The sequence below is a fragment of the Gemmatimonas sp. genome (genome assembly GCF_031426495.1).
In the GTDB taxonomy this organism is placed as follows: Bacteria; Gemmatimonadota; Gemmatimonadetes; order Gemmatimonadales; family Gemmatimonadaceae; genus Gemmatimonas.
The window spans coordinates 1-230686 of record NZ_JANPLK010000059.1 but is presented as its reverse complement, the minus strand read 5'-3'; the positions used below and the strand labels follow the sequence as shown (position 1 = coordinate 230686).

211 protein-coding genes and 5 pseudogenes are annotated in these 230686 nt (G+C 64.6%); 52 read left to right on the top strand and 164 right to left on the bottom strand.

All coding sequences use genetic code 11. The features are described from left to right. Positions 1-1015: 1015 nt before the first annotated feature. The 31 genes from RMP10_RS15765 to RMP10_RS15615 form a co-directional block, all read right to left on the bottom strand. Positions 1016-1945, bottom strand: coding sequence for a type II secretion system F family protein (locus RMP10_RS15765; protein ID WP_309668915.1), 930 nt, complete (start codon positions 1943-1945; stop codon positions 1016-1018). After that, the gene (locus RMP10_RS15760) at positions 1945-2907 is read right to left on the bottom strand and encodes a type II secretion system F family protein (RefSeq protein ID WP_310571141.1); all 963 of its coding nucleotides are present in this window, start codon (positions 2905-2907) and stop codon (positions 1945-1947) included. Before RMP10_RS15760 ends, RMP10_RS15765 begins: the two co-directional genes overlap by 1 nt. Then, positions 2904-4229, bottom strand: coding sequence for a CpaF family protein (locus RMP10_RS15755; RefSeq protein ID WP_345785809.1), 1326 nt, complete (start codon positions 4227-4229; stop codon positions 2904-2906). Before RMP10_RS15755 ends, RMP10_RS15760 begins: the two co-directional genes overlap by 4 nt. 170 nt (positions 4230-4399) lie before the next feature. After that, positions 4400-5599, bottom strand: a complete 1200-nt coding sequence (locus RMP10_RS15750) for a hypothetical protein (RefSeq protein WP_310571139.1) — start codon at positions 5597-5599, stop codon at positions 4400-4402. 43 nt (positions 5600-5642) lie between these two features. Next, positions 5643-6794, bottom strand: a complete 1152-nt coding sequence (locus tag RMP10_RS15745) for a pilus assembly protein N-terminal domain-containing protein (RefSeq protein WP_310571138.1) — start codon at positions 6792-6794, stop codon at positions 5643-5645. 58 nt (positions 6795-6852) lie between these two features. Continuing rightward, positions 6853-7824 carry a Flp pilus assembly protein CpaB gene (gene cpaB / locus RMP10_RS15740; RefSeq protein ID WP_310571137.1) on the bottom strand — a complete coding sequence of 324 codons (972 nt, stop codon included), beginning with the start codon at positions 7822-7824 and terminating at the stop codon, positions 6853-6855. Between the two features lie 35 nt (positions 7825-7859). Continuing rightward, positions 7860-8333: a TadE/TadG family type IV pilus assembly protein gene (locus RMP10_RS15735; RefSeq protein WP_310571136.1), complete on the bottom strand. Its 474-nt coding sequence runs from the start codon at positions 8331-8333 to the stop codon at positions 7860-7862. Next, positions 8330-8875 carry a prepilin peptidase gene (locus tag RMP10_RS15730; RefSeq protein ID WP_310571135.1) on the bottom strand — a complete coding sequence of 182 codons (546 nt, stop codon included), beginning with the start codon at positions 8873-8875 and terminating at the stop codon, positions 8330-8332. The genes RMP10_RS15735 and RMP10_RS15730 overlap by 4 nt, the downstream gene beginning before the upstream one ends. An 84-nt stretch (positions 8876-8959) precedes the next feature. Continuing rightward, entirely contained in the window at positions 8960-9331 is a 372-nt protein-coding gene (locus RMP10_RS15725; protein ID WP_310571134.1) for a hypothetical protein, read from the bottom strand. Positions 9332-9336: 5 nt separating this feature from the next. Next, positions 9337-9522, bottom strand: a complete 186-nt coding sequence (locus RMP10_RS15720) for a Flp family type IVb pilin (RefSeq protein ID WP_309673290.1) — start codon at positions 9520-9522, stop codon at positions 9337-9339. Positions 9523-9610: 88 nt separating this feature from the next. After that, positions 9611-9799 carry a Flp family type IVb pilin gene (locus tag RMP10_RS15715; RefSeq protein WP_309673291.1) on the bottom strand — a complete coding sequence of 63 codons (189 nt, stop codon included), beginning with the start codon at positions 9797-9799 and terminating at the stop codon, positions 9611-9613. A gap of 414 nt (positions 9800-10213) precedes the next feature. Beyond that, a complete protein-coding gene (locus RMP10_RS15710; protein ID WP_310571133.1) occupies positions 10214-11896 on the bottom strand; it encodes a serine/threonine-protein kinase in 1683 nt (560 codons plus the stop codon). Positions 11897-11935: 39 nt separating this feature from the next. Then, a complete protein-coding gene (locus RMP10_RS15705; RefSeq protein ID WP_345785808.1) occupies positions 11936-12355 on the bottom strand; it encodes a BrxA/BrxB family bacilliredoxin in 420 nt (139 codons plus the stop codon). Between the two features lie 14 nt (positions 12356-12369). Further along, a complete protein-coding gene (locus RMP10_RS15700; RefSeq protein ID WP_309673294.1) occupies positions 12370-12759 on the bottom strand; it encodes a co-chaperone GroES family protein in 390 nt (129 codons plus the stop codon). 228 nt (positions 12760-12987) lie between these two features. Continuing rightward, positions 12988-14604 (bottom strand): NAD(P)-binding protein, encoded by a 1617-nt coding sequence (locus tag RMP10_RS15695; RefSeq protein ID WP_310571132.1) that lies wholly within the window; start codon positions 14602-14604, stop codon positions 12988-12990. Between the two features lie 10 nt (positions 14605-14614). Beyond that, the gene (locus RMP10_RS15690; RefSeq protein WP_310571131.1) at positions 14615-16111 is read right to left on the bottom strand and encodes a polyamine aminopropyltransferase; all 1497 of its coding nucleotides are present in this window, start codon (positions 16109-16111) and stop codon (positions 14615-14617) included. Continuing rightward, positions 16111-16320, bottom strand: a complete 210-nt coding sequence (locus RMP10_RS15685; RefSeq protein WP_309673297.1) for a DUF350 domain-containing protein — start codon at positions 16318-16320, stop codon at positions 16111-16113. Before RMP10_RS15685 ends, RMP10_RS15690 begins: the two co-directional genes overlap by 1 nt. A gap of 10 nt (positions 16321-16330) precedes the next feature. After that, complete coding sequence (locus RMP10_RS15680) at positions 16331-16516, bottom strand: hypothetical protein (RefSeq protein WP_309673298.1); 186 nt, start codon at positions 16514-16516, stop codon at positions 16331-16333. 12 nt (positions 16517-16528) lie between these two features. Continuing rightward, positions 16529-17851: a DUF4178 domain-containing protein gene (locus tag RMP10_RS15675; RefSeq protein WP_310571130.1), complete on the bottom strand. Its 1323-nt coding sequence runs from the start codon at positions 17849-17851 to the stop codon at positions 16529-16531. Then, on the bottom strand, positions 17845-18489 hold the full coding sequence (locus RMP10_RS15670) for a DUF4178 domain-containing protein (protein WP_309673300.1): 645 nt from the start codon (positions 18487-18489) through the stop codon (positions 17845-17847). Before RMP10_RS15670 ends, RMP10_RS15675 begins: the two co-directional genes overlap by 7 nt. Continuing rightward, entirely contained in the window at positions 18486-18878 is a 393-nt protein-coding gene (locus tag RMP10_RS15665) for an S-adenosylmethionine decarboxylase (RefSeq protein ID WP_310571129.1), read from the bottom strand. Before RMP10_RS15665 ends, RMP10_RS15670 begins: the two co-directional genes overlap by 4 nt. A 29-nt stretch (positions 18879-18907) precedes the next feature. Further along, positions 18908-19963, bottom strand: coding sequence for an SPFH domain-containing protein (locus RMP10_RS15660; RefSeq protein ID WP_310571128.1), 1056 nt, complete (start codon positions 19961-19963; stop codon positions 18908-18910). A 130-nt stretch (positions 19964-20093) separates the two neighbouring features. Then, entirely contained in the window at positions 20094-21542 is a 1449-nt protein-coding gene (locus RMP10_RS15655; protein WP_310571127.1) for a hypothetical protein, read from the bottom strand. Then, entirely contained in the window at positions 21532-22965 is a 1434-nt protein-coding gene (locus tag RMP10_RS15650) for a M24 family metallopeptidase (protein ID WP_310571126.1), read from the bottom strand. The genes RMP10_RS15655 and RMP10_RS15650 overlap by 11 nt, the downstream gene beginning before the upstream one ends. Positions 22966-22985: 20 nt before the next feature. Beyond that, a complete protein-coding gene (locus RMP10_RS15645; RefSeq protein ID WP_309673305.1) occupies positions 22986-23495 on the bottom strand; it encodes a hypothetical protein in 510 nt (169 codons plus the stop codon). 51 nt (positions 23496-23546) lie between these two features. Further along, positions 23547-24575: an alpha/beta hydrolase family protein gene (locus RMP10_RS15640; protein WP_310571125.1), complete on the bottom strand. Its 1029-nt coding sequence runs from the start codon at positions 24573-24575 to the stop codon at positions 23547-23549. Continuing rightward, complete coding sequence (lepB, locus tag RMP10_RS15635) at positions 24575-25375, bottom strand: signal peptidase I (RefSeq protein WP_309673308.1); 801 nt, start codon at positions 25373-25375, stop codon at positions 24575-24577. The genes RMP10_RS15640 and lepB overlap by 1 nt, the downstream gene beginning before the upstream one ends. Before the next feature lie 95 nt (positions 25376-25470). Then, entirely contained in the window at positions 25471-25896 is a 426-nt protein-coding gene (locus tag RMP10_RS15630) for an SWIB/MDM2 domain-containing protein (RefSeq protein ID WP_309673309.1), read from the bottom strand. A gap of 171 nt (positions 25897-26067) precedes the next feature. Next, positions 26068-27069 (bottom strand): alpha/beta fold hydrolase, encoded by a 1002-nt coding sequence (locus RMP10_RS15625; RefSeq protein ID WP_310571124.1) that lies wholly within the window; start codon positions 27067-27069, stop codon positions 26068-26070. Further along, positions 27069-27977, bottom strand: coding sequence for a deoxyribonuclease IV (locus tag RMP10_RS15620; protein WP_310571123.1), 909 nt, complete (start codon positions 27975-27977; stop codon positions 27069-27071). Before RMP10_RS15620 ends, RMP10_RS15625 begins: the two co-directional genes overlap by 1 nt. Before the next feature lie 2 nt (positions 27978-27979). Next, positions 27980-29098 carry a hypothetical protein gene (locus tag RMP10_RS15615; RefSeq protein ID WP_310571122.1) on the bottom strand — a complete coding sequence of 373 codons (1119 nt, stop codon included), beginning with the start codon at positions 29096-29098 and terminating at the stop codon, positions 27980-27982. A gap of 74 nt (positions 29099-29172) precedes the next feature. On the opposite strand from RMP10_RS15615, the gene pruA reads away from it, so the two are divergent. Then, positions 29173-30804, top strand: a complete 1632-nt coding sequence (pruA, locus tag RMP10_RS15610) for an L-glutamate gamma-semialdehyde dehydrogenase (RefSeq protein ID WP_310571121.1) — start codon at positions 29173-29175, stop codon at positions 30802-30804. A 110-nt stretch (positions 30805-30914) separates the two neighbouring features. Continuing rightward, positions 30915-31874: a PhzF family phenazine biosynthesis protein gene (locus RMP10_RS15605; RefSeq protein ID WP_310571120.1), complete on the top strand. Its 960-nt coding sequence runs from the start codon at positions 30915-30917 to the stop codon at positions 31872-31874. Positions 31875-32105: 231 nt separating this feature from the next. Here the strand turns inward: RMP10_RS15605 and RMP10_RS15600 are convergent, their stop codons facing one another. The 4 genes from RMP10_RS15600 to RMP10_RS15585 all read right to left on the bottom strand — a co-directional run bounded on the left by RMP10_RS15600 (position 32106) and on the right by RMP10_RS15585 (position 37934). Further along, positions 32106-33380: a GGDEF domain-containing protein gene (locus tag RMP10_RS15600; protein ID WP_310571119.1), complete on the bottom strand. Its 1275-nt coding sequence runs from the start codon at positions 33378-33380 to the stop codon at positions 32106-32108. Positions 33381-33471: 91 nt separating this feature from the next. Next, on the bottom strand, positions 33472-34155 hold the full coding sequence (locus RMP10_RS15595; RefSeq protein WP_310571118.1) for an ABC transporter ATP-binding protein: 684 nt from the start codon (positions 34153-34155) through the stop codon (positions 33472-33474). A gap of 32 nt (positions 34156-34187) precedes the next feature. Further along, entirely contained in the window at positions 34188-35432 is a 1245-nt protein-coding gene (locus tag RMP10_RS15590; RefSeq protein WP_310571117.1) for an HlyD family efflux transporter periplasmic adaptor subunit, read from the bottom strand. A gap of 9 nt (positions 35433-35441) precedes the next feature. After that, positions 35442-37934: an ABC transporter permease gene (locus RMP10_RS15585; protein WP_310571116.1), complete on the bottom strand. Its 2493-nt coding sequence runs from the start codon at positions 37932-37934 to the stop codon at positions 35442-35444. A gap of 113 nt (positions 37935-38047) precedes the next feature. On the opposite strand from RMP10_RS15585, the gene RMP10_RS15580 reads away from it, so the two are divergent. Next, on the top strand, positions 38048-38743 hold the full coding sequence (locus tag RMP10_RS15580) for a hypothetical protein (RefSeq protein WP_310571115.1): 696 nt from the start codon (positions 38048-38050) through the stop codon (positions 38741-38743). A 68-nt stretch (positions 38744-38811) separates the two neighbouring features. On the opposite strand, the gene RMP10_RS15575 is transcribed toward RMP10_RS15580, so the two are convergent. Continuing rightward, entirely contained in the window at positions 38812-40110 is a 1299-nt protein-coding gene (locus RMP10_RS15575) for a HEAT repeat domain-containing protein (RefSeq protein ID WP_310571114.1), read from the bottom strand. A 227-nt stretch (positions 40111-40337) separates the two neighbouring features. Here RMP10_RS15575 and RMP10_RS15570 point away from each other — a divergent pair, with 227 nt between their 5' ends. From RMP10_RS15570 to RMP10_RS15560, 3 genes are all read left to right on the top strand, one after another. After that, positions 40338-41861: a fumarate hydratase gene (locus tag RMP10_RS15570; RefSeq protein ID WP_310571113.1), complete on the top strand. Its 1524-nt coding sequence runs from the start codon at positions 40338-40340 to the stop codon at positions 41859-41861. Between the two features lie 66 nt (positions 41862-41927). After that, entirely contained in the window at positions 41928-44108 is a 2181-nt protein-coding gene (locus RMP10_RS15565) for a prolyl oligopeptidase family serine peptidase (protein WP_310571112.1), read from the top strand. Continuing rightward, positions 44108-45169, top strand: a complete 1062-nt coding sequence (locus RMP10_RS15560; protein WP_310571111.1) for a DUF1028 domain-containing protein — start codon at positions 44108-44110, stop codon at positions 45167-45169. Before RMP10_RS15565 ends, RMP10_RS15560 begins: the two co-directional genes overlap by 1 nt. A 34-nt stretch (positions 45170-45203) precedes the next feature. Here the strand turns inward: RMP10_RS15560 and RMP10_RS15555 are convergent, their stop codons facing one another. After that, positions 45204-45797, bottom strand: a complete 594-nt coding sequence (locus tag RMP10_RS15555; protein ID WP_310571110.1) for a TetR/AcrR family transcriptional regulator — start codon at positions 45795-45797, stop codon at positions 45204-45206. A 129-nt stretch (positions 45798-45926) separates the two neighbouring features. Here RMP10_RS15555 and RMP10_RS15550 point away from each other — a divergent pair, with 129 nt between their 5' ends. Then, positions 45927-47003, top strand: a complete 1077-nt coding sequence (locus tag RMP10_RS15550; protein WP_310571109.1) for an alkene reductase — start codon at positions 45927-45929, stop codon at positions 47001-47003. Here RMP10_RS15550 and RMP10_RS15545 read toward each other — a convergent pair. Continuing rightward, entirely contained in the window at positions 47000-47674 is a 675-nt protein-coding gene (locus tag RMP10_RS15545) for a PEP-CTERM sorting domain-containing protein (protein WP_310571108.1), read from the bottom strand. The genes RMP10_RS15550 and RMP10_RS15545 overlap by 4 nt on opposite strands. 115 nt (positions 47675-47789) lie before the next feature. On the opposite strand from RMP10_RS15545, the gene RMP10_RS15540 reads away from it, so the two are divergent. The 3 genes from RMP10_RS15540 (at position 47790) to RMP10_RS15530 (ending at position 49660) form a co-directional block, all read left to right on the top strand. Next, positions 47790-48125 (top strand): hypothetical protein, encoded by a 336-nt coding sequence (locus RMP10_RS15540; protein ID WP_309673328.1) that lies wholly within the window; start codon positions 47790-47792, stop codon positions 48123-48125. Between the two features lie 177 nt (positions 48126-48302). Then, entirely contained in the window at positions 48303-49172 is an 870-nt protein-coding gene (locus RMP10_RS15535) for a serine/threonine-protein phosphatase (protein WP_310571107.1), read from the top strand. Positions 49173-49441: 269 nt separating this feature from the next. Further along, positions 49442-49660: a hypothetical protein gene (locus tag RMP10_RS15530; RefSeq protein WP_310571106.1), complete on the top strand. Its 219-nt coding sequence runs from the start codon at positions 49442-49444 to the stop codon at positions 49658-49660. On the opposite strand, the gene RMP10_RS15525 is transcribed toward RMP10_RS15530, so the two are convergent. Continuing rightward, a complete protein-coding gene (locus RMP10_RS15525) occupies positions 49634-49999 on the bottom strand; it encodes a hypothetical protein (RefSeq protein WP_310571105.1) in 366 nt (121 codons plus the stop codon). The two genes, RMP10_RS15530 and RMP10_RS15525, sit on opposite strands and share 27 nt — an antisense overlap. A gap of 183 nt (positions 50000-50182) precedes the next feature. On the opposite strand from RMP10_RS15525, the gene RMP10_RS15520 reads away from it, so the two are divergent. Continuing rightward, positions 50183-52066 (top strand): CocE/NonD family hydrolase, encoded by a 1884-nt coding sequence (locus tag RMP10_RS15520; protein ID WP_310571104.1) that lies wholly within the window; start codon positions 50183-50185, stop codon positions 52064-52066. A gap of 24 nt (positions 52067-52090) precedes the next feature. Here the strand turns inward: RMP10_RS15520 and RMP10_RS15515 are convergent, their stop codons facing one another. The 3 genes from RMP10_RS15515 to RMP10_RS15505 all read right to left on the bottom strand — a co-directional run bounded on the left by RMP10_RS15515 (position 52091) and on the right by RMP10_RS15505 (position 58327). Continuing rightward, a complete protein-coding gene (locus RMP10_RS15515; RefSeq protein ID WP_310571103.1) occupies positions 52091-55132 on the bottom strand; it encodes a hypothetical protein in 3042 nt (1013 codons plus the stop codon). A gap of 62 nt (positions 55133-55194) precedes the next feature. Continuing rightward, positions 55195-57177: a Xaa-Pro dipeptidyl-peptidase gene (locus RMP10_RS15510; protein WP_310571102.1), complete on the bottom strand. Its 1983-nt coding sequence runs from the start codon at positions 57175-57177 to the stop codon at positions 55195-55197. A 382-nt stretch (positions 57178-57559) separates the two neighbouring features. After that, entirely contained in the window at positions 57560-58327 is a 768-nt protein-coding gene (locus RMP10_RS15505; RefSeq protein ID WP_345785807.1) for a YoaK family protein, read from the bottom strand. Between the two features lie 84 nt (positions 58328-58411). Here RMP10_RS15505 and RMP10_RS15500 point away from each other — a divergent pair, with 84 nt between their 5' ends. The 5 genes from RMP10_RS15500 to RMP10_RS15480 all read left to right on the top strand — a co-directional run bounded on the left by RMP10_RS15500 (position 58412) and on the right by RMP10_RS15480 (position 65259). Continuing rightward, positions 58412-59956, top strand: coding sequence for an HDOD domain-containing protein (locus tag RMP10_RS15500; RefSeq protein WP_310571100.1), 1545 nt, complete (start codon positions 58412-58414; stop codon positions 59954-59956). Next, complete coding sequence (locus RMP10_RS15495) at positions 59956-60261, top strand: hypothetical protein (RefSeq protein WP_309673337.1); 306 nt, start codon at positions 59956-59958, stop codon at positions 60259-60261. Before RMP10_RS15500 ends, RMP10_RS15495 begins: the two co-directional genes overlap by 1 nt. After that, entirely contained in the window at positions 60258-61847 is a 1590-nt protein-coding gene (locus tag RMP10_RS15490) for an HDOD domain-containing protein (RefSeq protein WP_310571099.1), read from the top strand. Before RMP10_RS15495 ends, RMP10_RS15490 begins: the two co-directional genes overlap by 4 nt. A 442-nt stretch (positions 61848-62289) precedes the next feature. Beyond that, entirely contained in the window at positions 62290-63315 is a 1026-nt protein-coding gene (locus tag RMP10_RS15485) for a carbohydrate porin (RefSeq protein ID WP_345785806.1), read from the top strand. A 57-nt stretch (positions 63316-63372) separates the two neighbouring features. Next, positions 63373-65259, top strand: a complete 1887-nt coding sequence (locus tag RMP10_RS15480) for a stage II sporulation protein M (RefSeq protein ID WP_310571097.1) — start codon at positions 63373-63375, stop codon at positions 65257-65259. On the opposite strand, the gene RMP10_RS15475 is transcribed toward RMP10_RS15480, so the two are convergent. From RMP10_RS15475 to RMP10_RS15450, 6 genes are read right to left on the bottom strand one after another with little or no spacing between them, the layout of a single operon-like run. After that, complete coding sequence (locus RMP10_RS15475; protein ID WP_310571096.1) at positions 65237-66586, bottom strand: DUF58 domain-containing protein; 1350 nt, start codon at positions 66584-66586, stop codon at positions 65237-65239. The genes RMP10_RS15480 and RMP10_RS15475 overlap by 23 nt on opposite strands. 2 nt (positions 66587-66588) lie before the next feature. Further along, positions 66589-67566 (bottom strand): MoxR family ATPase, encoded by a 978-nt coding sequence (locus tag RMP10_RS15470; RefSeq protein ID WP_310571095.1) that lies wholly within the window; start codon positions 67564-67566, stop codon positions 66589-66591. Beyond that, positions 67563-68834, bottom strand: coding sequence for a DUF4350 domain-containing protein (locus RMP10_RS15465; RefSeq protein WP_310571094.1), 1272 nt, complete (start codon positions 68832-68834; stop codon positions 67563-67565). The genes RMP10_RS15470 and RMP10_RS15465 overlap by 4 nt, the downstream gene beginning before the upstream one ends. Further along, positions 68831-69460, bottom strand: coding sequence for a DUF4129 domain-containing protein (locus tag RMP10_RS15460; protein ID WP_310571093.1), 630 nt, complete (start codon positions 69458-69460; stop codon positions 68831-68833). Before RMP10_RS15460 ends, RMP10_RS15465 begins: the two co-directional genes overlap by 4 nt. Before the next feature lie 30 nt (positions 69461-69490). After that, complete coding sequence (locus RMP10_RS15455; RefSeq protein WP_310571092.1) at positions 69491-70240, bottom strand: hypothetical protein; 750 nt, start codon at positions 70238-70240, stop codon at positions 69491-69493. 49 nt (positions 70241-70289) lie between these two features. After that, positions 70290-70739, bottom strand: coding sequence for a hypothetical protein (locus RMP10_RS15450; protein WP_310571091.1), 450 nt, complete (start codon positions 70737-70739; stop codon positions 70290-70292). Positions 70740-70894: 155 nt separating this feature from the next. Between RMP10_RS15450 and RMP10_RS15445 the strand changes: the two genes are divergently transcribed. The 5 genes from RMP10_RS15445 (at position 70895) to RMP10_RS15425 (ending at position 76380) form a co-directional block, all read left to right on the top strand. After that, the gene (locus tag RMP10_RS15445; protein WP_310571090.1) at positions 70895-71452 is read left to right on the top strand and encodes an ECF-type sigma factor; all 558 of its coding nucleotides are present in this window, start codon (positions 70895-70897) and stop codon (positions 71450-71452) included. A 112-nt stretch (positions 71453-71564) separates the two neighbouring features. Further along, complete coding sequence (locus tag RMP10_RS15440; protein WP_310571089.1) at positions 71565-71807, top strand: hypothetical protein; 243 nt, start codon at positions 71565-71567, stop codon at positions 71805-71807. 107 nt (positions 71808-71914) lie between these two features. Next, positions 71915-72886, top strand: a complete 972-nt coding sequence (locus tag RMP10_RS15435) for an alpha/beta fold hydrolase (protein ID WP_310571088.1) — start codon at positions 71915-71917, stop codon at positions 72884-72886. A 12-nt stretch (positions 72887-72898) separates the two neighbouring features. After that, positions 72899-75562 carry a serine/threonine-protein kinase gene (locus RMP10_RS15430; protein WP_310571087.1) on the top strand — a complete coding sequence of 888 codons (2664 nt, stop codon included), beginning with the start codon at positions 72899-72901 and terminating at the stop codon, positions 75560-75562. Positions 75563-75570: 8 nt separating this feature from the next. After that, on the top strand, positions 75571-76380 hold the full coding sequence (locus tag RMP10_RS15425) for a carbon-nitrogen hydrolase family protein (protein ID WP_310571086.1): 810 nt from the start codon (positions 75571-75573) through the stop codon (positions 76378-76380). 30 nt (positions 76381-76410) lie between these two features. On the opposite strand, the gene RMP10_RS15420 is transcribed toward RMP10_RS15425, so the two are convergent. The 3 genes from RMP10_RS15420 to RMP10_RS15410 form a co-directional block, all read right to left on the bottom strand. Continuing rightward, positions 76411-77085 carry a hypothetical protein gene (locus tag RMP10_RS15420; RefSeq protein WP_310571085.1) on the bottom strand — a complete coding sequence of 225 codons (675 nt, stop codon included), beginning with the start codon at positions 77083-77085 and terminating at the stop codon, positions 76411-76413. Positions 77086-77244: 159 nt separating this feature from the next. Then, on the bottom strand, positions 77245-77763 hold the full coding sequence (locus RMP10_RS15415; RefSeq protein ID WP_310571084.1) for a KTSC domain-containing protein: 519 nt from the start codon (positions 77761-77763) through the stop codon (positions 77245-77247). A 190-nt stretch (positions 77764-77953) separates the two neighbouring features. Further along, a complete protein-coding gene (locus tag RMP10_RS15410; protein WP_310571083.1) occupies positions 77954-80278 on the bottom strand; it encodes a catalase in 2325 nt (774 codons plus the stop codon). A gap of 232 nt (positions 80279-80510) precedes the next feature. Here RMP10_RS15410 and RMP10_RS15405 point away from each other — a divergent pair, with 232 nt between their 5' ends. After that, positions 80511-81977: a hypothetical protein gene (locus tag RMP10_RS15405; protein ID WP_310571082.1), complete on the top strand. Its 1467-nt coding sequence runs from the start codon at positions 80511-80513 to the stop codon at positions 81975-81977. A 93-nt stretch (positions 81978-82070) separates the two neighbouring features. Here the strand turns inward: RMP10_RS15405 and RMP10_RS15400 are convergent, their stop codons facing one another. From RMP10_RS15400 to RMP10_RS15340, 13 genes are all read right to left on the bottom strand, one after another. Continuing rightward, positions 82071-82226, bottom strand: a complete 156-nt coding sequence (locus RMP10_RS15400) for a hypothetical protein (protein ID WP_310571081.1) — start codon at positions 82224-82226, stop codon at positions 82071-82073. Next, entirely contained in the window at positions 82223-84304 is a 2082-nt protein-coding gene (locus tag RMP10_RS15395) for a glycosyltransferase (RefSeq protein WP_310571080.1), read from the bottom strand. The genes RMP10_RS15400 and RMP10_RS15395 overlap by 4 nt, the downstream gene beginning before the upstream one ends. 164 nt (positions 84305-84468) lie before the next feature. Continuing rightward, positions 84469-85344, bottom strand: coding sequence for a HEAT repeat domain-containing protein (locus RMP10_RS15390; RefSeq protein WP_310571079.1), 876 nt, complete (start codon positions 85342-85344; stop codon positions 84469-84471). Next, positions 85341-87455: a response regulator gene (locus RMP10_RS15385; RefSeq protein WP_310571078.1), complete on the bottom strand. Its 2115-nt coding sequence runs from the start codon at positions 87453-87455 to the stop codon at positions 85341-85343. The genes RMP10_RS15390 and RMP10_RS15385 overlap by 4 nt, the downstream gene beginning before the upstream one ends. Next, the gene (locus RMP10_RS15380) at positions 87449-87823 is read right to left on the bottom strand and encodes a response regulator (RefSeq protein WP_310571077.1); all 375 of its coding nucleotides are present in this window, start codon (positions 87821-87823) and stop codon (positions 87449-87451) included. Before RMP10_RS15380 ends, RMP10_RS15385 begins: the two co-directional genes overlap by 7 nt. Continuing rightward, positions 87820-90696 carry an ATP-binding protein gene (locus RMP10_RS15375; protein WP_310571076.1) on the bottom strand — a complete coding sequence of 959 codons (2877 nt, stop codon included), beginning with the start codon at positions 90694-90696 and terminating at the stop codon, positions 87820-87822. The genes RMP10_RS15380 and RMP10_RS15375 overlap by 4 nt, the downstream gene beginning before the upstream one ends. A 101-nt stretch (positions 90697-90797) precedes the next feature. Then, on the bottom strand, positions 90798-91184 hold the full coding sequence (locus tag RMP10_RS15370; protein ID WP_310571075.1) for a VOC family protein: 387 nt from the start codon (positions 91182-91184) through the stop codon (positions 90798-90800). 59 nt (positions 91185-91243) lie between these two features. Continuing rightward, positions 91244-91675: a hypothetical protein gene (locus tag RMP10_RS15365; protein ID WP_310571074.1), complete on the bottom strand. Its 432-nt coding sequence runs from the start codon at positions 91673-91675 to the stop codon at positions 91244-91246. 113 nt (positions 91676-91788) lie between these two features. After that, on the bottom strand, positions 91789-91947 hold the full coding sequence (locus RMP10_RS15360) for a hypothetical protein (protein ID WP_310571073.1): 159 nt from the start codon (positions 91945-91947) through the stop codon (positions 91789-91791). A 186-nt stretch (positions 91948-92133) separates the two neighbouring features. Continuing rightward, positions 92134-92454, bottom strand: coding sequence for a hypothetical protein (locus RMP10_RS15355; protein ID WP_310571072.1), 321 nt, complete (start codon positions 92452-92454; stop codon positions 92134-92136). Positions 92455-92546: 92 nt separating this feature from the next. Further along, on the bottom strand, positions 92547-92864 hold the full coding sequence (locus RMP10_RS15350; RefSeq protein ID WP_345785805.1) for a heavy metal-binding domain-containing protein: 318 nt from the start codon (positions 92862-92864) through the stop codon (positions 92547-92549). A gap of 34 nt (positions 92865-92898) precedes the next feature. Continuing rightward, on the bottom strand, positions 92899-93483 hold the full coding sequence (locus tag RMP10_RS15345) for a GNAT family N-acetyltransferase (protein ID WP_310571070.1): 585 nt from the start codon (positions 93481-93483) through the stop codon (positions 92899-92901). A 33-nt stretch (positions 93484-93516) separates the two neighbouring features. Further along, complete coding sequence (locus RMP10_RS15340; RefSeq protein WP_310571069.1) at positions 93517-94596, bottom strand: crosslink repair DNA glycosylase YcaQ family protein; 1080 nt, start codon at positions 94594-94596, stop codon at positions 93517-93519. 103 nt (positions 94597-94699) lie between these two features. Between RMP10_RS15340 and RMP10_RS15335 the strand changes: the two genes are divergently transcribed. Then, positions 94700-95050, top strand: a complete 351-nt coding sequence (locus RMP10_RS15335; RefSeq protein ID WP_310571068.1) for a metalloregulator ArsR/SmtB family transcription factor — start codon at positions 94700-94702, stop codon at positions 95048-95050. Between the two features lie 2 nt (positions 95051-95052). Next, positions 95053-96027, top strand: coding sequence for an SRPBCC family protein (locus RMP10_RS15330; RefSeq protein ID WP_310571067.1), 975 nt, complete (start codon positions 95053-95055; stop codon positions 96025-96027). Positions 96028-96047: 20 nt separating this feature from the next. On the opposite strand, the gene RMP10_RS15325 is transcribed toward RMP10_RS15330, so the two are convergent. The 4 genes from RMP10_RS15325 to RMP10_RS15310 all read right to left on the bottom strand — a co-directional run bounded on the left by RMP10_RS15325 (position 96048) and on the right by RMP10_RS15310 (position 97741). After that, positions 96048-96272 carry a hypothetical protein gene (locus tag RMP10_RS15325; RefSeq protein WP_310571066.1) on the bottom strand — a complete coding sequence of 75 codons (225 nt, stop codon included), beginning with the start codon at positions 96270-96272 and terminating at the stop codon, positions 96048-96050. 238 nt (positions 96273-96510) lie between these two features. Then, positions 96511-96771, bottom strand: a complete 261-nt coding sequence (locus RMP10_RS15320) for a hypothetical protein (RefSeq protein WP_310571065.1) — start codon at positions 96769-96771, stop codon at positions 96511-96513. Beyond that, the gene (locus RMP10_RS15315) at positions 96768-97217 is read right to left on the bottom strand and encodes an SRPBCC domain-containing protein (protein WP_310571064.1); all 450 of its coding nucleotides are present in this window, start codon (positions 97215-97217) and stop codon (positions 96768-96770) included. The genes RMP10_RS15320 and RMP10_RS15315 overlap by 4 nt, the downstream gene beginning before the upstream one ends. Before the next feature lie 71 nt (positions 97218-97288). Beyond that, positions 97289-97741 carry a hypothetical protein gene (locus RMP10_RS15310; RefSeq protein WP_310571063.1) on the bottom strand — a complete coding sequence of 151 codons (453 nt, stop codon included), beginning with the start codon at positions 97739-97741 and terminating at the stop codon, positions 97289-97291. 178 nt (positions 97742-97919) lie between these two features. On the opposite strand from RMP10_RS15310, the gene RMP10_RS15305 reads away from it, so the two are divergent. Then, on the top strand, positions 97920-99155 hold the full coding sequence (locus tag RMP10_RS15305) for an ankyrin repeat domain-containing protein (protein ID WP_310571062.1): 1236 nt from the start codon (positions 97920-97922) through the stop codon (positions 99153-99155). Positions 99156-99183: 28 nt separating this feature from the next. Here RMP10_RS15305 and RMP10_RS15300 read toward each other — a convergent pair whose 3' ends face one another. Continuing rightward, positions 99184-100080 carry an SDR family oxidoreductase gene (locus RMP10_RS15300; RefSeq protein ID WP_310571061.1) on the bottom strand — a complete coding sequence of 299 codons (897 nt, stop codon included), beginning with the start codon at positions 100078-100080 and terminating at the stop codon, positions 99184-99186. Positions 100081-100199: 119 nt separating this feature from the next. On the opposite strand from RMP10_RS15300, the gene RMP10_RS15295 reads away from it, so the two are divergent. Further along, on the top strand, positions 100200-101039 hold the full coding sequence (locus tag RMP10_RS15295; RefSeq protein ID WP_310571060.1) for a helix-turn-helix transcriptional regulator: 840 nt from the start codon (positions 100200-100202) through the stop codon (positions 101037-101039). Here the strand turns inward: RMP10_RS15295 and RMP10_RS15290 are convergent. The 6 genes from RMP10_RS15290 to RMP10_RS15265 are packed head-to-tail and all read right to left on the bottom strand — an operon-like array spanning position 101028 to position 108227. Then, positions 101028-102248 carry a glycosyltransferase gene (locus RMP10_RS15290; RefSeq protein ID WP_310571059.1) on the bottom strand — a complete coding sequence of 407 codons (1221 nt, stop codon included), beginning with the start codon at positions 102246-102248 and terminating at the stop codon, positions 101028-101030. The two genes, RMP10_RS15295 and RMP10_RS15290, sit on opposite strands and share 12 nt — an antisense overlap. Next, the gene (locus RMP10_RS15285; protein WP_310571058.1) at positions 102245-103138 is read right to left on the bottom strand and encodes a glycosyltransferase; all 894 of its coding nucleotides are present in this window, start codon (positions 103136-103138) and stop codon (positions 102245-102247) included. The genes RMP10_RS15290 and RMP10_RS15285 overlap by 4 nt, the downstream gene beginning before the upstream one ends. A gap of 5 nt (positions 103139-103143) precedes the next feature. Next, a complete protein-coding gene (locus RMP10_RS15280) occupies positions 103144-104307 on the bottom strand; it encodes a glycosyltransferase family 4 protein (RefSeq protein ID WP_310571057.1) in 1164 nt (387 codons plus the stop codon). Beyond that, positions 104300-105727: a lipopolysaccharide biosynthesis protein gene (locus tag RMP10_RS15275; RefSeq protein ID WP_310571056.1), complete on the bottom strand. Its 1428-nt coding sequence runs from the start codon at positions 105725-105727 to the stop codon at positions 104300-104302. Before RMP10_RS15275 ends, RMP10_RS15280 begins: the two co-directional genes overlap by 8 nt. A 17-nt stretch (positions 105728-105744) precedes the next feature. Beyond that, complete coding sequence (locus tag RMP10_RS15270) at positions 105745-106440, bottom strand: gluconate 2-dehydrogenase subunit 3 family protein (RefSeq protein ID WP_309670886.1); 696 nt, start codon at positions 106438-106440, stop codon at positions 105745-105747. Next, entirely contained in the window at positions 106440-108227 is a 1788-nt protein-coding gene (locus RMP10_RS15265; RefSeq protein ID WP_310571055.1) for a GMC family oxidoreductase, read from the bottom strand. Before RMP10_RS15265 ends, RMP10_RS15270 begins: the two co-directional genes overlap by 1 nt. A gap of 246 nt (positions 108228-108473) precedes the next feature. On the opposite strand from RMP10_RS15265, the gene RMP10_RS15260 reads away from it, so the two are divergent. From RMP10_RS15260 to RMP10_RS15250, 3 genes are all read left to right on the top strand, one after another. Next, on the top strand, positions 108474-113543 hold the full coding sequence (locus RMP10_RS15260) for a sigma 54-interacting transcriptional regulator (RefSeq protein WP_310571054.1): 5070 nt from the start codon (positions 108474-108476) through the stop codon (positions 113541-113543). Positions 113544-113814: 271 nt separating this feature from the next. Further along, the gene (locus tag RMP10_RS15255; protein WP_310571053.1) at positions 113815-114210 is read left to right on the top strand and encodes an ankyrin repeat domain-containing protein; all 396 of its coding nucleotides are present in this window, start codon (positions 113815-113817) and stop codon (positions 114208-114210) included. 136 nt (positions 114211-114346) lie between these two features. Then, positions 114347-116611, top strand: coding sequence for an Ig-like domain-containing protein (locus RMP10_RS15250; RefSeq protein ID WP_310571052.1), 2265 nt, complete (start codon positions 114347-114349; stop codon positions 116609-116611). 38 nt (positions 116612-116649) lie between these two features. On the opposite strand, the gene RMP10_RS15245 is transcribed toward RMP10_RS15250, so the two are convergent. Beyond that, entirely contained in the window at positions 116650-117120 is a 471-nt protein-coding gene (locus RMP10_RS15245; protein ID WP_310571051.1) for an ankyrin repeat domain-containing protein, read from the bottom strand. Positions 117121-117188: 68 nt separating this feature from the next. On the opposite strand from RMP10_RS15245, the gene RMP10_RS15240 reads away from it, so the two are divergent. Then, positions 117189-118328 carry an ATP-binding protein gene (locus tag RMP10_RS15240; RefSeq protein WP_310571050.1) on the top strand — a complete coding sequence of 380 codons (1140 nt, stop codon included), beginning with the start codon at positions 117189-117191 and terminating at the stop codon, positions 118326-118328. Here RMP10_RS15240 and RMP10_RS15235 read toward each other — a convergent pair. Further along, positions 118309-120294: a S41 family peptidase gene (locus tag RMP10_RS15235; protein WP_310571049.1), complete on the bottom strand. Its 1986-nt coding sequence runs from the start codon at positions 120292-120294 to the stop codon at positions 118309-118311. The genes RMP10_RS15240 and RMP10_RS15235 overlap by 20 nt on opposite strands. 80 nt (positions 120295-120374) lie before the next feature. Then, positions 120375-121541, bottom strand: coding sequence for a helix-turn-helix domain-containing protein (locus RMP10_RS15230; protein WP_310571048.1), 1167 nt, complete (start codon positions 121539-121541; stop codon positions 120375-120377). Positions 121542-121733: 192 nt separating this feature from the next. Between RMP10_RS15230 and RMP10_RS15225 the strand changes: the two genes are divergently transcribed. Then, the gene (locus RMP10_RS15225; protein WP_310571047.1) at positions 121734-123602 is read left to right on the top strand and encodes a hypothetical protein; all 1869 of its coding nucleotides are present in this window, start codon (positions 121734-121736) and stop codon (positions 123600-123602) included. Positions 123603-123625: 23 nt separating this feature from the next. Here RMP10_RS15225 and RMP10_RS15220 read toward each other — a convergent pair whose 3' ends face one another. The 4 genes from RMP10_RS15220 to RMP10_RS15205 all read right to left on the bottom strand — a co-directional run bounded on the left by RMP10_RS15220 (position 123626) and on the right by RMP10_RS15205 (position 127414). Next, positions 123626-124063 carry a response regulator gene (locus RMP10_RS15220; RefSeq protein WP_310571046.1) on the bottom strand — a complete coding sequence of 146 codons (438 nt, stop codon included), beginning with the start codon at positions 124061-124063 and terminating at the stop codon, positions 123626-123628. Beyond that, complete coding sequence (locus RMP10_RS15215) at positions 124060-125133, bottom strand: sensor domain-containing diguanylate cyclase (protein WP_310571045.1); 1074 nt, start codon at positions 125131-125133, stop codon at positions 124060-124062. The genes RMP10_RS15220 and RMP10_RS15215 overlap by 4 nt, the downstream gene beginning before the upstream one ends. A 113-nt stretch (positions 125134-125246) precedes the next feature. After that, positions 125247-126878, bottom strand: coding sequence for a response regulator (locus RMP10_RS15210; RefSeq protein WP_310571044.1), 1632 nt, complete (start codon positions 126876-126878; stop codon positions 125247-125249). Between the two features lie 8 nt (positions 126879-126886). Further along, entirely contained in the window at positions 126887-127414 is a 528-nt protein-coding gene (locus tag RMP10_RS15205) for a methanogen output domain 1-containing protein (protein ID WP_310571043.1), read from the bottom strand. Positions 127415-127806: 392 nt separating this feature from the next. On the opposite strand from RMP10_RS15205, the gene RMP10_RS15200 reads away from it, so the two are divergent. Together RMP10_RS15200 and bla are read left to right on the top strand one after the other, a co-directional pair. Continuing rightward, positions 127807-129816, top strand: coding sequence for a methyl-accepting chemotaxis protein (locus RMP10_RS15200; protein ID WP_310571042.1), 2010 nt, complete (start codon positions 127807-127809; stop codon positions 129814-129816). A 184-nt stretch (positions 129817-130000) separates the two neighbouring features. Continuing rightward, entirely contained in the window at positions 130001-130900 is a 900-nt protein-coding gene (bla, locus tag RMP10_RS15195; RefSeq protein ID WP_310571041.1) for a subclass B3 metallo-beta-lactamase, read from the top strand. A 120-nt stretch (positions 130901-131020) separates the two neighbouring features. On the opposite strand, the gene RMP10_RS15190 is transcribed toward bla, so the two are convergent. From RMP10_RS15190 to RMP10_RS15170, 5 genes are all read right to left on the bottom strand, one after another. After that, complete coding sequence (locus RMP10_RS15190) at positions 131021-133096, bottom strand: helicase-associated domain-containing protein (protein ID WP_310571040.1); 2076 nt, start codon at positions 133094-133096, stop codon at positions 131021-131023. Beyond that, positions 133093-134805, bottom strand: coding sequence for a DNA repair helicase XPB (locus tag RMP10_RS15185; RefSeq protein WP_310571039.1), 1713 nt, complete (start codon positions 134803-134805; stop codon positions 133093-133095). Before RMP10_RS15185 ends, RMP10_RS15190 begins: the two co-directional genes overlap by 4 nt. 93 nt (positions 134806-134898) lie before the next feature. Next, the gene (locus RMP10_RS15180) at positions 134899-135201 is read right to left on the bottom strand and encodes a hypothetical protein (protein WP_310571038.1); all 303 of its coding nucleotides are present in this window, start codon (positions 135199-135201) and stop codon (positions 134899-134901) included. After that, complete coding sequence (locus RMP10_RS15175) at positions 135201-135563, bottom strand: DUF952 domain-containing protein (protein ID WP_310571037.1); 363 nt, start codon at positions 135561-135563, stop codon at positions 135201-135203. Before RMP10_RS15175 ends, RMP10_RS15180 begins: the two co-directional genes overlap by 1 nt. A 61-nt stretch (positions 135564-135624) precedes the next feature. After that, positions 135625-136128 carry a fasciclin domain-containing protein gene (locus RMP10_RS15170; protein ID WP_310571036.1) on the bottom strand — a complete coding sequence of 168 codons (504 nt, stop codon included), beginning with the start codon at positions 136126-136128 and terminating at the stop codon, positions 135625-135627. Positions 136129-136412: 284 nt separating this feature from the next. On the opposite strand from RMP10_RS15170, the gene RMP10_RS15165 reads away from it, so the two are divergent. Continuing rightward, positions 136413-136901: a PA2169 family four-helix-bundle protein gene (locus tag RMP10_RS15165; RefSeq protein ID WP_309672344.1), complete on the top strand. Its 489-nt coding sequence runs from the start codon at positions 136413-136415 to the stop codon at positions 136899-136901. Between the two features lie 77 nt (positions 136902-136978). Here RMP10_RS15165 and RMP10_RS15160 read toward each other — a convergent pair whose 3' ends face one another. Next, on the bottom strand, positions 136979-138397 hold the full coding sequence (locus RMP10_RS15160; RefSeq protein ID WP_310571035.1) for an amidohydrolase family protein: 1419 nt from the start codon (positions 138395-138397) through the stop codon (positions 136979-136981). After that, positions 138394-141390, bottom strand: coding sequence for an amidohydrolase family protein (locus RMP10_RS15155; protein ID WP_310571034.1), 2997 nt, complete (start codon positions 141388-141390; stop codon positions 138394-138396). The genes RMP10_RS15160 and RMP10_RS15155 overlap by 4 nt, the downstream gene beginning before the upstream one ends. Positions 141391-141630: 240 nt before the next feature. On the opposite strand from RMP10_RS15155, the gene RMP10_RS15150 reads away from it, so the two are divergent. The 4 genes from RMP10_RS15150 (at position 141631) to RMP10_RS15135 (ending at position 146462) form a co-directional block, all read left to right on the top strand. Next, positions 141631-141951, top strand: coding sequence for a hypothetical protein (locus tag RMP10_RS15150; protein ID WP_310571033.1), 321 nt, complete (start codon positions 141631-141633; stop codon positions 141949-141951). A gap of 301 nt (positions 141952-142252) precedes the next feature. Then, on the top strand, positions 142253-143401 hold the full coding sequence (locus RMP10_RS15145) for a helix-turn-helix domain-containing protein (protein ID WP_310571032.1): 1149 nt from the start codon (positions 142253-142255) through the stop codon (positions 143399-143401). 146 nt (positions 143402-143547) lie between these two features. Next, positions 143548-145290 carry a serine hydrolase domain-containing protein gene (locus RMP10_RS15140; protein ID WP_310571031.1) on the top strand — a complete coding sequence of 581 codons (1743 nt, stop codon included), beginning with the start codon at positions 143548-143550 and terminating at the stop codon, positions 145288-145290. A 56-nt stretch (positions 145291-145346) separates the two neighbouring features. Then, on the top strand, positions 145347-146462 hold the full coding sequence (locus RMP10_RS15135) for a hypothetical protein (RefSeq protein ID WP_310571030.1): 1116 nt from the start codon (positions 145347-145349) through the stop codon (positions 146460-146462). A gap of 28 nt (positions 146463-146490) precedes the next feature. On the opposite strand, the gene RMP10_RS15130 is transcribed toward RMP10_RS15135, so the two are convergent. From RMP10_RS15130 to RMP10_RS15110, 5 genes are all read right to left on the bottom strand, one after another. Continuing rightward, a complete protein-coding gene (locus tag RMP10_RS15130) occupies positions 146491-147981 on the bottom strand; it encodes an alkaline phosphatase family protein (RefSeq protein ID WP_310571029.1) in 1491 nt (496 codons plus the stop codon). A 5-nt stretch (positions 147982-147986) separates the two neighbouring features. Continuing rightward, positions 147987-151127, bottom strand: a complete 3141-nt coding sequence (locus RMP10_RS15125; RefSeq protein WP_310571028.1) for a carboxypeptidase-like regulatory domain-containing protein — start codon at positions 151125-151127, stop codon at positions 147987-147989. Positions 151128-151285: 158 nt separating this feature from the next. Continuing rightward, positions 151286-151735, bottom strand: a complete 450-nt coding sequence (locus RMP10_RS15120) for a DM13 domain-containing protein (protein ID WP_310571027.1) — start codon at positions 151733-151735, stop codon at positions 151286-151288. Positions 151736-151782: 47 nt separating this feature from the next. Then, on the bottom strand, positions 151783-152376 hold the full coding sequence (locus RMP10_RS15115; RefSeq protein WP_310571026.1) for a redoxin family protein: 594 nt from the start codon (positions 152374-152376) through the stop codon (positions 151783-151785). A gap of 28 nt (positions 152377-152404) precedes the next feature. After that, positions 152405-153067, bottom strand: coding sequence for a peroxiredoxin family protein (locus RMP10_RS15110; RefSeq protein WP_310571025.1), 663 nt, complete (start codon positions 153065-153067; stop codon positions 152405-152407). 179 nt (positions 153068-153246) lie between these two features. On the opposite strand from RMP10_RS15110, the gene RMP10_RS15105 reads away from it, so the two are divergent. Beyond that, a complete protein-coding gene (locus RMP10_RS15105; RefSeq protein WP_310571024.1) occupies positions 153247-155400 on the top strand; it encodes a thioredoxin family protein in 2154 nt (717 codons plus the stop codon). Positions 155401-155468: 68 nt separating this feature from the next. Here the strand turns inward: RMP10_RS15105 and RMP10_RS15100 are convergent, their stop codons facing one another. After that, entirely contained in the window at positions 155469-156494 is a 1026-nt protein-coding gene (locus tag RMP10_RS15100) for a S1/P1 nuclease (RefSeq protein WP_310571023.1), read from the bottom strand. A 181-nt stretch (positions 156495-156675) separates the two neighbouring features. Between RMP10_RS15100 and RMP10_RS15095 the strand changes: the two genes are divergently transcribed. The 4 genes from RMP10_RS15095 (at position 156676) to RMP10_RS15080 (ending at position 159638) form a co-directional block, all read left to right on the top strand. After that, the gene (locus tag RMP10_RS15095; RefSeq protein ID WP_310571022.1) at positions 156676-157035 is read left to right on the top strand and encodes a hypothetical protein; all 360 of its coding nucleotides are present in this window, start codon (positions 156676-156678) and stop codon (positions 157033-157035) included. 8 nt (positions 157036-157043) lie between these two features. Continuing rightward, on the top strand, positions 157044-158399 hold the full coding sequence (locus RMP10_RS15090; protein WP_310571021.1) for a cation:proton antiporter: 1356 nt from the start codon (positions 157044-157046) through the stop codon (positions 158397-158399). A 99-nt stretch (positions 158400-158498) separates the two neighbouring features. Then, on the top strand, positions 158499-159413 hold the full coding sequence (locus tag RMP10_RS15085; RefSeq protein ID WP_310571020.1) for an SDR family oxidoreductase: 915 nt from the start codon (positions 158499-158501) through the stop codon (positions 159411-159413). An 18-nt stretch (positions 159414-159431) separates the two neighbouring features. Beyond that, positions 159432-159638 (top strand): C-terminal helicase domain-containing protein, encoded by a 207-nt coding sequence (locus RMP10_RS15080; protein WP_310571019.1) that lies wholly within the window; start codon positions 159432-159434, stop codon positions 159636-159638. Positions 159639-159709: 71 nt separating this feature from the next. Here RMP10_RS15080 and RMP10_RS15075 read toward each other — a convergent pair whose 3' ends face one another. From RMP10_RS15075 to RMP10_RS15005, 16 genes and pseudogenes are all read right to left on the bottom strand, one after another. Further along, positions 159710-160171, bottom strand: a complete 462-nt coding sequence (locus tag RMP10_RS15075; RefSeq protein WP_309672330.1) for a DUF1801 domain-containing protein — start codon at positions 160169-160171, stop codon at positions 159710-159712. Beyond that, a complete protein-coding gene (locus RMP10_RS15070; RefSeq protein WP_345785804.1) occupies positions 160161-160877 on the bottom strand; it encodes a prolyl oligopeptidase family serine peptidase in 717 nt (238 codons plus the stop codon). The genes RMP10_RS15075 and RMP10_RS15070 overlap by 11 nt, the downstream gene beginning before the upstream one ends. Positions 160878-160892: 15 nt before the next feature. Then, positions 160893-161195 (bottom strand): annotated as a pseudogene (locus RMP10_RS15065) (hypothetical protein); the annotation flags it as partial. 25 nt (positions 161196-161220) lie between these two features. Further along, positions 161221-161409, bottom strand: a pseudogene (locus RMP10_RS23425) (hypothetical protein); the annotation flags it as partial. Positions 161410-161682: 273 nt separating this feature from the next. Beyond that, a complete protein-coding gene (locus tag RMP10_RS15060; protein WP_310571018.1) occupies positions 161683-162081 on the bottom strand; it encodes a hypothetical protein in 399 nt (132 codons plus the stop codon). A 76-nt stretch (positions 162082-162157) separates the two neighbouring features. Further along, positions 162158-162733 (bottom strand): hypothetical protein, encoded by a 576-nt coding sequence (locus RMP10_RS15055; RefSeq protein ID WP_310571017.1) that lies wholly within the window; start codon positions 162731-162733, stop codon positions 162158-162160. Next, complete coding sequence (locus tag RMP10_RS15050; RefSeq protein ID WP_309669205.1) at positions 162723-163184, bottom strand: VOC family protein; 462 nt, start codon at positions 163182-163184, stop codon at positions 162723-162725. The genes RMP10_RS15055 and RMP10_RS15050 overlap by 11 nt, the downstream gene beginning before the upstream one ends. A gap of 86 nt (positions 163185-163270) precedes the next feature. Then, positions 163271-164182 carry an ankyrin repeat domain-containing protein gene (locus RMP10_RS15045; protein ID WP_310571016.1) on the bottom strand — a complete coding sequence of 304 codons (912 nt, stop codon included), beginning with the start codon at positions 164180-164182 and terminating at the stop codon, positions 163271-163273. Positions 164183-164198: 16 nt separating this feature from the next. Further along, positions 164199-164444, bottom strand: coding sequence for a hypothetical protein (locus tag RMP10_RS15040; RefSeq protein ID WP_309669207.1), 246 nt, complete (start codon positions 164442-164444; stop codon positions 164199-164201). A 6-nt stretch (positions 164445-164450) separates the two neighbouring features. Next, complete coding sequence (locus RMP10_RS15035; RefSeq protein ID WP_309669208.1) at positions 164451-164600, bottom strand: hypothetical protein; 150 nt, start codon at positions 164598-164600, stop codon at positions 164451-164453. Between the two features lie 225 nt (positions 164601-164825). Next, a complete protein-coding gene (locus tag RMP10_RS15030) occupies positions 164826-165038 on the bottom strand; it encodes a hypothetical protein (RefSeq protein WP_310571015.1) in 213 nt (70 codons plus the stop codon). Between the two features lie 402 nt (positions 165039-165440). Further along, positions 165441-165773: a hypothetical protein gene (locus RMP10_RS15025; protein ID WP_310571014.1), complete on the bottom strand. Its 333-nt coding sequence runs from the start codon at positions 165771-165773 to the stop codon at positions 165441-165443. Positions 165774-166057: 284 nt separating this feature from the next. Continuing rightward, entirely contained in the window at positions 166058-168460 is a 2403-nt protein-coding gene (locus tag RMP10_RS15020; RefSeq protein WP_310571013.1) for a hypothetical protein, read from the bottom strand. Between the two features lie 132 nt (positions 168461-168592). After that, a complete protein-coding gene (locus RMP10_RS15015; RefSeq protein ID WP_310571012.1) occupies positions 168593-168916 on the bottom strand; it encodes a hypothetical protein in 324 nt (107 codons plus the stop codon). Between the two features lie 31 nt (positions 168917-168947). Further along, complete coding sequence (locus RMP10_RS15010; RefSeq protein ID WP_310571011.1) at positions 168948-169412, bottom strand: DinB family protein; 465 nt, start codon at positions 169410-169412, stop codon at positions 168948-168950. 287 nt (positions 169413-169699) lie between these two features. Beyond that, positions 169700-170521: a hypothetical protein gene (locus tag RMP10_RS15005; RefSeq protein ID WP_310571010.1), complete on the bottom strand. Its 822-nt coding sequence runs from the start codon at positions 170519-170521 to the stop codon at positions 169700-169702. Positions 170522-170683: 162 nt separating this feature from the next. On the opposite strand from RMP10_RS15005, the gene RMP10_RS15000 reads away from it, so the two are divergent. Beyond that, the gene (locus tag RMP10_RS15000) at positions 170684-171034 is read left to right on the top strand and encodes a hypothetical protein (RefSeq protein WP_310571009.1); all 351 of its coding nucleotides are present in this window, start codon (positions 170684-170686) and stop codon (positions 171032-171034) included. A 121-nt stretch (positions 171035-171155) separates the two neighbouring features. On the opposite strand, the gene RMP10_RS14995 is transcribed toward RMP10_RS15000, so the two are convergent. From RMP10_RS14995 to RMP10_RS14960, 8 genes and pseudogenes are all read right to left on the bottom strand, one after another. Then, positions 171156-171710 (bottom strand): ATP-binding protein, encoded by a 555-nt coding sequence (locus tag RMP10_RS14995; protein WP_310571209.1) that lies wholly within the window; start codon positions 171708-171710, stop codon positions 171156-171158. Next, positions 171632-171943: an ATP-binding protein gene (locus RMP10_RS14990; protein WP_310571212.1), complete on the bottom strand. Its 312-nt coding sequence runs from the start codon at positions 171941-171943 to the stop codon at positions 171632-171634. The genes RMP10_RS14995 and RMP10_RS14990 overlap by 79 nt, the downstream gene beginning before the upstream one ends. Continuing rightward, positions 171940-172428: a hypothetical protein gene (locus RMP10_RS14985; protein ID WP_310571008.1), complete on the bottom strand. Its 489-nt coding sequence runs from the start codon at positions 172426-172428 to the stop codon at positions 171940-171942. The genes RMP10_RS14990 and RMP10_RS14985 overlap by 4 nt, the downstream gene beginning before the upstream one ends. Further along, positions 172395-173231, bottom strand: coding sequence for an IS21 family transposase (gene istA, locus RMP10_RS14980; RefSeq protein ID WP_310571208.1), 837 nt, complete (start codon positions 173229-173231; stop codon positions 172395-172397). Before istA ends, RMP10_RS14985 begins: the two co-directional genes overlap by 34 nt. Before the next feature lie 312 nt (positions 173232-173543). Continuing rightward, positions 173544-173950, bottom strand: a pseudogene (locus RMP10_RS14975) (transcriptional regulator). A gap of 47 nt (positions 173951-173997) precedes the next feature. Then, entirely contained in the window at positions 173998-175287 is a 1290-nt protein-coding gene (locus tag RMP10_RS14970) for a response regulator (RefSeq protein WP_310571006.1), read from the bottom strand. Continuing rightward, the gene (locus RMP10_RS14965; RefSeq protein ID WP_310571005.1) at positions 175263-176663 is read right to left on the bottom strand and encodes a recombinase family protein; all 1401 of its coding nucleotides are present in this window, start codon (positions 176661-176663) and stop codon (positions 175263-175265) included. The genes RMP10_RS14970 and RMP10_RS14965 overlap by 25 nt, the downstream gene beginning before the upstream one ends. Positions 176664-176778: 115 nt before the next feature. Continuing rightward, entirely contained in the window at positions 176779-177165 is a 387-nt protein-coding gene (locus RMP10_RS14960) for a hypothetical protein (RefSeq protein ID WP_310571004.1), read from the bottom strand. Between the two features lie 26 nt (positions 177166-177191). Between RMP10_RS14960 and RMP10_RS14955 the strand changes: the two are divergent. Then, a pseudogene (locus RMP10_RS14955) lies at positions 177192-177644 on the top strand (ATP-binding protein); the annotation flags it as partial. Positions 177645-177688: 44 nt separating this feature from the next. On the opposite strand, the gene RMP10_RS14950 reads toward RMP10_RS14955, so the two are convergent. After that, a complete protein-coding gene (locus RMP10_RS14950) occupies positions 177689-178081 on the bottom strand; it encodes a hypothetical protein (RefSeq protein WP_310571003.1) in 393 nt (130 codons plus the stop codon). Positions 178082-178113: 32 nt separating this feature from the next. Between RMP10_RS14950 and RMP10_RS14945 the strand changes: the two are divergent. Beyond that, positions 178114-178399 (top strand): annotated as a pseudogene (locus tag RMP10_RS14945) (type I restriction enzyme endonuclease domain-containing protein); the annotation flags it as partial. Here RMP10_RS14945 and RMP10_RS14940 read toward each other — a convergent pair. After that, positions 178383-182525 (bottom strand): AAA family ATPase, encoded by a 4143-nt coding sequence (locus RMP10_RS14940; protein WP_310571001.1) that lies wholly within the window; start codon positions 182523-182525, stop codon positions 178383-178385. The pseudogene RMP10_RS14945 and the gene RMP10_RS14940 sit on opposite strands and share 17 nt — an antisense overlap. Before the next feature lie 332 nt (positions 182526-182857). On the opposite strand from RMP10_RS14940, the gene RMP10_RS14935 reads away from it, so the two are divergent. Both RMP10_RS14935 and RMP10_RS14930 read left to right on the top strand, forming a co-directional pair. Next, on the top strand, positions 182858-184066 hold the full coding sequence (locus RMP10_RS14935) for a hypothetical protein (RefSeq protein ID WP_310571000.1): 1209 nt from the start codon (positions 182858-182860) through the stop codon (positions 184064-184066). 189 nt (positions 184067-184255) lie between these two features. Further along, entirely contained in the window at positions 184256-184525 is a 270-nt protein-coding gene (locus tag RMP10_RS14930) for a hypothetical protein (RefSeq protein WP_310570999.1), read from the top strand. A gap of 217 nt (positions 184526-184742) precedes the next feature. On the opposite strand, the gene RMP10_RS14925 is transcribed toward RMP10_RS14930, so the two are convergent. Beyond that, positions 184743-185036, bottom strand: a complete 294-nt coding sequence (locus tag RMP10_RS14925; RefSeq protein WP_310570998.1) for a hypothetical protein — start codon at positions 185034-185036, stop codon at positions 184743-184745. 495 nt (positions 185037-185531) lie between these two features. Between RMP10_RS14925 and RMP10_RS14920 the strand changes: the two genes are divergently transcribed. Then, on the top strand, positions 185532-186350 hold the full coding sequence (locus RMP10_RS14920) for a hypothetical protein (protein ID WP_310570997.1): 819 nt from the start codon (positions 185532-185534) through the stop codon (positions 186348-186350). Positions 186351-186498: 148 nt separating this feature from the next. Here the strand turns inward: RMP10_RS14920 and RMP10_RS14915 are convergent, their stop codons facing one another. Together RMP10_RS14915 and RMP10_RS14910 are read right to left on the bottom strand one after the other, a co-directional pair. Next, on the bottom strand, positions 186499-189693 hold the full coding sequence (locus RMP10_RS14915) for an SUMF1/EgtB/PvdO family nonheme iron enzyme (RefSeq protein ID WP_310570996.1): 3195 nt from the start codon (positions 189691-189693) through the stop codon (positions 186499-186501). A gap of 830 nt (positions 189694-190523) precedes the next feature. Beyond that, positions 190524-191489, bottom strand: coding sequence for an alpha/beta hydrolase (locus RMP10_RS14910; protein ID WP_310570995.1), 966 nt, complete (start codon positions 191487-191489; stop codon positions 190524-190526). A gap of 204 nt (positions 191490-191693) precedes the next feature. Here RMP10_RS14910 and RMP10_RS14905 point away from each other — a divergent pair, with 204 nt between their 5' ends. Further along, a complete protein-coding gene (locus RMP10_RS14905; RefSeq protein ID WP_310570994.1) occupies positions 191694-191849 on the top strand; it encodes a hypothetical protein in 156 nt (51 codons plus the stop codon). 218 nt (positions 191850-192067) lie between these two features. Here RMP10_RS14905 and RMP10_RS14900 read toward each other — a convergent pair whose 3' ends face one another. The 28 genes from RMP10_RS14900 to RMP10_RS14765 all read right to left on the bottom strand — a co-directional run bounded on the left by RMP10_RS14900 (position 192068) and on the right by RMP10_RS14765 (position 216212). Further along, positions 192068-192502 (bottom strand): hypothetical protein, encoded by a 435-nt coding sequence (locus tag RMP10_RS14900; protein ID WP_310570993.1) that lies wholly within the window; start codon positions 192500-192502, stop codon positions 192068-192070. 232 nt (positions 192503-192734) lie between these two features. Beyond that, positions 192735-194891, bottom strand: coding sequence for a molybdopterin cofactor-binding domain-containing protein (locus tag RMP10_RS14895; RefSeq protein ID WP_310570992.1), 2157 nt, complete (start codon positions 194889-194891; stop codon positions 192735-192737). Continuing rightward, positions 194888-195379 carry a 2Fe-2S iron-sulfur cluster-binding protein gene (locus RMP10_RS14890; protein ID WP_310570991.1) on the bottom strand — a complete coding sequence of 164 codons (492 nt, stop codon included), beginning with the start codon at positions 195377-195379 and terminating at the stop codon, positions 194888-194890. Before RMP10_RS14890 ends, RMP10_RS14895 begins: the two co-directional genes overlap by 4 nt. A 244-nt stretch (positions 195380-195623) precedes the next feature. Further along, positions 195624-196355: a molybdopterin-dependent oxidoreductase gene (locus RMP10_RS14885; protein ID WP_310570990.1), complete on the bottom strand. Its 732-nt coding sequence runs from the start codon at positions 196353-196355 to the stop codon at positions 195624-195626. 245 nt (positions 196356-196600) lie between these two features. Beyond that, entirely contained in the window at positions 196601-197002 is a 402-nt protein-coding gene (gene lspA / locus RMP10_RS14880) for a signal peptidase II (RefSeq protein ID WP_310570989.1), read from the bottom strand. Between the two features lie 307 nt (positions 197003-197309). After that, the gene (locus RMP10_RS14875; RefSeq protein ID WP_310570988.1) at positions 197310-199190 is read right to left on the bottom strand and encodes an erythromycin esterase family protein; all 1881 of its coding nucleotides are present in this window, start codon (positions 199188-199190) and stop codon (positions 197310-197312) included. Between the two features lie 186 nt (positions 199191-199376). Continuing rightward, positions 199377-200651 carry a serine hydrolase domain-containing protein gene (locus RMP10_RS14870; protein ID WP_310570987.1) on the bottom strand — a complete coding sequence of 425 codons (1275 nt, stop codon included), beginning with the start codon at positions 200649-200651 and terminating at the stop codon, positions 199377-199379. A 193-nt stretch (positions 200652-200844) separates the two neighbouring features. Continuing rightward, a complete protein-coding gene (locus RMP10_RS14865; RefSeq protein WP_310570986.1) occupies positions 200845-201525 on the bottom strand; it encodes an isoprenylcysteine carboxylmethyltransferase family protein in 681 nt (226 codons plus the stop codon). Positions 201526-201613: 88 nt separating this feature from the next. Then, complete coding sequence (locus RMP10_RS14860; protein WP_309672895.1) at positions 201614-201784, bottom strand: hypothetical protein; 171 nt, start codon at positions 201782-201784, stop codon at positions 201614-201616. Between the two features lie 59 nt (positions 201785-201843). Then, positions 201844-203085 (bottom strand): hypothetical protein, encoded by a 1242-nt coding sequence (locus RMP10_RS14855; RefSeq protein WP_310570985.1) that lies wholly within the window; start codon positions 203083-203085, stop codon positions 201844-201846. 126 nt (positions 203086-203211) lie between these two features. Continuing rightward, on the bottom strand, positions 203212-203718 hold the full coding sequence (locus tag RMP10_RS14850; protein WP_310570984.1) for a hypothetical protein: 507 nt from the start codon (positions 203716-203718) through the stop codon (positions 203212-203214). A gap of 65 nt (positions 203719-203783) precedes the next feature. Continuing rightward, positions 203784-204281 carry a nuclear transport factor 2 family protein gene (locus RMP10_RS14845; protein WP_310570983.1) on the bottom strand — a complete coding sequence of 166 codons (498 nt, stop codon included), beginning with the start codon at positions 204279-204281 and terminating at the stop codon, positions 203784-203786. Beyond that, on the bottom strand, positions 204278-204817 hold the full coding sequence (locus RMP10_RS14840; RefSeq protein ID WP_310570982.1) for a hypothetical protein: 540 nt from the start codon (positions 204815-204817) through the stop codon (positions 204278-204280). The genes RMP10_RS14845 and RMP10_RS14840 overlap by 4 nt, the downstream gene beginning before the upstream one ends. Positions 204818-204835: 18 nt before the next feature. Further along, complete coding sequence (locus RMP10_RS14835; RefSeq protein ID WP_310570981.1) at positions 204836-205402, bottom strand: dihydrofolate reductase family protein; 567 nt, start codon at positions 205400-205402, stop codon at positions 204836-204838. Positions 205403-205424: 22 nt separating this feature from the next. Then, positions 205425-205922 carry an SRPBCC family protein gene (locus RMP10_RS14830; RefSeq protein ID WP_310570980.1) on the bottom strand — a complete coding sequence of 166 codons (498 nt, stop codon included), beginning with the start codon at positions 205920-205922 and terminating at the stop codon, positions 205425-205427. Then, entirely contained in the window at positions 205900-206265 is a 366-nt protein-coding gene (locus RMP10_RS14825; RefSeq protein WP_310570979.1) for a metalloregulator ArsR/SmtB family transcription factor, read from the bottom strand. The genes RMP10_RS14830 and RMP10_RS14825 overlap by 23 nt, the downstream gene beginning before the upstream one ends. A gap of 65 nt (positions 206266-206330) precedes the next feature. Beyond that, complete coding sequence (locus RMP10_RS14820) at positions 206331-206678, bottom strand: hypothetical protein (protein WP_310570978.1); 348 nt, start codon at positions 206676-206678, stop codon at positions 206331-206333. 262 nt (positions 206679-206940) lie between these two features. Next, positions 206941-207090, bottom strand: coding sequence for a hypothetical protein (locus RMP10_RS14815; RefSeq protein ID WP_309673555.1), 150 nt, complete (start codon positions 207088-207090; stop codon positions 206941-206943). Between the two features lie 430 nt (positions 207091-207520). Next, on the bottom strand, positions 207521-208087 hold the full coding sequence (locus RMP10_RS14810; protein WP_309673556.1) for a DinB family protein: 567 nt from the start codon (positions 208085-208087) through the stop codon (positions 207521-207523). A 394-nt stretch (positions 208088-208481) separates the two neighbouring features. Continuing rightward, entirely contained in the window at positions 208482-209198 is a 717-nt protein-coding gene (locus tag RMP10_RS14805; protein ID WP_310570977.1) for an HAD family hydrolase, read from the bottom strand. A 182-nt stretch (positions 209199-209380) separates the two neighbouring features. Continuing rightward, positions 209381-209797: a hypothetical protein gene (locus RMP10_RS14800; protein WP_310570976.1), complete on the bottom strand. Its 417-nt coding sequence runs from the start codon at positions 209795-209797 to the stop codon at positions 209381-209383. A gap of 393 nt (positions 209798-210190) precedes the next feature. After that, positions 210191-210565 carry a RidA family protein gene (locus RMP10_RS14795; protein ID WP_310570975.1) on the bottom strand — a complete coding sequence of 125 codons (375 nt, stop codon included), beginning with the start codon at positions 210563-210565 and terminating at the stop codon, positions 210191-210193. Then, positions 210562-211287, bottom strand: a complete 726-nt coding sequence (locus RMP10_RS14790) for a hypothetical protein (RefSeq protein WP_310570974.1) — start codon at positions 211285-211287, stop codon at positions 210562-210564. The genes RMP10_RS14795 and RMP10_RS14790 overlap by 4 nt, the downstream gene beginning before the upstream one ends. 111 nt (positions 211288-211398) lie before the next feature. Further along, positions 211399-212352, bottom strand: a complete 954-nt coding sequence (locus RMP10_RS14785) for a prolyl oligopeptidase family serine peptidase (protein ID WP_310570973.1) — start codon at positions 212350-212352, stop codon at positions 211399-211401. Between the two features lie 1122 nt (positions 212353-213474). Then, positions 213475-214497 (bottom strand): alpha/beta hydrolase, encoded by a 1023-nt coding sequence (locus RMP10_RS14780; protein ID WP_310570972.1) that lies wholly within the window; start codon positions 214495-214497, stop codon positions 213475-213477. Between the two features lie 198 nt (positions 214498-214695). Further along, positions 214696-215001, bottom strand: a complete 306-nt coding sequence (locus tag RMP10_RS14775; protein WP_310570971.1) for a BrnA antitoxin family protein — start codon at positions 214999-215001, stop codon at positions 214696-214698. Further along, on the bottom strand, positions 214958-215296 hold the full coding sequence (locus RMP10_RS14770; RefSeq protein ID WP_310570970.1) for a BrnT family toxin: 339 nt from the start codon (positions 215294-215296) through the stop codon (positions 214958-214960). The genes RMP10_RS14775 and RMP10_RS14770 overlap by 44 nt, the downstream gene beginning before the upstream one ends. Positions 215297-215669: 373 nt before the next feature. Beyond that, complete coding sequence (locus RMP10_RS14765; RefSeq protein ID WP_310570969.1) at positions 215670-216212, bottom strand: hypothetical protein; 543 nt, start codon at positions 216210-216212, stop codon at positions 215670-215672. Positions 216213-216758: 546 nt separating this feature from the next. Here RMP10_RS14765 and RMP10_RS14760 point away from each other — a divergent pair. Beyond that, positions 216759-217541: a hypothetical protein gene (locus tag RMP10_RS14760; RefSeq protein WP_310570968.1), complete on the top strand. Its 783-nt coding sequence runs from the start codon at positions 216759-216761 to the stop codon at positions 217539-217541. A gap of 114 nt (positions 217542-217655) precedes the next feature. On the opposite strand, the gene RMP10_RS14755 is transcribed toward RMP10_RS14760, so the two are convergent. The 4 genes from RMP10_RS14755 to RMP10_RS14740 form a co-directional block, all read right to left on the bottom strand. Continuing rightward, positions 217656-218117, bottom strand: coding sequence for a hypothetical protein (locus RMP10_RS14755; RefSeq protein ID WP_310570967.1), 462 nt, complete (start codon positions 218115-218117; stop codon positions 217656-217658). A gap of 516 nt (positions 218118-218633) precedes the next feature. Next, a complete protein-coding gene (locus RMP10_RS14750) occupies positions 218634-218996 on the bottom strand; it encodes a hypothetical protein (protein WP_310570966.1) in 363 nt (120 codons plus the stop codon). Next, positions 218977-219135 (bottom strand): hypothetical protein, encoded by a 159-nt coding sequence (locus tag RMP10_RS14745; protein WP_310570965.1) that lies wholly within the window; start codon positions 219133-219135, stop codon positions 218977-218979. Before RMP10_RS14745 ends, RMP10_RS14750 begins: the two co-directional genes overlap by 20 nt. Positions 219136-219189: 54 nt before the next feature. Next, complete coding sequence (locus RMP10_RS14740; protein WP_310570964.1) at positions 219190-219549, bottom strand: BrnA antitoxin family protein; 360 nt, start codon at positions 219547-219549, stop codon at positions 219190-219192. Positions 219550-219932: 383 nt separating this feature from the next. Here RMP10_RS14740 and RMP10_RS14735 point away from each other — a divergent pair, with 383 nt between their 5' ends. Further along, on the top strand, positions 219933-223310 hold the full coding sequence (locus RMP10_RS14735; RefSeq protein WP_310570963.1) for a DNA methyltransferase: 3378 nt from the start codon (positions 219933-219935) through the stop codon (positions 223308-223310). Positions 223311-224092: 782 nt separating this feature from the next. Here RMP10_RS14735 and RMP10_RS14730 read toward each other — a convergent pair. From RMP10_RS14730 to RMP10_RS14695, 8 genes are all read right to left on the bottom strand, one after another. Continuing rightward, the gene (locus RMP10_RS14730) at positions 224093-224527 is read right to left on the bottom strand and encodes a DUF6884 domain-containing protein (RefSeq protein WP_310570962.1); all 435 of its coding nucleotides are present in this window, start codon (positions 224525-224527) and stop codon (positions 224093-224095) included. 315 nt (positions 224528-224842) lie between these two features. Then, positions 224843-225979: a hypothetical protein gene (locus RMP10_RS14725; RefSeq protein WP_310570961.1), complete on the bottom strand. Its 1137-nt coding sequence runs from the start codon at positions 225977-225979 to the stop codon at positions 224843-224845. After that, positions 225980-226834: a protein kinase gene (locus RMP10_RS14720; RefSeq protein ID WP_310570960.1), complete on the bottom strand. Its 855-nt coding sequence runs from the start codon at positions 226832-226834 to the stop codon at positions 225980-225982. After that, the gene (locus RMP10_RS14715; RefSeq protein WP_310570959.1) at positions 226815-227252 is read right to left on the bottom strand and encodes a hypothetical protein; all 438 of its coding nucleotides are present in this window, start codon (positions 227250-227252) and stop codon (positions 226815-226817) included. The genes RMP10_RS14720 and RMP10_RS14715 overlap by 20 nt, the downstream gene beginning before the upstream one ends. Positions 227253-227547: 295 nt before the next feature. Beyond that, on the bottom strand, positions 227548-228465 hold the full coding sequence (locus tag RMP10_RS14710) for a hypothetical protein (protein ID WP_310570958.1): 918 nt from the start codon (positions 228463-228465) through the stop codon (positions 227548-227550). Between the two features lie 118 nt (positions 228466-228583). Beyond that, complete coding sequence (locus RMP10_RS14705; protein ID WP_310570957.1) at positions 228584-229333, bottom strand: hypothetical protein; 750 nt, start codon at positions 229331-229333, stop codon at positions 228584-228586. Positions 229334-229504: 171 nt separating this feature from the next. After that, a complete protein-coding gene (locus RMP10_RS14700; protein WP_310570956.1) occupies positions 229505-230044 on the bottom strand; it encodes a hypothetical protein in 540 nt (179 codons plus the stop codon). A 508-nt stretch (positions 230045-230552) separates the two neighbouring features. Next, positions 230553-230686, bottom strand: a 134-nt coding sequence (locus RMP10_RS14695; protein WP_345785803.1) for a transposase, incomplete at its 5' end; no start/stop codon positions are given.

Sequence of the window (230686 nt, the reverse complement as noted above, 5' to 3'; positions counted from 1 at the left end):
CTACTCCGGGGTTCGCTCCGCTAAAACTTACGGTTGTCCGAGGCCAGCAATCCGAGGTCCCGACAGCCTGCGCGCAAAGGCTGCCAGAAGTGGCGTTACTAAGTCCGAATGCCGCCTCCGGTGTTTTCTTCTGAACCGTACCGCTCCCTTCGCCACTGAAGTTTTCCGTCTCGTTTGATATTCCCACTGATGCGTTTGCTCCGCAATGCGTGGAAGGATTCGCCACCTGGTCACGGTACGAATTCATGTTGACGTTCTTGTCATCCGTGATGGCTTGGTAGTACCCGCTGGTGCCATTCAACGGCGGGGTCTTTCCTTTCCCAGCTTGTGTAGGCGGTACGAAAAACACCGTCAGATCTCGCGGGCCGTTCTGCGCGGCTAGCTTCGCTACGAGATCGGCGTATAGTGTCACCGATGTTAAAGTATTGCTCGCCCCGTACAGCTTTTGGTTGAGCGAAGCTAGAGGAAATCCCCATGGCGTAGGACATGATATACGCGTAACGTTTGCGACCCATGCTATTGCGTTTCGTTGCGTCGGTGAGACGATAGCCGAGAGGAGTCGTCCGAATAGAAGACTGCCAGCCCGTGACGCATGCACCTCGACGGCATTCGCTCCTGATCCGAAACCGCGGCCGTAATCTCGAGCACTGTCAGGAGCCCATTTTAGTCCAAGAACGTCGCTACTTGACAAGCGGACAGAGTCGCCGAGTGCTTCGTTAACCTTGGCGAACCTTATGGTCTCCGCGGTCGGATTCGACGTCGGGTAGCGTTGGAGATGGAGGGCGCCGCGAAGTGCGGCTGCATCCGCGCCAGTCTGTAGCTCATTCGCCCCCACGTAAAGTCGACTCACGTCTACAGCAAACACTGCGAGGCCAACGAGCGCCACCGCAAAGACCGCCACGAACACCAGCGTCGCACCGCGACGCGGCCGACTTGTCCCCACTCGCTGCTTCCGACGCATAGTCCGCCTCCCCGCGGAAAGTGACAACGCACCACCCGAATCCGAAAAGTCGTTCTACTTACTCAAATTACCGAGCTGGCTCACGACGGTGAGGGCTGCCGGACCAACGATTACCGCCAGCAGTGCCGGCAGCAGAAACAGCGCGAGCGGAAAGATCATTTTTAGAGCCGCCTCAGCCGCCTTCTTCTCAGCTTTCTGCCGGCGCCGCACGCGCAACGACTCGGCGTTCACGCGCAGCACGCGCGCGATCGACGTACCCAAGCGTTCCGTCTGCACCATGCTCGACACCAGCGTACGCAGTTCATCCACACCGGTGCGCTGCGCCAGCGTCTGCAACGCGCGTTCACGCGGCATACCAGCATTCACCCGACGCACCACCTGCGCGAACTCGAGTGCCAACTCTGGTCGCACGTTGGCCAGATCACGCGCCACACGGATGATCGCGGCATCGAGCGACACACCGGCCTCTACACACACCACCAACAGATCGAGCGCGTCGGGTACCGCGCGGCGGATCCGATCCTGCCGGTTCTGCGCCAGTCGATCGACCACCGCCTGCGGCCCAGCGACACCGGCCACGATACCCATCACGATCGATACCGTCAGCCACATCGGCTGATCGTGCGGCGCGGCCACGAAGGCCAGCACCGGCAGCAGCAGCGCGGCGGCAATACGAATAGCCGAAAAGATCACAGGGGCCGCCGTTCCGTCGAAGCCCGCGTGCACCAGCTTGTTCGAACTGGCCTCATCGGAAATAAGTCCCTCGGGCATCCGCTCGCGAAGCCACGCTGCGAGTCGCGATGACGCCTTGGCTTCTTCGTTCAGAAGCAGCCGCTCCGCCAGGCGGGACGGATCAGTCTCCGGCGATACGCGCTGCATCGTGTCGCGCCGCTCGCGCTCGGCGATGGCCACGTACACGATGGTGCACACCGCCACGATGACCGTGCCGACAAGAAACAGCAGTGACAGCGGGAGATCACCCATCACATGTCCACGCTGGCGATTCGTTCCATGATCAGATACCCGATAACCACGGAGACGAACGCGTACACGATGAGCCCTTTGCCGAGCGCCTCGGTGAACAACGGCTGCATGTACTCGCGATTGATCGTGTAGATGATGCCGAACATCACGAAGGGCATGGCTGCCAGCACACGGGCCGACATTTTTGGCTCGGCCGTGAGCGTTTCCAGATTCGCCTGGAACTTGAGACGCTCGCGAATGAGATTCGAGATATTCGACAGCAGCTCGACCAGGTTACCGCCTGTTTCGCGCTGCAGGATCAGCGACGTCACGAACAGGCGCGCTTCTTCCGTACCAATGCGTTCCTGCATCGCCAGCAGCGCCGTGCGCACATCGACACCGAGTCGCTGCTCGTCATAAAAGCGCAGGAACTCGGCGCGGAGCGGCGCGGGCGATTCGCGTCCCACGAACTCCATTGCCGCCTGCAACGAATAGCCAGCCCGCAGGGCGTTCGTCATGAGATCGAGCGCATCGGGGAAGGCAATCTCGAACTGCTTCATCCGCTTCCGCTGACGGCGGCGCAGGAGTAGCCACGGGATGAACGCAAAAAAGAAGGCCCCTACGAAATTCACCACGCCGCCCACCAGGAACTGCACGATCGTGAGACCGATCATGGCGGAGAGCAGCGTGAACAGCACGAATTCGCCCGGCTTCTGGCGCGATCCACCATGGGCCAGCTGCTTCTCCAGCTGGACCGTGATGTTGCGGCCGGAGAGCAGTTCGTTGAGCGTCTTGAAATCCGAAACGCGCTCGTCGCGCAGAATCGATATCGGGACGTCGCTGCGCAAAATGCCGCCGACTTCGCCCACGCGTACTCGCGCCGCATCAGCCGCCGAGAGCCGTCGCCGGTTGGCAAACACGAAACCGCCGACGACCAGCAGCATGGCGCCGAGAAAGACCAGAGTGAGTACGAGCGCAGTCATGCCGGCAGTCCACCCTCACCAAGCAGGCCGAGCGCGCCCGGGCCGGCCTGACTCACCGCACCAAAAGCAAATGTTTCGGGTGGCAGGTCAATGCCGCGGGCGAGAATTGCTTCCATGAACAACGGACGCACGCCGGTCGCTTCGAAGTTACCGAGCACCGTACCATCGTCGGCCACACCGCGCCGACGATAGCGGAAGATCTCCTGCGTCGTGATCACATCGCTTTCCATCGAGGTCACTTCGGTGATGCTCGTGATACGGCGCGTACCATCAGACATACGCGACACCTGCACGATGAGGTGCAGCGCCGATGCCATTTGCTCGCGAATGGCGCGCGTGGGCAGGGCGGTACCAGCGAACAGCACCATCGTTTCCAGACGGGCGAGCGCGTCGCGCGGCGTATTGGCATGCACGGTGGTGAGCGAGCCTTCGTGACCCGTGTTCATGGCCTGCAGCATGTCGAGCGCTTCGCCGGCGCGCACTTCGCCGATGATGATGCGATCGGGGCGCATACGGAGGGCGTTCTTCACCAGGTCGCGGGCACTCACTTCACCGCGGCCCTCTGTATTGGGCGGCCGAGTTTCGAGTCGCACCACGTGCGCTTGCTGCAATCGCAATTCGGCCGCGTCTTCGATGGTGACGAGACGCTCCGAACCGGGAATGAAGCTCGAGAGCGCATTCAGGATCGTGGTCTTACCGGCTCCGGTGCCACCGGACACCAGAATGTTCAGTCGCGCGACCACGCACGCGGCCAACAACCGCAGCATCGGTGGCGACATCGCGCCCAGCTCCACGAGCCGCCGCGGCCCGATCGATGCACCGAACCGACGGATCGAGAGCACCGGGCCATCGATCGCCAACGGCGGAATGATCGCGTTCACACGCGAGCCGTCGGCGAGACGGGCATCGACCATCGGCGACGATTCGTCCACGCGACGACCGACCTTGCTCACGATGCGATCGATGATCGTCAGCAGGTGGGCGTTGTCGCGGAACGTGATGCTGGTCCGTTCGAGTCGGCCGCGCCGTTCGACGTACACCGATTTCGGACCGTTTACGAGAATGTCCGACACCGACGGATCGCGCGTGAGCGGTTCGATCGGACCGAGTCCGGTGACCTCCCACACGATCTGTTCGACTACTTCATCGCGCTCGGCTGCCGACAACGGCGCCTGCTCGATGCGCAGGAACTCGAGCACCGCTGCACGAATCTGCTGCGTGAGCATCGACTCGTCGCGAATCTTCTCGAGCGCGGCCAGATCGAGGCGGTCGATGAGCTTCTGGTGCAAGTCGCGCTTGAGCAGGTCAACAGGGGAGAGCACCCCGTTGTCCGATTCCTTCTTTTCCTCCGGCTGCGGCAGGCCGTGCAACGGATCGATCGTTGCTTCGACCGGCGCGACACCATTGCCATTGGCGCCACCTTCGCCGGAAGCGCCGGCGGGCGGTGTCGGCTTCTTGCCGAGCAGTCGGTCGCGTAATGAGCGTTCCACGGTCACTTCCTCAGCTTGCCGAGGAGTCGGCCGAAGCCGGCGCGAGCGGTCGGCAGGACTTCATTGCTGCCGGTGACGAAGCCCTTCTGGCCCATCAAGCGCACAGCGAGCAGGTGATACGCTTCGATAAGCGCCTGTGCCCCGGGGCCGGCGGCATTGGCGGTAATCGGTACGCCACGCGTCTGCGCATCGGCGACGACCTGATAGGCGTTCGGCAAGCGGAAGTCGACGGGACGGCCAAGCGCCTTGGCCACATCGGGCCATGGCATGACGTCACCCGCGCCCACGCGATTGGCCACCAGCACCACCTTCTCAACCGGGAAGTCGAGCTGCCCAAACAGCGCCAGCGCGCGCTTCACTTTGCGCAGTCCCGCCACGGTAACCTGGAAGACCATCACGATACGATCGGCACCATCGAGCGCCGCGATGGTGCGCGGCGACACGGTGTGTTCGACGTCCAATACCGTGTAGGTGTAGCTGGAGCGCATGAGCGTCATGATACGCTGCACCGCTTCCGCCGTGACCTCTTCGCCGAGTTCGAGGTCGCTGGTACCGGTGAGCACATCCATGCCATCGGCCACACTTTCCACGATCGAGTGGAGCGACTCATGATCGGCGCGATCGAGCTTGCGCACGAGTTCACCGAGGTCGTACGTGGGCGCGAGATTGAGCTGCGTGGCCACGTCACCAAGGCCGACGACGAGATCGGCCACCGCCACGCGTCCGGCCGGCTTTCGCAGAGCCAACGCGTGCGCGAGGTTGACCGCGACCGTGGTCACACCGGCGCCGCCGGCAGGACTGTACACGGCCGTCACATGTCCGCCCTTTGGCGCGCGTTCCCAGCGCGACTCGAGTCGCGCCAGCGCGGCCGCGAGTTCGGCGGAATCGGCGGGGGCCACCAGAAACTCCGAGAGCCCACGACGGAATCCGGCGAGGATAAGATCGCTGTTCGCCGTCGGTGCCGTGCCGATCGCCGCCATCGAGGGCCGCTCACGCAGTAGCGTCTCGACGTCGTCGAGTTCGGCCTGACTCGGCGTCAGCAGTGGCAGGACGAGGAGATCCGCACTGTTATCGAGCGCCGCCGCCACCAGCGCTTCGACGCTCTCGACTTCGACGGGTTTGCCAAAGCCGGCCCCCGTAAATACAGGGACCAGCGATGTCAGCGGACCAAGCGAGTCACGGACGATGACCGCACGACGCATCAGGAAGACCGGGAGAGCGAGGAACGCAGCATCGCTGCCGTCATCACTGCGGCGGGAGACGCTTCTTGAGCGCCTCGAGGGCCGGGGTGAGGCTGTCGGGCGTGAGCTTGATGGTGCGCGTACCGCGCGCGGCATTCGGGTTGAGCAGCGTGGGCGTGACGACTACCAACAATTCCGACTCGGCGTTCTGCCAGCGATTGCTGGAGAACAGCGCGCCGATGATCGGGAGACTCATGAGGCCCGGAATACCAGTGCGCACCGACTCCCGCTCTTCGTTGAAGAGGCCGGAAATGACCAGGCTTTCGCCGGGACGCACATCGAGCGTGGTCTCCACCCGGCGTACGCGAATGGCGGGAATGCGGAAACCGGAGAGCAGCACGGCGTTGCCGAAATCGAGGCTCGAAACTTCCGGCATGACCTTCAGTTTGATCAACGAGTCCGACATGACTTCGGCGCGGAACTTGAGCTGCACGCCGTAGGGACGGTACTGGATCGTGATGAAGGTTTGCCCGCCCTGACCCGGCTGCGCAATCGGCACCGGCAGTTCACCACCGGCAAGGAAGCTGGCCTCTTCGCGGTTACCCGCAATCAGCGTGGGTTCGGCCAAGGAGCGTGCGCGGCCGGCCTGCTGCTGCGCATCGAGAAACGCGGTGATGTCGGTGGTGCCGAAGTTCAGCAGCGCGCCGACGAAGCGCGTGGAGGACGAACCGGCGATGCCATCGCCGCTGGTCGTGGGCGCGAGCACGCCGCTGCCGGCAATCGTATTGCCGTTCTTCGCGTCGTAGCGGCCCGAGATGCCGATTTCATACAGCGCATCGCGGCGCACTTCGGCGAACTTCACGCCGAGCGCGATCTGCCGCGAGTCGGTAGCCTGAAACACCGACACGCGCAGGTGGCGACGGCCGAGCATCGGTCCTGAGAGCAGCACGTCGGTTTCGCCAATGGCCTTCGCGTTCAACACGACGCTACGCTCGTTGAGCACCACCACGTCGGCAATCGCGGGATTGGCCAGCGTCACCTGCGTGACGGCCGCTGGAAGATCGAGCGGCAGGGAGCGTCCCACCGACATGGTGATCGTCTCGATGGGCGTAACCGGCGTCGCGGACTGCGCGGCAGCGCTCGAGCTGCCTCCGAGCACGACGGCAGCGATCGCCACGTGGGCGGTACGCATCAACGCGGTATTCAAAGCACGCATGAAGTCTCCAGAAATACGAAATTGAATTGACACCGCGACCGCGGGGGCCGCGCGTCACTCAGCGAAACGGCGAAGGCGGCATGGAGTCACGTCGGCGCTGCTCGGCACGACGGAGTGAATCACGGCGCGCGCTATCACGCGCCTGTTCGAACTTGAGCGATGACAGCTGGTCGCCGCGATAGACGCGCACGACGACCGAGTCGGTCTTCTCGGGAATCGGGACGGTGGCAATCGGTGCTGCGGGGGCCGGGCGCGCGGGCGCGCGCGACACGCGCGACGGTGCGGGCGTTGGTGCCGGAGCGGGCGGCGGACCGTTGTCCACCTGCGTGAGCAGATCACCGCGCTTGGCGCCGGTGGTCTGCACCGAGTCGGGATCGCCGTAGCCGCGAAGGACGAGTTGAATGGCGCCTTCACGGACGGCCAGGGCGAGACGCTCGGCCTCGGCCGGCGTGACTTCCAGCGTCGCCGTGGGCGCGTTGATCGGACGGCCGTCTTCGCCGCGGGCGATGTTCGACCCGATCGACAGAATGCGCATGTTGCTCATGAACAGCTTCGACACCTGCGCCCCCTGTGCCGTCGCGTCGCGCGTGGTGAGCATGACGTCGACGCGCGAGTTCGGCTGCACCATGCCAGAGATGCCGGCGACGTCGTCGATGCGCACCGACATCGCGCGCTTGCCCGGGAGAATCTTCACTTCGATGCCGCCGGCGGTGCCGTCGGGAGCGAGACGCCCGGGGACGATCGCTTCGCCCTTGAAGATCGGGATGCGGGACACGCGCCCGACCACCGAGTCGGGCGACGTGTAGGAACCGGCTGGCACTGCAGCCACCGGCAACTGCACGACGGCCAAGGTCGCGGCGGTCAATGCGGTGCCTTCGGGCACGTCAGCCGAGGCGATGACGACGTTTTGCGTGGCCACACGGCTGCTGGCGCGCATGCCGTCAATGACGCGATACACCCCGAGCGTTGCCAAGCCGGCCACGAGCAGGGCGATATACAGCACGAAGCGATAACGACGGTCACCAAACATAGGTGGTCACGACAGAGGGAGAACTACACGTGGGATCAGCACTTGGTTATCGAGTCTGCAATTGTGCTGGGGGCTTGTTCCCAGCGAAACACAGCAGACGCTTGAAGGACTAGCGCTCGCTTCGTCAGCTTTGAGATCGTGGAATTGACCGGATAGTTACGGACGCAGACCATAACGGACTCCAGATTTCTCGGTGTTGCCCCTGAGCAGACGTTCACTGGCGTGAACGCTATCGTCGGCACCACTGGAAGGCTGTTTCCCGTAACGTTCACGAAATAATCCGTAACTTGCTTACGTATCCGCACCTGATCGTTGCAAGGATCTGAGCTTGACGCCGCGAAGCGCGCGCCTTCCCGCACCGCTGCAACCAGATTGTTTCGTTGACCAAACGCCTGCGCGAAGTCGACGATGCCGAAGAGCAACAGCAACAGCACCGGCACGACCACCGCAAACTCCACGATCGGTCCCGCGTCGTGCTCACGAAGAAATCGACGTAAAGAACGCTTCATGAGTGAGCACTCCGGAGAGCAGAACCAAAGGAAATCCAGAAGGCCGTGGCAACGCCGGCGGCGATGGCGAGGGCGTATGGCACACGGTCGCGCGCTTCATATGGGCGCAGCTTCATAATCCACGGCGCGCGTACTGCCGTAGCCACCGTGTTGAGCGCACTGACGGCACCGTGCGACCGCAGCAGCCAGAAGGCGCCAAGCAGCCCACCGTAAATGCCGGTGGCGAGCGAAGCGACCAACGTGCCCTGCCATCCCAACCACGCCGCACTCGCCGCCATCAATTTTACGTCGCCAGCTCCCATCAATCGCAGGGCGAACATCGGGAACCAGATCGCGAGCGCCAGACCCACGCCCGACAGCACCTGCCACATCCCGTCGGCGGCACCACGCATCAGCACCGACGCAAGCACACCAGTCACAAACACGCCCAGATTGCGGACATTGGAAACCCGGCGCTCACGGAGATCGCTGATGACAGCGCCCGCCAGCAAGGTCCCCAACACCACGGCGAAGAACAGGACGCTTGATGTCGACGATATCATGAAGCAAAGTTTATCTTTTCGATTACTGCGGATCCGTTGGCAACTCGCTGAATTTCGGTCCCGATTGCAATACGAACAAATCGGTTACGGCTTCTTTCCGTTATTGCCGGAATTGCCGTTGCCGTTGCCGTTGTTGCCTTGACCGTTACCCTGGCCACCGCCGTTACCGTTCACGCCGTTGCCGGTTCCTGTACCCGTTCCGTTGCCGGTTCCAGTCCCAGTTCCTGGGTCGCCACCAACCGCGCCACCTGACGTTCCGCTCTCTGCACTGACCTGCCCCATCGAGTTCGTCGTCCGCGCGAACAGGTTCGAAACCGATCCTGACAGCTGTGACACCGCGACAGCGAGCGCGACCGCGACCACGCCCAGCAGCAGGGCATACTCGGCGAGCGATGCTGCGTCGTCTTCTCGCGCGATCTTCGACGCGAGCGGGCGGCGGAACGACCGGCTTCTCACCCGACTCAGGACCCGGCGGAGTTCAGCGTGTTCGTCGTCTTGCTGAAGATGTTCGAGATCGAATCCTTGAACTGCGTAACGACGGTGATCAAGGCAACCGCAATCACGCCCAACAGCAGCGCGTATTCGGCGAGCGAGGCGCCTTCTTCTTCGCGAAGGAACCGGCGGGCGACGTTCGTAAGTTTCCGCATGGTCAGGTCCAGAGTGGGTGGAAGGCGCGAAGCGCTTGACGTCGGGTCGGCCAACGGGACAAAAAGCCCCGCCGGCACGAACCAAGGCTCAGGAGCCGGCCGAATTCAGCGTGTTCGTCGTCTTCTGGAAGATATTCGAGATCGAGTTACGGAACGACGTGATCACGGTGATCAAGGCCACGGTGATCACGCCGAGCAGCAGCGCGTACTCGGCCAGCGAGGCACCTTCTTCTTCACGGACAAAGCGGCGCAGGGTGTTGCTGACGGTCGACATCATTTCCACTCCGGGTTGGGAAATGGGCAATAATCGGAGATCGTGCCCGTTAAAGGTTGATGGCAGCGATTCGCCGCACCGCCGTAGAAGTGAGCAATCGCTGCGCCACATCTGTGACGCACTCGTCACCATGTTGGAAACTGGCCCGGGACCGTCAACGAATCGGCAAACTCTACGTTAATGTTAACATCGCTACATCTAAAACGTTGACGATCAACACATTGACTCATTAAAAATACTTCATCAAGTATTACTGCGGATCACTATAGACGGGCCAGAGACGACGGTGACAGCAGACGATCATTTGGAGCTGTTGCAATCATGCCGCAATAGCGCTGGAGTAACGCCACACAGAAGAACCGCCCACACCAGTGCTGCAGTCACGCGTCACGCAGAATGCACGACGTGCAGCACGTATCAGCTTCCGCGTGCGCGGGCGATCACACGCTGAACCAAGCGCTCCAGTTCGTCTTGCCGACTCCTCGCGCTGCGCATGAAGAAGAAACGCGCCGTGGCCAGCGCCCCGACCACCGTCGACGCCAGCGCCGCCAGCACGAGCGCCGCTCCACCCCCGGCCACCCCCGAAATCAAGCCGGCGACCATGGCGCCGCCGCCCAGACCAAGCCCTCCCCCGAGGCCGCCAAACAATCCCCCGGCGAGCTGCGTCAGGTCTTCGAACGCTCGTACCGTGGTCCGTCCGTTGCGTGAGGCGAGATGTACTTGGATGAAGCGTGGCATCCCACCTTGCCGGTTGGACGGCATGCCGGTGGTCACAGTGAGCGTACGTCCGACGGCGCTGACCGTGACCATCTCACCCAAGGCCAGACGGATTTCGTCGGCCACTTCTTCGAAGTCGTCAGTCTGTAATTCGCCGTCGAACGCCGCCGACACCTCGATCTTCGTGCCCGCTCCCAGCAAGACGTTCGGTTTGCGGACCATGGTTTCGCCATGCGGTACACTCACCGGCGCCCGCGACGCGTTTGACCGCTCCAGGAGCGCCCGCTCCACATACCGGGCGTCGATCCCCGCATCCACCGCGGCCTCTTTCACGATTGCTGGCGTGTAGCCGCGGGTCTCGCTCTCCGCAGTCGGTTCAAAGTGCGGCGGCGGCACCACCGCACCAGTATGCGCCTGCAGCTCGGCCGCGCGCGCCCACACCTGCTGTGCATCGGCGCTCGAAAGCGGCGACGGGAACGCGAGCGGCACCACCGGCGCCCGGGCGAGCGTCCGATTGGGCACCGCGCCCTCCAGTGCCGCGCTCGACATGAACGCCAGCGCCGTGAGCAGATCACGCGCCGACGACAACCGCCGATCGGGCGACTTGGCCAGCAACGTGGCCACCAGATCGTCCAAGGGCGACGGCACGTCCGGGACGAAATCGCGCAGGCGCGGCGCCGGTGCATTCACGTGCGCCACCAGCACCGCCGACGCGGACGGCCGCTCAAACGGAAACCGGCCACTGACCGCGAAGAACATGAGTACACCGATCGCATAGAGATCGCTGCGCCCATCGAGCGGCTCACCCGACACCTGCTCCGGACTCATGTACTGCACGGTGCCGAGCACGGTGCCGGTGGCCGTGAGAGGCTGCGATTCGGTGACGCGCGCGATGCCGAAGTCGGTGACCATGACCCGTCCATGCGCATCGAGCAGGATGTTCTCCGCCTTCACATCACGATGCACGACGCCGTGTTCGTGCGCATAGCCCAGGGCGGAGGCGAGCTGCCGGATAATCGGCACGATGCCGGCAACGGTCATCGGACCGTCCCGCGTGAGCCGCTCCGCGAGCGACTCGCCGTCGACATAGCCCATCGCGAAGTACACGACGGCATCGCGCTCGGCGGCCGTGTAGACCGGCACGATGTTGGGGTGCGACAGCGCGGCCGCGGTGCGCGCCTCGCGCAGGAAGCGCGCGCGCACTTGCGGATCGTACGACAGATGCGGCGGCAGCGTCTTGATCGCCACGGCCCGATGCAACTGCTCGTCACGGGCGAGATACACGACGCCCATGCCGCCACGTCCGATCTCGCGCTCAATGGAGAACTGTCCGGCGACGGCACGCGCCAAGGCGTCGGCGGTGCCGTCGTTCGGGTTGTTCACGGCCAGTACTGGCGTGTCGTCACACGAGGACGCCGCTGATTACGCGGCGCAGTACTGGTCAAACGCGCCGGCGAGATCCTGCGCGATTTCCTGCGCGCTGCGGCCTTCGATCTGATAGCGCTCCAGCATGAACACGACGTCGCCGTCCTTGAACAGCGCAATCGACGGGGAACTTGGCGCGTAGCCGGTGAAGTAGGAGCGCGCCCGGTCGGTGGCTTCACGATCCTGGCCGGCAAACACCGTGGTGGACACTTCCGGCTTGGCGGCATTGGCCAGCGCCATGGCGATCGCCGGACGCGCGTTGCGCGCGGCGCAGCCGCACACGGAGTTCACGACGACGAGCGCGGTCCCCTTGTGTTCCTGCAGCAAGGCATCGACGGCGTCGGCGGTGCGCAGTTCCTGCACGCCAAGGCGCGTGAGTTCTTCGCGCATGGGCTGGAGCATGTACTCGGGATACATCATGGGTCGATCTCCTAGTATTCCGGAATGTCTTCGCGCGGCTCACGCACGAGGGCGAGAATCGCCGCCTGCGGCACCACGAGATATTGCTCGTTCTCGAACGTGATTTCGACGGCGGCTTTTCTGAAGAAGAGCGCGTAGTCGCCGACCTGCGCCTGCATGGGCACGAAGCGCGCCTCACGGCCGGAGCCACCGGAGATCCGCCAAGGCTCTTCGCCCTGATCGGTGAGTTCCGGGAGCGCGAGGCCAGGGCCGGTGGAGACGATCTCGCCACCTTGCACTGCCTGATTATCGATGGCCGTGGGGGGCAGATAGAGCCCGACTTTCGAGCGCTGGTCGCCTTCTTCGGTTTTCACGAGGACGCGGTCACCGACGACGAGCAGACGTTTGTGCTTGCGATTCATGTACTCCTGACACGCGCTGGGGTTCTTAGTGGAATCTAGTCTGGGGGCTGGGGGCTGTGGGCTTTGGGCCGTGGGCTGTGGGCTGTGGGCTGTGGGCTGTGGGCTGTGGGCTGGGGGCTTTGGGCTTTGGGCTTTGGGCTTTGGGCTTTGGGCTTTGGGCTTTGGGCTTTGGGCTTTGGGCTTTGGGCTTTGGGCTTTGGGCTTTGGGCTTTGGGCTTTGGCGCTTGGTTAGCCTATGGCAGCGAACGCTGAGTCAGCCGCGTGTACGCCATGCCATTGTGACTCCTCGAACAGGCTCAGCCCGCTCAGATCGGCGTGCGCCACGTACATGTGTGGAGCGGGTTGCCACGATTGCAGCGCGGCGATTTGACCCAGCACACCGGGCGTGGGGCGCGCCATGGCGTGCCCCCAGCGCATGATGTCGATGCGCGCCACGCAGTCGGCGATGTCGCCGTGGGCGCGCGACAGGTCGGCCAGGATCTCGTCGCGCCACGCCGTCCACGGGCGCTGCTGCAGGTACTGCCGCGCCTCACGCGCGGGGCGATCGACTACGGCGTGATACCATGTCCATACGGTGCGATCGGGGGACGTTCCCAAGCTCTGATGGGCGGCATTCACGTATCCGAGTGAGCGGCTGCCGTAGATCACGTTGTCCCAGGCGAGCTCCGCGCCTACCGATGCCGGCGGCCGTTCGACCACGATGTTGGCCACGACCCACGGCGCATACTCCTGCGTCACGGGGAGCGTGACTACGTCGCATACCCGTGGCAGCACGAAGAGCGGCGCGCACCAGATCACGACGTCGGCCGTGATGCGTTCTGTGGGCGTATCGACGATCCACTTCGTGCCGCGTCGCGCCACGTTCCAAGCCGGGGCGCCGGTCATGATGCGTGCGCGCCCGTCGGCATGCCGCCGCGCCGACAATCGCTGCGTGAGTCGTTGGGCGATGTAGTCATTGCCTTCCGGCCACGTGAGCGGCCCCTGCTCTTCCTTGTCGCGTCCGGCGAAGTAATGCACCGCAGCCCACGCACTGGCCTGACTCAGCGACGCACCGTAGTCGTCGCGTGTGCCGTATTCCACCCACCAGCGCAGCGCTGGGGCGTCGAAGCCCTCACGGGTCATCCACTCCAGCGCCGTCTGTGCATCGAGCGCGCCAACCGCCGCCGCCTGCTTGGCGGCCACGCCGCCGGCGCGATGCGCGGCGAGTCGGCGGGCATGTCCCTCGGCGCTGGGCACGCTGAACATGCCCGTCGCGCGCCACTCGCCGATGCGCTCCTCGAAGCGGCGGAACTGTTCGCGGTGCGCCCGCGACATGGCGTCGGTGGGTTCGAGTCCTTCGTGCCAGCGGCCGTGCTGCCAGATGCGCTCTTGCGGTGTGTGACAGAGCACGCGCTCGTCCCATACGCCGTCGGCACTGAGCACGCCGAGCTCGCGAAACAGCTGTCGCACGTGCACGGCGTCGTGCGACGGCACCGGCACGTAGTGCGCTCCCCATGGCGCGCGCTGCCCGCGATAGTCAGCCGAGCGTGCGTTGCCGCCGGTACGCGCATCCATTTCGAGCAGCGTCCAGTCGTGCATGCCCAGGGCATCGAGTCTCCACGCGGCCGAGAGGCCACCCATGCCTCCACCGACTATGGCGACCTTCACGCGGCGCTCGGCCCGCCTGGCCGCACTCGTGCGAAGCCGAGCGCGCGCGGCGCTGTCGCGCATCAGGTGGCCCTCCGCGCTGCCGTCGGGCACGAAGCCGCCGCCGATCACGCGACCCTTTCCGGTGAGCCCGATCAACGCCGGCGCTACCGCGATGACCCCGAGGGCGCGCACAAATTCGCGACGCGACGTGCTCATCGAAGCACGATCACCGGTTGATCGCGTCGAACTCGTGCTCGTAGTAACGCACGAGGACTTGATCGTTCAGCCGGTTGGCCAGCGCCGGCACACGCTGCATATCGGCCGGAAAGTCGAACAAGGCCGGTACGCTGGAGGCCGTGAGATAGCGAAGACCTTCGGGGAGCGTGGCCGGCGGCGCGTAGCTGCTGAGTCCCGCAATCACGAAGCCCCACTCGCCGAAGCTCGGCACGTACACGTGATACGGCCACGTGCGGAGTCCGGCCCCCTCGAGCGTGGTCACGATGCTCCAGAACGACTGACGCGCAAACATGGGCGACGTGCTCTGCACCACCAGGAAGCCACCGGGCGCGATGTGCTGTTTCACAAGGCGATAGAACGCGCTCGTGTACAGCTTGCCCACGTGATAGTTGGACGGATCGGGAAAGTCGATGACGACGAAGTCGAACTGCACGGCCGAGCTGTCGAGCCAGGTGAAGGCATCGGCGTTCACGACTTTCACTCGGGCATCGTTCAGTGACTTTTGGTTCAAGCCGGTAAGCCGCGGATGCTGCTGAAAGAGCGCCGTCATGCCTTCGTCGAGATCGACCAGCGTGATCTGCTGCACGTCGGGATACTTGAGGATCTCGCGCACGGCGAGTCCGTCGCCGCCGCCCAGCACCAACACGCGACCGCGCGCCGTCGCGGCCGACAGTCCGGGATGCACGAGGGCCTCGTGGTAGCGGTATTCGTCTCGGGAGGCGAACTGCAGGTGCCCGTTCAGATAGAGCCGCAGATCATCCTTCCAGCTGGTGAGCACGATGCGCTGGTAGCGCGTGTCCCTGGCCAGAATGATCGGGTCGGCGTACATGCCTTCTTCGGCTAGCGTGGTAATCTGCTGCCCCTTCCAGAGACCGGCACTGAGCACCAATAGCGCCAGCACGCCGCCGGCGCGGAGCCAGTTCTTGCGCGGCAAGACGTCGCGAAACAGCCAGGTGCTCCAGAGTCCGACCAACACGTTGATGACACCGAACAACAGCGCCGAACGCACCAGACCGAGGCGTGGCACCAACAGCAGCGGGAAGAGCAACGACGCGAACAGGGCGCCGATGTAGTCGAACGTGAGCACGTTGGCGACCACGTCTTTGAAGCTGAAGCGGTCCTGCAGAATGCGCATCAGCAACGGGATCTCGAGCCCCACCAGAATGCCGATCAGCAGCACGATACCGTACAGCGTGGGGCGGAACGCCTCCGTATAGGCAAAGGCGAGAAACAGAATCAGCGACGACAGCCCGCCGACCACACCGACGATCATTTCGATGAGCACGAAGCGAGCGACCACGCCGCGCACTACGTAGCGCGACAGCCAGCTGCCAATACCCATCGCGAACAGATACGTCCCAATGATCGTCGAGAATTGCGTGACGCTATCGCCGAGCAGGTACGACGCGAGCGCGCCGGCCACGAGCTCGTAGATGAGCCCACAGGCGGCGATGAGACAAACAGAGATGAACAGCGCGAGCTGCACTAGTGAATGGCAGCGGCGACGATGATGCCAATCGCAATCGCCACCGAGCCGATGAGAATCGCGGCAGCCGTGTTTCGCTTTTCGCTGATCTCATCCCAGAGCTTGCCGGGGGTGAGCACGTCCATGACGACGAACGCGAGGCCGAACATCACGACACCGATGAGCGCGTAGGCGGCGGAGTTGAGCACGTTCTGTAGGAACTGGTCCATTACGGGAGCCTCACTTGCCGCGGAGCGTGCGCCCCGGGATGTAGTACGAGCTGCGATACGCGCCGGGATTGTCGCGGACCGACCGGGGGTTGTTACGGGACTCATTGGCACGGGTCAGGCTCCAGCCGCGATACTGGGCGGAACCCAGTACCGCCAACACGACCACCGCCCAGATGGTGTACATACGGGCACCCATCAGCACCCTCCTCTACTCGTCGTCATCGCTGTCACCGCTGGAGGTTGGAGCATGATCACTCTCCGCCCACCGTCTGCCTTCGAAACTGGCCGAGGGGAAGAGCGAGAGCACCACCGGCACCAAGAGCGCCAGCAGGCCGAGTCCGTAGAATCCGTAGTGTGGTACATCGCGCAGAACGCGGACGGTGTACGACGCCGACGGCTTGGCCGGTTCACCACCTTCGGCCTGCACGCGCAGGAAGTATCGACCGGCGGGAATCGATGCGATGCTCACGCGCTCGCGCTTGTCGCCCTCCGTCCATGAACCATCGCTGTCGGAACCACGATAGTAGCTGAGTTGCCGTGTGACTTCGCGCGTTTCGCCCGTGGTTTCGTTGATCAGCGACAGCACGAGAAACAGCCAGTCGTTGTCGAGGTCGGACTCGAGCTCGAGCGCCACATTGGAGGTGCGACCCTCGAGGTCGAATACCTCGGTGACAGCGGCCTGCGACTCCTGCGAGCGCGAGTAGGTGAACGCCTGCTCGAGCACCGTGCGGTTGCTGGCCATCGTGACATTCAGAATCAGCAGCAGCACGAGCGCGATCAAGGCCAGCGCGAACCGCTCCAGCATGCGCTTCGGCAGGTCGGCGAACGGGTTCGGCTGATTCGCGAACACGCCGATCGGCTGCATGAGCGGCTTGGCCAACCCGAACGCCTTCTGAATGACCTCGGGCGGCGTGTACGTGCCCAACGACCACGTGACCTCGTTCCCCGACGCTTCCGCGCTCAGGATGTACGGCGGCGCCACGAAGTCGCGGCTCACCACGTGGTCGCCCATGCGCAGCTCCCACGGAAACTCGCCGAGGGCGGCCGTGGTGTACGCGGTGGCGGTCTGAAAGTGCTTGTATGTGGTGCCGTTCAGTGCAACCGTCGGGCGGTCGCCGCCCGCTTCGCGCTCGGGACGCCGCCGCAGCTTCTCGATCACGTTCCAGTGCCCGTGGTAGTCCGAGAGATACAGGAAGCCGCGATACGGATTGAAGCAGACGTACTCGGTCCACGAGTAGTCGGTGCCCTCGACGCTGATCGTGACGACCTGAAAGCCGATCACGTCCCATGGCGCGCCCTTCCAGGTGCCACGCGTACCAAGCGGGATGTGCGGCTTGGCGGTCACGCGCTCGCCGTACTGCAGGACCTTGAGATTTTCGTCGGTGGCATCGAGCTGTGCCCCGCAGGCGCCGCACACGACCGACACCGCCCAGCCTTGCGCATGCAACTCGATGGACGCGCCGCACGAGGGACAGTTGAATCCGACAGCCTTGGGCACGCGCGTGGTCGGCGTCTCGAACGGCGCTACCATCCCTCGAACTCCCGCAGATTCGTGAATCGGAGGTCGTCGAAGTTCACAAACTCACCAAGGAACAGCATCGGCGGTGCTTCCGAGCCGTCAATCGTGGCCAGTCCATGCTGCGCGTTGAGCAGATCGATGAACAGACACGCCGACTTCTCCCACGTCGTGAACGGGAGCTCGCCCTCAGTGCCGAGATAGCGGGCCTCGGTGATGCTGGCCACCTCGTACGGCGTGTCATTCCAGAAATACGTCTCCCCTACGCGCACCTGCATCACGGCGGGCACCTCGAAGTCGGAGGGCGCGGCGATCGTCATGGCGTACTCGAGCTGGGCATCCGACAGCCAGGCACTGGTTCCGTCGGCGAGCACGCAGTGCCACTCGTTCCACTTGCCACGCGCCCAGCCATAGGCGATGCGGCCAACCACGACGAATCGCTGATCGAGCCACATACCTTCGGTGCCGATCTGGATCGGTGAGCCGGTGGCGGGGAAATCGGCCTGCTGTCCGAGCTTGGCGAGGTCGAGATCACGGCGCACGAGCACCGACCGACAGTAGGTGCAGGTCGTCTGCACCGCCTGCGCCCAGAGGAAGCGCACCGGTGCACCGCAGTTCGGGCAGGACACCCCATGTGCCTGGGGCACGGTCACCGGTATGCCTCGACGGCGGCGGGCACGTGGGCGTATTCGCGTGCGAGTTCGCGTACACGCACGGTCTGCGCGCCCAGCAGCGTGGCGAGCCGTGCCTCCCAGTCCCAGGCGGCGCGCGGCGTGCAGCAGAACAGATTGACGCACACCGACGCGTGCTCGGGGAACGTGTGCACCGTGAGATGCGACTCGGCCAGCATGAGCAAGCCCGTGATACCGCCGGGCGAGGGAAACTGATGCCAAAGGGCGTCGCCGACCGGATGCAACGATAGCTCGTTCACGATGGCATCGAAGAGCGCGCGCAGTGAGGATGGAGCGGCGAGGCGCACGGGATCGCACCCGTACGCCTCGACGACCCATTCGCTGCCGGTGTGGTGCACCGACGGACTCACGAGATCAGTGGGAATGCGCGGTCGCCGCGTCAGCCCTGCGGAGCGCCGCAGGACGAACAGAACTTGGCCGCTGCGGGGAGCTTGGCGCCGCAATTCAGGCAGAACTTGGTCTCGCCGGTGGGGGCGTCTCCAGCAGCAGCACCAGCACCGGCACCAGCGGCAGCGCCAGCAGCGGCGCCCGCGGCAATCGAGGCGTTAGTGGGCGCCGCCGGCGCTGGATTGCCGGTCGTACCACGCATGGCATCACTGACGATACCACCGAGTCCGACACCGGCCCCGATGCCCGCCGCCAAGCCCGCCATGCCACCCTGATTCGCCGCGGCGATCGGAATGGACTGCGCCGCCTGGAACTGCGTGTATTGGCGAAGATCGCCGATCATGTTCATCGAGATGCGCTCGTCGAGACGCTTTTGCAACTCGTCGGGGAGCGACAGGTTCTCGACCGTGAACGACTCGAGCGCGAGTCCGAGCTCGGCAAACGCCGGCTGCACCGCCACGGCGATCTGCTTGGCCAGCTCCGCCTGATTGGCCGCCATGTCGAGAAACGGCACCTGCGCGTTGGCGAATGCCGACGTGAAGCCGCTCATGATCGCGTTGCGCAACGCGGGATCGATCTGCGCGACGGTGTACTCGGCATCCGTCGCACCGACCTTGGCCTGGAACACCGCCGCATCGGACACGCGGAAGGCGTACATGCCGAACGCGCGCAGGCGCACCGCGCCAAACTCCTTGTCGCGGATCGTGATCGGCTGCTGCGTGCCCCACCGCTGTCCCGTTTGCACGCGGGTGGAGAAGAAATACACGTCGCTCTTGAACGGAGACTGAAACGCCTTGTCCCAGTTCTGGAGATTCGTGAGCAGCGGGAGATTGGCCGTGACGAGCGTGTGCAACCCCGGTGCGAACAGGTCGGCGGCACGGCCTTCGTTCACGAAGAGCGCGAGCTGTGATTCCCGAACGGTCAGCTTACCGCCGCTCTGGATCTCCATGTCCTGCATGGGGAAGCGATACATGAGGACGCCGGGACCGGATTCGGTCCACTGGATGACGTCGACGAACTGCTTGCGGAGAAAATCGCCCAAGGACATGGAAGCCGCTCCGGTAACCGGGGAGGGTGAGAATCACGACGCCGACATGCGAACGCGCCCCGTTCGCGAGAGACCGGGACGCGTAGACATTAGGAAGTAATCATCCATACGGCAACTACGCCGCGAAGTGTCAACGTCGCCGGAACGCGCTCACGTCGCGATCCCGCCCGAATTCGACATAGTCGGGATCGTGCTCGAGGTGGACGGCCAGCTGCTCGTGCACCCGACGGTCGACCACCACCAGATCGAATCCACCGAGGAACGCTGTCGCCAGACGCCCCGTCGGCTGCGCGTACGTGTGCCCGAGGGAGTCGAGATACGAGATCGGCAGTGTCTCCACGCGCACGTCATGCGCCACGCGTCCGATCAGGGACGGGTGGAACCAGAGCAGACGGTCGGCTTGCACTTCGTCCACCAGCAGCCGGCGTCCGGGGATCGCCGCGCGCGCCACCTGATCGGTGAGCCGGATGCTGTCGGGGCGATTCAGCGTGTAGTGCGCGAACCACGGTACGCCGACGAGCAACATGACCGCCGCTACCGGCACACCGATCCGCGCGAAGTGCCGCAACAGCGCATCGGGTTCGATGCGAATGGCCGAGCCCAGGACGTCGTCCAGCACGGCCGGCAAGAGACCGATCGCTGCCAGCGCCAACGGCGTGGCATAGCGCGCCGACATGATCGTCATCGCGGTCAGCAACCCGATGGAGAGCAGGGTGAAGCTCTCCATCTTTCGCGCCCCGCGAACCAGCAGGACGCCCACGGCGCACACGAACAGCGTGGCCGCCGGGACGCGATCGAACGACAGCGGATACCACTCACTGATGTACTCGCGGAACGCCGCGTTGCCGACGGTCTGCTCGTAGTAGCGCACGGCGTCCCCGCCGTAGGGCGTCATGAACACGGCGAGCGTGAGCCCCAGCGTGAGTATCAAGTCGCGGACCAGCAAACGCCCCATTACCGGGCGATGGTGTCGAACGGCGTCGATCACGCGGGCGATCGCCGCCAGCGCCGCGAACACCGGCGCCAACAAGACCGACCCGTGCACGTTGGCCCACAGTACCGCGGCCGGCAGCAACAGCCACGTCGTGCGACGCGGGGCGCGCACATCGCCGGAGAGCACCAGCGGGAAGAACGCCAGGAAGGGAAACGCCACCGACTGCGCGCGCAGCACGAACTGCGAGGCCATGCCGATGAGGGCGAAGAGGACCACGAGCAAGGTGCGACTCTCCGTCGCCCCGCGTTGCACGGCCACGGCAGCGGCCGACACGATGGTGCCGATCAGCAGCATGGAGCCGACCAGCACCATACCGGGCAGGCCGGCCAGCTTCACGATCCCGTACATACCCAAGTGTGACAGCCACTGGATGTCCACCACGGGCGCACCGAACCCCTGCTCCGTCAGCACGTTGCGGGTGATGACGCCGCCGGCCGCGACTTCACGACCGAGCACCAGATTGAACCAGGTATCGCCCAGCACGAGCAACGGCGTGCGCATCACGACGAGCGCTACGGTGACGATGACCAGCGATCCGAACAGCGGTGACCGCACCAGCTCACGCCAGTGTCGGTCAGCGGACAATGTGGAACGTCGACTGACGACCGAACGCCCAACGCACCTTGCCGCTCGCGTCGATGATCACGTCTTCTTCCTGTGCCGAGCGGACCTGCTGGTTGTTCCACTCCGGCACCGGCGTCGTGGCCTGCAGTTCGATGGAGTACCACATGCCTGAAATGACCTTGTGATCACCACGCCCCGGCACGCCGTCCTGATAGTCCCACAGGCCGATCAACGCCCCGGCTCCGTGGCCATGCAATCCGATGGGGTGCGAGTACAGCGTACCGTCGATCTTCTCATCGCGCATGCGCTTGAGCGAGGCGGCCAGCACGTCGTTGCCGGTACGACCCGGCTTGAGCTCGCTGATCGTGATGTCCTGCAGACGATTCGATGCCAGCAGTGCCTTCTTGAGACCGGCCGGCACATCGGTCTCGCCGTCGCGCAGGACGTACGCCATGTGCTGCGTATCGGTGTTGAGTCCGAGCGCCGTGATACCGAAGTCGCAGTGGAGGACGTCGCCCTTGAGAATCGTGGGATTCACGCCCACCAACTCCGGGCTGCCGAACTGCCGCTGCACTTCAACACTGGTCTGGAACCAGGTGGACAAGCCCAGATCGTTCACGCGTTGACGCATCCACCAGAGCACATCGTCGGCCTTGGTGACGCCGGGCGTGATCACCTTGCTCGAGAACGCTTCCTGAATGATCTCCCAGGCCACGCGATTGAGCTCGCGGTACATGGCTTCCTCTTCCGGCTGCCGCGAGGCGATCATGTCGACGGCCAGCGCCTCGGCCGGCACGACCTTGGCGGCCAACGCCGGTCCCAGTGCCTGCAACATCCCGTCGCGCTCACCGCTGGTGAGGCCGTCGGCGAATGCGAACGTACGCGAGGTGTTCACGGCGATCTTCTTCGGCTTGCGCTCGTCGATGACCTGCTTGAGCACGTTCCACTGTTCGTCGCCCCACAGCTCGGCCGAGCGCTCGTTGCCACGGCTGCCCGCGGCCGGCGCGGGCACCGGCTTCATGCTGCGCACCGCCTTGAACACGTTGCCCTGCGACGTGCCACCCAGCGCGATGCGCTCGATGCCGGCGGCGCCGCGGTCGAAGAACACGTAGATCGTTCGCCGTCGCGCGGCAAACGTGGTGGGCGACGTGATCGCGGTGAACACCGGATCTTCGGCGTACTCGCGCATGGGGACGACCCACATGTCGACGCCTTCGCGCCGCATGAGCGCCGGCAGCGTGCGTTCCATACGCAGCTCGAGCCACTGCTGCTGCTTGAACGCCTGCTCGCGCAGCGTGCCAAAGGGGCGGAGCGTGTCGGCCGCCGTCGATCCGGAGGTCCGCGTACCTGGCGTGGCCGGCGTGACCACCGGCTGCGCGGAGAGCGCGAGGGCCGGCGTGCACACTGCGGCAGCGGCCAGCAACAGAACAGGAAGAATTCGCACAGAAAGTCCTGCGGTGTGAGTTACGCTTCGCGTTTCGGCGCTTCGCGAGTCGGCGCTTCGCGCGGTTCCATGGCGCGACGAACCAACTGCACAGTACCGCCCAACACGAGGGCGAAGACGGCGAGCACAATCGTGCGCTCGAGCAAGGTTTGACCGGCCATCGGCCACCAGTCGGGCCACGTGGCCACGCGCGATCCCACGCGTTCGCGCGAGAAGGCGATGAGCAGGGAGCTGGTCCCCATCTCGGCGAACACTTCGATGACCAGAAACAGCGCGACGCGAGGCGGCCAACGCTTGACTGGGAAGTTGCCGAGGTGCCACGTGAGCATGCCACAGAGAAACAGCACGCCGCCCACCAGTCCACCGACGAAGAGCATCCAGTTGGTGCTGGCCAACAGCGCGGCGCGCCACAAACGGAGCAATACACCGGTAATCCCCGCCGGCTCCACCGTGCGGATGGCGAACGCGCGCAGGGGGTGCAGGCGCTCTTCGCCCCAGTGGATCACGTCCTTCGGAAAGAACCGGCTCATGCTGGCAAGCTACGTCCCGTCGGGACAGACGCCAGCCTCTCTCGCGTCCTGCTAGCGGCCCGCGACGTTTCCCAGCAGGAAAAGAAGGCTCTCGGCGGCGTGTGTCTGCCAATAACTCCAACTGTGCGCGCCCGGCCATTCCGCGTAGCGATGCGGCACACCCAGACGCGTAAGCGTGGCGTGCAGGTCGCGATTCTGGTCGACGTACGCATCGTCGACGCCCACGTCGAACATGAGTTGCGGCAGACGAGAGCCACCGGGTGCGGCGCGCGGCTGCGCCGATTGCTGTAACCGTTGCGCCATGTGTCCTGGATCACGTGCATTCCATCCAATCGTGTCCTTCCCCATGACCCACCGCAGATCCGACCACAGAGTCCGAGCAGCCGCCTGCAACTCAGCGGTGGTGTTGGCGTAGCGTGAGGGCGGAGCGAACGGCTTGGGACCAAGATAGCGCGGCGACACGACACCCGAGTGGCTCGCCGCCGCAGCGAAGACGTCGGGATATTGTAACGCGAGGGTGATCGCCCCGAAGCCGCCCATGCTGAGGCCGGCGATCCCGCGGCTCGCGCGGCGGGCAACGGTGCGATAGCGCGCGTCCATGTGCGATACGATGTCGCGCGCGATGTAGTCGTCGTAGCGCGTCCACGGCACGCAAAAGGTGGCGGCGGCCTCGCGGCGGGCGGTATCGGCACGGCAGGCGTTCACATCGCCGAGCTGGTTCCAGGTGGCGTACCAACCGTCATCGCCGTCGGGCATGGCGATGATCGCTTCGGGAGCGCCGGCACGCGCCAGCGAATCCATCGTGAGATGGAGCCGACCGGCGTCGACCCAATTCCGCTCATTGCCGGTGCGACCGTGGAGGTACACCAGCAACGGATAGCGGGTGCGCGTGTTCGCGCGGTACGACGGCGGCAGATAGACCACGAGGGCCTTGTAGGCACCCAGGGACTGCGACCAGACGGTGTCGGTGCGTACGGTGCCAGGCGCGGCGCCCGTCTGCGCTGAGATCGGGGAGGCGCTGCCGACAGCGGCGAGGAATACGGCCGTCAGCCGAAGAGAGAGCCGCACGCCGCGCCGCATTACTTGATGATCGTCCCGATGCGTCCCCATCGGATATCCGTGATGAACGGCAAGGGACGGACGCTTTCGTCGGCGTTGTACGTGTAGTAGACGAACACCGGGCGGCCACGCACGTTCTCGCGCGGAACGAAGCCCCAATAGCGTCCGTCCTTGGAGTCGTACCGGTTGTCGCCGAGCATGAACAGGAAGTTCGCGGGCACCACGAGCGGGCCCCAGTCATCGAGCGTGGGCGACGCGGGCGGATCGCCAGCGGGGGTGCCGCGCACTTCGAACTGCTTCTGCCAGCTGAAGAGCGGGTGCGAGAAGCCCCCGTCGCCCTTTGGGTTCTCCGACGCGGGAAAGCCCTGACGCTGGGCCATGCCGTTCACGTGGAACACGCCACCCCGCATCCAGACGGTATCGCCGGCCACGGCCACGAGGCGCTTCACGAGGATCGGGTTGGGATCTTCGGGCTGATCGATCTGGTTGGGCGAGACGAACACCACCACGTCGCCGCGTTCGGGGTCGTCGTAACCCGGCAGGTTGATGTCGGTGAACGGGACGTGGGGGCCATAGGCCAGCTTGTTCACGAAGAGCCAATCGCCCACCAGCAGCGTAGGGATCATGCTCCCCGAGGGGATGCGGTAGGCCTCGATCAGGAACGTCCGGATGGCGAGGAAGATCGCCAGCGTGACGAGAATCGCCTTGACGTTCTCCCAGAGGGTGGAGCTACCACCGCCGCCGGATGTCTTGCCGGCGCGGAGATTCGCTACACTCTTGCGATCGGTACTGCTTTTCGACGAACTGCTTTTCGAGGCCACGGGCGGTGCGGTTGGGAAGTCGAGGACGGGCTAGATCAAAGGGGCGCGCCCATCAAGGACGCGCCCCTTCAACATACGCGGCAAACCGTCGGGAGTTACGACAGGTGCTTGGACACCAGCGACGTCATCTCGAACATGCTGACGGTCTTCTTGCCGCCGAACACGGCCTTGAGCTTGTCGTCGGCGTTGATGTTGCGCTTGTTCTTGGCATCCTGGAGGCCGTTCTTCTTGATGTAGGCCCACAGCTTCTTCACGACTTCCGTACGCGGAAGCGGCTTGTCTCCGACGACGGCGGCGAGATCGCTGCTGGGCGTCAGGGCCTTCATGAACGCCGCGTTCGGCGTGCGCTTGGCGGCCTTCTTGGCCGGCGCCTTCTTCACGGCGGCCTTCTTGGCCGGGGCGGCCTTCTTCACAGCGGCCTTCTTGGGGGCGGCCTTCTTCGCAGGCGCCTTCTTGGCGGCGGCCTTCTTCGGGGCGGCCTTCTTTGCAGCTTTCTTCGCAGACTTCTTCGCAGCGGCCATGTTGTCTCCTGAGGTGGTAACCCGTCGGGTCGCGTCGAGCGGTACAGCTCTCGACAGATCTCGCGAAGACGCGGTTACGTCTCAGCGGACGGCCAAAAGTACAATCACGAATACGTCGCGCAATAGTGCTTTTTATGTTTTTCCCTCTGAAAATCGTACTTCGTGTCGAAATCAGCGGATTTTTTTCGCTGTTTTTCCCTCGGAGAATCGATTTGCGGTGTTCTGTTGCTCGAAGAACGCGACGAGCGCGCGCAGAATTTCCCCCTCGACACGGCGCGATATGAGGCGCACGTAGCCACGCGGATCGCCGTCGAAGTCGTCGAGCAGGAGATGATTGGTGTGCGCCAATCGCACGGTGCGCGCGTCGTGCAGCGCGGCCGCGAGCTCTCCCGCCTGCTCCACCGGTACCTGCCGGTCGTTCTCGCCGTGCAATAACAGCACCGGCTGGCGGACGCCGCGCGCGATCGCGCGGGGGTCGAGGGCGAACCAGGTGCGCAGCCAGGGATCGGTGGCGGCGATCGCATCGGCATCCGATTCGGCGCGCGCGAGTACGGCGGCACGTTGCGCCGGCGGCCATGTGGTGAGATCGCTTGCGACGAGCGTGGCGCGCTGCCAGCGTGCGATTTCGCGCCCCGGGCGTGACGCCGCGCCCAGCAATCCCAGCGCCCACACGCGGGGATCCTGCTGCGCCACCAGCAGCGCGACCAGGGCGCCCTCGCTGTGCCCCACGAGGGCAATCCGCTCCGGACGCACGCCCGGCTGCGCGCGCAGCCAGGTGAGCGCGGCCGCCGCATCACGCGCGAAGTCTTCGGTGGTCGCCCCTTCGAAACGTCCGGTGGACGCAGCGACCCCGCGATCATCGAGCCGCAGCACCGCGAAACCGGCGGTGAGCAACGTGTCGGCGAGATCGGCGAACGGACGATAGCCCGGCAATTCCGAACGCGTGCCATCGCGGTCCTGCGCCCCCGATCCACTCAAGAACAGCACGGCCGGCACGGCTGCGCGTGACGCGGTGGACGGCACCGCAAAATCGCCGACGAGCGTGACGCCGCTGTCGATCCTGATCCTCGCCTCGCGGTGCACCACCGCGGTCGCTGACGGCCCCCCGCGCCCGTCGCAGGCCAACAGGACGGCCGTGAGTACGACGCTCGCATTCCGCCAACGCATGCCCATCAGCCGCGCGGCGGCTCCGTCGCCAGCGTACGCAGGAGCGCGATGGAGCGTACATCCCACGGATCCGGCGTATCGTCAGCCTCGGCGATATCGGCGTGCTCCTGCGGCGTCTCGAGGATGAGGGGCACCCCTTTCGCGCGGCGATCATGCAACAGCCAGCTGAAGGCGTCCTCACCAATGAGTCCTTGGCCGATCAGGGCATGCCGGTCGCGATTGGAGCCGAGGGCCCCTTCGCTGTCATTGAGATGGAAGAACGCCGGCGGCTCGCCAGTGGCCGCTTCGAACTCGTCGAGCACGCGGGTGAGATCGGCGCGTGAGGTCGCGATCGGATATCCCGACGCGAACAAATGACAGGTGTCGAGTCCGTAGCCGGTGCGTGCGCGATCGGCCGCCGGGATGCCGGCCAGCATCGTACCGACTTCCTCCGGAGTGCGCCCCACGGTCGTACCGGCTCCGGCGGTGTTCTCGATGAGCAAACGGGTGTGACTGGACGGTACCGCTTTGAGCGCGCGACGCATCGCTTCGGACACGCGCGCGATCGCCGCCTCGCGATCGCCGTCGGTGGCGGCACCCGGATGGAAACAGACGCCCGCCACGCCGAGCGCGGTGGAGCGCTCGAACTCCTTCGCCAGCGCCGCCGCGGCCCGATTCCACTTTTCCTCATCGGGCGTCGCGCAGTTGATGACGTATGCCGCATGCACGATGACGTGTTCGGGACGAATACCGGCCTCGGCCAGCGCTTCCTGATATCGGGCGAGCCGATCGGGCTTCACGCCGACCTTGTCGTTGTAGAACTTCGGGATCGCACTGAAGATCTGCAGGGACTGCATGCCCCCCTTGCCAGCGCGACGCGCCGCCATGGGGATGCCACCGGTGTCGATGCAGTGCGCGCCAAGCAGCAGCGACATCGTCACCGCTCCACGCGGGCACGCCGCAAGCGGAAGATGGGATCGGCGCCAGTCGCCGTTTCACTCCAACCAACCACGACGGCGCGGCCGCGCACGAGCACATGCGGATCGCGGGCGTTGGAGATGCCGCCGCTGGCGGTGAGTCGCTCTTCAAAGAGATGGCCCGACGTGCGCGACACGGCGAGGCCGATCTTGCGGCGACCGAGGCCACTGTTCGGATCTTCGTAGGTCACCGCCACCACGTCGCCGTCCACCGCGACGCGGGCGTCGCCGATGCGCTCCCCGTAGATGATCGCGACCGGCGGCTCGAATTGCGACCGCGGGTCCATCTGGTGCGCGTAGAACACGCCCGGGCCCTCGGGGCCAGTGAGGGCATAGGCGACGTGGACGTACCCGTACTTCCTGTCGATGGCCACACTCGGGGCGGGACGCGCGCAGCCGTAGGCACCGCGATCGGCCGCCTGCGCGTCACCGGGACCCTGATCGAGCGAGTCGATCATGATCGGTCCCCGCCAGGCGCTGCCCGGCACCGCCACCGTGGCGCCGGCGGCCGCTCCAGCGGCCCCACCAGCGGCCGAATCACCCGCCGGGGCCACAGCACTATCCCGCCACGCCGCCGCGAGGCGCACGCGCCCGCCAGCGCCCCGGCTCCACCACACGGCCACGTGGCCGCGCGCACCAGCCGACACCATGCGGATGGAGCGGGCGCAGCGCAGGGAGTCGACGGGAACGTTGCCGTTGCCCAACGACGTGAGCGGCGCCGGCGCGGTCTGCACCGGGGGCTGCATGGCGTGGTTCTCGACCGAATCGCCCGCCTCCGGCATGCTGGCCATCGTTGGCTCGAGCAGGTTGGTGCCACCGGCTTCACGCCATAAGTCCTGCGTCAGCAGGAAGTCAGCGTAGAGCGACGACACGTCGAGGGTCGAATCGGTCGCCACATACGGCGGGTACACCAGCGGCGACGGCAGATTCGTCGCCACTGCCTCGGCATCGACCCATCGGATCGCGGGTTTCTCACAGGCCGTGGCGACCAGTGCGAGCGCCAGGGGCGCCATCACCACCTGGCGGCGATTCCGGGCCAGACGGAGGGGAGCGGAGCTACGGGCAGAAGGCAGGACCATACGCGAAGGGTACTGCAAGATCCGCACGACGCTAGCTTTCCGGTTCCTTATCCTGCCCTCTCGGAGAACGTCTGATGTCTTTTGCCGCCTTCGATGGCACGCGTCGCGTGCCGGTCGCCGCTAACGAGCCGGTGCGTACCTACGCGCCGAACTCGCCCGAAACGAAGAACCTGAAGCTCCGTCTCGACCGCATGGCGGCCGAGCAGGTGGAGATCCCCATCGTGATCGGCGGTCGCCGTATTCATACGGGCGACGTGGGCACGGTCACGATGCCGTGCGATCACCAGCATGTGCTGGCCACCTACCACAAGGCCACGCCGGAGCTGGTGCACGAAGCGATTGCGACGAGTGCGGCGGCGTACGCCGAGTGGTCGAGCTGGCGCTGGGAAGACCGGGCGGCGGTGTTCCTGCGCGCCGCCGAGTTGCTCACCACCACGTGGCGTGACACGATCAACGCGTCGACGATGCTGGGCCAGGCCAAGACGGTCCATCAGGCCGAGATCGACGCGGCCTGCGAGATGATCGACTTCTGGCGCTTCAACGTGCAGTTCGCGCAGGACCTGTACGCCGAACAGCCGTTGTCCGACCACACGATGTGGAACCAGCTCGACTACCGTCCGTTGGAAGGGTTCGTGTATGCGGTCACGCCGTTCAACTTCACGGCGATCGGCGGCAACTTGCCGAGCGCGCCGGCGATGATGGGCAACGTGGTGCTGTGGAAGCCGTCGGCGACGGCCCTGCTGTCGTCGTGGTATACGATGCAGCTGCTGGAAGAGGCGGGACTGCCGCCGGGCGTGATCAACTTCATCCCGGGCGACGCGGCGATGATTAGCGACATTGCCTTGGCGCATCGCGATCTGGCCGGCGTGCACTTCACCGGCTCGACCGGCGTGTTCAACAGCATGTGGAAGACGATCGGCTCGAACATGGGCACGTACAAGTCGTATCCGCGTATCGTGGGCGAGACGGGCGGCAAGGACTTCATCGTGGTGCACCCGAGCGCCGACCCGCAGGCGGTTGCCGTGGGCATCGTGCGCGGCGCGTTCGAGTACCAGGGCCAGAAGTGCTCGGCGGCCAGCCGCGCGTATGTACCGAAGTCGATGTGGCCCGACGTGAAGGCGCGCTGCGTGGCGATGATGGCAGAGATGAAGCAGGGCGACGTGCGCGACTTCTCGAACTTCGTAGCGGCCGTGATCGACCAGAAGGCGTTCAATCGCCTGAAGGGATACCTCGACGACGCGAAGACCTCGGCGACGATTGTGGCGGGCGGCGGCTACGACGCTTCGAAGGGCTGGTTCATCGAGCCGACGATCGTGGAGACGAGTGACCCGAAGCATCGCATGCTGTGCGAAGAGTTGTTCGGTCCGGTGATCACGATTCATCCGTACGACGACCACGCGTGGCGCGAAACGCTCACGCTGGTGGACACGACGTCTCCATATGCGCTGACCGGCGCGATCTTCTCGCGCGACCGCGGTGCCGTGCGTGAGGCGATGAGCGTGCTGCGGCAGAGCGCCGGCAATCTGTACATCAACGACAAGCCCACGGGTGCCGTGGTCGGTCAGCAGCCGTTCGGTGGCGCGCGTGGCTCGGGCACGAACGACAAGGCGGGATCGAAGCTCAACCTGATGCGCTGGGTGAGCGCGCGGAATATCAAGGAGACGTTTTCGAGTCCGTTGGATTGGCGGTATCCGTTCCTTGGGTAACTGCGAAGTAGGGGGTACGGAGTAGGGGGTCGGGAGTACTCCGTACCCCGTACTCCGTACTCCATACCCCGTACCCCGTACTCCCTACTGCTTTTCCTCTCCCCGCATTCATGAGATCCCTCCGTTATATCACCTGCGACGTCTTCACCACCGAACCGTTCTCCGGCAACCAGTTGGCCGTGGTGTTCGGGGCGGAGGGGCTTTCCACCGAGACGCTGCAGTCGATCACGCGGGAGTTCAACTACGCGGAGACGACGTTCGTTTTCGCGCCGGAGGATCCGTCGCATACGCGGCGGGTGCGCATCTTCACGCCGGAACTCGAAGTGCCGTTCGCTGGGCATCCGACCATCGGCACGGCACACGTGCTGGTGGCTAGCGGTGAAGTGCCGGCGGTGGGGAATGAGATGACGCTGGTGCTGGGTGAGAACGTGGGCCCGGTTCCGGTGCGTATTACGCTCGAGAACGGGGTGCCGGTGCACGCACAGCTCACGACGGCGCAGTTGCCGGAGGAGCGCGTGGAGGTGACGGACCTCGACGCGTTGGCGCGTGTGCTGTCGCTGTCGGCGTCGGATCTGGTGGGCGGCGCGCATGCGCCCGCGGGTGTGAGTTGTGGTTTGCCGTTTCAGCTGATCGCGTTGACCAGCGTGGAGGCGGTGGAACGCGCGCGGCTGCGCACCGACGCCTGGGAAGCGGTGCTCAAGGGCACGTGGGCGGCGTGGCCGATGGTGTTCGCGATGTCGCGCGACGGCAATGCGGCGCAGATCGCGGCTCGAGAGACGTTGCTGCCGGCGCATGTGCGCGGCTGCGACATCCGGGCGCGGGTGTTCGTGCCCGGCTCTACGGTGCCGGAAGACCCGGCCACGGGTTCGGCGAACGCCTGCCTGGCGGGCTACCTCGCCACGCGCACGCCGCGCGACGGGACGCTGAGGTGGGAAGTCGCGCAGGGCGTAGAGATGGGTCGCCCCAGTCGGCTGCACATCGAGGCGCACAAGAGTGGCAGCGTGATCGACGCCGTGCGCGTCGGTGGTGCGACGGTACTGGTGAGCGAAGGAACGATGTCGGTGCGGTAGTACGGTCGCCGGTTGTGTTCCGCCGATTCGCCACGAAACAGCTTTACCGCGAATTTGCGCCGATAGCCGCGGATGACCTGCGTGCGTCACACGGGATCAGCTGCGACGACTGAATTCTACCGTATTGTTTTCTGGTTTGATTCGCGGTCATTCGCGTGAATTCGCGGTCGTGCTGTTTGTTATGAAAACTGGATCGTCGAGGCGCGCTCACTGCGCAGCCCCCGCCACACCCTATACGCTGACCGGCGGAAACTCGCCGCTGGTCTGGCCCAGGCGCAGGGCGTCGAGGCCGTGCGACCAGAGGACCACGCGGTTCCGGCCACTGCGCTTGGCGGCATAGAGCGCTTCGTCCGCGCGCGAACGCAGGGCTTCGGCAATCGAATCGTCGGGCACCGTGTCCGACACCACACCCACGCTCACCGTCACCATGACCTTCGCCCTGGGCTCCCCGAACGTGCGACGACGGAACGCCTCCAGGATGCGCAGCGCGAGATGCTGGGCGCCGGCGGCCGACGTGTTCGGAGCCAGCACCATGAACTCCTCGCCACCGGTACGGGCCACGATGTCGTCCGTCCGTGCGTTGGCGCGCAACAACTCGCCCGTTTCGGCGATCACCTGATCGCCGACCAAGTGACCGTACGTGTCGTTCACCTGTTTGAAAAAATCGAGATCGATTGCAATGAGCGCCACGTCGGTTTGCGCGCGGGCCGCGCGCGCCAGTTCGCGACGGTACTGCTGTTCGAACCCACGGCGGTTGTAGCATCCCGAGAGCGGGTCGGTCTGCACGATGCTGGCCAGCTGGGTGCGCATCCGGTTGTAGGCGCGTCCCACCGTCGTGATGGCGTCGGGGCTGTTGTCGGCGGCCACGTCGTAGGAGTTGGTGAAGTCGCCTTCTTCGGCACGCTCGAAGATGGACACCAGCGTGCCGAGCCTCGCGTGCAGGTTGCTCTGCACGCGGATGACCAACAGCGCGCCGAGCGCGAAAAAGCCCAGCGTCGTGAGCGCCTCTGGCCACGACACATCGTTGCTGTAGCGCTGCGCGATGTCGTTGATGAGCAGAAACGCCGCGGCGATCGCGGCCAGCATGAGCAACGCCGGTGCGCGTCCGAAGTACACGTGCGTGAGCTGCAGCGAGAAGAGCGCCAGCAGCAAGCCGCGATGGTAGTCGCTGGGTTCGGCCAGGAGAAACACCAGCAGGAACACCACTACAAGGTCGGCCACGACCATGAGCGTGGAGAGCGTGCGGCCCGCCGCGCGCGTGCGCTGCACCAGCGCCCGGAGGCCCAGTACAAGGGCGACATAGGTGGCCGCCACCAACCCCAGCACGCGGTCGGCCGAATCAGGACCAACCGTGACGTAGGCCACCGACGACAACGTGAGAATGCCGGCGCTGCGCAAGCCGACCGCGATGATGCCGGCGACAAGCGCGAGCACGAGCCGATATCCGGTCTGCCAGAGCAGGATATCGGCGTTGGCAACGTCGGTGCGGGGGGCTTCGCGGTTCATCAGGTTGTGTGGCAAGACAATAACGCGCCTGCGGCACGTCCACCAACCTCAATTACACCCCAGTTCGCTCCTCGGCCCGGGTTGCGGTGACCTAGGCCACCACCTCCAGCACTTTTCCGTCGAACAGCTGTACCGTCCGGTCAGCATGTTGTGCATAGCGCGCGTCGTGCGTCACCATGCAGATCGTAGAACCGTTCCCGTGCAGCTCGCGCAGCAGGTCCATGACCGCCTCGCCGTTCTTGGAGTCGAGATTGCCGGTCGGCTCGTCGGCCAGCAGAATCGCCGGATCGCCGGCCACCGCACGGGCTACGGCCACGCGCTGCTGCTGACCGCCCGAGAGCTGCGGCGGATAGTGCTTGGAGCGGTGGGTCATCCCCACGCGCTCCAGCGCCTTCTGCACGCGCTCCTTCCGCTCGGCGGCATCCATGTCCCGATAGGTGAGCGGCAGCTCCACATTCTCCCACACCGTGAGATCGCCGATCAGGTTGAACGCTTGAAAGATGAAGCCGATTTCGCGATTGCGAACACGAGCCCGGTCGGCGGGTGCGAGCTGTCCCACCGAGGTACCCGAGATGCGATAGTCGCCCGACGACGGCGTATCGAGCAGCCCGAGGATGGCGAGCAGCGTCGTCTTGCCGCAGCCTGACGGGCCGGCGATGGCGACGTACTCGCCTGTGCGGATATCGAAGTGCACGTCGGCGAGTGCGTGCGTCTCCACCTCATCGGTGTAGAACACTTTCCGTATGCCCTTCATGTGAATCAGTGGTTCCGACATTGTTGGCTCCGGTGTTGACCGTGAGGTGATCTTTATCTGATGCGCACGCGATTCACGTTCGCGTAGCTGCTCATGTCCGACAGGATGATGCGGTCGCCCACGGAGAGCCCGTTCAGGATCTCGATGGTGTTCACGCTGCTGCGGCCGAGGGTGACGGGCACGCGTACGGCGGTGGCGCCGTCGGCCTCGAGCCGGAACACCGAGGTGGTGCCTGAGCCGGCGCTCGATGCCGGGCGCCCCGAGTAGCGCACGTTGGCCATGCGGTCGATCACGATCGTGCCATCCACGCTGAGATCGGGCACGGCGCCCGAGGGCAGCGCGCCCTCGAGTGCGACGTCGATGGTGACCGATCCGCCCTGGGCCGAGGGGTCTTTGCGCATCACGTTGCCGCTCACGAGTCCGTTGCGTGTATCGATGGTGGCGCGCTGTCCGAGCTGCACGTCTTTCGCCTGCGACTCCGGAATGCGCAACACGGCCTTGAGCTGACCGGGCTGCACGACTTTCGCGAGCGTCGTGCCCTCGGGTACCCACTGTCCGAGCTGCAGCGTGAGTTCCTGCAGCACGCCGGCGTCGGGAGCGCGCACCTGCAGCGATCGCAGCCGTGCCTGTTGGTTGTCGGCGATCGCGCGTAACTGCACCACGCGCGACGCCTGCACCGCGATCTGTGAATCGATGGCCTGCCGCATGAGCGACAGGCGTTCTTGTTCGATGCGCACACGTGTCGTGAACTCTTCCGCCGACGCCTTGCGATTCGTGGCCTCGAACGCGGGGACTAAACCCATACGCACCAGCGAGTCGGCGGCGCGCGCTTCCTGCGAACTGCTCACGTACTGCGTGCGCACGGAGGCCACCGTGCCCTCCTGCGTGAGGATCGCGCTCCGCAAGTTCGTCCGCAGATTGAGCAAGTCGATCTGGGCCTGCTGTACCTGCTGCTCGGCCTGCATGGTTTGAATCTGCAAGTCGGGATTCGACAGCTCGAGCAACAGATCACCGGCCTGCACCGCGCTGCCCGACTCGGTGTTCACGCGCTCCACGCGCGCCGAGGCCTGCGCCGTGATCCAGCGAATGTGTTCAGGCACAAGCGTACCGGGGCCGCGCACCTCACGCACCACGTCGCCCTGCTTCACCGTGTCGATCACCACCGCGGCGCTCTGCACGGTGGGTACCGCCGGATCGAGACGCGTGAGGGCCACCGTCACGAGCACGATACCGGTGATTGCGGCGCCGATGATGATCTGCCGTTTGTACGACTTCGTGGGAGTACGAACGATATCCATGAGGATTTCTCAGTCGAAGCGCAGCGCATGCATGGGATCGACCTGCGCCGCTCGGCGCGCGGGCAGATAGCCTGCCGTGAGGGCGACGAGAGTGAGCAGGACGACCGCGGCCGCGAACACCACGGGATCGTGCCCTTCGAGCTTGTAGAGCTGCGACTGCGCGGCACGGCCGAGTGCAAAGGCGGCGGCAATGCCGACCACGGAACCCACGAGCGTCATCGCTCCGACTTGTCGCATGACGAGCGCACGCACGCGGCCGCCGTCGGCACCGAGCGCCATGCGCACGCCGATCTCGCGGGTCCGCTGCGCGACGGAGTAGGCGAGCACGCCGTACAGGCCCACCGCCGCCAGCAGCGTGGCGAGCACCGCGAATGCGGAGGCCATGATGCTGATCAGACGGTCCAGGAACACGTTCTCGCGAATCTGCTGCGGCATCGTCTTCAGATCTTCCACCGGCACCGTGGGATCGATGCGCTTCATGATCGCGCTGATGCTCTTCAGGAGCTGCTCCGGTGGGATCGTGCCGTTCACGTAGAAGTAGAGGCCACTCACTGAGCCCCGCTGGCGCCAGGGTGTGTAGAACACCGGCGGGACGTCGTCTTTCACCTGTGCATACTTGGCATCCTTCACGAGGCCGACGATCTGCAGGTCGAGCGAGTCTTCGCCCTCCGACATGAACTTGCCGATGGGATTCGTGCCGAGATTGAACTTCTTCGCGAAGGCTTCGTTGATGAGCACCACCTTGCTGCTGCCGAGGCGATCGCTCTCGGTGAACTCGCGGCCGGCCAACAGCTGCATGCCAATCGTTTTCAGGTAGGCAGCGCCGATGGCATTGAAGCGCGAGTTGGCGTCGATGTCGGGGCCATGTGCGAAGCCCTGCACGCGCACATCGTTGCCCCAGTTGTTGCCGGCCAGCAGCGGCACCAGCGATGACGTGACGCCGGTGGCACCGGGGATCGCCGCCAACTCCTGCTCCACCCGCTCGTACAGCACGGCCGCGCGTGTGCTGTCGTAGCCACTGCGCATCGGGGTGATGGAGAAGGTCGCAACGTGGTCGACATTGAGCCCGAGATCGGCCCTACTCACGTTCACGAGGCTCTTGAGAAAGAGACCGGCCGAGATCAGCAAGGCCATGGAGAGCGAGATCTGCGCGGTCACGAGCGCGGTACGGAAGCGCGAGGCCGCGCGGCCGCCGGCAATTTGTCCGGCGCCGGCGCGGATCACCGTGATGAGATCCGAGCGCGTGCTGTGCAGCGCCGGGAAGAGTCCGAAGAGAAGGCCGGTGCTGATCGCCGTGGCCGCCGCGAAGATCACCATCGACGGCTGCAACGAGAGGTTGATCGTGGTCGATGCTTCCGGCGGCATCAAGGATCCGATGGCGCGCAGCGTCCAGACGGCGACCAGCAGGCTGACCACGCCACCGAGCAGCGCGAGCACCAGCGATTCGGTGAGAAGCTGGACCAGCAATTGTCGCCGCGTGGCTCCCAAGGCGAGCCGCACGCCCATCTCCGTGGCGCGCGTGGCACCACGGGCCAGCAGGAGGTTCGCGATGTTGGCGCAGGCGATCAGTAGCACCGTCACGGTGATCGCGAAGAGCATGTACAGCGGCGTCTTCGCTTCGCGGTGAATGCTGCTCTGCCCGCGAGCGCCCGGCGTGAGCAGCAGCGACTTGGCCTTGAAGAGCTTCATGGTGGCGTCGCTCATGCTTTCCTGTAGCGGCGCCTCGACGTCGGCGAGGATCGGCTTGTAGGTGGTGTTGAGCTGCGAGCTGGCCTGTTCGATCGACACGCCCGGCTTGAGGCGCCCGAACACGTACACCCAATAGCTCCGGCGATTGTCGAAGGCCGGGCGCCACGTCGTGATGGCCGCCCGCATGCTGATCGGCGCATAGAGCGCCGGCTGCGCCCCCAGCGTCGTGCCGCGAAAGCCGGCGGGGGCCACGCCGACCACGGTCAGCGACTTACCATTGACGAGAATGGTCTGGCCAAGGATCGCCCGGTCTCCGCCGTAGTGTTCCTGCCAGAAGTCATAGCTGAGGACGGTCACGAAATTGGCGCCGATCACGGCGTCGTCGGCCGGCTGCAGCAGGCGTCCGATGGCCGGTGCAACGCCGAGCACTCCAAAGTAGGAGCCGGAGACGAACATCCCCTGCCCCGTCATCGCTTCATTTTTGATGGAGAGATTCGCCCCGAACAGCACGTGCGCGGCGAAGCCGCTGAACGGAGTTTGCTTCAGCTCCAGATCACGGAACATCGGGTAGCTGACGACCTCCTCGCAGTCGCCCGCCTGCCCGCAATTGGTCGATCCCGGCTTCGGACCCGGGGCCGACAAATTCACGAGCTGCGCCGGTTCATTGACAGGCAGCGCGCGAAGCAGCATTTGATCAAAGAGCGAAAAAATGGCCGCATTCGCGCCGATCCCCAGTGCCAAGGAGGCGATGGCGATCGACGTGACGAAGGGCGTCTTGCGCAGCATGCGCAAGGCGAGCGTGAGGGGACTCATGGCAGGCACTCGGTAAGCGATTCGGCGACGGAGCATCGGCGCCTCGTTGGATAGACATCGGCACCGGCAATACGGTTTGAATCGTTCTTCCCCTTCTCGCGAAGCCCGATCTCATGAGTGCGCACCACGCCAGCGGCACCCTGTTCACCGATAACGCCGGCTTGGCGTACGGCCCACGCGACGCGTGTGGTGTGGGCTTCATCGCACGCCAAAGCGGCGAGCGCACCCATGAAGTGGTGACCATCGCGCTCGAGGCCTCGGCGCGGCTCGCGCGTCGCGGTGCGTCGTCCGCCGACAGCTCGGCCGCGCTGGCCGCAATCTCCGCGGGGATGTCGAACGGCGTGGCGTATCTGTTCGACGAAGCCGACACATTCGCGAGCCGCTTGAATCACGAGATGGTGCTCTTGGCCGATCTCGATCACGACGACACTGAACTGCTATCGCGTCTGCTGCAGCTGCATCAGCAGCGCACGAACAGTGCCCGGGCGCGTTGGCTGCTGGATGGCTGGGATCAGCAGCTGCCGCGGTGGCGCAAGGTGAAGCCGCGCGGCAGCGCGAAATCCGCGGCGGGTGGGCGGAGCGCCTGGATAGGCTGCTGGCGAAGCCGCTGGAGGGGGCGCGCTAGGGCTGCGGCTGTTCGTGGTTGGACCATGGTGAACGAACAGCCTGACCGCGAATTCGCGCGAATCTTCGCCGATGGGATCGGTGTGCCGAGCGGTGTCGTCGAGCAACATCAAAGTCGGACCTTTGCTCTTTGCCTTCATCCGCGGGCATTCGCGTCAATCCGCGGTGAAGCGGTTTGTTGTTGAGTGACTGTAGGAGAACAGCTTGTCCGTAGTTGCGCACCAATCTCCGCGGGTGCACCGAACGCGCTCGACTACCGGAGCATCGCAGCGATCCGCTCTCGGATCATCGGGCTTGGATCGTCCTGCAGCTTGAGCAACATGGCGTCGGCCCCCTCCGGGTGGCCGCGTCGCAGCGCCTCGATGGCGGCGATGCGCAACTCGGTCCCTTCGAAGCTGTTTACGGCGGTTTCACAGACTTGCTGCAGGCGGTGGCGCGCGCGGGGCGTTTGCAGATGGCCGAGGGCGGCCACGATCTCCATCTGATACTCGATCGCCTGTTCCTCGTTCAACACGCCAACCAGCCGGTCCGGCAGCGGCTCGCCATCGGGAGCGGCGAACACGATCGAGAGGGCGCGCGTGCGCACGTCGACGGACTGGTCGAAGAGCACCGATTCGAGACGGGCGAGCGCGATCGGTCCGCCGATCTGACCGAGTGACACCACGGCAGCCATACGAACGCGATAGTCGGCGTGGCGCAGCGCTTGTCCGATCGCGCTGATCGCCGACTGCGCTCGCGTTTCGCCCAGCAGGCAGACGGCGTTCCGAACCACATACCAGACGTCGTGTGTGAGATACTCCTTCGCCACGTCCGGGGTCGCGGCGAGCGACGCCATCGCGTCATACAGCATGCGACGGTCACCCACATCGATGGCCGCGATCAGCTGGAGGAAGGTGGCGCGGGCTCCGGCGGGGCCGGCGCGCTGCAGCAGGGCGATCACCTCGTCGGAAGGCACCTTCGTATCCAGAAGCTGCTCGACCACCGTCTGCAGCACCATTGGCGTGGCGGCCCTCGCGAAGTGCGTCGGAAGCGAGAGCTCCCCAAGCTCGCGGCAGAGGCTTACGCCATCGCCGCGCGCCATCGCCAGCTCGATGCGGCTGAAACGGGCTTCGACTTCCGCCGGTATCCCCGAAGGCGCCGAGGTGGAAGGCGGCGCCACGGGCCCCGCCCCTGGCCCCGCCACTGGCTGCGACAACGGGCGGGCGGCGGCGGCTATCGGGGCCGACGGGACGCGCACGAACTCTCCGGTGTGGGCCGAGAGAAAGCGGATGTTCCAGATCGACATTGCGTCCGCCGTCTCCATCAGCTGCACCGCATCGCCTCGCTGCTCTCCGATCAGCAGGCCGGCGAGCTTCAGGAACTCCGCGTCGGTCATCGTGGTCGCCAACTCAATGGCGTCGAGTCCGTGCAGCTCGAGCGCCTTCCCCATGGCCACCACGCCCTCGGGCACCCCCGGATCGGTGGCACGCGTCAACTGCCGCCGATCGAGCACCACCCGACCGACACGGGCCAGCGCACAGAGCCGCGCGACGCTGGACAGCACCTCAGGCATGGGGGCACGCTCCCGCAGCTGCACCATAAGCATGGCGAGGGCGGCGGCGTAGACGAATTCGATGGGCAGAGGAGCTCCGGACAGGCAGGGGAAGACACTTAAAGGTCGTCTCCTAGGCGGCTGGGCTCAAGCTTGACATTGGCGTGTCGGATCCTTCATCGATCGGCACGCCCCGACCGAGACGCGCTGAGGGGTGTCACACAGCCCCGCTCGACTATTTTCCAGTCATGACCACCATCGCCCAAGCCGACTTCATCCAGTCCATCGCGGACGCGCTGCAGCACATCTCGTATTTCCATCCGCTCGACTACATCCACGCGTTGGGCGACGCCTACGAGAAGGAACGTAGCCCGGCCGCCAAGGATGCGATCGCGCAGATCCTGACCAACTCGCGCATGTGCGCCGAGGGACATCGTCCCATCTGCCAGGATACCGGCATTGTGGTGGTGTTTCTCAAGGTCGGCATGAACGTGAGGTGGGACGCGACGATGTCGGTGCAGGACATGGTGAACGAAGGGGTGCGACGCGCCTACCTCCAGTCCGACAACGTGCTGCGGGCGTCGATCGTGGCCGACCCGGCGTTCACGCGCAAGAACACGCGCGACAACACGCCGGCCATCGTGCACTACGAGATCGTGCCGGGTGACACCGTCGAGGTGAAGCTGGCGGCGAAGGGCGGCGGCTCGGAGAACAAGTCGAAATTTGCCATGCTGAATCCGAGCGACTCGATCGTGGACTGGGTCATGAAGACGGTACCGCTCATGGGTGCCGGCTGGTGTCCGCCGGGCATGCTCGGCATCGGCATCGGCGGTACCGCCGAAAAGGCGATGCTCATGGCAAAGGAATCGCTCATGGAGCATATCGACATGACGCAGCTCAAGGCGCGCGGCCCACAGAACAAGATCGAAGAGCTGCGCATCGAGTTGTGCGACAAGATCAACGCGTTGGGTATCGGTGCGCAGGGACTCGGTGGCCTATCCACTGTGCTCGACGTCAAGATCTTCGATTGCCCCACGCACGCCGCCTCGAAGCCGATCGCGATGATCCCCAACTGCGCGGCTACGCGGCACGCGCATTTCACGCTCAACGGCAGCGGCGCCGTGACGCTGCCGGTGCCGAGTCTCTCCGACTGGCCAGACGTCACATGGCGTCCCGATGTGAACGCGAAGCAGGTGAACCTCGACACGCTCACCCCCGAGATCGTGGCCACCTGGACGGCCGGCGATCGCCTGCTGCTCAGCGGCAAGCTGCTGACCGGTCGCGACGCCGCGCACAAGCGCATCGCCGATCTGTTCGAAAAGGGCGAAGGGCTGCCCGAGGGCGTCGACTTCACCAATCGCGTGATCTACTACGTGGGCCCGGTGGATCCCGTGCGCGATGAAGCGGTGGGTCCGGCCGGCCCGACGACGGCCACGCGCATGGACAACTTTACCGAGATGATGCTGGCCCGGACGGGGCTGATCTCGATGATCGGCAAGGCCGAGCGCGGTCCGGTTGGCCTCGAAGCAATTCGCAAGCACAAGGCGGCGTATCTGATGGCGGTGGGTGGCGCCGCGTATCTCGTGTCCAAGGCAATCCGCGCGTCACGCGTGGTGGCGTTCGAAGACCTCGGCATGGAGGCGATCTACGAGTTCGAGGTAGAGAACATGCCGGTCACGGTGGCGGTCGACGCCGCGGGCAGCAACGTGCATGAGACAGGACCGCGCGAATGGCAGGAAAAGATCCGGCATCTGCCGATTTTGGCCGGGTAAGGCACACGGGGGCGGTCGAACCGGATCGCCCCCTGTTTTTTGCGGCGGAACCGGTATGTTCGGGCCATGCCCTCCATTGCCCGGACACTCGTCGCGTTGCTGACCGTGGTCGCGCCCAGCGTTGCCATCGCTCAGGCGTCGCTCGCCCGCCCCCCGCTCACCATCGAGCGGATCACGTCGGGACCGCCGCTGGCGGGTGCGGCCCCGTCATCGCCCTTGTGGTCGCCCGACTCGAGGGCGGTGGCCTTTCTGTGGAGTGATGCGGCGCACCCCGATCGCTCGCTCTGGTCGGTAGATCGCGCGGGCACGGTGCCGCGCCGCCTCCTGCCGGCGAACCTTACCGCCCGCGTGAGCGAGTTCACGTGGACGCCCGACGGACGCGCGATCGTGTTCGTGCAGGGGGACTCGCTCTGGCGCTTCACGATGGCGACCGGCGTACGCACGCTGCTGCCGAGCGGCCGTGGTGAGGTGAGCGAGCTCGCGATCTCGCCGAACGGCGCGACGGTATCGTTTCTTCGCGACGGCGACCTGTGGCTGCTTCCGCTGAGCGGTGCAGCGCCCACACGCGCCACGAGTGTAGCGATCGCGCCGATCGGCCAGATCCCGCTCGGCACGTACTACGGGCGCGACGTCGAGATCGGCGGCGCTACGTGGAGCGGACCGTCGCCGGCGTATGCCTGGTCCCCCGATTCGCGCACGATTGCCATGCACTACGTGGATCGACGTGGCGTGCCGCGCTTCAGCATGCCGTATTACCTCGGCGACTCGGTGCCGATGAACACGCTGCGACGTGGCGCGCCCGGTCAGGCCAACGAAGTGCGGAAGGTCGCGCTGTACGAGGTGGCCACACGGGCGCTGCGCATGGTGGAGCTGCCCGACTCCAGCCGCACCCGCATCGTCAACTTCGCCTGGTCGGCGACCGGCACGCTGATGATCGACCGCGAGAGCGACGATGCGATCGACCGCACGATTCATGTGCTGACTACCGCTGCGCCGGCCCCACGGCTCGCGTGGCAGGACCACCGGGAGACGCGCGTGTACAACGACATCGCGTCGGCGTGGAGCGCCGATGGCCGGAGCATCGTGCTCACTGGCGACTTGGATGACCGGTATCGACTGTATCGCGTCGTGCCGGGTGATGCCGCCCCGGTAGCGCTCACGTCGGGGCCGCACGATGTGGCTGGTGCCGGCATTCCCCGCGCAGCAACGCGGAGTGTCGACTACGTGAGTTCAGCCCCGCGCCCGTCGGAGCGTCACGTGTTCCGCGTGAGTGCCGGGGGCGGTCCATCGCGACAACTCACGACGCGCGCAGGCACGCACACACCGTTTGTGTCGCCCGACGGCAGCACGATCGCGCTGCTGTCGTCGAGTGACCTACAGCCCACCGAGCTCTATCTGTTGGATGTGCGGCCCGGCGCCATCGAGCGTCGCATCACGACGTCCACGACCGCGGAGTTCGCGCGCGTTCCGTGGATCGCCCCGCAGTACCTGCGCATCAAGAACGGCAGTGACACGGTGCCGCTGCACATTCGCGTATTCTATCCGCCGAACATCGACTCCGCGAAGCACTACCCGGTGCTCTTCGGCCCAGCGTACTCGAATACCGTGCGCAACCGCTGGGGTGGCATGAATGGCATGCTGCAACAGTATCTCGCGCTCGAGAAGGGCTACATCGTGGTGCAGGTCGACGTGCGCGGCAGCACCGGTTACGGTCGCGAATTCCGCGAGAAGTTTCTGATGGATTGGGGCGGTGGCGACCTCGACGATCTCGAGAGCGCCGTGACGTACATGAAGTCCCTGCGCTTCGTCGATGCTTCACGTTTCGGCATTTGGGGCAGCAGCTACGGCGGGACGCTCACCGTGTACTCGCTGCTCAAGAAGCCGGGATTGTTTCAAGCGGGCGTGGCCGGCGCGGCGGCAACGGATCCGTATCTGTTCGGCAGCGACGATGTCGCGATCGTGCGCCGTCCGCAGTCGCACCCGGCAACGTTTACGCGCGGTGCCTTGCAGTATGCCGGCAATCTGCGCGATCATCTGCTGCTCATTCACGGCATGCAGGACGACGTGGTGCCGTTCTCATCGGCCGTCGCCCTTGCCGAAGAGTTCATGAAGCGCGGCAAGGATTTCGACTTCGCGTTCGCGCCCGCGGCGACGCACGGCTGGACACAGCGCCCGTACTACGCCACGTACCTCCTGCGAAAGCTGGTGGCACACTTCGATCGTTACCTCGGCCCAGGCCCACGCTGATGCGAATCCCATGTATTGCCGCCGCGCTTGCGCTCTCCTTGACGGCAACGTCGCGAGTAGCGCAAGCGCAGGAACCGTTTGCGTGGCGCGACTCGCTCGTGTTTCACACGTTCTCCATCGCGGCCATCGACCCGCGCACCGGTGAAGTGGGCGTGGCGGTCACCACACGCGTACCGTGCGTGGGCAATGGCGTTCCGTGGGTGCGCAAAGGCGTGGGTGCGGTGGCGACGCAGGCCAGCACGCGCACGGAGTACGGCAACGAGTTGCTCGACGCCCTGGCCCGCGGTGAGTCGCCGGAGGCGGCACTCAAGCGCGCGCTGGCCGCCGACAGTGGATTTCAGCAACGGCAGGTGGCGGTGATCTCGGTGGACGGGCGATCGGCGCAGCACACCGGTTCCGGTCCCAACGCGTGGGCGGGACATCGCGCGGGCAAGAACTACGTGACGCAGGGAAACATTCTCGTAGGGCCCGAAGTGATCGAGGCCGTCGCCAAGAGCTTCGAAGCGAGCGAAGGCAAACCGTATCATCTGGCCGACCGACTCATCACCGCGCTCAACGCCGGCTTCGTGCTCGGCGGTGACAAGCGCCACGGACTGCGCACGTCGGCGGCCGTGGTGGTGGCCGACGCGCGCCCGGGCATGTCACGACGCAGCGATGGTCAGACCGCGAACATCAATGTCTGCGAAAACGCTGATCCGCTGGGCGAGCTGCGGCGCATCTACGATGCGGTGTCGCAGACGTTGGGCTATCGCACACTCGAGCAGTTCTCCGGCGGCGACGTGTATCAGCTCAAGGTGATGCTCAACGCCCTCGGTTTTTACAAGCGCGGTGAAACGATCGCGGCGCGCGGCGTCGACGTGAATCTGTTCACGGCCGAGACGGTGGCGGCGGTGGATGCGTTCCGTGCGAGCGAAAAGATGGGCACGCCCGCCGTGGGAGGATCACCGGCTGGCTTGGTTGACGACGAGACGGTTGCGCGATTGTGGGCAGCACTGGAGCGAGCGGGCAAAGCCGCGGCCGTGCGTCAGCAGTTGTTGGATGGGACGATGATCCGTCGGTAAAACCGGCGGCCTCCCATAGCGCGAGCTGGCCCGCTTACGGCCACGCCCGCATGGCGGTGCACACCACCTGGCGCAGCGCGTCGGTATTGGCCCCGCCGCGCGCTTGCACGCTCAAGCCCGACATGACCGTGCTTACGTAGGCGGCGAGCGCGTGCGGGTCCGGATCAGGGGGCAGTTGCCCTTCACTCACCGCGCGACGAAAGCGCGTCTCCATGGCGTCCGCCGAGCCGTGCAACGCGGTGCTGATCGCACACTGTATAGCGGCGGGTACGTGCGAGGCGTTGCAGTTCGACGTGCTCGCCACGATCATGCAGCCGGTGGGTCTCTCGGTGCACGTGTAGGCGTCCACCAGCGACGTCAAGAAGTCGTGCACCGCCCGCTTCACGTCGGGCTCGGCGTGCAGCCGCTCCAGCCGATCGGTTCCGAACGTCGTCGCGTAGCGCTCCAGCGCCGCGAGATACAGGGCCTCCTTATTGCCGTACGCCGCGTACAGGCTCGGCTTGCTGACGCCCACCGCCTCCGCCAAATCCTGCATCGAGGCCGCGTCGAACCCGTCGCGCCAGAAGACCGTGAGTACACGGTCCAGCGCGTCCTCTGTATCGAACTGCCGGGGTCTACCGCGAACCATCGTGAGCGATGGGGTGGAGGTTGCGAATTCCGTACCGATAGGTAATATAACTACCGATCGGTAAATATATGCGTCGCGGATCGGTCCGGGTGTCGCCACGCATTGCTGCCTCCCGGCGGGATTCTCGACATGTTGTTTGAACCATACGCCCTGCGCGGCCTTTCGCTCAAGAACCGGTTGGTCATGGCTCCCATGACGCGCAACCGGGCCACGGCTGCGCACGTGCCGACGCCGATCATGGCCACATATTACGCCGAGCGCGCCGACATTGGGCTGCTGATTACCGAAGGGACCTCGCCGGCGCCGGATGGTCTGGGCTACGCGCGCATTCCCGGACTGTACTCCGATGAGCAGGTGGCGGCCTGGAAGCCGATAACTGAGGCGGTGCACGCCAAGGGCGGCAAGATCTTCGCGCAGCTGATGCATACCGGCCGGGCGTCCAGCGCGCTCAACCTACCGGCCGGCGCCCGCGTGGTGGGCCCAATGGCAGTGGCGCTGCCTGAGCCGGTGTACACTGACGCGGAAGGATTGCAGCCGGCCACTGTGCCGCATGCGCTGACCGAGGAGGATGTGCGCGCGGTGGTGGCCGAGTACGCGCACAGCGCAACGCGCGCCATCGAGGCGGGCTTCGATGGCATTGAACTGCACGCCGCCAACGGCTACCTGATCGAGCAGTTCCTGAACGGCAATCACAACCATCGCACCGACTCGTACGGCGGCAGCGCCGAGGGGCGCAACCGTTTTGCACTTGAGGTGGCGGCGGCTACCGTCGCGGCGATCGGCGCCGACCGTGTCGGTATTCGTCTGTCGCCGTATGGCGCGTTCAACAACATGGGTGCCTTCGATGGCATCGACGAGCAGATCGTCGCGCTCGTGCAGGGACTGAGCGACCTCGGACTGGTGTATCTCCATCTCGTCGATCACGCGTCAATGGGATCGCCGAACGCCCCGGATTCATTGCGGGCACAGCTTCGCGCGTCGTTCAAGGGCGCATTCATTGCGTCGGGTGGATTCGATCGGGCGAAGGCCGAGGCGATCCTCGCGTCGAACGAGGCGGATCTGGTCGCGTTTGGACGCAGTGCCCTCGCGAACCCCGACCTGGTGGCGCGCTTGCAGCATGATGCGCCGCTGAACGCCCCCGACTTCGCCACGTTCTACACGCCGGGCGACAAGGGCTACACCGATTACCCGGTGCTTTCGGCCTAAGTCTTCGCTTGGTCGCGCACCAACGCACGCTTGCGTCGGGTGGTGATGCCAATCGCCAGCAGGCCCGTCGCAAGCAGCGCGTAGGTGCCAGGCTCAGGCACAGTCGTCTGCGCGAGTGTCAGATTGTCGACGGTCGGCCAGAGAACTTCCGTATCCGACGGTTGAACCGCGCTGACCGTGAACGACGTGATGGCGGAGCGCTGTGATACGACACCGAAGAAGCTACTGGTACTCGGCGCGATGAGAGTTGTGGACTGTGCGCCCATGGCGTCGACATATGTGACCAGAATATTTCCGCTCTGGAACGCGCCGGCGATGTTGGAGCCGAAGAAGTTGCCGCCGACGGCCCCTACGCCGCCGATAAAGCTTCCGAAGGTGATCGCGTCGGTGGCCGTGTTCGTGGAGAGCCACGGATTGGCCACGGTCCCCGCGCCGAAGAAGTCTCCGCCGTTGGTCACGAACGCGGTGTAACGGTACGGGCCGGCCGTGCGCACAATGGGGGACGGCGTTGAGCTGCTCGTGTTGAAGCCCGTGAACGTATCGACACCGGCGTTTGTCACAGCGGCCAGGAACGTGGCCTGATTCGTGTAGACAACAAACTGTGCGCGAGCGACTACGGGGGTGCTGAGTGTGACGGCAAACGCCACGGCAGAGAGGTGATGCCAATTCATACATGCTCCTTCGTCGGAGAGATGATTCGCCAGCGCGGTTCGGCTCGACGCACGGCCGACCGCACGTGACGCGAGACGCATGTTTCGTGCTCGCGCTCGCTGTGCGCTCAGGTATGTGAGTCGCCACGCACATGAGCTCGACATTGACGGTTTGCCGGCAACACCCTTCATCATCAATCGGTTCGACGAGGAGCGCATGCTGATTGCCACTCCGGTGCTCGAGACGCCCCGTTCGCTGATCGACATCCATGTCGGAGAGCGCGTGGCCGTTGGCGCCGTCTTGTTCGACATCGTCCGGGATCATTGCCTGTCTGTTGGCATTCACCCGGGGGTTGTGATGCGTTGTGAACGCTGCACCAGTCGCAGCGTGATGCTGCAGCGCGACGACGGCATGCGCATCGAGCTGGATCGCGTGTACGCGGCCTTTGTCGAAGTTCAGCCACTGCATTGAGCGCGAGAGCGCGCGCGAACGGACCACCTGCTCTCGAGTCCGCTGGCGATGGCACCTCGTCCCCCGCTCGTACCGCATCGTCCCACCTCGTCGAGGAAGTCGCGATCTGCGCCGTCGGACGGCTCGCCACAGCCCATCGTGCGAGCTATCCTATTCGCTGACCCGCCGCCCCTTCCGATGAGCGAAACTGCAGCCCCCCCGCGCAAGCCGCGCGACGACGAAATGGACGTGTTCGGCCTCTCGCACACCGGTACGGTGCGCAAGGAGAATCAGGATCACTACCTGATGGCCACGTTCCACAAGCGCATCAACGTCATCTCCAGCAATCTGCCCGACATCGAGCAGCGCTTTCCCAACGGGGAGCAGCGTCTCGCGTATCTGGCGATGGTGGCCGATGGGGTGGGCGGCGGTGTGGGCGGTGCTGAAGCGAGTGCGATCGCGCTGGAATCCCTGATGCGCTATGTCGACGGCAGCGTCACGGTGTACTACGGGGCGACGGCCGACGCGACGGAGTTCAGCGAACTGCTGCAGTCGGCGGCGATGCAGGCGCACGACGCCGTCCGCGCGCGACGCGATGAGCAGGGGCTGCGCGGCACCATGGCCACCACGCTCACCATGTACATCGGTGTGTGGCCGACCTACTACCTGCTCCAGGTAGGCGACTCGCGCTACTACGTGTGGCGCAACGGGGTACTGTCGCAAGTCACGCGCGATCAGACCATGGCGCAGGATCTGGTGGACGACGGCATTCTCAAGGCCAGCACGGCGGGCAATTCGCCGATGGCACACGTACTCTCGAGTGCGATCGGTGCCGACAAGACGATGCCGGTGGTCACGCGGCTCGATGCCGACTGGAACAACGTGCACCTGATCTGTTCGGACGGACTCACGAAGCACGTGACCGATGCCCGCATCGCCGAGATACTGGGATCGATGACGAGTGCGAAACAGGCGGCGGAGCAGCTGCTGCAGGAAGCGCTCGACGGCGGCGGCAGCGACAACATCACCATCATCATTGGGCGGACCACACCAAAGCCGGTCGCGTAGCTGCACGGCTTCGGGGAGAACGGTCGTGCGCAGTGCAGCGGGGGTGGGACCAGAGTCATCACGCCCACCACTCAACGGAGTGGTGTGGCGCGCCCAGCTTCACGCTCTTCCGCCTCAGCGCATTCGCTCCGTTCACTGGACTTGCACACGTACGCTCGGACGCCACAACTCTGCCGCCGGACATTCTTGGGCCGATCTACCTGCTGAATGAACCGTTCATTCGCGCCGCCTAGGCCGGCGAGCGCCAGCAGTTCGAACGACGCATTCCCATGCCAGACGGCTCCGGTCATCGCGACAGCATCGCGACGTACGCGCCAGATATTCAGGACGGTGTCGTGCACGGGATGTTCGTCCATGTCGCCGACGCTGGTCTGCTGAAGGCGAAGGAGCTCGAGCGCGAGCGCGTGATCGCGGAACGCGACGCGGCGGCGGTGAAAGTGCGCATGCTGGCCGGAATTCGCCTAGGTCGGTGCGCGCCGCATGCGTGAGAAGGGGAAACCGTTGCAGCCGGTTCGTGGGGTGTCGCGATTGGGCGCTGACGTTTGGCGCGCCTCACGCACGTTCGGCGCGCGATAGGCCGTGAGGCAGAATCCCCAAGTGTAGGGTTCCATTCCCGTGAACGGCATCCAATCGACTCGCGTCCAGAGTCCCCCGTCGCGCGGATTGGCGGCGTCGTTGCGCGCGATGAAGTAGCGCTCCTCGAGGTGCCACTCGACAATATCGAAGCGCCCGCGCGGTAGTTGGTCGAAGCGCTGCACGGAGAGCGCGAAGGCGTTCCCGTAGTCGTCGACGAATCGTCCGAGGATCTCCGAAGGCGGCGTGGTCACGCGTGTTCTCGCGTAGCACGCCGTGAACATCGTCACGGGGATGGCCATCGCGAGGATACCGTGGGTCGCGGTACGGATCAACTGCCTGATGCGGGCACACGCTGGTCGGAAAGTGTCGGGGCACATGCCAGAAGATAACGCGGCGCATTCGCCGAGCATGCCATTCGCGATGCATGTTATCCCATGCGACTCTCTCGATTCCTCCCCCTGCTGCTGCTCGCCGGGCGTGCGCTCACCGCCCAGCCGTCTACGCCCGCGACCGCGCCCGCGGCGGCGGCCTACGCGCTCACCGAGTCGATGATCCCGATGCGTGATGGAACGCGACTCTACACCCGCATCGTGGCACCGGTGAATCCGGCGCGTCCGCTACCGTTCCTGTTCGTCCGCACGCCGTACGGGGTCGACGGCAACACGCCGGGCAGCGTGGCCGCCAACTGGGGCTTCATGGCCCGCGACATCGCGCGGGACGGCTACGTGTTCGTGTTTCAGGACATCCGCGGCAAGTTCAAGTCTGAAGGACAGTTCGTGATGCAGCGGCCGCCGCGCGCCAACCGCGCCGACCCGAAGGCGATCGACGAAAGTACCGACGCCTACGACAGCATCGAATGGCTGCTCTCGCACGTGCCGAACAACAATGGGCGCGTGGGCATGACGGGCGTATCATATCCCGGCTGGACGACGGCGATGGCGATGCTCGATCCACATCCGGCGCTCAAGGCGGCCTCCCCGCAAGCGTCCCCGGCCGATATGTGGAAGGGCGATGATTTCCATCACAACGGCGCGTTCCGTCTGAGCTACGGCTTCGAGTACGCCACCATGATGGAGAGCGGCAAAGATGTGAAGCAGTTCTCGATGGACGCCTACGACACCTACGAGTGGTACCTCAAGCTCGGCTCGCTGAAGAATGTGAACGACCGGTATTTGAAGGGGACAATTCCCACATGGAACGACTTTGCGGGCCACCCCAACTTCGACGCGTTCTGGCAGCGTCAGGCGATGGCGGGCTATCTCGACAAGGTCACGGTACCCGCGTTGCATGTCGCAGGGTGGTGGGATCAGGAGGACTTCTACGGGCCGGTCACGATCTATCGCGAACTCGAGAAGCACGATCGCGAAGGGAAGAACTTCCTGGTCGTCGGTCCGTGGAATCACGGCGGCTGGATGCGCGGTGAAGGCACAGCGCTCGGGCCGATTCAATTCGGGCAACCGACCGCACGTTTTTTCCGTGACTCGATCATGGCGCCGTTCTTCGCGCGTCACCTGCACCCCGAGCAGCGCGACGTGGCCGGGTGGACGTTGCCCGAGGCGCTCGTGTTCGAAGCGGGCAGCAATATGTGGAAGCGCTACGACACGTGGCCACCAAAGACCGCGGTGTCACCACGCAGTCTCTACCTGCGTGAAGGGGGCGCATTGGCGTGGGAGCCACCCGCCGCCACAGCACCGGCGTACGACGCGTATGTGTCCGACCCGGCGAAGCCGGTGCCCTACCGACAGCGGCCGGTGCAGATGACATATGGGCCCGGCTCCACCTGGAGCACCTGGCTCACGGAAGATCAGCGCTTCGTGCACAATCGCCCCGATGTGCTGAGCTGGGAGCTGCAAACACTGACTGACGACCTCACGATCGCTGGTGATCTCGCCGTCACGCTGCACGTCGCCACGAGTGGCACCGATGCCGACTATGTGGTGAAGCTCATCGACGTGTATCCGGACAGCGGGATGCCGGAGCTCAAGATGAACGGCTACCAATTCATGGTCGCCAACGACGTGTATCGGGCGCGCTTCCGGAAGAGCGTCGAGAAGCCGGTGCCGCTCGTGCCCAACGTGCCCGAGGCGATCACGATCGACCTGCACACGCAGGCGTACACCTTCAAGAAGGGACACCGCGTGATGATCCAGGTGCAGAGCAGCTGGTTCCCGCTGATCGACCGGAACCCGCAGACGTTCGTCCCGAACATCTTCGAGGCCAAGCCGGGCGACTTCCGCGCCGCGACGCAGCGCATTTATCGCAGTAAGGGCAAGGCCTCGAAGATCGTGCTGCCGGTGGTCACGGGGATTCGGCCGTGAGGTGACGCGACGGCGCGCTCGATGCTACCGCCGCGTCGGCACCAACACGGCGCGTTCTTCGGGCGACACGCGCATCACGCGCAATGACTGCGACGACGCGTTGGGTTGGCCCGGGAGTTCGAGCACGATGCGATAGTCGCCCGTTTCCACGAACGCCGGACGCTGTCCACCGAAACCGCCTCCACCACCGCCGACGCCACCAGGTCCACCGGCGGCCGGGGCACGATTCTGGGCCGCGATCAGCGCCTTCGCCTGGTTCTCCGGCGTGCCGGTGCTGTCGGCCGCGCCACGCGATTCCGCCGGACGCGCGTTGAAGCCGGCGGGGAAGCCAGGATCGCTGCTGTTGCCGGTGGGTTGCGGTCCGCCCCCAAATCCACCGCCGAATCCACCACGGCCACCGGTGTTCGGTCCCGGCATCTGCGCACCGGTCGCCTGCAGGTTCCACGTGACGGTGTTCAGTCCCGCGGTATTCGTGCCGAGCAGGCGGGCAATCGTGTCGCCGGCGGCGCTGAGGACCGTGATGCGCGGTGCGCCTCCGGTCACCGGGGCGGCGAGCCGATAGGTGATAGCCGCTCCGGTCGGCACGCGATCACCGCGCCACATGCGCTGCGCACGGGGCTCCGATCCCGGCGGACGCTCGCCGTACTGCAGCGCCACGGTGGGCTTGAAGAGCACCGCCGACGCCGACAACGCGGCCGCCGTGAACTGCTCCAGCGCGGACACATCGAGAATCTGCACACCTCGACCGTGCGTGCCGGCGATCAGCTCACGATCGCGCGGATGTACCTGCAGGTCGTACACCGGCACCGTGGGGAGGTTGTTGTCGAGCGTGAACCACGTGACGCCCTTGTCGAGTGACGCGTACACACCCAGTTCGGTGCCGGCGTACAGCAGTGCGGCGTTGAACGGATCCTCGCGCACCACATACACCGTGTTTGGGCGACCGACCTTGAGGCCGGCTGAGATCGAGCGGAACGTCTTGCCGAAATCGGTCGAGACGAACAGATACGGCGCGAAGTCATTGTCGCGATGATTGTCGAAGGCGACGAATACGGTGGCAGAGTCGGACGGACTCGCCTCGATCTTGCTCACGTGCGTGAACGGCGGAACACCAGCGAAGCGCGCGCTCAGATCTTCCCAGGCGCCACCGTCGTTCTTCGTGAGCCACACCTTGCCGTCGTTCGTACCCACGTACAGTACACCCGCCTTGAACGGCGACTCGGCGATGGTCACGATCGTGGCGTTCTCCTCGGCGCCGGTCGCATCGCGCGTGATCCCACCGGTGGCGTCCACCGCCGGATTGCCTTCGATATCGAAACCGGTAGTGATGCGGATGCGTGCTTCGTCGCGCGACGACAGGTCGGGCGAAATCGCGTACGGCTCCTCACCCTTCTTCACCGACTTGAACAGCTTCTCGGCGCCCGAGTACAGCACGTTCGCGTCGTGACGCGAGAGGATGAACGGCGTGTTCCAGTTCCAACGCGTCGCGACGTTGGGATCGGCCATCTCCTTCTTCATCTGCAGGCGGATGCCGGCGATACTCTTCGTCTGCTCCGGCGTGAGCGGTGCCGTGCCGGCACCGCGGATACGCGCGATCTGCTGACCGAACTGCGTGCGCGTGACCGTGCGCGCCTTCACGCTGATCACTTCGCCGGTGGCCACGTTGCGCCGCGCGATGTTGCCGCCCTGCGACTCGTAGTACACGTAGTCCGGATTGAATGGGTCCTGCGCCGTCTGCAGACCATCGGCGGCAAAGATCGCGAACCAGTCAGTCATCTGCAGCGGGGCACCGGCGCGACGACTCAACCCGCACGATGTACCGTTGTCCTGCAGGCCACCACACACGCGATACGGGACCTGAAAGTCGTAGCTGATCCCGTAGAACTGGCCCATGGCCATGTTGTTGACGGCGTCGTACGTGCCGCCCTTGTCCCACGTCTGAAAGATGCCCGCGTCACCACCGACGATGAAATGCTCGGGGTCGTTGGGATCGATCCACATGCCGTGATAGTCTTCGTGGATACCCACCATGCCCGCGCGCCACGAGCGCCCGCCGTCGTCGGAGAACGCGAAGTCGACGGCCATGCGGTACACGCGATCGGCGTTCTTCGGATCGATGCGGATTTGCGAGAAATAGAACGGCCGATTGTTGACGGTGCTCATCCACGTCCACGTCGCACCGGCATCGTTTGAGCGATACAGTCCGCTCAACAATCGTTGCGGCTTGGCGCCACGCACGCTGTCGGCTTCGACCATGGCGTACACCATGTCGGGATTGCTCGGTGCGATCGCGAGATTGATCCGTCCCTTCGCCGTAGCCGGGAAGCCACCGCCGGTGATCTCCTTCCATGTCGCGCCGCCGTCGGTGGACTTCCAGAGCGCGGAGCCGGGGCCACCGCTTTTGAGAAAATGCGCCTTGCGAATCCGCTCCCAGCTGGTGGCATAGAGCACGTTCGGATCGCGCGGGTCCATCGCGAGATCCACGAAGCCGGCCTTCTCGCTGATGAACTTACTCAGCGTCCAGGTTTTGCCGCCGTCGATCGTCTTGTAGAGGCCACGCTCGGGGTTGGTCGCCCAGAGTGCGCCAAGCGCCGCGACATATACGATGTCGGGGTTGGTGGGATGCACGAGAATGCGCCCGATATGCTGCGTCTTCTCGAGGCCCATGCTCTGCCACGTCACCCCGCCGTCCAACGATTTGTAGATGCCGTAGCCCGGCGCCACGGAGTTGCGCGAGTCTTCTTCGCCCGTGCCCGCCCAGATGATCTTCGGATTGCTTGGGGCAATCGCGAGATCCCCCATCGAGGCAATCGGCCCCTTCTCCCAGAGCGGCACAAAGGACGTGCCGGCGTTCACCGTCTTCCAGATGCCGCCGGTGGCGCCGGCCACATAGAACGTTTTCGGCGCGCTGGGGTGCGCTTCGACGTCGGTGATGCGTCCGGCCATGTTCACGGGGCCGATCGAACGCCAACGTAGGCCGTTCAGAGTGGCCGCGTCGGGAGTTTGCGCGCCCGCGACGCCTGCCAGGAGCAGTGTCGGTGCGGCGAGACGAAACAGAGAACGCATCACGGTGGCGTGTGGGTGGAAAGGAATCATCGAGGAATCATCGAAGAATCGTCGAGGAATCATCAGCGCATGCCGGCGTTCTGAAGCGCGCGCGCGCCGCCGACGATCGGAATGGCGAACGAGGACTTCGCGAGGTCGAGCGTAAGCTCGGCCCCTGCCTTCGGCCACAACGTGAACTCGCGATCGCTCGACATGATCATCACCGCGAGCTGCTTGCCGGCGGGAATGAATTCATCCGTCGGTTCGAGGTCGAAAGTGACGTCGCGATATTCGCCCGCCTTGAGCGGCTTGCCCCGATCCTTCGACGCATAGTCTCCGCCTTTCTTGAGCGACTTGGCGTTCTGCAGATCGGCCCAACCGTGCGACACGTTGCCCTTGTAGCTCTGTGAGCCCACGCGCGCCGAGTCGTAGGGAAGCATGACGAGCCACACGCTGAGATTCGCCGCTTTCACATTGGCGGCCATGCGCAGCGTCACGCGCGGCGTGCCGGAGATATGTACGGTGTCGGTGAGCACGGGCGTGGCGTACAGCAGGCGATTCGGCGACGTGGGCGCGCTGGCGAGCGCGCTGCCGCTGAACGCGACGTCATCGATCAGTGATTCGGCGCCGGTCGCCACGGGAGCGAACGCGAGCGACGCGATGCGGCGTCCACCGGTAGTGGGATGCAGCGTCACGACCTGCGTGCCGGGTACGGGGAAGGCCGCGAACGGCGTCGGCAACGCGGTGGCGCGCAGCCGCGGGTTCGCCGCCGGTGCACCAGTCGATGGGGCCGCGGCGACCGCCGCCATCGGCGCCTGCGCCCCGGCGTCCTGTACGATGTACGCCGACTGATCACCCGGCACGCCGTTGTTCACGCCGTACAGGTAGTGGCTGAACCAGCGATTGAGCATGTCGGCCGGCGGATTCCCGCCATGTCCGCCTTGATGCAGATACAGTCCCACGGGCAGTCCACGCGCCTTCATCTCGTCGTAGATGCGCACGCTATGCGCCGGCGTCACGTTGTAGTCGTTGAGGCCATGCGCGAGCAGCACAGCGGCCTTGATATGCTTCACGTACGGCAACAGATCGCGCTTCTTCCAGAAGTCGTTGAAGTCGCCGGTGGCGCGGTCCTGGCCCTTTCGCCCCGCGAACACGTTGGTTTTCCAGATCACGTCACACTTGGCGCGCGTGGCCGGGTCACCGCTGGCCACGAAGTCGTACAGCACGTCGACATCTTCACCGAGATACCCGCCCGGTGAGCGCACGAGTCCGTTCGAGCGATAGTACAGGTAGTAGGAGGTGTTCGGCGACACGGGCACGACGACTTCGAGTCCCTTCACGCCGGTCGTGGCCGCGGCCAAAGGAAGCGTGCCTTCGTACGACGTGCCAATCATGCCGACTTTTCCGGTCGACCATCCGGTGGCGCGCACTTCTTCGCGACCGGTGGGCGTCGTGTAGCCCTTGGCGCGGCCGTTCAGCCAATCGATCACAAACTTCATCGGCGCCCGTTCGGGGTAGTCGCCCACGGTCGCACAGCCCTGCGACAAGCCGGTACCGGTCGCCTCTGAGTGCACCACCGCAAAGCCGCGCGGCACCCATTCGTTTACCAGCGCATTCGAGATGCGCCGACGATTGGGCTGGTGCACCGGCGCTACCAGCGCGCGTCGACTAGGCGGCTGATCGCCGAGTTCCTGCTGCACGTTCCAGTTGGAATCGTCACGCGAGGTGCCGGCGAAGTACGGACTCGCGCCGTAGAGCACCGGCACTTTTAGGCCACCGCCCTCGGTCTGCGCGGGGCGCGTGACGTCCACGTGCACGCGATCCTTTCGGCCGTCGCGATCGCTGTCGAAATCCGTCTCAACCCACAGGTCGTGGCGAATCCACGACGAGGAATCGCGCCACGCGGGGACCACCTGCGCCATACCGTTGACGAACACCGGGGTAGCAGGGGTGGCGGGCGCTGCGGCAGGCGCCGCCGATGGCTGCGCGAGGGCCGTACGGGCAGCGAAGACGGCAGCCAGGGCCGTGGGCGCGCGAAGGCTGGCGAGGGCGAAACGACGGCTCATACGCGATGTCTGATAATGGAGGCGACGTGACCTTCAGGGAAAACGGCGGCAGAGATCGCCGTTGCGCAATGTGCGGGCCGAACGGCTCGAGGGGGAGTAGTGGTCGCACCAGGGCGATTTGGTGCGACCCTTCGACGAAACTGCCTACCGCGGATTGGCGCGAATGCGCACGGATCGCGGCCGAGTGGCGCTGCGAGGTCGTGGCACGCGACGAGTCCCAATTCTCGTTTGTGTTTCAATCCGTGGTCGTCGGCGTACATCCGTGGTACGGCTTTTGGTCAGAGGCCTTCACCGCACTGCGTGACCGCGGATGGCCGCCAATGCGCACGGACCGCGCCCGACATCGGCGTGAATCCGCGGTGATTCCCTGTATTCCGCGGAGTCAGTCCCCGTGGCCGCGGTCGTTCCGCAGTGCGCTGCGCACGTCGTCGACGGCCGGGACGGCGGCGAGGGTGAGCAGCACCAGCGCCAACGGAATCGTGGCGCTGTTGCCAATGGCGCGGAAGCCGAGCGCGCCGATCACGCCGCCGGAGAAGAAAGCCGTGAACAGCATGGTGAGCAGGCGCAGGCGCTTCCGGTCGGCCAGGACCCGCGGCTCGCTGGCAAGATCGTGCCGATTCACATAGAAGTACTTGCCGAGCTCGATACCGATATCGGTCACGATGCCCGTGACGTGCGTCGTTCGGATTTCCGACTTCGAGATCTTGGTGATCACCGCATTCTGCAGCCCCATCATGAAGCAGAGCAGACTGACCGTAGCCGGCACGAAGATGCTATGGACCATCTGCAGGCGTGCGCCGAGGAAGCCGAACACCAGCAGCAGCGCGGCCTCGAGCAGTATCGGCAGGGCGAACGCGCTGCTCAACCCTTGGCGGCGCGCGTAGTTCACCATCACGGCGGTGGTGGCCGCGCCCAGCGTGAACGCGCAGAGGGCTCCGACGCCGGTCAGGAACACCTCGGTCTGTCGCAGAACGAGCGCATCCGCCATCGACGAGACGATGCCCGTCATGTGTGACGTGTACTGCGAAACGGCCAGGAAGGCACCGGCGTTCGTGGCCCCTGCCACAAACGCCAACCCGACGCCGAGGTGCGTGTTTTCACGCCGGGTGCGAACCGTTCCCGTCAGGCGCCGTACGTAGTCGAGCGGCATATCCCGAATAATAGCCGACAAGAGACCGGCAGGGTGAAATGTCGTACGTACATCCCTTGGCGCCACGTGCCGATACTTGACCGCATGATGCGTCTTCAGGATCCCCTGCCCCTCGCCAGCGAAGCCCTCCACCGTCACGGTGACGCCAGCGCCGCCGGCGTGAGCGTCGACAGCTTTTCCATCCGGACGCGGCTCGCACGCATCATGGAGGGTGGTGACTTTCCGGCGTTGTCCCGGCAGGTGATTGATACGATTTCCACCATCGACGACGATGTCGCCTCGCTGCAGCGGCTGGCCAACGTCGTTCTGCGCGAGTACGGGCTCACCTTGAGCGTCGTGCGGACCGCCAACAGCGTGCACTACCGGCGCGGTGGCCGCCCAACCGAGAGTGCGACCCACGCCATGATGATGCTGGGCGCGCGCGTGGTTCGGCAGCTGGCCGGCAGTATGATGCTATTCGAGCACTTCCAGCGTCGCTCGCCGGAGCTCAAGGAGCTGATGATCCTGTCGCTCCTGACCGCCAACCACGCCCGCGCCACCGCACTCCAGTTGGGACACGACGACCCCGAGGCGGCGCATCTCTCGGGAATGTTTCGCAACCTCGGCGAAGTGCTCGTGGCCTGCTACTTCCACGACGACTACCAGCGCATCCGTTCCCTCGTTCAGGACGACGGACGCAGCGAGGCGTCGGCGCTGCGCATGGTGCTCGGTTTCGCGTACACCGACTTCGGTGTCGAAGTGGCGAACCAGTGGGGTCTCCCCGATACCATCGCGCAGGGCATTCGCGCCACGGCGCATACATCGCCGTCGCTCCTCGCATCGGTCACGGCCTTCAGCCATGAGCTCACCAGCACGCTGTATCAGACCGACAGCAACAGCAGCGTAGGACCGGCCCTCGATGCCATGCTCGACGCCCATAGGCCCAAGATCCGGCTCACGCGCGAACAAGTCGGTCGCATCGCCAGCGATGCGCTGAAAGAAACGCGTGAGGTCCTGCTGGGCACGGACAGCGAACAGAGCGTGCTGCACCTGCGCGAACTCAATGCGGCGGCCCGCCGGGCGTTCGGCGCGTCGCTCACGCTGGCCGATGACGGCGACGCGCCGACCATGCTGGCCGAGCCGGACGTCACCGTGCGTGCGCGCTTGCGGAATGAACTCGACGACGCCGTGGATCCCGCGTCGGGCGCCACCATCGGAACCGTGTTGCTGCAGGCGATGGAGGTCATCATGCGGGGCGGGCCCTTCGATCGGGTCGTGACCTGCTTCATGACCGGCGACCGGATGCAGCTGGTGGCGCGCACCGGCCTGGGCACCGACATCGACGCCTTGCTGTCGCGCTTCTCGTTTCCCGTGTCGGCCCGCGGTGGACCGGTGGTCGCGCTCACGCAGCAACGACAGTCGGTGTATCTCCCCACCGACCGCACGATGCACACCATGGAACAACGCTGGGCCACTGAGCAGGGGGTGTCGCAGTTCGGTGTCTTTCCGCTGATCGTGCTGGGCAAGGTGATCGGCTGCATGTACTGCGACCGCCTCGGCAGTGGACCGGCACCCGATCGCGCCACCGTCCGCTTCACGAAGTCGATTGCCGATCTGGTGGTCGACGCGATCGCACGGCGGCGCAGCTGATGGGCATCGATCTGACCATACCGTCCGCGACCGCGACGTTCGAGGTGCGCGGCGCGGTCATGCGGGTGATCGGCGTGAGCGGCGGCCCGCTCGAGGTCCGGGTGGACGAGGGCTTGGTGTTCGCGCGCTACCTCGGACAAGAACCGCGCATCTGGAGCGACGTGTCGCTCACGTCCGTCATGGACCTCTTCGCCGCCGACTCGCCGATCAGCACTTTTCTCCGAAAGCAAGGCGCGCTGCCGCTCCGACAGGTGTTGCTGGCTTCGTTGACGTCGAGCCTCGACGCGACGAACGATCAGGCATGAGCACGACCGCCGAGCTCTCACCGGAAGCAGACGCGTTCGTCAAAGCCGTGGGTGCGGCCGCCGATCTGCCGGCGTTCGTGCGCAATGTGCGCTCGATCGGCAGCGTCGCCGCCAATCTCGACGCCCGCGTGGGATTGCTAGAGCACGCGATCATGCAAGATGTCGCGCTGTCGGCGAAAGTGCTGCGCATCGCCAACGCGGCGGCAGGGGGTGGAAACGCCCACAGCACGGTCGGGTCGGTGAAGCAAGCGATCATGCTGCTCGGCTTTGACCGCGTGCAGCACTTGTCCACGGCGGCGAGCGTGTTCGGACAGCTCGAACAGGACGCCCCGTCCGTGCGCGACTTGCTGGTAGAGTCGGTGCTGGCGGCCAACCACAGTCTGCAGCTGTCATTCGCTGCCGGCTACGATCGGCCGGAGCTCGCCTATCTCTGCGCACTGTTCCGTCGGTTCGGCGAACTGCTGGTGGCCTGCTATCGTCCGCGTGCTTATCGCACGTGGCTCGAGCACGTGCAAGCCGGGGGACCGTGCGCTGACGGCGCGGAGGCGACGCAGTTCGGATTCACCTTCGAAGACGTGGGCGTCGCGCTGGCGAAGCGCTGGGGTATGCCTCCGGCCGTGGTGCGCACGATGCGCGTCTATCTCGGCATGTCGCTCGGCGAGGAGACGCTGCATGCGGTGACGCAGTGCAGCGCCGAGCTTGCGCGTTGCCTGTACGGTGCTGCGGCCACGACCGATGATGCCGAGGTAAGGGAGATCCGCACCCGATTTGCTCCTTTGATCGGCATCGATGTCCTGACCATGCAGGAGTGCATGATCGTGGCCATCAACGAAGCGAAGCCGACGCTGCACACCATGCAGGTGGACCTCGATGTGTGGCTGCGTGGACACGCCGACGCCACGGCCGTCGCGCTTGTGAAGCGCGATAGTACTCACGGTACGACGGCCGAGCAGGAGCAGGGTGCCGACATGCTGGCGCCCGCCGACGCCGCAGCGTTGCAGGAGGCCATCGATCGACTGGTACCCAATCCCAGCGACTCCGCTCAGGAAGCGCGGCTGCGCGACGTGGTGCGGGCGCTCGTGCAGCAGCGGGAGCAGGCGCAGGGTTCCTTCAGCGTGGGTTCGGTTACCGACTCCACGTTGCGCGCGGCGTGTGAAGCGGGATACGAGCGCGGTGTGCTCGGCATCAGTGCCGAGGATTTCAAGCTGATCCGCGGTCGCGTGGGGATTGGTCGAGGCAGTGCCGAATTGGCGCGCAACTTTCTGTTGCGACCCACCGCTGCCTTCGGGCCGCTCGGTGCCGCGCTGCATATCCGCCGCGATCTCTTCGTGGAGATGACTGGTGGCGACGCAAGGCTGTACGGGCGCGATCGCCTTATCAAGGAGCTGTCACCCAGCAACTTCGCGCTCCTGCCGCTGGTGTTGGAGATGAAACTGATCGGGTGTCTGTACTTTGACAGCACGATCGAATCGGTGCACTCCACCGAGACCAGTCGGCGGCTCCTGTGCGATCTGCGTGATCATCTCGTGGCGGCCTTCGCCCATCACCGGTCGAGTATCGCTGAACCGGCCGAGGGAGCCGCCTAGTGGTTCGCCGGAGGCAACGGCCGTCACAGACTGATAGCGGTGCCTGAATCCGGGATTGGCAACGCTGAACAATCAGCTCGTCCCCGTCGAATCTCTCATTGTGCGATTTGTCACCGATGTCGGTGTTTGAGTGGTTGCCAACCGACCGTGCGCCGACTGATGCGAAGCGAACGACATGTCCCAGCCTGATTCTCCCTCGAGGCCCGTGCAGACGGACACCACGTTTTCTGCGCGAAGCCCAGCGGTCGCAGCCTGTCTCATCGTTGGCATCGCCGCCGTAAGCGGGCGGGCGGGCGATCGTCGTCGACGGTGATGCACCGATACGCACGAGGGGGGCGAGCACGCCGAGACCTCGCGTTGGGGTGCCGGGTGTCATCCCGGCCTCGGCAGCCGCGCCGATCGAGGGAGCAGCGCGCGTGGCACCGCGCCCTCGCGAAGCGGCATCGCCGGCTTTTCCGAGTCTCGAGTCTCCGCAGTTCGATGCACTCGTCGCACATCCTGGCGTGACGTTCGGAGCCGAAGAGATCACCGACGCGTCGGCCGGGTCGGCGTCGTTCTCGAGCGCCCGATCGCTACGCACGCACAGCAGTGTGGAACTCACGGTTCTGGAGAAGCGGCCTTCGTGCAGAACTTCTCCAACATCGACGCCGACGACTTTCGGGCGATGGGGGAAGTGTGGGTCGAGCAGCGCGTGCTGCAGGACCGCCTGAGCATCAAGGCGGGTCGCATCGACTTCAACAACGCGTTTGCCGGCACGGACAATGGCGCGTCGTTCCTGAATGCCTCGATGGGCTATTCACCCAGCATCATGGCCGCGCCCACGTTCCCTTTGCCCACGTGGGGGGTGGAGGCGACCGTCAGTCCGTGGTCGCTGTTCAACGTCGGCGTCGGGGTGTTCAACGGCCTCGATGGCGCACCGGCACCGCTCGGCGGCACCTCACGATTCCAGATCGCCCAGGCGAATCAGCAGTGGGCGCTTGGGCGCTCGCCGCTCGTGGGCCGGGTGGGTGTTGGCGCGTGGCGACATACCGGCCTGTTCTCCGCGCTCGGAGCCGATCCCGACGCTGATCCGGCGGTGCCGGGAACACGCGGGTGGTACGCCACCCTCGACCAGACGGTGTGGCAGGGACGTTCGCGGCGCGACGACGCCGACAATCACGCCTCGATCGCCGTCTTCGCGCAGGTCGGCGCGTCCAGCCCAAACGTGCAATCGGTCCACGCGCATCGCGGCGGCGGCTTCACCCTGTCCGGCCTGCTGGCCGCGCGGCCCGCTGACCTGATCGGCATGGGCGCGACCCACGCGTCGTGGGGCACTGGCCGGGAGACCATTGGCGAGCTGTTCTATCAGCTTCCGGTCACGTCGCATGTATCGCTCGTGGCCGATGTCCAGCGCGTCCGTCGCCTCGAAGGGCCGAGTGTGCGTGCGTTCGGCAACGTGGCCACGATGCGGACGGTGCTGTCGTTCTGACGCGACGGTAGCCGCATTCACTTGCTGCCGTCGGGTGCGCTCCACACCTTACGGGGAATGGCTACCAATAATCCGCCCGCTTCGTCGGCGCCGGGGCAGTTGCCCCGACCCTCATTGTCGCAGACGGTCGACGTCGAGACGCCGGAACTTGTCGTGCTGTCGTACACCGTGGCCGGCGTGGGCTCGCGTGCCACGGCCGCGTTCATCGACTACGCGATTTGTATCGCGACATTTATCGCCGTCATTGTCGCGCTGCTTCAGCTGCAGGTGAAGTTCGGCGTGGCCGCGTCGCGCGATTCGTCGGGCGCGTGGGTGATGGCGCTGCTCGGGGTGATCCAGTTCGCCATCCTCTGGCTGTACTACGTGCTGTTCGAGGCGCTGGGCGACGGACAAACGCCGGGCAAGCGCATCATGAAGTTGCGCGTCGTGAAGGACGGGGGCCTGTCGGTCACCTTCGAGGCGTCGGCTATTCGTAACATCGTGCGCGCCATAGACCTGCAACCGATCTTTCTGTACGCCGTCGGCCTCGTCACGATCATGGCGAATGCGCGCGGCAAGCGACTCGGTGACATGGCGGCCGGCACGATCGTGGTCAAGGAAGATCTGGTGTCGCAGCCGGTGACTCCGCGGAAGACCGCGCGCACCGACGCGCGCACGCCGTTGCCCCTGTCGGCGAGTCTGACGGACGCGGAATTCCAACTGCTCGACCGGTTCGTGGAACGGCGCATGCAGTTCGACCCCGAGCGGCGCACGCAGCTGGCGGCCGGACTGGCGCAGCGCTTCAGCGCGAAGCTCACGCAGGATCCAGCACAACTGCCGATCGCACAGCTGGTGCGATTGCACGACGCCGAGCTGGCCGCTCGGGCGCAGGGCGCGGCGGCGCGCAATGACACCGGCGCCGCGCGCGAGCGACATCGCATCGTCGCCACCAACGCGCCACGGTGGGCGTTGTTCGCCAACACCCTCAAGTCGGCTCAGGGCGCTGGACTGTCCACGCTCGGCGAAGCGGGTGTGCGGCGCTTCGTGCAGGACTACCGCGAAATGACCGCCGACTTGGCTCGACTGCGCACCGCGACGCGTGGACAGGACTCGGCCGACCTGTTCTACCTCAACCGCCTGGTGGCCGGCGCCCACAGCCTGCTGTACCGGCGTGGCACGTTCACCCTGCGTCGGCTCGTCGCCTTTCTCTTCGCCGATGTGCCTGCCGAAGTGCGCGCCTCGGGGTTGCCGATCGCGATTGCGGCCACGCTGCTGTTCGGCCCCATGGTGATTGCCGCGCGCGCGGTGATCACGCATCCGTCGGTGGCGGCCACCCTGTTGCCGCAAGGCATGCTGGCCCGCGCCGCCAAGGGCGTGGACGATGCGAAGCGCGGCAAAGGGTATATCGAGGATCCCGAGGTATATCGCCCGATGATGGCGTCGCAGATCGCCACCAACAATGTGCAGGTGACCTTCGTGGCCTTCGCGGGAGGCATGACGGCCGGCCTACTCACCTGCTGGGCGCTGGTCATGAACGGCGTGAGTATCGGGGCGGCCCTCGGTCTCTACATCTCGAAGGGAATCGGGTCGCTGATCTTTTCCTTCATCGCGCCGCATGGCGTGCTCGAACTCACCGCCATTGTGTTGGCCGGCGCGGCCGGGCTGCTGCTCGCGTCGGGCATGCTGCTGCCGGGCAATCGCACGCGCCGCGCGGCGCTGGTGCACCGCGGTGGCCGCGCCTTCCGACTGCTGGCAGGCGCCGTGTTCCTGCTGCTCTTCGCCGGCGCGATCGAGGGTTTCGTTTCACCGAATGCCACGCTGTCCTTACAGACCAAGCTAGCGGTATCGGCCACCAGCGCTGTCGTGCTGGCGATCTATCTGTTCTACAAGGGACCAGCCAACGCGCGCCCCGCGACAGCGCGCCCCGCGACAGCGCGCCCCGCTACAGCGCGCCCCGCGCCTTGAGTTCGAGGTAGCGGTTCACGACACTCGCTGTCATGGTTTGCGGCGACACGTCGAGCACCACCACACCGGCGCGCCGCATGCGCTCCAGCACCGCTTCGCGCGCCTGAATCACTTCCTCGGCCGCCGCACTCTCGAACAGCTGCTCCGTGGAGGCCGCGTCCATCGGCGCCGCCGCCTCGAACAACGCGTCATTGCGCAACGCGACCACCAGCACCAGATGTCGCGCGGCGCTGTGCGTCACGTGGGCCAGCAAGGCCTGCGAGGCGCGCACATCGATGACGTCGGTGAAGAATACCACCAGCGCACGCTTCTTCTGATGCGCGGCGAAGAAACGGAACGACGACGCGTAGTCCGGTTCCCGTGACGTCGCGTGCACGGGAATGAAGGCGTCGCGCACCAGCGTCAGCGCCCCCTTGCTCGCTTGTGGTGGCACAAAGGCACGCACCTCGTCGTCGAAGACCAGCGTGCCCACGCGGTCGCCCGACGAGGAGGCGACATCGGTCAGGATCAGCGCCGCGCTGAGCGCGTGCTCGAAGCGAGAGAATTCGCCCGACAACTGCGTCATGCCGCGCCCGGCGTCTACCAGCGTGATCACCGTCTGCGAGCGTTCCACGGTGAACTCGCGGGTAATGAACTTGCCCTTCTTCGACGTCGCCTTCCAGTCGATGTGGCGAGGGTCGTCGCCGCGCACGTACTCGCGCAAACGCGCAAACGCCTGCCCCTGTCCCTTGTGGCGCAGCACGCGAATACCCATCGCGTCGAGATGGTGCTGCATGGCCAGCAAGCGATAGCGACGCACACCCGCGAGCGACGGCATCACCCGGATCGCATCGTCAGTCTCGAATGTGTAGCGTGCGCTGACCAGGCCGAGCGCCGTACTGACGCGCACACCGACCGTGCCGAGTAGTGCCGTACCACGCGCCGTGCCGCGAATGCCGGCCTGCACCCGTTGTGCCGACGCACCGGGAACGCGCAGCGCGATTGATTGCACACCGCCGCTCACCAACGGCGGCAGTTGGTCGTGCAATTCCACCTGCAGCGCACGCGACGTGCGGTTGATGACCGTGTAGCTTCCGTCGATCTCGTCGCCGATTCCCACAGACGGCGGGAACTCACGCTCCACACTCAGTGCGGCCGCCGAAGGGAGCATGAGCACGTCGATGGCCAGCGCGGCGACCGCGAGCAGCGATACGCCCACACCGACGTACGCGCCGAATGGGGCCGGCAGCAGCCACACGGGCGCCGTGAACGCCGCGAGCCACGCGAGTCGCCGCTGCGGAGCAAACCGCAGCAGCGCCTGCATCGCCCGTCGGAGAAACGGTGACATCCCTACTTGGGCGCGACGACGCGCAGCAGAATGGCCGACAGGGCATCGTCGGCCGTGCGTCCTTCCACTTCCAACTCGGGCGAGAGCGTGACGCGGTGCCGCAGCACCGCGAACACACGATCCTTCACGTCGTCCGGCGTCACGAAGTCACGACTTTCGAGCACGGCGGCGGCGCGTGCGGCGCGCATCAGCGCCACCGTGGCGCGCGGCGACGCGCCGAGCGAGAGCGACGGTTCCTCGCGCGTGGCGCGAGTGATCGACGTGATATACGCCTGCACCTCAGGCGCCACACGCACCGAATCCGCTAGTTCACGCAGCGCCACCGCTTCTCCATCACCGAGTACCGGCTCGGATAGCGGCACCGTCGTACTCTCGGGATTGAACCCCGCTTCATGCGATGCCAGCATCGCGAGCTCGGCGTCGAGCGCCGGGTACCCCATGATCGTCTTCAGCAAAAAGCGGTCGAGCTGCGCCTCTGGCAGCGGATACGTGCCTTCGTGCTCCACCGGGTTCTGCGTGGCGAACACCGTGAACAGGGTATCCAGCGGCCGCGTGACACCGTCGGCCGACACCTGCCGTTCGGACATCGCTTCCAGCAGCGCCGACTGCGTCTTGGCGGGCGCGCGGTTGATCTCGTCGCCCAGCAGCAAGTCGGTGAACACCGGCCCAGGCTGAAACTCGAAGCCCCGTGCCACATCACGGACGATCGCGATGCCAGTGAGATCACTCGGCATGAGATCGGGCGTGAACTGCACGCGGGTGAACCGCACGCCAAGCGCGCTGGCCAGCGTACGCACGAGGAGCGTTTTCGCGGTTCCGGGTACGCCTTCGATGAGGAGATGTCCGCGCGCGAGGAAGGTGATGAGCGCATCGTCAATAGCCGCATCCTGCCCAACGATGCGCGCGGCGATGGCACTGCGGAGACGGCGAAGGATGTCTGCGCCCTGATCGATCGTGAGCTGCATGGGAGGAGTAGTCATGTTCGCGTGAGTGCCGCTTCGATGCGTTGAATCGCTTGTCCGACCCGGCGGAATTCACCGAGGTCGACCGGGTTCGTCAGCGCATGACGAACGATCGCAATGTCACTGGCCAGCGCGGGCTTCACGTCGGCTAGCCGTGTGAGATAGAGTTGATCTTCATCGAGCCCGCCGCGTTTGCCGCGGGCGGCGCCATGCTCCATGCGCCGACGCAATCCGCGCACGAGATGCTGTGCACTGGTACGTGTGGCCCCGACCTGCACATACGCGCGGGCGAGCGCGTCCACGTGCTCCAGTGGCGAGCGCCGCTCGATACGCACCTGCTCGCGCGGCGGCAGCACGCGGGGCGCGGCTGCGAACAGCAGGAGCAAGCCGGCGAGCGCGATTTGCAGCACCACGCGCCCCGGCGGCGTTTCGCGGAGGAATCGTTCGATGGCACCCGACATGCCGAAACGCGTGCGCCCCTGATGGAATTCGTCGAACACGATCGTACGCCGCGGCGCCGTGCCGCTCTCCGACAGATACTCGAGCGCGCGCACCGAGGCGACATCGAGTCCGTAGCGACACTCACGCAAGGCATCGTTGCGGAACACGTCGGGATCGGCTGAGACCACAAGGCGTCCGGCGCCGTACGGCATGCCGACCATGGTGCTGCGCGGTCCATCGGTCACGATGTTCGGCCGGCTCTCGAGGAGTACGAGTCGCTGCAGTCCGGGCCTGCTCAGCCCCTTGCCGTGCAGCGCCAGCATGCGCGCGTTCCCGAACCAGAGGGCGTCCCGCGTGAATCGCGCGCGGTTCGCGTCCGCGCATGGGCGTACCGCACCAATATTCTGCGCCACGTCATCGCCTTGGCGATCCACCGTGAGTTGCAGCGAGTCGTTGAGTGGCGACGTACCCTCGCCGAGCACCAGCAGCAACGCACCGCCACGGCGGACGTGCGCGAGCATCGCGCCGGCATCTTCCGGGGTGACTGGCACGACGGGATCAAGCACGCTGTAGATCGTCGTGTTGGCCGTAGGCACGACGCCGCGGCCGTCGCGCACCACATGCCACCCCAACCGGTCGGCCAGCTCGTAGAGAAGTTTGGCGCCGAGCGGATCGGCCGAGCTCGTGGACAGGCGTGGATCGCCCGAGCGCCCGGTGACCGGCGTTCGCGCGACCAAGGCGGTGATCATCACGAGGGCGGCCAACAGCGCGATCACGATGCCGGGGCGTGTGTACCACGGTGCTGGTGACGCCGCGTTCGCGTGATCCATCGGGACGGTCGTCACGCGGCACGCTCGCTGCCCAGCAGTTGCCGAGCGTCAGTCGAAAGTGCGGCGTAGTCGCCAGCGCTGCACTGCATGTCGCCGTAGATCACGCGATCGTAGCGCGAGCGGAACGACTGGAACGGACGCAATGACGGCGTGTTGCGACGACGTAGTTCCCGCGCATAGTCGCCGGTGGTCTTGGACGGATGCAACCGGAGCTCGCCGCGAGCGGCGCAGGCGCGCAGCAGGGCGGCAAACAACGCGTGTGCGGCCGCCGTGAAGTCTCCGGCCTGCGCGAACCGCTCGGCGTCGGCGAGCGCCGTGAGATCGGCCACGGTGGCTTTGCGCGGCACGCGCGCGGCGACGAGGGCCCGCTCGGCGCGCACGCCGATCACGAGGCGTGCCACGAGCAGTGCCACGAGCAGGCCCACCACCGCGATCGTGATTTCTCGACCATACGCGGCACCGCGCACCGAAGTGAACAGCGCATCGAGTAGGTCGCCGAGCCAGCGGAGCGCCCGACTGGCGAGCGATGTGGTCAGCTCGCGCTGATACTCCGACCGGCTGGCAATTGCAGCGATCGTATCACGGATCGCCGCGTCACCCCACGCGCCCGGTGCCGGCGACGTCGCCGCGGGCTGCAGCATCACCGACATCCTGCGCTACGTGGGCAGCGGTCAGGTCGCGGACGCGTACGACGACCCGTCGAGCGACTGGGCCATATGCTCCACATCGAAGCCCTCGTTACGAATACGCAGATCGTAGTACAGCACGAGCGCCGCCAGGCCAAGAATCGGGAAGCAGAAGATGCTGAGCACTGAACTGACGACCGTCTGCAACACCGGGCTGCCGAACACCGCCACCGCAAGCGTCACACCGAAGGACAGCGCGAAATAGAGCCCGTAGAGCAACAGCAGCGTCAGGAATACGTGTCCGGCGCGCCCCTTGGTGAGCGCGAACGAGCGCGTGACGGCATCGACCGGACCCATCTTCTCGAGCACGATGATCTGCGAGATACCGAACAGTCGGGTGGCGAGATAGACACCCGGCACGATCAGCAGGATCAGACCGGGCACGACCATGAGCATTGTCAGGAGGGCGCCGACGATCAGCATCGGCACCAGCGGTAAGACCGTCGCCACGGTGCGCCCCACGTCGGCGCGACCCCCGAGATAGACGTCAGCACCCATGCGCGTCACGGCGCCGCCGACGAGCGTGGCGATGACCAGGCCGATGACCGCGGTGCCGACGGACACGAGGACCTGATCGGTGCCGGTCATGCCTTGGGTGAGCAGCGAAAATGCGATCATCGGTGAATACGCGATCGCGCCCACCATGATGTATTGCTGAAAGTCACGGCGATACAACGTGAATGCGGCGTCGACAATTTCAGTAGTGGTGCGCGCGCGCAGCGAAGCGTCAGACATTACGGAGCCTCCCGAAGTGGCAATGAGATCAGGAGATCCTACACGCGTGTCAGGCGTCCCGATAGGCCGCGCGGTTCCGTCCTTCCCAATTCTTGATGTCATCGAGCGCCGAGCGATCGGCGGCCGCATAGCGACGGCGGTTCCCCGACGTGGTCGGATCATCGGCCGACGCGGCAACGACCGACGCAACGGGAATCCGCCAGTGCTGCCAACACGAGAAGAACGTGTCGGTACCGATCCACTCGTCGGCGCGCCCCGACTTCTTACCGTTCTCGAGCGGCTGATTGCCGACCGCCGTTTTGGCGAAGAGCGGAACGGCGGTGCAGCGGCTGGCTGCGGCGTCCAGGCCTACGACCAGGAAGTCTTGCGTTCCAACGACCGACCGGTCGCCGTCAGGCCCGAGCACGGCATTGGTCTGACAGCCGCCGAGCGCGCGCAACATGGCCGTGTCCAGCTGGACCACGAGCCCCGGGGAGACTTCTTCTTGCGTGAGAGACATGGCGGATGATGCCCGGAGCCGCCTCGGCTGGCAAGGCTCACGGGCGTTGCTGGGATTCCCCTCGTTTGCCTTGCGCGTCCTGCTACGTTCACACGTTGTTGCGCCGCGCAACGCCACAGCGGTGAGTAAGCCAGCTCCCCTCCCATCTCGATAGCATGGATCAGACGGTCGCCGGACTCATGCGGGACGCGGACACGGGCGACCGAGCAGCGGCCGATCGTTTGTTCACGATGCTGTATGCTGATCTGCATCGACTGGCGGAGCGCCAACTATCGCGCAATAGCGGGCAACTCACCCTTGGTGCCACGACGCTGCTACACGAGGCGTACATCAGCATGGCCGATCGAGAGGGCGCCGCGTATCCGGACCGCGCGCACTTCATGGCCTACGCCTCGCGTGCAATGCGAGGTCTCGTGATCGACTATGTCCGCAGCCGACGGGCGCAAAAGCGCGGCGGCGAGTTTCACATCACCGGCATCGACACCTCCACGCCGGCGGGCGGCGACGAGGCAACGGAGCAACTCGACGCACTTGGCGAAGCGCTGGAAGGGCTCGCCGAACTCGACCCACCGCTCGCCCAACTGGTCGATCTGCACTTCTTTTGCGGCTTCGGGTTCGCCGAGATCGCCGCCATGCGCGGGGTGTCCGAGCGGACGGTACTTCGCGAATGGCGAAAGGCGCGGGTGCTCCTCAGGAGCACCCTACGCGACTAGGGACCCAACTGGCCGGAGCGTCGCCGGTCGGTGTCACCCGCGCGCGCCGATTTCCGATTGAGCAAGTACGCGGCCACTTCAGCCTGCCGCGGCACGCACATCGGAGACCCGGATGTTCAACCTCGCGCGTCATTTCAGAAACGCCGTCCAGCCACTCGTGCACTGCGCGCTCGAACTCGCTCCGGCGGAGCGCGGGGTTTGGCTGCGTGAGCTCCGTGCCGAGTGCCCCTCTGTTGCCCTCGAACTGGAACGGCTGATGCAGCCAGCACTTGAGGCCGCAATGACGGTCGACTCGGAGACCAGCGCACGCGCCATCGTTCCCGGTTCGCTTGAGCACCTCGGCCTGCGCTGCTGATCGGTGCCGCGAGCCCGAGAGGCCGCGCTGTCACCTCGCAGTTCCGGTTTCCGATCTCGTGAGCAGAGGGCCACTGGTCGACGCGGACAAACGGGGGCGGCATGTCAATGACGGTGATACTGGCGGGCGTTTGCGGGCTGGTGGCGCTGACCTACGTGGTCATCGCCGTGGTGGTCGCGCACCTCTTTACCACCCCGCGGCGGATGCCATACGCGGCGCACGAAGGGGCCAGCTACGAGCGGGTGAAGTTCTGCGCTCGTGGCGAATCGCTGCAGCTCGTGGCCTCGTACCGGCGGACGCTGGACGCGCGAGGGGCGGTCATTCTGGCGCACGGCCGCGATTCATGTCGAGGTGAAGAGCTTCGTGGAACCACACAGTCGCTCGTGCGCGAACTCACCTCGCGAGGCCTGAGCGTGATCATGGTCGACCTGCGCGGCCACGGGGAAAGCGACCGAGCGCGTCTCACTTTTGGGCGACGGGAACAACGCGACATTCTTGGTGCCGTCGACTTCCTGAGGCATCGAGGCTATCAGCCTGGTCGCATTGGCGTGCTAGGGGCGTCGATGGGTGGCGTGAGCGCGATTGCGGCGGCGGTCGAGGAGCACGCCATCGGCGCACTGATCACCGACAGCGCCTTCGCGTCACTCGAGGAGGTGTTGCACGCCCAGTTTACCCGGCTCACGCGCCTGCCCTCCTTTGTGCTCGGCGGTGCCCTGATTGCCGCACGACTGCTCACGGGTGAAGACCTGCTCCGTCATGCGCCAGGGCACAACATGCGGCGCCTGCGCGGTCGTCCGACGCTGGTGATTCATGCTGAACACGATCCCTTTGTGCCCGTGCAGCACGCGCGCGATCTGGCGGCGGCGGGTGCCTGCGATTCGTGGATCACCCCCGGCACGCGACATCTGGCGTCGTTCAGTGTGACCGGCCCCGAGTATCTCGCATTGGTCGGAGACTTCTTCGCGCGCCACCTGTCGGTGGACGCCCCGGTACAGGCTCCGGTTTCGCGCTGGACGCGCACGGTCATGCCACTGCAATTTACTGTTGGCTGTCATGGACAGTCGGCCACACCTCTCTGATCCAGCAATCCAATGGCCGATGCGCTGCCGCTGAATCCCGTGTTGTATGCTCGCGTCGGGCCGTTGTTGGATCAGGCGCTCGAACTCGCACCGGAGCGTCGGGCGCAGTGGCTCGCCGGTCTGAGTCACGAGAGTACCGAGGTGGTAGACGCACTCACCCGCCTCCTCGAGCAGGATGCTGCCACCGGCGAGTTCCTGCCAAGTGGACCTGGCAAGTACTCCATGGAGCAGCTGCTGGGCGGATGGTCGACCACGCTGTCGGGGACACCGATCGGCGCGTGGATTCTCGACGAACCGATCGGTCAAGGCGGCATGGGCACGGTGTGGTTGGCCCATCGCGCCGACGGCACGTTTACCGGTCGTGCGGCGATCAAGCTCCTGCACCTCTCCAGCGTTACCCCGGTGGCGCTCGACCAGTTTCGGCGCGAAGGCACGCTGCTGGCCACACTGACGCACCCCAACATCGCGCGTCTGCTTGATGCCGGTGTGACGGAGGCCGGTCAGCCGTACCTGGTCATGGAGTACGTGGACGGTGTACCGTTGGATGTGTTCGCGCACACGCAGCGGCTCACCGCGACGGCGCGCATTGGCTTGATGCAACAGGTGCTCGACGCAATCAGTCATGCCCATGCGCACCTGATCGTCCATCGCGACTTGAAGCCGTCGAACATTTTGGTGCGTCCCAACGGGCAGGTCACGCTGCTCGACTTCGGCATTGGCAAGCAACTCCTGCCATCGACCGCCGACGAACGTTCCGTCGTGACGGAGGTCGGGAGTCGGGCACTCACCCCACTGTTCGCCTCACCGGAGCAGCTGCGTGGCGACGCGATCGGCACCGCCAGCGACACGTACAGCGCGGCCGTGGTCGCGTACCTGCTGCTTACCGGCACGCATCCGACGGCCGGCGACAGCCGCACGCCGGCGGAGATCCTGCGCACCACGCTCGAGACGGAACCGCGGCGTACAGAGCTGGGCGATCTGGACACGATTCTCCGCAAAGCACTGAAAAAGACGCCCGGCGAACGGTACGAAACGTCCGCCGCGTTCAACGATGACTTGCAGCGCTTTCTGGAGCATAAGCCCGTGCGCGCGCGGCCGGACACGCTGGGCTACCGGATGCGTCGCTTTGTGCGGCGCCATCGAGCCGGGCTGGCGGGGGCATCGGTGGCAATCCTCGCGGTGATCGCCACCGCTGGCGTTGCAGTTCGACAGGCGTGGCAAGCGGAGCGCGCGCGCGATGGCGCACAGTTCCAAACAGAACGGGCGGAAGCCACACGACAATTCCAAACGCTGCTGCTGTCGCAAATCGGCACGACGACGCTCAGTCAGAAGCAGCTGTTGGATAAGGGTGTGCAGATGTTCGATGCGGGGACCACCACCGACCCGCGCGTCACCATCTCGATGCTGTTGAGTTTTTCTGATCGATACTCAGAGCTGAGTCGCAACGAAGAAGCCCGAGCGATGTTGCTCCGCGCCGACTCCGCGGCACGGCGCATCGCTGACGTTCCAGCGATGTTTGCGACGGCCTGCGGTCTCGCGCGCCAGTATGCCAAGACGGAGAAGCTGGAGTTGGCGCATCAGGAGTTGGCTCGAGCCGAGCGTGTCGTGGCGGGAACCGAAGCAGAGAACCGCGTGGATCGCGTCGCGTGCCTGCTGACGCGTGCACGCCTGCTACCGCAGCGCGCCGCGAACGACTCCGTGTTACTCGTGTATCGTCGTGTGGTCGCGATTCTAGACAGTACCGGGCGCAGCAACACGCTGCAGATGGTATCCGTGCAATCGCTGCTGGCGGGTCACTTGGGTCGGATCAACCGCGGCCGTGAAGCGATCGCGGTGCTGGAACGCCAGCAGGAAACCCTGACGCGACTTGGTCTGGCTGGCTCGTTCGCCTCCACGGGCGTCATGGCGAACATTGCGACCGAGCGCGGTCCCCTCGGCGAACGCGCCGCCATCCTCCCGATCTGGGATATGGTCAACGCACGACTCATGGCCGCCGATACGGCGGGTGGGGTCAATCCGACTGCCGGCTTCAACTTCGCCGCCGAGTTGCTGGCGGATGGACAGGCCGACTCGGCATTAGTGTGGTATCGCGCGGTCGCGGCCAGCGCGGCCAAGCGCAAAGATCCAGTCATCGAAAGTCGCGCCCAGTTCGGCATCGTTCGCAGCCTCACGTCACTCGGACGCGGGGTGGAGGCGGCGCCAGCGTTCACCAAGTATCTGACGATGTTGCGTGCCCTGCGACGGCCGACCGACCGGGACAGCCTCATTCTCACCGCTGGCCTCGCCGCCGCGCTTAAAGATACCGCTGGCGCGGTGGTCCTTCTTGAAGGGGTGATGACGCTCGACAGCGTGCTCGCCGCACGGCAGACCACGCGACGCTCCTGGAGCGCGCTGCGCATGCTGACCCCATTGTTGCTCAGTCAGGGGAATGCGGAGCGGGCGCGCATGTACGCGCGCGTGATGCGCGGCATCGCCAATACCGATTCGCTCACCGCCACGCGAAGTGCCGACGTCGGCCTCGCCGACCTCTACCTTGCCCGGACGTTCGCCGTACAGGGCATGACGGACAGCGCACGTGTCTGGGCGAGTGCCGCGCAGACGGCCCTCCGTGCCGGCGCTGGCGTACGGCATTCGACCACGAAGGAAGCCGAAGCGCTGCTCGGTACGCTGCGATAACTTTGGCTATGCGTTCAGATACCGTGCGTATCGCACTCGCGTGCGTGCCGTACCCCGACACCCCGGCAATGTCCGTCGCGATCGCCTGCGACGCGATCGCCGAGGCGGGAGCCGCCGGCGCCCTCGTGGTCTGTTTCCCCGAATGCTACGTGCCCGGCTACCGCGCGCCCCATCTCCCGGTGCCACCGGCTGATGCCGCGTTCCTGGCCTCTGCCTGGCGCGACATCGGCGCCGCGGCGGCGAAGGCAGGGGTCGCGGTCGTGTTGGGTACGGAGCGGGTCGTGCCGGACGTCGCCGACGGACTTCCAGTCGCCACCGTCGCCGTCTTCGATACCACCGGCGCGCTGATGGGGTTTCAGGACAAAGTGCAGCTCGACCCCTCTGAAGATCCGGTGTACGGCCACGGCAACGAGCGACGCGTGTTCACCGTGGGCCCGCTCACGTTCGGCGTCGTGATCTGTCACGAAGGCTGGCGGTATCCCGAAACAGTCCGTTGGGCCGTGCGACGCGGCGCGCAGGTCGTGTTTCATCCGAACTTCGCCTGGGCAGAAGCGGGAGCATTTCGTCCCACCAGCTTCGCCGATCCCGCCAACACGTTTCACGAGAAGGCGATACTGTGTCGTGCCGCCGAGAACACTTGCTGGTTCGCGTCGGTGAATTGCGCGAGCGCGGGCGCTCCCATCGCCTCGGCCATCGCGCGCCCGGACGGGACGCTGCACGCCTGGCAGCCGTACGGCGAGGCGGGACTGCTCATCGCCGACTGCGACCTGTCACTCGCGACCGGATTGCTCGCGCAGCGCTGTCGGACAGGACTCTAACCGGCCGTTGCACTGCCCGCACCGTGCGTGCTAGAAAACGATTTCGACGGCGATGTGATCGCCCGTCTTCAACGTGAGCGCGCGGGTGGCCACATCCGTGCCACCAACCGGGCGCACAAACACGCGGATCGCGTCACCACGCTTGATGAGGTCCTTCGGAAACGACAGCGTGGCCTGCGTGTTGGCCGGGATTTCGCCAAGCCGGACCGAGCGTACGCCCTGTTCAGCGAACACGATCATGGGCTTGTTGCGTGGATTGTCGATCGTAATCGTCGTGCTGGCCCGCTCTTCGGCGGTCAGCAGCACCGGAACGCTGTCGATGCTCGCGATACCACTTGGCGGAACGAGCAGGCCGACGCGCACCGCGCCTAAGAGCGGGAATAGCGGGGTGGCGACGCTGAAGCCGGCGCCTTCCGGACGAGCCAGGAGACGCACCGTGCTGCGTCCGTTCACCGCCCAAGAGGGCAACTGCAACGTGGCCACATCACCGGCCGCCACCACACCCAAGCGACGATCAATGCCAGCGGCTTCCAGGTACACGGCGACCGGCGTCGCGCGATCGTTCTGGACGGTAACGAGCGTCATCGTGTCGCCGATCACGCGCGTGACGGGGAGTCGCGTGGGAGGCTGGGGCTGGGACTGCTGGGCCGCCGCTTCGGTAGAAAGCGTCGCAAGGCCAATGGCCAGAATCGTGAGATAGCGCATCGTCGGGTCCTCCCGCTGGGTCGTGTGGCAGCACCGGATGCGGTACCGCTACATAAGCAATACGGATCAACGAGAAGCATCCACGTAGGGGAAATCCCGAACGTGGGGGAAGTTTACCTCACGCGAATTCTGCGCACGTGGTGCCGCACAACGCGGCGCCTATGTGATGCGTTTATACGCCTCGGATTCGAATTCTCGGTCAATGTGTTCGCTCACAAACGTCGACGCGGATGGGGCGTTGAGCAGTGCCTCAACCACCGAGGCCGGAACCGCCCGATACCGATAGATGCGATGGCCGAGGTACTTCACGAACAGATCGGCCGTGCTGCTGTTGTATCCCACCGATATGATGTTTGGCGCCTTGACGAAGATCTCGAGCACGGTGGGATCGGGAAAGCCGTCGCGTGCGGCGTGCGATCCAGGCCTCGGCGCCACCGTTTGCGCGCGTTCGCGTTCCCGTTCGCGTTCCCGTTCGAGTGCCGCGAGAAGGAACGCATACGCCTCGTTGATCGCCGCGGCGCGGGCGGCGGCCATCGCGTAGCTGGCCCGCCCATAATGGCGATCGGGATGCCACTGCGCGATCAGTGGACGGTACACGCCATCGAGCTCCTCGACCGTGCGAACCGTACGTAGGCCGAGGACGGCGCAATACGCAGAGAAGTCGGTAGACCGCGGCATGCTCAACGCTGCCGATTCGTCGTCTTATGGTCAGTTCTTCTCATGAACGACATGAATATGGCGATGCGGACGACGTTGTCGACGTATCGTGAGAAGATTGACCGGCATATGACGATGTGCGCACCTCCAACGTCGCCGTCCATAAATCGGCTATCGCGGGGAGTGCGCCAAGCCTCCGTCGTTCTACCAATCAGATGCGTGGAGGATCGCTGTCGCGCTCGAAGTGTCGATGCTGGGCGAGCGCGGCGACGAACTGCTCGCTGTCGCTGCCGACGGACGTGGCGCTGGCAAAGATCAGCCCAGGATCTGGGCGTCCAGTGGGCAGCGACTCCGGAACGCCGCAGGCGTCCAGCACCGCGTGACCCGCGCCGATGGCCATGATCGACTTGCAGTGTCGGTACTGCTCCTTCACAAAATCCAGCGTTCTGGCATCGGCCAGTAGTGCGGCCACGGCCTCTTCCCCGTCCGGAATCACCATCCCGTCGAAGAGCACCGACGGCGACGTTTCCATCGATCCATCGGCGTCCATCTTTGCGTCGTCACTGGTCGTCACGGCACCGAGGGTCAGCCCGATCACGCGGAGCTGCGCACCGGCTTGGGTGAGCGCAGTGCGCAGCGCCGTGATCGAGGCGCCGTGCACGCCATCGGCCGCCAGTAGGGCCACTCGGCGCGTACGAACAACCACCTGCCCTGGCCGAGCCGTCAGCGAGAGCGCGGGTGAGTTGGTGACCTCCGGCGCGACCGCGCTCTCCGTGGCGCGCGGTAGCGCGGCCGGCACCGGCATGCGGAGGCCATCGGCGACGGCACGCGCCAGGATGTCGGAGACATTCACGAGCGATGCAACCATTCGCTCGCGAATGGCGGGCACCGTTACCTTCGACAGCTCGAACCGAAAGCCGGCAATGATGTGGCGCTGCTCGACTTCGGTCTGACTGTCAAAGAACAATCGCGCCTGCGCATAGTGCTCGGCGAACTTCTCGGGCTTGCCGCGCAGCGTGTCGTCTGCGACCGGCTGCGGGAACGACACAAACCCTTGCGCACCGGCCTGATACGGACAGCCGCCGCCCAGCGAGTTCGGCTCGTACGACACGCGCCCACGATGGATCGCCTGCCGGTGCATGCCGTCGCGCTGGTTGTTGTGGACCGGCGCGAGAGGCGCATTAATGGGGATCTCGTGAAAGTTCGGACCACCCAGTCGCGAGATTTGCGTGTCGACGTACGAGTGAATGCGTCCGGCAAGCAGTGGGTCATTGCTGAAGTCGATACCGGGCACGACGTGCGCGGTACAGAAGGCCACCTGCTCCGTCTCGGCGAAAAAGTTGTCGGGGTTCCTGTTCAGCGTCAGCCGTCCGATCGGCCGCACCGGCACCAGTTCTTCGGGAATCAACTTCGTGGCATCAAGAACGTCGAAACTGAATTGCTCCGCCTCGGCCTCCGTGAACAGTTGCACCCCGAGCTCCCATTGTGGGTACTCGCCCGACTCGATGGCATCCCACAGATCGCGGCGATGAAAATCGGCGTCGGCGCCGGCAAGCTTGACGGCTTCGTCCCACACCAGTGAGTGTGTACCGAGCATCGGTGACCAATGAAACTTTACGAACTGCGAGTCGCCAGCGGCGTTTACGAAGCGATAGCTGTGCACGCCGAAGCCCTGCATCATCCGGTAGCTGCGCGGAATACCGCGATCGGACATTACCCACATGAGCATGTGGGTCGATTCCGGCATCAGCGACACGAAGTCCCAGAAGGTGTCGTGGGCCGATGCGGCCTGTGGCATCCCGTGATGCGGCTCCGGCTTCACTGAATGCACCAGGTCGGGAAACTTCATGGCGTCCTGAATGAAGAAGACGGGAATGTTATTCCCTACCAGATCCCAGTTTCCTTCGTCCGTATAGAATTTCACGGCGAAGCCGCGCGCGTCACGTGCCGTATCCACCGATCCGCGCTCACCGGCTACGGTCGAGAAGCGGACGAAGACGGGGGTCTGCTTGCCCGCCGCTGCGAACGGCGCGGCTCGTGTGATCTCCGCGAGCGATTCATACGCTTCGAAAACGCCGTGGGCGGCGGATCCCCGCGCATGCACGATGCGCTCGGGAATGCGCTCATGATCGAAGTGCGTGATCTTCTCACGCAGAATGAAGTCCTGCAGCAGCGCCGGACCGCGCAATCCCGCCTTCAACGAATGTTGATTGTCGGAAACCGGCACGCCCTGATTGGTCGTGAGGCGCTGGCCATCGGCAACGGCCCGGGCGAGCGCCAAGGCGTCACCGGACTTCGCCGTCGTGTTGGCTTCCGACAGCGTACTGGCGGTTGTGGTCAGCGAGGGCGGCGCATGATGCGGACCAGCAGACGGAGCCATGGCGTGATCGCGGCCGTACTCGCGTGCGGTATTCGGGTTGTTCGGCATGGCGGCGGCGAGCTGCTGCACCTCCTGCGCGTGCGCCGATTGCGCGTCCTGCGAATGCGAGCTGTTCCGTGAGGGCGACTTCGATCCTGAGACGGATTTCTTGGGCATGTGCGGACTGAGCGGAAAGGCGAACGGGATATGGCGCGCTGTCGCGCGCGCGCGTGAGGAATGCCATCCATGCGCAAGTCCCGTGCTCGTGTCGCACAACGGGTACATCGCGGTGCATGTGTGTTACGCGCGGCCGCGCCGTGCGACTGCGCCGCGCGCGGAACAGGTGGAAGGGCGGTAGCTTCCGGCTGTGTCGTCGTGTGAAATCGTCCCTCCCACCCTTGAGACCACAATGCTCCCTGCCTTGTCCGCTCGCGTGGTTGCCGCACTCGTTGCCGTCGGCGGTGCCGTCCTCGCGTCCCCGCTTGACCGCTCGCTCGCCGCGCAGGCCACTCCCGTCATCGAAACGCTGGTTCCCCTCGATAGCGCGCGACGAATCACGATCGTCACGCCCACGCTCGTCACCCGACTGGGACTCGCCGCACCGGCGTGGCCGGTCGTCGGCCCATTCCGCGAGGCGCGACTGTACCGCGTAGATGGCAGCGCGCACGTGCTCGTGGTGCAGCGGGTCGATAGTACCGTCGCCCGCTTCGCGCTCGACGTCGACGCCGTATCCACGCTGCAGCGGGCGATTGGCGCGGGCCTGTTGGCGCAAGGTCGCGGCGGCGATCGACTGGTAGGTGCGGGCTCCGGCGTGGTGGTGTCGCAGCCGGCCGGTAACACGTTCGTGCGCAACCAAACCTTCCTCGGCTTGGTGGCGTACGGACCCGCCACGGCGGCGATCTTGAGCAAGAGCAGCGGCGCCGCGGCTGCGGGGGGCTACTTTCTGGCCGCCGGCACATCGTTCTTCGTGGCGGCCAACACGGTGAAGGGACGCGTGGTCACGCGCGCGCAGGCGGCACGGGCGGCCCATGGCGGCACGCGTGGCGCGCTGACCGGCCTCGGCATCGCAGCCATTGCCAACGCCGACGGTGGACCCGGATGGGGCGCGCCCATTCTCGCCGGCGCGATCGGCGGCACGATCGTCGGCTTCAACCAGGCCCGCGGGCTGAGCGACGGTGAAGCAGCCAGCGCCGGGTTCTTTGCCGACCTCGGCGCGCTCACGGCGCTCGGCATCGGCGGATCGAGCGGCGTGTTCGAAGGCAAGAAAACGGTGGTCCAGTTCGACGCGGCCAATCCTCAGTACGGCGGCTACACGAGAACGGACAACAGCCTGCGTGGGCCGGGCAAGGCCATCGTCGGCGCCGCCATCGGGGCGCAGGTCATCGGCTACGCGCTCGGCCCACGCTACGCGCGTCGGGCGGCCTACAACGTGACGGCCGGCGATGTGAGCGTGGCGTTCGCCGGCGCTCTACTGGGCGGCACGTCCGCCTCGTCGCTGATCCCCGAGCGTGGCGACAACACCGCCCGATTCGGTGTCGCAGCGGCGGGCCTAGTGGCGGGCGCCTTCCTCGCCGATCGCGGCCTGGTGCGTAAAGCCGATCGCACGAGTGCCGACGGCACGCTGGTGCAGCTCGGCGCGCTGGCGGGTGCGCTGATGGGCGGCGGCATCGCGGCGATCACCAAGACGGAGTCGCAAGGTACGCTTGCCTTCGCGAGTGCCGGCGGTATTCTCGGCCTGTTGGCGGCCGACGGCATCATCAAGCCGGCGCGCGATGCGGGACCGCTGCGTGGCATCATGCAGAGCTCGGCCCGCGCGCTCGATGGACGGGTGTTCCTCTCGCTCGGACCCGTGACGTCGGTGCGCGTGACGTTCTGAGTGGCGTTGGCGGCCCCCAGCGGCGACGACGCGGTGTCACGCACGCGATTGTCCGAGCGGTCGGCATCCGGGCCTCGATGATCAGGCACGACCTTAATCGCGCCACACACCGGCGATTGTGCCATCGTGTGCAGCGAACCCCAGCGCCCGGTCACCTCGGTCGGTCGTGCGCAGCGTGCGCACTTCCGCCGCCAGAATGCGCGTGGACAGCCGTCCCAGCGGAAGGCGGTCCCAGCGGGGCGGCGTCACTCGCGAGGCGCCCCGACTCCGAGGCGCGCGCGACCGACTAGCACCGGGGATGGCTGATATCGTAACGCCAACCGACTAAAAGCGCGCGTGTAAAGCACCCCATGCGCTTCGACTCCCATCGTCGCCGCCACCAGCCACCGCGAATGGACACGCTGGCGAAACTGGATGTCGGCCTCGCGTACCACCAGCGCTTGCGGCGCGTCGGCCCCGACAAACTCCACCTCCTGACCCGTGGTGGCGGCGAGCGAGAGCTGACTCCCGCTGGCGGACACTGCCGACGCGACCATGCGATGCACGCCCCGGCGTGAGCGGCCGTCGAGTGTCGACACGCCATACGTGTAGGCGACGCGGTACGGGCCCACGTATCGATCGACCTCGAGGGCATAGCGATGCACGCGGGTCGTCGTGTAGGCGCGCATCAGCGCGGTGGCCTGTATACCCCACGCGTCACGAAGGCGCCGATGTACCCACCCCTCGACGGACAGTCGGGGAAGCACCAAGCCAGTGGTACTCGTCGCGCCCTCACTCCCAACCGTCCATCGCGACGAGATCGGCAACGAACCTCCCATCGCCAATCGGACATCGTGAAGATCGAATCGCGACAGCGACGCCAAGCTCAGGAGTAGGCGCGTGCGTACAGAGCGGGACAGGGTCGCCTCAACCGCGTGCTCTTGCCACGGCGCGCGACCGTTCGTGAGACGATCTCGCGAAACCGATGCCTCCATACTTAGTCGCAGGGGTGCGGCCGCCTGTGCGTGTGCGACGGTGGCGTGGCTGCCAGCCGCAACCGCGGCCAGCACGAAGAGCAAGCCCGTGATCGCGAGCGGCGTGACGGACGCGACTTCGCGCCGGACCATCGTGCCCCAGCCACGATCGCCACGCATCCATTGCCACAATCCCTGCAGGCGCCAGAGCACCGTGAGTTGCCGATAGCCCAAGGGCTCGACGACGGCCCAGAGGAGCAAACGTGCCCGGTCCGACCAATGGGCATGCCGGCCAGCGGCTGATTCCTCCAGAAGAATCGCACCCACACTCACGATGACGCCGATCCCGTAAGCAAACACGAAGATCAGCGCGGCGATGCGAAAGTCGATGAGCCTCATTGCCGTGGAGACGATCACGGCAACCGCGCCGATCATTTCAACGACGGGCCCGAGAAGCTCCGCAACCACGTAGAAAGGCGCGGCGAGCATCCCTGCCAATCCGTAGCGCGGTCGCCCGATGATCGCGGCGTGCGTCCAGAGTGTCTCCGCGAGTCCCCGGTGCCACCGTCGTCGTTGGCTCGCAACTGACGGTAGATGCTCCGGAACTTCGGTCCACGCCACCGCATCGGGAACGAACTGCACGCGCACAGGCAAGCGCTGTTCAGCGCCGCGACGACGAAGACGGACCACCAGCTCCATATCCTCGCCGTCTGCACCCACGGCGTAGCCACCGGCCGCGCGCACTGCAGCGACTCGAAACAGTCCGAATGCCCCGGAGACGATCAGATCGCCGCCCAGGCGATTCCACCCCATGCGCGCAAGGAAGAATGCGCGGAGATACTCCACTGTCTGGACGCCGACTAGCCACCGAGGCGACACATGGACGTCGCGGATTGACGTGCCGCGCACGTGCGCAGCGTTCAGCACGCGCAGCATCCCTCCGACCGCGACGACGCTTGGATCGTCGACCAGCGGACGCACCAGTCGCGTCAGCGCGCCGGCTTCGACGAGGGTGTCGGAATCGATTGCGCAGAAGAGTGCGCCGGCCGCCAAGTCGATGCCGACGTTCATGGCGTCGCTCTTGCCGCCTTGGACCTTGTCCACCACGAGCAGGTGTGGATGCGAGAGCGAGTGATAAACGCCGTGCACCACGCTGGACGAGAGTCGACGCTCGATGAGCGGATGGACGGGCACAAGAGTGAACGCGGTGCAAAGCACCTCGATCGTGTGATCGGTGGAGCCGTCGTTGACGACAATCAGCTCGAGATTTGGATAGTCCAGCGACATCAGTGCGCGTACCGAGGCCTCGATGGTTGTCGCCTCGTTGAACGCCGGGGCGATTACACTGATGCGCGGTGCAAACGGTGATGACATCCACGAAGCGCGGTCCTCATCTCTCGTGCGTCGCCGATGATCCAGCGACTCGCAGGCAGCGAGCAGACCCAGCACCACGTAGCCGAGCGACACCAGCGCCCAGTATATGAAAATTGCCCACTCGCCATAGCGTACGCCTGCCTGCGCGAAAGATGCCGGCTCAGTCACCGCGCCTCACGAAGTGACGGGTGGTACGTGTTTGCGTGGTGCGTTCGGCACTGGTGCACGTCGAGGACATGGCGGGCAGCATCACGCGCCTGTTCCGACGAATGCGCGAGCGCACGACGCAACATGAGACAACCGGGAGCACCGAATCGGGCGAGCGCCTGTGCCGCCTCACGTCGCACGCCGAAGTCGGCATCGTCGAGAAGCGCGTACACGGTCGGCGCCGCAGGCCAATGCTCGAGCGCGGCCAGCACGCGGATCGCACACGATCGCACGTCGCTGTGCGGGTGCGTCAGCTCGCGGGTGGCGACTTCGACGTCAGCACGATGTATCGTGGCGTGCCCGGTGACTGTGGGCCCGTGATCCTCCGGCGCGTACACCGACCCGCGCGCGGCAGCGCTCCAGTCGACGGCGGCCTCGCGAACGGCCGCGTGGGCATCCTGCTGTGCGGCGCGACAAAGCGCCTCCTCGAACCCTGGCACCGCCAATGCGCCGAGCACGCGGACTCCCCGCAGGCGGAGCATCCACCATCGGCTCCCAACGTCGGTGGCGGCTCGTGACAAGAGTCCCAAGCGCAGCGCCAGTCCCTGCACGTCGCGACGTGCCGCGCCGCGCACAGTTCGTACGAACTCACGGCAGAGCGCGAGCTGAATCCGCGGCGACTGTCTGATCAGCCAAATCTGCGTCGTAACTATGTCTCCGCGTTGCAACGCACGTGCCAGTCGCACGCGACCTTCAGCAAGCTGTCGTACGTCGTGACTCGCACGGTGACGACGGAAGGTCACGGCGGCGATCAGCAGGAGCACCAGGACGGAGACGATCAGTGCCTCCGCGCGGAGAGCCAGCTGAAGGAGGTGTACGTGTGAGGCCGTCATGCGGCCAGCGCGCGGCGAACGCGCTGCATCAGGACAGGGACGCTGAGTGGCTTCGCGACAAAGTCGAATGCCCCCGCCGCGAACGCTTGCAGCATCTCGTCCTCACTGGCTCGGACACTCATGACAATGACGCGCGATGTCCGGAGTACGCCCGATGCGCCGAGTCGCCGCAGCAGCGTCAGTCCATCGATGGTTGGCAGGTTGATGTCCAACAGAATCACGCGGGCAGCGACGGCGGGCGTCGGGCCGCACAAGGCGGCGGCCACGTCGGCGCCGTCCGTCCAGCGGCGAACGCAATGACCCGCCACGCCGAGTGTCAGTTCCAGTAGCTCGGCCAGTGCGGGGTCATCCTCGATCAGCGCGACATCGATGGGACGCGTGGCTACGATGCCGGCCGCCTCGTCGTCACCCACCCACCGCGTGTTCTCGAGATCGACAGTCGGACGCCACAGTGCCCTTTCGGTGTCGCGCAGCAGCTCCCGCGCATCAGCATGCACCGCCGTGCGCTCCACGCATCCGACCGACACGGTATGCGGCGAAGGTGATGACCGGATCAGCCGGGTCAGGCGCGCGTCGGCTTCGACCTTCGTCACGCCCCGCCAAGTCAACAGCACCGTATCCAGCGAAACGCGGGATGCTGTTTCCCCGTCGCGACGCGCCCGAGACAGTTGCTGCGACAGCCACGGAGCGGTTGCCGGCGACTCGGCTTCCGCACCCGACGCAGCGGCCGCGTGCGGCTCCGACTCGGATTGCAGAAGTACGCAGCAGAGTGACATCCCACTCCGCGTTGCGCGTTGCATCTCGTGCCCCACGACATCGAGCGTCTGCGATCGGGTGTCAATGCGATGGAGCATCGTGCTCGACACACCTCGCGCGGTGGCAACTGCCCGCGCCAGCTGACGACGCACGCGTCGCCGGAGCTGCGCCGAGGTCGCAGTATCGGCCACGACATCGTCAGCGCCAATCTCACGACACTGGGCGGCACGTGCGGTCGTGGCATCGCCCGTCAGCACAACAATCGGCAGCCGGTGCCAACGGACATCCTCCCGTATCAAACGCAGGAGCAGCAACGCATCGACGCCCTGCGTGTCCAAGCTGAGAATCAACAGATCGGGCCGAAGGCGCGGCAGCAGCTCCCAAAGCCGGAGCGCATCGTCGCAAGCGACGACTTCAGCACCGAGGGGCTCCAACGCCGCTGCGACTGGGCGCAGGATGCTGGCGTCATCGCTCACCAAGAGCACAAGCGTCCCTCCGACGGTTGCCGTCGTGGCCGTGACGTCGGTCCACACGCGTTGCCCACGATCCTGCCATCGCTGCTGCACGAAGGCCAGTAGGTCATCCGCGTTGACGCACCGAGGCACCGGACCGAAGGCATCCGCAGCGACGATCGCGAGGCGCGTCGCTACCTCACAGAGTCCGCGCGACTCGAGCTCGCGCGATTCGAGAACGACCGTAAGGACCTGAGGATACTGCGAGCGCCACGCGGCAGCATGAGCGACGGTCGCCGCATAGCCGTCTCCGACATCCGCCGCGGCATCCTCGCTCGATGGGGTCAGAAAGAGGAGATCGGGAACGTCGACACCATCATCGGACGCGAGTCTCGCCGCGCTTTGTCGGATGACCGTAGCGCCGCTCGCGACCGCGGCGACCGCGATCGCGCCAAGACGTTCCTCGTCTGCACCGACCATCCAGGCCACCAGACCACGGTGTCGCGACAGACGCTCGCGTTCCGATGACAAGGCGGCATCCTCGTGGCCCGCGCCCGTTCGCGCCACGTGCGCATCCAACGCCGCACGGAGGGCGAGCGACTGCTCGGCGATGCGCAGCACGGTCACGGAATCGCCGGGGGTGCACGCTTCGAAGGCGACCTCAAGTTCTCGTGCAATCGCAGACGCTGCATGGAAGCCGAACGTACCGACCGTTCCCGCCAACCGATGCGCCGCGCGCTGCGCCTCTGCCCGCTCTGGCATCGAGAGTACCGCAGTCAGCAGACTGGCAGCCGCTGCTTCGATGCAGTCGACGTGTGCCAGCATGACACTGCGGGAGCGCGCCCAAATGGCGTCGACGGCACGTACCAAGGCCGCGTCGTCACGTTGAGACGGCGTTACCATGGCTCGTCCCAGCCAAAGGCCTCCGCAACCCGAAGGTGGAATGTGAGTGGATCGAATGGTTTGGCAATCGTCGCGGTGACGCCGGGCATCGCTGCCACGACAGCGTCGTCCATGTGCTTCGCCGTAAAAAGAAGAACCGGTACGTGAGATTGCGCCGCGAGTAGCGCGCGCGCCGTCGCTGCACCGTCCATCTCCGGCATCATCAGATCCAGCAGAATGCCGTCCGGCTCGAGCTCTTGAGCCAGACGGATGCCGTCCATCCCACTGGCGGCTTGCGACACGCGCCAGTTTGCCGTGAGCTCGAGGCTGACCTGTACCAAGTCGCGGATGTCGACGTCATCATCGATGATCAGGACGTGTCGTGTCATGCGGATGCTCCCGCCATCGACGGCGACGGATGCGCGGTCTCAGCGTGCAGGGAGTCGCACGGTAGGGTGACCGTGAATACGCTGCCGTGTTGAAGCTCGCTCGTAGCGGTAATGTGTCCGGCATGCTGTGCCACGATTTGACGACAGATCGATAGCCCCAGTCCGCTGCCGGCGTGTGCCCGCGCGTCCGATGCGTCGACTTGATGGAAGCGCTCGAAGATGCGTTCCAGTTCGCCAACGGGAATACCGCAACCGTGATCGCGGACGTCGATATGCCAGTGTCCGTGTTCGCGCACCGCCGAAAGTGTGACGATACCGCCTGGGTGTGAGAACTTGATCGCATTGCCGAGTAAATTCACGAGTACCTGCACCATGCGATCTCGATCGATCCACGCGTCGCCGGTACAGTCGTCTACATGTACGGTTACGAGTTCGGCGTCGGCGATGCCACGTACGGCGTTGGCGGCCTCGTGCAGCACCGGCGCAAGTGCTTCGCGACAAATGGTGGCGCTGGCGGGCTGTGAATCAAGGCGCTGTAGATCGAGAATGCCGTTCACCATGCGCACAAGTCGATCGGCGTTCTGACTGGCCATCGCGAGCAGCCGCTGTGCCGTCGGGGACAACGTCTCTATCCGCCCGCTCGCCAAGAGCGCGAGCGAGCCTTTGATCGACGTGAGCGGGGTGCGCAGTTCATGGCTCACCAGTGACACGAAGTCGTCCTTCGCGCGCTCAATCGCGTGCTGCGCGGTAATGTCGCGCGCCACAGCGTGCATGCCCACGACGCGCTCCCGCTCCACCATCAATCGCACATGCTGGCCGACCCACACCTCGCGCCCGTCGCGCGAGATGCAGGGCACCTCGCGATAGGTCACTTCGACTCGCTCGCGAATCTGGTCCTGATAGAACGCGGTGAGCACCTGCACCGCGTCGGGCTGCACCAACGCGCTGAAGTGCGCACCAAGAATATCAGCGTTGGGAAGTCCGAGGATAGCCGATGCGGCGGCGTTCACGAAGACAATGCGGCCGTCAGTATCTGTGCGGTAGATGATATCCGGAGCGGTTTCGATCAGCATCCGGTGTTGGCGCTCGCTCTCTTCCAGCGCGGTGCGCGCTACCGCCACGGCCGTCGTGTCGCGCGCGACCCACAGCACAGTCCCGTCGGCCAGTGGCGACGCGGTGCTCTCAAACCACGTAAGGCCGTGCGCGAGTTCAAGCGTGTAGTCGAGCGACTGTGCCTGTTGCGTTTCGATTACGCGCTGCACCGTCGCGAGGAAGCGATCGGCCTGCTCCACCGGAAAGATCTCGTGCAGGCGCTTGCCGATGACCTCGTCGCGTGGCCGATAGAGCAGATCGGGCGCCGTGGGGATGACGCGCAGGAATGTGCCCTGCGCGTCGAGGACCAAAACCACATCGTTCATGGCGGCGAAGAGCGCGCGTAACTCGCGTTCGCTGTCGGCGAGGGACCGATTGGTATCTGAGAGCTCCTGCGTGCGCTGGGCAATGACGTGCTCACGACGCGTGAGTTCGTGTTGCATCTCGCGCTCGGCGCGTTCCGCACGCGCCAACCGCTCGTCCAAGTGCTCCGCCAAGGCCACAATCTCCCACGCTGCATCGGGATGCGTGGTACCGAGCACGGTACGCGCGCTTGTTCGCCGAGTAGACGGCGGGTAACCAACGTGGTTCGGGTCACCCGCGACGCGGGCCCCGATGCCGACGGCGGTCGTCACCGCCGTGAGCGGCTTTGCGATACGGCTGGCCGTCCAACCGGCAATCAGCATTGAGGCCATGCACGCGACGAGCGCCACGACTCCACCGAGCGCCAACAGTTCGCGTTGATCGCGTTGGAGGGCTGACGGTTCGAGACGTGCTATCACGCGCCAGCCGTAGCGCGTAATACATGCGGCGCCCCACGTGACGTGTCCGTTGATCGGCAGCTCTACCACCATCGAGGGGGATGGCTGCTGAACAGGTGGCATGGCCACGCCGCCAACGGCGCCGAGGGCCACGAAGAGCGGATCACCCAGCGGTCGCGTCAGTAACGGAAAGCGTGCGCCCTCAGTGGCGTGTACGACGCGCGCGGCGCGGTCGACAATAAGGAACGCAAGGTTCCGGTTGCTCGTGAAGGGACCGGCTTCCGCGCCGAACGCACGCAGGTCGAGTGACCCTTCAACAATGCCGGTAGCGACTCCTGCCGAGTCTCGGATCGGCGCCGAGATGGCGACAATCGCGTCGGCGCCAAAGCCACGCCCGCGAAACGCGTCGGATATAAAGGGCGTCCCCGTTCGTATCGCCGTACGAAAGTAGTCGCGATCGGACACGTTGCTCGATGCGCCCGATACCGCTATGTCGGGTCGGATACCGTGTCCGTGCGCGGCCACGATCACACCATCCCCACGCGCGGCGAGGACGGTCAGGAATCCCGCGCGCGCGCTGTGGAACCGCGCGAGACTCGCGCCGATGACCGGACGAGACGACCGCGTGGCGCCCGCGCCGAGCAAGGCTGAGGGGGGAGTCGCGTCAGCGAGAGTGCGGATGCTGGCCACGTATTTGTCCAGATACGCATCGGTCGCTCGGCATACCGCGTCGGCGCTCTCCGCTAGATAGAGGCGACGCGCGTCGCGGCGGTGGGCCGTCGCGCGCGCGGTCAGCATGCCGGCGGCGAGCAACACTGATACGACACTCACCAGCGCGATCGTGATCGCGAACTGTTGTCGCAGCGATCGCGATCGAAAGACGGCCGGTGTGCGCATACGGGAGGGACGACCCGTTTGTCCCATCGTCACCGAGCGCGCGGTTCCCCACGCACCAGGGCGCGGCGGAGCATCCACCTCGCACGTGCTGAAGCCGGCCGATGCCGCAGCTTCGCCCGCCATCACCTGTCGAATGTGGAACAGCCGCCTCGACAGTACCGGCCCTCGTCAGCCCTGCCGACTCACCATCTTGCGGTTCCAGCTCGGCGCAAACGGCGGTTTGGTCATTGTCCGACCGGAGGCTGCCACAGCTCGATCTTGTTGCCCTCCGGATCGATCACCCAGGCAAACTTTCCATACTCGGATTCGTCGATCTTCTCGAGCACGTTGCAGCCCTCTTCGCGGAGAACGTCGACCAGGGCATAGAGATCGTCCACCCGGTAGTTGATCATGAACGTGGACGCGCTGGGTGCGAACTGCTCGACGTGCGTCGAGCCTATCGACCAGATGGTCGTGCCGGACACGGGCCTTCCGTCATCGCCGGTCCAGGTAAACGCGGCACCGCCCCACGACTGCACATCAATGCCGAGATGTTGCTTGTACCAGGCTTGCAGGGCCGGTGCATCCTTCGCGTTGAAGAAGATGCCGCCAATGCCAGTGACTCGCTTCACCGCTGCTCCGTGAATAGGGGCGATTCGTCGAACGCTTCGTGAGCGCAGTATTCAACGCGTCATGACTGCCGCGCGATACCCCCCGCGGCGCGTAAGCCATGCGGCCAAGCGATCACCGGCGAGCGAGTAGCGTGCATTCGTCGAGTCGATCCAGGCGCGATACTGTCAGCCGCCCTTTCCGCCGCGGTCATGTTGGTCATCGCGCCTCCCCAGCCGCCGAGTACCGGCCGGAGGCCCCACAGATTGCCCACCGTGCCGCCATAGGTGTCATGAAAGAAATCCCCGGCGCCATCGAGCGCTCCGATGTGGAGCCGCGAGCCGTGCACATACACGACCAGCACCCAGCGAAAACCCTGCTCCTCGAGCATGCCGCCCTGCAGCACGACGATCGTTTTCGTTCGATCGAGATCGAGAATCTTACGCGCGGTCAGATCAACTACCTGGCGGACCTGCGCCGACAGTAGGCGCGGGCCGCTGGACGCAGTGAGCATGGCGCCCGCAAGCGGCGTAGCGACACGACAACGCATGTGACCGTCCGACTATGGAGATCGCTGGAACCGCACGGCGAGCGTCACGGAGCACAGCCGACACACGCGGCGCGCGTTCAGGCCACGCGCGGCAGCAAGAGCGTGAGCGTGCCGCCGCGTCCCAGCTGACTCGCAGCCTGAACACCACCATGGGACTGCACCGTCACCTCGTAGAGCATGGCGAGTCCGAGGACCGTACCCTGACCTTCGTCCTTTGTGGTGAAGACAAGCTTCACGATATGTGTCCATGCCCCCGCTGCAGCCAGCACTCGACGTCGCATCGCGCGCATTGACGCAGAAAACGTCGCTCGCTCGCCAGCAACACGTCGACTGGCGTGCGCTCGGTCCGGTGTGGTGCTTTTTGGCTGAACGAGAGGAGGTAGCGCGTCACTTCGGTGGCGTTCTTTGTGGCGTGGTCGATCTCATCGACGTACACGGCGGCTGGAACAGGGCTGGTAGCCTTCCAGTCTCTGCCCCGCCCGCACATTCTCGGCGAGCTGAGCGTTCGCATCGGTCAGGGCCGCCGCTTGCGCCACCAGTAGATCATTGGATTCGGCCAGCGCGTCGGCGCGCGCCTTGTCACGCTCGCGTTCCCGCGCCAGCAACGCATCGCGAACGTGCACTTCGATACGTGGAATGCATCGGGGAAACAGGACGTCCATCAAAGGGGAGGCGGCCCCCGTTGCCACCATGGTCGGGGATTCGATCACGCCGCGCTGCGCGCTGAGTGGCAGTGTACTCATGACGTGGGTAGCCCCACACGGCTTAATGAAGGCGCCGATCAGCACGAACAGGACCCGAAGCGGCAAGTCCGCGCCAAGGCGGGTCGCCGCCGCTACGCGCGTTCCACGTGCACCGCCGTGCCGTAGCAGAGTACTTCCGTCACGCCTTGCATCAACTCATTGGCGTCATAGCGCACGCCGATCACGGCGTTGGCGCCCGCCAGATGCGCCTGATGCAACATCGTGTCGAACGCCTGCGCGCGCGTGCGCTCGGCGAGCTCGGTGAACAACGAGATGTTGCCTCCCAGCACCGTTTGCAACGTCGCGCCGATCGTGCCAAACACCGAGCGAGAGCGCACAACGACGCCGCGCACCACGCCAAACGACGCGGCGATACGATAACCGGGCAGATCGAACGCCGTGGTCGTCATGGCGTGCGGGACTTCAACGGCCTGCGCGGGAAGACTAGTGGACATGGTGTGGATGCTCGGTAGAGGTGTGGCCGGCTGAACCCGACTCCCAATCGCAACGCAACACGGCGTATTGCATGACGTCTTCGAAGCGCCCGTCTTTCAGATATTGCTCGCGATGCAATCCTTCGCGTTGCATACCCGCCTTTTGCATGACGCGGCCCGACGCCGGATTGCGCGGCAGATGCGACGCCTGGACGCGATTCAGGCCGAGCGGACCGAATGCGAACTGTAGTAGGCCGTGTACCGCTTCGGTGGCGACGCCCTGCCCCCAGTACGGCCGCCCGATCCAATACCCCATTTCGCCACGACGATGCGGCGTCGTGAGTTGCAGGCTGATCGTACCGCGGAGTTCGTTGTCCAGCGTCGCGATGGCGAAGGTGACCGCGGCTCCGGCATCCCACGCTCCACGATGCGACGCAATCCACGTCTCCGCCATGCCGTCGCCGTACGGGTGCGGCACATTCAGCGTCATTTCGGCCACCGCTGCGTCGCCGGCGAGGCGCTGCACGGCGGGCGCGTCGGACAGCTGGAACGGGCGGAGAAGGAGCCGAGCGGTGTAGAGCATGGGTTGGTGCATGGTTGGGACGTCGGAGACGAGGAGTGGGAGCGCTTAGAGTTTCATGAAGCTGGCGAATGCCGCCAGCTCTTCGTCGAGCGCATCCCGAAACACCGTATCGTTGGGTGCTCGTCCCGCGACAAAGCCGAGGTCCGGTACCAGGCGCCCGTCGCGCACGCTCAGGTTCGCCCAGCCGATTACGCGATCGCGCCACGCCAGCGGCAGGGCGTAGTAGCCGCGGATGCGTTTCGGCGCGGGCGTGTAGGCCTCGAATCGATAGGCCCATCCGTTGAACTGTTCAAAGCGCGTACGGTCCCACACGAAGGGATCGAACGGGGCAAGCAACCGAACAGTATCGCGCGGAACCACGCGTCGCAGCGGCAGCGCTTCGCCATCGGGCCAGAACCAGGTCTGTCCGTCGACGGTCGCGTGCGGCAGTCGCCGCTTCGCACGCGCCACCGCCGCCGCGCGCGCGCTCGTCCACTGCGGCGCGCCGTAGCGCAATCGCTGCACGAGTACGCTCAGCATACGGCCGGTGAGCGGCGCATACTTGGCCACGATCACATCGACCAGCGCGTCCATCGCTACGAGGCTGTTCGCTGGCACCGGCGTCTGCTCCCGCACGGCGTACAGTCGTGTGCCGCCTTCGCGTCGGGCCACCCGGACGAGTCCACGATAGTGCATCGCATCGAGCAGCTGCGTGGAGACATTCGACTGGCCGCCGAACCAGTTGAGCGCCTTGCCGTGGGAGAATTGCGCATCGACATCGCGCGGATGCACCACGCCACGCTCCCGCACGAACGCGAGGATCGACTCGGCGCGGCGGCGTTCCGCCGCAGACCAAGCGGTGCGCGGCGTTCGCGGATGCAACAGCGCATGCAGGTCGGGCGTGACGAAGCCGTAGTTCACGAAGAAGTCCTCTTCGACGCCGAGGGTGCTGTATCGCTGCTCGAGGTCACCGGCGCGATATCGCGTCGCCCGATGGCGCAGCGTCAGGTCCTGCGCGCGGGCGGGCGCCCGGATCGGGTCGGCCTGTACGAAACCCAGTCGGGCGATGGCTCGGCCCAGCGTCGTGGGCTGCGGAAACTGTCGGCGGAGCGCGAACTGGCGCAGCCGATCGATATCGGGTGGCATGGTAGGAGGAAGCTCTGGAGCGTGAAGCGCGGCGGCAAGCGGTACACGTCAAGCCGAGAGGCGGTCTTGCGCTCCGAATCCGCCTGCCCTAACATACAACCATATGGTTGCACGTCCACTTTCCGACCCTGAGCTCGATCAGCTCTTCCGAGCCCTCGCCGACACGACCCGACGCGACATCGTGGCGCGTCTGCTCGCGGGCGAGCCGGCCTCCGTGACCGCCTTGGCGCGGCGGTACGACATGTCCTTCGCGGCCGTGCAGAAGCACGTGGCCGTTCTTGAGGAGGCTGGGCTGGTGAGCAAGGAATCGCGGGGCCGGGAACGGATCGTCCGCAGTAACCCCGAGCGCATCGCGCAGGCTCGCGCGCTGCTGCTTCAGCTCGAACAGCTCTGGATCTCGCGTTTCAGCCAGCTCGACGACGTCCTCTCCACTCCTCACCGTACCCGGGAATAGCAATGCCCATCACCGACGTGATCTCCAACGCGCAGGACCTGACGCTCACCATCGTGGCGGACTATCCCGTGTCGCTCACGCGGCTATGGGATGCCTACGCCGACCCGCGCCAGCTCGAGCGCTTCTGGGGGCCGGTGGAGTGGCCAGCGACTTTCACGCGTCACGACATGGCCGTCGGCGGCTACTCGCACTACTACATGACCGGCCCCGATGGTACGCGCTCCAACGGCTGGTTCCGCTTCCTGTCGGTCGAGCCGTACCGGGCGTTCGAAGTGGAAGACGGTTTCGCCGACGAGCACGGCGTCCGCAATGACGCGATGCCGACCATGCGCATGGTGTTCACGTTTGAGTCCGCCGGATCCGGTTCACGGTTTCGGAGCACGACGTTCTTCAACTCCGTCGAGTCGATGGAGCAGCTCGTGCAGATGGGCATGATGGAAGGCATGAAGTCGGCCATGAGCCAGATCGACACGGTGCTGGCCGATCTCGCGTCGTTCGCGATCGGCCGCGCGACCGATTCACAACTCCTCAACGACCTCCAAGCGCGTGTGAGCCGCGTGATTAGCGGCAGCGTGGACCAGGTGTGGCGCGCGCATCACGAGCCGGCACTCATGCAGCGCTGGTTGCTCGGCCCCGACGGCTGGACGATGCCCGTGTGCGAAGTGGCGCAGCAGGTCGGCGACAGCTATCGCTACGAGTGGGCCTCGGCCGACGGCACGGAGCGTTTCGGATTTGAAGGCGAGCTGCTGGAAAGCGCCGCGCCGCACCGGGCCGTGACCACGGAGCGCATGATCGGCACGCCGGGGCCGTCCACGCGCAACGAACTCACGCTGACGGCCGTTGATGGCGGCACGCTGCTCAGCCTCGTGATCACGTACCCGCGCAAGGAGCTGCGCGACATGATCCTGGCGACGGGCATGACGACCGGCATGGAAGCGAGCTATGTGCGGCTGGAGCGCGAGGTGCTGACGAGCTAGCGCTAGCATAGCGCCTGCCGTTAGGCGCCAGCGTGGCCTGCGATGATAACGTTCTTGGCCAGCGTCTTGAAGCGTGAGCCGTTGGCTTGAACGACAGTAATCGTCACGTGTCCGGTCTTACTCGTGTTGATGTCGCGGACGATACCGGACTTCCCCGCGTGCGTCCCACCCACGACCGCACAGGGTGCGCCGTCCTTCAGGTCGCCAACCGACTTCACGTGCAATGGTATCGCTCGCTTGGTCATGTCGGGGAGTCACTGCGGTGGTTACGGAACGCGGTGCGACGGTTGCTTCGACCAACTCGTCAAGAGGTGGCAGCATACGCGACTCCCGTCAGTGGGTGTCACGGGCTCGTTCTAGTAGAACAGGAATGCGCGAGGAGTGTAAGTGTGCGACCGCGCGTCAGCGCTTCGCCCGCATCGACTTCGGCGCGACGTCGCGCCACGCCTCTTCGAGCAGCGGTTCCATACGATCAGCCGTGATCTAAGGGAGTCGTACGAGAACGTAGGGATACCCGCGGTAGTGATCGGTCACGAAGAAGGTGACGGGATCGGTCTGCAGCAGGTGATCACGCACGAGGTCGGGCGCCCGCAAGACCAGCGTGGTGCCGTCTTCCCAGAGTCGCGCGAACAGCTTGCCACGCACCTTGAGTGCCGGCGTGCCGTAGCTCGTGGAAACTTCGGCGCTGGGCAAGGCGCCGGCGAGGTGAGTGACGTCGTCGAAGGTCAGGAGCGCACTCCTCACGTCACGCGGTTCGTATACTCGCGATAGTTGTCCATGATGGACTGCCAACCCACGCGTTGTTGCTCGGCCGGAACGTCGGTGTCCGGCGTGAACGTCTGGCTCACGATCGTGCCGTGATCCGTTGGCGCGAACTCGATACGCACCTCGCGATCGGGACCGAGCGCGAGGCGCAGCGTACGGTGCGGCGCGACTCCGAGAAACGTGCCTTCATAGTCGAAGCCCATCGACCCGTCTCGTGCTTCCATCCGGTACGAGAAGGTGCCACCGGCGCGGAGATCGTTGCGAGCGGCCGGACAGTGCCAGTCGGGCGACGCGAAGTTCCACCCCATGATGGCGGCGGGATCGGTGAACGCGTGCCATGCCTGCTCGGGCGAGCAGGCCACAGTGACGGACACAGTGATGGGCGCCAACGTACTCATGACCGCTGCCGTGTGCAGGTGGGACACAGGGAGAACAGTCGAAACTACGTCAGGAGGCTGAGCCGGAGAAGAGGGCGCTACGACCGGCAGGGGCAAGATCAGCTCAACTCGGCAATGGCGAGGGTGCCGTACTTGCGCATGACGGATGGCCGAGCGTTGCGGAGGATTGCCGCAGCCGTCGTGGTCTGGTCGTCCTCCGGCGCGTAGACCAGTACGAACGCCGCGCCTTGTGCCGCGAGACGCAGCAGGGTCTTGGCATCTGCGGACTCATCAGTGTACAGCTTGGAGAGTTGTTCGCCGATCTTCGCGAAGAGGCCCTTCTCGGCCTCGACGTCCCGCTCATGCGCCAGCACGTCCGCTCCGGAAGCGACGATCACCTCGTCCGCGGAGAAGCCCTCGCCAAGTACATGATCGGCCGCCGTTCTGGCCGTCGGCACGTCCGCGAACACGGCGAGCAGATAGTTCTTGGGATAGAAGGCACCGAACGAGACCGCGCCGTCCTTGAATGCTGGTTCGCCGGGAATGGCCGGCGTGTCGGGAGTGTCTGACATGTGCTGGGGACGATGATGACGGGTCGTGGTCGAGGCGACAAACGGCGATATCATGCACGGCGCGTGCCAGTCCACCTCAGGTCGGCACGCTTTCGCCTGACTCGCCACGACGCTACCGTATGCTGTCCGCATGCCGTCCGCGCGTATCCGAACACGGCGCTCCCACACTGCATCCGACATGACGACCCAGCAGCCATTGTCTCCCATGCAGCAGCTGCACGACGCGATGCGGCGATGCGACGCCGACGCAGTACGCTTGCTCTTCGCTCAGCACGCGGAGTTCCGGCCGTTCATCAACGCACCGGTGTTTCCGTTCGACGCGCCGGCCATCGTCGCGAATGCCGGCAACCTGGCCATGGTGGAGGTGCTGCTCGAGCTCGGGGCCGACCCCAATGCGCGCAGCGCGTGGTGGGCCGGCCCATTTCACGCCTTACACGTGGCCACGGGCGCGGCCGCTGAACGACTGCTTGCGGCGGGTGCCATTCCCGATGCCTGTGCAGCGGCCCATCTCGACAACGCGGACCTGCTCGCCACGATGATCTCCGCCGACCCAGCGTGCGTGCATGAGCGCGGCGGCGATGGACAAACCCCATTGCACTTCGCGCGATCCCGCCGTGTGATCGATCTGCTGCTCAATGCGGACGCTGACATCGATGTGCGCGACGTGGATCACCGCGCCACGCCGGCCGAATGGATGCTCGATCGCTCGCGCGACGCGGGGCGCTACGCGCTGGCGCAGTATCTCGTGGAGCGCGGTGCCCACACCGACATCTTCATGACGGCGGCGCTGGGGCTCACGGATCGCGCCGTGGCGTTGCTGCACGAGCATCCCGCCCTGTTGGACGAGCAGACGAGTCGCGGCGCCTACGCCGAGAGGCCGCCGAGCAGCTTTCACATGTACTTCTGGACCATCGGCAGCAATCGTTCGCCGTTGGAGGTTGCCGCACAGTTCGGGCACGACGACACGCTGGCCGCGATGCGGTCGTTCGCCACGCCGGTGCAGCGGCTTCGCCTGGCCTGTCGTCGCACGGATGTCGAGGCGGCACGTGCGCTGGTGCGCGAGCATTCGGATCTGGTGGCGTCACTCGAGGCGCTGGACCATCGGGCCATTACTGATGCCGCGTGGGACGGCGACGCGCCGGCGGTGGAACTGATGCTGGAGTTAGGCTTCGACCCGTCCACGCCGGGACACGACTCGGGCACCGCCCTGCACTGTGCGTCGTGGCGAGGTTCGGCCGACTGCGTAGCGGCGATTTTGCGTGTGCCGGCCGGACGCGCCCTTGTCACCTCGCGGGACGCGCATCATCACGGCACGCCGCTAGGCTGGTGTCGCCACGGGGCTGAGAACGGCCCACGCAATGGCGACTTCGCGGCGGTGGAACGGTTGTTGTTGGAGTGCGGCGCGTCCGAGTGAGCGGCGCTCGACTGCGCCGCCACTCAGGTCACGCGAAGTATCCCCCGCTCCCGATATCTTCCACCAGCCCAGGTCCGTGGGGCATCCAAGACAGCGACGACCGTGTGTGCACACTCGACGTGGGGTTGTGAATCGCGGCGAAGCCGGCAAACCACCCGAAATGCGCTTCAGCGTCTCTCGCGGGAAGGCTTCGCACTGGCACACCGAGTCCGTCGCCGATCGCGCGGGCAATCTCCCGCATTTCGACGCCCTCCTCGCCAACGCCGTGCCAGCGCGAACCGGCGGCCGCACCGTCGAGCGCGAGCCGGAATAGGCGCGCCACATCGGCGCGATGCACCGCGGGCCATTGGTTCGTGCCGTCGTCTACATAGGCAGCAAATCCCGCGCGACGTGCGACGTCGATCAGAATCGGCACGAAACCATGGTCACCGGTTCCGTGCACCGACGGGGGCAGCCGAACGACACTTGAGCGCACACCACGACTGGCCGCCTCGAGCACGGCATGCTCGGACGGTGCTCGCAGCGCCGCCGCCGCGCCCGGCGTGGGCATGTCGTGCTCGGTACCCGTGCGCGGACCGGCCAGGACGGTGGTGGCCGACGTGGAGACAAACGCTTTGCCTGTTCCTTCGAGCGCGCTCACGATCGCGTCAACGGCGCGCCGATCGTCCTGCGCGGCTACATCGCGCCCAATGGACCAGTCGTGATTGAAGGCGGTGTGAATGACACCGTCGCAGGCCTGCGCGCCGGCGGCGAGACTCGCGAGATCGGTCACGTCGCCGCGATGAACCGCGGCGCCGAGGTGCTCGACGGCGCGCGCGGATGCCTCGCTGCGCGCAAGGCCAAGTACGTCGTGGCCCGCACTCGTGAGTTCGCGAACAATGGCACTGCCGATGAAGCCGTTGGCCCCGGTAACGAAGACCCGCATGTATACTTACTCCCGCTATGGGTGACATCGCCTGACGTTGAGCAGCGTGGCATGGTTCGCGATGTGCGCGCACAATCGTGTGTCGCACGGATCCGGCAAAGCCGGGAGCGTATACGGGTATGACGGCTAACAGCTTATTGGATCCGGCCACATCGCTCGGTGCGTTTCTGCGCGACCGCCGTGGGCGGGTGATGCCAGCCGCAAGTCCGACCGCACGACGGCGCCGCACGCCGGGATTGCGGCGCGAAGAGGTTGCCACGCGAGCCGGCGTGAGCGTGACGTGGTACACCTGGCTCGAGCAGGGACGCGGCGGCCCACCGTCGGACGAGGTGCTCGAACGTCTGGCACATGCGCTCGAACTCGACGCGGCCGCGCGCGAATTGCTCTTCTTGCTGGCGCGTCACCGTCCGCCGCCACGCGCGAGTACCGCTGATCGGTACGAGGCGCCGACGGTGTCCTCCGCCGTCCAGCGCGTGCTGGAGGCGATGCGCGCGAGTCCGGCGATCGTAAAGACGCCCACGTGGGATATCGTGGCGTGGAACGCCGCTGCCGCCACTGTGCTCACCGATTACGAGTTGCTACCGGTCAGTGAACGCAACGTGCTGCGTCGGCTGTTCAGTGAGCCGGCGGACCAGCCGCGTTGGGATGGCTGGGAATCCGACGCGCGCTTCGCGCTGGCGGCCTTTCGCCTCGATGCGACTCGCGCCGGCCAGATTCCGGACGCGGTGCCGATTGCCCGCGAGCTGCTGACGACGAGCGCCGACTTTCGCCGCCTCTGGGCGGAGAACGACGTGCGCAGCAGCTGGACGGGGCTGAAGCGTTTCGTGCATCCGATCGCCGGCCCAATCGCGCTCGAATACTCGACGTTCGCGGTCGATGGTGCCGATGGCCTGAGCATGGTGGTGTTCACACCCTGCTCGGCCGACGACGAACACGCCATCGCGTCGCTACGGCGCTGACCGCGCGGATCTCCGGAGCGTGCGATAGAGCGACTCCAACCGCCCGGTGAGCACGCGGATATCCCAATCGTTGGCGACGATGCGACGCCCGGCGCGGCCCATGCGCGCACGTAGCGCTGTGTCAGCCGCCAGCCGAGACACGCGATCGGTGAGCGCGTGTACGTCGCCCTCGTCGACCAAATATCCCGACACGTCGTCCTGCACCAACTCCGGAATGCCGCTATGTCGCGTGCTTACGACGGGGAGCGCGCTGGCCATCGCTTCCATTATCGCGACCGGGACGCCTTCGATGTCGCCATCGGCCGCTGTTCGGCTGGGTGATAGGAACACGTGAGACGATTGCATCAACGCCCGCACCTCGTGACGGTGCCGCGCTCCGATAAAGCGGATCGCGCCGTTTGACGAGAGTTCAGCAGCCAGCGCTTCCAACGACACGCGAAGCGGTCCATCACCCGCGATCACGAACTCATACTCGCACTGGAGCTGCGACACGGCGCGAATGGCATCCTCGATACCCTTTTTCTCGACCAGTCGAGCCACCAACAGCAATCGCAGGATACGCACCGGCTCGGGATCAGTACCGCGCGGTTGAAACTCCTCGAGATCGACACCCATGCGATGCACGACCAGGCGGTCTATCGGACAGCCAAGCGCGGCCAAGGTGTCGTTCCAGCGCGCACTGATCGGCAGAAACAGATCGCCACTCTCGAACAACGCATCGTAGTGCGTGTCGGCAAACCGCTTCGGATAGTTGATGATGTCCTCGCCGTGCAGCGCGGTTGCGATGGGCCCCGACAACGCGCCGATTGCTCTGAGCTGCACCGCCTTGCGGCCAAGCGCGCCGAAGTGGCACTGGATCACATCGAAGGTCGCGTCATCGCCCATCCATTGCGCCGCCCAGAGCAGTCTGAGCGAGGCCGCGTCACGACCATGGCGCAGCACATCCAGCGCGCGCCAGTGCGAGCGCGTACCCGACCACAGCCTCCACAGCGCCGAAAAACGGCTCCAGATGCTGACTGGCAGCTGCTCGTAGCGCGTGAGCGCCAGCAGTCCGTACTCTTCGACGGCCGAGTGTACGCGAGCGTCGGTACCACGTCGCTCAGAAAAGATCCGCACCGTATGACCACGATCGATGAGGGTCGTGATCTGATCGAGGATGAACGTCTCGGAGAGCGCTGGAAACTGGCCGATCAAAAAGGCGATTCTCACGGGACGGCCCGGTGCAGCACACTCTTCTTCAGCGTCCACCAGAGCGGACGCGCGAGCAGCGGTGATGACAGCAGCTGCGGCGCGGTCCCGAGGGCCTGCAGCTGTCGCGTGGTCGCCACCGCAAAGTCGCCACGCGCGCGCGCCTGCTCGGCTTGAGTCACGAGCGTCGCGGCGCGACGGATCCGTCGCCCTTCCACCTGCTGGCTAACCGGGAGCGACTCCACAAAGCGGTCGAAGATGAACTGGCGTTCGGCCTCGATGTCGGCGCCCTTGGGCATTTGATTGGGGTGCTGACGGTATTCCAGCACCACATCGGGGACGAGACACACCAACCCACGTCGCGACACATCGAGCCACAGTTGGCGGTCCTGCGTGGCGCGCAGATCTACGTCGAATCCGCCGATCTCGCGCACGACGCTGGTACGAAACAGATTCTGACCCGAATTCGACCACCATCCAAACAACACCTCGCGCCATATGCTGCGCACCGAGGGGCGGGCGGGTCGGTACACGCGCGACGAGTTGCCATCTTCGTGAAACAGGCGGCACGCGCCACTCGCCGCCAAGGCCGCCGGCGTCGCCCGCAGCGCCGCGCACAACAGGTCGAGCGCATTGCCGCGCAACAGATCATCATCATCGAGGAACATGCAGAACTCGCCACGAGCGAGCGCCAACCCAGCGTTTTTGGCGCCGGATGATCCCGCTGAGACGGCGAGCCGGATGGAACGGCAACGCGGATCGTCAACAGACCGCAGGTACGTCGGTGTCTCGTCGATGGAGCCATCGTCCACGATGATCAACTCCCAGTCCGTTCGGTTCTGCTCGAGTACGGTCGCTATCGTTTCGGGCAAGAGCTGCCGACGGTTGCGCGTGGGGATGACAATCGACACGAGCGTCACCGGCGGGCCCCCGCGTGCACGGCCAGCCTTTCGAAGTGTGCGAGAAACGTGTCGACGGTATGGGTGGCGCGAACCCACTCTCGGCCACGTCGGCCCAGCTCTGCGCGCAGTTCCGCATGGTCGAGCAACTGTTGCAGACCAGCGGTGAAGGCATCGAGTGACTCCATCCCTGATCCATCGAACCGTCCGGTGAAAATGCCGTATCGCGACACGGTGAATCCGGTGTCGACGCAACTCAGCAGCGGCGTTTCGCAGGCCAGCGCCTCGAGAAAGCTCACCGCTAACCCCTCGTGCACCGACGTGTTGATCGCCACCCATGCTGCCGACAGCAGGCGCTGCTTCTCCGCTTCACCGACATGACCGAGCAGCCGCACGTTGGGCGGAAGATCACGCAGCGAAAAGGCCCCCGCACCGCTGAAGTGCGACTGACCGAGAAACTGGAAGTCAACGTCAGGGAAGCGCGTGGCGAGCGCACTGAAGATCCACGGGCGTTTGTACGGATCGAGACGGGCAAGGAATACCACCGTGGGGCGTTCGCTCTTCACGCGCACCACCGGGTCGAAGCGCAGCGGATTGGGCAGGAGATGAAAGTCCCACGGCTCGAATCCGTACGCGCCCGAGAGTTTCGTGACCAGCAAGGGCGTCGGGGTGGCGAGCAGCAGCTTCCGCCGCAACAGCGTCGACTCTCGTGCAATGCGGGCCAGCGATCGACCGTCGTGACTCATCAACCCTTGCGGCGGTTCTGTCGGCGCGTCGGGGAGCCGCACGGCGTTGATCCGCGCGGCGTCCGCTGGCGTGCGCGGATCACGCACCCACACGATGACCGGCGTGCGCGGCAACGAGCGCAGGTACACGCTGTAGCCGTGGTTGTAGTCGATCGTGAGCATGAGGTCGAAACGCTCACGCTGCATGGCCGCCATGTTCGCGAGCCGAGTCGGACGTCGAAGTATCACGCGCGAGCCATGTACCATGGCCTCGGTGCGTGTGTTATCGGCCAGATGTTCACCGGCCACATACACGACGTCGACGCCGAGCGCCGGATCTCCATTGAAGATCTCGCCAACCTGGCGTGCCGCCCATCCAAACCCACCGAGGCGACCGAGTGACGCGTCGAAGAACTCGTCGGTGATGACCCCGAGTTTGAGGCGCCGACTACGCATGCGGCACAAGCGGTTGAGCGGTCGGCCAATATTCACGCAGCTCGCGGCGACCACCTCGGGTGAGACACCAACCGGCGGCGTACACGAGGGCGAACACGATGGCGTTGCGCGGCAGCGTCCAGGGCGACATCGCATACTGCCGATCCAACCAGACCGACGTCAGTACCGCGAGGCCGCTCGCCGCCAACGGTCGCGCCGCCGTGGCGAGTAAGGAGCTCCACCGCACAAAGGTGCCATGGCAGGTGAACATCAGCGTCGGCACGAGCAGCAACACACGGCTGATACTGAAGGCGTACGCCACGCCGACGGCGCCGCCGGACAGTCCGAGCGTGAACGACACGATGGTGAGCATCGTCGTGCCTGCGGCCCACCACAGCTGGCGCCTCGCGCGACCGAGCGAGAGGAAGATCCAGCCCATCGCCGTCGTCACACTCATGCAGGCGGCCGCCGGGGCAAGCGCGCGCGCGATGTCGACGGTGGGTCTCCACTGAGGCCCGAGCACGTATTCCACGACGGCAGTTGCGTTCCACCACAGAAACACGGTGGCCGGCAGCACGAGGCCCGTCGAGACCAAGAGCGCTTTCCGCAGAAAAAGGCGGTACGGCTCGGGGTCACGCTGCAGTCGACTGAGCGTGGCGTGCGCGACGCCAGCCAGCGGCGTGCCGATCTGATTCACCGGCAGTAGCAGAAACTCGTAGGCCTTGCTGTAGAAGCCGAGAGCGGCGGGACCGAGGGCCAAGCCGACGATGAGATTATCGGCACGAAAATTCAGATAGCCGAGCAGTTCGAAGGCCATCATCACGCCGCCGAAGCGCAACAGCGGTGCGAGAGTGACGTGTCGGTCGGGCCACCGCACGCGCACGCGCGACACCACCACCACCAGCGTTGACAGCACGACTTCGCGCACCAGCTGAAACACCACGAGCGCCCACACGCCGGCGCCGCTACGCGCGGCGGCGATGGCGAGCGCACCAGCCGCCAGGAGAGCGCTGATCTCGCACGTGGCAAGCGCAGCGAACCGCAGCTCGCGTTTGAGCAGGGCGGCGTGCTGGGCGGACAGGCCGCCCACCAGGAAGCCGATCGCGAGCGCACTGATGACGGCGGCCAATTGCGGCTCACCGTAGAGATGGCCGGCGAGCGGCGCGACCGCGAGCAGCGCCAGCGTGAGGAGCAGCCCCAGCGCCGCATTGAACCACACGAGGGTGTTCAGCTGCGCGGACGTGAGCGACTCGCTCTGGATTACCGGCACGACCAGTCCGCCCTGTCGGGCGAAGTCCAGAAATCCGGTGATCGCGAAGGCGACGCCGTAGATCCCAAAATCACTTGGGGCCAGCAGGCGTGCAAGCGTGACGGTGACCCCGAGACTGATGGTGAAGCTTCCGAACTGCGACGTAAAGGCTGCCGCGGTCGAACGGATCACGCGCCTGCGTCGCGCACTCACTCCAGCCCGATTTTCCGACGAATCTCCGCGTTCGGTCCTTCGAATTTCGGGATCGCCACGTTGCCGATGTAGCCGAGGTCTTTCCAGCCCTGCGGTGTGGTGTAGAACGCCGTCGCCGTCTGGTCTCGAATCGTGTCGAAGAACTGCGCGGCGAACTGATGCTCCGGTTTGGCCTTCGGCAGGTAGCAGATGTCGTCGCAGATCGCGGTGCGCTGGGCGTTGGTGGCGAGATGGAATCGCTTGCCGAAGCGCGTGTTCGATTCACGATCGAGCCACGCCAGCCCGCCGCGCACGCGCACGAGCGATGCGTCGCCGCCGGGACGGCTGGCCCATTCGTTGATGTACGCTGGCGCGCCGACCGTCGACGCCGCCGGGCTCTTGCCATCGGCCGGGATGATCATGTCGCACAGCGCGGTGAGTGTGGCCAGTTCGCGCAGCTGCAGGCGCATGGGCCAGTCGGCCTTGGCCACCTGCAGCACGGGATCACTGGGCGTGCCGCGCGGGCCTTTGCGCTTGGCTTGTTGCGCGTCGTCGAGCATCGGCAGCGGTGTGCGCGGCACGGGTGCGGCCGGTGTGGCCGACGACGGCGTGGGCAGCATGGGTACCATGGCCGCCGCGGCCATCGCCTTCAGCGCATCGCGCCGCGCGATGCCGTGCACAACCGGCGTTTCGTCGTTCACGTCGTCGCTCATCAGAGATTCCCCCGCTTCAGTTCTTCCACGAGATGGTCGCAGCTGCGCCACGCGAGCGCGAGGATTGACAGCGTGGGGTTTTTGTCGGCGTTCGACACGAACGTCGCTCCGTCGGTGACGTACAGATTCTTCACATCCCACGACTGACCGAACTCGTTGAGCACCGACGTTTTCGGATCGCTGCCCATGCGCACCGTCCCGACTTCGTGGATGATCGACCCACCGGCCGCGATCGCCTTGTTGCCGTCGGTCTGCACCGTGCCCTGCACCGTGCCGCCCATCTTGCCGATGATCTCGGCGAACGTGGCGTGCATGTGCGCCGCCTGCTGAATTTCATGCTCCGACCACTTCCAGTGGAAACGCAGTACCGGAATGCCCCACTGGTCGACCGCGACGGGATCGATCTCGCAATACGAGTCTTCGTTCGGAATCATCTCGCCACGGCCGTCGAAGTACATGAACGAGCCGTAGTAGCGACGCGCTTCTTCCTTGAACTTCTTGCCGTACGCACCCTGCGTGAAACTTTCGAGGCCACCGAAGATGCCGGGACCGGGCATGCCGCGACCGCCGCCGAATTCGATGTGGTACCCGCGCGCGAACGACATCTTGCCGGCCTTCTGGTCGCCGTACTTCCACCACGGCATGTACATGTGAATGCCGGCCGTGCCGTCTTCATTCACCGGCGGCAAGCTTTCGAGCCTTGGGATCTGGGCCGACAGTCCGGCGCCCACGGTGTCCATGAGATACTTGCCGACCACGCCGCTGCTGTTGGCGATGCCGTTCGGGAACATCGTGCTCTTGGAATTCAACATGATGCGCGACGTTTCGCAGGCACTGGCGGCCAGCACGACGACCTTCGCCGTCACGTGCTGATCAGCGCGCGTGAGCTTGTCGATGTAATGCACGCCAGTCGCCTTGCCCTGCGCATCGAGCGTCACGTCGCGCACCATGGCATCGGTGATCAACGTGACGTTGCCGGTGGCCATCGCTGGCGGCAGCAGCACCGTGGTGCTCTGGAAGTTCGCCTTGATGGAGCAGCCGCGGCCACAGTCGGTGGCGTAGAAGCAGGCCATGCGATCGTTCATGCTCTTGCGCAGCACGCGCTGCGCCAGCGCATTGCCGGGGTGCAGCCTGGCCGGCAAACGCATCGCGTCCTGTCGCTGCGTGAGCACGGCGCGGTGCGCGGGGATCACGGGAATCTTGAGCGGATCACACGCCTGCTTGGCCAGCAGCTCATACGAGCGCGCGGCCGGCGGCGGCTGCAATACGCCGGGTGAGGAGCGCGGCGTGTTCTCCAAGTCGTCGTCACCGCCGTACACGCCGATGAGCAGTTCCGTCTTGTCGTAGTACGGCGCCATCGTGTCGTACGTCATCGGCCAGTCGGCACCGAGCCCGTCGCGCGACTTGGGCTTGAAGTCGTACGGGCCCATACGCAGGGAGATACGCCCCCAGTGATTGGTGCGTCCGCCCAGCATGCGCGAACGCCACCAGCTGAACTGGCTCCCCGGTGCCGTCGTGAACGGCTCGCCAGGCACGCGCCAGCCGCCGTCGACCGTGGCATCGTAGAAACCGAACGGCTTGTCCGCGTTACCGCTGCCACGCAGGGGGGCGTCTTTCGGCGTCTGGAACATGGGCGTTTCGGTGACCGGGTCGTAGTCCCGCCCCGCTTCCAGCAGCAGCACCTTGAGCCCCTGTACCGACAGCTGGTAGGCGGCCATGCCACCACCGGCGCCGGAGCCGACCACGATGACATCGTACTGCGGGGCAACTTTGGAACGGGAGGACACAAGCACACTCCTCTACGGGCGGGATGCAGGGGTGCACCGGTGCACCCGCTGCCAAGCTAGCGTGCGGACAGTCGACTCGTCGCCTTCGCCGGGAAGTATGGCGGCGGCATCATCTTCTCCGCCACCCGTGCGGCAGAGCCCACGTCGAATTGACCTGTCTGCCACAGGCTCCGATATTCGCGTTCCCACCTACCGAGTATTTCGCTCGCACTGGCGGCACGTCGTTCATCATGCCACCGGCACCTCGTGAGTCTCAACGGCACGTCTCGCGCCCTTCGCTCGTTCCCGCCGTTGGGCGGATTGATCACGTGTTCCTTGCCGCTGCTGCTGTCGCTCGCGCTCTTAGGCGCGTGGCGTGATGCGCGCGCGCAGTCGCCCGCGTCGACGCGGCAAATCGGGACGGATCGCTATCGCGAACGCGTCTGGACCTCCGAGCATGGTCTGCCGGCGAACTCCGTGTCCGGCATCGTACAGACGTCCGACGGATTTCTGTGGGTGGCCACATTTGCGGGACTGTCCCGCTTCGACGGTGTCCGCTTCGAAACACGCACCAGCCGCGACACGCCCGGTCTGCGCAACGATCGCATCGTCGCCTTGCTCCCTGATCCCGACGGATTCTGGACAGTCACCGACGCCGGCGATCTGTCGCGATTTGCCGACGGTGCGTTCGTCGCGCTCGAGCCGCCCGCCGGCGGATGGGGAAGCCGTCCCACCGCCGTCGTCCGCGATCGCGATGGCAGCGTGTGGGTGGGCATGGCCGGACAGGTTGTGCATCTCGCGGGGCGCACGACCCGACGCTTCGATGCGGCGGCTGGATTCCCGAGCGCGCGCGTCACCGATCTCACGCGCGACGCCGACGGCACCATGCTGGCGGCGACGTCGGCCGGCATCGTCATCCTCGGCGAATCAACGGTCAGACTTGTTCCGGTGGGCACCGACCCGGCCCGCGCCGGCGTGGCCCGATTTGCTCCGCGTCGGGCCGGCGGATTCTGGGTCGTGGGCGAGACGGGCACGCACATCTGGGAGCGCGGTGCGCTTCGCCCGCTGAACGTGCGCGGCGAACAGCCGGCGTTACGTGGCACCAGTGCGGCCGAAGAACGCGACGGCACTCTCTGGATGGGCACTGCCAACCGCGGCGTCGTGCGCTGGAAAGGTGGGGTCGCCGAATCGGTGTGGCCTGAGGCACCGCCCAGCCCCGACGGCCGCACCCGCGCGCTCCTGGTCGATCGCGAGGGGAACGTCTGGGCCGCGCCCAATGGACGGGGCTTGATTCAGTGGAGTCCTGTTCGCGTTCGCAGCCTCACGCAGCGCGACGGCCTGTATCGGGACGACATCTGGTCGGTGGTGCAGGACCGCGCCGGCCATGTCTGGATTTCCGACTGGCGCCTGCAGCGATGGAGCGATGGTCGCTTGACCACGATCGGCGGTCTCGATGGCGTGTCGGCGCTGCATCCTGACCGCGACGGCACACTCTGGGTAGCCCACCTGCTTGGCGTGACGCGCTTCGAGAACGGCGGTGACGCAACCGAACGCCGAACGACATTTGCGTTCGACAGCGCGGACCTCAACGCCGTACGCGCCGTCTTCCGCGATCGCGATTCACGGCTGCTGTTGGGTCGGACGAGCGGTGTGGCCGAACTGCGCAACGGGAAACCGGTCGATCTGCTGGCCGGACGCCTCCGTGATCTCCGCAATGTCAGTTCGATCCGGCAATCCCGCGATGGCGCACTCTGGTTCGGAACCGCCGGTGCACTTGTGCGCGTGCAGGGCGACAGCATCGCGCGCTTTACGACGGCCGATGGATTGGGGCATGACGTGGTTCGCGATGTCCATGAGGACCAACGCGCCGAGGCCCGCGGTACGCTCTGGATCGCGACCTACGGCGGCGGCATCACGCGACGTCGCGATGGTCGGTTTGCGCGCATCACCACGGCCAACGGATTGGCCGACGACTTCGTCTCACGTCTCATCGACGATGGCGCCGGATCGCTCTGGACGACGGGCAATCGCGGAGTGTCGCGTCTGCGATTGTCGGAGCTCGACTCGGTCGCGGATGGCACGCTGCGCCTGCTCCATCCACAGTCGTTCGGCAGCGCCGACGGCATGCCGAGCGACGAAACCGAAGGCTGGATTCAATGGGCCGGTTGGCAGATGCGCGACAGCACGATCTGGGTGCCTACAATCAAAGGACTCGCCATCTTCGATCCGCGGGTGCGAAGCGCCGTCGCGCTGCCGGTGGTAGTGACCGAGGTACGTGTCAACGATGAGCCGCTGTCCTTCGCGTCGCGGACATCACCGACGGTCCGCACCCTCGCCGGCGGGGGAGATCTCGAGTTCATGTACACGGCGCCGTCGTTCACGAATCCGACGAAGGTGCGATTCCGCTACCGCCTCGAGGGTCTTGAAGACACGTGGGTGGACGCCGGTGCACGACGTGCGGCACGCTATCCGAAGCTTGCACCCGGCCAGTACACATTCCGTGTGCAAGCAATCAGCCCCGAGGGCGTCGCCAGCGCTGAGACGGCGTCGGTCCTCGTCGAGGTACCGTATCGCTGGTATCAGCGACCGGCCACGTGGTTGTTTGCACTGCTGCTGGCCGTTTGTGCGACAGTGGTTGCCGTGCGCGCGCGCCTTCGCACACTGCATGCGCGCCTTGCCAGAGAACGGGAGGTCGCCGCGCGCCTGTCCGCGGTTGACCGCCTGAAGGACGAGCTCCTGACCAATGTGTCGCACGAGCTACGCACGCCGCTCAACGGCATTATCGGACTCGCTGATGCGCTGTTCGCGGGCGTCCACGGCACAACATCGCCGACGATGTCGGAGGATCTCGCGCTGATCGCCAGCAGCGGCAAGCGTCTCGCCCGGCTGGTGGATGACATTCTCGATCTCTCGCGTCTCCGCCATGGCGACCTTGTGCTGCAGCGCGGTGCGATCGACGTGCGGACGGTGGGCGGCACCGTGCTCGCGCTGATGCGACCGCTCGCCGCTGCGAAGCGGCTGACACTCACGCTCGACGTGAGCGCCGATTTGCCGCGCGCACACGCCGACGAAGGACGACTGCAGCAAGTCCTGCTGAATCTCGTGGGCAACGCCATCAAGTTCACCACCCAAGGCACCGTTCGCTTGGAGGCCGTGCACGCCAACGGGCTGATCACGGTGAGCATCATCGATACGGGCATCGGTCTCAGCAGCGAGGCGCAGTCGCGAATCGTGGCGCCGCATGTGAATGGCCAGTCGCCGATCGGGCCCACGAGCACGGGACTGGGCCTCGGGCTCGCCATTTGCCGGCGTCTCGTCGAAGCGCACGGCGGCACGCTCGCGCTGGAGTCAGTGCCCGGACAGGGCGCCCGCTTCTCGTTCACGCTGCCCATCGCCGATCTCACGGCGGTGGCCGAGGTGCCGGATCATCGGACAGCGCCACCGATGCGCTCACTCGTCGACGCGGTCGCGGTCGCGGACGCAGTCGCGGTCGAGCCGACGCGATCGGCACTCGCGTTGAACAGCGGCCCCTGCATCCTTGTAGTCGATGATGATCCGATCAACCTCCGCGTGTTGCGCAACCTGCTGACACCGGAAGGCTATCGCATCGAGACGGCCGGCGACGGCCGATCGGCCGTGGCCGCGATCCGGGAGCGCTCCGATCTGCCGGCCCTACTGCTACTGGACGTGATGCTTCCCGACATCGACGGCCTCAGCGTGTGCCAACAGCTGCGCGAAGACTTCGCGATTGAGTCGCTGCCGATCATTCTGATCACGGCGCGTCATGAAGTGCAGGACCTGGTGGCCGGACTCGCCGCCGGTGCCAATGATTTCCTGGCCAAGCCCGTCTCCCGCGATGAGCTGCTCACGCGTGTGCGCACGCACTTGCGACTCGCTGCGGCCAACAGCGCGTTGCGCGAGGCGCGCGCCGGGCTCGAAGGTCAGGTACGCGAGCGCACGGCTCGCCTGGATGAAAGCAATGGGTTGCTGCTCGAAGCGAACACGCAGCTCGGTCACGTGAACGGCGCGTTGCAACGCGCCAACACCGATATGCGGGGGCTATTGGATCAGCTGCGCACCGGCGCGCTCTCCATCGCGGCTGATGGCATGGTGGTCTTCGCCTCTCGCACGGCTGAGTCCATTCTCGAACTCAGCGAAGGCGGCGCCGAAGGGCGACGCTGGCGTGACCTGCTGCAGGTCGATATCGCCGATCGCGCGGCCTTACTCGCCCTCGTGGCGTCACCACCGTCGCGCGATGAGCGACTGGCCACGCGCCTGACGACGGGCACCGGTCGGCGCTATTGGGTGGAGATCGAATGCCGCGACGACCCGCAGCGCCCCGGTGGCCGTCTACTGTACCTGTACGACGTCACCGATGTGTACGACGTGCCTGCGTCGACGCTCCCGGCGCGCCTCGATGGCTTGATCGGCGCGAGCCTGCCGATGCAGGTGCTGATGAAGGAGATCCGCGACATCGCAAGTTTCGATACCACGGTCCTCGTTGAGGGGGAGACCGGCTCCGGCAAGGAGCTGGTCGCGCAGGCGATTCACCACGCGAGTCGGCGTGCCCGTAAACCGTTCATTGCCGTGAACTGTGCGGGGCTTACCGAGTCGATTTTGTCGAGCCAGCTGTTCGGTCATCGCCGTGGCGCCTTCACCGGCGCGATCGCCGATCAGGTTGGCCTGGTGGAAGCCGCGCACGGCGGCACGCTCTTTCTCGACGAGATCGGCGACATCTCGCTGGGCGTACAGGCATCGCTCCTGCGCGTATTGCAGGAGCGTGAGGTCGTTCGTCTGGGCGAAACGCGTGCGCGACCTGTCGACCTGCGCATCATCGCCGCCACCCACCGTGACCTCGCCAGTCGGGTCGCGCAGGGTGCGCTGCGGGAGGATTTCCTCTATCGCATCCGGGGGGTGCGGGTGGTGGTACCGCCGCTGCGCGCCCGCGCCGAAGATGTGCCGATGCTGGTGGCCGATCACTTACGCCGCGTCTCCGGGTCAGCCGAACGCACGATAGAGATCAGCAGCGAAGCGATGGAGTTTCTCGGGGAATACGCGTGGCCGGGCAACGTGCGGGAGTTGCGGGCGGCGCTCGAGCACGCGGCCGTCAAATGTCGCGGCGACGTCATCAGGCCCAGCGATCTGCCGGTGGAGATTACCGGTCCGTCGCCGTGGTCCGTGGCACGCGAGATTCCGGCCGCACCCGACGCGCGGCAACAGTTGATCGACGCACTCGCGCGCACGAATGGCAACCGGGCGGCGGCGGCGCGCCTGCTCAACATTAGTCGACCGACGCTGTACGCACGTCTGCGTTCACTCGACCTGATCGGCGACTGAACATCGCGGTGTCAAACCACCAGGTCGTACAGCGTCGTCTTACAGCTTTGCCTTACACATTGCTTTACACTTTGACAGCATTCGCGTAAGCCGAGCTCGGCCATTGAGAGCCGACCGGCTCGTCGCAATCCATTGCAACGTATGGGATTACTCCGCCGACCGCAGCCTTGGCTACGGTCGGTCTTTGCTTTGCCATATCAGATGTCCGGGTGACCATCCGGACTCCGCCGGACGGCCCCGTGTGCACTTCGCCCCCCACGACCAGGCCGACATGCATTCGGAGTTATGCGACGCCGCCGGACGTGGCGATGTGCGGGTCATGCGCCGCCTGCTGGCCGACGGCGCGGATCCCGATGTGGCAACCGCCGACGGCAACCGCGCCCTGATGTACGCCGCCATCGTCGGCAGTGCCGACGCGATTGCGCTGTTGTTGGACGCCGGCGCGGCGGTGAACGCTCGATCCGGAGACGGCTCGAGCGCGTTGATGAAGGCCGCGCTCTGGGGACACCCGGCAGCCGTAGCCACCCTGCTCGCTCACGGGGCTGATGCCACCCTCCAGGACACTGGACGGTGGACGGCGCTCTCGCTCGCGCTTCAGCAGGCACACAGCGAAGTGATCACCCTGCTCACCATTCATATCCACGGAGTGTTGCATGTCGAGAAATAGTCGACCCTTCCACCGTTCGAGCGCCGCTTTCAGCCGTCAGTTGGGCGTTGCTGCGCTTTCCGTACTTCTCAGCGGTGCGATGGCTGCCTGCGGCAGTTCGGGAGACCCCACAACGCAACCCTGCGCGGTATCGAGCGTGCGCGTTTCTCCGGAAACGAGTACGGTGACCGCGGGTGAAACGCGGCAGTTCACCGCGACGTTCAATGCCACCAACTGCAGTCCGACGCCGACCGTGCAGTGGAGTAGCAGCGTGCAAAGCGTGGCGACGGTGAGTGCGACCGGACTCGTCACGACACTTGCCCCCGGCCGCACCAGCATCCTCGCATCGGCCCTCGGCGAGATCGCCGTCGGTGCGCTGACCGTGTCGGCGCCGTCGATCGCCACGATCAGCCTGACGCCAGCGACCGCGACCCTCACCGTGGGCTCCAGCGCTCCACTGGCGGCCGTCGTGCGCGACAATGCTGGCAACGTGTTGACCGGGCGTATCCTCAGCTGGAGCAGCCTGTCCCCGGGCGTCGCCAGTGTCTCGCAGGGCGGCGTGGTCACAGCGGTTAGTGCCGGTACTGCCACCATCAGCGTGACGTCGGAGGGACGTAGCGCAACCGCCGCGGTCACGGTCACGCCGGTGCCAGTGAGCAGCATCGTGCTCACGCCGGCGGCAGGCACCGTACAGCCGGGCAGCCAGCTTCCGCTCACAGCGACGGTTCGCGACGCCGCTGGAAACGTCCTTAGTAATCGCACCGTGGTATGGAGCTCCGGTACGCCGACCCTCGCCTCTGTGAGCACGACGGGCGTGGTCACCGGTATCGCGCCTGGAGCCGTGATCATCACCGCCACGTCCGAGGGAGTCAGCGCTACGGTCGCGATCACCGTGACGTCGGTTCCGGTGAACAGCATCGCGATCACTCCGGCCTCGGGTACGGTTCTTGTGGCCACGTTTCTGCAGCTGACCGCAACGCTGCGCGACGCGAGCAACAATGTGCTCACGGGGCGAACGGTCACCTGGACTTCGAGCATGCCAGATCGCGCCACCGTGAGTTCGGGCGGCTACGTGGTCGGCGTGACTACTGGGCCGGTGACGATCACGGCGACCTCGGAAGGAAAGTCAGCGACGGCGAGCCTCACCGTGAATCCCCTCATCACGTCGGTTGAGGTCACGCCCAATCTCAAACAGCTGCTGATCGGCGCGACGCTCACACCAACCGTCGTGGCACGGAACGCAGGCGGGACAGCGATCGCTGGACGCGCGGTGACGTGGTCATCAGTCAATCCCGCCATCGCGTCGGTGAACGCGACCACTGGGGTGATCACGGCGGTCTCCGCCGGCTCGGTGAACATTCAGGCGACGGTCGACGGTGTGGTCGGCGCAATGGTCGTCAGGGTCATACGGGTGGACGAAGGGGATCGCTTCGCGTACGCGTGGGTCGAACGGTTGAATGAGGCGATTGGCGTTTCGTATGTTCCCAGCAGCAACTATCGGAAGAATGTGACGGGCGGATCGATCACCGCCACGCGCACGGCAACCGGCACATACGAGGTCCTCTTCGAGCGCCTCGCAAAGTTCGGCAAGAGCACCTTCCGCGAGAATGTCTTTGTCACGCCCTACGCCAACGACGGACGGACGTGCAACGTGACCACTTGGTCCGACGTCGGTGACGACCTGCGAGCGAGCGTCTTTTGCGTCAGTCTCACCACTGCTCAAGCAGTGAACACTGCGTTCAACATCGTCGTGCTTGGCTCGGGTACGCTCGGTGGCTACCTGGCCTTCTTCTCCAACAGCTCGGCGTCGGCGAGTGCGGCGGCCCTGGCCGGCTACTCCTTCGCGTCGCTGGGTGGAGTCCAGGTCAGCTCTCGCCTCGGGACCGGGCGCTACGCGGTGAACATGGGACAGGAAACGGGGGAGGGAACCGCATCGATCGTTTCCGCCATCACGCCCCGCACATCGTGCCATGTCCAGAACAGGAGCGTACCCAACATCACCAATGTGTACTGCACGATCACCGATAACCCGCTGTTCATCGACGCGCAATTCAATACGATGACGATTTCCCGTGGTCGCACGGGCGCTCGCTGGGGCTGGGTCAACGCCGATCAGCCGGACTCGCCACTCGGTTTCGTCTACTCTCCGAGCGCAGCGAACAAGGCGCAATCGAATAACAGCAACACCTTCGTGGTACACAACTCGACCGGGAACTACACCGTCACCTTCACCAATCTGGCGCGCCCGGATATCGACGGCCGCGAGATCGTCCTCGTTGGCGCGAACGGCAACGCGCCCGTGACCTGCGCGGTGGGAAGCTGGGCCGGGGAGGGGTCCCACCTTACCGTCAACGTCCACTGCCACAGTATGCAGACGCAGAACGTCGCCAACGCCGCGTTCAGCGTGATCGTACTCGAATAGGCAGACGGGGGCAGCGCCGCGCCGTCGGCTCGGCGCTGTCAGCTCGGCGCTGCCCCACTCTGCACCAACGCCGCGATGATCCGGGCATGTTCCGGCTTGGGTTCATGCTCGGCCGACCACACGGCCGTATCGAGGGCCGTACCGCCGTACATGCTCAGCGCGGTCAAGGACGCCCCACGCGACAGCAGCAACTCGACCACCGCCAGCTGTCCACGATTCGCCGCCCAGTGCAGGGCATTCATGCCCGTGCCGGTGCCGGCCTCAGGATCGACGCCGAGGTCGAGCAGATAGCGCGCGACGTCGACTTCCCCCAGCCAGCAGGCCGTGGTGAGCGCTTCGGCCAGCGCCTGTGGCTCCGCGGCGAACGCCCCGGCGCTCACCCACTGCACGATGGCACTCGAGTGCGCGTCGCCGTTGCGGGTGGCGAAGACCGGCGTCAGCGCCGTGCAATCGCCGTTCAGCAATCCTTGAACGACGGCGTCGAAGGTCCAAACCGCTCGCGTGTTCATGGCGCTGGCGCGCTCATGGCGTAGCTTCAGAGTCTTGCATAATAGAAATGTAATTCTATTTTGCAAGCATGGTCAAGCGGTCACTGCTCTCCGAACTTCGACGGCGTCTCGCCCGCTCTCCGGCGGTCGCGTTGGTCGGGCCGCGCCAGTGCGGCAAGACCACCTTGGCGCAGACGCTCGGTGGCGCGTACTACGACCTCGAGCAGGAATCCGAGCGGCTGCGCCTCGACCTGGAGTGGGCAGCACGTACAACGGGACGCGCGCGGATCATCCTCGACGAAGCACAGGCGTGGCCAGAGGTCTTTGCGCGCGTGCGTGGCGCCATCGACCAGGATCGCAAGCGACATGGACGCTTCCTGTTGCTCGGCTCCGTCGCCCCGGCCCTCGCCGCACACGCGTCCGAGTCGCTCACCGGCCGATTGTCCACAATCGAACTCACCCCGCTGCGTTGGAGTGAACTGGCGCGCACTCGGCGCGCGTCGCATTGGCTGCGAGGAGGCTTCCCGGACGGTGGCATCCTGGCACCTCAGGCGTTTCCCGAATGGCAGCACGACTATCTCGCCCTCGTGGTCCAGCGCGATCTGCCGGCGTGGGGACTGCCGGCCAAGCCGCAAGTGACCGGCCGGCTGCTTCGGCTCTTGGCCGCCGTCCATGGACAGCTCTGGAATGCGTCGCGTATCGGCCAGAGCCTCGGTCTATCGTACCACACCGTCAACAGCTACCTCGATTTTCTCGTCGGGGCATTTTTGATCCGACGGCTGCCGCCCTTCGAGGCCGACCTCGGAAAGCGACTCGTGCGAAGCCCCAAGCTCTACTGGCGGGACTCCGGCCTGCTGCACGCACTGCTCAACGTGCCGGACGAGCACACGCTGCTGAACCAACCATGGGTTGGCGCCAGTTGGGAAGGGTATGTGATCGAGCAGATCATCGGTGAGCTTGCTGCGCACGGCAAACGTGTCGAGCCATACTTTTTTCGAACGAGCGACGGGCACGAGATCGACCTCGTGCTCGACTTCGGCAAGGAGCGCTGGGCCATTGAGGTGAAGCTGTCGGCCTCACCGACGACCGCCGATATGGATCGTCTCGACCGCACCGCCGACATGATCGGTGCGACACGTCGCTACCTCGTCTCGCAAACGCCACGTTCGGTCGGCACGGACGTGCGCGCGTCATGCAACCTCTCAGGGCTCATGGAGCGCCTCGCGTAGCCAATTCGTACACGTGCCGGTACTCCCACGCGGTAGCACCCGGCGCGCGGAATTCCTTGAGCTTGCGCACCGCCGCCATGCCCAGTGTCCACGTGTAGCGAAACTCGACCGGCAGGTTGTTGTCCATCCCGCGGCCGAGCAACACGAGTTCCGTGCCGTCTTTGGTTTCACGCCGTGACGCGATGGTGAGCGTGTCCTGTGCGCCACCCGGCGCACCCTCGATGAGCCGATCGCCGTCGATCCGCACCACGTCGGTCGAGTAGATCGTCTTGCCCGGACCGTCGTCGTAGACGGTGCGCACGCGAAACGCATCACTGCCGCCGATGGGCGACACATGCTGCACGGTGGGCAAGGTCACCATGCGGCCGTTGCCGTAGTCGCGATACGTGAGGCTGCCTCGCATCAGGCCCACGGTGCGATGCAGGAGCGCCTCATTCACCACGGACCACGGCGCTGATTGCGCCACGAGCAGCGCGCGATCGCGATTGGCCCGCAGGTCATCGATCGACTCCGTGGCATCGATGTCAGGGAACACGCCCATGCCGGCGATGAATGGCGCGTGCACGTCGGTGCGCTTGAGGGGAATGCGCACCCGCGCGCCGCTCGCGGGCAACCGCAGAAATAGAATCTGGCCCGCCGTCGGCCCCTCGGCGCTTCCGCCCGTCTCCTCGCCCACCAAGCGAATGCGGCCGCTGCGCGCGCCCGCCTGCTGAAGCACCGCCACGAGCATCGTCGTGGCCGAGCTGACCTGCCGACTCGTGAGCACGGAAATGCGACCAGCGAACGCGCCCGGTGCCGGGGTGAGCGTCGGGGTCGCGAACCGCTCGGCGTACCAGCCATCGTCGCGACGGGTGAACGCCAGTGAGTCTGGCGCGAAGAGCGCCTTCGGATCGCTCCACGTCTCGAACGCGGCGCGCAGTTCCGGCGCCACGTTGATCGTGCGCCGACGCACCGCGCTGAGCGGTGTCACGGGCTCCGCAATGAGATGACGCACGAGGCCCCACGCCGCGTCGTCCGAGCCACCGCCGTTGTCGCGCAGATCTACGACCAGGTGCCTCACGCCGCGCGCGCGAACGGCGTCGAAGAGCGCGCCATACAGCGAATCGACCGACACCGGCGTGCGGTAATTCACGAAGCTGCGCACGGTGAGCAGTGCGGTCGAATCATCGAGGGCGCGCCACGAGGTCCCGGTGCGGAAGTCGACCGTCTCGGCGTCGCCAAGCGCCTGCCACGCCGCGTACGTGATCGGGGCGCGGGTGACGGTGCTCGTGGCCCCGGCCGCGTTCAAGAGGGTCAGAGTCCATGAACGGGCGAACCCGAACTCGAACGGCCAATAGTGATCGAGGTCGTTACCCATGAGATCCCCGTCCGACTCCAGGCGGGCGGTGCGCACGAAGTCGGTGAAGCCGTCAACCGCGACGTAGCGGGAGAGGCGCGCGATCACGTCCGTGGCGGCGATGCCGTTGATGGCGCGGATCTCGGTGCCGCGCGCCAGTCCGGCCCCGGTCTTTACGAAGATCCGGTCGCCAAGTATCCGGACCCGAACCGGCAAGAACGTGGGTTGGGTGGTGCGATACTGATAGATGGAGCGCGGCAGCTCGGCCTTGGTGTGATCGCACCGCATCTGCGCCAGGAGCAGCGCGACGTCATGGTAGAAGTCCATGTCGGTCATGGGCTGCGCGGCGCGGCGTTCAAGGCGCGCGAACGCACTATCAAGGACTCTCCGCGGCGTGTAGCGATCCCACCCGGCATGCACCTCATTCAGGGCGCGGCGTAGCAGCGCGATGTCGGCGGCCAGCTCGGCCGGCGCCAGCGTACGCGGCACGTAGGCCACTGCGGCGGGCGGAGTATCTGAGGGCTCGGACTGGGCGGACGCGAGCGACACGGCGGACGCCGCGGCAACTGCGGCGATGATGAGAGCGCGGGACAGCGTTGACACGAACGACAGGAACGACGCGAACGACATGCGGACTCCGGTATGGGGACGACGCGAATCTCCTCAGACCGCGTGCGACCCGCGTCGCCAAGTACACGAACGGCGCTGATTTATGGAGTTTGAGACGTCGCGGCGTGGGCCGAGCGCTTGAATTCGGTCGGAGTGACCGATGCGACGCGCTTGAAGACGCGGTTGAACGACGCCTTGGAGTTGAAGCCAGCCTCGAGGGCAATCGTGAGGATGTCGCGATCGGCGTTCGCGGCGCGCAATTCGACTTGCACCGCTTCGACCCGGATCCGGTTGATGAACTCGTTGAAGTTCACGCCGAGCCCCTCATTGAGGGCGCGGGAGAGATAGGTGGTGTTAGTGGCCAGCAGACGGGCGAGCCGCGGGGCGGTGAGATCCGGGTCTCGCCACCACCCACTGGCGCGCACCTCGGCGTCAACGCGTTGCCCCATCTCGCGCCAATCGGCCTGCCGTTCGGCGTTCGGGAGGGCGGCCATGGCCTCGGTCGGGGCCGTGGGCACCAGCTGGGGTTCGGGCTCGGCCAGCCCTTCCGGTCGCGGATACATGAGGCCGGCGCTGCGAAGCCCGCCGAGCCCAAGGCCGTAGACCAGCAGCGAGAACCAGAGGTAGAGCGGCAGGCGGTCGAAGTAGGTGAAACCACCAACCGCCGCTTCGTACACGGTCTGCGACACCCAGATGGCGGCGGTCACGCTACAGGCGATGAGAAAGCGTCGGGGCCAGTCGAGCCGGTACTCCTCACGGTTGGAGAGGGCCGTATCGAGCCAGTGCTGGTAGCGCGCCTGCGTGCGCCAGGCGAGAGCCAGGTAGACGACGAGGGCCACGAAGGACCACGCCGTCTCGATCGGCACGACGTACGGCACATGCGCGACCGAATCCCAGTGGTTCTTGAAGTCCAGCGGCTGCACGAACACCGCGGTGTAGTATGCCCCCTGCACGACCGCGGGAAGCAGGTGCCACCCCCAGCGTTGCGGCAGCGCGCCGATGCAGATCACGTGCATGTACAGCCAGATCACCGCCCCGAGCGCGAGGGACCACTCGTACGGCATGAACGACAGCCACGGCCACGTGTCGTAGAACCCGGCGAAGCCGATGATGTAGGGCAGCACCCGCAAGGCCACGATCGTGACGAGCAACGCCAGCAGACGATTCGCGGTGCGATTGGCCGATGCGCGCCACAACAGCGCCGCGAGTACGAGCCCGTGCGCGGTGCCGATGCTGAGCAGAATGCTGTTGCGACCGAAGGAGATCATGCTGACTGCAATTGCGTAATTGGAGCGGAGGGGCAACTTAGGCAGACGAGACACATGTCATCCCGCTCCAGTATCCGGAGACCACGCCTGATGCACGGTTCATGTTCGTCACTTCCAATCGCTCGCCGAATTGCTGTCGCGATCACGGCGCTTCTCAGCGTAGCCGGTACCGCACTGCAGGCGCAAACCCCAGTGCATCCCCTCGACCAGCTTTCGGCCAAGGAGCACTGGGCCATCTACGACGCGCTGCAGGCATCGGGCAAACTCGACTCCACCTTCCGCCTGCTGTACGAGGGGCTCAAGGAACCCGTGAAGAGCGCCGTGCTGGCGTGGCAGCCCGGGCAGCCGCTCGCGCGTGAAGCGACGGTGCATCTCACCCAGGGCAAGTTCGGCTACGAGGCGGTGGTGGATGTCACGGGCAAGAAGCTGGTGTCATGGACGCAGCTGCCCGGTAAGCAGTTCATGACCAGCGGCCCCGAGTCCGAGGCGGCGGAAGGCGTGGCCTTGAAGGACCCGCGGGTGAAAGCGGCGCTGCGCCAACGCGGCGTGACCGACTTCACGCATGTGTCATGCGGCCCGGCCAACAACGGCTACTTCGATCTGCCCGAGGAGCGCAACGCGCGTGTGTTGCACGTGACGTGCGACGACGAACGCGGTCGCATCTCCGGCTACGGTGAGTCGTTCAGCGGGTTCGTGGTGGTGGTGGATCTCACCAACGAGAAAGTGCTGCGCATCGTGGACGTGGCCAGCGCGCGCAGCGGACTGCCCGACGGTCATTCGCCCGAGGAGATCGGCCCTACGCGCGCGCCCGTGAATGCCGTGACGATGGTGCAACCGAAAGGAGCGACGTACACCCTGAACGGACACGAAGTGTCGTGGCAGAACTGGAAGTTCCACTTCCGCATGGATATGCGCCGCGGGCTCGTGGTGTCGCGCGTACGCTATGTCGATGCCGGCAAGGAGCGCTCGGTGATGTATCAAGGCTCCTTGTCGGAGCTGTTCGTGCCGTACATGGACCCCTCCGATCCGTGGAACTACCAGGGCTACTTCGACCTCGGCACGTACCCGTTCGCCTTCGGTGGCATCGCCAGCTCGCTCGAGCCCGGCGTGGAATGTCCGGAGTACGCGACGTACTTCCACAGCTATGTGGTGACGGCGAAAGGCGCGCCGCGCGAGCGTCAGCGCACCGCGTGCTTGTTCGAGCGCAACACCGGCGACGTGGCATGGCGGCACACGCGCGCCGCCGGGAGCGTGAACGAAGCGCGGCCGCGCACCGACCTCGTGTTGCGCATGTACATGAACGCCGGTAATTACGACTACCTGTTCGACTGGGTGCTGAGCCAAGACGGCGCGATCACGGTGAACCTGGGCGCGACCGGCATGGACCAGGTGAAAGCCGCATCGGGAACCCCGAAGGACAACGACTACGGGCGGATGATCGCCAACAAGCTCGTGGGCGTGAACCACAGCCATTTCTTCTCATTCCGCCTCGACATGGATGTGGACGGCACGCAGAACTCCCTCCTCGTCGACAAGTTACAGACGACGACGCTGCCCAAGGAGAATCCGCGCCGCAGCATCTGGACGGTCAACACAACCACGGCGCAGACCGAGAAGGATGGCATGCGCATGTCGGCCATGAATGCGCCGGAAGTGTGGCGCATTGTGAATCCGGCGGTGAACAACGCGTTCGGCTGGCCGGTGGGCTACGAAATCGAAGGACATGGCGCGATGTCGCTGATGACGCCCGACGACTACATGCGCCAACGCGCCGGGTTTGTGGATCACACGCTGTGGACCACACCGTACGCGCCGGCTGAGCTATATGCGAGCGGTGACTATCCCACCAACAGCGTAGCCGGTGACGGACTCACGAAATGGACGTCGGCCAATCGCGCCATCGCCAACACCGACGTGGTCACCTGGCTCACCCTTGGCTTCCACCATGTGCCGCGTCCGGAAGACTGGCCAGTGATGCCGGTGGCGTGGCACAGCTTTGCCATCAAGCCCGTCGGCTTCTTCGGCCGCAGTCCGTCAATCGATATTCCGCGGCAGCGCTGACCGAACTGGCGTACCAGCCGCGTTTACCCTGACCCCTCGGGAGACAAACTATCGAGTGGGTCAGGCGCCGGCATGACGAGTCCGTTCGCCGCCGCCACCAGGTGCGACGCCCGTACCGGCTTGGTAAAGAACACCGTATGATCGAGCATCACGCCACTCCACTCCCGCGCAATCGCCGCGTTGGCGCTCAATGCGACCACCGGCAGTTGCGCGTCAATGGCGCGCATGGCGTTGACCAGCAGCACACCATCGAACTCCGGCAAATCGAGGTCGGTCACCAGCAACGTGATCGGCCGGCCGATGAGCTGGTACTCACGACAGAGTGCCAGCGCCTCCGTGCCGCTCCCTGCCGCCAGTACGCTCCACCCATCGCGTTCGAAGGCGCGCGTGGCCCATGCGAGTACGGCTGGGAAATCATCGACGAGCAAGACCGTGCGCGCGCGGGCTTGATGGTTCATCATGCGACACAGAGCGCGTGCAGCTTCCTGGCCCGCTTGTCCGCATACAGTGCTTCGTCGGCCAACCGCATGAGCGTGGGCAGACTGCTGGGTGATGCCGGCGACCAGCTCGCCACACCGATACTCGACGCCAGTACAAAGTCACGCTCATCACGGGCGTTGGCCGCATCGATGGCGGCGCGCAACCGGCCAACGAAGACGTCGAGATCCCGGCCAACGGCGTTGGCCAGCAGCAGCGTGAATTCGTCGCCCCCAAGCCTGGCCGCCAGATCGCTGTCTCGAACGACGTCGGCAAGCAGTGACGCCATCTCAACCAGCGCCTCATCACCGACATCATGTCCGAAGGAGTCGTTGATCTGCTTGAACGCATCGAGATCGAGCGCAACCACCGAGAACGGGCTCCCGGTTCGCTGCGCCAGCGCCAGATGATGCTTCGCGCGCTCGCTGAAGCCGCGTCGGTTGTACAACCCGGTCAACACGTCCCGCTCCACCTGCTGCTGGAGCCGCTCCTGCGCCGCCGTCAATGCGCGCACCGTGGATCGCAATTCGATCTCGGCCATCGCGGCGGCCGCCAAGTCCTCGAGGGTCGTGACCTGTGCGTCGGTCCACTGGACTGGAACCGTGTCGATCGCGCACATTGATCCGAGATTCTCTCCCCCTGACGTGCGCAGTGGCACACCGGCGTACGCCACCACGCCAAGTTCATGGAACGCGAGATTGTCCCGGACCAGCGGATGGACCGCTGCGTCGTCCACGATCAGTGCCCGGCCATTCGTGACCACGTACTGACAGAACGAATGCGAAAGCGGCGTGCCGCGTTGCGCGCCGGCCCAGCCACCGAGACCGGCCAATCCCGGGAAATGTTGGCCGCCGTCGTCGACCAGGCTGACCAGCGCCACGGGGACGTGCAAGAGTTGGGTGGCGAGACGCGCGAGCCGATCGAGGACGTCGCTGGACGCGCCATCCAGCAGTTGGCTGGTTCGGAGCGCCGCGAGGCGCGAAGGTGCCGTCAGGCGTGCGTGATGCTGATCAGGCGGGAGCCAGCCGTCGTGGTCGCGACATGTACCGTGCATGAATCTCTCGAAACCGAAAGAGGCTAAACCCCGACCACATTCCGCTTCGAACGTTGACATCGGTAGCTGCAGGTATCGACCGCTACGACCGAATCTGCAACATTATCAAAGCATCATGGCGCGCCGCCTCCGTACCGACTCACCGCGTCCCCCGCCGTCACCCGCTTCATCGTGGCTTGCAGTTCGTCGTACTGGAACGGCTTCTGGACAAATCCTTCCAATCCCTTGCCCGCAAACTGCGGCGCCACGGCGTGTTCGTTGTACCCGCTCATCAGCACGACACGCACATCGGGATCGATGCGCCGCATCTCGCGGAACGCCGCCGCACCATCAAGATGCGGCATAGTAAGGTCGAGCAGTACGACCGGCGTGCGGTCGGCGATCGACTTGAAGGCCGCGACGCCCTCACGACCGTCGGCCGCGAGCACGACCTCGTAGCCCATGCGCTCCAGCATATGTCTCGACAACGCTCGCACGCTTTCTTCGTCGTCCACCACCAGCACCGTGCCGCTACCGCGCCACGCGTCGCCCGTGGGCGCAGCAAACGCATTCGGCATCACGGCGTCGGTCACCGCCGGCAACAGGATCTTGAACGTGGTGCCTCGGCCAGCCTCGGAGTACACGCGGATCGCGCCCCCGTGGCCGCGCACAATACCGAGTACCGCGGCAAGGCCGAGTCCACGTCCGGTGAACTTGGTGGTGTAGAACGGATCGAAGATGCGCGCGCGCACCTCGGGTGACATGCCCACACCGGTGTCCGCTACCTCGAGCGTGAGATACAATCCCTCGCGGAGTCCCTCGTCGAGATAGGTCTCGGCCAAGTAGTCACGCTCGCACCACATCGCGCCGGTGGTTAACGAGATGACGCCACTGCGCTCGCCGATCGCTTCAGACGCGTTGATGATCAGGTTCATGATCACCTGTCGCAGCTGTGTGGCATCGGCCAGACACGGTGGCTGATCGACCATGAGATCGTAGCGCAGCACGCACTTCTTCGAGATCGACACCTCGAGCAAGCGCGTAATCTCCTCCACCAGGCCCGTGATTCGTACGGGGCCCACCACGAACTTGCCCTTGCCCGAGTACGCGAGCATCTGCTGCGTGAGCTCGGCCGCCCGCCGCGCGCCGTTCACCGCTTCGTCGAGATAGCTGCGGGTGGATGACTCGTGCGGAAGTTCCAGACGCGCCAGGTCGCTGAAGCCGATGATGCCGGTCAGCAGATTGTTGAAGTCGTGCGCGATGCCACCCGCGAGGACGCCAAGGCTTTCGAGCTTCTGCGTTTGCAGCATCTGTGCTTCCAGCTTGCGCCGCTCCTCCTCAGCCGCCTGGCGCCGCCCGATTTCACGATCCAACTGTTCGATGCGATCGTTGAGCAAACGGAATTGACTCGGCGACGTTTCGCGCGGGAGCAGGCGCATGACGAGCAGCGCGGGATGCTCGTCGCTCGCAGGGCGGAACAGGCCCGTGCTGCAACGACACGGCACAGTGGCCCCCCCTTCCGTGCGCAGCGCGATGGCACCGGGATGCGGCTCGCGAGCCCGAGACGACTCACGCAAATGTCGGGCGATCGTTTCGACATCACCGTCCACGCGGGCTGTCAGTGACGTCCCCCCCAGCCTGTCGGCCGACGTTCCCAGCAGACGCGCCGCCGCACGGTTGGCCGTCATGATCGTACCGTCGCGCGTGAGCATGAGCAGCGGATCAGGGAGCCAGTCGGCGACCTCGAGAAACTGGGCGGAGTCCATGCGGGCTTTTACGCCTTGAAATATTCGCGTCCCGACGCCGCAGTACTCGCGGCGCAAGGTTGGAGATGCACGACCACGCGACAGCCGTCGTGGCCCTCGGCGATCGTTTCCTCGAGCACCACTTTGGCGTAGCCGAGATTCTCGGCGGCGATGCTGCCAAACACGTTGGAGGTCATCATGCAGAGGGCGGGACGTCCCACCACCTTTTCGGCAAATGGACAGACCGTGTTGGCAAAGACGATTTTGGTGTCGTCCTGCTCGACAATGCGGAAGCCACCCTGAATGCGCTGCTTCAGGTCGACGAGCGCGTCGGCCACCTGCTCGCGGTTCATCGTGGGCACGCGCAGCGCCTCACGGTAGGCAACATTCAACTCATCGCCAATGCGCTGTCCCACGACACTGATGAAGCCGGACGCTTCATCGAGTCCGACGACGTCCTGCAGCGTGCCGGCCAGTTCGCGGAGCATGGAACGCAGGAAGACATCGCGTTCGAGCGGAATCGCCTGTTGGGCGAGCGGTAATGGAGCGGATGTCATGACGAGGGTTCTCATGGCGCAGAGGCGTGACCGTGCAGTCGACGACATCGTCGGTTGCGCCCGGTTCGGCCTCGCCAGATGCATTTCAGGAACCCAAACCGCGCTCCTGATTGCAGATAATCTGGAGTATAAAGCGCCAATTGGTCAACGTAGCGTGCAGTCGGCGCCAGGGACGACTTTACCCGATTCGTCCCTGGCAATCCTTGCCTGGGCGACGGAAAGGTCGAGAATTTTCTCAAGTCCCTGGGCGAAGCCCCGAGAGTAGCCGGTACGGGAAATCGGCCACGCGATGCGTGCCGTTCTGTTCCCACAGCAGTGCCGCTTTAGTCCCGAATAACCGATGACGGTTGCACCTTAGGCGGCGCGGACGACGTTTGCACCCTGGAGCAGCAATGCAGTGGTTCTCGAATCTCCCGATCGGCCGGAAGCTCTCGCTCGGCTTCGGTATCGTCGCCGTTCTCCTCGCCGTGGTCGGCTACGAAGGCATCTCGACGGCTCGCCGCATCGACGGTCTCATGACGGACATGCACGAGTCCCACTCTGTGCCTGCCCTGCACTTGAAAGAATCGAACGTACAGGTGCTTCGCATTGCGCGCGACGTACGCAGCGCGCTCCTGGACGGTGACGCCGCCAAGATCAATAAGCGCGCGGCCGATATCGCGCGCTACGATTCCACGTTCTATGCAGAATTTGCGCAGTACTCCAAACACATCCAGCGCGCAAAGGTGAAGCAGCAGGCGGTGCAACTCCTGGAGCGCTTCCGCGTGCTTCGGCCGATGCAGGATGCGGTGGTGGCATTGGCGCGCGAAGGCAAAGTGGAAGAGGGGAAGCTCCGCCTCAACACCATTCGCGCGCACGCCGACAGTATTGACGTCCTGCTCGACTCCCTACAGGAAGCCAAGCTCGATCTCATGGCCATCACCGCGAAGGCCAGCGAAGACGCCGTGTCCTCGTCGATCCGAGTGCTCCTGATCCTCGTTGTTGTCGCCCTGATCGTTGCCGCGATCGCGGCGACGGGCATCACACGGCCGATTGTCGCCGCCCTTGCCGGACTTCGGCGGGTCGCCGATGGTCTGGCCCTCGGCGATATCGAGCACGACATCACGGTCACCAGCCAAGACGAAACGGGCCAGCTCGCTACGGCGATGCAGAAGATGCTGCAGGCGCAGCGCGAGCTCGCCAGCGTCGCCCTCGCCATCAGCGCCGGCGATACCTCACGCCAGGTGGTCGTGCGCAGCGACAAGGACACGCTCGGCGAGTCGTTCGTCACCCTTCGTCAAACGGTGCAATTGCTCGTTGACGAAACTGGAACACTCGTGACCGCGGCCCGTGTCGGCAACCTGCAGCAGCGTTCGGACGCCCAACAGTTCCATGGTTCATACCGCGAACTGGTACAGGGCATCAACGATCTGCTCGACGCCGTCGTGACGCCGATCAACGAGGCATCGGATGTGATGTCGCGAGTGGCCGACCGCGACCTCACGGCGCGGGTAACGGGGCAATACCGAGGCGACTTCGACCGCATTAAGCAGTCCATCAATGTCGCAGCGGAAACGCTCGACGATGCGCTCTCGCAGGTGTACGGCGCGTCGGAGCAGGTCTCGGCCGCGGGCACGCAGATCGCCAGTGGCAGTCAGGCGCTGGCGCAGGGCTCGTCGGAACAGGCCGCATCACTCGAAGAGGTGTCCAGCAGCTTGCAGGAGATGTCATCCTCGTCCAAGGAAACTGCCACGAACGCCCGCTTGGCTCGCGACATGGCGGTCGGCACGCGCGATCGGGTGATCGAGGGACGAGCGAGCATGGACAAGCTCTCCGCCGCCATGGAGCAGATCAAACGCTCCAGCGACGAGACCGCGAAGATCGTCAAGACGATCGACGAGCTCGCATTTCAGACCAATCTGCTGGCGCTCAATGCGGCGGTAGAAGCCGCTCGGGCCGGCGACGCCGGTCGTGGCTTTGCCGTGGTCGCCGAGGAAGTACGCAGCCTCGCCATTCGCAGCGCCGAGGCGGCCAAGACGACGGCGGCGTTGATCGAAGGTTCGGTGTCACATGCCGCACAGGGTGTGCTGTCGAATGCGGACGTGATGGCGAAGTTGGCGGAGATCGATAACGAAGTCAGGCGCGTGACGGAAGTCGTGGCGTCTATCGCGACCGCCGGTGAACAGCAGGCTGACAGTGTAGAGCAGATCAACGCCGCCGTCGGCCAGTTGAACGCGGTGACGCAACAGGTGGCGGCGAACGCCGAGGAATCGGCGAGTGCGTCGGAAGAGCTGGCCGGTCAGTCGATCACCATGTCGAACCTGGTGGGGACATTCCAGCTTTCCAGCAACACCGGCGCGCGCCGCTCGAAGGCAGTGACGGTTGCGCGGACGGTGAGGAGCGCCGAGCTGGCGATCTTCTAGCACAGGTGGGTCCGTCGCTCTTCTTACACGGGGAGCGGCGGACCAAGCAGTTCCATCCCGTGTGCGCGCCAGACGCCACGTTGGTGGCATGGCGGCACTCGGAAGTGAGCAAACGCAGAGGCGTGCGGTGTGCTAGATCTACCATTCAACCGGTATTGATTCTCCCCACGCTGGAACGTCGCCCATGAAATCATGGCTACCCTACACCGCCGTCGTCACCGCATTCGGCGCGCTGCTCGCCGCACCACTCTCGGCTCAAGGCTACAGCCCGAAGGAATGCCCGAGCTGTGCAGGGTGGAACGCGCCGCACGCACCAACGAAGTTGTTCGGCAACAGCTACTACGTGGGCACGGACGGATTGAGTGCGATCCTGATCACATCTCCGGCCGGACATGTGCTGATCGACGGTGGTCTCCCCGAGTCCGCCTCACTGATTCTGCAGAACATTGTCGCGCTCGGCTTCCGCGTGCAGGATGTGAAGCTCATCCTCAACTCGCACGACCACTACGATCATGCGGGCGGCATTGCCGAATTGGCGAGGGCGTCGGGGGCGGTGGTGGCGGCCAGTGCGTCGAGTGCGAAAACCATGCGGGCGGGCATTTCGGGTGCGAACGATCCGCAGTACGCGCTCCTGCTGGCGTATCCCGCCGTGCCGCGTGTGCGCGAGATCGCCGATGGTGATACGGTGCGCGTGGGCGCGCTGTCGTTAGTGGCGCACTTCACGCCGGGACACACGGCCGGTGGCACGACATGGAGCTGGCGCTCATGCGAGGGCGCACGCTGCCTGGATATGGTGTACGCCGATAGTCAAACGCCCATTTCAGACAGCGCCTTCCGCTATGCGAGCGATCCACGCTACCCCACTGCCGCGGCCGATTTCGCACGAGGGCACGCGCTCATCGAGCAACTGCGCTGCGATGTGCTGATCACGCCGCATCCGAGCGCGACGAAGCTGTGGGAGCGACTGGCGGCTACGGGCGACTCGCCGGGACTGGTGGACGCCAACGCGTGCGCGCGATACGCCGCGACCTCGCGGGCGGCGTTGGCGAAGCGGCTGGCCACCGAGGCGTCGTCACGCTTTTAGCCGGCGTCGGCGCTCCCGCAGGTTGGTAAGGAACCCAGCTGTCAAATGCGGGGCAGCACGACGAACTCCACACGGATCAGACTGCTGGTGCGATCTGTGAAGTGCGCATTTGAGAGATCTCTACTCCTCGTCCCACGTCGGCTCTACTCGCCGACGACGAACCGGCGCGGCCTTCGCCCGACCGGATTGGTCCTCGATGAACACACCACCGGCGCGCAGCTTCTTGATCAGCACCGCACGCGCGCTCGGCGTCGTGGCCGTCAACTCGATCATCGTCGGCGTCAATCGTGTCGTCTTGCCGCCGAGCAGTGCCGAAATGCGATCAGCGGTGTCGGTGTGACCACAGTCGATCACTTCGACCGTGCGCAGCTGTGCGCGCCGAACGGCCGCCATCCACCCCGTGATTTCGCGCTGCACATTCTGCGGCACCGGTTTGGATGACGCATCGGCGAGCGTCGACAGGACGTCATCGACGGTCAGTCCCGACTCGGCGGCGCGCATCACCGACGCCCGGGTAATACGAAAGGCGAGCCCCGGCGCCACACCAACGCGCTCCGACACCCGCGCCAGCGCGGCCTCGAGACTGGGCGCCGAGTTGAGCACCACGATGTCGAAGTTGGGCTGCACAATCATGTCTGCAGTGCCGGACGCGCCGTACGTGAAATCGTTTGTCGCACCGAGCAGATACCGCCCGATGTCGGTCACGGCGAAACAGAGGGCGCCAGAGTCCAGGCGCCCCAGCGTCGCGCCGCCGAATACCACCAAGCGTGATGTGAGAAATCCCAACAGCGCACCGCGCCAGAGTGACTGAAAGCCATCGCGCGGATCGATGCCGCCGAAGTGTACTTGCCGCTCCAGATCGAGTCGCGCTTCCGCGTTGAGCGCGAGGAACGGATTGGCCGTGCGGGCCGCGAAATCGAGGAAGCTCTCCAGGGCGTAGAAACTGTCGGACAGATCAACGAAGGCGCTCGTGACGGCGTCGCGCAACCGCAAACCTTTGGGTTCGCGATAGTACGGCAGCGCGTACGGGAAGAAGCCCCCATCATCGCCCGGTTCGTAGCTACCTCGCGGGTTGCGCGCCTTCGACTCGCGCATCGGTTTCATCAGGGCGACCAGTCGATCGTGCGCGGAGAGCGCCAACCATTTCATACCGGCCGTCGTGCTCGTGAGGTGCGGGTTCTGATGACGCGCCTGCACGTCGACTAAGCCACGCCACTGCAGCGTGCCCGCCGCCGCATCGACGCGCGACCGATCCGGACTACCCACCATCGGTGCGGCCCACGCGGGCACGGGCACCACGCGCGCCTCGATATCGGCGCGAATCTTCGCGAAGACCGCCAAGTCGTTCGCCCGCAGGCGAACCGGCGCTGCGGCCACCGTGGCCATCACCGCCGTCATGTCCTCCATCAGGACCGCCGCCGAGAACTGCTCCACGGGTACGACCGCGGTAGGCTTCACCGCGGCTGGCCGGAGGAGCTCCTGCAGGGCTGTAGGCCACAGCCCGATGATGGGCTCGAGATCGCGGCCGCGCATCCCGGCGAAGAGGACGACCGTTCTCAGACCCAGATGCAACGCTTCGGCAAACGAAGCCCGATCGCGAGTCGCGATCTTCGCATACACGACCGACAGCGGAACAGCATCCCTTTCCACCACGAGTTGTCGGACCAGTGTCTGAAGGGCGCGCAGCTCCATCAGCGTGATCCGGCCCACCGAGGTGACGCCACGCGCCGCGCCCCACGCGAGCAGATCGGCATCATGCTCGGCCACGAGCAGGTCACCGGGCCACCCGGCGAACGCGATACGCGGCGCCAGTGTGTACCGCGTGACGTGGCCGTAGGCCGCGAGCGCCGCGTTCCCGCCGAGGCGATGAACGTCGTCGTTGGTGAAATGCTCTTCCAGATAGCCGAACAGTGCCGGCATAGACGGTGCATCGAACACCGGATGGCGCGCCATCGCCCGCAGCACCTTGAGCAATTCGCGATGCTCGTCGGCCAGCATCAGCCGGTTGCGTTCGACATCGAATTTGGGGATGCCGCTCGCCACGATCTCATCGCGCGCGGTACCGAAGTGCGCGCCCAGCACGTAACCCGATGGTTTGAGCACCTCCAAGAGCACGTGTCGCGCGCTGAGCGACAGCTGGCTCCATCGTGACATCTCGCGTAACACCACGGCCCAGTCCACATCGAACAGCTTCATGACCCGGTGCCTCCGCTTGCATCCACGCGCAACTCTGCCGCATCACGAATCGCGTATTCGTATCCTTGTTCGCAGAGAAACAGTTGACGCTTGAGCGCGAAGTCCTGTTCCACGGTGTCGGCGGTGATCACGCTGTAGAAATGTGCCTGATTCGCGCCCGCCTTCGGACGCAAGACGCGCCCGAGGCGCTGCGCTTCTTCCTGACGCGAGCCGAACGTCCCGGAGATCTGAATCGCCAACGATGCATCAGGCAGGTCGATCGCGAAATTAGCCACCTTGGAGACCACCAGCGCCGGAATCAGGCCGGCACGAAACTGCTCGAACAACAGGTCCCGCTTTCGCTGCGCGGTAGTACCAGTGATCAGGGGCGCGCTTAGCGAATGCGCGATGGTTTCCAGTTGCTCGATGTACATGCCGATGATCAACGCCGGTTCACCGGCATGACGCGCCATGATGTCGCGCACCACCGGCGTCTTCTCCTCGTTCTCCGAGGCAATACGGAACTTGTGACGCGACTCGGCCACCGCGTAGGGCAAGCGGGCCGCCTCCGGGAGCGGCACGCGGACTTCCGTACACACGGCTGTCGCGATCCATCCCTGTCGCTCCAGCACTTTCCATGGCACGTCGGCTTTCTTCGGGCCGATCAGCGCGAAGACATCATCTTCGCGGCCGTCCTCGCGGACCAGCGTGGCCGTGAGCCCCAATCGACGACGCGCCTGCAACGTGGCGGTGATCTGAAACACCGGCGCGGGTAACAGATGCACCTCGTCGTACACGATCAGCCCCCAATTGCGCTCGTCGAAGAGCGCCAAGTGCGTGAACTCGCCGCTCGTGCGGGCGCGATGCGTGAGCATCTGATACGTTGCCACCGTGATCGGCCGCACCGCTTTGGTGGCGCCGCCGTACTCACCAATCATCTCCTCCGAAATGCCGGTCTTGTCGAGCAACTCCGCGATCCACTGCCGCACGGCGGAGACGCTGGTGGTGAGGATCAGCGTGTTCGCCTGCACCGCCGCAATTGCCCCCATGGCCACGATGGTCTTGCCGGCGCCGCAGGGGAGCACGATCACGCCAGACCCCCCGCGATCCCCGCCCTGCGCGTGAAACGCCTGCACGGCGGCATCCTGATAGTCGCGCAGCGCGAACGGCACCCCGTGGCGTGTGACGGTGCGCAGGGTGACCGCGAGCGCCTCACCGGTGCTATAGCCGGCAATATCCTCCGCCGGAAAACCGGCCTTGATCAGCCCCTGCTTGATGCGCCCGCGGTCGATCTGACGAATGCGAAAGCAGTTTGGCCACACGCGCTCGGTGAGCAGTGCGGACAGCTGCTTGCCGTGACACAACTCCTCAGCCAACACGGCATCGCTGGTGAACACCAAGAGCTGCTCACCACCGAGACTCGCCGGGTCCCGCTCGATCCGTACGCGCCCAAAGCGCGCCGCAAAGTCGCGCACTTGCGTCAGCACATGCGCCGGCACGGCGAACCGTGAAAAATCGGCGAGTGCCCCCACAATTTCATCGATCGGCACACCAGCCGCACACGCATTCCAGATCGACAGTGGACTGATGCGATACGTGTGGATGTGCTCCGGCGACTTCACGAGCTCGGCGAAGCGCGCCAGAGCGTCGCGTGCGTCAGGGTATCGAGGCGCCGAGACGTCCACGAGCACGGTCAGGTCGCTCTGGACGATGAGCGGGTTGGCAGACACGTGAGGGCGGTGGGCATGGAATGAGTGGGCACTACGCACGACGTGCCAATCTACAGCCGAGGCCACTCGCCGGAGGGCTCCATGCAGTTCGCGTCACGACAGTCCGCGCCCTTGCCACACCCCTCTAAACTCTACGTCGGCTCGATTGGTGAAGATGATCATGACGAGCCCGCGATCGGGCAGCAGCACGTTGCGCGCCTGCACACCCCGAATGGCACCAGGTCGTTCGATAATCCGCACCGTGCCCGAGTACCCGTCCAAGCTGGCGTCAAACGCCCACGCGCCGAGCGCAGCGTAGCCGAACTTTGGCTGAACGGGCTCGAGATTCGACGCATGGTGTGGAAAGCGACATCGCTGGTGTCGGTTCCGGCGCCGAGGCAGACCCGCAGAAGACATCAGGGATCGCTGAACTCCGCCAGCTCGATGACGTCCACGATGGCCACCAGATCGATCGGTCCGTAGCAGTGCGGGTACAGCTCGCCCGTCGCATCCGCTTTCGGCAACGCCGTGGGGAGCGGTGCTGGTGGCTCGTACACGAGCGCGGCCGTGAGCAGCGTGGGGTCGATAACCAGTACGACCAGGTCCGGCAGCCCGGCGAAATACGCGGCGGCTGTCGGCAGCACCTGATGCGCGCGTGACAGATGTATGAAGCCTTCGCGATCGAGGCTGTCGGCGCGGTATTCACCGGTCACGCGAGCCAGTGCGATCGCCTCGCGGCTGCAGATGTGAAAGACGGCGTGATCATTTGGTATTGTCATGGCACCTATCCGAGTGTGGCCCGCCCGCGGCTCCCAGGGAGCAACGAGCGGACCACGCTGGTTACTTCTTGGGCGGCATCAACACCGTGTTGATGACATGGATCACGCCGTTCGATGCAGCAATGTCGGTGGTCGTGACTTCGCTGGCACCATTCAGCATCACTTTGCCGTCGACCACCTTGATCGCGATCTTGCTGCCTTCCAGCGACGTGGCTTCGGTCAGCGTCGTCACGGTCGAGGCGGGCACGTTGCCGGCGATCACATGATACGTGAGCACCTTCGTGAGCGCGGCCTTGTCGGCAAGCAGCGCTTCGAGATCCTTCGCCGGAATCTTGGCGAACGCTTCATCGGTCGGCGCGAGTACGGTAAAGGGACCGGCGCCCTTCAGCGTCTCGACGAGGCCAGCGGCCGTGAGCGCCTTGGCCAGCGTATTGAAGGTGCCAGCGGCGATGGCGGTCTCGACAATGTCCTTCGGAGCCGGCGTTTCGGCCGCAGGAGCAGCAGGGGCCGCCGCAACGCTGTCGGTGGCCGGTGTGGCCTTCTCGCCTGAGCACGCAGCAAGCATGGCGATGGAAAGTGTTCCAAGAGTACGACGGATCATGTGAACGGACCGTGGCGAAGGTGAGTTGATCCTGCGCTGTACGCAGGCATTGGCAGGAGCGGACTCTAGTGTGCAACAGCCCGGCCCGTACCATGAGAGGATTCAACGCGCCGCAGCGACTGTTGGTGCCAGCAGCAGCGATGTCGACGGCCACACCGCACCGATTGGGTGGCCCACGCCTTGCAACCCAGCGTGCGACGGAATGCATGTTCGTCTCCGTTTTCAGACACACTGCCGCAAGGAGCACCATGTCCAGCGATATCAACACCGAAGCCGTCTCGGTCATGAACGACCTGATCGAAACCTGTCGCGATGGCGAGAAAGGATTTACCGCTGCGGCTGAGCGCGCCGACAGTGCCGACCTCAAGCAGCTGTTTTCGACGCTCGCCACGCAGCGCAAGAACTTTACACACGAGCTCGAGGTGCAGGTGGAGCAGCTTGGTGGAACGCCCGCCGACATGGGGCATGCTGCTGCCGTGGCGCATCGCGGCTGGATGGCGGTGAAGGCGGCCGTCACGTCTGACGATGATCAGTCGATTCTCGACGAGTGCGAGCGCGGCGAAGACTATGCGAAGAAGGCGTACGCCGATGCCCTCGGCAAGACGCTGCCGAGTGACTTACTGCCGCTGGTCATGCGTCAGGCCGACGACGTGCGCGCCGCGCATGACAAGGTCCGTGACCTTCGGAATCAGCATCGGGCCACGAAGCAGGACGACCACGACCACCCGACCGCGTAACGTCAGTGCGCGTCACGTCAAAGCGCCGTCGATAGCCTTGGGCTATCGGCGGCGCTTTGCGTGACACCGGACACGCGTTACGGCGTGATTTTTCGCGGCGCCTGCTGCTTGATCTTCTCCAGGTACTTCTGGAAGAAGAGCTTGTGGATGTCCATCATGTTGATCTCGCGACCCTGGATGTACGACTGGATGATGTTGCTCGTCATGTCCAGTGGCGTACCGGTGGTGATCAACAGCGTGGCGTCCTTGCCCACTTCCAGCGAGCCCACTTTGTCAGCGACGCCCATGAACTCGGCGGCGTTGATCGTGACGGCCTTGAGCGCTTCCTCCTCGGGCAGTCCGAACGCCACGGCTACACCCGCTTCCCACGGTAGCCGATAGCTGTACAGCGCGCCGCTGCCACCGGCAATCGCGAACTTCACACCGGCCGCGTGCAACTTCGCCGGCGTGGCGTACGCGTTGTCATAGCCTTCGTACTGGCGGTCGGGCGCGGACATCGTCGACGTGAGAATCACCGGCACGTTCTCCGCTTTGAGACGATCAGCTACGAACAGCGCGTCACGTCCACCGCGGATCACGAGCTTGATCCCTTCGGCCTTACCCCATGTGATCGCGTCGTTGATCTGCGCCGCGCCTTCCGCCGCCACCACCACCGGAATCGCCCCGTCGATGGCCGGAATCATCGCGGCGTACCGCGCATCGGTGCGCACCGACTGATTCGACTTCACGGCATCACGATACGCCCGCGCTTCCGCGAAGTATCCCTTGATCTGCTCCACCTGCTCGGCGTACGTCTTCGGTGGCGGGCCGGCCGGACCACCACGACCGCCGGGGCCGCCACCACCGAAGCGCCGCGGCTGCGCGTTGGGGTCGGGCCACTTCACGTTGAGTGCGGCCGCGCCCTTCATCGACATCTCTTCCCACGTCCAGCCTTCCAGCGACATCGCCGACGACAGCCCCGAGATCACGCCGCCTTCCGGCGTGCTGAAGGCCACCAACACACCCGCCGAGCGCGTCGTGCCGATGTGCCGGCTCTCGGCGTTCACCGCCACTTCGGCGCGCACGTTCGGATTGAAGTCTCCGAGTTCGTTGATGTCGTTGGAGACGTCCACCGAGCCGATCTCGGTGATACCGACCGTGCTGTACGCGTCGATCAAGCCCGGGTAGATGTGCTTCCCGGCCAAATCCACGACCTTGGCACCGCGCGGCACCGCGACCTCGGGGCCGCCGATCGCGGTGATCTTACCGCGATCGAGCACGATGGTGCCGTTGGTGATCGTGCCCTTGGTCACCGTGTGAATCGTCGCGCCACGCAACACGACCGGCTGCTCCTGCGGTGCCACCGTCATGCGTTCCTGCGCAATCGCGGCGCGAGGAGCGAGCAGTCCGGCGACCGCCGTCGCCAGTGCCAGCGTGGCGAGACGAGTGCTCGTCCGGCGCGCCGTCGTGTTCATGATTCGCATGGTGTCGAGTGTCGAAAGGAATGGACGGATCACTTGCGCGCTCCTTCGCCGCCGCGACCACGCGCCGGTGCGCCGGCGGGCGTCTCGGTAACTCCAGCCGCAATCACGGCCTGAATGAGCTGTGCGCGCTGCTTCGCTATCTCCTCGCGGAGCACCTTGTCTTCGTCGATCGAGAAATACTTCCGGCCATCCACCCACGTCTGCTCGGCCTTCGTGAACTGCGATAGCGGATTGCCGTTCCAGATCACGAAGTCGGCGTCCTTGCCCGCTTCGAGTGAACCGACCTTAGTGTCGATCGCGATCGCCTTCGCCGACTGGTTGGTCACCGTAGACAGCGCCATGATCTCGTCCACGCCGGAGCGGAGCAGCTTGCCTGCTTCCCAGTTCATGCGCGTCGAGATTTCGGCGTCGTCGGAATGCAGCGACGTGACCACACCCGCTTCCATCAACAAGCGCGCGTTGTACGACGTGGCATCGTACGCTTCGAGCTTGAACGCGCCCCAGTCGCTCCACACCACGGCCGCCACGCCAGACTTCTTCAGCTCACTGGCGATCTTGTACGCTTCCACGCCGTGCTGCAGCGTCTGAATACGGAAGCCGAACTCCTCGGCGAGACGCACCAACGCGAGGAACTCGTCGGCGCGATACCCGTGCGACGACACGAGAAGCTTCTGGTTGAGAATGTCGAGCACCGCTTCCATACGCAGATCCTTGCGCGGCGGAATACCCGTCTTCGTCTTCTCCCAGTTCTTCCACTCCTTTTCGTAGTCACGCGCGGCCAGGAAATGGTCGCGAATGATTTCCTGCACGCCCATGCGCGTGTTCGGATAGCGCGTCGGGCTGCGCTTCGGGTTTTCGCCGAGTGCGAACTTCACGGTGCGCGGCGCCCCCACGATCTTGTACTCGTCAGGGAGCGAGCCCCACCGTGTCTTCACATACACGTTCTCGCCGCCGATCGGATTGGCCGAGCCGTGCTTGATCATGGTGGTGGTCAGACCGCCGGCGAGCTGACGATAGAACCAGATGTTGTTGTGCGTGATGACATCACCCATCTGCACTTCGGGCACGATCGCGAAACCCGATTCATTCACCGCGCTCACACCGGAGTGCGTGTGCGGATCGATGAGTCCCGGCGTGACGTGCTTGCCGGTGGCGTCGACGATCACCGCGCCGGCGGGTGCGGCCAGCTTCTGTCCCACGCGCACGACCTTGCCCGCCTGCACCAGCAGGTCGGCATTCTCGAGGCGACCCTGCGATCCCTGCGTCCACACGGTCGCGTTGCGCACCAGCAGGACCGCAGGCTGCGCGGGCTGCGCCGTGCGTCCGAACTCCATCGACGGACGAATGAACGGCAGCTCGATCTTCGGCACCTTCACCGCCACGGCGCCGCGGGCGGGGCCTTCGAACGCTTCGGTACGCGTGCCGCGATACTGGGCGTCGGTGCCGTTAGGGAGCGAGAGCCAGCCGAAGAAGGTCGTGTCGCGCACGGAGCCCGCGAGCAGCAGCGCGCCTTCCTGACCGAGCGGCTCACCGGCGAACGTCGCTTCGAGACGACCGGTCTCGGCGATGACGCGCACCGACGTGAGCGGAACCGGACGACGGCCGGCCATTTCCACCGTACCGCGAATGCGATTGAGCGGGCCTTCGAGACGCAGCGTGGCCGTCTTGAAGGTGCCAGCGTCGTCGGAGGTGATCGTCCATGTGCCGCGCGGGTCGACCTGCGGCGGGCGCGTAATGCCGTACTGACGGCCCTGCACCCACACATCGCGCACGCTCGACTCTTCGGTGAAGAGATCGCCGTCGCTGATCACCAGATTGGCGGCCTTGCCCACGGCGATGGTGCCGTGCGTCTTCTCGATGCCGAGGAACGCGGCCGGGACGGTGGTGAGGGCCGCGAGCGCCTTGTCGGGCGCGAGGCCACGCGCCACGGCGGTGCGCAGGTTGGGCAGGAACTGCGTGAGCGACGAGAGGCCGTCGGCGGTAATCGCGAACGGCACGCCGGCCGCCGCAAGCTGCGACGGATTGGTGGGCGCGAGATACCAGTGACGGAGGTCGGCCAGCGACACGTTGGTGGCGGCTTCCGGGCTCGACACGTTCGGCGCATCAGGGAAGTTGAGCGGCAGCACGAGCGGCTGCGTGCGTCCCTTGAGCACGTCGATCAGACGGTACTCCTGGCCACTGCCGCGGAACCACGGCGTGAGCTTGTAGTCCTGCGCGAGCTTGTAGGCGCGGAGGTATTCCTCTTCGCTGGTGGTCTCGAAGTAGACCGGCTGCGTTCCCTTCACGGCCTTGGCGAGCGCCGACAGCGCTTCGCTCGTTTCCGGCGGCAGCAGCGAGCGACCACTGCTTTCGTACGTGCCCCACGCGCGGATGTACCATTCGGCGTCCATGAAGGTCTGCTTCAGGAGGGCCACCGTACCCATGGCGGAGTTCGGATACATGCCGCCGAGCGCGAAGGAGCGCTGAAAGCCGATCGACTGCGCGAGATCGGGGCGCAGCACCCGTTCACGCACGCCGCCATCACTGAGGTTGAGCACCGACGCAGAACCGCGGAAAATGCCCTGACGCGGCACGGCGAGCGCGGTGCCGAAGCCGAGCGAGCGCAGCGCGGTGCGGCGAGTGGAGTCGTCCTTGAGATTGGCGGTGGTGCTGAACCACGCGCGCACCTGCGGATTCCAGTGCGTGGGGCCGACATCGCCGCCCTGCGGGGGCGCATCGCCGCCGAGGTCGGCGGAGGCGTCGATGAAGCCGGGATAGACGGTGAGGCCCTTGAGGTCCCACACGCGGGCTCCGGCAGGCGCGGCCATCCCGGCACCGACGGCGGTGATGAGGCCGTTGCGGACCACGATCGTGGCGTTGCTCAGGACCTGACCCGGGGCCGTGACCACGCGCGCGCCCACGAGGGCGTGGTAGCCCGTGGAGTTGTCGCGCAGGCCGGTCACCGGCTCCGTGCGCGAGGACTGCTGGGCCTCGAGCGATCCAGCAGCGAGCACCGCTAGGCCGAGGAGGAAACGAAACGCTCTCACAAAGGACTCGGGATACGGGAGGGGAGAGGCAAACAGAGCAGGGGAAGTATGCGGTGTGAACAGGCGTTGAGCCATGTCCACACCGGGGCCTACGAACGCAGCGCGCCATGAATGAACCCGATGGGCCGTTCAAATCGCTGGCGCTCCGGCCGGTGAGGCTTCGGTCGCGGTGATTCCGACGTCGGATAAGTGTAGATCGCGACCTTCGACGGTACGGGTTGGGGCACTGACATCGAGGAAGTGATCGCCGCCCTAGGATCCGTTCGCGGGCTGATCATCGACGTACGCGACGAGGATTTCGTGTGCATGATGCGCGTGCTGCCACAGGGCGCCACACTCGGCGACACCACGATCGGCAACGGCAGCAATTTGCTGGTCATTGAGTATGGCAACGGCTACTCGTTGCGGGTTCCACAGTCCCCGCGGGCGACGCCCGATGGATTCGTGTATCAATACGTGGGCCTACCGCCGCGTATCGCCGTGCGTTGGGCCGCGCCCGACAGCGCCGGCGGCCGTGATCCGTTCCTCGATGCTGCACTGATACAGGTACGACGACCGTAGCACCGACAGCACCCGTAGGACGCGTAGCATCCGCAGGACGCGGCGCGCGGACCCACGGCTCGAGCCAATCCCGAGGGGGCTTCGGCCTTCGACCGCTTCATCGGCTGCTGGATCGCCCTCGTCGCACGCAAGCGCAACATCACGCACTGGCTGATCGTGGCGTGCCTCAGGCTTACGTTCATGTTCGGCCCGGTCGGACTACCGCTGTTCTCCGCGCGGCGCACGGCCTTCGCGTCCGCCGGTCGCGCAACATCGTGAGCAACATCGTGAGCAACATCGTGAACCACGACGTACGCCCCACATGATCTGGGGACGCAACTCCATCGTGCTGGCCATCGCTATCGGCAATGGCCTCATCCTGGCGGCGCTGCTCTGGCAGGCCGGTACGCGTCGCCCTTTTCTGCGTCCACTGGCCGCCTTGGTGGCGCTCATTGCGGTACGCTTGACGCCGTACGCCATCGGCTTCGCGGGCGCGTACGACCAGCATCAGTGGCTCACGTTTGCGCCCTTCGATTACTCGTTGGCGTTCGGCCCGCTTGTCTGGCTGTACGTCACGCGGCTCGCTACGGACGAATGGCCGGTGCGGTGGCGCTGGCATCTGGTGCCGGTGTTGCTGCAACTCGGCTACCAGCTGGTTGCGTTCGCGCTGCCGCTGGAGACCAAATGGCACTGGTACACCGGAACCCATCGCGAACTCGTCGAGCCCATCGGGTTCGCCGGCGTCATTTCGTCGCTCGTCGCGTATGTCGTCATCGCCTGGCGCCAGTTCGCCGCATGGCAGCAGTACATGGACGACCAGCTCAGCAACCGGGAGGCCTACCGTCTTGGGGTGGTTCGCGTGGTGCTCGTTGGCACCGCCCTCGTCGCCGTGCTCGCGGCACTGTTCGCCCTGCGCAGCTGGTTCATGGCGCCGACCGACTACTTCGACCGGTTTCCCATGGTCGTCGCGCTCGCCGTGCTGGCCTACGTGCTAGGGCTGGCCGGTTGGAGGCAGTCGGCGATGGACGTGCCGGTCATCACGCCGCACGCGGAGCAACCTGAGGAGCACCCTGTACAGCGCCTGGAGGAGCCTCCCGCCAAGCCCCCGACGCCCGGCCGCCCGCGCCAGGACTACGAGGCGCTGGGCGCGGAATGGTATGAGCGCACGCGCATCGGACAGTGGTATCGCGATCCCACCCTCACGCTCTCCGAATTCGCCGGCCGGCTTGGTGTCTCTCCACGAACGGCGTCACGCGTGCTGCGCGATGGTCTCGGACTCACCTTCAACGCGTTCGTGAACGGCCTCCGCGTTGAGGCCGTGCGGCAGTGCCTGGCCAACTCCGCCGACACGCGCGACCTACTGCCGATCGCGCTGGACGCCGGTTTTGCGTCGAAGGCCAGCTTCAACCGGGCCTTCCGCGAGGCGACCGGCGTCTCGCCGACTACCATGCGCGCCTCCAGGCCGGGCTAGGCCGACCCACTTTCCGCCAAAAACAGGCGGTGGCGAGGACTACCGCGCGCGGCGCGGCAGGCGTGGAGAGCTTGTTCGGCGAGTGGACGGTCTCCTCGGCCGTTCCCGTCATTCCTCCGCCATCTCGCTCCATGCACCTTCGCTCCATGCAACTTCGCTCCGTGATTCGCTCCGTGATTCGCTCCGCTTCCGTCGCCGTCGCCTGCGTCGGCGCGGTTGCGGCCCCCGCCGCGCGGTTGGCGGCGCAGCCGTCGTCCACCCTCACCGCGCGCCTCGACTCGGTCTTCGCGTCGGTCGACTCCACCACGACGCCAGGCTGCGCCGTTGGGATCAGTCAGGCCAATCGTCCCGCCGCGTATCGCAGCTATGGGCTAGCGAACCTTGAGCATCCCGTGCCCATCGACACGCTCACCGTGTTCGAAGCCGGCTCCGTGAGCAAGCAGTTCACGGCAGCGGCGGTGCTCCTACTGTCCCAGCAGAAGCTGCTGTCCCTCAACGACCCCGTTCGCCGATGGATTCCTGAACTGTGGGTGGGGCTGCCGGCATTCACGGTGGGCGACCTACTGTATCACGTGAGCGGCCTGCGCGACTACGGCGATTTGTTCGAACTGGGTGGGTGGCCGCGGGGCACCCGTCGCTACGACAACACCGATGCGCTGGGCATGCTGTCTCGCCAACGGGCGCTCAACTTCACACCGCGTGCGGAGTACCTGTACTCGAACTCCGGATACGTCTTGGCTGCCATCATCGTGGCGCGCGCGTCCGGTACCTCGTTCAGCGAGTACACGCAGCGCGCCATCTTTTCCCCGCTTGGCATGACGCATACCTCGTGGCGCGACGACTACACGCGCATCGTCCCTCGCCGGGCTCAGGGCTATTCGCGCAACGAGAGTGACGGCGGCACCTGGGTACTCGACATGCCGTTCGAGAACGGCGTCGGCAACGGCGGACTGCTTACCACCGTCGCGGACCTCATGCGGTGGCAGGCACGATTCGGCCCCAACCCGCCATCGCCGATCGGCGGCCCGGCGTTCGTGACGGCGATGGAACAGCAGATTACGCTCACCACCGGCCGGCTGTCCGGCTACGCCCTGGGTCTCGAGATCGATACCATCGCCGGCGAACGTACGGTGGCGCATGGCGGCTGGACCGCGGGCTACAAGTCATACGTGGGACGCGTGCCCACCCGCGGGACCTCCGTGGCACTGCTGTGCAACGCCGGATCGCTCAACACCGAAGAGGTGGGCGCGGTGTTGCTCGCGATCGCCGCCGGATTGCCGATGGGAGCGTACTACGCCGAGCCACAGCTCGGGGCCGCCGCCGACCTGCTTGACCAGGCGTCGCTGGGCCGCTTTGCGGGATCGTATCGCAGCAGTCGCACGCGTCAGGCCGTGCGCGTGCGTGCGCACGCCAACGGAATCACCGTGAATAGCTGGACCGGATATCGACGCACGACCGACAGCTCCTTCACGGCGCTGACCGGCGACCGCGTGATCACCTTCCGGTTCGATGCGGCGAAACGCCCAACCGGCTACGTGATTCGCCAGGCAAACGACGCCATGGCATACGAGCGCGTCGAGGCGTGGACGCCGAACGCAGTCGAACGCGCGTCGTTGGTCGGTCGCTATCGGTGCAAAGAAGCGGATGCGGTCGTCGAAATTGTTCAGCGAGCAGGCGGCCTGGCGTTCAGGCGACGCGGGCGCCTCGACGACCAGTTGGTGCCTCGCTACCGAGATGCGTTCACGATCGGCGATCTCGGCTGGCTGCTGACGGTGCGTCGCGAGGCTCGCCGCCGCGTGATCGGACTCGATCTTGGCGGCACGCGCTCGCGTACCGTACCCTGCGTGCGCGTACCCGGCACCCTTTCGGCATCGCGACCGGGACCATAGATCATGCATTCACACAAGGCACGCGATGCCGGATAGGCCACTTCCTCTGAACATCCATGTCGATTCCACGCATTCCCGGCACGCCGCAGCGGCTCGCCGATGGCGCGCCAACGATCGACGGCCAGTTGCAGTGGTATCTGGCCGAGTCGCTGAACGAGTCGACGACGACCGCGTTTTGCGTGTACGTGAACGGCATCATGACGGATCCGGCCGGGCATCAGCGCGCGGCGCTCGACATCAGTCGACGGGCGCCGTGTCTCGTGTTGGGAGGATTCAACGAGTCCGGGTCGCCCGGGACAGAGGACGCCATCTCCTATTTGCGTGTGTTGGCCAACCGCGTCCCGCCGCCGGCACTGGGAAGCCGTCCCGTGCTTCGCCCAGAACGCCGCGAGAGTATGGCCGGAAGCGCCGGGCTCGACCGCGAACGCACCGGCTACCGACGCGCCAGCAGCATGTGGGACGGGGCCAACGCCGCCGAATCGGAAGCGGCCCGTGAGCAGGCGGTCGCTCAGGTACTGCTGACCTTTGCCACTTCGGGGTTCACCACCGGCGCGCGCACGGTGGGTGATCTCCTGCACTGCATGGTGGAGTGGCTGGGCGCGATGGCCTCATGCTTCAGTCAAGCGTCACCGCTGGTCGCCGGCATGGTCTCGACACTCATGATCCGCTTCCTGCGTGAGCGCTGCGTCGCGGGCTTCCGGATCTTTGAACTGGCGCGCGACTTTCCCACCGAGCTCTCGCCGTTGGTGATTGTCTGCCACAGCGAAGGCAATCTCAACACGGCGGCCGGGCTATGGGCGCTGAAGCTGCAGTCGGTGGCGCGCGGCACAACCTTTCTGCGCATGCCCGTGCGGGTGTTGGGTTTGGCATCGCCGGCGCCGGCCTGGCCTTTCGGCGTGGACTACCACTTCTACCGCAGCGATTGGGACCCCGTCGCGATGCTGGGCTCTACCGGCAGTGGCGGCGACAGCGAAGCGCACGCCGGCCCGATGGCGTTCCCCGACTCGCACTCGGTGGTGGACTACGTGGCCGATCCCGCTTTCATCCGGGCGCTGCGCGTGGCACTGGGCCTCGCGCCGCCGGAGCGGACGCGTGTCGCCGATCCAATGGCCCCGCGCGACGGCGTCGGTCGTGGCGCGGCGAGCATGTCAGGGCGGCCGCACCGTCGGTAGGTATCGACCGCAGCGGTTCGGCGGGCGATCAGCGACGCGTCGTACGCGTCGAATCGAAGTACCACGTCTGCCGTACGCGTGTGCGATAGGCGACGGTGCGATAGCCGGCGGCTTCCGCCACAATGCTGTCGCGCTTGATCGTCGGCGCACCAGCGCCGCCGCCACGCAGCAGTTCCAGCAGCGGACGACCGGTCACCCCGATCGGCGTCGACGGCTGTCCCAGCAGATGCAAAATCGTCGGCACGATGTCGGCGTTGCTACTCGGGGCTCTCGCCTGTGCGCCGGCGAGAAATGCTGGGCCGCTGGCCACGAACGTCGCGGTCACGTCGTACGGACTCGACGTCCCGTGTCCGGCCACACCAGACTGGCGCGTGTCGCCACGATGCCCCGCGCCGTTGCGCTGGTGCGACCAATCGGCCGAGTACAGTACCTCGGCCGAACGTGCATGTTGCCAGCCGATCTGCGCGGTGGAGATCGTGCCACTCACGACCCCTTGGCCGTTGGCCGCCACGGGCGCCGTAAAGATGGCTCCGGCCTCGGGCCATTGCTGCAGCGCACGCACGACCGCGTCGCGCGTCGCAGCGCCACCGAGACGCACGTGAATGGCGCTGCCGGCGATCACCACACTGTCGGCCCATGCCCCGAGGTGTTTGCGCAGGGATTTGGTATCGCCCACGTGCGTGGAGAAGCCGTGATCAGACACCACCATCACGTTCACCGATTCGCCAAGTCCACGGGCTGCCAGCCCGTCGAGCAGGCGCCCAAACTCGCGATCGGCCGCGCGAATGGAGGAATCGGCCATGGCACTGCCCAATCCCGCACCATGGGCCGTGTGGTCGGGATCGGATAACCAGAGATATCCCACGTCCACATCGAGCGAGTCCACACCGATTCCCAGCAACGCATCCACCGCCCACGCGTTGCGTCCAAGGTTGGGCGAGGCATCGGCCGGCGGCGCGCCCAGTGCGTGGTCCACCATTGGCGTCAACGCGTGGGGCAAGACGAGATCGGCGTTCACCACCGGCGTGCCCGCGCCACCGGCGAACAGGTACGCCGACCCCGAGGAACCGGCGCTGGCCACCATCATGCGCAGACCCGCCTCATGCAAACGGCTGCCCAGCGTCGGTGCGGTCAGCAAGCGACCAGCCAGCACACTGTCGGCCAGCAGCATATCGCGCGCTTCGCCCGTGTTCAGCACCCGATCTTCGACCGCCGGCAGATAGATACTGTTGTCGAGAATGCCATGTCCTGATGGACCAGCGCCAGTGGCGAGGGCGCTGGCGTTGACCCGCGTGACCGTCGGGAAAAGTGAGTGATGCTGCCACGACATGACACCACGCACGGAGACTGCCTGCAGTCGCGGCATGCGGGCCGGCGTGATGTGATCAGGGCGCAGCCCGTCGAAGACGACGAGGACCACTTTCAGCCGGCGCTGGCGTTGCGTCGGGTGGCCGGCTCGGGCCTGCGAGGCCAACCACGGGAGCGCCAGACAACAGGCCGCGACGAGCGTGCGACGCATTGGCATTAGAAGCGATACCGGGCGCCGAGCTGGATCTGGTACGGCGTACCACTCTTCACGGCCGTGCCAACGTTCTCGTTGATGCGATACGTGTAGCGACGCGTGGTCTGGTTGAACGCACTCACCGCGTACAGTTGCTGCGCGCCGCCCAGATTGTATTCGCCACCCCACTTCCGGTTCAGCATGTTCTCGACGTTGAACAGGTCGAGCGTGAGTTCGATCGCCTGACCGCGTACCGTGCCAAAGTCGCGCGCTACGCGCAGGTCGGTTCGGCCACGGAATGGAGACCGGCCCGCGTTGCGCGGCGCGATTTTCCCGAGGTTGTTCGCGATGTAGTCCCGCGCGCGGTTCGACGGATTGTCCAGCACCTTGCGAATGCCGGCGGCAATATCCGCGGGCGTGGTCGGATCGTTCGGGTCGAAGACGAACGCCAAGTCGTTGTTCGCCGTCCCGTCGCCGTTGATATCGCCATTCACGACGAGCGAGAACGGACGACCGGAGATTCCGACATAGCTGCCGGTCACCCGAAAGCCCCACACGCGCGGCAGCAGGAACGCCGCCACGAACTTGTCGCGGAAACTGTCTTCCGACGGCCCGAAGGCATCCTGCAGGCGACGCGGATCGCCGCTGTTCTGCGAGAACGTGGACGTCAGCGCAACGCAGCAGTTGAAGCTGGAGTTGTCCTTGGTGTCGTTGCGCGTGTACGACAGCGACAGCGACGACTGGCGTGGCAGCGTGAGCGCGCTCTGCAGCACCAGCGACCGCTGCTCCAGTGTGGATTCGCCCACCAGCTCGAGCACGCGCCCGAGGTCGGTGAAGACGCGCGTGTCCGCGTTGTTGGTGCGACCGGCGGCGTTGATCTTGGCCGCCGGTACGAACACCCCGCGTCCGCCCTCGATCGTGAAGTAGGGATCGGCCACCATGTTGCGGTCGTAGTACTGAAAGTTGTCCTGCGTACGCGCCCAGTAGGCAAACGCCCCCAACTGCAGAGGGCCGAGACGCCGCTCGTATCCGCCGCTCAGCTTCCACGTCGTGGGGACGCGGAAGTCACCCGAGAAGTAGTTCACGTACGCGGGAATCGTGGAGGGATCCACGCCCGCTGGCACACCCGGCACCGAAGACAGGTTTTGGCGATACCGCACAAAATCCGGACGCGGTGCCTGTGCACCGACCTGAATGATATCGACCGCCTCCAGCCCACTCTGCAGGATGTGATTCACATGCACGTTGTACGGAGGCTGACTGCTGAACCGTCCGCCGCCAAGCCGGAACACGTTTTTGCCGTCACCCTGCACATCCCACACGGCCTGCGCACGCGGCGAGATAATCCAGTTGGACGGCTTCTCATCGGTCCGCACACCCAGACGCTGATCGACTAGCGGATTGTACGCGGCGGCCGTCAGGAACTGCACGCCGTCGAGTCGTAACCCGGCCGATGCGGTCAGACCGCGACCGAGGTGCCACTCCGACTGCGCGAACGTCGACAGATCGGCCACTGTGAAGTCGGCCGTCGTGCCACCGGCACGCAGCGGTACCTGGCGGCTGTAGCGCGCCGGGGTGAGCGCATCGAGCTGCGCCAGATTGTCAAATTCGAACAGCCCGCGCTGTTCCACCGGCAAATAGCGCTGGATCTGCGTGACGATGTTGTCGGTGCCGATCGTAAGCGTCTGATTGCCGCGATTCCAGAACAGCGTGTTGGCCAACTGGTACTGGCGCTCCTTGTACTTCTCCGGCGCCAGACGATTGCCGCCGAACTGCACGTTCACGGTCCGGCTGGAGTTGTCCGGCAGGCGCGAAGCAATACGCACGAATCCACGCGGCAGTTCGTTGCGCGCAATACGCTCGCGCGTAAACTGCAGCGCCTGCAACTTGAACTCGTTCACCACACCGCCGCCGAACGTCGAGCGCAGCGACGCAAACGTCCCCGTGCTGTTCACCTCGGCTCCACCGCGGCTTTCGGCGAAATGCAGGTTCTGGTCCGGACCGATCTCCTCCGGATCCGAGTACAGCGTGGTGTTGTTGCGCAACGTGAGCCGATGGTTCGTCGCCAGCTGCCAATCCGCACGGCCGAAGAAGGCCTGACTGAGCGGCTTGCGGCTGAACACGCCGGTCTGTTTCTGCGTCGTATCAAGTCCATACTTGTTCGCCAGAATCGACGACAGACGCGTCAGCGAATCGCGTGCAATGCCCAGCTCGATTTCATCCGCGCTATTGCGCACGTTCATGATCTCGAGCGGCAGCGACTGATCCGAACGATCATACACACCGAAGACGGTGAGTTTGTCCTTGATGATCGGCCCACCGAGGCTGAACCCTTGCTGGCGGACGGTGAAGTTCTGCGCGGCCACGCCACGATAATCGTCGGTGGTCAGGCTCTTGTCACGATAGTACGAGAACGCGGAGCCCCCCCAGCGGTTGGTGCCGGACTTGCTCACCGCATTGATGAGCCCACCGCCCTGCCGGCCTTTGGTCACGTCGTACTCGTTCGTCGCGATTTCGAACTCCCGAATCGCTTCCATGGTCATCGTGAGCGGACCGGCGAAGGTCTGGCCGGTATTGTTCATCTGCGCGCCCACGCCATCGATGCGCACGTCGGTACTCATCGGCCGGGCGCCGCCAAGGCTGGTGCCACTGCCGGCGAGCGGAGACAGCTTGGTGAGATCCTGAAAGCGTCGATTCTGGTTGGGCAGCTCCTTGACCTGCTGTTCACCGATGCGCGTGACAGCGCCGTTGCGCTCGATCACGCGTGCCGGTTCGGCTGAAACAGTGATTTCGGTGAGCGTCACCGTGCCGAGGGCGAGGCGGAAATCGGCCGTGGCCACGCTGCCGATATTGAGCGTGATGCCGTCGCGGGCACCAGTGCGGAAGCCGACGGCGCGCGCGGTGACGCGGTACGGACCACCCAAAGGCAACTGCGTGGCGACGTAGCGCCCGCGTTCACTGCTGCGCACCACCGACACAAACCCTGTCGTGGTGTTCCGGATCTCCACGAGCGCGCCGGCCACAGCAGCGCCGGCACTGTCAGCGACGACACCGCGGATACTGGCATCGGTGCCTTGTGCGCCCAGCGCGTCACCGGATGCACACAGCGCGGCGAGCAGCGCGGCTGACGACAACGCGACTCGGCGGAGGAGTGAGAAGGACATGAGGCGAAGCGAGAAGATGAAGGGAATCGGACGAGCGCCCGGAAATCCATCATCCCCGCTTCACGTCACGGTTGACCTATGTGCTCGTGTCGGACTCGTAACGGCATGTCACGAGATGGCGACGTCGAACGTGCACGGAGATTGTGGCGTGCGGTCAGTCACGGCGTCGGAGTGATCGACGCCTCGGCCATCGGCACGTTGAACGGGTCACACCAGATGATCACCCACGTGTAACGCACTCCCGGCGGCAGCTGGAACGTGTAGGTCTGTGCGCCGGTTCTCGATTTGATCGCGCCGATACGGAGCGGCTGTCCGGAATTCGGGTTGTTCGTGGTGTTCACGTACACCACCGGACCAGGCGTCTGCGCCACGGAAAAATCAGACGAAAACGTGAGCCGACCGACGCCATTCTCGGCGACCATCTGCACGGTTCCGCTCACGTTGTACCCCGTTCTCCGCCAGACCCCAGTGGCGACGGTGCCCATCGGGGCCATGCCGTCGGCTCCGATCGGCGTGGCATTCGGCGCCGTCGGTGGCTCAGCGTTGTTGCAGCCGAAACCTGCAGCCAGGACGACGCCCAGTAGGGCCATTCGATTTCGGTTTCGCATGTCTGGTGCTCTGCGTAAAGGTGCGTTGTAGCAGGACGGCTGTGCCGCTATTCGGCCAATAACGTCTTAATGCGCCGTTCCCATTCCGTGTGCCAGCGATCGCCGACGTGAAACTCGCCGTAGCCTTCGTAGCGTACACGTCCCTGCTTGTCGATGAGGACGAAGCTTGGCCAATATTGAATGCGATACAGGTCCCAGCTCGCGCGATCGTTGTCCTGCGCGATGGGATACGTGATCGCGTACTTGGTCAACGCCTTGGCCACGTTGTTCTTGTCGTGCTCGCCGGCGTACGGCGGGAATTCTGGCGTGTGAATACCGATGATCGACAGCCCGCGATCCCGATACTGCGCGTCGAGCGTGCGCAGGGAAGGCAGCGTGTTCGTGCAGTTGTAACAGGTGAACACCCAGAAGTTGAGCAGCACGACACGGCCTTTCAGTGAGGCGAGCGACACCGGTGCCGGGGCATTGAGCCAACTGGCGTTCTTCCAGGCTGGCGCGGGTCGTCCGGAATCGGACACCCCCGCACGCGATGACATCGAGACGGCGATACGGCCGGCCAGCGTAGACGCCGGCCGGTGCGATTCCAGCGCGTACGCACTGCCGAGTACCGCAATCAGAACGGCAGTCAAGGTCCATCGCATACCGCGCGCCTCGTGAGATGAAAGTGGGTCAGCGCGACGAGAGCGACCTGACGGCGCTCAGGACGGCGGCGTTCGTGGGGCGGATCTTGTAGTCGGTCTGAATGTCCTTCCACTGCACCATGCCCTTCTTGTCGATCACGTACGTGGCGGGATGCGGGATGCCGCGGCGCGTGCCGGCCGGATTCATGACGCCGTAGCGCGCGATCACAGTGTGCTCGGGGTCCGACAAGAACGCGAAGTCGGGCTTCATGCCATCGGCGGAGATACGCGTGGTGGCCGTTTGCGTGCCTTTGTCGTCGTCGATCGACACCACCAGCATTTCGGTGTCCTTCTTCAGTTCATCGGTGAGCAGCGTGCGCATCTCCTTCAACTGGTTGATGCAGTACGGGCACCAGTAGCCGCGATAGAAGACCAGCACCACATTTTTCTTGCCGCGCATCGACGACAGGGTGACCGTTCCGCCACCGAACTTCGCCAGCGTGAAATCAGGCGCCATCGCGCCGACCGCCACGCGTTCGATATCGGTTGCCGCCAGATCCTTGCCATCCACCGGGCCGAGCATAGCCGATGTTTGCGCCATCGCGGTGCGGGCGGGGAACACGACCGCCGCGGTGACCAGCGCGAATGGTACGCTCGCCAGCCGAACAGCACGGGCGAGCGCGCGGAGCGTAGGACGGAGAACTCGGATCATGAGCGGGAGAGGAGATAGGTGGGTACGCCGGCAGAATGCGTCGATGTGCGTTACCTAGTCATTACCCCATCAGCCAGTTCCCCAGCTCATCGCCACCGATCATGGGAACTCATTCGGTACGCAGCGTCTACCCTTCGCATCAGCATGTTCTGTGTACTCACCGTTCACTGTTCCCTTCCGTGCCAACCACGTTTCGTACGGCCCTGCTGGCAGCGCTCTTGTCGATTGGGGTTGGAACAGTGTCCTCGCAAACATCATCGCGGAGTGATCCGCCGGATCTGACACCGAACAGTGAACTCACGCTGGTCGCAGAATCCGACGCGTTCCACATCGGTACCACCACCACCGTCGCCTTGCGCATCACGATGGACGCCGGGTGGCACACCTATTGGACGAACCCGGGCGACGCCGGACTTCCGCTTGCGGCGCAGTGGGCGCTGCCTGCCGGCATCACGGTGTCCGCCCTGCGCTATCCCACGCCGCACGTACTGCCGCAACCACCGCTCATGAGCTTTGGCTACGAGCGCGAAGTCCTCGTACTGGCGGACATCGCGGTGGCGTCGTCGATACCGGCGGGCACGAAGCTCACCATCGTGGCCGATGTCGACTTTCTGGTATGCGCTGATGTGTGTCTGCCGGCCAGTGGGCATGTGGAATTGTCGGCGCGAACCGCGACCCAAGTGCAACCATCCCGATGGGCGACGGCGATACGCGACACGCGTTCGCAGCTGGTCCAAAGTGCGGCGGGTTGGTCGGTGACAGCCTGGCGCGATGAGTCGCGAGTACTCCTGTTCGCCCTCGCGCCCGCGTCGGTACGAAATACACTGCGTGGCGCGTATCTGATACCGGACTCTACGGGCGTGCTCGAACATGCGGCGCCGCAGAAAGTCGCCATGTCCGGCGACACGCTGGTTGTCGCCATGACCGTGGCGCGCGGCTTTGCCGATTCGACATCGCGGTTGACCGGCGTGCTGTTGCACAACGTGACGTCCCCAACCACGAGTACGCAGATCGACGTCGCGCTGGCGCAGTCGGCGCCACCGGGCGCGACTCGGCTGATCGCGATGCTGGACGGACCACACGCGGCGAACGTTGCCACCGCCGACATTGGCATCTGGCTCGCGCTGGCCCTCGCCTTCGTGGGCGGACTGATTCTCAACTTGATGCCCTGTGTCTTTCCGGTGCTCTCGGTCAAGATCCTGTCGTTCGTCGAGCGCGGCGGTGAGCACGACGGCGGTGTTGCCGCACGGAAGCATGCGCTGGTGTTCACACTCGGCGTGCTCGTCACCTTCTGGACGCTGGCGGGCGCGCTGTTGGCGCTGCGAGCCGGTGGAGCCCAGCTGGGATGGGGCTTTCAGTTGCAGTCGCCGGCGGTGGTCACCGTTCTCGCGTTGGTGGTGTTCGCGCTCGCGCTCAACCTCAGTGGTGTCTTTGCCATGGGGATGAGCCTCACGCGACTTGGCGGCGTGGGCTCCGGCGAACGGTACAGCGACTCGTTCCTGACGGGCCTGTTGGCCGTGGTCGTGGCGACGCCCTGCACGGCACCGTTCATGGGCGCCGCGTTGGGCTACGCGCTCACGCAGCACGCCGTGGTGGGTCTGCTCGTGTTCACATCGCTCGGGCTCGGACTCGCGGCGCCGTATATGGTGCTGGCCAGCAGCCCGGCATTGTTGCGCAAATTGCCTCGGCCTGGTCCGTGGCTCGAAACTTTCAAGCAGCTGCTTGCCTTCCCGCTGTATGCGACGGTGGTGTGGTTGCTCTGGGTGCTGGGACGGCAAGCTGGTACCGACCAGGTCACCATGGTGCTCCTGGTGTCGATTACGGTCGCGCTGGCAGGATGGCTGGCCGGTCGCGCACAGAACGCCGGTCGCGCCGTCGCGAGCAGTGTATCGCTGGGGCTGTTGTTGCTCGCCATTGCCGGTGGCGGCTTCGTGATCGCGTCTCAGCCAGTCACCACGCCGACGGCGAGTGCCACACCCGCCGGCTGGGAACCGTGGTCGGCCGCGCGCGTGGCCGCCGCGCGCGAGTCCGGCCACGCGGTGTTCGTCGACTTTACCGCTGCGTGGTGCCTGAGTTGTCAGGTCAATGAGCGTGTCGCACTGCACACCGGTACCGTGGAGCGCGCATTTGCCGACCAGAAGGTGGTGTTGCTGCGCGCCGATTGGACATCGCGGAACGCCGAGATCACCGCCGTACTCGCCAGCTTCGGACGAAGCGGCGTACCGCTCTACGTGATGTACCCTTCGAAGACGACTGAGCCGGCTGAGCTACTGCCGGCCGTGTTGACCCCGGGTGTGGTGGTGAGCGCCGTTCAACGCGCCACGAGCCGGTAGATGTACCGCGCATGCCACCCTTCGACGCGCCCGCGCAGTCCAGTAGAGCTTTCATCGTGTGCATCGGGCTACGAACCGAGCTGCGCCTCGATCACGGCAGCCAGCCGATACGCCGACAGCGCCAGGCGCTGCCGCGCGATGCGAGTGCCGAGCGCGACGTACGCCTCGGGCAGCACGGGAGGCATGTTCCCCGCGCGCGGCGGGAGCTCGTACGCCATGTAGCGCGCGAGGGTGGCGCTTTCGTCTGCCCACGCACGCACGGTGGCGGCGAGCGGCGCACCGCGCGGCAGGATCAGCGCATCATCCGGCTGTCCGTCGGCCATCGGCAGCTCCCGGGCGATCGCCGCCGCCACGTCATCGATCGGCAGCTCGCGCGACGGACGGCCAACCCAACCATCCCATACCGCGTGCAGATTGATGGAATCCCGATCGAACCCGCGGAGCTGCACCCACACGCGGTTGCCGCCAGCATCGCCGTCGGGCTGGTCGGCCGCCGACCGCGACGTGCCATGCAGTGGCTGATGCAGATCACCCACGACATGGATGATCCAGCTCAGGCTGTAGGCGCGCAGGCTGGGAGAGAGCGCTCGGTCCCCGAGCGACTCGGCCAACGACGGGAAGACCGATGCGACATGCGGCTCGAGCAGCGGAATCGTTGGCGTACCGTCGGTGGAGAATGAGCGCGACAGGTAGTGCCAGCCGGCGCGGCGCGCCATGGTGGGGTATCCGGGCAGCAGCGGCGTAGGCTGCGCACTGCTGTCGGTTTCCTGATAAAATCTCGCGTCGCCACGAATCTGGTCCGGCCAAACCGATGCGCGCAGGAACACCTCACGGATGCCCGCCGGCGTGTTGATGTTCACGTTCGCGCCGAGCGCACCGATGTCCGGATGCGCGCGCATGATGTCGTCGACCCGGGCGCGCGTGGCGGGGCGCAGTCGGTCGTACGCAATCGCGGCCATTGCGCGGTGGCCAACGGCGTCCCTACGCCGAATCGCGGCAAGACTCCCAGCGCGTGGTGTCGCCCCTAACGACGTGGCCGAGACAGCGAAGGCGGTCACGGCGGCAGTGCACAGCAAGAGCAGAGTACGTGTCATACGCTGAAATTACGTCATGGTGCGATGCGTTGTCGTGCTGAACGGGTTCGGATACGCAGTTGAGACAGCGCGCCCGACGTGTATCGGACGTTCCCTTTCCCGCGCCGATGACGATGGCATGATTCACGCACCCTGCTCCGGTGCACGCTTGCCGATCACCTCCTTCACACCGGAGCATTCCATGACGACACCGCTTCCACCGCGCAATCCCGATGTCGACCATCCTGATGTGGACCATCCGGATAACGACCGACACGAGCCCGATCACAACGAACCCATCCATCGCGATCCTGACCAGAATGAGCCCGAGCGGCATGACCCCGACCGTAGCGAGCCCGCCAGACAGGATCCAAACCCGGACGATGACGTCCTGACCGTCGCCGAGCGAAAGGAGGAACCGCCTGCCTTAGACGCTGAAGACGAGGCCGAGCTGGCGGCGATGGACTCCTTTCCGGCGTCCGATCCGCCGTCGTTCACACCGTCCCACGCGGGCGCGGCGAGTGAGACGCCGGTCACGACGCACGTCGACGACGCGAAATAGCGGGTCAGATGAGCGTACTCGGATGGATGGCCGCCGTGGGCGGGCTGCTGCTCCTGATGGCCCTCACCTCGTCGCAGGTTGAACGGCTGCCCATCTCGACGTCGCTCATCTATTTGGCCGTCGGACTCGGCCTTGGTCCGGGCGGCTTTGAATTGCTGCGGCTCGACATCGAGTCGCAGCGAACATGGCTGGAGACGCTCACCGAGTTTGCTGTCATCGTCTCCCTGTTTGTGGGCGGACTGCGCTTGCGCCTGCCGTTGCAGCACACGGCGTGGCGCGTGGCACTTCGGCTCGCCGGACCGGTGATGCTGCTCTGCATTCTTGGCGTGGCGGCTACAGCCAATCTGCTGCTTGGTGTGCCGGTCGGCCTCGCGCTGCTTCTTGGCGCGATCGTCGCCCCGACCGATCCCGTACTGGCGGCAGAAGTCTCGGTCACCGACGCCGAAGACCATGATCGCGTGCGTTACGGTTTGTCCGGCGAGGCCGGACTGAACGATGGGGCCGCCTTTCCGTTCGTCATCTTCGCGCTGATGTACCTGCGGCTCGGCGGCCTTGATGTGTGGGTGGGTGAGTGGTTCCTCACGCGCATTGTCTGGGCCGTTCCGGCCGGCCTCGCCATCGGGTACGTGCTCGGCACAGGGCTTGGACAACTCGCGATCCGCATCAGCGCTGGCAACACCGACGCCAGCGCTCCCAATGACTTTCTCGCGTTGGCGTTGATTGCCCTTTCCTACGTCGCCGCCGAGAGTGCGCAGGCTTGGGGCTTCCTCGCGGTATTTGCGGCCGGCGTGGGGCTCAGGCACGCCGAAGTGCGGACCGTGCGCGCGTCGCCGCATCCCGAAGTGGCCGATCTCTCCATGCCGGGCGGTCCGGGAGCGGAGGCCCACCCACCCGCCGAAACCTTGGTGACCGCACGGGTCAGCGCCGAGCAGAGCCAGGAGCCCGCGGTGGCGGCGGGTGTGTTGATCGCCGAAGCGCTGTCGTTCGGCGATACGCTGGAGCGCCTGCTTGAAGTGCTGCTGGTGGTGCTGGTCGGCATCGCCGTCGCCTCCGTGTGGACGTGGTCGGGAGCGCTGCTGGCCTTGCTGTTGTTCGTGGTCATCCGTCCGGCGAGCGCGTGGGTGTCGCTCGTGGGATCGCGCACGTCGCGTGCGCAGCGATGGCTGTTGGGTTGGTTCGGCATTCGTGGCATCGGCAGTCTGTACTACCTGAGCTACGCGCTGAATCACGGGGTGCCGAGCAGCGAGGCACGGTCGTTGGTGGGCCTGGTGGTGACCGTGGTCGCCTGCAGCATCGTGATCCACGGCATCAGCGTCACGCCAGCCCTGCAATGGTACGAGCGGTCTCTTGCGCGGCGTGCCTAATTGTGCGCCGCGTCGTACAATTTGTCGTGAGCGGCGCGGAGGATTCGACGGCACCCGCCAATCAATCTTGACGTGTCTACAGCGCCGAGGCGACGAGTGATGAGCACCCTGCCACGTTCTGTTCTGGTGATCGGGGCGACCGGCCAACTGGGTGGTGCGGTAGCACGACGACTCCTCGACACCGGCCATCGGGTTCGTGCCCTTGGTCGAAATTCTGAGAAGCTCGCCGCCCTGAAAGCACTGGGGGCAGAGATCGCCGCCGGCGATCTACTGGATGCCCCCTTCGTCTTAGATGCCTGTTCCGGCGTGGATCAGGTCTTGAGCACGGCGAACAATGCACTCGGCTCGGGTGCATCGAGTCCGAGCAGGGTGGATCTTCGCGCCTATTCGAATATTTGCCACGCCATTCGTGAACACCGCGTGTCCAGAATTGTGCATGTATCGGCACAGGACACTGGTGGCGCGTCGTCACCGGTGGACTTTTTCCGCATCAAGTTCCACGTGGATGGGCTGATCCGGGAGTGCGGTGTGCCATGGGTACTGCTCGCTCCTACAGTCTTCATGGAGATATGGGTGGAGACGCTTCTTGGCGGGAACATTTTACAGGGTAAACCGGTGATGCTCTTCGGCGATGGTACGGCGCGCGCGAACTTCATCGCCACCGACGACGTGGCGGAGTTTGCGTTGCGCATTCTCGACGAGCCATCGATCCGGAACACCGTGATCGAAGTGGGCGGGCCTACCACCTGCTCGTTCGCCGACGTGATCACAATGATTGAACGGCGGCTCGGCGTCACGGCGAAACGTCGACACATGCCGTCGGCGGTTCTGCGCGCCAGCTCGATCATACTACGACCATTCAGTGAAATGAACGCCCGCCTCATGGCAATGGGCTATTTCACCGCACAGGCGACGAATGCCTTCACAGATTGGGAAACGGCCGCCAACCGATTTGGCGTCGTACCGATGACGGTTCAACAGTTTGTGGACAAGACGTTCGTTTCACCAGCATAGTCCGGGGCGCTGGCGGATGTGGCGGCCGGTCGGAACAAGGTACTGCTGTTCTCGAAGTTCACCGCGTTCCTCGCACTCTCGCGCGCCGCACTCGACGAGCAGGGGATTCCGTATGAGTACCTCGACGGCCGCACGACGAACCGGCAAGCGTGCGTCGATCGCTTCCAGAGCGATCCCGCATGCCCGATCGTTCTCATCAGTCTGAAGGCCGGCGGACATCGATGACGGCGCTCCTCGCAATGCATGGTGCGAGCGCCGATCACTCGAACGAGCGACCCGCGCATGGTGAACACCTCTCATGCGCTGGTCTGTGCAATCCCCGCTCGCATGGCCGCCGTGAGCACATCCACGTTGATCTGGCTGAGCCCTTTGAACTTGATGCAGTATCCCGTCACGGTCGCTTTGCCGATGGCATTTCCGTACATCTCGGCCAGGTATTTCTTGTCCTCGAGGCCCATGATGTACACGGAGATGCCGGTGGTGTTGGCGCTGATACCGATCTGATAGAACTCGCGTATCCTTCCGTCGGCGTACGGTCGGGATTGGGAGCCGTACCCGATGTTCGGATTCGAGACGATCTTCCCGTTCTCGTCCTTGCCGTCAAGAAACCACAAGCGACCGTTCGGCAACAATTCGCGGATCATACCGTGCAGCGCCTGCATGTCGCTGCGCTTCGGCTCCAGTTGGGCCGCAAGGTATTCGTTGACCTGCGCCTGCACGACGAGGTTCTGGACACGTTTGCTCGGGTCACCCGACATAGCGTGCTCGCCTGGCGGAAGCCGGTTTTTGCAGTGCTGCCGTGAACGTCATCGCGTGCCACGCCGGCGCCCGCGGATCGTTGAGCGACGTCGTCACCAGTGTCGCGGGATAGCAGCGGCCCGCTGTGACGCGATGCAGCGGTGACGTGGCCAACAGAAAGCCGAATTGCGCGGGATCACTGGGCGACCCAAACTGGGCGCGATGGCGTCCGTGTTCGAAGCGTACGTTGAAGGTTTGCGGCACCTCGGCCACCACGGCGGCGAAGAGATCGGGGCGCTCGGCCATCACCGCCGCCACCATCCGGCCACCGCTCGAGCGTCCACGAATCGCTAAGCGGCTCGGCGACGTGTACCCGCGTACAATCAGGTGCTCGGCGGCGGCGATCATGTCGTCGAAGGTAGTCTGTTTCTTCCCGAGAATCGCCGCTTCGTACCAGTTACGTCCGAACTCGCCACCGTCGCGCAAATTCGGCATCGCGAATACGCCACCGAGTTCGAGCCACGCCAGCATCTCAGGCGCGTAATCGGGCAGCATCACCGTACCCGACCCGCCGTAGCCGAAGAGGAGCGTGGGATGGCTGCCATCGAGCGCGATCCCCTTGCGGTGTACGAGCCAGATCGGGATCCGCGTGCCGTCCTTGCCCGCGTACCACTGCTGCGTTTCCACGTAGTCCGCGCGGGGGAACTCGCTCGTGGTTTCCAACACCGTCGTGCGTTGGCCGGTGCCGAGCTCCACGTCAAAGAGGCGGGGTGGCTGCAGCATGACGCGCTCGCTGCTCGCCGGATGGATGTACTGCACCTGCAGTATGCCTTTGCTGTTGGGTGTCCACAGCGGCGACTGGAAGACGATTCCCGGAATCGAATCCGGCAACAACACACCGTCGGCCACGCGGACCACGCGACCGACTTTCCAATCGTCCCCACCGACGGCGAGTTCGACTAACACGTGCCGTGCGTTGGGCGCCACGTGGTGGTGCGCGATGCGCGTGGCCGGGCCGAAGGTAGCTGGGTCGAGTAGCACGCGATCGGCACCGCGCGGCGAGACGCTTCATCCGGTCGCGCAGTCGCGCGCGCAGCAGACTGTCGTGCAGGAATGGAGGTGCGAACCGCGTCTGGGCCATGGCCCATGCGCGGACCTCCGCGGTCGTGTCTTCGAGCCAGCGATACGGGTCGGCCACGGCGACGCCGTGATAGCGGTCGACTACGGTGACGGTTCGCGCGGGCGGGTACGCCGGCACATCGGCGGGCGGGCGGCTGCAGCGCCGGACTCTTCTACGCGGCGGGGAGCATCCTGGGGCCGGGCCTTTTTGCGCAGTATCGTAGAACTGTTTTTACTGTAACAAGGTCAGTATTACAGTAATAAAGACCATATCTGACATCATGACAGTGCTTTTCGGCTTCGATTCGGTAATATGTGGCGCTATAACAGAGCAAATTGGCGACGCCGAGCAAACAGAGCACGCCGTCAGTGCCGCGGCGCATCCACGCGTTCCACGCGCGCTGGCGCCGCATCACCGCAGCCGACGCCAGACGCTCAGCAACCCGACCACCGCTATGGCGTGCATGATCGCGGTCGATACGCGCCCGCCGCTTCCACTCACCGCCTGTATGACCTCGGGCAGCATGGAGACGATCGCCACGATCGCTCCGCGGCGCTCGCCGTCGGCGAGCTGTCGGCTCGCATAGATCCACCCAGCGCCGTTCGCTAGCCCGAGCAGCGGCATCCACGGTTTCGCGTGGAGCGCGGTCGACGCAGCGCCGAGATCGACGAACAGCGCACCCACACCGATCAGCGCAGCGGCAACGCTCAAGGCACCGCCGATCGCGAAGTACCCACTCACCCAGCGAATGCGCGCGGGGAGTTCCTCACTCCGTGGTGCAATGTTCGGCGTGCGCGTAACAGTTGGCATGGCATTGACGACAAGGTGGAAATCAGTACTGCAGGTGTTGTTACAGCGTAGCCTCGATTCCGATCGACGCGACGTCTCAGCGAGCCGGCCGCGTGGCGCAACTCGGCGAACTCGCCGCTTCGTACGGCGCGAGTCGCGTCTTGACCTGCGCGAGTTGCTCGGCGGTCACGCGCAGCGCGATCACGCGTGCCGTACCGTTGGCCCGCACGACGACCTGATTCCCAGACAATGTGAGCAGCGGTCGAATCAGCTCCGCCGCCTCGGCGGGTGCGAGGCACTGCACCATGATGGCTTCGTCGCGGAGCGAGCTGGTCGAGACCGACTCCTGCACTTTCCGTGTCCCGCTCACCACGACGGCCATCGCCGCCACGGTGAGCGTCACGGCCGCGGCTTGGATAATGGCGCGCCGAGTGCGATCGCCAGGTCGCGCAGGTGACTCCGAGGGCTGACGCTGCACTTCGGCGAGGGCGGCGTCGAAGTCGGGGACCGCGATACCCGCCTCGGTGGCCGCGACGCGCAGTTCCGCCACGGTGGAGCCCGCGCGGCGGAGCTGGTCCAACTCACTCGCGCGGGCGAGCACCTGCGCGGCTGTCTGCTCGGAGAGCACGGTCGGGTCGGAGTCCATCGCACGTGGATGACTGCTATGCGTCATCGTACGCCTTCTCGAGGGCCGCGACGTCGAGCTTTACCATCGTCATCATGGCATCCATCACAGCTTTCACCTTCTGCTCGTCCTTGTCACGGATTAGCTCGATGAATCGCCGAGGCACAATCTGCCACGAGAGACCGAACGGATCCTTGATCCAGCCACAGGCGGTGGGCGTCGCGCCGGCGTTGACGAGCTTGTCCCAGTACTCGTCGACTTCCGCTTGATCGTCGCAGTCGACATAGAGGGAGACCCCTTCGGAGAAGCTGAAGTATGAGCCCCCGTTGTATCCCATGAATGACTGGCCACCGACGACGAACTCGGCGGACATCACCGGTCCATCACCGCCAATCCGGGCGGCGTTCCTGATCTCGGAGTTTGGGAAGGTGGCGGTATAGAACGCCATCGCCGCTTCGAGTTGGTCGTTGAACATCAGAAACGGTGTGACCTTAGACATCGGTGTCTCCGCGTGTGGTGACGTCGCTTGTACAAATCTTCATCCCGTCCCGTCCCTCGGCAAGCTGGTCACGAGCGTCGCAGACGCTAGTCGCAGGGCGAGGGGACTCGGCCGAACGCGGCAGCCCATGCGGCCGTCACGCTGTCGGACCGAACCGCATAACGTCTGCCCACGCTGTCCGTGTCCGTAAAGCCGCTTTGAAGGCGGTCGCGCGATGCGGCGTACCTCTCCCATTGCTTCACGTTCCACCGCGCGCACGGGAGCGCGGCCCCCCGCGCGAGCAGCATGTGACCGATCGCCTCGTTGCTGTTGGCAGCGGCGCTAGTCAGCAGCAGCGTATCACCGGACGTCGTGGCGTTCACGTTGGCGCCGGGTGCCAGCAGGAACCTCACGATCTCCGTGCGGTTTCCGTTGATCGCACTCTGCAGCGCGGCTTGCCCGCTTGGGGTACGCGTGTCTATCGTGGCTCCGCGCGCGATCAATTGATCGATCGTCCGCTGGTCGCCGGTGGCTGCGGCATACGAGAGCAACGCTCCGGCATGCGCGCCCGGCCCCACGGCGGCGAGCGTCGCATGATGCAAGAACGAGCGCGGAACCATGTACATCGCCATGGCGGCGATCGCCGCGACGAGGAACTCCCACTGATACCGCGAGCGGCCCTTCGTGGCGCGATACGACCCGGGGAGACGCAACACCGTCACAATGATCCAGAGGCCCATGCCGCCGAGCGCGAGATACGGCATGATAGCGAACGGGTTATGCGCTTGCTGTCCAATCTCGATGACGTGCTGGCCGAGCCGCCATCGCGTCCAAGTGTGGACGAGGATGTGATCGGCCGCGAAGAACATCGAGGTCGAGAAGAACGTCAGCCACCACCCGTGCAGAAACTGCTCGAACCTGGTCGGCGCGATCGCCGTTCCGTCGGCTCGAAAGTCGATGCCGCCGTTCAGCTTCGTCGTGGTAAAGAACGCCAGCACGAGGCTGAGCAGCATACTCATCGTTCGGGCGCCGATATCACCTTGCTTGGGCGCGAGCGAGGTCGACCGTACGAGCAGGCACGCGGGCGACGCGGCGCCATATGACGGGGAGCGCCAGCAAGTACAACAGCACGGAGGGCGTCAACAACACGAGCGCGTTGGCCTCGACGGCATATCGCTCCCCCGCCTCGATGCTATGCGCGCTCCTGCTCCACAACGCGATGGCAGTAACGAGCAGAGTAGCGGCTGCGGGAAAGAGCGCGAGCGCAAGAAATCGCTTCACCAACGCTCAGCGCTTCGCTGCGATCGACTCCAAGGCGCTCGCGATGCGCTCGTGCGCCCGCACCACGCGCCATATGGCGTTCAGCACTGCGACGATGACGCCAAGCACTACGCCCCAATACAGCAACAGCATACCACCCACACCAATGCTCTCCATGCGATCTCCGGCGGATTGATTCAGTTTGAACTGGCACTGCCCGGCTGCCGAAGCAGCATGCGGCGCGCCTTCGCATAAAGTCGCGGTGTGCGCGCTCCTTCGCCACTACCGTGCCAACCAGAGCGTCGTCGCGAAGCGCTGCGCTCCGTCCCTCGGCCACGCCGTCGCTCAGGGGTCAGGGATTTTGTCGGGTGACGAGTCGGCTGGTCCGCATGACTCCTTGCGCTATGTCGCCGGACACAGCTCCTCGATCGATGTATTGAACTCATTGTCGAGCTGGGACACATCGAGGGCGCCTGTCGGCACCTGAATCACCCCTCGGGCGCCTTGCCCTCGAGTGTTCCAGAACTCCACCGACCAGTATCCCTGCCACGAGGCCGGCGCCCCTTTGCGGTTCAACTCGATGAAGCGCCTCGGAATCACTTGGACGCAGCGCACGGGGACCCGTCTCCACTCCGCCAAGTAACTCGAGCCAACTGCTGCGCGCGCAAACGCCGCAGCGGTTGCGCCGACGGCGCTACACGCCCAATCGTCACGGCGCGACACAGGACGCGATCCCAATCCGACCAAACGAGGCGATGGACAGGGGAACTGCTGCACATAGCGCGCACGCAGTTCGGCCTCGCCTTTGATCAATGGCGACGGATTTGCGTCTGACGGTGGCCCACGCTCGCTTCCAGTACGACCTGCTGCCAAAACGCGAATGGGTCCGCGAGGTCATGATGATGCGCCGCAGGGCCCGACAACCAGGGCAAGGACGAGATTGTTCATGACATGACCGATAGAGGGCGACTAGATCTCGACTAGATGCACCAACGCGCGGACCCGAACACAGCCGGACTATCGCCCCTCGAGTCTTCGCGACCGCGACGAGATCGCACGCAGCCGCGTGTACAGCGAATTCGTTGTATTCGCCCGTTGAAGCACAGGAGCATTGCGAATTTGGCGTGATGGCACGCTGTACGTCGCCGTCAACACGATGCTCGTTGCGGGCGCCGGCAACTCGACAGCGAGAAATTGCGCGCGGACAACCAGCGTGGTGTCGCCACCAACCGCGAGCGGCTCAGTCCGAAGCTCGGCCTCTTTCGAAGATTCGGCATCGATCAGGTACCCTTCTTCACGCAGCACCGCACCGACGTCGTCCATTGCCTCATGCACGGGCCGTGCTAGCATCCAAGTCACTCCGTCATTGGTATGCGCGCCATACTGGGCGCTCGCGCCGACGGGCAGATATGATCGCGCACTACGCCCATGGGCGCATCCAGCGAATAGACACGCGCCCAACCCAATCACGAGCATCGGTCGCCAGGCCGGCGAATGAGTCAGTAACATCACGTTGCCCTGAGAATTGGTTCACCATCGGCGTGGGTTCCGAGGCACGATCTGCTCGCTCTCCGCGAATCGCACAGCATGTTGACAATCCGGCGAATCTCGTCCTTCCGCAAGTCCCCCGCCCCCTAGAACCTCCGCTCGATCGCCAGCGACAGCCGCGTCCGCGACACCGGATACAACGCCCGCGCCACGTCAACCCGCACGAGTCCATCGAGCGCGCGCAATCCGATGCCCACGTCACTGAGTGGGCGATACCCGCTGCGCCAGTCATCGCGCGCGCCGGCCCATCCAAGATCCGCGAACAACACGGGACGAATCAGCGACACGCCACGACTCACCTCCCCGCGCGCGAGCCAGAAGGCGTCGCCGCCAGCCGTGCCAAACGACAATCCCGACAGCGTGCGCGTGCCACCCAGGTAGAAGCGACGCTGCGACGGCAGCGCACCGAGCGAACCACCGCCGGACAGCTGTATGGCGCCCGCGAACGCCCCGAGTGAACGCGCGAGCGCGAGATGCACGGTAGCGCGTCCGTATCCCGTGCGCGCGTCGGCATCGGTGACCGCACCTTCCAACTGCACCGCACTCGTGAGCTGCAAACCGCCGCTCGTGCCGCCGAATCTCCGTTGTGCGTCGACACCGAGTCCGCCGTAGCGCGCACCGTACGCCGTGATGTTGCTGTCCGTCATCGGCCGCCCAAGTGACCAGGTCGCATTCGTGCCAGCCGACTGCTGGCGTTCAGCGAAGAGTCGCCACTGCACGCGACTGCTCGCCGCAATCGGCGCGGTGGCGTACCCCACGGCCAGCCCCGCACGGCGATAGTAGTAGCCCTCGTCTCGCCCGAACAGCAACGCGCCGAGCGAACTGCCGGCCGACAATGGGTTGTCATCGCCCACCGCTGTCAGCTCACGATATCCCGCGAGTGTCCACGTGTGTTGCAGATCGGTGCGTCGCAGTGCAATCGACATGTTCGGCACCAGGTCGGCGACGCCCAGTCGGCCAGACACCGTGGTCGAGTACCCGGCGCCCAACTGCTGTCGTAGCTCGACGCCCAAGCTCAGCCCCTCAATGCGATTGTACCGCAGCAGTCCCGCGCCCGCGTGCAGCGTGGGTCGCTGCGGAGCAAAGAGTGGCTGCACCGGCATCGACATCACCTGCGCAATCAGTTCTGCACGCGCCTTGGCGCCAAACAGATCCGCGGTGTCCGGCGCCTCATCCGGCGGCAGCGCGGGCGATGCGGCGAGCAGACGACGATCGCACGGCACGCGCGTGAGTACGGGCGTGAGACCGTCGGCAGCGAAGCGTACATCGGTGTAGAAGGTGCTCGTGTCGCAGGCGGGATCAGCCGCGCGCCCGGCGGGAATCAACCCTTTGTTGACCGAGTCACGCCTCGCGCGCTGCGCGGCCTGAATGGAATCGCGCGCATGCTGATTGGCGACCGTGAGCGGGAGCGGCATTGGCACCACGATGGGAGGCATACCCGCCAGTGAGTCCGTGCCATTCACCGCATTGTATCGAAAGCTTTCTTCGAGGCGATACGGCAATCGCGCCAGATGAATCTGCACGAGTCCTTCGGCGTACCGGGCGCGTGGCAACCAGAATCGGCCACCATACAGCGCGTACTCGAGCGTCACCGCTTCCATCTGTCCGCGAACCGAAGGCAACACGGGACGCATCACACGTGGGACACTCTTCGCGAGCTCCTTCGCCGCCAACGAGTCGATGCTACTGAGATTGAGCCAGAAATCGAACGGAGCGGCGAAGCGGAATGCCGCTCGCACCAGGGTGCCGCGGTCCTCGTCGAACCAGAGCGAACCCACGACCACATTCCACGCAGCCTCACGTGGACGTACACGCAGTTCGCGGAGGCGAATCACCGACGCACCCGCCTGAATACTGGCGCTCTCACCGCTCTCGTACACGTAGTACGCCTCGGCGCCCTCCGCCATCGGATGCACCATCTCGCGGTCGTCCACCTCGCCGGAGACGACCCCGGTTCCCACCCAGAGTTCGTCGCGCCCGGGATAGTACGGCACAGAGGCCGAGATCGACGCCTCGTTGTCGTCGATCGAACTCCGTGACAGCATGCCGCTCGACATGCGGGCGCCTTCCACGTCCACCACGATACCGCGCTCACGCTGCCATCGTACGCGCGAGGCATTCTCGTAGGTCACGATGTTTCGCGTGCGTAGGTTCTCCGAGAACGACACGCCGAGCGAGAAGCGCTGCAGCGACTGCACATTGTAGCCGACGAGCGCCGAGTCTTGCCGGAGTCGCGCCGCGCGGGCGCCGAGCATTATGGATTTCGCGGACGGGTCGCGGAAGGCACTCGCACGGTGTGCTTCCGTAACGACGCGGTGGCGTGCCGCGCCGGCGCGTTTGCCGCCACTCCCCACGCCGCCCACGTTCAGCGACACGATGCCGACGCAGACGGTATCGGGAGCGGCGCCAGCCGGGAGCGTCTTCGGGTCACACGGCTTCGGGCCCGTCATGACACTGATCTGCAACAGCACGGCAACAGTGGCCAGCATGTGGATCGGTCGGAATGACGGCGTGCGCGCGCACGCGAGGCAGGAGACGCCTCATTCGACCCGGCCTCGGAGCCAATGGTTGCCGTCGTGCCGCGCTTTACCACCGCTATACCACCATCGAAGCCGCCCCACTCAACGCGACGGTGGGCGTGCCTTCGGCTGATAGCGCGCGTCACCAGTCTGCCAGAGCATGAAGGCGAACGCTGCGGCTGCCGTGGCCGGATCCTGGTTGATGATGTTGCGATGCCCACCGCTGGTCTGCCACCAGAGCACGGGCTGTACGCCGCTGTTCGCGGCCTGCAGCCGCGCAACGAACTTTGCGGGCAGCATCTGCGTGCCGAAGTTGTAGTCGTCCGACGCGCTGTGTACGATGACCGCGGGAAGCCGGAGCTGCGCGGGTACGGCGTGATACGGCGACGCCATGAGCAGCGATCGAATGCCGTCGGGCGTGTTCATGTTGCCAACTTCGGCGATCTCAGCACCGTGCTCACGCGTACGGCATGGGCGCCACCTTTCCCGGCAAGCGCGCGTATACGGCCAGTGATCCGCGGTGATGCGCCGTGTGGTCCGTGATGCCGCTGAGCACCGCGACACGCGGCGCGCCGTTCATGATCACGTCGTTCGGAATGGGTTCCTGCATGGTGACTTCGGTGGCCGAGGTCACGGTCGCGATGGCGTCGTCGAACGCCTTGACCAGCATGGTCCTCGCCGCGTCGAGCGAGGTCACGGTTTTGGCCTGCGCGATGTGTACGTCGTACTCCTGGTCCCACCCGGCACCGAACGCGCCGGCCATGAACCAGTCCACGGTGATTGCCGCGTGTGCGACGTGCCCTGCCACCGTGTACAAGTCCGGGTGCGGCGCAAAGCCGGAATCGGTCTCGTCGAAAACCGAGAGCGTGGTGAGGAAGAACTTGCGCGTGGACTCGAGTTCGTACGCGTGCGCCTTAAACATTTCGGGCTCCGGGGCCTGGTAAGTTGGGATCGCAGCCGTGCGAACAGCATCGAAGCTCGCCGCACTTTCGGCGTTCGTTCGGTATTATCGGTCCAGGCTCACGCACTGTCAAGCAGCGCTGCGTCACCAGCAGCCGTGTGACCGTGGAGGATGGGCCTTTCAACCGGTGTGGGTTGGACGGACCCCGAAAAAGTGGACGCGCAATGGATGGGAGTGCATGAATCTTTGCGCCGACATAGCGACGGTTTCGGGCGGCGGCAGGCGACGCTGTGCGATCGCTGGCGCCTTTACGGCACGTGAATCATGCGCAGCATGCCGAGTTCGACGTGCGGACGCTTCGTGGCCACGTCGGCGACCACGCAATACGCGATGTATGTGCCCCGTGTGAGGTCGATCGGCAAATATGCGACTTGGCCCGCACCCACGCGTGCCATGCCGGCGATCGTGGCGGCCACCGTATCGGGATCGTCAGCCGCCATCCACGCCTGCACGGACGCTCCGTCGCGGAGTCGCGCGAGCCGGAGCTGATGGTCCTGAGGGCCCGTAGTCTCGATCCGGAGCAGCGCTGGGCCGGGCGCCCACTCATCCGGCCCAACGAATGCGAAGTCGATCAAACGCACGGCCTGCGTGCTGGGTGGTGGCGCCGCGAACGTGGAATCGCCCGGTTGGCCCGCGCGCACGTGCACAATCCGGGATTCCCCGCCGTACGCGTGACGATGTCCATCGTCGCCGCGTCGCACGCACGCCAGCACGTACACGCCCGGCGTGAGATGCACGATCACATCGCCCCGCGAACCGACTTCTGGCCCCCCGACGGCCACCGCAGGTCGCGGCGTCGCGGGCGCGGTATCCAGTGCCGCGACAAACGCCGGCACGTCGGCCGCCGTAGTGGTGGTCGGCAGCCGGAACACGACGACGATATGTTCGCCGTCGGCTTCGTCGACACGCACGCGCGCCCATCCCGGCCGCACGGTGTCGGGTGCCACGATCGCGCCCGCGCGCACCGTCACCGACACGTCGGCTCCCGCGTTCGCGCTTGCGTTCGTGTTTGCGTTCGTGTTCGGGACGTCCCGGCAGGCGGAAAGCGTGCCCAGCATGCCAATACTCATGGCGCCTACACACGTTCGATAGTCCGGCATGTCGTCCTGTCATTAGCGGGTGAGGAGACGTCCAATCGTTTCCGCGGGCAACGAAACGTGCCGCTGCAGTCCGCTCTTGTCGAGGTGTTGCGCAGTTGGTCACGTACACGCTCCACGCGCAACCGACGGAGATTGGACGCCGGTCACATGCAAATCGTAGGCGCGTGGCGCGGCCCGTTCGCCGAAGCGGAGGACGATACCAAGCGTTATTCGACCCGCAGGAGTCGACCGGACGTTTACGAAGAAGTCACCGGCGCAGCAATCAAGAGCGTGCTGTCACGGCAGATCGCTGAGGCCACGGCCAAGAAAAACATCTCCAAGACGGAGATGGCCAGTCGGATGCATACCAGCCGTTCCGCGCTCGATCGTTTGCTCGATCCGAAGCAAGTATCGGTAACGGGCAGTCGCATGGATTGGCGCACTCGTGGCCGAGGCGTCGGGCACGATCTCACGGGTTGCGAGGGAGTTATCGTGCTACCATGATGCACCGCTCAGGGGCGAGATATGCGGCGGACATGTCAGCGAACCCTTCCTGATTGTGAGTTCTCTATAAGCTGTCGCACTTTTTCTCTAAATTCTGTCGCAGGCCGAGGCGTGGCAGGTGTTACGCGTCGGTGGGCTCGACGCTGTCGGTCTCCTTGCGGTGACGGGTGCGGTACGAGCGGCCGCGCATTTCGAAATGCGCGCCGCGTTCGAGCAAGCGGTCGATGATGGCTTCGGCTAAGTCGCCATCATGCAGCACGTGGCCCCACGCCGCCAGCGTTTTGTTGGTGGTGACGAGGATGGGGAGCTGTCGCAGATAGCGTTCGTTGACGACACGATAGAGGACGTTCGCGGCGTCGGCCGCATGGGCGAGGTACCCGATCTCGTCGAGCACGAGGACGTGCGGCGGCAGATACGGCGCGAGCGCCGCGTCGAGCGTGCCAAGACTGGCGGCGTGCGACAGTTCGCCGATCAGGACATCCGCCGACACGAAGCGCGCCTCGTAGCCGTGTTGCAGCGCGCGATAGGCCAGTGCGATGACCAGATGGGTTTTCCCGGTGCCGGTGGGACCGCTGAAAATGGCGTGACGCCCGTCGGTCACCAGCTCGACGCCGAGATAGCTGCCGAGCATCTGCCGCCGCAGGGCCGATTGAAACGTAAAGTTGAAATCGTCGATCGTGCGTAGCGCCGGAAAGCGCGATGCGCGATCTCTTCGGCGACGAGCGTGTCGAGATACGCGCGATAGCCCATGCCCTCCGCTTCGGCCTGCACGGCAAGCTCGGCGTGCAGGCGACGGATGGTCGGCAGATGCAAGCGCTTGAGCATCGCGTCGAGATCGGGCGGCGCGGCCGGGGGCAGCGCTGGCGGTCGCGCCTCGGTCTCCCTCGGCCGTGGGGCCCGCGGACTCATGACGCCACCTCCACAACGGCGGGGACGTGCGCGAGCACGCGCTCGAGATACTCCGCGCCGATCAGGCGCTGCATCAGCGCGCGCTGCAAGACGAGCCGAAAGCGCGCGTCGCCGATCTCTTCCAAGACCGCGAAGAGCCGTGCGATGCAGCCTTTCCACGTATGCGGGCGCTGATGCACGAGCTCCGTCACGTAGGCTTCGCCGATGGGCCCCAGTTCGACGAGTCGCTCGCGCATGAAGTAGAGCCGTTTGCGTTCCCCGTACACGGCGGCCAGTTGCTGCGCGCGCTGGCCCGTCAAATAGCTCACCGTGCCGAGCACCGGGAAGCGCGGATGCAGGGCCTCGTGCTTGCCACCGGCACACACGATGCGCACGCGCGTCGGGTACAGGTGCAGGGTGGCCGGGAGACCACACGCCTTCGCGGGCATCGCATCGCGGACGCCCTGATAGGTCACCATCGCCGTCGGGCCGACGGTGACCGGCACGTGCAGGCCGTAGTCCTCCGGGGCGATGGCGCGTGCAAGCGCGCCTGTTCGGTGGCGAGCCGCGCCACCGGCGGCACCCCCGTCGCGCGCGACGGGCGCTCGGTGTTCGCATACACGAGCCACGCGGCGAGTTGCTGCGGCAGATCGGTCTCGAGCGTCTGAAAGCGCCGCGCCGCACAGAAGGCGCGTTTCACGAAGCCGACCAGGTTTTCGACGCTCCCCTTTTGCTCGGGGGGGGACGGGGTACATAACTCGATACCGCACCCGTAGTCGAGCATCGCTTGCGCGAGCGTCGCGTTCCACACGGGTCGCCCGGCCTCGCGCCGCAGCACGACGGTCGTCGGATTGTCAAAGACCACGCGGAGCGGCACGCCGCCGCTCGCGGCAAAGCTGGCGAGCAGCGCGCGCACCAGCGCCTCGACGCGTTCATTCGGCACCAGCACCACGTGCAGGAAGCGCGACCACTTCAAGCGATACGCCGCGAAGTGAATGCGTCGACGCACGCGCGCGGTCGTGGTGTCCGACGTCAGGCGGACATCGGCGACGCCAAAGTCAAACTGCGCAAATTCGCCGGCCACGCCCTCGAAACGGACCATCACCTCGGTGGGGAGCGTCGGACGGACGGACCCGAGCAACCGATAGATCGTCGATAGCCCGAGCGGCGTCTCGGCCTCGAGCAGCCGGCGCTGGATTTCGCCGGGCGGGATCGCCGGATCCTCCGCGAGCCAAGGCCCGCACCTGCGCGTGCACGGCGCTCGGGAGCCCCGGGCGTCCGATGCCGCGGGCGGCCCGCGCCGCCGCATCATCCACGGTCGTGACCGGCGGCTCGTGCGCGATCCGCTGCACCGTGCGGCGCGAGATCCCCAGGTGGTGGGCAATCTGGCGGGGCGACTGCCCCGTCGTGAGCAACGCTTGGACGGCGTGTCTATCCAACATGCTGAGCATCCTCCTGCGCCTCCCGATGACAGGGGTCCAGTCCTCTGGAAACGGCGCTAACGTGGGGTCCTATGGCTCAGCCTGCGACAGAATTTAGAGAAAAATGGTGACAGAATTTAGAGAACGCACAATTACCATTGCGCGCAACATCCGCCTTCGAACGGGGCGATCACGTCGCTCTACGCAGGCTCGCCAACCGCCGCCACGTATGCGAGTTGTAGTTCTTCCATGACCGATCCTGGGCCGCCCGCCGCTGCCCCGTGGAGGTGCACAGCGCGCCGTTCGTCCATGAATCGCTCCCACAGCGCCGGACCACCGCATTCCGGCAGCTCGGCGCGCACACTCAGCGCGTGCAACACCGGCTGATGCCGCCACCCCCATGCCCCGAAGTGTACGAAAACGGGGACGAGTTCGATGGCCGCATAGGTCAGACTGTATACCGCCTGCTGTTCGTGCGTAGGATCATCCCCATTGCAGATCAGCCCATCGCGCATCAGCGCCTACAGCGATCCGCCACGATGTTCGAGGAGATCCCCTCGCCCGACTGCGTCAGCAGATCGCGGAAAAGTCGGCGATTCCCGAACATCACATCGCGCAGGATGATCAGGCTCCAGCGACGCCATGCCCACGTGCTTACGCAGCGGACTGCGCGTGGTGGTCGGCCGAGGGGTCTCCGCTGCGACCGCCCGCCTCGTAGTTCGTCCAGCGCAACAGCGCATCCACAAGTTCACCCCGTTTGAATGGCTTGGAGACATAGTCATCCATGCCCACGTCTAGACACACGTCGCGATCGCGCTGCATGGCGTTCGCCGTGAGCGCAACAATCGGCACGCGCGTACTTCCGCTGGCTTCACGCGTCCGGATGATGCGCGCGGCTTCGAGGCCATCGAGCCGCGGCATCTGACAGCCCATCAGGTTCAAGTCGAACGATCGCTTCGACCACTCCTCGATTGCCGCCTGACCATCACCCGCAATGGTTACGTCGCACCCCAACGCTTCGAGCATTGCCCGCGTGATCAGCTGATTCACCTCGTTGTCCTCAGCCACCAGCACGCGTATTCCCTGCGGCACGACCGCCGGCGCGCCGCCCGACGCGCGAGCGAGACTGGCGGAACCGATGGCGCCAGTGAGTCGCGCCAGCACGCTGTTGAGTTCACTCCGGCGTACCGGTTTGGTGAGGTACGCGTCAGAAACCGCCACGCGCATGGCCGCGCTATCGCCGGAGTAGGACATCGACGTGAGCATCGCCATTCGCATGCCCGCCACAGTGTTGTCGGCGCGCACGGCCTGCATCAACTCGATCCCATTCATTCGCGGCATGTTCACGTCAATCAAGGCCACGTGAAAATGGGCGGCCGCCTCGTGCGCCGCGCGAATTGCCTGAAATCCGTCGACACCGTCGGCGGCCGACACGCACTCAGCACCCAGTGCCTCCACTTGGTGCGTGAGAATTGCACGATTAATGGCGTTGTCATCGACAATCAGTACGCGAACTCCCATCAGATTGGCGCGCGCGGGAGCAGTGGTATTTGGCTTGAGGATAGGGAACTGCACTGTGAACCAGAAGTGTGACCCCTTGCCGAGCGCTCTCTTCACTCCGATCGTGCCACCCATCATGGTCGCCAACTGTTTGCTCACCGCGAACCCGAGCCCGGTTCCGCCGAATCGGCGTGTGGTCGAACTATCGGCCTGACTGAAGGCATTGAACAATCGCGCTTGCGTGTCGACATCAATCCCGATCGCCGTGTCAGTGATGCTGAACTTAAGGAGGCACTGAGGGGCGTGGGTGGCGCTGTGCGGCGAGGGCGTGTGGCCGCCCTTTGTGGACACTCGGAGATGCACTTCCCCTTGCGCGGTGAATTTGACGGCGTTGCTCAGCAGGTTGATGACGATCTGCCTCAGCCGCACCGAGTCGGCCGCCACGCAGGAGGGGACATCGCCACCAGCCGATTGGCGGGATCGACGGCATCGTATTGCCGTTTCGCGCGCTCGGCTTCGTACCGGAGCTGGTCAAGTGCTAGCTGCGCATGCGATCGTCGCTCGGTCTGCTGCGTCCGCGCGTCGGCCGCCGCCGTCACCGCGGCGTCGATAGCGCCGGGGGCGACGACGGCAAAGACCGCATCCTCGAAGGCGCGTTCGAGCGCAAGCCCGCCGAAAGAGAGGCAATGCCCGGTACCGTGATTGACCATCGCGCCGCGGCACGCGTAGCGATGGACCTTGCCCTGACTCCCGCTATAGGCCACGTGCAGGCGCCGCCCACAGCGGCGACAGCGCAGGAGGCCAGCCGACAGGACGCCAGCCGGCAGGAGGCCAGCCGGCAGCGCCGTGCCGTGTCGCGGGGCCCCTCGACTCATGCGTCCTTGCATCTGCGCGTTCTCCTGCCACTGGGTCTGCAGCGCCTCGTACTCGACCCATGTGATAGAGCCCGGCAGGAAGACCGGCCAGTCGGCGACCTCCCGGCGCGTCGTCCGCTTGCTCGCGCGGCCACCACTGACGCGGGTCTCCGTCTTCGTGCGCCCGAAGACGTAGGCGCCAGCATAGATCGGATTCGTCGCGAGCTTATGGATCGTGTTATACACGGGCAGCTTCCACGTCACGGTGCGACCAAAAGCCCCATACTCGACGGCGGCCAGCGTGATGTGTTCGCTGCGACACCACAAGAGCACTTGGCGCAGGCTGCCGAGCGCGAGGAGCTGCTGGAAGATCATCCGGATCGCGGCTTGAATGCGCAGATCGGGATCGAGCTCGACGCGATCATCGCGCGTGCGTACGAATCCGATGGGTACCGTGGTGAAGAGCTCGCCGCGCGAGGCCTTGAGTCGCAGCGCTTCGACGGAGCGCTGGCGGAGCACGCCGAGCTCCCACTCGCTCATCGTCCCTTTGAGACCGAGGAGCAGCCGGTCATTGAAGTCGCGTGGATCGTACACGCCTTCGCCATCGATGAGCAGTGTCGCCGTCAGACCGCAGAGATCGACGAGGTGATGCCAGTCGCGATTGTTGCGGGCGAGGCGCGACGCCTCCAGGGCGAAGACGGCGCCCACGTGCTCATCGCACACCGCTGCGACCAAGCGCTCGAAGCCGGGTCGGACCACGCGCCCCGAGCCGGAGCGCCCGAGATCGTCGTCCACGACTTCCACGTGTTGCCATCCCCAAGTGCGCGCATGCTCCGCGAGCGCGTACTGGCGTCGCTGACTTTCGAGATGCTCGTGCACCTGCGTCAGCGTCGACTGCCGCACGTACACATACGCCGCGCGTTGCAGATGCTGCGGCGTGATCTTGGCCGGCACGAGGGCGCTCATAGCGAGACCTCGTCGGACGGGGCGTCGACGTGGCGCCGCAGCAACTCGATCCAGAGGGCGACGACCTGCTCGCGGACGGAGAGGGGAAACGCGTGCCAGGAGACCGCGCCGTGACTCAAGGATAGGTGCGCTTGGACACTGTCGATGCGCGGGCGCACGGGACGGGAAGATCGAGCCATCGACGACCTCGGACGCGGGGGATAGGCCATACGCCACCATGAGCAGGCAGGACCCATCGGCGTCCCTGAGCGTCCGGCGCCGCAGCCGACCCGTCAAGTATGGCGTCGAGCAATCGTCGGAGCGCGACGAGCCCGGCGACACTCACCGCCGGCGATGTCACCACGCTCGCCGGTGCCGCCGCGGCCGGCTCCGTCATCCACACCGGCAAGTGGGTCAGGCTGCCATCGGAGAGGGCAATGACGTACACGCGCTCATCGTCGGCCGTCAGCTCGCGCTCGACCTCGAGCGCCTGACCGTGCAGTGCATGCCGTGGGTACTGCACCGTGATACGGAGTTTGTGCGCATCACGTCGTGGGTCTCCCTGGCAGTGGGAAAAGTCACTTGGCGCAGGCGCTCGGCCACGCGGCGATCCAGCAAGGGCACCGGGTGCACTATCGTGAAGCGCACCTGCTGCTCGAAGAACTGACCGACGCGACTCTCGACGGCACGCGCAAGGAGGTCTTCGCGGCGCTCAGCACCGTCCCACTCTTGATCATCGACGATCTCGGCATGCGGAAACTGCCCCCAACCGCCGCCGAAGATCTGCTCGAGCTGATCATGCGGCGCTATGAACGCGCGTCGACCATCCTCACGTCCAATCGTCCTGTGGACGACTGAGGCAAGCTGCTCGGCGACACCGCGGCGGTGACCGCCCTGCTCGACCGGCTGCTCCACCACGCGCACGTCCTCACTTGCGGCCCTCGCAGCTGGCGCAGGAAACTTCAGACGGCGATCGACTCCTCGGTCACCGTATCCCGATAACCAGTCTCAGCTCGCCGGCGTGGTGGCCGGTTTTGCGGTGTCGATCAGTGGCCGGATTTGAGGTGTCCACTGAGGAGTTCGAGCTCGAATCGCAGTTCGTCGGGCCAATGAAAGCTGCGGCCCTCACCTTTGTAGAGGTTGAAAGCCGACGAACAGAACCGGCCTAACCATGGGGGCGCGCGCTCAATCTGCTCCATCACGCGCTCCCTTGCGTGAAGGAACCGTCGCGACCGTCTGCCGGCACTGAGGCCACTGGGGCTTTTTAGCAGCGATTCAAAAAGCACGGTTGGCGCCCGGAACTGGGGCGTCGGCCCAGGCACTACGGCCGCGCCCATCACTTTGCCGTCCAGGGACAGGAACAGCAGCTCCTTGCCGTCGGCGCGCCACCGGGCCTGCACCCCGCCGTTCGCCGAGACTTGGCGGCGACTCTCAACCACGGGAACGATGCATCCCAGACCTGCTCGCTACCGACGCACTCGAAGTGAACGACAGCGCCGCGCAGGTGCTGGGTGACGATCAGTTGCGGGTAATCGCGCGCGCTGGTCGGTACGGTGCGTGGCAACGTGACGATTGATTGGGAGATGCGCGAAAACGTGCACGCGCAGGTTCGAGTGCTGGTGAAGCGGATTCTGCGGAAGTACGCGTTTTCGCCGGACGAGCAGGAGCGGGCGACGCAGACGGTGCTGGAGCAGGCGGAGTTGTTGAGCGGGGCGTGGCTGGATGACGGCCCCGCCTATCCTACGGGATCTGCTTGAGATTCGTGGTGCCTGGGTAGCCGGGCCTGTCTCCAGTAGCGGCGTGGGTCTGTCCAGACGAAGGTGAGACCACCCTCTTAGGTGCACCGTTCCACTGAATCCCCGGGACAACTCCTGCAGAAACGGTGAGCGGACCTGTTACGACCCGAGTGCCCGGGCTATTTCCATAAATGAACACGTGAGCCGAATGGGTTCGAGTCGGACTGCCGTTCGAAGAATACCCGACCACCTGCCCGTTGATGGCAACACCACATCTTCCGTCCGGCAAGAGCTGCAGAACGACACCGATCCGCTCTCCGCTCCTCCAACTCGCCGGTGCCGGCAGCTGCTGCGAAGCAGCCATAAATCGCTCGCTATACGATTGCGTGCCCTCGCTTCCCGACGGGTACTGAAACTCGCAAGTAGCAAGCGCTTCGCGTCCGGGGGCGAAGGCCCAGCCGTCGACATGATTCCACCGAGAAAGTCCGACACTATCGATGTCCGTAAAGATGCCGAGCCGAACGACCTGCCAACGATCCATGGTGATCGCCGCAGAAACCCACGTCTCGATCGCCAAGCCACCGTCAATCGGAAAGCTCGAGCGCGAATGAACGCCGGACTGAAAGATGCCATCACCATTGTTCAGAAAACCACGTACGCCATCGGAGAGCGCCACAGTCTGCGGCGTCGGCATTCCGAATTGTTTCCAGCGCTGTCCGATATCATTGCGCCAGCCTTCCGACAGTAGGACTCGCGCGTTCGAGACTACAAGAGACGCCACAATGCTATCGGTACGCCATCCTCCATATGAGGCACGAACAAGGACGACCCCAGCACGCCGAGGCTCAAGTACCCCGGTGGAGTCGATGGCAGCGATCGTGGAATCGGATGTGCTCCAAGTGATATGATCGCTGCGGCCCGTAACGCCCGCGCGACGTGCACGGGCCGTCAACCGATACGGCACGGCCACGAAGGGGCCTGATCGAATCGTGTCGATCTGGATCTCGGTCACCATGCGGAGATCGCGTCGAGCACGACTCCAGAGGAATGGCGGACATCCGGAAGATTTTCCAGTTGTGAAATGCACGGAGCGGCGAAGCGAAGGCGCGGCCGCAGGCGAAATCTCACAGGTGGATACGTCACCCTGTCGTGACGCCGACCGCTCTACAGCAAGCCATCGTCCATCAGGCGACACGGTTCTGTTGGCCGTTCCGGAATCAAGGACGGTCATCGTCGCTGAGTCAACGTGCACCCGCGCGTACATTCGGTCTACTGTTGCGAATACGATACTCTCGTCATGCCATGCGAGTGTCCGCACCACTTCGTGGCTCGCAAACTCTCGCGGACAAACCACCGACTGCCCGTCAACTGTCGCGATACACAGACGCTCCCCCGCTAGCCCGCGCCGGGTGAAGGCGATGCGTCGTCCGTCTGGGCTCCAGCTTGGTGCCTCGTCAGAACCAGCCGCGTCGGTCAAGCGCTTAACGGCAAGCGTGCGCCGATCGAGAATCGCAATGCTCCGAGACGCAACAGCACTCCAGCGAGCCGATGCGAAGGCGACTTGCCGTCCGTCAGGCGACAGACTCGGGTCGACGTCATCGCCGCGGGCAGCGGTAAGTCGCTGCGGCGCGCGTCCTGGCCGGAACAGGTAAAGGTCGATCGTGCCGGAATCGGACTGGGCCAGCGAGCCGATGAACTCACCGGTGGTCTCGCCCGTTGGCACGGCGTTGTAGCTGAGCGGATCGTTTGGCAGAGTCACCAAATCGCGCGCGTCCTCGGTGTCGACGACTTTCTCCAGCGGCCAGTCTTGCGATCGAAGGGGCACCTCGCGGACGGTAGTGACGCCGGCGCTGCCAGGTGCGAGGAATGCGAGGTAGCCGTCTATCGGTACTGGCGTCGGACGCGTTACCGCGAGCGCACCAAGCAGCCCTGCCGCAACCGCGATTCCGGTAGCGGCCGCAGCGCCTCTCCATCGGATACGCGCCATGTCGGCAAGTCGACGTCTCACGGTCAATGAAGAGATCAGGAGCGATCGCTTGCTCCCGACCCCTGGATTGCCAAGTGCTTCATCCGCGATGAGGGGCAGGGGACTCCGATCCCTTTGTGCACGGGTAACCAACAGGTATCGACCAAATGATTCGCGCAGAAGATCCATGGATCGTGCTTCAACGGCATGATTCACGACCGCGCGCAGCGAATGGCGCGTGAAGGAATCCAGCGTGGGAGGTATCGCCGCGAGAATGCCTCGGCCAAGCGACTCGTGTGCCAAAGCAACAGCCGCATCGGAACTCAAGCCGACTATCACCTCACCTATCGCATCATGCGCGACACACCAGCAAGAATCGATCATGCTGACGTAACCCAGCCGTTCAAGGCGAACCAAATCGGCCTCGACATCCGAGGTGGAAGCCACATCCCGAGATCGCAATAGCCCTACGTCGCAGGGCTCACCGGCTACCGCGAGTTGGAGCAGTGCCTCCCGTTGCGTTGCACTCAGGGCGCGGATGCGTCGAGGCAGAGCAGAGCCCGCCAGAAGCATCTCAGCGAGCGCAGCTGGCTCTGAGCAGACCCACGTCTGTCGATCCCGCCCGAGTAGACCCCGCTCCGTCGCCAAGCGAAGTGCGTCAAAGACCTGAAGCGGCAAACCAGCGGATGATTGATGAAGTAGTCGCGGGAACTCGTTGGCCCACTCCAGATCCGGAAGTGTCGCCAAGCTCTGAAGCAAGTCGATCAAGGCGTCGCCGTTGAGCCCATTCAGGGTGATTTCGTCACAGCGACTCTCCGAAAACACCGCCGGAAGCTCCTCGCGTCCTGCGGTGATTAGCAGGCAGGATGTCGTCTCGGATGCGGAGATCGAGCCCGCGAGCACCGCGCAGGAGGCCGTGTCCGCCCATTGCATATCGTCGAGCAGGATCGCGAGAGGCTGTTCATCAGACACCGCCGTCACTAGCTCGCTGACGGCAAGGGTGCGTCGGCGTAACGCGTCCGCGCCAGTCGAGGAATCTGGCTCACCGCTGAAATAGTTTGAGAGCGCTGGATTGACTGCGAGCAGCGCACACTTGCTACCCGGTGATATCGCCGCTGCCCCGCGCCGCGCTGCCAACTGTGCGGCGATTGTGCCGACGAAAGCGTACGGCAGCGTTCGGCGACCGATGTCCGTACGTGCTCTGACCACGACGGCGCGATCGCGCAGAAGGCGCGAGGCGAAGTCGTCGAGTAATCGCGACTTGCCAACCCCGGCTACTCCGTGCACATGCACGTGGGCGAAGGAGTCGGCGCGCACGCGTAGCCAAGAGGCAAGCAGCTGCGAAAACTCCCGATCTCTCGCGATGAGTGGAGTCACATAGAAATCGACGCCGACCACTGCCGAGTCTTCGCGGCGCGCCATGCGCGCAATGGCGTTCAGCAGCGACGTTGTGGCTGGCAGCGGCTCCTGATCGTCGGCAGCCAGCGCCCGAACCAACACGGCGCTCTCGTTCGCGGCATTGACCGAGTCTCCGGAGACCAGCAATGCGTTCAATAGCGGCCGCCAGCCGCGTTCGTCGAGCGGGTCCACGTCGCGAAGCCGTCGCGCAACTTCGATCGCCTGGCGAAACTCACCACCGTCTACGGCATCGGTTACGACCCGCTCCACACAGCGCGAGAAGATGTCGCGCAAGCGAAGCCGTTCGCTTTGTACCCACGCGTCGAACTGCGGACTGTCCGGTTGGGCGTGCGACGGGAAGAAATCGCCCGTAAATCGTTGGACGACGGCGCCGGCGTCCCCGCGGTTCGCGGCCTCGAGGAGCGCATCGCGGTCTACCTGACAGTCAATGCTGAGAACAACGAACTCGTCGCCCGTGATCGAGTTTGGTGGCAAGAGCTTCCGCAGCTTCCAAAGGTAGGTGCGGAGCGACTGCTGCGCCGCTTCGGGCGACTGTCGCTCCCAAAGTAGCTCCTGAAGGTGGGCCCGAGTGGCACCTCGACCTGGGGCGCAAGCGAGATAGGTGAAGAGCGCGAGCGCCTTGTTGGCGCCGTCGTAGAGCACAACATCGCCCGAGGGGGAGGAGGCCACCAAGCGCAGCGCCCCCAGCGTGATCAGATGCAGCGAGGGAAGCTGAGAAGTGGGACCTTCTGGCCCAGAATCATTTTGTACGAACGTGTTCATAGACGCTCGGTAGACGGAATCTAAAGGTCTCCTCGTGCGAGAACCACGCGGTCACTAACCGTCGGTCAATGGGTCCGTGCGTGAGGTCCAACGACGGTATAGGGCTGAGGGCCTATCAGCAAGCCATTTCTCGGGAATTCGTTGCTCGAGAATGAGATATCGGCCGGTAGACGCCTGGTAGACGGCGCCAATGAACATTGAAGGGGAACCGCGCACGGAGAATCAATCGTTGGCGTTCGGTCACGACGTCCGTGCGTGAGAACTCGGACGATCGAGGCGTAGTCTGGCCGCTGGTAAGACCGGCGCTTCCCATCACGTTGAGCGATAACACTATGCGGCTGCTCGCCTCTCACCACAATGCTAGGGTCGTCGTCATCGCGACCCTCGTTCTCGGCGCCGGCGACATTCGCGCGCAGGGTGCCGCAGAGGTCCTCTCGAACGACGACGTCATTCAGATGGTGAAAGGCGACCTCTCACGCGACCTTATTGTCGCCAAGATTCTCGGAACGCGTCCGGGCTTCGATGTCACCGCCCCGGGCATTGTCCGGCTGGTAAAGAGCGAAGTACACTGGAAAGTCATCCGCGAGATGATCACTGCACTGCAAGCGGGCAGGGCGAACGGTAACGCGAGTATCGTCCCGGGAACCCAAGACGAAGTGCTCAAGAATGAAGACATTGTTCTGCTGGTATCGAGCAGGGTTGACCCAGAACTGATCAACTTGAAGATGCGGACGACGCGCCTCGGCTTCGACATGAGCGCGGCCGGCATGGTGCGTCTGAATCAAAGCAAAGTACCAACGAGCTTAATCAAGGCCATGATGGCACCGCCGCTTGCGGACATCCCGGTTGTCGCGACTGCGCCACCGCCCACCTCCAAGCCCGCTCACAGTACTCCAATTCCCTCCTCGCCTTCCACTGTGAGCGCGCCTAAACGATCCGATACCGTGGTGGCGCGATCAGTTGCGCCAACGTCGAGGGCTTCCAAAACGCTGCTCGCGACTATCCCGTCTGAGCCAGGCATCTATTTAAGAGTGTCAGACCTGTCGCTGTCGTCGCTCGAGCCAAACTCATACACCGCCGGCAAGACGAGCAATATGGTCGGTTCAGCGCTGACCTACGGAATCGCCAAGATGAAGTTCAAGGCGGTGATCCAAAACGGACATGCATCGATACAAACAAGAGATGGCAGCGCCGAGTTCTATTTTGTATTCGAAAAGTCGCAGGCGACACTGGGCGGCGCGGGAGTGCCGTGGGGTGCCTCATTGACAAGCCCCAATCAATTCGTGTTGATGCGGCTTGATGAGCGCGCTCAGCAGAGAGAAGTCACCACGGCCTCTGCAAACGCCTTTGGGGCGCAGTCGGGGACGGACGCGAAGTATGCCGTTCCGTTCACGTTTACCAAGCTCCGAACTGGAGTCTATCGGGTCGTTCCGAACGCGGTGCTCGCACCTGGCGAGTACGCATTCTTCCCGGCAAGTCCCGGGGGACAGGGGACGGCTGGAGCGGCACGATTGTATGACTTTGGTGTCTCGCATCCATGATTAGAGCTCCCGTGCGACAACCCAATTGATCGTACGCTGGTCGAACGCCGAGGTCTGAGCGACGCATCGTTCGCCCCGTGCGCCAGCCAGCATCGCTTGCACCTTGTCGGACGGCGGAATGACTAACGGTCAAATGTTCGTTTGCGTGGTAACAACGATGAATCTCTGTACGCAGAGGAGGCTTCCGATATGATGTATCTCACTGCCGTATTTCTCTCTCCGCTGTACTTCATTCTCGCTCGAAAGTGGGGGGCGTTCGCACTCAACTCCGCCTTCTATTTGCTTGCTCTCTTGCTCCTCGTAACCATCTTCCTTTCATTCCTCGCACCGATTCCCTGGATTATTGCGGCGGTGCACGCGATCATGGACTATCGCAGGCGTCTGGTCGACGAAGATACCACAATGTTGGCGCAGAAGATGGCCGATGCAATGCGACAGCCGTCGAGCGGAGCGCCCTAAGAGTATGGCCTGCATTGAAAGCAAAAGCCTGCGCGCACTCTCGACGATGCCGGGGCCATCGCTCCTTGCCGGGTTTCTACCATCTCGTGATCCCAAACTGCTAGCCAGTGCAAGTGGCGTCGAGCCCCGTCCTCACCGCGCGGGCATGCGGCGAACGTCAATCCACCGACATGGTAGTCCCTCGCGCAAAAGTGTGAGCTTCTTACGATCCATAGCTTCAGTCTTTGTGCTCGTTCTTGCCGCCTGCGGTGGAACGACCGAACCTGCAGATCCGGTGGCTGCCGCGATACGAGATGCTCTGCCAATCTCGTGGCTCACGTCCTCGATACCGTCGCTCATAAGCCAAACATACGGTGAGCGACGCGACGAGAGCGTAGATCATCATGCCGGGATTGATATCCCTGTCGGTGACGGGTCTCCTGTTAGGGCTGTCGCGAATGGTTGGCTGGTCGAGATTCGCGAAGACGGTGATGGAGATCAAGGGTTCGGGAATACCGTCGTTGTGGGACACAGCCTCGACGGCTTCGTCGGAGTGACGTATACGCAGTACTCCCATCTGCAATCGGTCGATGAGCGCCTTCGCACCGAGTCGAGGCGATGTCCCCGCGCACCTCAAAGTCGCGTATCGGCGCGATGTACGGACCGGGCAACCCCACTGTCGCGCAGCGATCGCATTGGATTGAGCGGGCACTCCGGAGGTGCGGCGACACTGCCTCATCTTCATCTAGAGTTGAAGGCTCGCGCGGACCTCGGGCGTGGATACACCGCAGTCTATCCCGACGATGACCCTATCGGTTACCGCGATCCGATTCGCGCGCTCTTTCAAATCGAGAAGATTGCACGCGTGGAAGCAGTGCAAAGCCCCGCCTATCAGTTTCGCTTTGGGCCGCAATTCCTCCCGGGCGGGAGCACGACTGGAGAATTTCGCGCAGTTGCGACAGCGCCTACGGGGCTCCTACTGCAAGTGTCGGCACAGGTACAGGGCGCCGGATGCTCCGGATACTGGATGCAGGCCCGGCGCGTCGATGGCCAGTACGTAACGGACGATCGCGAGCGCCGCAACGGCGAGGTCGGTCGCGGCGAGCTACGAGATCCTTGGATCTGTAGCGACGCAGTGCGATCGACGCCCCCCCAAGTACTCGTCGCTTCCTCACAAGATAACCTTGCGCCGACGGACATTTACGCCATCGATCCAAATGGAATCACGCAGGATCGGCTTCTAGGTACCGTCCGAATGGGAAACGAAGTTCGGCCTAGTCTATTCGATATCGCTATTGATCGTGAAGGCGAGCTATGGGGAATCTCCAGTGATCGGCTGTATCAGGTCGACCTCGGCACGCTTGTCGCAAGCGACCGCGGATCACTGAATCTGTCACTTCGTGTCGCGAATGCGCTTGCTGTTTCACCGACCGGAAGAATGATACTGGCGACCCTCGATGGTACCATCCGAGAGGTCAATACCAGCAACGCCTCGACCCGACAACTTGGTTCGCTCGGCAGCGGGTTTGGCTCAGACGGCGATATCGGATTCTCTGCGGATGGACGATTCTACGTCAGTTCGACCTCGGTGACATCGTCGGTCTTGTTCGTGCTGGAGCTTGAGCCGTTTTCCGCTCGACGCATCGATCCGGGTCACTCAAGTGGATTCTCGAGGGTCTTCGGACTCGCTTCTGCAGACGGCGTCATGTACGGTTTCACCACGAACCCGATGAATCCAGCTGCGGGGCAAGTAATACGCTTGAGTACGTCCACTGGTGAAGGGATACTCGTTCGCAATCTCGGTTTTCCCGTAGTTGGTGCTACCGAGGCACGCTTCGTTCGATGACCCTGTCCGGTACACGACTACTGTATGGGTGGATGATAATCCTTGCGAATCTCTGGGACAGCACACTCGGGTATGCGACATGGATAAGCGCATCCCGATAGACCTATGTTGCGCCATTACCACGCGTGCACAAAGGCTGTCGCGTGATTCACGGATTTCTCACCAGGCGAAATCCGATTTCGCTATCTCCAAAAACGAGCGACGCGAAGTCACGGAAAGCCGAGCTCGCATAATTCAACCTCCATGAGCCTCCTCGAGTGACACGGAACAGTGTCCCACTCTCCGGGCCGGTGGGGTTCGTTTGGCTCGACGCTTGGTAACGAGGCTCCCACTCGTCACTTACCCATTCAGAGACGTTGCCGTACATGTCAAAGAGTCCCCATCCGTTCGGGAGCTTCTGGGCGGCTGCATGCGTCCGCCGTTCCGAGTTCGACTGAATCCAACCGAGCGGTTCGACATCGTCTAAATTGTTGTACAGGTCACCCGTGGTTCCCGCGCGCGCTGCGTACTCCCATTCAGCCTCGGTAGGTAGTCGATACCCTTTGCCAGGATCTTGTTGATTGAGTCGGTTGAAGAATTGTTGCACGTTGGTACCGGACACTTGCTCGACAGGGCAAGTATTCCCGCAGGCTGTGAAGGAGCTCGGCGAATTCCCCATGACGGCGCGCCATTGCCCCTGGGTCACTTCGGTGCGTTGAATCCTGAAAGCCGACAGGGTCACCGCGTGGATTGCCGGCCAGTCGGCAGATCCCATCTGGAAGGTGCCGCCGGCGAGTGATGAAAACTGCTCATCGCCAAACCCGACGCCGAGGGCAGCGCTACTACCGCTCGAGATTACCAAGCGAAAGCCGTTGCTAAACGGACCGCTCGACGGCGGCGACGGCTGACGCCGCGCCGAACGAACATCACCTGCGTCGCTAAAGAACCACCCGCCGCGCAGAATGCGGAAGAACCCTGAGGTTGGGCCCGTCGGATTGACCACCGCGTTTGACGGATAAATACCATGGAAATCCTGTACCCATTCTGCCAAATTCCCGTGCATGTCGTATAAGCCCCAATCATTGGGGCGCTTTTGTGCGACGCCGTGAATCAGGAGCCCTGCATTGAGGTTGTACCATCCCATTTGGTCTATGTTGCCGGTGCCTCCAAAATCGCCGGTAGTGCCGGCGCGTGCGGCGTACTCCCACTCTGCTTCAGTTGGAAGCCGAAATGTTTTTCCCGGATTCAGTTGATTTAATCTGGCGATGAACTGCACCACGGCATCGAATGATCGACCGTCTGCGGGGCAGTTACCGTCACAGGTGTCGGCGGCGAAAATGCCATTACCCATCACCGATCGCCACTGGGCTTGCGTGACCTCCGTCTTTTGCATTCGAAATGCCGATAATGTTACGGTATGAATCGGCTGCTCATCGTAGTCACCGTTAGCCGAGCCCATTCGAAATGAACCGGCGGGGATCGTGGCAAACTGCTCATCGCCGAAGCCGATCCCTAGCCCAGAGTTTCCGGTTCCGCTCGTCACCGTGAACATTGGACTTGTTGCTCCCGCGATTCCACTGCTGGCTGCGGTGAGTGTATACGAGCCCGCCGTGCTCACGGAGAGGTTGTCAAATGTGGCCACGCCGTTCACCGCCTGACGAGCGATCGTTCCGCCGAGAGCTCCGGGGCTGGGCAGCATGGCAATCGTAATTGTATTCGTCGCACCAGCGACCGTCGCACCAGTGGCGCTTTGAATAGCGACTTGAACAGAGGGAACGAGCACAGATCCAGTCGTCGAAGGCGACGGAGGTGCAACGAAGGCAAGCTTGGCGGCGACGGCGGGCGGGTCGACCGTCACGGCGCTGCTCCCGGCATTCGGCAAACCGCCAGCTGCGGCGACAAGCGAGTATGTTCCAACGGCATCTATGCTTAGACCGTCGAACGACGCGACGCCGTTAACGGCGGATTTGGTGCTGACACCTATCAATCGCGCCCCTGTCGTGTTCGGACTCAGTGTGAGCGCGACTGCGGTAGTCGCCGTGCCTACCACGCCGCCTGCTAGGCTGGAAATCACGACGCGAATAGTTGGCAGCGCCGCGCCAACACTGGTACGCGCGGGAGGTTGGACTGAGAACGAGAGGCTTGCAGGCGTCCGACTGACCCAATCATTCAACGACGCCGCAATCTGATTTACTGCCGTTGGATCCGAGTATATCGAAAGATGCGACGACGGAGTTGTCGCTTGGTTCGTCAGGGCTGGGGGTATCGAACTTGTCAGAGGCACGATGCCGTCGTTGGGCGTCCTGCCGTTCAGGTCAAGTACGCACGAGGAGAGCCGCAGCAACCCCTGTTCCGTTGAAGTGCCACTTCCCAAGCTACTCGTGCCTCCGATCGCGAAAACCCGAGAAGCAATCTCCGAAAGACGGTTGTTGAACTGACCAACTACGGCGCTTGAGGGTGCTAAATCCTGGAAGCCTTGCGACCAGCCTGCAATCCACGGCCAGAGCTTCGCTTCAGTCCAGCCGGCGGCCACGCCTAAGTAGAAGCTGTTCGAGCTAAGCGCGACGCATGTTCCGGTGAAAAGACCCTGACTTTGAGCGAGGGGCGATCCGAGGAATGGCGTTCCGAGTGTTATCATTCTCGCGACTGAGGAGGCGGTGCCGGCGTTCAACAAATGCACTCCTCCCACCATTCCTCCCATGGAGTGGGCGATCACCACGACGGGTTTGGCGTTAAATCTTTGACTGATCATGGTGCCCAACATTGCTGCTGAGTTCGTCATCGGGAGATAGGTGGGATAGCGGAAAATCCACGGTTCAAAGACGGCAGACAGGATCGCATCGTCGCGGATGCGACTCAGCAGCGGCGTCCACATTTCACCCGCATTGTCAGGGTACCAAGAATCAAACTGGGAAAGCACCTGTTTCCCGACTTGCAGACCGTGGATAAACACAAGCGGGATCTTCGTTCCCGCATACGTGATAGTCTTCCCGGCGGTTCCTGCTCGATAGAGCGCGTATCCGCGACCCTCGGGTGTTGGATCCGGCACAACTGACAGGACTATCGATGAGAGCCTCGCCGCGAGCGCGGCGTTTTCGGGAATGATACGGAGTGTTGACTGCACTTCCGACGCAATCCGGCCGGAGGCGTCAACGGTTGAGACCACCGCGTCTGACAATCCTATGACCGTCTGGGCGGCAGAAGTGACCGCGTCGGTCGCGACGACCTTTATGGCCGCTCCCGCCGCAATGACGCCCGGTATGACCACTTTCACCGCGATCGATCCGGGGACCAATGACGCGTTCGTCTCACGGATATGTGCGCTACTCAATAGCGGCGGGTAGGTCATAGACAAGCGCAGCATCGGACTTGTCGTACCGGATTCTGACACCGTCATTTCCTCAACACGGACGCGCGTGCCGACCGGAAATGTATTTGGAGAGACAGAAACGCTGCTGCCTCCTCCGACTACGAGGCGTATCGTATCACTTGTCGTCGTGACGGCGCTTACTGTGTCTGGACGCACTACAAATACCCACGCGCCGCCGCTGACTCCACCTGCGCGCGCTGTGATGCGAGACCTTCCTGGGGTGACTGCCGTCACCGTTCCTGATGCACCTACGGAGGCGACCGAGGGCGCCTCGGATGTCCAGTCGACCGCAGAGCCGATCAGTGCACCGGCGCTTGTTCTCGCCTCCGCAGTCAGCGCGCCCGATTGCCCAGGTCGGAGTTGCAGAGTCTCCGGACGGACGGCCACTGTGGCGACCGTCTGACTTCCGTTGGGTGTTGTGACCGGCGATGTAGCACGGTCCCCTCCTCCACCGCACGACTCGGTAATGGCGACAACGATCGCGAAACACGCAAGGTGTGCGACGCGCTTTGCAATCTGCGGCATTTGAACGTGACTCCGAGGATGCTGCTACACCAAACGCCAACTCGAAGTCCTTATCTAGAAGTCCGGCGTCTACGGCGCGTCTACGCACCCGTGCCGGTGAACTCCAAGGAGGTGCCGCCGCTTCTCGTGTGTGACGGCCGCTCTCGGCTCGGTCGCAGCTCACACGATCTGCGGGAATTTGGGTGTACTTGCACACCAATGAGCGCAGCGAACAGGGAGCGTTTCGAAATGAACCCGTCAAGAGCAACTCTGGGTTAGGCTGCCTCGCGGCGCCGGACGGCCGCACGACCGACAACCGCCTAGCGCAGAGACCGAGCGAGGAACGCGACTACGACCTCGACATTCGCCGGCGTGCTGAACGACGGGCCTCCATGCCCGTCCACGGGAAAGAGCGTCCAGCTCGACCGCGTGGTGTCGCCCGACAGCGCGCGCAGTCCGTCACGCAGGCGCACGCTCTGACGCGTCGGCACGGTACAATCCGCGCCACCATGCTGCAACAGGAAGGGCGGGTCGTCGATGGTCAGCCACGTCACCGGACTCGCATCGCGGGCCACGCTTGGCACGCTGGACGGCCGCGCGCCAAGAAACAGACCCTCCGGGGAGGTTGGACTGTCATGCCCGGTGCCGCCAAACAACGGACAGCCCTGCGCGCCGTTATCGCTATCCATCGCCAGTATATCTGTTGGCGCGAACCAGCTGACGACGCCTTGCACCCGGGCCGACTGGGTACTGTTCCCGAGCGCGGGGTCATCAAACATCGTGATGTCACCGGTCACACCCACCAGCGCGGCCAGGTGCGCCCCTGCAGAGCTCCCCCAAAGCGCCACCCGGTCGGGCAGCAACGCGTACCGCTCCGCGTTCGCTCGCAGATGACGAATCGCGGCCTTCACATCCTGAACCGCTGCCGGGTACCACGCGACCCCGCTGAGCCGATAGTTGAGTGAGGCGAGCGCAAACCCGCGAGTGGTCAGCTGTCGCTGGACCGAGAGCGCGCCGAGGCCTTTGTCCCCTTGCGCCCGACCGCCTCCGTGGATCCAGATCACCAGCGGAAAGGGGCCAACCCCCGTGGGCGGAAGATACAAATCGAGCTTCTGCGCGGGATGTACCGCCGCATAGGCGACGTCCAATCGCTGCCGCACGAGGACGGTCGAGATGGGTCCGCGCGACGAATCGGTGGAAGCCGCACCACAGCCCAGCGCCAGTGCGCCCTCCAATACCGTGAGTACGGCGCGCCACGGTCGACCGACAATCCGGCGTTCTAGCATGGGCATCACTTTACGTGGAGGCGGTCGAACGCGACGCGGGTCTGCTGCACGGCTACCGGACCGGAGCCATGCGTACGGTTCGCTCCACCGAGAAGCGACTCCAAGTCGGCCACGTCCGCGACGCGCCCAATGAATCGCATGTAGGACAGCAAGTGCGCGAACGGTTGAATCTGCGGTCTCTTTCGTCCCTCGTCGAGAGCGGTCATGGCTCGGTACCAGCCCGTTGACACACAGTCCAATTACTATCCGATCGACATCGCTGCTCAGCTGCGTTCGGGCACCTTCGAGCATGTGCTGCACCACCTGCTCGACGAGGCGCGTCGATCTGACGCCGTTCGACGTGCAGTATCGGAACGGTAAGACCGGGACACCAGCCTGCTCGACCGGCATTCTGCTGCGTGTTGCTGTTCGCGTATTCGCGCCACAGCGTCAGTAGCCGGGCCATCGCGCGGGCGTACGAGGGACTGTCACTCCGCGCAAACGACGTGGCCCGCCGCGAGCGACTCGTGCGTAGCGCCGCCGAACTCAGGACGTGACTCACACCGCTTCCCGACGCTCGGCGCGACACGAAGGCCGCCCTACGTCAGAGCCATCGCACGGACACTGAAAGTGCGAAGATGGCAGCACGGTGCCGCCAACGCTGCAGCGATGTAGGGTCGAACCGCACCGATGCGGGTCACCTCGGCGATCATGACGAGTCCGCGTGTGCGCGCCGCGTAATGAGGGCGAGGTAGTTGTCGTACGGCTCTGCCGTCCAGCCGTTGATGCCGCGTTTCGGCAGCCACCACCCGTACGTACACAACGCCCACGCCCAAGAGCGCCAACACGCCGTACGCCCACGATCGCCCTTCGTACACCTCAAGCAACACGAACACGGCCAGCAAGAGCACCTGCTTCACAGCGCGACGCCCGCGTGGCCTGTGCTGTTCGAACTTGCCGAACAGTACCCCGCCGATCGCGAAGATCGCCATGATGAGCGCCACCATGAACCACGGCGTATCGGTGCGCCACATTCTCCCCTCCGGCGTGGATGTAGACGTACGCGGGCAGATAGCCTACCTAACGCTCGCGTTCTCGTGCGGGGCCCTTCACGAAGTTGCGGACAGTAAGCGCAGCTGAGCGCGCTCGACGAGCATGACGGTTGCATGCGCGACTCAACGCTGGCTCTTGCAGCGGGAGACCCAACACTCCGCGAGCGAAGCGAGCCTCCGAATCTCCCGTCTGCAGCAAGCATCGGCAGGCCAGCTACGTCCACTTGAGCGTACCGTCGGCGATCGGAAGCGTACGAATGCGCTTCCCCGTCGCCGCAAAGATCGCGTTGCATACGGCGGGCGCGGCAGGCGGAAGTGCCGGTTCACCCAGTCCCGTGGGCGGCGCTGACGACGTGATGAAATGCACATCGACGACCGGCGGCGCATGGTTCATACGCAGCATCGGATACTTGTTGAAATTCGTCTGCGCCGCCGCGCCGCGCTCGATCGTGACTTTCTGGAACCATGCGGCACTGATGCCATCGAGCATCGAGCCCTGCACCTGCGCCTCGGCGCCGCTCAAGTTCACGATGGTGCCCGCATCAACGGCGGCGGTGAGCTTCTTGATCGTGAGTGCGCCCGTCTGACTCACGGCGACATCGGCGACGATCGCGACGTACGCGTTGTTGGCGAAACAGATGGCGAATCCCTGCCCCTCGCCGCGCGGACGCTTCTGTCCCCAGTTCGCCTTCTCGGTGGCGAGTTTCAGCACCGCCATCATCTTGGTCGCATCGAACCGCGGCGATGCGGGTACCGTGGCCAGCATGTCGAGCGTAAACGCGAGTGGTTCCTTCCCCGCGGCGTGCGCGAGTTCGTCCATGAAACTCTGCGTCGCCCACACGTTGCCGTTGTCGCCAGGCGCACGCCAATAGCCGGTGGGAACGCCCCCGCGCAGTTTGCCGGAACGTACCTGCGACCCTGGAATCGCCGTAAACGGAAAACCCTCGGCGGTCATGTCCCCCGGACCACCCTGCATCTTCACAAACGCGTCGTGGAGCGCGACCACGGTACCTGTGCCATCGAGTGCAGCCGAGAAGAAGTGCCATCCGTTCGAGCGATAATTGTCGTGCGCAAAATCCTGCTCGCGCGTCCAGGTCAGTTTGATCGGCGTCCCGGCGAACCTCTGGGCAATGGCCGCCGCTTCGATGGAGAATTCGTTGCTGCCGCGTCGGCCAAATCCGCCACCCAATCGCGTGATGTGCACTTTCACATTCTTCGCCGAAAGCCCCAGCCCCTTCATCACCAGACCCTGTCCCGATGACGGAATCTGCGTGGGCGTCCACATCTCCATCACGCCATCCTTGAACCACGCGGTGCAATTCTGCGGCTCGAGCGTGGCATGGGCCAGAAACGGATAGTGATACACCGCGTCAACGGCCCGTGCGCCAGACGGCAGCGATGTCGGCGCGTTGGCCTTCGCCAGCGCCACGGCTTGTTCGGCCATCTCACTGCTACTCTGCGACACGTGCGGCCCTTCGTTCCACTGCACCTTGAGCGCTTTCGTAGCGCTGAACGCGTTCCACGTGGAATCCGCAACCACCGCTACACCCGACGGTAGGCCCGCGATTCCACTGAGTATGAAGGCATCGCGGACGCCGGGCTTGGCCTTCACCACATCGAGGTTTGCACTCCCCACCTCACCACCGAACACCGGACACTTGGTGTACGTCGCGTACAGCATGCCCGGCAGCGTGACGTCGATGCCAAAGAGCGGCGCGCCCTTGACGATCTTGCGATTGTCTACGCCCGCGATGCGGGTGCCAAGCAATTTGAACGTGCTCGGATCTTTGAGCGTCACGTTCGCGGGAGCCGCCAACTGCGCGGCCTTGGTCGCGAGCGCACCATACGTCGCCGTTCGGTTCGAGGCCGCGTGCGTCACGACACCGTCTGCGGTGGTGCATTCGCTTGCCTTCACGTTCCATTCCAGCGCCGCGGCCTCCACGAGCGCTGCACGGGCGGCCGCGCCGGCGCGTCGCATGGCGACGAAGTTCGCCACTGTCGATCCACTCCCGACGCTGAATTGCCGACCATATGCCGGATTCAGGTCACCCTGCACGACGGTCACCTGCTCCCACTTCACATCGAGTTCTTCGGCGATGATCATCGGCAACGACGTTTTGATGCCTTGACCCATCTCCGAATTCGGCGCGATGAGGGTGACCACGCCGCTCGGGGCGATACTGACAAAGACGTTCGGAGCAAAGTCTGCGACGGGCGCGAGACCGGTCGTCGGCGCCGCGTCGGCGACAGCGAGATGCTCTGCCGTGTCGAAGCCGCTCGCGACCAACAACCCACCGCCGGCCAGCGCAGTGATCTTGATGAACTGGCGTCGATCGAGCCTCGATGCACCGGCATTCGAGTCGTGAGTCATGTGCGCTGCCCGTTGGCTGGAGTGGCGGTCGCGGCCAACTCGGCGGCGCGCTTGATGCCGGCGCGAATCCGTGTGTATGACGCGCAGCGACACACATTTCTCGCCATCGCCGTGTCGATATCGGCGTCGGTGGGACGCGGATTGGCCTTCAGTAGCGCGGCGGCCGCCAGGATCTGTCCGCCTTGACAGTACCCACACTGCGGGACATCGAGTTCGCACCAGGCATCTTGCAAGGCGCGCGCCTGCGGCGTGTCGATGCCTTCAATGGTGGTAACGGTGGCCGTGCCGACTGTCGATACCGGCGTGCGGCAGGATCGCGTGGAAACGCCGCTCAGGTGCACCGTACAAGCACCGCATTGGGCGATGCCACAGCCGAACTTGGTGCCGGTCAGGTTGAGTGAATCGCGCAACACCCACAACAAGGGCGTGTCGGATTCGACCTCCACGGTCCGGGACGCGCCGTTCACGTTGAGTGTGTACTTACCCATATAACGCTCCGCGAAATCGTGACGAGTGTTGCGCTGGCGCTTCCCTGAACGAGCGACTGACCGCGAGCACGCAAAAACACATACTGAGGCAATGTCATCAGACATGGCTGCACTGTCCAGCGCTCCCTGCTGCTGTAAACGTGGCGTCAGCGTATAGAGCACTCCGCATGGGTGGCGTTGTCAGCGGCAAGACACGGTGAGTCAGTAGAAGGACGCGCTCTACGAGCACCTCGCACTCGCTCGGTTAACCGCGCTCGTGTGCACCCCGGATCGGGACGCCGTCGCCGACGCTCGAGGCTCGCGTTCTGTGTCCGGCCATCGCGCGGGCGAACCGCTCCACAGTCCCCGGAATCAACGGCCGGTACGCGATACGCAGGAGCCAGCCCGGCACCCCGCGCCCCCGTTCCTCGAGCGCGACCCGCGCGCGCGGATGATCCATGAAGCGGAACCCCGACACGGGATAGCCCGCGTCCGGATTCCGGAATTCGATTCGGGCCAGATGCTTGACCGACTTGTAGCCATAGTGCTGAGGCGCGATCAGGCGCAGCGGCGCGCCATGATCGATACCAAGCGGTTGCCCGTCGAGCTGGTCGACGAGCAGCACATCCGCCGCGAGAAGATCGGCCAACAGCAGCGCCGTGCGCGCGCCATCGTGGCCTCGCAGGGCGACGAGCGTCGCCGAAGGGCGAGGGCACGCTCGCGGGATCACGACCGCTTCATAGAAATCGCTGAAGCGAACGCCGCCCCAGCGAACCGCGCGCCGACTCCAAGTCGTGACGCAATGAAAATCACTTTCGTGCTCCACGCGTGGCAGGCCCGTCAGTGCATTCGCGAGGTGCACCTCATGCGTCACCTCGCCCGACACGTGCAACGCGGCGCGCGTAAGATCTTCTGGGAAACGGCTGGCAAAGCGACTGAGCCCGAAGCGAGGAAACGACGACATCTCGCGTTGCCCGGGCGGAAGGGGATGGTTCATGGTAATCGAGGCTGACGCGTATTCATCGTGCTGCTAATTCTGCGACTGTCCTGATCAGGGCGCCAGCGCGGTGCGACCCTCGTCGGCCAACCGTCGGCACTCGGCCACCATCCGGTCTTCGTAGGATTGACGGCACCTCTCGGCATGCCTGATGCTCCGACGGGTGAAAGGGATCGAATCACTGCCGCGCTGAGCGCCGCGAGAAGGGAGCAACCCGTGAAGGCCCTTTTGAACACAACCCAAGGCTAGGCATCAAGCCCGCGCACGGAAGGTGGCCCGGCATTCCCAGCGTGCTCATGGTTCCAGAGCGCGTATAGCAGCAACACCGCACCAACCGAGATCCCGGCATCGGCCACATTGAACACGAAGAATCGCGTCGCGCCGACCCCCAGATCGAGAAAGTCGACCACCCCGCGATTGGAGCGCAGTCGATCGATCAGATTGCCGACGGCACCACCCGTCACCAAGGCCAAGCCAACGATGGCCATCCGTCCGGCACGCGCCGCCGGACGGTACCACCACGTGAGCGCAATCAACATGGCGACCGCAAACGCGATCAAAAGCCAACGCTGATACGGGCCAAAGTGCGTCGAGAATGCCGCGCCTTGATTGTACGCCAGCGTCACCCGGACCAGAATGAGACGCAACGGAGGCGCGCAGCAAGCGATGAACCTGCCTTACACCAGAATCGCTCGCCAGTTGCAACGCGAGATTCTACCGTTCATCAGATTGCGCACATGGCCCGCAGGCACCCCGTGAGCGCCTCGCGCGCCCACGCGGAACACCACGGTTGATCACCAAGTTCCGGCACCGCCCACTGCGGAATCATTCGCACGCTCCGGAACCTGGTCCAACATGCTGAAGTGACACACCGTGTGGACGGGTTCGTTCGACACAGCAAAGGTACCGCCGGCGGAAGCCGCCGCAACGCGCTCGTCGAGAGGCCCGGTCTCGTCAGCGATACCGCGGCGGGTGCACGCGATCGATGAACAACACGCCATCGTACTCGTCGCGGGGCACGAACTGCTCCGGCTGCGTGCCCCACGACAGTCCCGTGATACGATTCCACATCCACTCGGTGCCGCGCTCGCGACGTGCGCGTGAAAAATCAACGTACGCGTAGCGCGACGGCGCCTGATGCAAGATCGATTCGAAGCTACCGATTCGTGAACGGGCGATCGGATACGGCCGACGATCGTTCATCGCGGCATTCCCCCGGTACATGAACAACCCGATCGTGTATAGCTCGCGGCGATGACGCTCGGCGACCCACGTGCCCATGGTGCGCGTCGACAGCATTGACGAGTCGGTGGCCGTCGCGCGCGTGTTCTCGCGATGCTGAATATGGAAGTTGTGCGCCCACACGATGACCTTTTTGCCCGGATACAGCTCATCGAGCAGAAAGTCGAGATTGTTGGCCATGCCGAGGTCCCGGATCTCGGTGCCGTCCCGATTGAGTCCCGCCGCGAGCTGGCGCACAAAGTACGTCATCGAGATCGCCGCCTGCCGCCCGACCATCGCCGCGTTGGGGTCATCGCGGTGGGCAGCCTCGATCGCGCGCCGATGCGTGGCGATGAACGCGCCGAGTGAATCGTAGAAAGCGACCAATCGGTCCTTGTTAGCGGACACGTACTCCGGGCGCCGATTGGCGAGGAAGACCGAGTCCGTTGCATACACGTGTCTGGCGTACGCCGTGTCGATGGTCGATATCAGCGAACGCAGAAACCCAGGGCGCGCATTCGCCGTGAGCGAACTGGTCTGCTCGTCAAATCCGGCCAGGATCAGCGGACGATTCGTGCGCTGCGTCTCCTTGATGTACTCGAATAGCGGTACCACTTCTTCCGTGTGCCAGACGCCGAAGATGCAGGCGCGCATCAGCTCGAACGCCGACAGCGACGCTACGTTCTTCCGCGCTCGATCACACTCGAACGTCGAGCTTTCAAACGCCATCACGTCGAAGCCCATCTCTTCGTGCAGGTACTTGATGAGACGTACCTTGGCCAGGTTGAACTCAGCGACGCCGTGTCCACTTTCGCCCAGTTGCACAATGCGCTTGCCGTTGAGCAGCGGCTTGAAGAACTGCAAGTCCGAGAAGTCGGTAGCGCCCAGAGACCGGATGGGACGAGCGTTGGCCCGCATCCAGGTCGCGTACGCCGAGTCTTCGGGAACCACCACACTGTCGCGCGGCACCGCCAACTCGACATCCGTCAGCAGCCGCGACATGTCTTCGGCTGGGCGGGGTGGAGGTGTGTACGACATCACCGTCCGCGGCATGGGCTCGCCGAACACTTCGACAGTGATCGAGTCGAACCACGCGGTGCCGTCGCCCGGATGGAGCAGCCCCAGGTAGATCGCCCCCGCGCCCGAGTCGACCGGCAGTTCGATCACGTGACGCGTCCACGGTGTCGTGCCACGGGCGCCGCGCGTCCCCATGTTGTCGAAGGCGATTGACGGAGCGCCATTCGGTCCGTCCACTCGCATCCAGAATCCGGCATATCCGGTCGCGATGCCTTCGGTGCGAATGTAGCCGCTGAGGCGCAGCTTTCGTCCGGCAGCGAGCGCCACGGGAAAGGGCTGATTCGCCACGGCAAACTTGCGCGAGACCTCGGTGTACGCTGCGGGTCCGATCCATCGCGTGCGCATGCTGAATCGCCCCGCCAGTGGCGACGTGGAGTCGGCAACGAGTTCGAACCCGTCGCCCCCCATGCCCCATCCACTTGGCCTGCCCCCGGTGTTCTGGGTCTCGAAGCCGAGGTTGACGAGTTGCTGCGCACTGGCAGCGGACGCGCCGACGACGGAGAACACCGCCGCGAGGACACATCGAGAGAAGCGCATTCGTATCATCTCCAGGCCACAATGTGAATACTGCCGCGTCCTCCGAAATCCTCGGAGGAAGTGTACCACAAGCATGCCGTCCCGGTTCCGCTCGACGACGAGCAGGCGCCGAACTCCGGCGTCAGTCGCCGGCGCGCGTCAGATCGGTGAGCGGGATGCCAACGGCGTACCCGTCAACAAGCAATCTCAGAGACATTCCGTAGCGACCTTGAACGGTGTGGTTGTGCGACGGCGGTGCACCACCCGCCATCGCCGCAGCGCGGCCATGGTCACGAATCCAAGCAGCCACGGCACCAGCGCCGATCGCGCGGCACGCTCGATCGACAAGAAATCGACGACGCCGGTTTGCCAGAGTGTCCATTCGCCGCCGATCGCAGTGGCCAACGTGGGGTTCCCCGTGACCAGCACGATCACCGCGTCCCCGTTGTCGGGGTTGATCCGCATGGCGCTGTTGATGGCCGGCGCGTTGCTCCCATCGTGACCGTACACGTACGCGCCACTCGCCGTTGGCGCAAAGAGCGCCACGCCGAGCCCCCAGATGTCGAGGCCGAACTGGCGGCCATGCGGCTGTCGCATGCGTTCCAGTGTAGCGCTTCGCAGCGGCACGTTCGCGCGCCGATTGGCCTGCACATTGGCCTGCGCAAACGCGATAAGGTCACGCGCCGATGCCGACAGTCCGGTGGCGCCGGCCGCCGCATAGCGATAGGTCGGCACGAGTGCCCCACGCGCGTCGAACGACCGGGACACGTTGTCCAGCGAGCCGAGGTAGGCGTAGGTCGCGCGGTGCATGCCGATCGGGCGGAAGACCGAGTCCTGCATCCACGTCACGAAGGGCATGCCAGTGACGTCCTCCAGCAATGCTTGAAGTATCAAATAGCCGCCGCCCGAGTACTGAAACCCGCCGCCCGGACGGCGGCCCACGACGATGGCGACAGCGGAGTCGGCAGAGGCTCGCGGATGGCGCAGCGTCTCCGACATCGGGGGTAAGGATTCAGTCGGCTGGTAGTCGCCAAACCCTAGGCCATCCGTGAGGCCGGCGGTGTGCGACAACAGTCGACGGCTCGTGACCTGTTGCGCGTCGAAGGGGCCCGCCGGCAGCTGCCACTGCGTGAGATAGGTCGCTACGGGTGCATCCAAGTCGACGCGGCCCGCTTGCACCAGTTGCAGCACGGCGTAAGCAGTGAACCACTTGCTCATCGACGCTAATGGAAAGCGGGTGTCCCGATCCACGGGATCGATCGAAGGCGTGTACAACTCCGCATACACGTCGCCGTGGCGGAGCAAGACAAGCGCGATATTACCCTTGCTCTCCGCCGCGGCTCGCGCCGTTACCGCCTGCATGAACGCCTGCGCGTCGCCGCGGGGCGCGATCGGCCGGAGCCACCAACCCGCAATGGCGCCGTATCCGGCGACACCGGTCCACACTAGCATCGCTACCGCCGCCACCAAGAATCGCTTCATCGTGTGCCAGAGGGGTGCATTGTGTGCCAAGACGTCCCGATGTCAGGCCTACGTCGGCACCGTGTTCGGCGTTTCTGTGGCGTGGCGACCCGGGGGCCGCGTCTCGATCCTTCACCGACCGGGGAAGGCACCGATCAAGCGGAGCACGTCCGTCGTGAAGTACGGTCAAAGCGTGAGGGACAAACAAAACCTCCTACCAAACGCCTGGCACGAGGCGATGCGGCACGCGCGTCACGTATTCAGCGTAGCCGGGAAGCGCCCGGAGCAGGAAGCGCTCCTCGAGCTGCAGCCGGAGCACCATGAACAGCACCGGGACGACCGCCGCCAGCGCCGCCGCAGACGATTGCAACCACAGGCCGAGCCCGACCAGGATCAGTGGATCGGCCGCGTAGAACGGATGCCGAACCACGGCGTACACCCCAGCGTCCACGACCGCGTGCGCTCGTTCCGTCTGCAGTCGGACCACCGTAGTTGCGAACGCATTCGCTCGGAGCGCGACCTGCTTGAGGCCCCAGCCGAGCACGAAGAGCACCAAGCCGACACTGTTAAGCCAAGGCGCGGGGGGCGGGAGCACGTGCCACCGGTGCACATCGAGTCCCGCGAGAAGCGGCAGCCCGAGAAACCCCGTGGCCAACACCGCGAGCAGCAGCACGCGATCGGTTGTCGGCTGTTCGCCATGCAGCGGGAGTCGCGCGCGCTCGCGCAACAACGTGGGGCTGACACGGGCAATCATCGCCGCACCAGCGACGCGGACCACCATCAACACCCCGAGCAGCACCCAAGCGCGCCACCACGCGAGCGTGCCGGCCGACGCGAAAAGCATCAGCGCCACGAGTGTAGCGTCGGCCATCAGCCGGAGCGCAACGACGAGCACGCGCTATCCCTCCTCAGTCGGTGTGATGCAACGACGTGGGCGAGACCGCACGTGGGTAGCAGAGCGATCACGGCTTGCAACGTATCCGTCACGGCCTCGACAGATACAGCGTCTCGTGCGCGTAGTCCAGTTCGACGCGGAACCCTTTCAGGACGTTGCCCGCCAACGCGCCCACGATCGGCCCCCGCATCGGCAGCGTCGTGCCACGCGGCACGAGGATGCCCGGTGCGTTCGACTCCGAAGCCAGAAAGATTGCCATCAGGACATACGATGTCGGAACAACGAGGTACGTGGTGAGCCATGCCGCACTGCGTAGATCTATCGGCCCGCACGCGAAACAATTCGCCAGACGACCACCTGCTCGGCACCGGTATCATCGGCGACAACGCCCAGCAATCGATCTCCCTCACGATCAAGTAGCCTCGCGTGAGGCGGTAGGTCCACGACGAAACGCAGCGTTCCATCTCGGTGAAAGGCGGCCCACCGATCGGGTTCGCGCCACTTGACCGTCAGCGGCCCCTGATCTTTCGACAACTCTTCATCCGGAATTCGCTCGCCAACAGTGGACAACTGAACCCAGAGGTTGCCGCTGCCATCGGTGAGGATTCGATTCGCCGGTTGCTTACGGGTGGGCAGCGCGCGTTTTGCCTCGCCGAACAACTCGCGCATTCGATCTTCCACGACTTGCATGTCGGCACGTTCGGCGTCGCCGTATTCGGGCGGCAGCCCGGGCCACTCCATCACCAGCACAGAGTGATCCAGCGCATACCGCGTCACACGATTCGGACCGGGGACGGTTGTCAGCACCGAACCATCCCTCCCAACCGTGCGAATGCGACCCGGTGCGATACCGTCCGGTGTCGGTTCAGAAAGCATGTAGGTTGGTGGGTGTACCGTGTCGATGACGTTGCCCGCGTGATCGAAATGCAGCCAGCCAAATCGGCCAATGCGACTCGGCGTGTTGTCTTCGAACGAGACGGTGATGAACCAACCACCGGTAGTATCCGGCGTAACGACCCACCCACCCGCGACCTTCGGGGGTAAGGCAATGGTCGAGAGCACCGCCCCCGCGCCACTGAACAGCACAGCACGTGTGGTGGACATCTCTTTCACCAACATCGTGCTGTCCGCCAAGCGGAAGATCCGCAGTGGCGCTCGGTACTCGCCCGGGCCTTCGCCCTCGCGTCCCGCGGGCGTCGAGGTGCGGCCGAGTGAATCGACCACGTGAATGGTCGCACCATGCGGACCAGCGGCGTCGAAGATCCAGATCGTGCCGCTCGGCCCAAACGCGCCCGCGTCTACTCTACTGAAATCGAGCGTCGGCTCGGTGATGCGTAGCGACTCGGCCAAACGAATCGGGCCCTCGACCCCGTCTGCCGGTGACAACACGAATGTGGTGTCGCCGACGACGCGACGGCTCACGCGCTGCGGACTGGCGGCCTCGCGACACCCAGCAACGACTACCGCGAGCGTCGCGAGCAGGAGCAATCGGGCGCGTGTCGCCGGCTCCTGCCGTCGCGACCCGAGGGGTGCGCGCAACACAGCGGCTTGCTGAATCATGGAGCTCCGGTGCTCATAGATGGATCAGAACATACACGGCCAGCAGATCTTCATTCAGAAACTCGCGATTGCGCCGCTTCGTCACATTGTTCGGTCTGCCCACCCAATGGCATCGGCCCCTCGCACCTACACAGCCTGATTGGGCGAGACGGCAAGCGATCGCAGACACCCCAGGAACAGATCCCGCTGCTCGACGTGCAGGCTGCTGACGTGCACGATGAACGTATGCGCCTCGCTCAGGAACCCGTCGACGTGGGCGACCCACCGATCGGCTGCACGATTCTGCCCCAGCGTGCATAACATCACCATATCGAGCCCACGCAGTTTGAACACCGAATCGCGACCGTTTGTGATTCCGCCCATCGTGCGAAGCGAGTCACCCGACATGCACTGTACCATGGTGCCGTCGTCCCAGGCGAGCGCCGTCAAGCCATTGTCGAAGACGCTCACGGCATACGTACCGAGTGCCTCCGGTACGGGCAAAAGGAGCACGTGCGGGGACAGAACAACGGTGACGATGTCATGCTGCGTCACCACAAGCCCGCCGGAGAGCTCCTCGAGCGACTCAACGAACGCCCCAAAGCGCTCGCGGGTGATGCGGAGGACTCTGCTGTCGCCACTCTCGGAGTTCACGCTGGCCATATCCCAGGTGCAGCGCGCGTTCAGTGGGTCGGCTGACCGCCGCGGGTATCGACCATTCACTTCGATGTTGGATCGGGTGCGTCGGTGTTCCACATGTTCGCCTTGATCTTCCAATTTCCGTTGACCTGCGTCCATACGTTCAGATACTTGCCGCGCTCGGTCGCGTGCGCGGGGCCGTAGGTCACGACGTAGGTGCCAGCGTCCACCACGTACTCCGCATTTCCGTAGAAGTCCGTGGTCTGCTCGCGAAACTCCGTGACACCGGCCTTGAGGTACTCCACGGTGAAGGCGTGCAGGGCCGGGAGGCCGGACACCGCGTTGGCACCGGGCGGAAAGGACTTGGCGTCCGGAGCAAACATCGAGTCGATCGTCGCAAGGTCGCCCGCGACGTGCGCCGCAGTGAAGCGCGCGTTCTGCTGCGTGATGAGGCGCCGTGTTGCGTCCAGATCGAAGGGCAACTGGTCGGCACGGCTGGTCGCGGGCGTCGGACCACCGCACGCGCTCGCGAGGAGCGCTGCCAGCAGTGACCAACGGACGGGGGTGAATCGATTCATTGGGAGCTAGCCTCCAACGGGTTCGGTGCTGGCGGCAGCGGCGGTTGATCCGGTCGCCACCACGCATCGGGCGCCTCCGGTAGTGCCTGCTTCTCACCCACGTTCGCTGCATCCACCGCCGCGTGGATGAAATTCTCCGACGGAACAGGCGCGCCGGCCAGTCGCCGCAGCAGTGCCAACTGCCCTGCATGCGTCATGGCATCGGCCAGCGGACCATGCAGAAACTGCGCATCACTGATCGTCGCCTGCAGTGACGCGTCGGCGAAGTCATCGCGCAGCGCACCGAGCGTGACGTGAAATCGCGCGACCTCCTCAGCGAAGGTCGGCAAGCGCGGCGGAGCGAAGTCGCCGCCATGCAGCATGGTGCGCGCATAGCCGATCACACCGGTCATGTGCCAGAGCAGCTCGTGCGGTGTCCGCACGTGCGTGCCGGCGCGAAAGTCCGCGAAGTCGTGCGGTGCTTCGCGTAGCGCTTTTTGCGTGCGATAGGCGATGGCCGCGAGGAAGTGCTGCAAGAGTGAACGCGTGTCGTTCATCGAAGGGAGTCGTCGTTGTTACGTGTCGGGCTGCGCGCGCCGATAGTGCATCACCACTGCGCCGCAGCGCAGCGGCGTGGCCGTGACGAGGTCGAGGCGTCGCGTGCTGGGCAGTCCGCTCTGGTACAAGGTCGGGCCGTGCCCGGCGATCCGGGGGTGCACGAGGAACACGTACTCGTCGATCAGATCAAGCCGATCCAACTCGGTCGCGAGCGTACCGCTCCCGACAAGCACGCCGGCCGGAGTCGCGTCCTTGAGCTGCTGTACGCCCGCGCGCAGGTCGCCGGCGATGTGATGGCTGTTCGTCCACGGAAACTCCGTGCGTGTCTTCGACACGACGTACTTGGGCTTGGCCTCCAGTTGCACCGCCCACTCGCGGATCGCCGGCGGCGCCTCGACGTCGCCGCGCGCGACCGCCGGCCAGTAGCTCTCCATCATCTCATACGTGACGCGACCCCACAGCATCGCGCCGCTCGCGTTCATGAGATTGGTGAAGAACGCGTGCGTCTCGTCGTCGGCGATCCCCTCGCGGTGGTCGACACAACCGTCGAGGGAGAGGTTGAGGCTGAAGGTCAGGATTCCCATGGACGCGCTATGGTGTGGTGGTTTATCCCAGGCTGGCGAGCAGTTCGTCGAGTTGGTCGAACGCCTCAGGCATCGCACCAGACGATCCGGAGGAGGCGTCAAGCGCTTCCTTCGACGGGTAGAGATCGTGCACGACCACGACCGTCCGACCGTCGACTTCACTGAACGTCACCGTGGTCACGGTCACGCCGCCATCGCTTTCCTCGTTCGTCCACACGAGACGCGAGTGCGGTGTCACTTCGACGTACGTGCCGAAGAACGCCATGGTCGACTCTTCGTGTTGGAAGACCAAACGGTACTCACCGCCCACGCGCACGTCCATCTCGCATGACAGCAGATTGAGCCCGTACGAGCGTGGCACCCACCACTGTCGGAACAGATCGGCCTCGGTGAATGCCTTGAACACGAGACGAGCCGGACCGTTCACGGTGCGGGTGACGACGACGTCGCGGTCGGATGTCCGTTCTACCGTCGTCTCGCTCTTCACGGGTGCGACGCTACTTCCGGTGCTCTTGTCCATCGGCTCTCTCCTGTCGTTTCAAGGTTTCGACCACGTCGTCCAACGCGTCGAAGCGCGCACTCCACAACTGCCGGTAGCGTTCGATCCACTCGGCCTCGTCCTGCAGACCGCGACGCCCAAGCCGGCAGACGCGAACGCGTCCGACCTTCTCGGTGGCCACGAGCCCTGCCTGTTCCAGCACGTCGACATGCTTCTTCATGCCCGTGAGGGTCATGTCGAACCGCTCGGCCAGCGTCGTGATCGACGCGTCGGCCCGCCCGAGTTGCTCCAGCACGCCGCGCCGGGTGGCATCGGAGAGGGCGCCGAACGTGACGTCGTAGGTCGCTTGTGAATACTGAACCATGTGGTTCAGTATAGAAGCGAAGGCGGTTCTGTGCAAGGGTCACCTGGAAGCCGACAACTCCTGGTTTATCGGGCGAGACAGACCTGACCGGCCCACAGGTTCTGGATCGGAGCGTCCGCTCGTGCCGAGGCGAGTATGCCCGCGACGCCGCCGGCACTGAACTCGATGCCGAGTGAGGATCGTGCGACGCGGGCGACATACACGCTGTCCAGCGCCGCGCGCGTCGAGCCGAGCCCGATCCCACTCGGCGTGGTAAGCGTGGGTGCGGAGGAATCGGTAGGTGCGCGGCCGCCAAGGGACCACCCAATGAAACGCGCCGCAGCATCTGATGTGAACCAGAGTTGCAGACCGCTGGCGGGCCACGTCGCCACGGTAGCCCGGCACTCGAGATTCTCGGCGACCTCTGGCTGCATTCCGCCGCGCAGACGGCTTACCGTCGCTACGACCGCCGAGCGTGCGTCGCCGAATGCGATGAGGCGAGCCGAACCTGAGGGCTGCAGGAAAACGCGGAGGCCCTCACCGTCCAGCGCGAGGACGGCGCTGGAGTCCGAAGCTGGCGCTGCGGGTGTTGCGTCGGGCGTCAGGCGCGCCGCCGTGTCGACGGGCGCCGGCGTCCGCTCGGTACACGCCAACAGCGCGACCGACAGGATCAGAGAGGAAGAACGGCGGATTCCCCTACTCCTCGGCCGGTACCACGCCGTTGGCAAGATCCTCAGCGCGCTGCCGCGCCGCGTCCTCGCGTTGCTGGAGCTTCGCCGTCTTCTTCTGCTGGCGTTCCTGTTCCTTCTTTCGCTTCTCAAACTCGTAGTTCGGCTTCTTTGCCACGTGGTCGTTAAGTCAGGGGATGTGGAGCAGATCGGATCGCAACGTCGCGCTCTCGGAAAGATTGCCCTTACTCGCTTGCCTTACAACGCCGCGCCCAGACAAGGGGCCTTCTCGGGGAGTGCCGTTGCAACCGATACCACGAAGAATACCACCCCTCGCCTGCCGAGCAAGACGAGCAGAGGAGTGCCGCCATCAAGCGTTCCGTCTCTCGGCATGACGCCTCTCCCGCGCGCGCGTCGAATACCGTTCGATGAATCGCAGACACGCCCACGCTAGGACGGCGGGAAGGACAGTCACGATCATCACCATGGGATCCCGAAACGGCGCAAGCAAGAAGTCGCTGGCTTCCGCAGGGTCCAGAATGTTAATCCCAAAGTGGCGATAGCCGAGGACGCTGTGGAACATGCCGACCGCCACGAGGGCAAGATCGCTACTTACTCCACGGCGGTGTCACGCCGTTCATCCGGGCGTACGCAATGGCCTGACCGAGGTGTTCGTGCAAATGTGTCGTCGTGCCAATCCACGCCGTTTGCTGTGTCATCTTCTGTCCGAAGAAATCCATCGACATCGTTGCTTTCGCCGCCGTCGTGGATTTCATGCTGGCCTTGAGGTGCACGAAGCTGGCCTCCAGCTCCGCCGCAATCTGGGCGCGCGTGAGTTTACGCTTCTCGTACGCGTCGACGGTCTTGAAGTCCTTCGCATTGATGCCCGTCGCGGCCGGTGGCGTGCTGCCAAACATCGCCGGAATCAAGTAGTTGTCCGATGCGACATGCAAGAATACCTCGCCCACGGAACGCGCCGTCGTCGGACGCCAGGCATACTTGTCCTCGGGCATCGCCTTCGCCAGCGCGACCAGCTTTTGCTGTACGCCGTCAACGTCTTTCATGAGATCGGCCACAACGGGCGCCGCTTGCGCATCGGCCGTGGCCACGGAAGCAAAGGCGGGCGCGGCGAGCACCAGCACAGCGAACGTCAGTGAGGCGAGCGAGCGCGGCATTGGTCGGGGAGTTGGAGGGTAGAGGAAGGCATGCTGAATTCTATGAAAACGCTTGCAGAATCCGTGCTGCCGGAGCGCGAAGAGCCCAAACGACAATAAGCATTGCGGGTTCCGGTGTAGGCGCAATGCTGCCTGCTGCGGTAGACGCTCGCGCCACCGCGAGTGGGGGGTGCGCGCCGCCACTCAAGGCTACAGCGAACGTGCTGCGATCGCCACACCCGCGGCGGATCGCACATCGAACGGTGCACGGCAGAGCAACCTCGGCGCCAGATGCTCGTACGCATCAGCGGGTAATCACTGCCGTGGTTGACAGCAACAACGAGCTCCGGCCGCATAAGGCGCGCCGGCGCGCCGTCACTTACGATGACTGTCATCAGTGTCACCGGACTGCGTGTCACGTATCATCACTTCCGTTCACCCTGCCTGGAACTGTCGCGACGTCAAACACTCGAAGCGTGCCCTCGAGATCCGTGAAGTCCGCGATGATGTGCGATGCACCCTCGGCGCGCAAGCGATCGACCGACGGCCCAACGCCGACACCGACGAAGGACAGCTGCAACGTGCGCGCAGTATCGACGTCCCACACGCCGTCACCGACTGCGATCACGCGGTCAAACGCATGAACCCCAAATACGGCCTGCGCCCGCTCCATCGCACGTTGCACGATTGCCACGCGGGCAGGCCCGTCCTCCGACGTCGCAAGCGGAAGACCGACGATGCGCATTCCGGCCGCCGACAGTTTGTACTCAGCCGCGCGTCGCCACGCGCCGGTCGCCAACGCCACAGCCCAACCACGCGCCCGTAGCGTGTCGAGCAGCTCAACGGCACCGCGCATTGGGGCGATCGGGGCGGACGTCTGGTTGGCGATCTGCAGTAGCGCGACGAACCGCTCGATGGTGGCCTGGCGTTCGGCCGTGGTCGGCGAGCGCGCGAACGCGCGCCAATACGCCTCGGTCGCGATTCCATCGTCAGACACGTGCAGGTAGCTCGCCCAATCGGTGTCGAGCGTCGCAAGACTCAGCTCCTCTCGTAACGCGTGCTCATAGCACGCATCTTCCCCGGCCAGATTGCTGAGGAGCGTGCCGTCGACGTCGAATACTGCAAGATTCACTGCCGTACACCCGATCTGTGGACGAGTAGCGCTGCAACGCGCTCTTTGGTTGACCGAGGTATCTCAGAAAGGCCGTTGCCGACCGCTACATGGTTGAGCATCCCGCGAGTATCGTCACGCCGCCAACGGTAGATGACGCGTGCGTTGCTCACTCTCCGCTGGGTAGCTGTCGTGTGAGCCCGTCACGGACGGCGATCAAGCGGATTCATACAGCCACGCCAGGCAGCCACGTTCGGGGCCGCGCTGATGGAATCGACCTGCGCACCGGGCATTCGCGGGACACGCTCCGGTGCCATCCGGGCGACTGGCATTGGACATTCGAGGACCGACGGCGTGAGCGAATCCAAGCGCAGCACCGTTGGTACCGCCTGATTTGTCCGCGACGAGTCCTGCAACCAGCTGCGCAACGAGCCTATCCCGAAGGCGCGGGGAGATATCACCAGCGAATAACGACGCACTGACGACGGGATGACCAACGTCAACGCATTGTCGACAGTGGGTCGCGGCACCTCGGGCAGTGTGGCCTGCGCGCACAGCAATGTCGGCACGGAAGCGGCCAGCAGAAACGACGCGCACACAAACGTTCGGGACTGAAGCATTACTCCTCCATGTGAAATCCTGACTCTCCAACTCGGCGTTCGAAAATTCAAGCAGTGCCGTCTCGGTGTCCGTGAAGAACGTGACGTTAATGTAGACCTATCGACGGATCCGGCTATCCCCCTGCACGGCCACGGCGGTCGGGACGCCGGCTCCGAGCGGGTCAAACGACGAAAAAACACGCAGCTGGCCGTCTTCATTGAACCACACATCGATGTGCACGGACGGCACCGCCGTTAGGCTGGCTGCGCTTCGTCACCGGACAAACGGCGGGCCTGTTCATTCGGGACGTGGCGTTCGGGCGGAATTGCAGTGCACTCCCCAGGCGAGGAGGGATGGATCGTCATGAATGCGATGACTCTGCTACCCATCTCCACGGTTGTTCAGTGTTCCGCCTACGACGCGGCGATTGCTTCAATCTCCAGCATCCACGCTTCGTCGTAGATGCCCGTGATGATGATTGTCATCGCAGGAGGTACTTCATTCTTGCCAAGTACCTCCGCTCGTACTTCGTACGCCTCTTGGATGTACCGTCGCTCGGACAGGAAGATCGTCATCTTGACAAGGTTGTTCAACGTCATATCCGCTGCCAGAAGCTGACGTTCAACATTGGCCCACGCTAGCCGGCATTGTGCTTTGAAATCTTCGGGAACGGAACCGTCGCTGGCGGCCGGTACTTGACCACTAATGAAAAGCATGCGCGACGGATTCGATACCTCGTGGCCGTGAGCCCAGCCGGTCTTCGTAGGATTGATGGCACGTCTATTCATGCCTGACGCTCCGATGCGTTGAAGTGGTTTGAATCGCCGCGCAGCAACGAGGCACGAAGTGCCGGCTTCAGCTTCCAGTACCCAAACGTTGCCAGTCCCTCGGCCAGCCACACGAGATACGGGATGCCAACAAACGCACCAGCGAGCACGCGCTTGTGCACGATAAGCGGCTCCAGCACCATCCCGAAGAGCAGGGCCACCACACCGGGGACTACCACGAGAAATACGAAGAACACGAGTACGCGCCACCGATTTCTCACCGCTCGCCAAGCGGCAATCAGCGGTGGGAGCGTGGCAAGCCAGATCGCCGCATTCATGAGCCAGAAGGCTGCAGTGGATTGTCCGAACAGCTGCGTCACGATCCAGGACTCATCGTTGGCCCACCACAAGTTGGGCACGATGCGCAACAGCGGCACCGCCGCGAGGATGACGGAAAAGCCGAACAGCTGCTGACCGGCGTCCGAGCCGCGCACCTTTGTCAGGCCGTACCACATGGGGATGTAGTTGAAGAGTACAGGCCCCGCGAGCGTGGCAAGCCATGCCGTCTGCGGATGGAGCGTTTCACACCCCGGCGCGAGCACGAACGAGTTAAAGGTCTTGTAGCCCCACTCTCCGCAAATCAGGAACCCCGCAAAATGATGCGCGAACTCGTGTCCGATACCAAGCAGCGTACCGAGGCAAAAAAAGGCGAGCAGGTATCGCCAAGAGAAGGGGACCTTCACGGTGTCGCACGCACGCGGCCTTGCCTCCAACTGCGCTGAAGATGATGTCTTACAGGCGACCGAATGAGATCGAATCGAGCTGCGCGGTTCGAGGTAGCACGTGGCACGCCGTTACGGCTTCTGGTGTTGTGCCAGCCAGGCCACGGCGGCGCGCGCTATCCACTCGTGACCGCCGTCAAAGATCGTGATGCGCGAGCTCCTCGCCTGCCGGCGCAGGAAGATGCGGCGACCAAGCAGTGGGTCGGCCGCGGTGTCGCTGGGTGCCGGTCGCGTGAGACCTGGTCCTGAACCCAAGAGCAGCGCAATCTCGTCGTCACGAACAGCGTCAGGAGCAAGGGCCTGCATCGCCCGCAGCGAGTGCCGAATCGAGACGACCGTGTCGGATCGCCCAGCTGCCAGATCGAGCGGCACCTTCAACTGTGGGCTGATGTAGCGAAGCGGCGACCGAGCAGCCATCTCATTTGCGATGGTGCGATTTCCATCGGGTGTGCCACCGAAGCACGAGCGGATCATTCGCCCGAAGTTGTCTTCGCGGTGCGCGGAATACCAATCGCCAAGATCGCTGATACCAACCCACGCGCTGGCGGCGGCCCACAGCTCCGGGCGCCGCGCCGCCATCAACATGGTCATGAATCCGCCGCCAGACAGGCCAAGCACATAAATCCGCCGGTCATCGACGGGATAGCGACGGCGAACCCAAGCGACTGCGTCGAGGATATCCTGCTGTGCGAGCGGCGACCCGCACGCCTCGGGATGGTCGTTTCGACCCCGAAAGTTTGGCGCCAAGAGCAGCCATCCTCGAGCCGCAGCCTCGGCCTCCAGTTCGGGTTGCCGCTGGTCCAAGTCGAAGCTCCACGTGTGCAGCACCACGACGAGCGGTGCCCGCTCCGGAGCGGAACGAGGCTCCGGCACCGTGATGTAGGACGGTTGCATGCTGCCATCCGCCGAGCTGAGAATCTCGACACGATGCCTTCCGGGATTCATGGGTGCTACCGCTTGTGCACACAACTCGAAGCTGGAGACAAGCCCGATGCCACCGATCCACACCAGCCGGGAAAACGTCATGTCGATCCTGTGTGGGGAGTGCGGCCGAAGGCTCGCGTTCTGCGGCAAACGCTCAACGATGCAAGCGGGGCGTTCGCACCGACCCTTGACGCTATCGCGAACGCCCCGCGCTCGCCACACGGAATTCCGACGTTGGCCCGCAGCAACGTAAGGTCAGCGAGCACCCAGGGCACTGCGCCGCGCGATCCGGTCGGTGGCGACGCGCCAGGCTGTCGTCGCCGAGACGCTCAACCGGAAATCGCCGCCGTCACGGTCGCACTCGTGGTGCGCGTGCCGCAGGACGGCCCGTTTGGATAGGAGTCCGTGTACTTCACCTCTCGGGTCGCTGGGGTCTCGCGCGTGCTGAACGCCGTAGTCACTCGAAGAGTGGGACAGGGGGTCACGAGTCCGGGGAAGAGGAGGCGTGTGCTGAAGGTCAGGCCCGTCATGCTCGGGAGCAGAGTGCACGTCAGGCTTTCGCTTCCGCACGCACCGAGGAGGACGAGGAGCTCGGGGGCAACACGAGTCGCGCCACGACGCGTGCAACGCCAGCCGCTTGTAGACCGCACTGGATCCATCCCTCTCATTGCCTGACGAGCGTCCGGCGATCGCAGACCGGTGTGCATCGGAGTCTATCGGATCAGGGCTAATATTGTTCCGTCGAAGCGCTCGCTAACGAAAACGCGTTCTGCTGCATTACGACCGCACAATATGATCTCCTGCTCTCCGCCTGCCGGTCGCAATGTCAGCAGCAACGCGGTTTAGCCAGGGCGCACGAATGCGAGTGCATGCAGACTGTCGCGGACCCGAAATAGACGTAGCCACCTCCCTCACCGCGCCTGCGGCGCAATCCGGACCCGCGTAGTGTTCTTGCGCCGGGATTCAATGATCTGCGGCTAGGCGAGCGCGGGGACGAGGAGTGCCGCGAAACCCCAACGCCTCACCTCAAAGTAGCGAACCGGAGTCGCGTACTCGTCGCTTCATGACCAAGTAATTGGCGCTGTCGCTGGCTAACGCTGGAGCGAAGCCGCCCACGTGGACGCGAACTTTCCGCGATGTCACAGACCGCCGCGTTGGCTTGAGCGCCTCGTTCACGAATTCTGTGACGCAGCGAAGGCTACGATCACGAGACATTCCGAAACCTTAGCGAGGTCGCGTCAGCGCGTCACGCATCGCACGGCGGAACTCCACAGGCTGATCGAGCCAGACGTTGTGGCTCGCCTCATCGAGCACCAACAGCTTCACGTGAGGCGCGTCTTGCGCGACGACGCGCCGCCAGACAGGGCTTGCCTCAACGCCTACCTGGTAGTCGTACCTTCCGTTGATCACGGTGACCGCGTGCGGGTGTGCTGCGAGCAGCGGTCCCCAGTTGTAAACATAATTCATACTGTCACGGGCGCCCTGCGCAGCGTCAGCGCGGATCATTATGAACGGGTTGTCGCGCCACCGCTCAATGCGATAGAGCGAACCAGCCGACTGACGGAGGCGCCAGAGGTCGAACCGCTGATGCGCTGTAAGTGAATCGCGATCCAACCGTGCGCGTCGAATCTCCGCCTGTACCGCCGGCCGCGAGCTGAACTGCGCCACGAGTTCCGGGAGTTTCGCGTATCGTGCGAGTTCCTCGTCGGAGTAGTACTCCTTCTTTCCGTTGAGTGGATCGGTCGCGCCGACGAGCACGAGCTTGCCGACGCGGTTGGGATGTGTACGAAGGTACTCCATCGCCAGATATGTCCCCGCTGAATGGGAGACGAGCGTGAGACGCTCCAGCCCGTACGCCTTCCTAATGGTTTCAAGGTCCTGCACATTCAGCGGCATCGTGATGTTCCGCCGCGCCGCCACCGAGAGCCCCGCGCCGCGCTGGTCGTAGAACACGAAGCGGAAGTCGCGCTCGAGTCCGCGCACGATCCCCAGCATGTAGCGATACCCGGCACCGGGTCCACCATGGAGCACAATGACCGGCGCACCGGCGCCCACCTCGTGAATATGCAGGAAGGCGCTACTGTCATCGGCCGCGAGGTACCACTCACGCTCCGCCTCCAGCGTTCTTAAGGGAGCGGGCGTGGTGGGTCCGGGCCGCCGCTGGGCCGCGACCATGTTGAGCGGCGCGAAGAGGAGGATGAGAAATGCGACCCATTGGCGGAGTCTGCACCAAGAGAATACAAGCATGAGCCGATGTGCTGAGGACGGGTGTGGGGACGACGGACAACCCATTGACAGCCGCGAACATTTTTTGGTTGCTCGGCTAGGACACGTTTTGCTCGCTAACGCTCGCATTCTCTTGCTGGGCCCTGCAATAAAGACGCGGCCAGTGAGCGTAGCGAACCGGCCGCTACCTTGCCGGACCTGTTAAGAGCAACGCGACGGTTAGGCTTCGAGTCTGCGCCGATGTTGCCGCCGCTCCGTGGCGATGCGGTCGGCGAGATAGACTTTGAGCAAACTCTGATACGGGACGTCGCGCTCGTTGGCGAGAATCTTGAGCTCTGCCAGCAGCGTATCGGGCAACCGCACCGAGATCGCGGTCGTCGACGGACGCAACTGCGGAAATCGCACGGCGCGCGCGGCTGACCAGTCCACGTAGTCGGCGGAGTCGGCGGTCTCCCAGAATTCGCGCTCGGCGGCTTCCGACTTAAAGATCGGAATCGGTTTCAGTGCGCGCTTGGGCTTGGGCATAGGCACGGCGCTCCTTACGGTTCATAGAGCGAGCGCTGAGAACGCGAATACGCGTCCCACGCATCGTAAACACGAGATACAAATACCGGTCCGCGAAGGTCCGGCCTAAGGCGTACCATCGGACTTCACGCTGCGAGTGCGTCGCGTCCGCCGCGACGATGAACGGCTCTAGAAAGAAGGCCTGCTCGCACTCGCCAGGATCGACCTGATGGCGGGCCCGCACCTTGGGGGCGTTGCCCGCATCCCAGTCGAATCCGGTGGCGCTGACCAGCAGCGCGTCGATCGCGTCGGTCACAGGTGGAGTATATGCGAACCATATACGCTGGTCAACTCAGCGGGCCCGCACGCCGGCAAGCGCGATGCTCGCGCAGTACACGGGTCGGCCAGCGGGTTTCGCCGGTTCGTCGTCACGAGCACGGAGGGGGCCTGACCCAGACGGTTGCCACGCTCGATCACGGTGCCCGAGAGGTACGCGGACTTCTTGGGGAGCGATCCCTCCAGATTCGCTAGCGCTTGAGGGGCGGAGGCGGAGGCGTTCTGGCAGGCGACGGCGCTCACAGCGAGGAACGCGACCACGAGATCGGGGCGAAGCAGTATCGGTGACCAAGCAAGGTGACTGCGGCAGACTCCGAAGCGATCCGTCAGTGGATTTCAGAGCGAACGGCAGATCAAGGCGCTCGAATCACGAAGCTGTTCGATACCCGAAGTAACTCAGGGACGAGATCGCTCGACGGCCGTCCGTTCTGGCGATCCGGATCGTTGAAGTATGCCGCATTCCACATCACGCGATACACCCCCGTGACGAGGGGGCGCTCGAACTTCGGGAACACGTTGCTACCGGCGTTGCCCGCGAAGACGCGGATGTCAAACGCCTGCGTGCTCCCGTTCTGCACAATGATGGGTGGGCTCAGGCAGAGGAGTTGCACGGGTGACCAGAAATGAGTCCACTGGGCGCCATCGAGACGCTGGATGGAGAGGCTGGTCCCTCCATTGCAATTCACGAAGTACATCGCGCGGCCACTGCGGTTTGTGAGCGTTGTTGAAATCCGCCCTTGAGTAGCCAGCGCGCTCGTGACGAACGTGTAGGTCGCCGAATCCGACTGGAAGAGCGCGGCAGTGTCCGGCGGTCCCGGCTCGACCACGGCGTCGCCGCACGAGGTGGTCAGTGTCAGGAAGGCGGCGCACGCGAGGTGGATGCGGCGAAGGAACATCGGACAGTCGCTCCAAATGGAAGACGCAAATAGGCCTTCGGGTGGTCGGCGATCGCGCTGTATATTCGACGGACACTCGACCGACCCCAATCGAATGCTTGTTCCCGGGAAGCCGGAGAGTAAGGGGTTGAAAACAGATACTGTCAAACGGCTGCGCAGTTTCCCCGCTGATCGTGAGTCTAAATGCGTACTCGAGCACGCCGCTTCCTGACAGGTGTTTGGGCAGCGCCACTGATTGGGTCGGCGTGCCTTGAGCGTTCGTCGGCGTTGGCGGAAGTCCCTTTCTGGACGATCGACACGACCCCGCTACTCGAGATCACTGATGACGATCCCGACGGCGAGGTGGTACTCGGCAACGCGGTACACGTCACGCGGCGGCCCGACGGCGGACTGCTCGTAACCGACCAAGGCCTTCACTCTTTGCGACTGTTTTCGTCGGACGGACGCGTTCAGCGTGCCGTAGGTCGACAGGGATTGGGTCCCGGGGAGTTTGAATTCATCAGACAAGCGCTTCGGTGCGGGGACTCCTTGTTCGTCGAAGATATTGTGACACGCCGCGTCACCGTGCACTCGCTCGATGGCACGATCACGCGAGCGATGTCCACGAGCGCGTTCGCGGGTGGTACCGAAGCATTTCGGAGTGCCTGCAACGCCGAAGGCCTTTTCGTGCATCATGAGTGGAATCGTTTTGATCCTACGGTGCGCGGTCGGCGGCGCACGCCACTCTCCGTCTGGATCACGTCGGCGGCAGGTGATCGCCGCGTGGCGTTGCCTGATGTGGACGGCCCGGAGTCCGTGGGTTTCGGTACTGGCGCCGGCCGTGCGTTGCTGGGTCGGACGCCACAGCTCGGGATCGGACGGCGCCACGTGTACGTTGGTGCGGCCGATAGCGGCGTGGTGGAGGTGTACGCACTCGATGGCACACCAGCGGGAACTCGCCGACTGCCGGAAAGTGACCTGCGCGTAACGGCGGCCGATTTGGCGCGGGCGAAACGCATCGACTCGCTCGGCCAAGATGCGACGATGCAGAAAGAAACACGGCGTATTTGGGAGTTCGATACTCCACCGTCTACGCGTCCAGCATATGACGCCTTTATCGTGGACACGGATGAGCACTTGTGGGTGCGGCGCTACCCTGCCGCAGGGAAGGACAACACGCCGTGGATCGTGTTCAGTCCAGACGGCGTCCACGTCGCCACAGTCATGATGTCCGCCGCCCTCACCGTGTACGAGGTCGGGCAAGACTACGTCGCGGGGATTGTCCGTGACCCCGATAGCGGAAGGCATGCCGTGGTGGTGCTCTCGCTCAACCGATTCGCGGCGCACTGAGGTCGCAGAGCTAGCCGCAATACGGTTCAGTTACGCCAACGTTGGCTAGATGTCCCGCTTCCTGACGACGGAGGAGGGATGGCGCCGAGTGCGAGCCGATCCGGCGCCGCCCACCTACCTGACCACGATGTCCTTCTCGACCACTACCAGCGAATCCCGCCCACTCGCCCCGGCAGGATAGGCTCGGCCTTGCACGCGAATCGTGGCTCGACCCGCAGTGAGCAGTTGCACCGAGACGTCACGCGGGAACTGACGCAAATCGTCCGTGCAGGCACCTCCGACTTGCTCGCGGTCCCACACTGCGATCGTCGCGAGTACGCCGGCGACGATGAGCGTCGCACCGTCGGCACGCGTGCACGTCGTCGAGCCAAACGAACTCACCGTCACGGTAAAGGGCACTCCAGCGCGCACTGAATCCGGGGCGACCAGAACGCGCGAGGCGAAACTGGCATGTGGGAGAATGACGCCGGCAACGCGAGCAAAATCGTAGTCGGTACTCGCGGTAGGCGTGGAGCAGCCCACCGCCAATGCTGCGCTACCGAGCAATGCGGCGAGAACGGCAGACCGCTGTATCATCCCCAACATAGATCCTCCATGACCGAGCCAAGCGCTCGAACCCCAAGATAGACGGCGCAGGTCCTGACACCGCAGCCGCAACCGCACGCGGCGGTATGGGGGCAGTGTCGACCATGATACTAGGACGCGTTCGACCCTTTGACTAGGCGCCACGCGCATGAAGGCAGCGCGGCACGCCTTGGCATTCAGACGACCGCCTCGTCGTCGGTCGCCTCGATCGAACCATCAGGCCAAGCACATAGGCACACCCGGTTGCCGCCCGGATCGGCGAGCGTCCAGTGCGATGGCGCGTGTGATGAAGCGACAACACGCCCGCCGGCGGATCGTTGCACGACCGCTCCACGGATTGGCACATTCTCGGAGTAACAGCATCGACGCGTGACCGCCGACCTTGGATGAGCCGCTGACCACCGTGAGCACCGAGTGCCCCGGCGTGATGGCTCGGTTGTCGTGCAGAAAGCTTGATTCAAAGCTCTCGTCAGGGTTCCGGTGCATCTCGACCGATCCGTGGAAGGGTTACAAAGTGTCGGGCTGACTCAGCAATCTCTCCACTCTTCGTGGGCGCCGGAAATGCGAGGTACTCCTGTTTGGCAGCGCGACCAGGCGCAATGTGGCGACGCTTGCCATGAGTTGCTCTCGTCGCTCGGCGGATGCCGCGACGATGAATACCTCCAACTCAATAGTGTCCCGCAAGTAGCCGTCGAGGCGCGCTACGAACGATTTTCGTAATTCGTCATAGCCGCGCAGAAGTTGAAAGGGGTGCAAGTCTATTTCCACGCCTTCGGCACCGTCGAACGTACCAACCGCGACAAGCCGGGGGAGTTCGCCGCCGACACCGAAGAACAATCGGACCGACTCGTTACGCGACCACTTGCTCATACTCGTCGACAATCGGTGCCAACGTTGCGCGCGCGAGATGACGGTTGAGCTGCTCTTGATCGCTGACGTGATGGGTAAGCGGCAACGTGTCGGTGACCCTCACCAGCCGACGCTCATCGAGCTTATCCGGAAGTTCCACGTCACGACTCCGCGATTGTCACACGTATGCAGGGCGCTGCGGTCAAAGAAACGGCTACGGCGCCCGCTTCGATCTCGCGGTGCGACTCGTCGCTTCTACCTGTTCCACATAGCTGCGCAGCACCGCATTAATGCGCGACTGGTAACGCGGCCCGCTAGAACGGAACCACGCGATCACATCGTGGTCAAGACGAATCGAAATTGCTTCCTTCGATACCGGGGTCACGACGCGAGCACCCTTCCAGAAATCATCGGGGATGTCGCGCAGCTCGGCCGGCGCCGTACGCGCGATCTCCGCGTCGCTCGTGCGACGTAGCCGAGCCAGGTCGGCACGCCCCTGCATGGGCGCGAGCGTGGACGCCGTGCGCTTACGCGCGGTCGTCTTCGGGGCTGATGGCTTCGAGGCTTTCGGCATAGCGGCGACGCTCCCTCCGGTTGCTCAGTCGTGCGCTGATCACGCGACGGACCACCGCGAAGTCGAACCAACGCTCCGCCAGGTTCTGCTCGCTCTTCGCGTGATCTCATTCGAAGGTCACGATCAAACTACAATCGTATATACACCGTGGCAAGACCGCACGCTCGTCACGGCTCCCTGAAGACGGGCTGTCTCCACAGGACGCCGGCAAGGTTTCCAGCGCGACAACCGGGACCGCTTTGGTCAGCAAAGACGAGTCCTCATAACGTTCGTAGTAGCATCCAACCGTCACCGAGTCGTCATGCTCCCGGCCCACGCAGCCCCGAACAAGAAGGCATTGCGCACCATTGCCCGCCCCCGCACCGCCACTGAGATTCATGGCAATGACCAGTCTGCCCCTTCCCCCCGCTGCCCTTGCCCCCGATACCAGTCGCCGCCTCCGGGAGCTGGCCGAACGCTGGGAACACGCAGGGGCCGCCGAACGCGCCAACTACCAGCTCTACCTCATCGAGCTGTGCGAGGCCATCGGCGTCACGCGTCCCCGCCCCGCCGCGACCGGTGACCGCATCGCCGACGCGCAGGCGTATCAGTTCGAGTTCGCGATCAAGACGACCACGCGCGACGGCACGATCGCCACGAACTACATCGACCTGTACAAGGCCGGCTGTTTCGCGCTCGAGGCCAAGGACTCGGACGACGGCGCCACGACCACCAAGCTGCTTACCAAGGCGTTCGGACAGGTGTCCAACTACGCCAAGGATCTGAACGAGCGGCCGCCGTACATTCTGGTGCTCGACGTGGGCAAGTCGCTGATCGTCTGGGACCGCTGGTCGGGTTCCTACGGCGGCTTCCACCTCGGCACGCGCATCGACCTGCGCACCCTGGACCGGAATCCGGACACCGTCGCGCTGTTGCGTGACATCTGGACCGACCCGGCGGTGCGCGACCCGCGACGTCACGCGCAGGCGATCACCGTGGAGATCGCGGGTCTGCTGGGCGAGTTGGCATCGACGCTTGAACAGCGAGGCCATGATCCCGAGCGCGTCGCGCGATTCCTGATCCGCTGCGTGTTCTCGATGTTCGCCGAAGACGTGAAGCTGCTGCCCGATGCGTCGTTCAAGCGCCTGCTCGACGCGGTGCTGCCGTCGGGTCCTGATGCGTTCGTGGCGGCGGCGCAGGGGTTGTGGCAAGCCATGGACGCCGGCGCGATGTTCGGCTATCACCGCCTGCTGCGCTTCAACGGACACTTCTTCGCCAACGCCGAAGCGTTGCCGCTGGAGCGGGCAGAGCTCGAATTGCTGCGTCGCGCCGCCGAAGCCGATTGGAGCGCCGTCGAACCGTCCATCTTCGGCACGTTGCTGGTGCGTGCCCTCTCGGCAGAAGAGCGACATCGCTTAGGGGCCGAGTACACGCCGCGCGATTTCATTGAGCGACTCGTGCGTCCCACGGTAGAAGAACCCGTGCGCGAGCGCTGGGGCGCGGTGCAGGCCGAGGTCATGCAGCTGCGCGAGACCGGCAAGGCGGCCGACAAGAAGCGCGCCGAGACTCGGCTCCTGGAGTTTCACGCATGGCTGCGCGGGTTGCGCATTCTCGATCCCGCCTGCGGCAGCGGCAACTTCCTGTACGTGACCATGCATGCGCTCAAGCGCGTGGAAGTGGAAGTGTTTCACCTGCTGTCCGACTTGCATGGCGGGCAGATGAGCGTGCGCATGGCCGAGATCGATCCCGGGCAGTTCTTCGGCATCGAGGTGAAGGCATGGGCACGCGAGATCGCGGAGCTCACGCTATGGATCGGGTTTCATCAGTTCTGGCGCCAGCAGCACGGCGACGTGCAGCCTGATGAACCACTGTTGCGCGACACCGGCACGCTGGAGCATCGCGACGCCGTGCTCACATGGGACAGTTTTCGTCATGTACCCGAGAAGGACCGGCCGGACCCGACGCCGCGAATCGTGCATCCGGTGACGGGGCAGCTGGTGCCGGATCCGTCGGCGAAACTCAAGTACATGGAGTACGTGGGCGCGCGCGCGGCGGAGTGGCCGGAGGCGGATTTCATTGTGGGGAATCCACCGTATTTGGGGCAAGCGAGACAGCGCGACGCGTTTGGCGATGGGTATGTGGATGCCTTGCGGGCGGCATATCCGGATGTGCCGGATAGCGCGGACTTCGTGATGTACTGGTGGGATCGCGCGGCTGGAGCGGTGCTCGCCGGCAGAACGCTGCGTGCGGGTCTGATCACGACCCAGTCGATCACCCAGTCGCAAAACCGAAAGGTCATCGCTCAAGCCCGAGAGCGCGGTGCTCGGGTTGTATGGGCGATCGCGAATCACGCCTGGTGTGACGCAGTTGACGGCGCTGAAGTGCGCGTAACCATGTCCGTGCTTGAAAAGGACCCACCCGCTTCTCGGCTCGTGACTGTGGAGTACACTCGCTATATCACGGGAGCCGAAGCACCCAGGATCGTCAGCGAATTGACAGTGCCCCAGCTAAACGATGATCTCACCATTCACGCGGACGTCGCGACGGCCTCTGGAGTTCCGCTCCAGTCGAACGCTGGGCTGGCAACGCGTGGATTCATGATTTTTGGCGCTGGGTTTGTCCTCACTAAGCAGGAGGCGTCGATACTGCTCTCGAGTGACTCCACGCTGGCTAGTCGGCTTCGTCCCTTCAGAAACGGCCTAGACCTCACCTCACGTCCTCGCGATGTCTACGTCATTGACTTCGGCATGCTTTCCGAACACGAAGCGAGAAATTGGCCAGTCCTATTCGACATTGTCCGCAGCCGAGTAAAACCTGGTCGCGAAGCGAATGCGCGCGCCCAGCGCGTAAAATATTGGTGGCGCTTCGGTGAGCCGAACAGCGGGCTCCGGACGGCACTTGTCGGACTGCGACGATATATCGCAACACCAGAGACCGCAAAGCATCGGTTCTTCGTGTTTCTGGATTCGAGCGTCGCTCCAGACAATGCTCTCGTTTGTATCACGACGGACAGCAGTTTGGTGATGGGGGTACTATCCTCAACAGCTCACTCGTGCTGGCTGCTCGCCGCCGGAGGAGCTCTCGAGGACAAACCTCGCTACAACAAACGCGTTTGCTTCGACTCCTTCCCGTTCCCCGCGCCCTCCCCCGCCCTCGGCAACCGCATCTCGATCCTCGCGGAGTCCCTTGATGCGCACCGAGCCGCCGCCATCGCACGTGACGAGCGCGTGACGATGACCGGTGTGTACAATGTCGTCGAGAAGCTTCGGGCGGGCGAGGCGCTGACCCCGAAGGAACGCACCGTCCACGAACTGTCTGCCTGCGGCATTCTGCGCGACCTTCACGACGAGCTCGACACGCTCGTGGCTGAGGCATATGGCTGGCCATGGCCGATGACCGCAGAGGCAATCCTCGAGCGACTAGTCGCACTACATGATGTTCGTGTTGCCGAAGAGGCTCAAGGAATCGTTCGCTGGCTCCGCCCGGAATTCCAGGCACCGGAGTCTACCTCTGCATCGCCTGCCGCAGAACTCGCGCTAGAAGCGACCACGACGGCGATCGCTGCCGTCGCCGAGCCCACGCCGTGGCCAACACATGCCATCGAGCAGATCGCGGCGCTCAAGCGACTTGTCTCCTCGCGCACGCTCACCGTGGACAGCGTCCTACCACACTTCCGCGGGGCGCAGCGCGAGCTCGTCGCACGACATCTCGAAACGCTGGCGATCCTCGGAGAGGTTCGTGAGGTGGAAACTGGGCGATTTGCGGCGGTCGGAACGTACTGAACTGACGTCGAAGTACCGGTCCACTGCTCCTGCGGTTGGCGAGCTGTCCGAGAGGGACGCGTTGAGCAGGACCGCGGCCTCTGGCCCTCCGAATGTCCTGCGTCTATCGGGTTAAAGAAGCCTTTGCTGCATGCAACTCCAACGTGTCAAGAAACCGAGGATCGTGTCGCTCCACGACATGATTCAGGTTCCACAGCCCGCTCAGCCTGATGGACTCGCGCGGACTGGCCGAACCTAACCATGCTCGACTTGGAGGATCAGCAGGACAGAGGTTGTTCGATAGCAGCGCAATGCTGTTGCGCTCGATGACCGCGCGAGCGCTGGTCGCGCTCGGCTCATCCGGCACAGCGACCCAGAGTACCGACATACCGCCGATGTGGGCGGACACCTGATGTTCAAGGTCAGCCTCGTGCACGCGTATCTCTCCAGGTGCGGAGGAGCCGATCCCCCAAGACGCGTGCTGGCGCTGCTCGCGTTCCAACAGTGCGGCACCAACGTGAAGCCGAAAGATCGAACCTCGGTGATTGCCGCGGCCCGAGAGACTTCCACGGTGCGTACGCAGTCGCCCCCAGAGCCTCGACCTCGAACCCGCGCTGACAGCATGCGTGCCTACGCGAACGACCCGCGGAACGCCGCTGGGAGTTACGCGCTCTTCACCCTGCTCGAGAAAAAAGTAGACACCACGCTTCGGCAAGCCAGACCTTCCGGTCAAATCACACAGGCGGTGCCCTTGCAGCGGCTGGGTGGCGATCCCCGCCAGAATGGCGTAGAACCGATCGAGGTCACTGTGCATTGGCTATGCTGTCTTGGCATCGTTTCAGGAATTGAAGCTGCTTTCCGATGGCGAGGCCTTCCATCGGAATCGACACAAGACATCCGTGTTCGCGAAGCACGGGCTCGAGGTAATCTCGATAAGGCTTTCCGGCAAGGATGAGGACTTCCGCTGCCGAGGGAAGCGCCGGCAGCAGTTGAGCAAGCACACGCTCCTCCCAGCGACGGCGATCGATACTCGGCATCCCGATCAGCGTGCGCTCGTATGGCGCCACGACTTGGTCCGGATGCAGTAGTCCATACTCAGCCGACAGGATGAACCACGCATCGGCTTGGTCCATCGCATATCGCCGAAGGCCGCGGAAAAGCGGTGACGTGTAAAGCTCACGCGCCGGTGCCGGGACGGAGAGTTTTGCCTTTACGCACGAGACGAGCGCGATACGCATTGCAACCTCAGAGTCAACGTGAACCGGAGTGTCGTCCCACTCTGCCGTCTGCACATCGACACAGTCCTGGCAGACGGTCCTCTGGGTCGCACTGGAGACGACAGCAGAGTCGTCTCGGCGTCGCCACTGCCTACGTTGTCGAATCCTTTCGGCAGGCGTCTCCTCACCACTCATTGCCCGCCAGTTTAAGGACTGTTAGCGATGTCCCCGGACAAAGCGCCACCTGCCTTTCGGATGTTTAAACACGCGCGAGCCCTCGCCTTCTTCGACGGAGCGGCGCCTGTAACCCCGCTGCAGGACCTGGTTGTCGATGGGTTAGAGCTCTAGACACGCACGACGCCACTGACGAATCCAGTTGCCGTCGTTCGCACGCTCTTCCATCAAGATGGACGTTTCGATTTGTTGCCATGCAGCTTCTGCGCTAGAAAGCATTTCTGGAACAATGGCAGCCCCGGCCGCAGACACTCGAGCTTCAGCCTCAGCGAACCACCAGAGGTATTCTCGCCAGCTTGCTCCAAGCCAAGCATTGCCAGGTGCGGCTGCCATCTGTGAGAGGATTCGCGTTGCAAATGGGTTCCGCGTGGTAGACTCGCTTAGCAAGCCGGCTCGCTGCACTCGAACGAGATCACCTTCACGCAGGAAGGCCAGCAGCTTCTCTTCGAACCAGTAGGGCAACTGACCGCCCCCAGAACTTGGCTCATCGAAACGACTTCTTGAGAAACGGCGCAGGTTGAAAAACTTTCCCGTAGCACAATTCGTCGCGCCTGCATGCTTCCAGAGCAGCATATCGGAAGATGCGTACCCAACCGTCACTTGGTAGCCAGCTCCACTAAGGAGCTGGATAAGCTTCATTGATCCTTTGATCTCCTCGACGTCGGTGAGCTCGCGACGCGGCTCCGTCGTTCCGATCAGTACTAGGTAGATATCAGGTACTTCGGTGCGTGAAAGGATCGACGCGATCGACATTAGTCGGTGCTCAACGGCAAGATCATTCATGCCGACTACGGCCGTTTGGACGGGTCTCATTCCTGTTCCGGCGAGACGCTTCACCAACTGCTGTCCGGCGCCAACGATCGTTCCGAAGTACTCATCAGAGTACTGCCGAGAAAGAACTGCAGGTGAACACACGGCAGTGACGTTGAGTCGCACGCAGCAATCCGCCAATGCGTTCACAATTGCGACCCACCATCCTTCAGAGGACTGGTCAGCGGTATCGACGTCGGTCGGGAAGTATGACCAGCTTCGCAGCTTTCCACGAGCGGAAGTTGGCACGTACAGCTGCGGATCAAACCACGACTCCATCCCCGGTGATTCTCGAAGCTTCGCCACCTGAGAAGCTACCTTTGCTTCGTTGTAGTTGACCGGACTGAGAATCGCGCCCCGGAAGGAAGAGAGTTCCGGTTCGCGTAAGAGATTCTCTGAATCGTGGCCCATCTGATGGAACGCCGACATTCAGTTTTCCTGTTGTTTATTCCAATGCTCTGACAACGCGGCCGGCGTGCGGAATCGACTGATGGGCCATGGTTGTACCATCGAGATTAGACAGCCCAGATTCGCTCCCTCTGCGGCGTGAATGAACTGCGAGCCCAGATTTCCCCGAACCGCTACGCGCTCGACGATGGCTTCCGGGTGATCTCCACCATGATCGTAGGGATGAAACCCGAATGCGGAGTAGGCAAGAAGCACACCAAGCGAAAATTGGTCTGCGCGCCAGTCGATCATCGCCTTATCATTCCGAAGCTGCTCAGCTGGAGCGAAGAGCGGCGTTCCCGGACCCTGCATTTGCCAAGTCTGTGTAATTGATTCGGCAGCAAGATCACGCACGAGGCCGAAATCCACCACCACAGGCGAGACGCCATCGCCGCGAAACATGATGTTATCTGGCTTCAGGTCACGGTGTACGAGACGGTTACCAGCAATCGTGCTCATAGCGTCGATGAGTGCTGCTCCGATCACCAGCACTTCGCGTGACGGCAGTAATCCAATCGCAAGCTTTTGGCTTAGGGTACCTCCCGATAGCAACTCTTCCGTCGATACCACGTACGAAATGCCCGAAACATCGAACGCTTCGATCGCGAAGAGTTCCGCGATACCGGCATGCTTGCACCGGGTTAGAGCTTCTACCTCGCGAATGACTCGCTGAACGTTGAAGCCGGGCTTGTAAACCTTGAGCGCGGCCTGACGTCCATCGGAGAGCGTCGCGCCAAACGTTTCCTTAAAGGCGCCTGTTCCAATCGATGTATGGAGCGTCAATCCGTTGTGTGCGCAATAGGCAGCGGCCACCGCCTCAAGAAGATTTGCTGTCACGCATCTCTCCAGTAATCCACTCCTCAGCGACTTGGCATAGCCACGGCTGCAGTGGTTCGGCGCGAACCGCGTGAAGGACTATCGAAAGTTCATCACCTTCAAAGTAGCACACGCCGACGCCCCGAGCCTCAAAATCAATCGCGTAGCGAATCGCACGCAGTGCAACAGGCTTGGGAAGCAGTACATACGAGGAGTGCGCGAAGCACCGATTGCGATAGGCCTGCTGGAGCGCATCGCGCCAACGAGTCAGCTTTGCCTCCACTGCGATTACCTCGCCGGAATCGTCGAGAGCGACCACGTCAGTACGCCCGCGTCGGTAGTCGAACTCCCGGGTGAAACGCACCGGCCCCCAAGGGCTAGAATCAGAGGCTAAGACATATGCGAACTTGTCGACAAGATCGCGCTCGCTGCCAGTCACCTGCGGTACCTCGCCTTCGACAGGTTGGAAGTTCAGCCTACCCCGCTACGAAGCTGCCTAACTGATTCGTGTCGAGCAAGAAGGCGCCCGCACAAAGATCGGCGCGTCGAAGAAAAAGGGTCAGGAAATTGGGACCGACGGTTGGACCCTTGCCCGTGGGCGGTAAATCAGCGGGCCACAGTACGACCTGCGATCGTCAGATGGTGTTGCCGCCCAACGCCAGCGTCTGCAGCTGGCGATCAAATCATACGCGCCCGTAGCGCGCTACCGCTACGTCGGCCTGCAGCAAGCATCGTCAGAACGCAGCTGCTCCAGTACCGAGTAGCTTCGCAATCTCGGCCGCCATACCCGAAGCGACTAGACTACCAGTGGCTCCCTCGACGATCGTGCGCAACGACTTCAGCGATTCTCTTACGACACCGAACTTCGGTTTCGGCGATGCCGCCTGAAGTTCAAGCGTCTTAAGCTCAACTTCAGCCTCAGCTAGGTCCTCCGGTGGCAAATCAAGGGTCGCAATCGACGTCCGGACTTTCTTCAGCAGCTCAGCCAGCAAATTGAGATCTATGCTGACGGTCTGTGATTGACTGGAAGTTTCGGTGAACTGCTGAATCTGCGAGTTCGACACGCTCGCGTGAAAGTGGGTCGTGTTGTTGATCGTGCTTATGGCACGTTCGCGCTCGGCAGCGCTGAACGTCATCCCCTCGCCGAGGATTCCGTCCGCTTCTAGCTTCATCGACCAGTCGAGCACGCTGTTCCGTACAGTGTCAAGGATGCCAACTATGCTCACGGTCGAGATAATCAGCGTAGGTTCCAACGGTACATTCGCGTTTCGCATCAGCGATGCCGTCACGGCCTTCGAGAATGGCATCTGAAGCGACCCAGACTTGTCCGGGTTACCAACCAGCGCTTCCAACTCTGCAACGCCCTGCATGGAACCACGCTTCGAGAGTTCCTCCGCTCTCGCCGTATCTTCCATAACCATGGGAATCCACATTCCGTTGTACGGATTCCACGCCTTGACCTTGCCGCGTAGAACGCGATACTCGGGAACCACTGATTGCTCGGGATATCCCAAGAGTTCGTGGTTGATCCACGTCTCGAACTCAGCTACGCCAAGCTTTCGAGCGACTACCAGCGCCTTGCGAAGCAGATCTGAAGTCTTGACTGCGCGATTGAGCGCATCACGCTGAAGTTCGATAACTAGGGAGGTCATTTGCCTCGGAGTAGTAGTATTGCGCACTGCGTTCTGCTGCGCTGCGGCCGAACTTCGGGCTGTCCTGATCACCACACGTCGGCCGCAGTATCAGCAGCAACCGGGGTTGGACTGCCCCCTACTCCTTTCGCTCAGTTATTAGCGGCCGCTTGTCTGACTCCGCCTTAACGGTCCCTTCACGCATGTCTTGGTGCTTGGGGAACGGCGTCTTCACTGGAGCTTGAGTCGCCTTCTGCTCAGATTGCTGAGATTCCGGCTTGAGCGCGTCGGGCTTCGAATCTGTGTCGGACATTCGGCCACCATTCAGGATGTAGATGTTTGACTGCGAACTCTGCCCTCTAGTACTGCCGGACGATAGCTGAATCGCCGACGAGATGCCCAACAGAACTAACGACACCGTCGTTGCAATCTTCGCTCTATGTGAGTACCCAGAGCGCTTACGGTTCTGTTCCCGGTTCTTGTCTGCCGCTTCTGCGAGTTCCGACGCCAGTCCATCCCAGAAGCGATCGTCTAGCGTCGGCTTCTCACCCGGATCTGCTTCGTGGTAGGCCCGATTCTCGGTGCGCCAAGCATGCATGCCCCCAAGGCTCGGAGCGTGGCTGTACGCACGGCTCCAAAGACCGGCAATAGAGAAGCCCACTGCCACGACAAGCGCGACAACTCCTAGCGCGAGCGCAACGGTCAGCGCGGTTCGCAATGCTCCTTCGGCCAGGCCGTCGGGAAAGTTCGTCAAAAGGTAGAACGCGCCCGCACCGAGAATCGTGATCGTAGACGTTATCTGGCTGAGCGAGCTGCCCAGCGAATCGCGGCTACGCAGCTCGGCTTCGTGGAGTTGAAGGTAGACCTTTGTTGTTTCACTCTCGGTCATTGAGATTCTTATACGAGCGGGTAGTAGCCAGCCGTCCAACGCCTCAGCAGTTCTACTGCAGCGCATCCAACATAATGCGGCCGGACGGGCGAAGTGCGCCAGCACGGCGACCGCCTGCCGCACACCGCCTCGCGCTGCCAGCAGCAACATTTCGTTAGGCAGAACGCCCCGTCAGGCTTGGGTGGGACCAATCAGCTTGGCTGCGGCCGTGTCCAATGCGCGAGACTCCTCTACGATCGCGTCGCGCATCTGCACTACTGCGGTTGCAAGTTTGTCAGAAGCGACGGTCATCTTGGAAACGAGGTAGTCATCCCGTTGCGGTTCACCCGTGTGATCCATGATTGCTTCAGCGATTGCTGCACCAAATTCCGGTCCAGCCTTCTCAACCTGTTGAAGCTGGGGCAGGAGAGAAGGACGGTAAAGATTCACTAGCATCCGCAGGCGCGCCCACGGCACAGCTGGCCCATCTTCGCCGGCACCCGGTCGGCGTCCTGTAACCAATCCGGTGAAGATTGGCCGAAAGCTTCGATCGTACGCCTCTCTAACTTCCTCGACAGCTTCATAGATCATTTCGAGGCGGCGCCTTTCTTCATCGATCAAGCTCCATCCCTTCTCACGCCGGAATGCGTATTTCGACTTACTCGCCTCTGCGAGCGAGCTAATGACGACCCCTGCTAGCACGCCGAGTAGTCCGATCCACGCATCGTTCAATCTTCGTCCTCACAAGTGATTGCTATTTCTGCCTTGTATCTACCGTTTTCATGATTCTGCAGTAGTTCTGATCAGGGCGCCAGCTCGTTGTTGCCTGGGTGAGATACACCGTGCGTTAGCCGGAGCGGCGTGCCTGATTGACCGTCGTGAGAGCCCGAACAGTTGCGTCGGCCGACCAGGTGTCGAGCCCGAATTATCACAAGGACGGGCGCGGACGCCGCTTCCTGAGCGGTCGGAGGGGCAAATGTTTGTCGGCATCGATGTGGCGAAAGCCGAGTTGGTGATCAGCGTGCTGCCGAGTGCAGAGCGATTCACCGTGGAGAACGATGAACAGGGCGTGCGGACGTTGTGGCTGTAGAAAAAGCCTCAACGCACTGACGATAAAGGTCCCGAGTCGCGCAAAAACAGTTCTCGGTCATTTGATTCGGCAGTGATAACTGGTACTGCGAAGCGATTCGCGCGATACGCGCGTCATGCGCGACCGCACGCAGCCCTCCCGCTCCATGATTTACGCGGCATACCCCGCGTGGGTGAGCTTTTCGATGTTGTGCACCAGGCAAAAGAGCAGCCACTGGCCGTTCACCTTCGTGCGGCCGCGCAGCGTGAAGCGATCCAGGCGTTTGTTGTACCGCACGTTCGCGA

Bases quoted from the DNA above. Each gene is read 5' to 3' on its own strand.
- RMP10_RS15480 (WP_310571097.1), top strand. From the start codon at position 63,373: ATGGCTACCAATAATCCGCCCGCTTCGTCGGCGCCGGGGCAGTTGCCC.
- RMP10_RS15600 (WP_310571119.1), bottom strand. From the start codon at position 33,380: ATGAACCGCGAAGCCCCCCGCACCGACGTTGCCAACGCCGATATCCTG.
- RMP10_RS15245 (WP_310571051.1), bottom strand. From the start codon at position 117,120: ATGAACACGCGAGCGGTTTGGACCTTCGACGCCGTCGTTCAAGGATTG.
- RMP10_RS14810 (WP_309673556.1), bottom strand. From the start codon at position 208,087: ATGCCGCGCTCGCTCGCCTCACTGACGTTCGCTGTGCTGGTGCTCGCC.
- RMP10_RS15440 (WP_310571089.1), top strand. From the start codon at position 71,565: ATGTTCAACCTCGCGCGTCATTTCAGAAACGCCGTCCAGCCACTCGTG.
- RMP10_RS14875 (WP_310570988.1), bottom strand. From the start codon at position 199,190: ATGCGCTTCTCTCGATGTGTCCTCGCGGCGGTGTTCTCCGTCGTCGGC.
- RMP10_RS15365 (WP_310571074.1), bottom strand. From the start codon at position 91,675: ATGCTCACTGCGTCCAGCGGCCCGCGCCTACTGTCGGCGCAGGTCCGC.
- RMP10_RS15760 (WP_310571141.1), bottom strand. From the start codon at position 2,907: ATGACTGCGCTCGTACTCACTCTGGTCTTTCTCGGCGCCATGCTGCTG.
- RMP10_RS15165 (WP_309672344.1), top strand. From the start codon at position 136,413: ATGTCCAGCGATATCAACACCGAAGCCGTCTCGGTCATGAACGACCTG.
- RMP10_RS15385 (WP_310571078.1), bottom strand. From the start codon at position 87,455: ATGGTAACGCCGTCTCAACGTGACGACGCGGCCTTGGTACGTGCCGTC.
- RMP10_RS15615 (WP_310571122.1), bottom strand. From the start codon at position 29,098: ATGGTCCTGCCTTCTGCCCGTAGCTCCGCTCCCCTCCGTCTGGCCCGG.
- RMP10_RS15425 (WP_310571086.1), top strand. From the start codon at position 75,571: ATGCGTTCAGATACCGTGCGTATCGCACTCGCGTGCGTGCCGTACCCC.
- RMP10_RS15130 (WP_310571029.1), bottom strand. From the start codon at position 147,981: ATGCGTCGCACGCTCGTCGCGGCCTGTTGTCTGGCGCTCCCGTGGTTG.
- RMP10_RS15115 (WP_310571026.1), bottom strand. From the start codon at position 152,376: ATGCGATGGACCTTGACTGCCGTTCTGATTGCGGTACTCGGCAGTGCG.
- RMP10_RS14830 (WP_310570980.1), bottom strand. From the start codon at position 205,922: ATGGACAAGAGCACCGGAAGTAGCGTCGCACCCGTGAAGAGCGAGACG.
- RMP10_RS15090 (WP_310571021.1), top strand. From the start codon at position 157,044: ATGAGCGTACTCGGATGGATGGCCGCCGTGGGCGGGCTGCTGCTCCTG.
- RMP10_RS15335 (WP_310571068.1), top strand. From the start codon at position 94,700: ATGGTTGCACGTCCACTTTCCGACCCTGAGCTCGATCAGCTCTTCCGA.
- RMP10_RS15745 (WP_310571138.1), bottom strand. From the start codon at position 6,794: ATGCGTGCTTTGAATACCGCGTTGATGCGTACCGCCCACGTGGCGATC.
- RMP10_RS15595 (WP_310571118.1), bottom strand. From the start codon at position 34,155: ATGTCGGAACCACTGATTCACATGAAGGGCATACGGAAAGTGTTCTAC.
- RMP10_RS15345 (WP_310571070.1), bottom strand. From the start codon at position 93,483: ATGCACCAACCCATGCTCTACACCGCTCGGCTCCTTCTCCGCCCGTTC.
- RMP10_RS14765 (WP_310570969.1), bottom strand. From the start codon at position 216,212: ATGTTCCTTCGCCGCATCCACCTCGCGTGCGCCGCCTTCCTGACACTG.
- RMP10_RS15350 (WP_345785805.1), bottom strand. From the start codon at position 92,864: ATGACGACCACGGCGTTCGATCTGCCCGGTTATCGTATCGCCGCGTCG.
- RMP10_RS14890 (WP_310570991.1), bottom strand. From the start codon at position 195,379: ATGGGTAAGTACACACTCAACGTGAACGGCGCGTCCCGGACCGTGGAG.
- RMP10_RS15630 (WP_309673309.1), bottom strand. From the start codon at position 25,896: ATGGCCGCTGCGAAGAAGTCTGCGAAGAAAGCTGCAAAGAAGGCCGCC.
- RMP10_RS15015 (WP_310571012.1), bottom strand. From the start codon at position 168,916: ATGAACACGCCCGACGGCATTCGATCGCTGCTCATGGCGTCGCCGTAT.
- RMP10_RS15570 (WP_310571113.1), top strand. From the start codon at position 40,338: ATGACCACCATCGCCCAAGCCGACTTCATCCAGTCCATCGCGGACGCG.
- RMP10_RS15325 (WP_310571066.1), bottom strand. From the start codon at position 96,272: ATGACCAAGCGAGCGATACCATTGCACGTGAAGTCGGTTGGCGACCTG.
- RMP10_RS15640 (WP_310571125.1), bottom strand. From the start codon at position 24,575: ATGCGGCGCGGCGTGCGGCTCTCTCTTCGGCTGACGGCCGTATTCCTC.
- RMP10_RS15035 (WP_309669208.1), bottom strand. From the start codon at position 164,600: ATGGAGAGCATTGGTGTGGGTGGTATGCTGTTGCTGTATTGGGGCGTA.
- RMP10_RS15200 (WP_310571042.1), top strand. From the start codon at position 127,807: ATGCAGTGGTTCTCGAATCTCCCGATCGGCCGGAAGCTCTCGCTCGGC.
- RMP10_RS15100 (WP_310571023.1), bottom strand. From the start codon at position 156,494: ATGACACGTACTCTGCTCTTGCTGTGCACTGCCGCCGTGACCGCCTTC.
- RMP10_RS14705 (WP_310570957.1), bottom strand. From the start codon at position 229,333: ATGACCGAGAGTGAAACAACAAAGGTCTACCTTCAACTCCACGAAGCC.
- RMP10_RS15140 (WP_310571031.1), top strand. From the start codon at position 143,548: ATGCAACTTCGCTCCGTGATTCGCTCCGTGATTCGCTCCGCTTCCGTC.
- RMP10_RS15530 (WP_310571106.1), top strand. From the start codon at position 49,442: ATGCCAGACGGCTCCGGTCATCGCGACAGCATCGCGACGTACGCGCCA.
- RMP10_RS15390 (WP_310571079.1), bottom strand. From the start codon at position 85,344: ATGACGGCCTCACACGTACACCTCCTTCAGCTGGCTCTCCGCGCGGAG.
- RMP10_RS14730 (WP_310570962.1), bottom strand. From the start codon at position 224,527: ATGCGTATCGCGCTCGTCTCGTGCGTAAAGGCAAAACTCTCCGTCCCG.
- RMP10_RS15380 (WP_310571077.1), bottom strand. From the start codon at position 87,823: ATGACACGACACGTCCTGATCATCGATGATGACGTCGACATCCGCGAC.
- RMP10_RS15470 (WP_310571095.1), bottom strand. From the start codon at position 67,566: ATGACTACTCCTCCCATGCAGCTCACGATCGATCAGGGCGCAGACATC.
- RMP10_RS15545 (WP_310571108.1), bottom strand. From the start codon at position 47,674: ATGAATTGGCATCACCTCTCTGCCGTGGCGTTTGCCGTCACACTCAGC.
- RMP10_RS14990 (WP_310571212.1), bottom strand. From the start codon at position 171,943: ATGAGTCCGCGGGCCCCACGGCCGAGGGAGACCGAGGCGCGACCGCCA.
- RMP10_RS15625 (WP_310571124.1), bottom strand. From the start codon at position 27,069: ATGGGCATGCGTTGGCGGAATGCGAGCGTCGTACTCACGGCCGTCCTG.
- RMP10_RS14910 (WP_310570995.1), bottom strand. From the start codon at position 191,489: ATGCTAGAACGCCGGATTGTCGGTCGACCGTGGCGCGCCGTACTCACG.
- RMP10_RS15575 (WP_310571114.1), bottom strand. From the start codon at position 40,110: ATGCCTGAGGTGCTGTCCAGCGTCGCGCGGCTCTGTGCGCTGGCCCGT.
- RMP10_RS15455 (WP_310571092.1), bottom strand. From the start codon at position 70,240: ATGTCTGACGCTTCGCTGCGCGCGCGCACCACTACTGAAATTGTCGAC.
- RMP10_RS14965 (WP_310571005.1), bottom strand. From the start codon at position 176,663: ATGAGCGCCCTCGTGCCGGCCAAGATCACGCCGCAGCATCTGCAACGC.
- RMP10_RS14750 (WP_310570966.1), bottom strand. From the start codon at position 218,996: ATGAGCAAGTGGTCGCGTAACGAGTCGGTCCGATTGTTCTTCGGTGTC.
- RMP10_RS15170 (WP_310571036.1), bottom strand. From the start codon at position 136,128: ATGCTTGCTGCGTGCTCAGGCGAGAAGGCCACACCGGCCACCGACAGC.
- istA (WP_310571208.1), bottom strand. From the start codon at position 173,231: ATGCGGCGGCGCGGGCCGCCCGCGGCATCGGACGCCCGGGGCTCCCGA.
- RMP10_RS14710 (WP_310570958.1), bottom strand. From the start codon at position 228,465: ATGACCTCCCTAGTTATCGAACTTCAGCGTGATGCGCTCAATCGCGCA.
- RMP10_RS15750 (WP_310571139.1), bottom strand. From the start codon at position 5,599: ATGCGTCGTGCGGTCATCGTCCGTGACTCGCTTGGTCCGCTGACATCG.
- RMP10_RS15230 (WP_310571048.1), bottom strand. From the start codon at position 121,541: ATGATCTCCTTCGGTCGCAACAGCATTCTGCTCAGCATCGGCACCGCG.
- RMP10_RS15180 (WP_310571038.1), bottom strand. From the start codon at position 135,201: ATGTCTTCTGCGGGTCTGCCTCGGCGCCGGAACCGACACCAGCGATGT.
- RMP10_RS15145 (WP_310571032.1), top strand. From the start codon at position 142,253: ATGATCTGGGGACGCAACTCCATCGTGCTGGCCATCGCTATCGGCAAT.
- RMP10_RS15705 (WP_345785808.1), bottom strand. From the start codon at position 12,355: ATGTATCCCGAGTACATGCTCCAGCCCATGCGCGAAGAACTCACGCGC.
- RMP10_RS14940 (WP_310571001.1), bottom strand. From the start codon at position 182,525: ATGAACACGTTCGTACAAAATGATTCTGGGCCAGAAGGTCCCACTTCT.
- RMP10_RS15235 (WP_310571049.1), bottom strand. From the start codon at position 120,294: ATGTCGTTCGCGTCGTTCCTGTCGTTCGTGTCAACGCTGTCCCGCGCT.
- RMP10_RS15765 (WP_309668915.1), bottom strand. From the start codon at position 1,945: ATGGGTGATCTCCCGCTGTCACTGCTGTTTCTTGTCGGCACGGTCATC.
- RMP10_RS15075 (WP_309672330.1), bottom strand. From the start codon at position 160,171: ATGTCGGGTGACCCGAGCAAACGTGTCCAGAACCTCGTCGTGCAGGCG.
- RMP10_RS15295 (WP_310571060.1), top strand. From the start codon at position 100,200: ATGACGGCTAACAGCTTATTGGATCCGGCCACATCGCTCGGTGCGTTT.
- RMP10_RS14735 (WP_310570963.1), top strand. From the start codon at position 219,933: ATGACCAGTCTGCCCCTTCCCCCCGCTGCCCTTGCCCCCGATACCAGT.
- RMP10_RS15510 (WP_310571102.1), bottom strand. From the start codon at position 57,177: ATGAGCCGTCGTTTCGCCCTCGCCAGCCTTCGCGCGCCCACGGCCCTG.
- RMP10_RS15305 (WP_310571062.1), top strand. From the start codon at position 97,920: ATGACGACCCAGCAGCCATTGTCTCCCATGCAGCAGCTGCACGACGCG.
- RMP10_RS15215 (WP_310571045.1), bottom strand. From the start codon at position 125,133: ATGCACGGTACATGTCGCGACCACGACGGCTGGCTCCCGCCTGATCAG.
- RMP10_RS15405 (WP_310571082.1), top strand. From the start codon at position 80,511: ATGCTCCCTGCCTTGTCCGCTCGCGTGGTTGCCGCACTCGTTGCCGTC.
- RMP10_RS15450 (WP_310571091.1), bottom strand. From the start codon at position 70,739: ATGTCTCTCACGCAAGAAGAAGTCTCCCCGGGGCTCGTGGTCCAGCTG.
- RMP10_RS15375 (WP_310571076.1), bottom strand. From the start codon at position 90,696: ATGGCGGGCGAAGCTGCGGCATCGGCCGGCTTCAGCACGTGCGAGGTG.
- RMP10_RS14885 (WP_310570990.1), bottom strand. From the start codon at position 196,355: ATGAACCATCCCCTTCCGCCCGGGCAACGCGAGATGTCGTCGTTTCCT.
- RMP10_RS15045 (WP_310571016.1), bottom strand. From the start codon at position 164,182: ATGAGTATGCTGCTCAGCCTCGTGCTGGCGTTCTTTACCACGACGAAG.
- RMP10_RS15535 (WP_310571107.1), top strand. From the start codon at position 48,303: ATGAGCGAAACTGCAGCCCCCCCGCGCAAGCCGCGCGACGACGAAATG.
- RMP10_RS15645 (WP_309673305.1), bottom strand. From the start codon at position 23,495: ATGAGCCGGTTCTTTCCGAAGGACGTGATCCACTGGGGCGAAGAGCGC.
- RMP10_RS15190 (WP_310571040.1), bottom strand. From the start codon at position 133,096: ATGAAGCTGTTCGATGTGGACTGGGCCGTGGTGTTACGCGAGATGTCA.
- RMP10_RS15695 (WP_310571132.1), bottom strand. From the start codon at position 14,604: ATGAGCACGTCGCGTCGCGAATTTGTGCGCGCCCTCGGGGTCATCGCG.
- RMP10_RS15505 (WP_345785807.1), bottom strand. From the start codon at position 58,327: ATGCCGCTCGACTACGTACGGCGCCTGACGGGAACGGTTCGCACCCGG.
- RMP10_RS15085 (WP_310571020.1), top strand. From the start codon at position 158,499: ATGAGCACCCTGCCACGTTCTGTTCTGGTGATCGGGGCGACCGGCCAA.
- RMP10_RS14740 (WP_310570964.1), bottom strand. From the start codon at position 219,549: ATGCCGAAAGCCTCGAAGCCATCAGCCCCGAAGACGACCGCGCGTAAG.
- RMP10_RS14725 (WP_310570961.1), bottom strand. From the start codon at position 225,979: ATGTCGGCGTTCCATCAGATGGGCCACGATTCAGAGAATCTCTTACGC.
- RMP10_RS15565 (WP_310571112.1), top strand. From the start codon at position 41,928: ATGCCCTCCATTGCCCGGACACTCGTCGCGTTGCTGACCGTGGTCGCG.
- RMP10_RS15715 (WP_309673291.1), bottom strand. From the start codon at position 9,799: ATGATGTCGACCGTCAGCAACACCCTGCGCCGCTTTGTCCGTGAAGAA.
- RMP10_RS15415 (WP_310571084.1), bottom strand. From the start codon at position 77,763: ATGCCGCGGTCTACCGACTTCTCTGCGTATTGCGCCGTCCTCGGCCTA.
- RMP10_RS14870 (WP_310570987.1), bottom strand. From the start codon at position 200,651: ATGAAGCGATTCTTGGTGGCGGCGGTAGCGATGCTAGTGTGGACCGGT.
- RMP10_RS14785 (WP_310570973.1), bottom strand. From the start codon at position 212,352: ATGACGTTTTCCCGGCTGGTGTGGATCGGTGGCATCGGGCTTGTCTCC.
- RMP10_RS14775 (WP_310570971.1), bottom strand. From the start codon at position 215,001: ATGCCCAAGCCCAAGCGCGCACTGAAACCGATTCCGATCTTTAAGTCG.
- RMP10_RS15700 (WP_309673294.1), bottom strand. From the start codon at position 12,759: ATGAATCGCAAGCACAAACGTCTGCTCGTCGTCGGTGACCGCGTCCTC.
- RMP10_RS15475 (WP_310571096.1), bottom strand. From the start codon at position 66,586: ATGTCACCGTTTCTCCGACGGGCGATGCAGGCGCTGCTGCGGTTTGCT.
- RMP10_RS15675 (WP_310571130.1), bottom strand. From the start codon at position 17,851: ATGGTAGCGCCGTTCGAGACGCCGACCACGCGCGTGCCCAAGGCTGTC.
- RMP10_RS14855 (WP_310570985.1), bottom strand. From the start codon at position 203,085: ATGATTCAGCAAGCCGCTGTGTTGCGCGCACCCCTCGGGTCGCGACGG.
- RMP10_RS14900 (WP_310570993.1), bottom strand. From the start codon at position 192,502: ATGTGGCGCACCGATACGCCGTGGTTCATGGTGGCGCTCATCATGGCG.
- RMP10_RS14800 (WP_310570976.1), bottom strand. From the start codon at position 209,797: ATGCTTCAGTCCCGAACGTTTGTGTGCGCGTCGTTTCTGCTGGCCGCT.
- RMP10_RS15435 (WP_310571088.1), top strand. From the start codon at position 71,915: ATGACGGTGATACTGGCGGGCGTTTGCGGGCTGGTGGCGCTGACCTAC.
- RMP10_RS14860 (WP_309672895.1), bottom strand. From the start codon at position 201,784: ATGGCAATCTTTCTGGCTTCGGAGTCGAACGCACCGGGCATCCTCGTG.
- RMP10_RS15555 (WP_310571110.1), bottom strand. From the start codon at position 45,797: ATGGTTCGCGGTAGACCCCGGCAGTTCGATACAGAGGACGCGCTGGAC.
- RMP10_RS15210 (WP_310571044.1), bottom strand. From the start codon at position 126,878: ATGGACTCCGCCCAGTTTCTCGAGGTCGCCGACTGGCTCCCTGATCCG.
- RMP10_RS15010 (WP_310571011.1), bottom strand. From the start codon at position 169,412: ATGTTTAAGGCGCACGCGTACGAACTCGAGTCCACGCGCAAGTTCTTC.
- RMP10_RS15605 (WP_310571120.1), top strand. From the start codon at position 30,915: ATGAGATCCCTCCGTTATATCACCTGCGACGTCTTCACCACCGAACCG.
- RMP10_RS15550 (WP_310571109.1), top strand. From the start codon at position 45,927: ATGTTGTTTGAACCATACGCCCTGCGCGGCCTTTCGCTCAAGAACCGG.
- RMP10_RS15205 (WP_310571043.1), bottom strand. From the start codon at position 127,414: ATGACATCCGCTCCATTACCGCTCGCCCAACAGGCGATTCCGCTCGAA.
- RMP10_RS14905 (WP_310570994.1), top strand. From the start codon at position 191,694: ATGGCTCGGTACCAGCCCGTTGACACACAGTCCAATTACTATCCGATC.
- RMP10_RS15120 (WP_310571027.1), bottom strand. From the start codon at position 151,735: ATGCGAAACCGAAATCGAATGGCCCTACTGGGCGTCGTCCTGGCTGCA.
- RMP10_RS15330 (WP_310571067.1), top strand. From the start codon at position 95,053: ATGCCCATCACCGACGTGATCTCCAACGCGCAGGACCTGACGCTCACC.
- RMP10_RS15590 (WP_310571117.1), bottom strand. From the start codon at position 35,432: ATGGATATCGTTCGTACTCCCACGAAGTCGTACAAACGGCAGATCATC.
- RMP10_RS15025 (WP_310571014.1), bottom strand. From the start codon at position 165,773: ATGCTAGCACGGCCCGTGCATGAGGCAATGGACGACGTCGGTGCGGTG.
- RMP10_RS15500 (WP_310571100.1), top strand. From the start codon at position 58,412: ATGATGCGTCTTCAGGATCCCCTGCCCCTCGCCAGCGAAGCCCTCCAC.
- RMP10_RS14895 (WP_310570992.1), bottom strand. From the start codon at position 194,891: ATGACTCACGACTCGAATGCCGGTGCATCGAGGCTCGATCGACGCCAG.
- RMP10_RS15270 (WP_309670886.1), bottom strand. From the start codon at position 106,440: ATGAGCGACGACGTGAACGACGAAACGCCGGTTGTGCACGGCATCGCG.
- RMP10_RS15240 (WP_310571050.1), top strand. From the start codon at position 117,189: ATGGTCAAGCGGTCACTGCTCTCCGAACTTCGACGGCGTCTCGCCCGC.
- RMP10_RS14920 (WP_310570997.1), top strand. From the start codon at position 185,532: ATGCAGGCCCGGCGCGTCGATGGCCAGTACGTAACGGACGATCGCGAG.
- RMP10_RS14930 (WP_310570999.1), top strand. From the start codon at position 184,256: ATGATGTATCTCACTGCCGTATTTCTCTCTCCGCTGTACTTCATTCTC.
- RMP10_RS15110 (WP_310571025.1), bottom strand. From the start codon at position 153,067: ATGATCCGAGTTCTCCGTCCTACGCTCCGCGCGCTCGCCCGTGCTGTT.
- RMP10_RS15340 (WP_310571069.1), bottom strand. From the start codon at position 94,596: ATGCCACCCGATATCGATCGGCTGCGCCAGTTCGCGCTCCGCCGACAG.
- RMP10_RS15420 (WP_310571085.1), bottom strand. From the start codon at position 77,085: ATGCGCTATCTCACGATTCTGGCCATTGGCCTTGCGACGCTTTCTACC.
- RMP10_RS15560 (WP_310571111.1), top strand. From the start codon at position 44,108: ATGCGAATCCCATGTATTGCCGCCGCGCTTGCGCTCTCCTTGACGGCA.
- RMP10_RS15620 (WP_310571123.1), bottom strand. From the start codon at position 27,977: ATGTCGCTGCTGCTTGGCGCGCACTGCATCGACACCGGTGGCATCCCC.
- RMP10_RS14835 (WP_310570981.1), bottom strand. From the start codon at position 205,402: ATGGGAATCCTGACCTTCAGCCTCAACCTCTCCCTCGACGGTTGTGTC.
- RMP10_RS14755 (WP_310570967.1), bottom strand. From the start codon at position 218,117: ATGATACAGCGGTCTGCCGTTCTCGCCGCATTGCTCGGTAGCGCAGCA.
- RMP10_RS15720 (WP_309673290.1), bottom strand. From the start codon at position 9,522: ATGCGGAAACTTACGAACGTCGCCCGCCGGTTCCTTCGCGAAGAAGAA.
- RMP10_RS14795 (WP_310570975.1), bottom strand. From the start codon at position 210,565: ATGAATAGACGTGCCATCAATCCTACGAAGACCGGCTGGGCTCACGGC.
- RMP10_RS15580 (WP_310571115.1), top strand. From the start codon at position 38,048: ATGAGTGCGCACCACGCCAGCGGCACCCTGTTCACCGATAACGCCGGC.
- RMP10_RS15355 (WP_310571072.1), bottom strand. From the start codon at position 92,454: ATGAGTACACTGCCACTCAGCGCGCAGCGCGGCGTGATCGAATCCCCG.
- RMP10_RS15730 (WP_310571135.1), bottom strand. From the start codon at position 8,875: ATGATATCGTCGACATCAAGCGTCCTGTTCTTCGCCGTGGTGTTGGGG.
- RMP10_RS15660 (WP_310571128.1), bottom strand. From the start codon at position 19,963: ATGTCCTTGGGCGATTTTCTCCGCAAGCAGTTCGTCGACGTCATCCAG.
- RMP10_RS14935 (WP_310571000.1), top strand. From the start codon at position 182,858: ATGCGGCTGCTCGCCTCTCACCACAATGCTAGGGTCGTCGTCATCGCG.
- RMP10_RS15175 (WP_310571037.1), bottom strand. From the start codon at position 135,563: ATGACAATACCAAATGATCACGCCGTCTTTCACATCTGCAGCCGCGAG.
- bla (WP_310571041.1), top strand. From the start codon at position 130,001: ATGAAATCATGGCTACCCTACACCGCCGTCGTCACCGCATTCGGCGCG.
- RMP10_RS15490 (WP_310571099.1), top strand. From the start codon at position 60,258: ATGAGCACGACCGCCGAGCTCTCACCGGAAGCAGACGCGTTCGTCAAA.
- RMP10_RS15460 (WP_310571093.1), bottom strand. From the start codon at position 69,460: ATGCTGCAGCCCGCGGCGACGTCGCCGGCACCGGGCGCGTGGGGTGAC.
- RMP10_RS14825 (WP_310570979.1), bottom strand. From the start codon at position 206,265: ATGGTTCAGTATTCACAAGCGACCTACGACGTCACGTTCGGCGCCCTC.
- pruA (WP_310571121.1), top strand. From the start codon at position 29,173: ATGTCTTTTGCCGCCTTCGATGGCACGCGTCGCGTGCCGGTCGCCGCT.
- RMP10_RS15685 (WP_309673297.1), bottom strand. From the start codon at position 16,320: ATGGACCAGTTCCTACAGAACGTGCTCAACTCCGCCGCCTACGCGCTC.
- RMP10_RS14845 (WP_310570983.1), bottom strand. From the start codon at position 204,281: ATGAATCGATTCACCCCCGTCCGTTGGTCACTGCTGGCAGCGCTCCTC.
- RMP10_RS15220 (WP_310571046.1), bottom strand. From the start codon at position 124,063: ATGATGAACCATCAAGCCCGCGCGCGCACGGTCTTGCTCGTCGATGAT.
- RMP10_RS15300 (WP_310571061.1), bottom strand. From the start codon at position 100,080: ATGCGGGTCTTCGTTACCGGGGCCAACGGCTTCATCGGCAGTGCCATT.
- RMP10_RS15005 (WP_310571010.1), bottom strand. From the start codon at position 170,521: ATGAGTATTGGCATGCTGGGCACGCTTTCCGCCTGCCGGGACGTCCCG.
- cpaB (WP_310571137.1), bottom strand. From the start codon at position 7,824: ATGTTTGGTGACCGTCGTTATCGCTTCGTGCTGTATATCGCCCTGCTC.
- RMP10_RS15410 (WP_310571083.1), bottom strand. From the start codon at position 80,278: ATGCCCAAGAAATCCGTCTCAGGATCGAAGTCGCCCTCACGGAACAGC.
- RMP10_RS15735 (WP_310571136.1), bottom strand. From the start codon at position 8,333: ATGAAGCGTTCTTTACGTCGATTTCTTCGTGAGCACGACGCGGGACCG.
- RMP10_RS15060 (WP_310571018.1), bottom strand. From the start codon at position 162,081: ATGCCAACTGTTACGCGCACGCCGAACATTGCACCACGGAGTGAGGAA.
- RMP10_RS15585 (WP_310571116.1), bottom strand. From the start codon at position 37,934: ATGAGTCCCCTCACGCTCGCCTTGCGCATGCTGCGCAAGACGCCCTTC.
- RMP10_RS15520 (WP_310571104.1), top strand. From the start codon at position 50,183: ATGCGACTCTCTCGATTCCTCCCCCTGCTGCTGCTCGCCGGGCGTGCG.
- RMP10_RS15395 (WP_310571080.1), bottom strand. From the start codon at position 84,304: ATGTCATCACCGTTTGCACCGCGCATCAGTGTAATCGCCCCGGCGTTC.
- RMP10_RS15255 (WP_310571053.1), top strand. From the start codon at position 113,815: ATGCATTCGGAGTTATGCGACGCCGCCGGACGTGGCGATGTGCGGGTC.
- RMP10_RS15050 (WP_309669205.1), bottom strand. From the start codon at position 163,184: ATGTCTAAGGTCACACCGTTTCTGATGTTCAACGACCAACTCGAAGCG.
- RMP10_RS14780 (WP_310570972.1), bottom strand. From the start codon at position 214,497: ATGCTTGTATTCTCTTGGTGCAGACTCCGCCAATGGGTCGCATTTCTC.
- RMP10_RS15310 (WP_310571063.1), bottom strand. From the start codon at position 97,741: ATGTCAGACACTCCCGACACGCCGGCCATTCCCGGCGAACCAGCATTC.
- RMP10_RS15125 (WP_310571028.1), bottom strand. From the start codon at position 151,127: ATGTCCTTCTCACTCCTCCGCCGAGTCGCGTTGTCGTCAGCCGCGCTG.
- RMP10_RS15515 (WP_310571103.1), bottom strand. From the start codon at position 55,132: ATGCGTTCTCTGTTTCGTCTCGCCGCACCGACACTGCTCCTGGCAGGC.
- RMP10_RS15680 (WP_309673298.1), bottom strand. From the start codon at position 16,516: ATGGGTGCCCGTATGTACACCATCTGGGCGGTGGTCGTGTTGGCGGTA.
- RMP10_RS15095 (WP_310571022.1), top strand. From the start codon at position 156,676: ATGACGACACCGCTTCCACCGCGCAATCCCGATGTCGACCATCCTGAT.
- RMP10_RS14840 (WP_310570982.1), bottom strand. From the start codon at position 204,817: ATGAACGACACGCGTTCACTCTTGCAGCACTTCCTCGCGGCCATCGCC.
- RMP10_RS15135 (WP_310571030.1), top strand. From the start codon at position 145,347: ATGTCGATTCCACGCATTCCCGGCACGCCGCAGCGGCTCGCCGATGGC.
- RMP10_RS15280 (WP_310571057.1), bottom strand. From the start codon at position 104,307: ATGCGTAGTCGGCGCCTCAAACTCGGGGTCATCACCGACGAGTTCTTC.
- RMP10_RS15430 (WP_310571087.1), top strand. From the start codon at position 72,899: ATGGCCGATGCGCTGCCGCTGAATCCCGTGTTGTATGCTCGCGTCGGG.
- RMP10_RS15495 (WP_309673337.1), top strand. From the start codon at position 59,956: ATGGGCATCGATCTGACCATACCGTCCGCGACCGCGACGTTCGAGGTG.
- RMP10_RS14820 (WP_310570978.1), bottom strand. From the start codon at position 206,678: ATGCAGCCAGAGGTCGCCGAGAATCTCGAGTGCCGGGCTACCGTGGCG.
- RMP10_RS15055 (WP_310571017.1), bottom strand. From the start codon at position 162,733: ATGACGCATAGCAGTCATCCACGTGCGATGGACTCCGACCCGACCGTG.
- RMP10_RS15020 (WP_310571013.1), bottom strand. From the start codon at position 168,460: ATGCTGGCCACTGTTGCCGTGCTGTTGCAGATCAGTGTCATGACGGGC.
- RMP10_RS15445 (WP_310571090.1), top strand. From the start codon at position 70,895: ATGGATCAGACGGTCGCCGGACTCATGCGGGACGCGGACACGGGCGAC.
- RMP10_RS14915 (WP_310570996.1), bottom strand. From the start codon at position 189,693: ATGCTGCGCTTGTCTATGACCTACCCGCCGCTATTGAGTAGCGCACAT.